Raw genomic sequence first — 224,516 nt, 5'->3', positions numbered from 1 at the left:
TTCGGTGCCGGTAAGGCAAAATAAGGATCGCTCAGCATGGACTGCAGCAGCGGGAGAATCACCTTACCCTCACTCGCCCACTCCGCGTTTTTATCATACGGTTGCCCGCACTGACGCCAGATCCAGGCATCCATTAACATATTGCCCGGGCCGGTATCGTAGCCGCGAACCGGCTGCCCCGGAATAAGCATCGACAGATTGGCGATCCCACCAATGTTGAGCACCATACGCCGTTCTGAAGGGTGTGCCAGCAGCGCCTGATGAAACGCGGGCACCAGCGGTGCGCCCTGTCCGCCAAGGGCAATATCGCGACGACGGAAATCGCCGACCACCGTGACGCCCGTTTTCGCCACAATCTGGTTGTTATCGCCGATTTGCAGGGTGTGCGGGGCATCGCCGATGGGTTCATGCCAGACCGTTTGTCCGTGACACCCGATGGCCACCACATCCTGCGGACGAAGATGTTCTTTTTGCATCAAAGCCTGCACCGCATCCGCAAACAGCGCCCCCAGGCGAACATCCAGCTGTCCAAGCTGCGAAAGGGTCAGCTGCTGCCCCTGACAGATACTGAGAATATCCTCTTTCAATGAAATGGGGATTGGCCAGGTCAGGCTCGCCTGCTGTGCCACCATGTTTTCATCAATGGCGGCCAGAACGACATCTACCCCATCCAGACTGGTGCCTGACATCACACCAATGTAGCGACCCGATTTCATGCGCTTTCCTTACGTTGCGTGGGCTAAGGATATCCACTCAACCATAAACGGCGTCGCTTTGCCATCCGGCAATAATATTTTTTAACAATGTCAGACGGGTAGCGTGGGCGGATCCTGTTTATGTCTCGTTAAGTCAAATTCAAGTACAATTTTCCTATTGTTAGTGCAAAGATATGAACGATGGCCCTTTATGCCATATAATTTAGCCATAACGGATGCCCCCCATCGGGCGTTTTTGGTGAACAGGAGATTCAAATGATTTTACGTGTACTGGGCGTTTCGCTGATTGGTTTAACTCTGGCTGGCTGTGTGAATGACAGTTCACTTTCTGGCGACGTGTATAGCGCTTCTGAAGCGAAACAGGTTCAGAACGTGACTTACGGTACCGTTGTTAACGCACGCCCTGTACAGATTCAGGGTGGTGATGAAAACAACGTGATGGGCGCCATCGGCGGTGCCGTTCTGGGTGGTTTCCTGGGTAATACCGTCGGCGGCGGTACGGGCCGTTCTCTGGCAACAGCCGCAGGCGCAGTGGCCGGTGGTGTAGCAGGCCAGGGTGTTCAGGGTGCGATGAACAAAACTCAGGGCGTCGAGCTGGAAATTCGTAAAGACGACGGCAGCACCATTATGGTTGTTCAGAAACAAGGCAGCACCCGCTTCTCCGCAGGTCAGCGCGTTGTGCTGGCAAGCAACGGAAGCCAGGTGACCGTTTCTCCACGTTAATTAAAAATGGATGTGGCCATTGGGCCACATCCATTTACAATATACATCACTTATACGAATATTTTTACAAAATATATTCACCACACAAATATTTAATCTCATCGTATATTGTCTCCGCGCAAAGTATTTATTGCATTACTTGCTTAGACTCTTCGCAATTACCTCTTCATGATGTATTTCTCATTTTGTAAAAACTTATATGCTTGCGAATAGTCGTTGTCTAAAAGGTCGTTATATCTCGTTCTGTTTCGGTTGCCTTGTCGTCATCGGAATATTACAAGCTCTCTTTTCAAAAGTGGTTGAATGGGTTCCCTCCTTCTCGCCTCTTTTGTTCCCTACGCTCACCATTTTTTTACTCGTGTTTCACCTGTTTATTGCCTGCTTTATGGCAATGAAATACTGGTGTGATAAGCGGCGGCTCTATCTGATTGCGATCGCCTTTGCCTTTGCCGGTTCGGCACTGTTGATGGTCGGAACGCTGTCCAGCTTTCCAGCGTGGCTGAACCTCTATCAGTTCAACGTCGTGAACTACAACGATGCGATGATCTACTTTATGTTCCGCCACTTTTTAATGGCGGTGTTGTTCATCGTTGCGGCAATACTCTATCCTACGCGCGATTACCCCTTTTCACGGTTGGCGCATATCTCAATTGTGAGCGGGGCGTTTCTCTTTACCGCCTGCGTTGTGGGACTGGCCTGGATATATTCCAGTCACTCGCCCTTGTTATCCATTGACCTGGTTGATAACGAAACCCGTCAGTTTATGGTGCTCTGGAGCCAATGCATAAATATTTCTTTAATTGTCTTCTGGGTGGTTTCATTAGTAACGCTGATGTTTGTCACGCGCGTGCGCAATTTATTCTGGGTAGGCGGAAATTTCCTGTGCGTTTGCTATATCGTCACGCTCGCCATGCTGTTAGTAGGCGGACATGCTGAAGATATATCGTGGTATCGCGCCCGGCTATTTGAAACCGTCGCTACGCTGATGATTATTTTTGTACTGCTCTACGACGTCTTCATGCTGTACCGTGATTCCCATTTAAAATATCAGCAGTCATATCAAAATTCGATTCGCGATCCGCTTACGCGCCTTTATAACCGTAGCTATTTTTATGAATCGTTAAACCAGGCGCTGGACATGGCGAAACCCAGCCGCCCAGTTTCGGTTATCGTCAGCGATCTCGACCGCTTCAAGCGTATCAACGATAACTATGGCCACCTTCAGGGAGACAAAGTCTTACAGTTTGTCGCCAATCTGCTGATGGATTCCGTACGCCCGCAGGACATCGCGGCTCGAATCGGCGGTGAGGAGTTTGTGCTGATGCTGGCCAACACCTCTTCAGATGCAGCCCACCAGGTGGCGGAACGCATTCGGTTGAAGCTAAGCAGCTTTGATAAAACCAGCAGCGGAGGGCAGCTACCTGAGCCGATTACCATCAGCATGGGAGTATTTACGGCGACGTCATCGTCCGTGACCGCAGAAGCGTGCGTGGAGAGTGCCGACAAGGCGATGTATGAGGCGAAGGAGACAGGCCGTAATCGAGTGGTGGTCTTTAAGTAAAAAAAGGCCTTGCTGTTGCAAGGCCTTAGTGTTGATCAGTCGCGAGACTGTAGCTCATGGATGTTTTGCTCAAGGCGAGCAATGAGGCTAATGAGCATTTCCAGCTCCGCCGGTGAAACGCCTGAAAGGATTTCACCGCGCGTTTTGGTAATCACAGCTTCCATTTCAGTAATGATAGGCGCCGCTTTCTCAGTGAGTTTTATCCGCTTGGCGCGACGATCGCTGGCGCAGGTTTGTCGGGAGATCAGCCCCTTCTCTTCCAGCTGGTCAAGCGTGCGCACCAGTGACGGTTGCTCAATGCCTATCGCTTTTGCCAGTTGAATTTGCGACTGGTCGGGCGGCAGCTGATGAATGTTGTGCAGCGTGACCCAATGCGTCTGTGTCAATTCCAGAGGTTTCAGGCGATGGTCAATCAGAGCACGCCAGACGCGTACCAACCTTGCCAGATCAGAACCTAATGGCGATTCCAATTTCATCTCCTTATAATTAGCTTGCTAAGTTATTATACTGATTTTAGAATAGTGTGCAGCATTTGTAATGGCAAAACAAATGCAATACTGCATTCATCTAACTCAAAAGTATGACTTACACTGAATTGTGATGCTTCTTCATACTCAGACAAGCCAACACGGCATTCTGTTCACTGCAAAGGATCTCTGCTCGTGACCTTTTTTCATCGCTCAGAGGGTTTACCCCTCCAGGACCTGATCTTCGGTGCGTCAGTCTACTTTCCCCCTCTGTTTAAGGCCGTGCTGGTGGGCTTTATTCTCTGGCTCATCGCGCATCGCCTGCTTCGCGACTGGATGTATTCCGGCGAAATCTGGCATCCCATGCTGATGGATCTTTCCCTGTTTGCCCTCTGTGTATGCCTGGGCCTTGCTGTTCTGATCGTGTGGTGACTATGCCCCTGAAAACGCTGAAGTACTTTTCCACCCTGTTTGTTCTGGTCCTTGCGCTGGTCGCCGGATGGTGGCTCTGGAATTATTACATGCAGTCGCCCTGGACGCGTGACGGTAAGATTCGCGCTGAGCAGGTCAGCATTACCCCGCAGGTATCGGGAAGCATTACGTCGCTGCTGGTTAAGGATAACCAGTACGTTAAAAAGGGAGAGGTTTTATTCCGAATCGACGACACCCCGTACCATATCGCGATTCTGAATGCCCAGGCGCAGCTGGCAAAAGCCCAGTCTGATCTGGCAAAGGCCAACAACGAGGCCAACCGCCGCCGTCACCTGTCGCAAAACTACATCTCCGCGGAAGATTTAGACACCGCCAACCTCAACGTTAAGGCGATGCAGGCGAGCGTCAACGTGGCTGAGGCGACGCTGAAGCAGGCGCAGTGGGAGCTGACCCAAACCGTGATTACCGCCCCTGTCGATGGATGGGTGACCAACCTTTCCGCCCGCGTGGGTAACTATGCCACCACGGGACAGCCCGTTTTTGCCCTGGTCGACAGCCACTCCTTCTACGTAGTGGGCTACTTCGAAGAGACCAAGCTTCGGCATATTCGCGAGGGATCGCCAGCAGCGATTACGCTGTACAGCGGCTCGCAAAGGTTACAGGGTCACGTATCCAGCATTGGTCGCGCCATTTACGACCAAAGCGTTGAAACAGATTCCGGCCTGGTGCCGGATATCAAGCCGAACGTCCCCTGGGTGCGTCTCGCTCAACGCGTGCCTGTTCGCGTGGAGTTTGACCATTTACCGCAGGGCATCACGCTGGTATCCGGCACCACCTGCACTGTCTCCATCGGAACCCCTTAATGAAGCTGCAGGCGCTCTCCTGGCAAAACTCGCCGTGGATGAAAGCGACGCGTCCTCAGTGGCGCTACGCGCTGCGTAACGGCATTGCCATGTGTCTGGCGCTGACCGTCGCCTATTACCTGAACCTGGATGAGCCCTACTGGGCGATGACCTCTGCCGCAGTGGTGAGTTTTCCCACCGTTGGTGGGGTGATCAGTAAAAGCCTTGGGCGTATCGCCGGCAGCCTGCTGGGTGCCACGGCGGCGTTAATTATCGCCGGCCATACGCTGAACGACCCATGGCTGTTCCTGCTGAGCATGGCGGCATGGCTGGGATGCTGTACCTGGGCCTGCGCCCATTTCACCAACAACGTCGCCTACGCTTTCCAGCTGGCGGGCTATACCGCCGCCATTATTGCCTTCCCGGTGGTGAATGTGCTCGATACCACCGAGCTGTGGGATATTGCACAGGCGCGCGTCTGCGAAGTGATTGTCGGGATCCTCTGCGGCGGATTTATGATGATGATCCTCCCCAGCACTTCCGACGGCAGCGCACTCATCACCGCCCTTAAAACCATGCACACCCGGTTGCTTGAACACGCGAGCCTGCTGTGGCAACCGGATACCAGCGATGAGATCCGTCTCGCCCATGAAAAGGTGATAGGACAGATCCTGACAATGAATCTGCTGCGTATTCAGGCGTTCTGGAGCCACTACCGCTTTCGCCGTCAGAACACCCTGCTTAATTATTTACTGCACCAGCAGCTGCGCATGACCAGCGCCATCTCCAGCCTGCGCCGGATGCTGCTCAACTGGCCAACGCCGCCGGAAAACACGCGCGCGGTGATTGAAACGCTGCTCGCGACCCTTGCGCGCCCGGATGCGGACATCTACACCGTTGCGCGAATAATCGCCCCGCTCGCCCCGGTGGATGAATATGATTATCGCCATCGCGCCTTCTGGCAGCGTCTGAATTACTTTTGCCGACTCTACCTGCGCAGCAGCCGCTGGATTAACGCGGTTGAGAATGCCACGCCGGTCACGGAGTTCAACGTTCCCGGGAGCCCGGCTCTCGCCCGCCATACCGACTACCTGGAAGCGCTGTGGAGCGGTTTTCGTACCTTTTGCGCGCTGATGCTGGTGGGCGCGTGGAGTATCACCACGCAGTGGGAGTCCGGTACGGCGGCCCTGACGCTCGCCGCCATCAGCTGCGTGCTTTACTCCGTCGCGGCCTCGCCGTTTAACTCGCTGACGCTCCTGCTGCGCACCCTGGTGCTGCTGTCGCTGTTCAGTTTTGTGGTGAAGTTTGGCCTGATGGTGCAGATAAGCGATCTCTGGCAGTTCCTGCTGTTCCTCTTTCCGCTGTTGACCACCATGCAGCTACTCAAGCTGCAGATGCCGAAGCTGGCGGGACTGTGGGGACAGCTGATTGTCTTTATGGGCTCGTTTATCTCCGTGACGAATCCACCGGTGTACGATTACGCCGATTTTCTCAATGACAACCTCGCAAAGATCCTCGGCGTGGGGCTGGCGTGGCTGGCCTTCGCGGTGCTGCGTCCCGGCTCCGATGCCCGCAAAAGCCGCAGGCATATCCGGGAGTTACGCCGGGGGTTTGTCGATCAGCTCAGCCGCAAACCGCATCTTCGTGAGAGTGAATATGAATCGCTGGTTTATCATCACGTCAGCCAGCTCAATAACAGCCAGGACGCGCTTTCCCGGCGCTGGCTGCTGCGCTGGGGCGTGGTGCTGCTGAACTGCTCGCACGTGGTCTGGCAGCTTCGCGGGTGGGAAACGCGTTCCGACCCGCTGTCGCAGGTGCGTGACGTTTGCATCTCCCTGCTGCGCGATGTCATGAGCGAACGCGGGGTCCAGCAGCGGCCGCTGGAAGCCACGCTGAATGAACTGCAGCGGATCTGCGATACGCTTGCACGACATCATCTCCCCGCCGCCCGCGATTTGGCCTCGATAATCTGGCGGCTGCACTGCTCGCTGTCGCAGCTGGAACAGGCACCACCGCCGGGTACGATTGGGGATCAGATCACGCCGCAGGCATAACGCGCCCCGCCGCCGCCAAGCGGTTTAGGCTGATCGGACATATTGTCGCCGCCGACGTGGATCATCAGCGCTTTGCCTTTCACCTCATCCAGCTTTTTCAGCCGCGGCGCGACAACGGGATCGGTGGCTTTACCGTCGTTATTGACCACCAGCACGGGCAGATCGCCCAGATGTCCCATGCCTTCGGGGCCCTCATGCTTGCCGGAGTGCTGCGGGTCAAGGTGACCGCCTGCCGCTTCCGCAGCCGACGCTTTCCCCTCTTTTAACGCGGGCTGGCAGCTTCCTTTGGCGTGAACATGAAAACCATGCTCACCGGGCGGGAGTGCTTTAAGATTCGGGGCGAACTCCAGTCCTTTATCGGTTTCCGTGATTTTCACCGTACCGATGGACTGACCCACACCCTGAGAGGTGACGAGATTCATTTCCACTTCGTCGCTGGCTGCCTGCGCCCCTGCGCAAACAACCAGCGCGACCATTGCCAGAGCAAAACGCTTCATATGACCTCCGCTGGTTATTTTTTGCCCCTTAAGTGTATACCAGGGGCAAAGATTTCACCGGAAAGTCATCTTCTGGCGGTTTATGGCACGTCGTAACCCAGCGCAGCCTTGCGGATGCGGAACCACTGCTGGCGGGTCATCTGCAGCTCTTCAGCGGCCAGTGCAGAACGCACGCGTTCAATTTTGCCAGAACCAATAATCGGCAGCGGTTTTGACGGCAGACGCAGGATCCAGGCGTAAACCACCTGTTCGATGCTCTCCGCGTTCAGTTCGCGGGCGATGGTGTCCAGCTCGTTACGCAGCGGCTGGAATTCATCATCATTGAACAGGCGTCCGCCTCCCAGGCATGACCAGGCCATCGGGCGAATGCGCAGCTGCTGCAGCTGGTCAAGCGTACCGTCCAGCAGCAGCGGCTGGTGTACCGGGGAGATCTCCACCTGGTTGGTGGCCAGGGTAAACGGCAGACGAGACTGAAGCAGCGCAAACTGCGCAGGGGTAAAGTTGGAAACGCCAAAGTGACGCACTTTGCCGCTCTGATGCAGGTTCAGGAAGGCTTCTGCCACCTCATCGGCATCCATGAGCGGGTCCGGACGGTGGATTAACAGCAGGTCGATACGGTCGGTCGCCAGGTTGACCAGCGACTGCTCAGCGCTCTTGATGATATGCGCGCTGTCGGTGATGTAATGCCCAAGGGCGTGTTCCGGTTTTGCCGTGGTGGCAATCCCGCACTTCGTGACGATCTCCATGCGGTCGCGGAGTGCGGGAACCAGCTTGAGCGCCTCGCCAAATGCGGCTTCACACTGATAGCCACCGTAAATATCCGCATGGTCGACCGTGGTAACGCCCAGATCGATATGCTCTTCAATAAAGCTCGCCAGCTGGAGGGGGGACATATTCCAGTCCATCAGGCGCCAGTAGCCCATCACAAAACGGGAGAATTCTGGCCCCTGGGGGGCAAGGGTAATTCGCTGAACCATAACATTTTCCTCAAGGACGTGATGTCATGAGTATACGCAATTACCGTGTTAAAAAAGTGAAGGTTGCTGGGGTTCTTCGGTCTCACCGGCTTTGTTTGCGCGTATTTTGCGCAGAAGACGCTGTCGGCAGAGGCGTAACACCTCCTGCTTTTGCGTGTCGCTAAAGTTTTGCCAGTTAAAACGCTCGTCGCGGGTACGCATGCACCCGCGGCAATATCCGCGTTCATCCACCTGACAAATCCCCCGGCACGGGCTCTGGATGGGGAAAAACTCCAGCTGCTCTGCCACACTCACCTCCGGATAACCACTCTCACCTACAGTGAAGACGCTAAACGCGCCACGTGCAAGGCCCATACCACAGATTTGTGGCATTAAGGTTTCACTAATCTTCCCGCTTTATACTCGGCCCATCATGACAATGACAGGTTTACCGATCGATGTGGTTAATCAAAAAGTTACAATGTAACGACATTAAATTTACTCTGGGCTGTGCACTCTTCTTTACGTTGATTAATGGGCTGTTTATCCAGCGCAGCTGGGCCATTATTGCCCCTGCGCACCTGCACGACATCCTCTTTGCCGCGTCCGTACCGCTGGTGCTGTTTTGCGGCTGGGTGATTGTCTTTAGCCTGCTGAATATCCCCTATATCCGTAAGCCGCTGCTGATCGTCTTAACGGTCGGATGCGCCGCGGCCACCTACTTTATGTACACCTACGGCGCGGTGATCGATCAGAACATGATTGTGAACGTGTTCGAAACCAACTCTCAGGAAGCGACAGCCCTGGTGACCCCGCAGATGATTCTGTGGATTGTTATCGCAGGCCTCGTTCCCTCCGTGGTGCTGGCGTTGACCCGCATTCGTACCGGGAAATGGTGGTATGCCCTGCTGACGCGCGTCGCCGCGATGCTCGGTGCCCTGCTGGTGATTATCCTGATTGCGGCGCTGTTTTATAAAGATTACGCGTCGCTGTTTCGCAACAACAAAAGCATCGTCAAAATGGTGACCCCGGCCAACTATGTCAGCGCCGTGGTGAAGTACAGCAAAATGCGCTGGTTTGCCGGCGATCAAACGCTGGTGCGGATTGGCGAAGATGCCCATAAAGGACCGTTGATTACCGGCCAGCAAAAGAAAACCGTTCTGGTGCTGGTCGTTGGGGAAGCCTCTCGCGCGGCGAACTACTCCCTGAATGGTTACGATCGTGAAACGAACCCGGAGCTGAAAAAGCAGGATGTGATTAACTTCCCGCAGGCCTCCTCATGCGGCACCGAAACCGCCGTTTCCGTTCCGTGCATGTTCTCGGGCATGACGCGCAGCAAATACGATGCCGACCTGGCTCACCATCAGGAAGGTCTGCTCGATGTGCTGAAGCATGCGGGGATCAACCTGCTCTGGCGCGACAACGACGGCGGCTGTAAAGGCGCCTGCGATCGCGTGCCGCATACCGATATGACGCAGTGGAAACTGGATCAGTTCTGCAAAGACAAATCCTGTATTGATGATGTGAATTTCTACCGTCTGGACAACGTGCTGGATGGTCTGAAGCAGGACACGGTGCTGGTTATACACCTGATGGGGAGCCACGGTCCGGCATACTATCGCCGTTACCCGGACAATTTCCGTAAATTCACCCCAACCTGTGACACCAATGAAATTCAGGATTGCGACCATCAGGCGCTGATGAATACCTATGACAACACCATCCTGTATACCGACAGCATGGTCAGCAAAACCATTGATGCGCTGAAAGCGCGCCAGGCAAGCATGAACACCGCGCTGATTTATCTCTCGGATCACGGTGAGTCACTGGGTGAAAGCGGCATTTATCTGCACGGTACGCCGTACATGCTGGCACCGGAGCAGCAAACGCACATTCCGTTTATGTTCTGGCTGTCACCGGACTACGCGAAAAACTTTGGCATCAATGAACAGTGTTTACGCGACCACGCTGCAAAAAATGCGGTTTCCCAGGACAATTTGTTCTCGACCGTACTGGGTATGATGGACGTGAAATCAAACGTTTATCAACAGCAGCTGGATATTCTGAGCGCATGTCGGCAATAAACTCGCTTGCATTAGACCGAACGGTCTATTAGAGTGCGGCCATGAGCAGAAATACTGAACACGATACCCGCGATCATCTCCTGGCAACCGGCGAGCGTCTTTGCATGCATCGCGGGTTTACCGGTATGGGGTTGAGCGAGTTATTAAAAACCGCTGAGGTACCGAAGGGGTCGTTTTATCACTACTTCCGGTCCAAAGAAGCCTTTGGCGTGGCAATGCTGGAGCGTCATTACGCGGGCTACCACCAGCGTCTGGCGACCCATTTTGCGTCGGGTGAAGGAAACTATCGGGATCGTGTTCTGAACTACTATCAGGAAACGCTGAACCAGTTCTGTCAGCAGGGCATTATCAGCGGATGCCTGACGGTCAAGCTGTCTGCCGAGGTGTGCGATCTTTCCGAAGATATGCGCTCGGCGATGGATAAGGGTGCCCGCGGCGTGATCGCCCTGCTGGCCCAGGCGCTGGAAAAAGGCCGCGACGAAAAAACGCTGGCCTTTACCGGCGACCCCTTAATGCAGTCTCAGGTGCTCTATTCCCTGTGGTTAGGGGCCAATCTGCAGGCAAAAATTTCGCGCAGTGCCTTGCCGCTGGAAAGCGCGCTGGCACATGTGCAAAACAGCATTACTGCGCCTGGCGTATAACGGGCGCTTTTTATTTACTTTATTACTAGTCGACTGGTCTACTCAGGAGTCTTTATGTCAGCTGAAAAACTGTTTACCCCATTGAAAGTGGGTGCCGTCACGGCGCCAAACCGCGTGTTCATGGCTCCGCTGACCCGTCTGCGCAGCATTGAGCCGGGTGACATCCCAACCCCGCTGATGGGCGAATACTACCGTCAACGCGCAAGCTCTGGCCTGATCATTACGGAAGCCACGCAGATCTCTGCTCAGGCGAAGGGTTACGCCGGTGCGCCGGGCCTCCATACCCCGGAGCAGATCGCGGCATGGCAGAAAATCACCGCGGGCGTTCACGCTGAAGAGGGCCGCATTGCGGTTCAGCTGTGGCACACCGGTCGTATCTCTCACAGCAGCATCCAGCCTGGCGGTCAGGCACCGGTCTCCGCGTCGGCCCTGAGCGCCAATACCCGTACGTCCCTGCGCGATGAAAACGGTAACGCGATCCGCGTGGATACCTCTATGCCGCGCGCGCTGGAGCTGGACGAAATCCCGGGGATTGTTAACGACTTCCGTCAGGCCGTGGCCAACGCCCGTGAAGCCGGCTTTGACCTGATTGAGCTACACTCCGCGCATGGCTATCTGCTGCACCAGTTCCTGTCACCGTCGTCAAACCATCGCACCGATCAGTACGGCGGCAGCGTCGAAAACCGCGCCCGTCTGGTGCTGGAAGTGGTGGATGCGGTATGCAAGGAGTGGAGCCCGGACCGTATCGGGATCCGCGTCTCCCCAATCGGGTCTTTCCAGAACGTCGACAACGGCCCGAACGAGGAAGCGGATGCGCTCTATCTGATTGAAGAGCTGGCCAAGCGCGGTATTGCCTATCTGCACATGTCTGAGCCTGACTGGGCTGGCGGTAAGCCTTACACTGAAGCCTTCCGCCAGAAAGTGCGCGAGCGCTTCCACGGCGTGATCATCGGTGCAGGTGCCTATACGCCTGAAAAAGCCGAAGATCTGATTAATAAAGGGCTGATCGATGCCGTCGCGTTTGGCCGCGACTACATCGCCAACCCGGATCTGGTTGCCCGTCTGCAGAAAAAAGCGGCGCTGAACCCGCAGCGTCCGGAAAGCTTCTACGGCGGCGGCGCGGAAGGCTACACCGACTACCCTTCTCTGTAATCTCGCCATTGTTCATTGATAGCGGCGACACTTCGCCGCTATACTAAAACATCGTTTCTGTTCAAAAAGCTTTTTTATTCCATTGGTTAATGAGGAAATTATGCGCCTACTTCACACCATGCTGCGCGTTGGCGACCTGCAACGTTCAATCGATTTCTACACTAACGTCCTGGGCATGAAGCTGCTGCGCACCAGCGAAAACCCGGAATACAAATACTCGCTGGCATTCGTGGGTTACGGCCCGGAAACGGATGAAGCGGTGATCGAGCTGACCTACAACTGGGGCGTTGACAGCTATGAGCTGGGCACGGCCTACGGCCATATCGCGCTGGAAGTGGACAACGCAGCTGACGCGTGCGAACGCATTCGCAAAAATGGCGGTAACGTTACGCGCGAAGCGGGCCCGGTAAAAGGCGGCACCACCGTGATTGCGTTTGTGGAAGATCCGGACGGTTACAAAATCGAGCTGATTGAAGCCAAAGACGCCGGTCGCGGTCTGGGCAACTGATCCCTCAGGGCGCAACGTGCGCCCGTAGTTTTACTGCATCACCCCGCAAAATTTGCCATAATGCGCTCTGCTTTTTCCCCATGTAAGAGACCCTGATGTCCGATAACGCTCAATTTAGCGGTCTGTGCGACCGTTTTCGTGGTTTTTATCCCGTTGTCATTGATGTAGAAACAGCCGGATTTAACGCTAAAACCGATGCGCTGCTCGAAATTGCCGCCATCACGCTGAAGATGGATGAACAGGGCTGGCTTACACCGGACACCACGCTGCATTTCCACGTTGAACCTTTCGAAGGGGCAAACTTACAGCCGGAAGCGCTGGCGTTTAACGGTATCGATCCGCATAACCCGCTGCGCGGTGCCGTCAGTGAATATGATGCGCTGCACGCCATTTTTAAAATGGTGCGCAAAGGCATGAAGGAGAGCAACTGCAGCCGCGCCATTATGGTGGCTCATAACGCCACCTTCGATCACAGCTTTACCATGGCCGCCGCCGAGCGGGCCGCGCTCAAGCGCAACCCCTTCCACCCGTTTGTGACCTTCGATACCGCCGCGCTGAGCGGCCTGGCGCTGGGACAAACGGTGTTATCAAAGGCCTGTATTACGGCTGGCATTCCGTTCGATGGCACGCAGGCGCACTCCGCGCTGTATGACACGGAGCGTACCGCAGAGCTGTTCTGTGAGATCGTCAACCGCTGGAAGCGTCTGGGTGGCTGGCCGCTGCCGATGGATGATGAGGCCGAGCGCCAATCGTAGGTCGGGTAAGCGCAGCGCCACCCGACAAAAAAAAAGCGACCACATAGCAGGTCGCTTTTTTATTTCCGCAGAAAGTTACTCTGCGTCCGGCTCTTCCGTTTTGTACTTCGCCGCGGTTTCTTTGATCAGCTGCTGCAGTTCGCCGCGCTGATACATTTCAATCAGGATATCGCAGCCGCCAACCAGTTCACCGTCTACCCACAGCTGTGGGAAGGTCGGCCAGTTCGCGTACTTAGGCAGCTCAGCGCGGATGTCCGGGTTCTGCAGGATATCAACGTAAGCAAAACGCTCACCACAGGCAGACAGCGCCTGAACCGCTTGCGCGGAGAAGCCGCAGCTTGGCAGCTTTGGAGAACCTTTCATATACAGCAGAATCGGGTTTTCAGCGATCTGGCGCTGGATTTTTTCAATAGTGGTGCTCATGTCTTGCTTCCTTTAACTTCTGTTACGGCATTCGTCTGACATTGTAGCGGTTCAGACTGGCATCGGAAAATAACATTTTTGTCACGTATAGACATTCTACTCCGAGTGATGAAAAGTTGCATTGCAAATGGTGTTTACCCCTGCGTCAGTCAGGGTTTTGCTTAGGGAATGGGCAAATGTACGACAGAACGATGAATTTTTTTGCACTTGCTAACGAAACAGGATCGTAGATTGAAAAATGCTATTAACTTTCTGGCTTTTTATGGATTAGAATCGACGGGCTTTGTAAATCACACGCGGGTATTATTGATGACCTGCATTTATCAGGGGACTGCCCAGTGGCGCGGATAAATAAAATCTCGATCACGCTCTGTGCTTTACTGTTTACTTCACTCACCTTCACGCCAGTGGCAAACGCCTCTCAGCAGGCGCGGCATTCTGCTGTACAAAAAAACCATCTGGTGAAAGCCACAGAACGTAAGAAAAAAACCACCGCTAAGAACGACAAGAAAAAGACAACCACACAGACTAAAAAAACCGCTTCCAGCAAGACGAAAACCACCTCTTCCCGCACTGCCCACACCGCCAAAAGTAAAGCTTCGCAAACCGCCGCTAACCTCGTGACTGAAAAATGCATCGCGCGTAAAGGCCATAAGGCGAAATGCACCAAGGTCACAAAAATAGCGGAAGTGCATAAAGTGCGCGTCCAGAAAGCGCAAAAAACCGCAATGAACAAGCTGATGGGGCAGATTGGCAAACCGTATCACTGGGGCGGGACTTCGCCACGTACCGGTTTTGACTGCAGCGGCCTCGTCTATTACGCCTATAAAGATCTGGTCAAGTTCCGCATTCCGCGCACCGCCAACGAGATGTACCACCTGCGCGACGCGTCCCCGGTCAACCGAGGAGAGCTGGAGAACGGCGATCTGGTCTTCTTCCGCACGCAGGGCCGCGGGACAGCTGACCACGTTGGCGTCTATGTCGGCAACGGAAAATTCATCCAGTCACCGCGTAGCGGCCAGGATATTCAGATCACCTCGCTCAGTGAAGACTACTGGGTACGCCATTACGTCGGCGCACGCCGCGTGATGACGCCGAAAACCATTCGCTAACCCCTGCCCTGCCACACCCGTGGCAGGGTAAGTTCCTCTTTTGCATACCCTTTCAATTTGCTATCCTGTCCTTGTTGTCTGTGTGGTTATTGACAACACAAAATACAATAAGGAGAGAAGCAATGTCGTTCGAATTACCTGCACTACCGTATGCAAAAGACGCCCTGGCCCCGCACATTTCTGCGGAAACCCTGGAATATCACTACGGCAAGCATCACCAGACGTACGTCACCAACCTGAACAACCTGATCAAGGGCACCGATTTTGAAGGCAAAACGCTGGAAGAGATCGTGCGCAGTTCTGAGGGTGGCGTATTCAACAACGCCGCTCAGGTGTGGAACCACACCTTCTACTGGCACTGCCTGGCGCCAAACGCCGGTGGCGAACCTGTCGGTGAACTGGCTACCGCCATCAACGCCGCCTTTGGCAGCTTCGCGGAATTCAAAGCGAAGTTCACCGATGCCGCCATCAAGAACTTCGGTTCAGGCTGGACGTGGCTGGTCAAAGAGGCGGATGGCAAACTGGCTATCGTGTCTACCTCTAACGCGGGCACCCCGCTGACCACCAGCGCGAAGCCGCTGATGACCGTGGACGTATGGGAACACGCTTACTACATCGATTACCGCAACGCGCGCCCTAACTACCTGGAGCACTTCTGGGCACTGGTTAACTGGGACTTTGTGGCGAAGAACTTCGCCGCGTAAGAGACACGCAGAAGGGCTCGCCCTTCTGCGTTTTTGGTTTATTCCGCAGCGCAGGCTGCTTCTGGCTGTTTACGACCCGACATCATCACCAGCAGCAGACCGAGCGCGGCAATAATCGCCCCCATCACCGGCACAAAACTGTACCCCAGCCCACCGGAAATCACGGCCCCACCGGCCGCCGCACCGAGCGCATTGCCCAGGTTAAAGGCGCCAATATTAACCGAGGATGAGAGGCCCGGCGCTTCATGCGCGACACGCATCACGCGCATCTGCAGCGGTGGCACCACCGCGAACGTTGCAGCCCCCCAGACGACCATTGCGATCGCGGCACCAAACTCGTTGCGCGCCAGCCACGGAATGGCGATCATGATAACAATCAGCAGGGTTAAGAAGCCCTTCAGCGTTCCGCTCACGGAACGGTCGGCAAATTTCCCGCCGAGATAGTTGCCAATCGAGAAGCCCACGCCAATCAGCACCAGCATCGCGGTAACGAAGAGAGGCGTTGCGTGGGTGATATCGTGCAACACCGGTGAAATATAGGTGTAGAGGGTAAACATCGCCCCTGCCCCCAGCACGGTGGTCAGCAGCGCGGAGAGCACCTGCGGGCGCATCAGCACCGCCAGCTCCTTACGCACTTCCGGACGTTCTCCGGCGCTGCCCTTTGGCAGGGAGAAGAACAAGGCCACCATCGCGACCACGCCCAGTCCGGCCGTCGCCAGGAAGGACATCCGCCAGCCAATGACCTCGCCCAGCCAGGTTGCCGCAGGAACGCCGCCGATGTTAGCGATGGTCAGGCCCATAAACATGGTGGCTACGGCGCTGGCCTGCTTGTGTTTCGGCACCACGCTTGCCGCCACAACCGACCCCAGCCCAAAGAACGCGCCGTGGTTAAGGCTGGTCAGAATACGCGAAAGCATCAACGTGGTGTAGTCCGGCGAAATGGCCGAAAGCACGTTGCCGAGGGTGAAAATCGCCATCAGGAAAATCAGCGCATTGCGGCGCGCGCGGTGTGAAAGAAGAAGCGTCATCAGCGGCGCCCCCACCATCACGCCAATGGCGTAGGCGCTGATTAACATGCCGGCCGCAGGGATCGAGACGTCCACGCCGCGGGCGATAACGGGCAGTAACCCCATCGGGGAAAATTCAGTGGTGCCAATCCCAAAAGCGCCAATCGCCAGGGCCAGCAGGGGAAAATTGATTTTCATGCGTCAACTCCGGATGCCGTGTCATGTGGTGACACAGAACAAAGAAGCGGAAAGCATGACATCAATCACAAAAAATGAGAAGTTAACAAAATGGCAAAAGATTTTTGCCTTAGGAGTAACAATCGGGGGAGCGGGAGGGAGAAGGCTCTCCCTCCGCGTAAATCAGTGCAGCGCGGCCGTCAGACCCGCCGCGACAATCAGAGCCAGCACAACCACGGTGGTGAACAGCGAAAACTTCAGATCGGAACTCATCAATTTTTCTCCTTTTAATCCCCCCACGAAAAGTGAGCCTGCTCATTTTTGCATAATTTACGTCAAAAATCTTCCTGGATTTAGGCTGATAAACACTTTACCTCTTCCCCTTTTCATCAAGATAGGACAAAATTCCACGCTAAATTTATTAGCGTACCGGCCATTGACCCCCTCCTGACGTCCCGTGTCGTTTTCCCGGCGTGCCGCAATTCAAGATTGCGTGATAAGGGTGAGAGAAGGCAAACGTTTACCTTCAAGTTTTTCAGGAGTTTAGGATATGGTCTGGAGTGACATTTAATGGCAACAATTAAAGACGTAGCAAAACGCGCAAACGTTTCCACTACAACCGTATCACATGTAATTAACAAAACCCGCTTCGTGGCGGAAGAGACGCGCAACGCCGTCTGGGCAGCGATCAAAGAGCTGCACTATTCGCCAAGTGCGGTTGCGCGCAGCCTCAAGGTTAATCACACCAAATCCATTGGATTGCTGGCGACCAGCAGTGAAGCGGCCTATTTTGCCGAGATCATTGAAGCGGTAGAGAAGAACTGCTTCCAGAAAGGCTATACCCTGATTCTGGGCAACGCGTGGAACAGCATAGAAAAACAGCGCGCCTACCTGTCGATGATGGCGCAAAAGCGCGTCGATGGCCTGCTGGTCATGTGTTCCGAGTACCCGGAATCCGTGCTGTCGATGCTGGAAGAGTATCGCCATATCCCCATGGTGGTCATGGACTGGGGTGAAGCGCGCGCGGACTTCACCGACTCCGTCATCGACAACGCCTTCGAAGGCGGTTACATGGCGGGTCGTTACCTGATCGAACGCGGTCACCGCGAGATTGGCGTGATCCCCGGTCCTCTGGAGCGTAACACCGGCGCGGGCCGTCTGGCCGGTTTTATGAAAGCGATGGAAGAAGCGCTCATCACCGTGCCGGAAAACTGGATCGTGCAGGGCGACTTTGAGCCGGAATCAGGCTACCGCGCGATGCAGCAGATCGTTTCCCAGCAGCACCGCCCGACCGCCGTTTTCTGCGGCGGTGACATCATGGCCATGGGCGCACTCTGCGCCGCCGATGAGCTGGGTCTGCGCGTACCGCAGGATATTTCCGTGATCGGGTATGACAACGTGCGTAACGCGCGCTTCTTCACCCCGGCGCTGACAACCATTCACCAGCCAAAAGATTCGCTGGGCGAAACGGCCTTCAATATGCTGTTGGACAGGATCGTCAACAAGCGCGAAGAGTCGCAGTCCATTGAAGTTCACCCGCGCCTGATTGAACGCCGTTCCGTTGCGGACGGTCCGTTCCGCGACTACCGTCGTTAATCCCTTTACGGGGCCAGCTACGCTGGCTCCCGTAACCATTCCCGGTTTAGGGTTTCGCTGTCTCCCAGATAATCCAGCAGCCAGGCCATGGCGGGCGAGACATCATTTTGTTGCCAGGTCAGGCAGCAGGCCGCGTCCGGGAACGGATTCTCCAGCGTCAGTTCAACCCATTCTCCGGTATCGATGCGCGGACGCGCAAAATGAGCGGGCACCATCGCGACGCACAGCCCGGCGCTGAGGCACGTCGCCGATGATTCCCAGTCAGGAGCCACCACCCGCCGCTGGTTATCCAGAAGCCAGGTGATACGCTTGGGCAATGAACGCGACGTATCCTCCAGCACCAGAGACGGCCAGTTGCGCAGCGTATCGTCGCTCAGCGGACCTTCCATCGCTGCCAGAGGATGATCGCTGGCCACCACGCATTTCCAGCTCAGCATCCCCATGTCGCGAAAGGCGTAACGTCCCCCGACCGGGATCGCCTGCGTCGCGCCAATCGCCATCTCCGCCCTGCCGTCCGCCAGCGCATCCCAGACGCCGTTGAACACCTCCTGCGAGACCCGTAGCTCGACGTCAGAGAAATGACGATAGAAATCCACGATCATTTGTCGGGTGCGTTCCGGCTTCACGATGTTATCTACCGCGATGGCGAGATGCCCCCGCCAGCCGTTGGCGATCTGCTGACACTGTTCGCGGGTGATCTGCATTTTTTTGATAACAGAACGCCCTTCTTTCAAAAACCATGCACCGGCGGGCGTTAATTCCACGTCGCGATGCCGCCGTTCAAACAGCGGAACCGCCAGCCACTCCTCAAGCTGACGCACCGTGTAGCTGATGGCCGAAGGGACGCGGTGCAACTCCTGCGCTGCACCGCTAAAGCTGCCGTTACGCGCAACAGCATCGACCACTTCAAGAGAATAATCTGACCACATTTTCTGCCTGCAAAAAATTTGAATGCACCCGCCAAATATTAGCGTTTCACAAGCCGCTTTGCACTCCCTACACTCTGCGCCAACGTATACCTGCCTCCTCAGGAGAATAAAAGAATGCAACCCAGGAAAGGATTTTTAGTCTGGCTCGGCGGCTTAAGCGTGCTGGGCTTTTTGGCCACCGACATGTACCTGCCCGCGTTTGCCGCAATGCAGGAAGACCTGCAAACCCCTGCGGCGGCCATCAGCGCCAGCCTGAGCCTGTTCCTTGCCGGTTTTGCTTTCGCACAGCTGCTCTGGGGACCGCTCTCAGATCGCTTCGGCCGTAAACCGGTGCTGCTGCTGGGTCTGGCCATTTTTGCCGTGGGCTGCCTGGGGATGCTGTGGGTGCGCGATGCTACCTGGCTGCTGGTGCTGCGCTTCGTTCAGGCCGTGGGCGTCTGTGCTGCGGCGGTGACCTGGCAGGCGCTGGTGACCGACTACTATCCGGCTAACCGCACAAACCGTATTTTCGCCACCATTATGCCGCTGGTGGGTCTTTCCCCTGCCCTGGCTCCGCTGCTGGGCAGCTGGATCCTCGCGCACTTTGACTGGCAGGCCATTTTTGCCACGCTGTTTGCCATCACGCTGGTGCTGATGCTGCCGGTGTTTGCCCTTAAGCCCGCGCATAAAAAAGAGGCGCATGCCGACGCGACGCCGATTACCTTCACCTCCCTGCTGAGCGCCAAAGCGTATCGCGGGAATGTCCTGATTTATGCCGCCTGTTCGGCCAGCTTCTTCGCGTGGCTCACCGGCTCGCCGTTTATTCTGCACGATATGGGCTACAGCCCGGCGGCCATCGGGCTGAGCTATGTTCCGCAGACCATCGCGTTCCTGGTGGGCGGGTACGGCTGCCGCGCGGCGCTGCAAAAATGGGAAGGTCAGCAGATGCTGCCTTGGCTGCTGGTGCTCTATGCGCTGAGCGTCATCGGTACCTGGGCCGTCGGGTTTATTCCGGGCGCGGGCCTGGCTGAAATTTTGATCCCCTTCTGCGTGATGGCCGTGGCGAACGGAGCGATCTACCCGATCGTGGTGGCACAGGCGTTACGTCCGTTCCCGCAGGCGACAGGCCGCGCCGCCGCGCTGCAAAATACCCTGCAGCTGGGTCTGTGCTTCCTCGCAAGTCTGGTGGTCTCCGCGCTGATTGCCACGCCGCTGTTGACCACCACCAGCGTGATGCTGTTCACCGTAGCGCTGGCGGTATTGGGTTTCCGCATGCAGGCGTCCGCGCAGCGCGAGCAGGATAACGGCGCGCAGGTGGAAACTTCGCATGCCTGATTGCGCCAGAAATCATGTTACATTTCAGTGATTAGGTTGCTAACAATTTTCTATTGAATCACCAAATTTTGAGGCCTATACTAAATTTGGTTCGATTAAATACGATAAATATTAAGTGTTAACGGGAGCCGGAGTGCTCCCGTTTTACCATGGAAGGCATTTCGGCAAGGGTTATCTCCCTTCCTCTGTTCTACGTCGGATACTAGCCTCGCGGTATTTACCGTGAGATTTCTCACAAACCAAAAAAAGCGTCTACGCTGTTTGAAGGTTCTGATCACATCAGGGTGATGGAGAAGCTATGAGTTCATCGTGTATAGAAGAAGTCAGCGTTCCGGACGACAACTGGTCCCGGATCGTCAGTGAACTGTTAGGTCGAGCAGGCATCACTATCAACGGATCTTCGCCATCCGATCCCCAGGTTAAGCATCCCGACTTTTTTAAACGCGTGTTGCGGGAAGGATCGTTAGGCCTGGGAGAAAGCTATATGGACGGCTGGTGGGAGTGCGAACGTCTGGATATCTTTTTTGCCAGCGTGTTGCGCGCCGGTCTGGAAAATCAACTCCCCCGCAATCTGAAAGACACCCTGCGTGTCGCCTCTGCCCGACTGTTTAACTTGCAAAGTAAAAAACGCGCATGGATCGTCGGCAAAGAACATTACGATCTCGGCAACGACCTGTTCAGCCGCATGCTGGACCCTTTCATGCAATACTCCTGCGCCTACTGGAAAGACGCGTCGACGCTTGAGGAAGCACAGCAGGCCAAGCTGCGCCTGATCAGCGAGAAGCTGCAGCTACAGCCCGGCATGCGCGTTCTGGATATCGGCTGCGGCTGGGGCGGGCTGGCGTATTTTATGGCGAAGCACTACGGCGTCAGCGTGGTCGGCGTGACGATCTCAGCGGAACAGCAAAAAATGGCGCGGGAGCGCTGTCAGGGTCTTAATGTGGATATCCGGCTGCAGGACTACCGTGACTTGAACGAGCAATTCGACCGGATCGTTTCCGTCGGCATGTTCGAGCACGTGGGGCCAAAAAACTACGATACCTACTTTGAGGTGGTGGATCGTAATTTGAAACCGGACGGCCTCTTCCTGCTGCACACCATCGGCTCTAAGCGGACCGACAACAACGTTGACCCGTGGATCAATAAATACATCTTTCCGAATGGTTGTTTACCGTCCGTTCGCCAGATTGCCAACGCCAGTGAATCCCATTTCGTGATGGAAGACTGGCATAACTTTGGCGCGGACTACGACACCACCTTAATGGCGTGGCATGAACGTTTCCAGAAAGCCTGGCCCGAGATTGCGGACAACTATTCAGAACGATTTAAACGGATGTTTAGCTATTATCTGAATGCCTGCGCGGGGGCGTTTCGCGCACGGGATATTCAGCTCTGGCAGGTGGTATTCAGCCGGGGGATTGAACACGGACTGCGTGTCGCACGCTAAAAAAATAACCCCGGATAGCCGGGGTTATTTTTTATTCTTCTTCTGCGGTCTTTATTATTGCGGCTTCTTTTGCTGCCAGCACGCGCTCCACCGTATCGACCACAGCCTGGGTTTGCGGATCGATTTCGATATTCACGCGATGCCCCAATTTTTTCGCGCCCAGCGTGGTGCGCTGCAGCGTTTCAGGAATTAAATGCACGCAAAAACGCGTTGGCGTCACTTCACCCACCGTCAGGCTAATCCCGTCAATGCCAATAAATCCTTTATAGAGGATGTATTTCATTAATGACGGGTCCTGCATTTTAAACCAGATTTGACGGTTATTTTCCGAGGTCACGATTTTCGCCACTTCGGCAGTGGTCATGATGTGCCCCGACATCAGGTGACCGCCAATCTCATCGCTGAACTTCGCCGCGCGCTCAACGTTGACGGTATCGCCTACTACCAGCTCGCCCAGGTTAGTGATCCGCAGCGTCTCTTTCATTAAATCAAAGCTAATCTGGTTGCCGTTAATTTCGGTCACGGTCAGGCAGCAGCCGTTATGGGCAATCGAGGCGCCGGTTTCGATGCCCTCAAGCATATATTCCGGCAGCTCAACAACATGAGTACGGAAATTAGGTTTTTCATCAATGGACACCACTTTGGCAGTGCCCTGCACAATACCAGTAAACATGCTTACAACTCCTGTTTTTTCCGAACGGTGATGACACCGTTTAATCCCTCCACAATAACAGTTGGAAAAACAGGTTGCCAGCGGAGCGCATTTTCTGGCGATTTTTTCACTAGATAAATAGCTAAAGCCCGCTACAATAGCTGGCACCCCCTGCATTTTCTTCTTGCTGCCCGTTTCGGCGGCTTTTTTAGTCTCTCAAATAACTACAAAATAAAGGTGTTCACGTGCAGAAGTACATGAATGAAGCGCGCCAGTTATTGGCACTGGCTATACCCGTGATCGTCGCGCAGGTGGCTCAGACCGCAATGGGATTTGTGGATACGGTAATGGCAGGTGGCTACAGCGCCACCGACATGGCGGCCGTTGCTATCGGCACGTCAATCTGGCTTCCGGCCATCCTGTTCGGCCACGGTCTGCTGCTCGCGCTCACGCCTGTTATCGCTCAGCTCAATGGCTCGGGGCGCCGCGAGCGCATTGCCCATCAGGTCCGCCAGGGTTTCTGGCTGGCCGGGTTTGTCTCTGTGCTGATCATGGTCGTGCTCTGGAACGCGGGCCATATCATTCGCGCTATGCATAACATTGACCCAGCCCTGGCAGACAAAGCCGTGGGCTATCTGCGCGCCCTGCTCTGGGGGGCGCCTGGATATCTCTTCTTCCAGGTGGCGCGTAACCAGTGTGAAGGTCTGGCGAAAACCAAGCCCGGGATGGTGATGGGCTTTATCGGGTTGCTGGTCAACATTCCCGTTAACTATGTTTTTATTTACGGTCATTTCGGGATGCCGGAGCTGGGCGGCGTCGGCTGCGGCGTGGCGACGGCCGCCGTTTACTGGGTCATGTTCTTCTCAATGCTTACCTTCGTGAAGCGCGCCCGCTCCATGCGCGATATTCGTAACGAGAACAGATTCAGCACGCCGGACTGGAACATCATGACGCGCCTGGTGCAGTTAGGGTTGCCGATTGCCCTTGCGCTGTTCTTTGAAGTGACCCTGTTTGCCGTGGTCGCCCTGCTGGTCTCCCCGCTGGGCATTGTGAACGTCGCCGGGCACCAGATTGCGCTCAACTTCAGCTCCCTGATGTTTGTCCTGCCGATGTCGCTGGCCGCAGCAGTGACGATTCGCGTGGGCTTCCGCCTGGGGCAAGGCTCGACGCTCGATGCGCAAACCGCCGCGCGCACCGGACTGGGCGTCGGCGTCTGCATGGCCATTTGCACGGCGCTTTTTACCGTGGCGCTGCGCGAGCAGATTGCCCTGCTCTACAACGACAATCCGGAAGTCGTCGCGCTGGCCTCGCACCTGATGCTGCTGGCCGCGATTTACCAGATTTCGGACTCCATCCAGGTGATTGGCAGCGGGGTGCTGCGCGGCTATAAAGACACGCGTTCCATTTTCTTTATCACCTTCATCGCCTACTGGGTGCTGGGTCTGCCGTGTGGGTATATTCTGGCCCTGACCGACCTGGTGGTTGACCGCATGGGACCGGCGGGGTTCTGGATGGGCTTTATCATCGGCCTGACGTCGGCGGCAATTATGATGATGTTGCGCATGCGCTTCCTGCAGCGCCAGCCATCCACGATCATTTTGCAACGCGCTGCACGTTAAATACGCAGTAGCCGCCCCCCGGCGGCTACTTTCTCTTCACTTTGCGCGGTAATACAGCAATCGCGTGAAATCAGAGAGAAAATTGCATTTTCCCTCTTGCCACCTCGGTGCTGTGCCGCTAATATTCGTCCCCGTTGTCACCGACAACACGTTGCGTTCATAGCTCAGTTGGTTAGAGCACCACCTTGACATGGTGGGGGTCGTTGGTTCGAGTCCAATTGAACGCACCATTCTGCGTCCGTAGCTCAGTTGGTTAGAGCACCACCTTGACATGGTGGGGGTCGGTGGTTCGAGTCCACTCGGACGCACCATTTCAGTCCTGAAATGGTGCAAATTCTCCTCAGTTACCCTGAATTTTCTTAATCCCTTATTTTCATCATTATTCTCCTGCTACGCTTTTCCTATGGAAAGAAACACAGGAAACGTGTTGATGAAGAAGATCGCGATTATCGGCTCCGGCCCCACGGGAATTTACACCTTTTATCATCTGCTTAATAACAATACCCCACTCTCCGTTTCCGTCTTTGAACAGGCCGATGAAGCTGGCGTGGGCATGCCCTATAACGATGACGATAATTCCCGGCTGATGCTGGCGAACATTGCGAGCATTGAAATCCCGCCCATTTTTATGACCTACCTCGACTGGCTTAAGGAGCAAAGCGACGACCATCTGGCGCGCTTTAAAGTTGATAAAGCCAGCCTGCACGATCGGCAGTTCCTGCCCAGGCTCCTGTTGGGAGAGTATTTTCGCGACAGCTTTCGTTCAATCGTAAAAGAGGCGAAAAAGCTGGGGTTCCAGGTTGAGGTCCATGAATCTGCGAAGGTCACCGACATCAACCCTTCGACAACCGGCGTGACGATTTCGGTCAATGACCGCACATTAGCGGATAAATTCGACCTGGCGGTTATTGCCACCGGCCACGTCTGGCCAGAGGAGGATGAAGCCACGCGCACGTTCTTCCCAAGCCCGTGGTCCGGCCTGATGGACGCCCGCATTCCCCCTTGCCGCGTGGGCATTATGGGCACCTCATTGAGTGGCCTGGACGCGGCTATGGCGGTGGTGATGCAGCACGGCGAGTTTCGTGACGGTAAATTCATCCTCGACAGCGGCAGCGAAGGGTTAAACATTACGCTGATGTCACGGACGGGCATTCTCCCGGAAGCCGATTTTTACTGCCCCATCCCTTATGAACCGCTGTCGGTATTGACCGAATTCGTAGTGGAAAGCGAGATAGCCAAAGGACCGGATGGCCTGCTTGACCGAGTCTTTGCCCTGATGGTGAAAGAGCTTGAACTCGCCGACCCGGCGTGGTGCGAGAAAATGTCTCTGCGTACGCTTAATGCGGACACCATTCGTGAGGCCTGGTTTGAGGATCGTAAGCGCCACGGGCCCTTTACCTGGGCGGAAGAGAATCTCAACGAGGTTGAACGCAATAAACGCGAGCGCCGTACCGTGGCATGGCGCTACACCGTGCTTCGGCTGCATGAGGTCGTTCAGGAGATCGTTCCCCATCTTAGCGAGCAGGACAGAAAACGCTTTAAGCAGGGCCTGGCTCGCGTGTTTATCGATAATTATGCTGCCATCCCGCCGCAGTCTATTCGCAGGCTGCTTGCGCTTCGCGAGGCCGGCATCATTAGCGTGGCGGCGCTCGGCGATGATTACACGCTTGATGCCGGCAGCGATCGGACAGTCATCACCACACAAGAGACCGTTTATCGTTTCGACGTCTTTATTGATGCGCGCGGGCAAAAGCCGCTTAAAACAAACGATCTGCCTTTCCCATCGCTGCGCGGACAGCTTGAGGAGACGGGCGATGAGATCCCCGACATCGGCGAGGATTACACGTTAAAAGCGCCAGATACGGTTCGTGGGCGCATCGCCTTCGGCGCAATACCGTGGCTGATGCACGATCGTCCCTTCGTTCAGGGGCTGGCAGAGTGTGCGGAGATTGCAGAAGCGATGGCGAAGGCGGCTGAAAAACCGGCCTCAGGTATACGGCGTCGGTTGCCGTACGTGGAGAACTGACAGGGCTTCCATGCCCTGCAACGCGAGATTATTCGAAGAACACTTCCGGGTTTTCAGACAGCGAGACGAAGGTTTTCGTCGCTTTATCAAGGGCGAGAATTTTGCCGCTTTCAATGTCGTATACCCATCCGTGCAGGCGAAGCGAGTTATTACGCAGGCCCACCGCGACGGACGGGTGGGTCTTGATGTTGCTGAGTTGCGCAAAGACGTTTTCCTGCACCATCGCATTCACTTTATCGATCGGCTTATCCCAGCTTTTCTTCTCTACCACGGCTTTTGCCGCGTCGGAATAGCGCAGCCAGTGCGATACAGCAGGCATCGGCTCCAGGTTCGCGTTATCGGCAATCGCCTTCATCGCGCCGCAGTTGGAGTGACCGCAGATCACGATGTCGGTCACGCCCAGCGCCACTACCGCGTACTCGATAGTTGCAGAGACGCCGCCTGGCTCCGGCCCGAACGGTGGAACAATGTTGCCAGCATTACGAATAACAAAGAGTTGTCCCGGCTCTTGCTGGGTGACCAGTTCAGGGACCAGACGGCTGTCGGAGCAGGAGATAAACAGCGCTTTGGGATTCTGGCTGGACGCTAAACTGCGAAAGAGCTCTTTACGTTGCGGGAAAATCTCTTTTTGAAAGCTGAGAAAACCTTCAATGATATGTTGCATAGCAATTTCTCTTTTATCTGTTTTCGTTTAGGCATGATCGAGATCACACTCGCAAAGTTTACCCACCGTGCTTCACTTGAGACAAGCAATATATTTCTGGCCCGACCGCTGCACGATGTCATCGGCGTTTGCCGGAATGTTCTGCCCTTCGAACGCGCCGTAAAGACGGGCGAACGATTTTCCCGCCAGGCGCCGGGTAACGTCCTCAACCGTACGGGCAGGCAGCGGAAGCATATTCGGGTAGCTCCACATGAACGACACGGCCTCTTTCCCTGGGGTCACCTGCAAAATATCTCCCGCCAGTAAAACGCCCTCGCCCTCCTGCCAGTGCAGTACCGTTCCGCCCGCAAAATGCCCGCCGAGACGCAGCAGCGTAACCGACGGTACTATCTCCAGCGCATCGCCATCCCAGAAATGAATCGCCGGGCTGTCGCGCATCACCCATTCGCTATCGCTCACGTGCAGATAGACCGGCGCGTCGAAAGCCGCGGCCCACTCCTGCATCGTGGTGTAATAGTGCGGATGCGAAATCGCAATCGCGCGAAGGCCGCCGAGTGCGGCGATGAGCGTTTGGGTTGCAGGATCAAGGTTGGCGATGCAGTCCCAGAGAATGTTACCGTGGGGGGTACGCAGGAGGAGTGCCCGCTGGTTAATGGCAAAAGCGGGTACCGTCTTGATACTGAATAAGTGCGGCTCCAGCTGCTGCCATTTGTTGGCGTGTGTTGCCGTTACCGTCGCGTAATCGATCCACGCCTGGCCGCTGGCCGGGACATACTGACGTTCATCCTCGCAAATGGCACATCTCTCCGGCGTTCCCTCATAAGAAGTACCGCAGGTTCTACAGAGTGTAATCATGAGCGCTCCTCAGTGATAAAGCACTGAGTATGGCAGGGATTATCCTTATGTGCTGCGAGGTACATTGCTGGCGTTTTTTACCCTATACTGTGCCAGTATCAAAAACCGAACAGAGCAGGTGCAAGATGGAAATTGATCTCGATAACTTAGTTTTTAACGGTCTGGATGAAGCGGAAGAGCGTAACGCAGAACGTCTGGACGATGCGGATAAAAAAGCGCAGGCGATTATTGCCGACGACGACTGCGGCGACGCCTGCAAGATCTGATAAAAAAGCACCGGAAAACCGGTGCTTTTTTCATTGCGGGGAAGATTACAGCTCAGGCGTCTTTTTAAACCCCGTTAGCATCAGAACCAGGCTTTCTGATGAAGACGCCGGTTCGAACTGGTAATGATTCCCCTGGCGATCACCGCCGATATACCACGAGATTTCGGTTTTTCCTTCCGCCAGCGCCTTGCGCACGGCTTTGTCCACGTTCACCATCCGGTATTCACGAGAATGGTTCAGATAGAGCACTGCGTCGGAGCGATAGTTACAGGCCGGACGCGAGGCCCATCTTACGGTAGCAGGATCCCAGTCATTGCTGGCCGGATAGAAGAAGATCTGATCGGCACCGTTAGTTTCCACTTTGCCGCCATAAATCCGCACGCGGTATGTAAACTGCGAAGGATCCTGCCCGGCAGGCAGAGGGGGAATGTGGAACTTCACCAGCGACAGCGTTTCGCTGTTTTTCGTTCGTCCCCCGTTCTGCCAGTTATCCTGCACCAGTAAAACCTGCGGTTCGGGCTGGGAGAGGTCTGGCTCCAGGCTGCTGAGCCAGACGTTGGCCTTCGCTCTGGAATAACCATACGGGACGGTGGTGCCGCAATCTAACCCGCGGTTCATGCACAGGTCAGTCATAAAGCGCGCGGCGTCTTCCGTCCAGCCGTTCATGAAATCTGCATGCGCCGTATACAGGCTACCCCACCGCTCTTCTCGCTCATCGCCGTGCATGATGGGGTCCATGGAGAGCTGCACTTTGCTGGTATCAAGCGAGCTAATCGTCGGGAGTACGTAAGCAATGTTCATGTTCACGGTGGGAAGTTTCACCGGGAAGGTGGACGGGCACTGCCCCTTGACGTCGTAGGTGGCGTTAATCAGACCATGGGCAGGCTTCAGGTTCACTCCATCCCAGCAGTTAGGAAACTGAATGCCGATATTAAACTGCACGGCATCGTTCGCCTTGCGCAAGCCGCAGACCTCACCGGTTTTGGTGGTGTAACCCTTGCCGTTGGCACATAAAAAGGTGATATGTGGATTCGGCGCACTACCGTGATGGTCGCCCGCCAGCAGCGACAGCCCCGCCGGGAAAGGGTGTAGCGGCCAGGCGTCCACGTTCGATGCCTGATAATAGGTTTTTTGATACGCCGGTTTGACGACCGTACCGTCAGGCAGGCGAAGCGAAGGTGCCCAGTAGGCAGAGCTGTCGGCTTTGTTATCGCAGGTGGTCTTTTCATCCCGGCGCAGGGATTCACGGCTGGAGTCAGCATCCGTTTGCACGTTGCCGAAGAAGTCGTGCAGCATGGCCTCGTTGGGCATGCCGTACATCATAATGGCGTCATCGCCAAGGGTATGGGAATAGCCGCAAACAACATGCGCCTGCGGTGCGGCGTGTGCCGCATGAATTGTGAAAAGTAGCGCAGGGACAGAAAGCGCGCGTGTTAACGTGGTCCGTTTCATCATTTTCTCCATGACTGAAAGGACACATTGGTAACAAAAGCGGGCTAATTTACCGAATGATTCAGAGCGTACTTTTCCGTCTTTTGAGGCTTTACAGACGTCACGCACACCTCATTCCAGTACGTTTCGCGCGTGCGGCGCAGTTCAGCGTGGCGTTTTATCATGGAACCACTCCGGGTCAATGTTGGCAACGTCTACGCCATACAGGCTGGCGACAGGCAGTATCGACTCAAGAACACGTTGCGCGCTGTTCTCCGCATTCGCTGGTCGGGTCGCAAAAAACCGCCGTAACGTGCTGATCCATTTTTTCATCGTTTTACCCTCTCTCGCCGTATCTGCCTTCAGTTAAGCACCCCACTCCCGTGCAGGGGAAATACCAAAATCCACTGTCGATGTGCAGGATCTGCAAATAGCGCCCCGTCCTTTTCACGCTTCATTAACACCTTGTTCACTAATGCTTTTTTGCTCATAGCAAAGAACGATTTCTTATTTGGCGATAGCTTTCCCTTATGGGAGCGTAACGGGGTAAAACAAAAACAACGGGATGGCGTATGACTATGGCAGCAAAAATGAAAGGGTTTAAAAAACGGACGCTGGTTCTGGGCGTAGTGGCAGCCTGGGGCCTGTTTTCAGCGCAGGCGCAGGCCGATCAGCTGGCGGATATCAAGGCAGCAGGGGTGGTGAAAGTCGCCACGTTTGATGCCAACCCGCCGTTTGGCTCGATTGATGCCAAAACGCATGAGATTGTGGGTTACGACGTGGACTTTGCCAAAGCGCTGGCAAAATCGCTCGGCGTGAAGCTTGAACTGGTTGCCACCAATCCGGCCAACCGCATTCCGCTGCTGCAGTCCGGCAAAGCCGACCTGATTGTGGCGGATATCACCATCACGCCGGAACGCGCGCAGGTGATTGATTTCTCGACGCCTTACTTCGTTACCGGCCAGCAGTTCCTCGTTCCGGCGAAATCTCCGGACAAGCTCGATGACTACAGCCGGGCGCGCATTGGCGCGGTCAAAGGCACGACGGGCGAGCAGGCGCTGCACCAGCGCTTCCCGCAGTCCCGCGTCCTCTCTTATGACGATATTCCGCTGGCGCTGACCGCGCTGCGCAACGGCAACGTACAGGCCATCACTCAGGACAGCACCATTCTGGCCGGTCTGCTGGCGCAGGCGCCGGATAAAGCCAACTTCAAAATCCTGCCCGACCTGCTGAGCAAAGAAGAGATTGGCGTCGGGGTGAAAAAAGGTGAAACGGCGCTGCTGAAAGCCGTCAACGATGAGCTGGTCAATCTCGAGAAGAACGGCCAGGCGGCTAAAATCTACGACGTCTGGTTTGGTCCAGGCACCCCAGCCCCACAGCCTCGCGCCTTTAAAATAGAAGCTAAGTAATATGCTCTCAGGTTTATTTTCCCACTCCGCGGCCGGTGCCGCGGATTTTTCACATCTGGAACAGGCCAGCGTCGAGTTTCGCCACGTGGACAAACGCTACGGTGACCATCAGGTTTTAAACGACATTAACCTCACTATTACGCCCGGTGAAGTGGTGGCCATCCTTGGCCCGTCGGGTTCCGGTAAATCCACCCTGATTCGTCTTATCAACCAGCTTGAACCCCTGAGCGGCGGGGAGATCCTGGTCGACAACAAGCCTACCGGAAAGCTCTCCGGTAGCGGGCTGCGCCAGCTGCGAAGCCGCGTGGGGTTTGTGTTTCAGCAGTTCAATCTTTATGCCCACCTCACCGCCAGCCAGAACATCACCCTGGCGCTTGAGCACGTCCACGGCTGGAAGCCGCTGCCCGCTCAGGCGCGCGCGCTGGCCCTGCTGGAGAAAGTCGGGATGCTGGAAAAAGCCCACCATTACCCGGCTGAGCTTTCCGGTGGACAGCAGCAGCGGGTGGCGATTGCCCGCGCCCTGGCCTCGTCACCGCAAATCATTCTCTTTGACGAGCCGACGTCGGCACTCGATCCCGAGATGATTGGTGAAGTGCTGTTTGTGATGAAAGCCCTCGCCCACAGCGGGATCACGATGATCGTGGTGACCCATGAGATGCAGTTTGCCCGGGAAATCGCCGACCGGATTGTCTTTATCGACGGCGGGCAAATTCTGGAAACCGCGCCGCCGGCGCAGTTTTTCAGCCAGCCAGCGCATCCGCGCGCGCAGCGGTTCCTGCAAAAGGTGCTGGACCCGCTGCATCAGGAGCATCTGTAATGCCCGCGCTCGACTGGCAGGGGGTACTGACCGGACAGCCTCTGCAGTGGATACTTTCCGGATTTCTCACCACCTTGTGGGTAACGCTGGCGGGGATCGCGCTGGCCAGCCTGCTCGCACTGCTCTTTATGCTCCTGCGCCTGTCCGGTGGACGCGTCGGGAAAGCGATCGTCAGCGGCTGGGTATCACTGTTTCGCAATACCCCGCTGCTGGTGCAGCTGCTGTTCTGGTATTTTGCCGCCTGGAACGGCCTGCCGCAGGCGTTTCGCGACGCGGTCAACGCCGATCACAGCTGGTCCATTCTGCCCGGCGACGTCTGGTGGTTTACGCCCGAATTTTTATGCTCTGCCTGGGGGCTGGGCGTATTTACCTCGGCGTTTTTAATCGAAGAAGTGGAATCAGGCTTGCGGTCTGTGCCAGCCGGGCAACGGGAGGCGGCGCTCGCCCAGGGTTTCTCTACGTGGCGCGTGTTTCGCTACATCCTGCTGCCGCAGGGGCTGGCTAACGCCTGGCAGCCCGTTGTGGGACAGTATCTCAACCTGATGAAGCTCTCCTCGCTCGCCAGCGGGATTGGCTTCGCCGAACTCACCTACCAGGTCAGGCAGATCGAAAGCTATAACGCGCACGCGCTGGAGGCATTTACCCTCGGTACCGCACTCTATCTCCTGACCGGTCTGGTCATGGGAATGGTGCTGGTTCGCCTTGGGCCGCAGGCGAAACGTAAACGTCCGATCGTCGTCACCGCAGGGAGTGAAAAACATGATTGCCGGACTTAATGTCATCACCGATAACCTCGATTATCTGCTGTGGGGACGCGCGGCAGCCGGTGAACCGGGGGGCGTGTTGCTCTCGCTGATGATGGCGACTGGAGCAGCCGTTATCGCCCTGCCCGCGGGGATTGCGCTCGCGTGCCTGGCCTGGCGCTTTACCGGGCTCGTGCGCAAAGCCCTCTTTTTATGGGCAGAGCTGATTCGCGGGATCCCGCTCATCTTCGTGATTTTCTGGATGTGGTATCTCCTGCCGCTCATCACCGGGGGCGATCTGCCGGGAGCGCTGACCGTCACGCTGGCGCTGGCCTGGTTTACGGCGGCCACCGTGATGCACTCGGTCCTGGCCGGGCTGAGCGCGCTGCCGACCGGGCAGTTCGAAGCCGCGCTGTCACAGGGATTCAGCACGCAGCAAACCCTGTGGCGCGTGCTGCTGCCGCAGGCGCTGGGGAATATTCTGCCGTCGCTGGTGGGGATTTTTATCAGCCTGCTGAAGGATACGTCGCTGGCGTTTATCGTGAACGTCCCGGAGCTGACCACGGTGGCGGGACAGGTCAACAACCGGGTGCAAATCTACCCGGCGGCCATTTTTATCTTTACGGGCGTGGTCTATTACCTGCTCTGCTGCTCGCTTGAGCAGCTTGCGAAGCGCTGGCGCCTTATCCGGCCAGCGCTTTAACCACCGTTTCCATCGCTTCGGTTGTCAATGCACTGCGTTTCACGCGCTGGTTCGCCAGCGCGGTACGCAGAACACCGGCAATGACAATATGCTTTGGCTCCTGCCCTAAATCACGCATCTCAAGCACCACCTTTCCGACCACCCGGCACATCTCCTGGTACAGCGCTTCATCTTTGGTCACGTTACCCATCGTCATCACTCCATTGCCTGTTAAACGTTGAGCTTAAATGATTCTCCTGCCGGATACAAAAAAGAAGCCCGGCGAGAGACTCACCGGGCTTCATCTGTAAAATCAGTCAATTAGTTGTTTACTGGAATGACCGCGCCTTTGTACTTGGTGCGGATCCAGTCCTGAATCTCTTTCGAGTGCAGCACGTTCACCAGCGCGACGATGTCTTTCTTCTTCTCGTCACCGCGATGCACGGTAATGATGTTAGCGTACGGGTTGTTTTCACCGCTCTCAACCGCAATCGGGTCGTGAACCGGATCCAGACCCGCGTCAATCGCGTAGTTGGCGTTAATCACCACCGCGTCGCCTTCGTTATTGTTGTACATCTGCGGCAGCAGAGACGCTTCCACGTTAGGCGTAAACTTCAGCTTTTTCGGGTTCTCGACGATGTCGCTGATGCGCGCGGTGACTTTATCGATGCCCGGCTTCAGCTTGATCACGCCCTCTTTCTCGAAGATGGAAAGAATACGCCCCTCTTCAGAAACCGCGTCACGCATGATGATTTTGCCGCCTTCCGGCAGGTCTTTCAGCGACTTGTATTTTTTGGAGTAGATACCGATTGGCTCAATGTGGATCGCGCCCGCACTGACAAAATCATAGTCTTTATCGCCCGCATGATCTTTCAGCACGCTGTTCAGGTAAGGAATGTGCTGGAAATAGTTCGCGTCGATGTCATGACCCGCCAGCGCGGTGTTCGGCAGAATGTAGTCCTGGAACGGTTTAATCTCCAGGTCGATCCCCTGCTTCGCCAGAATCGGCTTAGCCTGCTCCAGAATTTCCGCATGCGGCGTGTTGGATGCCCCCACGGTCAGGGTGTCGGCCCAGGAGGCGAAGCTCAGGGCGCTCAGGGTTGCAGCGGCGATCAGTGTCAGTGTCTTTTTCATGATGTGGTTCCTGTGTGTTGTTGTTACCCTAAATAGTTCGAGTCACAGGAAGGCGGCAAGTGAGTGAATCCCCAGGAGCTTACATACAGTAAGTGACTGGGGTGAACGAATGCAGCCAACGCGCCTGAGGCTCGAAATATGACAGGTATTAGCGTTTATCTAACAGTGAAGTAATGACATCGCCGCAGAACTGGATAATGAAAACGATGATCAGAATGGTCACCGTTGCCACCAGCGTGACGTCACCATGGTTGCGCTGGAATCCTTCCAGATAAGCCAGATTTCCCAAACCACCGGCGCCAATCACCCCCGCCATCGCGCTGTAGCTCACCAGCGCAATCAGCGTCACCGTAATACCCGAGACCAGTGCGGGTGATGATTCCGGCAGTAAAACCCGAAACACGAGCGTGCTCAGTCGTGCGCCCATCGAGCGTGTGGCTTCGATGACGCCTTTATCCACTTCACGCAGGGCGATCTCCACGAGGCGTGCGTAGAACGGTGCAGCCCCCACAATCAGGGCCGGCAGCGCCGCGTTGGCGCCAAGAATGGTGCCGACAACGGTCTTGGTGAACGGGATCAGCAGCACAATCAAAATGATGAACGGAATCGAGCGGAACACGTTCACCACAATCGAAATGACGCTATACACCGTGCGGTTGTGGAACAATCCGCCGCGCGCGGTTAAAAACAGCGCCAGACCCAGCACGATGCCTAATACAAAGGTCGCCACGCCGGAAAGCGCGGTCATGTACAGCGTCTCCAGCGTCGCCGCCCAGAGCTGATCCCACTTGAGATGCGGAAAGAGATTCTCAGCCATGTTTAATCACCTCGCCTTCAATATCGCTGTGCTGCAGGTCGGCGAGGATATTGTTCAGTTGTTCATCAGATGCCACGACGTGCACCCAGAGTTGACCAAACACGCCGTGAGCGGTTTGGGTCATTTTTCCGTGCAGGATGTTAAACGGCAGGCCGTAGCGCAGCGTCAGTTCGCCCACAATCGGTTTGTGCGTGCTGTGCCCGGTAAAGGTCAGCCTGATGACCGTACCTTCCAGATCGTTTGCCAGTTCGGTATTGAAGGTTTCTTCTTCAGCGTACTGGCTCACCTGACGGACAAACTGCTGCGTAATCGGCTGCTGCGGATGGGTAAAGACGCTTAACACGTCGCCCTCTTCCACCACTTTACCGTTCTCCATCACCGCCACGCGGTCGCAGATTTTGCGCACCACGTGCATCTCGTGCGTGATCAGCACGATGGTCAGCCTGAAACGACGGTTAATATCCAGCAGCAGATCGAGGATCTGATCGGTGGTCTGCGGGTCAAGCGCGGAGGTGGCTTCATCGCAGAGCAGCACATCCGGGCGATTAGCCAGCGCACGCGCAATGCCCACGCGCTGCTTTTGCCCACCGCTCAGCTGTGACGGATAGGCATGCTCGCGACCTTTCAGGCCAACGAGTTCAATAAGCTCGGCCACGCGGGCCTTAATGTCGGCTTTCGGTACGCCAGCAATTTGCATCGAGAACGCAATATTCTCGCTGACCGTGCGCGACCACAGCAGGTTGAAGTGCTGAAACACCATGCTGATCTTCAGACGCGCCTGGCGCAGGGCTTCACCTTTTGCGGCAGAAATGTTCTGCCCGTTGATGGTTACGCTGCCGCTGCTCGGTTTTTCCAGCCCGTTGAGCAAGCGAATAAGCGTACTTTTACCTGCGCCGCTGTAACCGATGATCCCGTATATCTGTCCCTGTGCTATCGTCAAATTGACGTTATCAACGGCCGTGAGCGCCACCTTTCCGTTGTCAAAAACCTTCGAAATATTGCTGAGAACTATCATTCTTATTCGTTATCCGTGCCGCCCGCGGCGGTTTAGCAGTATGGATGTCCAAACGATAGTAAACAGCCGTTACCAGCTTTTAAATGAACAAAAAAGAATGTGTTATAACTTTCCGAAATAAACAGCGGATTTACCGGGTGGGAAGCATTTAGACCAATTTCAGCAATGATTATCTGCCGGATGCATATCTGCTGGCTGACACCCTGCAAAAACGCTCATTTTTGCAGCATTTTATGCGGATATAGCCATCCTCACATCCAGACAACTTTACGTCTTGCTGTCCTGACATCCAAAAACATCATTTATATTCCTTTCTGTTCTAAAAAGCAGTGAATGGTTCTTTCTTGAGAAAATTTCACCGCCCTATCATCCCGTCATGACATCCAGAAAGGAAAACATCATGACGATTTATCACTCCGTCACCGAACTGATTGGTCGTACCCCGCTGATCCAGCTGCATAAGCTTGATACCGGTCCCTGCTCGCTCTTTCTGAAGCTGGAAAACCAGAATCCGGGCGGGTCGATTAAGGATCGCGTTGCGCTGTCGATGATTAACGAAGCGGAACGTACCGGCCAGCTGCAGCCTGGCGGCACGATAATTGAGGCCACGGCGGGCAATACCGGTCTCGGCCTGGCCCTGATCGCCGCCCAGAAAGGCTACTCGCTGATCCTGGTGGTGCCGGACAAAATGAGCCGCGAGAAGATTTTCCACCTGCGCGCGCTGGGTGCCCAGGTGGTGCTGACCCGCTCCGACGTCAACAAAGGCCATCCTGCCTATTACCAGGATTACGCCCAGCGTCTGGCGAACGAACTGCCGGGCGCGTTTTACATCGACCAGTTCAACAACGAAGCCAACCCGCTGGCGCACCGCACCACCACGGCGCCTGAGCTGTATGAACAGCTTGACGGCAGGATCGACGCCATCGTCGTGGGTGTCGGCTCAGGCGGCACGCTGGGCGGCCTGCAGGCGTGGTTCGCCGAGCACTCTCCGCACACGGAATTTGTCCTGGCTGACCCGGCCGGATCCGTTCTCGCCGACCAGGTGGAAACCGGACGCTACCACGACGCGGGCTCCTGGCTGGTTGAGGGAATTGGCGAAGACTTTATTCCTCCGCTGGCCCACATTGAAGGGGTGAATCGCGCCTGGCGCATCACCGACCGCGAAGCGTTCACCACCGCGCGCGAGCTGCTGAAAACGGAAGGCATTCTGGCGGGCTCCTCCAGCGGCACGCTGCTGGCGGCCGCGCTGAAATATTGCCAGGCGCAGAGCACACCGAAGCGCGTGGTGACCTTCGCCTGCGACAGCGGCAATAAATATCTCTCGAAGATGTTCAACGACGACTGGATGCGACAGCAGGGGCTCATCACGCGTCCTCAGGCCGGCGATCTCTCTGATTACATCGCCCTGCGCCACGATGAAGGCGCTACCGTTACCGCTGCCCCGGACGACACGCTCTCCACCGTCCTGGCGCGCATGCGTCTGTATGACATCTCCCAGCTGCCGGTGCTGGAGAACGGCAAGGTGGTGGGCATTATCGACGAGTGGGATCTCCTGCGACATATCGGCGGCGACGGCGATCGCTTCGCGCTGCCGGTGACGGCAGCCATGACGCGTCAGGTCGAGTTCCTTGACAAGCACGCGCCGGAAAGCGCCCTGCACGCCATCTTCGACCGCGGCCTTGTGGCCGTCATTAATGACAACGACCGTTTTCTCGGTCTGATTACGCGCAGCGACGTTCTGACCGCCTGGCGCAACCGTCTACAGCAATAAAGGAATCAATGATGAAAAATCTGGCCACCCTCAGCGTTCACAGCGGCGAATTTAACGACCAGCACGGGGCCGTCATGCCGCCGATTTACGCCACCTCGACGTTTGCGCAACCCGCGCCCGGGGAGCATACCGGCTATGAGTACTCCCGCAGCGGCAACCCCACTCGCCATGCGCTGGAAACCGCCATCGCCGAACTGGAGGGCGGCACGCGCGGCTACGCCTTCGCTTCCGGTCTGGCGGCCATCTCCACGGTGCTCGAACTGCTGGATAAAGACAGCCATATTGTCGCCATTGATGACGTATACGGCGGGACGTACCGCCTGATTGAAAACGTGCGCAAGCGCAGCACCGGGCTGCAGGTCAGCTGGGTCAAACCGGACGACCTGGCCGGGCTCGAGGCCGCCATTCGCCCGGAAACGCGTATGGTCTGGGTCGAAACGCCAACCAACCCGCTGCTGAAGCTGGCCGATCTGGCGGCCATCGCGGCGATCGCCCGTCGTCATAACGTCATCAGCGTGGCGGATAACACCTTCGCGTCGCCGGTGATCCACCGTCCGCTGGAGTCCGGTTTCGATATCGTGGTGCACTCGGCCACTAAATACCTTAACGGCCACTCTGACGTCGTCGCCGGGCTGGCGGTGGTGGGCGATAACAAGGCGCTGGCGGACAAGCTCGGCTATCTGCAGAACGCGGTGGGCGGCGTTCTGGATCCGTTCAGCAGCTTCCTGACGCTGCGCGGTATTCGCACGCTCGCGCTGAGGGTCGAAAAGCACAGCACCAACGCGCTGGCCATTGCGCAATGGCTGGAGCAGCATCCGCTGGTCGAAAACGTGTACTATCCAGGACTGGAATCGCATCCGCAGTATCAGCTTGCCCGCACGCAGATGGCGCTGCCCGGTGGCATGATTTCCGTCGTGGTAAAAGGCGATGCGCAACGCGCCACCGAGGTGATTCGCAACCTGAAGTTGTTCACCCTTGCGGAAAGCCTGGGCGGCGTGGAAAGTCTGGTGAGCCAGCCTTACAGCATGACCCACGCCTCAATTCCGCTTGAGCAACGTCTTGCGAACGGCATTGTGCCGCAGCTGATCCGCCTGTCGGTGGGGATTGAAGATCCTAAAGACCTGATTGCCGACCTCAGCCAGGCGCTGCAAAAATAAGCAAAGTGCGGCAGGTCCCTCACCTGCCGCGATAAGTTGTCATCATGGCTTAACGCCTTGATAACAATATTATGTGAAACAGCACAGATTATTTCTGAAACACCGTTTCCATTTTCCTTTTATCTTAAAATCAGCGTATAATGCGCGCCTAATCCCTGGTGAATGGTTTCAGCGCTTGGAATACAAAAAACAACGTACAACTTCTCCTCTCCTTCGTTGGGCTGTCACTCAGGCACACTTTCTTCTGCACGCTCATTTGATGTCTCCTATCCTTAGTGCGTGTCATATACTCTTTTGCAACACAGGTTTGACTCCGCGGCGGTGCGCCCCCGGAGCGAGATTTCCATATCCTTCCCAACTTAAAGACTAAGACTGTCATGAAAAAGACGAAAATTGTTTGTACTATCGGCCCGAAAACCGAATCTGAAGAGATGCTGAGCAAAATGCTGGATGCCGGCATGAACGTGATGCGTCTGAACTTCTCCCACGGCGACTACGCAGAACACGGCCAGCGCATCCAGAACTTGCGCAACGTGATGAGCAAGACCGGTAAAAAAGCGGCCATCCTGCTGGATACCAAAGGTCCAGAAATCCGTACCATCAAGCTGGAAGGCGGTAACGACGTCTCTCTGAAAGCGGGCCAGACCTTCACCTTCACCACCGACAAATCCGTGGTCGGCAACAGCGAAATCGTTGCAGTGACCTACGAAGGCTTCACCAGCGATCTGTCCGTTGGTAACACCGTGCTGGTCGACGATGGCCTGATCGGTATGGAAGTCACCGCTATCGAAGGCAACAAAGTTATCTGTAAAGTGCTGAACAACGGCGACCTGGGCGAAAACAAAGGCGTTAACCTGCCGGGCGTCTCCATCGCGCTGCCAGCCCTGGCTGAAAAAGACAAACAGGACCTGATCTTCGGCTGCGAGCAAGGCGTTGACTTCGTCGCGGCCTCCTTCATCCGTAAGCGTTCCGACGTGGTTGAAATCCGTGAGCACCTGAAAGCACACGGCGGCGAGAAGATCCAGATCATCTCCAAAATCGAAAACCAGGAAGGCCTGAACAACTTCGACGAAATCCTCGAAGCGTCTGACGGCATCATGGTTGCACGTGGTGACCTGGGCGTAGAAATCCCTGTTGAAGAAGTGATCTTCGCGCAGAAGATGATGATCGAGAAGTGTGTGCGCGCGCGTAAAGTGGTTATCACCGCCACGCAGATGCTGGACTCCATGATCAAAAACCCACGCCCAACCCGCGCTGAAGCAGGCGACGTGGCGAACGCCATTCTCGACGGTACTGACGCAGTAATGCTGTCCGGTGAATCCGCGAAAGGTAAATACCCGCTGGAAGCGGTCGGCATCATGGCGACCATCTGTGAACGTACTGACCGCGTGATGACCAGCCGTCTGGACTTCAACAACGACAGCCGCAAGCTGCGTATCACCGAAGCAGTATGCCGCGGTGCGGTAGAAACTGCTGAGAAACTGGAAGCACCACTGATTGTGGTTGCTACTCAGGGCGGTAAATCTGCGCGCGCCGTGCGTAAATACTTCCCGGATGCGACCATCCTGGCCCTGACCACCAACGAAACCACCGCTCGTCAGCTGGTGCTGAGCAAAGGCGTCGTTGCGCACCTGGTTAAAGAGATCGCCTCTACTGACGATTTCTACATTCAGGGTAAAGCACTGGCTCTGGAAAGCGGTCTGGCGCAGAAAGGCGACGTTGTGGTAATGGTTTCTGGCGCCCTGGTACCAAGCGGCACCACCAATACCGCATCTGTTCACGTGCTGTAATAATTCCCGAACGAATTAATTTGGATAAAAAGCGCCCATTGGGCGCTTTTTTTATTCCCGGCATTAGCCAAACGCATTCAAAATGCAAATCGGGTTTTTCTATTTAATTGCGAATTATCTAAGATGAATCCGATGATAAATGCCTTTTTTTTCTTAGATTTTTGCCCGAAAAGGGCTGATTCGGTGCTTCTTTGAGCGAACGATCAAAAATAGGTGTATTCCCATCAAAAAAATATTCTCAACCCAAAAAACTTTGTGTAATACTTGTAACGCTACATGGAGATTAACTCAATCTAGAGGGTATTAATAATGAATCGTACTAAACTGGTACTGGGCGCGGTAATCCTGGGTTCTACTCTGCTGGCTGGTTGCTCCAGCAACGCTAAAATCGATCAGCTGTCTTCTGACGTTCAGACTCTGAACGCTAAAGTTGACCAGCTGAGCAACGACGTGAACGCAATGCGTTCCGACGTTCAGGCTGCTAAAGACGACGCAGCTCGCGCTAACCAGCGTCTGGACAACCAGGCTACTAAATACCGTAAGTAATAGTACCTGTTAATAAAATGGCGCACATTGTGCGCCATTTTTTTTGCCTGCGTCAAACGCCTACTGCGTCACCCTCTCCCCTTCATCTTCCGCCACCGCAGCAGACACCCGGCTGTTCTGCACCGACAACACGCTATTGCTGGCTGACGGGCCGCTACCGGACGACACGATAACCGGGATCCCGGCACGACGTGACAGCGCTTTATCAATCAGCGCCTTATCGCTTCCTGCCTGAGAAACAAAGGCCGCAAAGTCGGCGGAATGGGTAATGGGCGAGACCTGCGGATTTTCCCCTTCTACCTGCGCCAACGGACGGTGGACCTCAATATAGCGTTTACCATCCGGCTCCACGGAAAACTTCACGGGTTCATTAATAATCTGCACCCGCGTGCCCACCCGCACCTGTTCGAACAGCGCCTTAATGTCCGGGGCGTTCATCCGCATACAGCCAGAGCTGACACGCAGGCCAACGCTGTCCGGCGCGCTGGTGCCATGAATGAGATATTCCCCATTCCCCACGCCTAAACGCAGTGCGAAGCGTCCCAGGGGGTTATTTGGCCCGGCAGGGACCACCGGAGGCAGTTTAATGCCCTGCTCCAGAGAACGTGCTCGTATGCCCGGCGTGGGTGTCCAGGTGGGATTCGGGATCTTCTGGCTCACCCGCGTGGTCGTCACCGGCGTTTCCAGCCCCAGTTGCCCTATACCCAGAGGATAAACCTGAACAATATTTTGCCCCGGCGGGAAGTAGTAGAGCCGAAGCTCAGCAAGATTCACCACAATCCCCTCGCGGGGCGTATCCGGCAACAGCATTTGCGACGGAATGGTTATCACGGTTCCCGGCGCAGGGTTTACCGGCGCAATGGTATTGTTGGTTTCCAGGAGCACCTGCGCCGCCGTATTAAACCGGCGGGCGATGGTCTGCAGCTTATTATCCCCTTCCTGTATCGTGTAGGTTTGATTTTGCCCAATCAGACGGCTGCCTGCGGGCGGCAACGGATAGTCCATCGCGCGGGCCGAATGAAGGGCGCCGAGCGAACTGAGGAGTAATAGAGTAATGAGAGACGCGCGCTTCATGCTGAGATTCCTTATTCACTGACAGAACGCCAGAAAGCTGAAAAACCAGCGAGGCGGGAACCACCTCGCGAAACAGAATGAATGCTGTTCTGTAAGTCTAGCTAAGGATTGCAGCTTTGGCGCGGATGGCGCGAATCATCGCTTCCAGTCCCTGAGAGCGGGACGGGGTGAGGTGTTGGGTTAAGGCCATTTTTTCAAACCACGGACGAACATCGAACGCGACAATGTCCTGCGCCGACATCTGCTGGTAAAGGCTAAAGACGACCGCAATAAGCCCTTTTACAATCGCGGCGTCGCTGTCGCCGCGCAATTCAATCGTGCCATCATCCGACTGCGCCATCACAATCCACACCTGGCTCTGGCAGCCCTGAATACTGTTTTCCGGGCTGTGCGCCTCTTCATCGAGCGGCGGCAAGCGCTGTCCCAGCTCGATGATATAGAGATACTTCTCTTCCCAGTTTGCGCAACGCGAGAAGTTGCGCAGCAATTTATCTTTGTCCGGCAGCTCTGCCATCTTTTGCCTCTCCGTTAGCCCAGCAGCTGGTGAATGCGCTTGAGCCCCGCCACCAGCCTGTCGACCTCTTCCGTCGTGTTGTACATCACCAGCGATGCGCGGCACATTGCCGGCACCTGGTAAAACGCCATCAGCGGCATGGCGCAGTGGTGCCCGGTGCGGACCGCCACGCCGTAGTTATCGAGGAAACTGCCCACGTCATAGGCGTGGTGTTTCCCAAGATTAAACGCGATTACCCCTTGCCGATCGGCAGGTCCGTAGAGGGTCAAATCCGGCACGCTGGCAAGCTCTGCAAGCGCGTAGTGCATCAGCAGCTGTTCATACTCCTGAATGGCATCAAGACCGATGGCAGAGACGTAAGAGACCGCCGCCCCCAGCCCGATAATGCCCCCGGTGTTGGGCGTGCCCGCCTCAAAACGCCACGGGGCGCGCGCGTAGGTTGTGCCTTCCGTCAGGCTGACGGTGGCGATCATCGACCCGCCCCCTTCCCACGGCGGCATCGCCTGCAGGATCTCTTCTTTCACATACAGCACGCCAATCCCGGTCGGCCCGTAGAGCTTGTGGCCTGAAAAGACGTAGAAATCACAGTCCAGCGCCTGGACGTCAACCGCGTGGTGCATCACCGCCTGCGCGCCGTCAATCAGGACCTTTGCGCCCGCCTGGTGGGCCTTCTCGACGATCTCTGCCACCGGGTTTTCGGTCCCCAGCACGTTGGAGACCTGGGTAACCGCCACCAGCCGCGTGCGGTCATCCAGCAAGAGGTCAAGCTGCTCAAGCTGAAGCGTCCCGTCAGCGTTTAGCGGGATCACCCGCAGCTGGGCGCCCACGCGCTCGCAGAGCATCTGCCACGGCACGATATTGGCGTGGTGCTCCATCTGGGTGATGATGATGTTATCCCCCGCGTGGACCTGCGCGTTGCCCCAGCTGTTAGCAACAAGGTTGATCCCTTCGGTGGTCCCGCGAACAAAGACCAGTTCTTCCGGCGAGCGGGCGTTAAGGAAGGCAGCAAGCTGCGTGCGCACGTTTTCCATACGCTGGGTCGCCTCGGCGCTCAGGGTGTGAATACCGCGATGCACGGCGGCATAGCCGTGGCGATAGAACTCGGCTTCGGCATTCACCACCTGATTCGGCTTCTGCGCGCTGGCCGCGCTGTCCAGGTAGGCCAGCGGCAGACCGTTTACTTCACGGGTCAGAACCAGGAAATCTGCCCGTACTTTTTCGACGGGAAAACTCATGCTTCGCCTCCAGGCAGGCGCTGACCGATCCGATCCAGCACCTGCAGTTTTAACTGACCATCGTGCAGCGCTTCCGTCAGTTCGGCGGCAAACGCGTAGATAATCATTTTCTGCGCCGCCTGCTGGTCGATGCCGCGAGAGCGCAGGTAGAACATCTGCTCGTCGTCGATTCGCCCGACCGTCGCACCGTGGCTGCACTTCACGTCGTCGGCGTAGATCTCCAGCTGCGGCTTGGTGTCCACCTCCGCCAGGCGACCTAACAGCAGATTGTTGTTGGTCATCTGCCCGTCGGTTTTAATGGCGTGCTGCGCCACGTTAATCAGGCCGTTAAACACCGCACGCCCTTTATCACTCACGATGGTTTTATGCAGCTGGCGGCTGTTGCAGTAGCCTTTGTTGTGTTCCAGCCAGGTGCGCGTGTCACACACTTCTGATTTAACCGGCATCGCCAGGCTGTTGATGCGCAGCGTGGTGTTTTCACCGTTAAGCTGCGTGCTGGTGTTGTGGCGCAGCACCGCCCCGCCGAGCAGGAAGCTGTGGCTGTACGCGGCGGCATCCTGTCCCAGGACAATGTCGTTATGGGCAAAGTGGTGGCTCTGCGCATTCTCAAACGCCAGCTTGATGTGGTGTAGCTGGGCATTCGCCGCCACGTTCATCGTCAGTCGCGACCCGGTAAAGTGACGTGTCTCATTGAGGCTGACGTAGTGTTCGATGACCGTGGCCTCCGCCCCCTCCGCCAGCTCAAGATGGTGGCGATAGTGCGCGGTATTGATTTCGTCACCGTCCAGACCCTGAGTGATGTGCATCAGCAGCAGCGGTTTGGCCGGACGCTGGTTACGCTTCACGCGGATATGCGTCACGCTGCGGGCCAGGCTTTCGGTCAGGTGCAGAAAGACCTCAGGCTGAACCGGGGCGCTCAGGCGCTGGCGATCGTCGTTTATCTCAATCTCAAATCCGCTCTCCTGGAGCGTGTCGCTCAGCTCAGGGCGGAACTGACCGTCGACAAACACCAGGCGCACGGCATCCACGCCCACTGCCAGCGCGTCACGCTGTGCAGGCGTGAGATCCGCCAGGCGGGTCACAAACTCGGCGTTCAGCAAGCCATCAAGCGGGGTGTACTTCCAGTTCTCATGCTTACGCGTCGGCAGGCCAAGACGCAGCATCTGCTGCAGATGCTGTTGCGCCTGCTCAGAGCGCGTGCCGCCCTGGGCTTCAAACAGCCGGTGCCACTGCTGGAGCGCATTACTGCTGTTCGGTAAGCCAGCCATAACCCTGCTCCTCCAGTTGTTTAACCAGCGTGAAATCACCGGATTTCACAATGCGTCCCTGGTAAAGCACGTGGACGTAATCCGGCTTGATGTAGTCCAGAATGCGCTGGTAGTGGGTGACGATAATAAACGAGCGCTTGCCGTCGCGCAGGGCGTTCACCCCGTCAGCGACAATCTTCAGGGCGTCGATATCCAGACCGGAGTCGGTCTCATCCAGAATGCACAGCTCGGGCTCCAGCACCGCCATTTGCAGAATGTCGTTACGCTTTTTCTCGCCGCCGGAAAAACCGACGTTCACCGAGCGGGTGAGCAAATCTTCCGGCATTTTCAGCAGCTTGATTTTCTCTTCCATTAAATCCTGGAAGTCGAAGCGGTCGAGCGCCTCCAGCCCCCGGTATTTCCGCACCGCGTTGAGCGCGGTTTGCAGGAAGAACTGGTTGCTGACGCCGGGGATTTCTACCGGATACTGGAAGGCCATAAAGATGCCCTCGCCCGCGCGGTCTTCCGGCGACATCTCCAGCAGATCTTTGCCGTTAAATTCGACCGAGCCGTGGGTCACCTCATAATCTTCGCGTCCCGCCAGCGTCGCAGAAAGCGTACTTTTCCCGGAACCGTTCGGCCCCATGATGGCGTGGACTTCGCCCGGCTTGACGTCAAAATTGAGGCCACGCAGGATGGCTTTATCTTCTACGCTGACCTGTAAATCTTTAATGCTTAACATGTGCTTTCCTTAACCGACGCTGTGTTCAAGACTAATGGCGAGGAGTTTCTGGGCTTCAACGGCAAATTCCAGCGGCAGTTCAGAGAACACGTCCTTACAGAAGCCGTTTACGATCATCGAGATGGCATCCTCTTCGCTGATCCCGCGCTGCAGGCAGTAGAAGAGCTGATCTTCCCCAATCCGTGACGTGGTCGCCTCGTGCTCCAGCTGGGCCGTGTTATTACGGCATTCGACGTATGGGAAGGTATGCGCCCCGCAGTCAGCGCCAATCAGCATCGAGTCACACTGGGTGAAGTTTCGCGCATTGGTCGCCGTCGGCATGATTTTCACCAGCCCGCGATAGCTGTTCTGGCTGTGTCCGGCGGAGATACCTTTCGAGATAATGGTCGATCTGGTGTTTTTACCAATGTGGATCATCTTGGTACCGGTATCCGCCTGCTGATGACCGCTGGTGAGCGCCACCGAGTAAAACTCGCCGATGGAGTTATCCCCGCGCAGGATGCAGCTCGGGTATTTCCAGGTGATGGCCGAGCCGGTTTCTGACTGGGTCCACGACATCTTGCTGTTTTCGCCTTCGCACAGCGCACGCTTGGTCACGAAGTTCAGGATGCCGCCGGTATTGCCGTCGCCCGGGAACCAGTTTTGCACCGTCGAGTATTTCACCTCGGCGTCTTTATGGATGATGACCTCCACCACCGCCGCGTGCAGCTGATAGCTGTCGCGCACAGGTGCGGAACACCCTTCGATGTAGCTGACGTAGCTGCCTTCATCCGCGACCAGTATGGTACGTTCGAACTGGCCGGTTTTTTCGGCATTAATGCGGAAATAGGTGGAAAGCTCCATCGGACAGCGCACGCCTTTCGGCACGTAAATAAAGGTGCCGTCCGAGGCCACCGCCGCGTTAAGCGCCGCAAAGAAGTTGTCGTTAGAGGGCACCACGGTTCCGATGTACTTTTTCACCAGTTCAGGATGATCGTGAATCGCTTCGCCGAAGGAGCAGAAAATGATCCCCTGCTCTGCCAGCTTCTCGCGGTAGGTGGTGGCCACCGAGACCGAGTCAAAGATAGCGTCCACCGCCACCTCTTTCCCTTCGCGCACCGGTACGCCCAGTTGGTTAAAGGCTTCTTCCACCTCTTTGCTGAGGAAACTGTTCTCCGCGCCGGTTTGCTGCACCGCGCCGGGCTGCGAGGCGCAGGTGACATCGCAGCTGCCGCAGGAGGGCGCGGAGTAGTAGCTGTAGTCCTGATAGTTCAGCTTGTCATAATGCGCTTTCAGCCAGTGGGGCTCTTCCATCTCCAGCCAGGCGCGGTAGGCGCTCAGGCGAAACTCCAGCATCCACTCGGGCTCGTTACGTTTCGCCGAGATCGCCCGCACGACATCTTCATTGATGCCTTTTGCCAGCTCATCGGTCTGCAGCTGGGTGAAGAACCCCTCTTTATAGTTGAGGTGCCCGCCGCTCCAGGTATTTACTTCACTCGTTGCTTCAGTATTACGAGACATAGTTCCGCCTATACCCCAAAGCTTTCGCCGCAGCCGCATTCGTTCTGGGCTTTCGGGTTATGAAATTTGAATAACTGGTTTAAGCCTTCGCGGACGTAGTCCACTTCGGTGCCGTCGATAAAGGGCATGGCCTGCAGCGCGACGTACAGTTTTGCGCCGTCGGTCTCGAACACCAGGTCATCTTTCTCGGGTTCGGTGACGGTATCAAGCACGTAACCGAAACCTGCGCAGCCGGTCTGTTTGACACCTAAACGCACGCCGAGGATCTCGGGCTTTTTCGCCACCAGCTCGTGAATATGTGCCGCCGCCGCTGGCGTGAGCGTTAACCCGCGCCAGGCAAAATCGGCAGGATTAAAGGTTTCTGAATGCAGTTCCATAGGTCCACCTCATCTGATAAGCCATCAGGGCATAACACCATGTTAGTGATAACGATTATCACTTCAACCCTCTGTCAGCAGGGGCATTCGGCTAAACCGCCCTTTTTGCCTACTTTTATTAAGCATAGACCCTGTGGCAGGATGCAGGCAGGATGGATTTAATTGTTCAATACATTGATTAATAATGCATTTTGTCGTGGCATATGGGCAGGAGAGGAGAAACGTAAAATATGCATTGGAAATGCCTATTTTTGAGATAGCTTTTGCATGGAAAGTGACAAAAATAAAAAAAGGCCCTCAAGGCCTCTTACACTTAATGATGAAATGAGACAGCAAACCCCTGTTCACGCCAGTGGTCGAGCTGTTCCTGCTGTCGAGGCGTTGGCGATTTCCCCGTCCAGACGAAGATTTTTTGTCCCGGGAACAGTTCAGGACGCGGCGAATCAATCGGTTCTGCCAGGACGTCAATGTGCCAGCCCTTCTGCGCTAAGCGCGCGGCTTCGAGCCACAGATGGGTGCGGTCATCGCACTCCCAGCCGATCAGGAGAGCGTCTTTACCGGCTTTCTTACGGGACTCCGCCAGGCTTGCAATCGCGAATTCAATCAGGACACCGTCTAACAGGCTCGCCATGTGTCGCACGGTATTTTGGTCCTGGTTCATCCGCTGACGGACGGGAGAAATGATATTGTCAATCAGGGAATCTATCGGGTGATCGCGGCGGAACTCACCAATTTTGGCACGCAGCTTTGCCGGGCTGGCGTAGCGCAGAACGGTCATCATCTCTTCCTGGAACGAGACCCAGTTGCCCTGAGTCAACACTTCCTTGTTTTCCAGCAAGGCTTTTACTTTCCCGACCGAAACGCCGCTCTTCATCAGGCGTTTGATCTCTTCTATACGCAGGATATCTTCATCGTCAAACTGACGATGGCCCCCTTCGCTGCGCTGCGGCTTCAACAATCCATAACGGCGCTGCCAGGCACGCAGCGTAACGGGGTTGATACCGCATCGTTCGGCCACTTCGCCGATACTGTAATAGGCCATTAACTCCCTCACGCTCAGAACTTCCATACCTAACTGCACCAACCTTATCAGATTGTACAAACCATTTGTATAACTAAGACCGCATTTTGAACGGGTGAATGGCTTACCACCCCATCCACCTGTTAATACATTGTTGTATAAAATTTACCGTTCGTACAGTAACGACTGCCAGATTGTGTACAGCTTTATCACAATTCGAACTTTTTCTCCGGCCAGGCAATGGCTGGAATACCGCCGTGCCGGGGGCTGGCAAAAAGATGCCCCTGGAACTGGGAAATTCCCGCAGACTCCAGCCACATCCACTCTTCTGCCTTCTCTACCCCCACCGCGCAGAACTGGATTTCAAGCGAGGAACAGCATTTGATGATCGCCTGAATGATGGCCTGTCGGGGGCCACTTTTATGCACGTTCGCGACCAGATCGCGATTAATCTTAATTCTGTCAGGCTGGAAGTGGGCCAGCAGCTGCAGCCCGGCAAAACCGGCACCAAAGTGATCGATCGTCACGCTGATACCCGCGCTTTTTAACTGCCTGACCGAATCCGTGAATTCATCAAAACGGGAAATGGCTTCGCTCTCGGTGAACTCCACCACGATTTGCTCAGGTACAAAACCGTTTGCTTCAATCGCGGTGAGCAGAAAATCCACGGCGTTGGGAATGTTAACCAGCGTCATAGGCAGCAGGTTCAGGGATAACGTCTGGTCCTGTAACCCCAGCGCGCTGGCCATAGACAGAGCCACCTGCTTGCTCTGCAAATCAGAGGTGTACACTTCCTCCTGCGAAAGGCTGGCGAAATAGGCCCCCGGCGAGTCGCCGGACGGGGTGCGGAGAAGCGCCTCCCAGGAGACAACCTGCTGCATAAACGGATCGACTATCGGCTGGAACGCGAAGCTGCAATCCGCCCCTTTCGCGACCACCTCAGGCTGCGCGGACAAGCGCGTTTCTTCGCGAACGAATTCCCATGAGTCCGCAGGCGGCAGTTCAAAATAGTTCGCTTTTTCCGTGGCCTCGACAAAGGTGCGGAAAAACTGCAGAGGGCGGTCGTTATACGTCAGCTGGTAGCGTGTCGTCCCCTTATCGAGCACCTGCTGCAGTACCTCGTCCCTGTCGAAGTGGCGCAAATCAAAAAGCTCCATACCCACGTTGCCAAAACGCCGGACAGGGCCGTGATCGCGCATCAACTCGACCACGTTATGGTGGCGCGGGTCGTTGCAGATCTGCTCATAGATAGCCGACACGTTCTCAACCGGCCCTTCCAGCAGTTGAAAAAAATGTGTGCCGTTAAACAGCAGGATCCCCGTGACATTGGATTGCCGATTTTTACGATTTGCAGCAGCGACCATTGCTTCCAGCGCTTTCACTGGAACGTCCTCGCAGATATGACTGCGGTAAATGATGGTTGTGAGCATGCTATTCCTGGGGGGTTAGGGTTTTGGCCACGAAAGACGTGGGTAATGTTCATTTATAGCACATTAATTGCCTGACAAATAATTTACATCTCAACCATTTACGGCAGTTAATGGGACCGTTTGACTCGGCTGTACAACTTACCAGCACATGCGCTTTTTGTACAATATATCCTGCACTCCGCCCCCTTCACAACACTGACACAACACAATGAAAAATAAATGATTTATTAAATATATCGTAAAAAATCTAAAAATCTGTACATTTTAGATGTACAGATTTGGAAATTGTGTATACCTTAAATGTAACGTTACTGATTACAAAATTTTACAGGAGCGAAACATGCAGCAGAAAGGTTACGTCGCAGATTCCGCAGCAGCAATCGCACAGTACTTCGAAAAAGCCGCGCTTCCGACCCAACAGGAAACGCTGGGCCAGGTGGTTGTTGAAATTCTCAGCGACGGGCGAAACCTTAATCGCAAATCGCTTTGTACAAAATTGCTCAGCCGCCTCGAAAAGGCCGATGGGCCGGAAGAGGAAGAGCATTACCACATGCTGCTTGGTCTGCTCTTCGAACGGTAAGGATATGAATCGCAGTAACGCAGACCGACTGATAGACCAGCTTATCGGTGAAGCCGTTCTCTCTCTTCTGAAAGAGCGGGGGCCGGTGACAACAGAAGGCTTGCTACAGCGTCTGCGGGTCATGAAAGAACATGAAAAGGATCCCCAGCGGCGGGAGACACTTGCGATGGTGATTGCCGAGATCGGCTCAAACAGCATCGCCTTTACACGTCGCAGAACCGCGCAAGGACGAACAAAAAGAGAGGGATCTCTCAACGATAACCGAGACAATGTAGTGCCGTTATTTGGAAGTGGAAAACCGTCCGATCCCAAAAAAATACATTGACTGCAATTTAACAGCTACGGTGAGAACAAATGAGACAAAATATTCAGCTTCAACCCGAATATCACTCTGCTTTTTTAGACAGTGCGCTGGCGGAGTATTTCCGCCATGCAGGCGATCGTTTTGCTGAAGAGTCCGCTATTTTTTCTACTGCAGTACGCTGTGTTCTGGCCTCCGAAGGTCATCTTTCCAATAAAGCGATCATCCTCTGGCTCATTCAGACGCTGGAATCCACCAACGACGTGGTTCAGGCGGATGTGATTCGTAAGACGCTGGAAATCGTGGTGGGTTACACCATGGACGATCTCTGAGTTCCTGCTCGCCGCGCCCCCTAACGTGTCATCGTCAAAACTGACGATCGGCCTGACGATGACACGCGCCCTCCCCCATAACACACTGTAATACACGCAAAGCCAACCTGGCACGCTTCCTGCTTATCTCCGCATACGGGACTGGTTTTCCAGTCAACTTTGCTTCATTTCTTAACAGGTCTGTTATTGATGAAAAAGATCGCCAGCGTCTGCCCGTACTGCGGTGCAGGCTGTAAATTGAACCTTGTCGTTGAAAATAACCGTATCATCCGTGCCGAAGCGGCAGAGGGGGTCACAAACCAGGGCACCTTATGTCTGAAAGGGTTTTACGGCTGGGACTTCCTCAACGACACCCGTCTTCTCACCCCCCGCCTTACCCAGCCCATGATCCGCTACCGCAAAGGCGAAGCCTTCACCCCCGTTACCTGGGAAGAGGCGATCCGCTACACCGCCCACAGGCTCAGCAGCATTAAAGCGCAGCACGGGCCGCGGTCGATCATGACCACCGGCTCCTCTCGCGGCACCGGCAATGAAACCAACTACGTGATGCAAAAGTTTGCCCGCGCGGTGCTGAACACCAACAACGTGGACTGCTGCGCGCGCGTCTGTCATGGCCCGTCCGTGGCGGGTTTACAGGAAACGCTCGGCAACGGCGCGATGAGCAACTCCATTAACGATATTGAAAACTCAAAATGCCTGCTGGTCTTTGGCTATAACTGCGCGGACTCCCACCCTATCGTTGCCCGCCGCGTGCTGAAAGCGCGTGAAAACGGCGCAAAAATTATCGTCTGCGATCCGCGGCGTATTGAAACGGCGCGTATTGCCGACCAACATCTGCAGCTGAAAAATGGCAGCAACATGGCGCTGGTGAACGCCTTTGGCTATGTGCTGCTGGAAGAGGAGCTGTACGACAAAAGCTACGTGGCGCGCTTTACGGAAGGGCTTGAGGCCTACCGGCAAACGGTAAAAGACTATGCGCCTGAGAAGGTTGAACATCTTACCGGCATCCCCGCCCGTGATGTCCGCCAGGCGATGCGCACGTTCGCGGCGGCTCCTTCCGCTACCGTGATGTGGGGAATGGGCGTGACCCAGTTTGGTCAGGCCGTTGATGTGGTCAAAGGGCTGTCCAGCCTGGCGCTGCTGACCGGGAATCTCGGTCGCCCCGCCGTCGGCGTCGGACCGGTGCGCGGTCAGAACAACGTCCAGGGTGCCTGCGATATGGGCGTCCTGCCGAATATGTTCCCCGGCTATCAGGATGTGACCGACCCGGCGGTCCGGCAGAAGTTCGCTGATGCCTGGGGTATTGATGTCAATAAAATGGACGATCGCGTCGGGACGCGCATTACCGAAGTGCCGCATCTTGCGCTGGAAGGCAAGGTCAAAGCCTATTACATCATGGGAGAAGATCCGCTCCAGACGGAAGCCGATCTCGGCCTGGTGCGCAGCGGTTTTGAGGCGCTCGAGTTTGTCGTGGTTCAGGACATCTTTATGACCAAAACGGCAGAGGTGGCGGACGTTCTGCTTCCGGCTACCTCATGGGGTGAACACGGCGGCGTCTTTACCTGTGCCGATCGCGGCTTCCAGCGTTTTGGCAAAGCCATTGAAGCCAGCGGCAACGTGAAGCGCGACTGGGAGATCATCAGCCTGCTCGCCACCGAGATGGGCTACCCGATGCATTATGACTCCAACCAGCAGATCTGGGACGAGATGCGCGAGCTGTGCCCGCTCTTCTACGGCGTGACGTATGAAAAAATGGGCGAGATGGGTCACGTTCAATGGCCGTGCCCGACGCTGGATCATCCCGGTACGCCGTACCTGTACAAAGATAATCAGTTCGATACCCCGAGCGGTAAAGGGCAGCTCTTTGCCGCACCGTGGCGCGCGCCGGCAGAAACTCCGGATGCGGATTTCCCGCTGGTGCTCTGTACGGTCCGCGAGGTGGGCCACTACTCCTGCCGCTCCATGACCGGGAACTGCGCCGCGCTGCAAAGCCTGGCCGACGAGCCGGGTCGGGTGCAAATGAACCCTGCCGATGCGGACAAGCTGGGCATTACCGACGGACAGCTGGTCTGGGTGCGCTCCCGCCGGGGGAAAGTAATTTCCCGCGCCAGCATCAGCGAGCGTATCAACGCCGGGGCCGTTTATATGACCTATCAGTGGTGGATTGGCGCCTGCAACGAGCTAACCCAGGATAACCTCGATCCCATCTCCAAAACCCCGGAAACGAAGTACTGCGCGGTGCAGCTGGAGGCCATTGAGGACCAGCGCTGGGCAGAGGACTATGCCGCATCGGCGTATCAGTCCATGAAGTCGCGGCTGATAAGTGCGGCGAACGTCTGAGGAAAATGCCGGGTGCCGTAACCGCCACCCGGCAATCGCGTACGGTATCATGCAATAACAAGCAACTCGCTTACCCGCCCCAAAGAGAAGCGCTATAATTAGCCAGGTTTTTTTTAAGGCTGTCGGCAACCATGTCCCTTCCAGAAAAGTCTCAGCGGGGTTCTCCCCACGCGCAAGCGCTTATTTCACACCTGTTACCTGATTGCACAACGCGACATACCGCCCGCGGCGAGCGGCTGGACCTGCAGGTCAATGGTCAGGGCATGTGCTATTTAATTCTTGAAGGAACCATCGCCGTCTACAGAAGAAGCGATAACATGATGCTGTCTACGGCCCGTAGCCCTGCTGTTTTCGGCCTCGCTAACCTCACTGATATCTATTTTAGTGATTATCTTAAGACCGTCAGCCCGTGCCTGATCGGGACGATCACCACAGAAAGGGTGAATGCCATTATTCAAGAGAAGGCGCTTTGGGGACTGCTCTCTCAACAGCTCATGTATGTGTATAGCCGTCTCTATAACAACGTGATGCCGCAGGGCGCGCCGACGGCGTATGAGATGATTCGCCAGCAGTTAATGAAGCTGACGGAGGAAGAGGAGGGTTATCGGCTCAGCGTGACGGCGGAAAAGTATATCAGGGAGAAAACCCAGCTCTCCCGCAGCGGCGTGATGCGCATTCTGGCGGATTTGAAAACCGGCGGATTTATCGAAATGGAAGAAGGCAGGCTTATCAAAATCAACAAGCTCCCCGCTAAATACTGAATCTCAGGCACAAAAAAGGCCGCAGTTGCGGCCTTTTCAACATTACTCTCTCAATGGACGTGAACGCCCAACCGCCAGGCAAAGTAGATCTCTTCTTTCAGCTCATTCGAAGAGAGCGCCAGCAAATCTGTAAATTCCAGCTCAAGCTGTTTCAGCTTTTTCAGGTACTGCGCCGGGGACAGATTGCTCTTATCGCGACGTAAATATTCAATTGCCAGCTGTGTTGGGGTTATTTCAGTATCCATGATGTCCTCGCTTATGTACAAAACCTGACCAGTATATCACAACCCTCTGGCTAGTTTTTGACCAAAGGCAAAACATCTGAAAACTTTACACAACCGCTGTCGTCAACCTTGAAGAGCAGCACAGGCGATCCTGCTCGTCGAGAATGTCAATCTGCCACACCTGGTGGCGACTGCCGGCGTGCAGCGCGCGGCACACGCCGCGCACGCGCCCGCTGCGTACCGAGCGGATATGATTAGCATTCACCTCGAGTCCGACCACCTTCTGCTCCCCTTCGGTACAGAGATACCCCGCCACCGAGCCCAGGGTTTCGGCCAGCACGACGGACGCCCCGCCGTGCAATAAACCAAACGGCTGATGGGTGCGATGATCGACAGGCATGGTGGCCTCAATGTCATCGTCGCCAATGCGGGTGAACTGGATATCCAGCAGCCCCACCATATTCCCCTCGCCCATGGCGTTCAGCGCCTGCAGCGTCACGGCACGTTTCCAGATCATCCAATTATCTCCAGTAAAGCCTGCAATGGGTGGCGTACACCGTTACCCTCTACCCGTTTCACCTGGCTGCGGCAGGAGTATCCCGTCGCCAGACAGCGGTTTCGCGGCAAGCGCTGCATCGCCTGATGCCAGGACAGCTCATAAATGCCGAGCGAGTTGGCGTGGTTTTTCACTTCGTGTCCGTACGTGCCGGCCATACCGCAGCAGCCCACGCTAACGCTCTCCAGCTTCGCGCCGAAGCGGGCAAAGACGGACGCCCACTGCGCGGGGGCGCCAGGCAGCGCGGTGACTTCCGTGCAGTGTCCGAACAGATACCACGGCTCACCGCTGACGTCCTGAACCGCTTTGTCTTCCAGGGCCGTCGGCAGCCACTCGTGCACCAGCATGACGTGGAAATCACCGCGCTTATCGCCCAGCGTCTGCCTGTATTCATCGCGGTAGCACAGCACCAGCGCCGGGTCGACGCCGACCATCGGTATCCCGAGTTGCGCCACGCGGTTTAAGAAGTCAGATGTTTTCTGCGCGGTCTTCGCAAAGCGCGTCAGGAAGCCTTTAATGTGCTGCGCCTTGCCGTTGGGCGAGAACGGCAGCACAACTGGCTGATAGCCCAGCTTTTCCGACAGGCGGATGAAGTCCGCAACCACCTGGGCATCGTAGTAGCTGGTAAACGGATCCTGCACCACCAGCACCACCTTCGCTTTTTGCTCGGGCGTGAGCGCCTCCAGCTGCTCCAGGGTCATGTTCGCCGAACGATGCCCGACGAGCTGGCGCTGCAGAGACGGCACCGACAGCAGCGGCAGATCGACCATGCCGATATGCTTTTCGGAAAGCTTGCGCACCAGCGGCTGGTTGATAAAGAAGTTGAAGGTCTTCGGCGCGCGCGCCATCAGCGGCGCATAGCTCTCTACCGTCGCCACCAGATGGTCGCGCACCGGGCGGAGGTAGCGCGTGTGGTAAAGCTGCAGGAAGCGCGAGCGGAATTCCGGGACGTCGATTTTAATCGGGCACTGGGTAGAGCAGGCTTTACAGGCCAGACAGCCGGACATCGCCTCTTTCACCTCATGGGAGAAATCATACTCGCCCTTGTTGGCATGCCAGCTGTTGCGGGTGCGCTCAATCAGCGAGCGCAGGCTGGCCCGTTTTTCCGGCAGCTCCTGCTCCAGCCTGAGCGGATCGACGCCGCGGTCCGCCAGCAGACGCAGCCACTCGCGCACCAGCGTCGCCCGCCCTTTCGGCGAATGAATGCGGTTGCTGGTGATTTTCATCGACGGGCACATCGGGCTTTTCACGTCAAAGTTAAAGCACAGGCCGTTGCCGTTGCACTCCATCGCGCCGCGCCAGGAGGAGCGCACCGCAATCGGGATCTGTCTGTCGTAGGTGCCGCGCTTGACGGCATCCACCTGCAGCATGGGGGCGTCCACGCCTTCTGGCGGGCAGATTTTACCCGGGTTGAGGCGGTTATGCGGGTCGAAAGCCGCTTTCACCTTGCGCAGCTCCGCATAGAGCTGTTCGCCGAAGAACGCCGGGCTGTATTCTGCGCGGAACCCTTTCCCGTGCTCGCCCCACAGCAGACCGCCGTATTTGGCGGTTAAGGCCACCACATCGTCGGAGATCTGCTTCATCAGGATCTCCTGCTGCGGGTCGCACATATCCAGCGCCGGACGCACGTGCAGCACCCCGGCATCGACGTGGCCAAACATGCCGTAGCTCAGGCCGTGGCTGTCCAGCAGGGCGCGAAACTCGACGATATAATCCGCCAGATGCTCAGGCGGCACGCAGGTATCTTCGGCAAAAGGAATGGGCTTCGCGGCCCCTTTCGCATTGCCGAGCAGACCCACGGCTTTTTTACGCATCGCATAGATACGCTCAATCCCGGCCAGATCGTTACAGAGCTGCCAGCCGATCACGCCGCCTTCGCCCTGCGAAATCAGCTCATCCAGTCGCTGGCAGAGCGTGGTGACCTGGCTCTCAATCAGCTCCGCGTCGTCGCCAGCAAATTCCACGATGTTAAGACCGAGCATCTCTTTGTCCGGCACGTCGGTAATGAGATCGCTGACGGAGTGCCAGACAATATCTTCCCGGGCCAGGTTGAGCACTTTGGAGTCGACCGTCTCAACCGACAGCGCTTTCGCCTCCACCATAAACGGCGCATTGCGCAGCGCGGAGTCGAAAGAGTCATATTTGACGTTCACCAGACGACGCACCTTCGGCAGGCGGGTGATATCCAGCCGCGCCTCGGTGATAAACGCCAGCGTCCCTTCGGAACCGGTGAGCACGCGGGTTAAATCGAACTGGGTCAGGTCGTCGTTGAAGACGTGGCGCAGGTCGTAGCCCGTTAAGAAGCGGTTCAGTTTGGGGAATTTGTCGAGAATAAGCTGGCGGTTGTCGCGGCAGCGCTCCAGCACGGTACGGTAGATGCGTCCGCTGGCGGTGTTATCTTTACCCAGCGTTTCCGCCAGTTCGACCGGCATCGGCTGCGTATCGAGAATATCGCCGCCCAGCAGAACGGCCCGCACGCCCAGCACGTGATCGGAGGTTTTGCCGTAGACCAGCGAGCCCTGACCGGAGGCATCCGTGTTGATCATCCCGCCGAGGGTCGCGCGGTTACTGGTGGAAAGTTCCGGGGCAAAAAAGTAGCCGTAAGGCTTGAGGTACTGGTTAAGCTGATCTTTGATAACGCCCGCTTCGACCCGCACCCACCCCTCTTCCGGGTTGATCTCAATGATGCGGTTCATATAGCGCGACATATCAACAATAATGCCCTGGTTCAGCGCCTGACCGTTGGTCCCGGTGCCGCCGCCGCGCGGCGTAAAGACCAGCGAGGCAAAGCGTTCCTGCGTGGCGAGTCGGGCAATCAGCGCCACGTCGGCCGTAGAACGAGGGAAAACGACGGCATCGGGAAGAAGCTGGTAAATACTGTTATCGGTTGCCATCGTCAGCCTGTCGGCATAGTTCGTGGCGGTATCACCTGTAAAACCCTGTTGCTCCAGTGCCTGCAAAAAATTAAGCACCAGCTGAACGACGCCGGGTGCCTGGGAAATCTGTGGGATCATGACTGTCGACCCTAATTAGAGTAATGTGAAATCGTTTGCGTTGTGTCCGGAAAGTTTTATCACATTTTTTTCTTATGTGCTTCGTAGAATTACGGGCAAAATCCGCCTGTCAAAAACCGCTGAGATCATTAATGATTAAAGAGATGCGGTTTTCCGTTCCCGCCAGCCGCGCTGGCGTTCTTTTAAGGAAAGTTTCATTTATGGTCAATCTTCGCCAGCCCAGGGATGTTGCGCAAATTTTGCTGTCGGTGCTGTTCCTGGCCCTCATGATCATTGCGTGTCTGTGGATTGTTCAACCCTTTATTCTTGGCTTCGCCTGGGCCGCGACCGTTGTCGTTGCCACGTGGCCTCTGCTGCTGCGCTTGCAGAAGCTGCTGTTCGGCCGCCGCGGGTTAGCGGTGCTGGTCATGACGCTGCTGCTGTTCCTGCTGTTTATTATTCCCATTGCGCTGCTGGTAAACAGTCTCGTCGACTCCAGCGGCCCGGTGATTCGCGCCGTGACCAGCGGCGATCTCACGCTGCCGGATCTCGCCTGGCTGAACAGCATTCCGGTCGTGGGCGCCAAGCTCTACAGCGGCTGGCACAGCCTGCTGGAGATGGGCGGCAGCGCGCTGATGGCAAAAGTGCGCCCATATATTGGCACCACCACCACCTGGTTTGTGGGTCAGGCGGCGCATATTGGCCGCTTTATGATGCACTGTACCCTGATGCTGCTCTTCAGCGCCCTGCTTTACTGGCGCGGTGAGCAGGTGGCTTTGGGCGTTCGTCACTTTGCCACCCGCCTGGCGGGCAAACGCGGTGACGCTGCGGTACTGCTGGCGGCGCAGGCCGTACGCGCGGTAGCGCTGGGCGTGGTGGTCACCGCGCTGGTGCAGGCGGTGCTGGGCGGTATTGGTCTGGCGATTTCCGGCGTACCGTATGCCACGATATTCACCGTTGTCATGCTGATGACCTGTCTTGCACAACTGGGGCCGCTGCTGGTGCTGGTGCCCTGCATTATCTGGCTCTACTGGACGGGAGATACCACGTGGGGAACGGTGCTGCTGGTCTGGAGCTGCGTGGTCGGCACCATGGATAACGTCATTCGCCCGATTCTCATCCGCATGGGCGCAGACCTGCCGCTGATCCTGATCCTCTCCGGGGTGATTGGCGGCTTGATTGCCTTCGGCATGATTGGCCTGTTTATCGGCCCGGTGCTGCTCGCCGTTACCTGGCGTCTGTTCTCCGCCTGGGTGCATGAAATTCCGCCGCCGGGAACCGACCCGGACGTGATTTTGAGCGAACTGGAAGAGCTGGAAGAGAAGAACACGCATTAAGTTTTTGCCGGGTGGCGCTAACGCTTACCCGGCCTACATTCCCCCACCCAATACTTTAACGCTGCTAAAGTATTTATTCGTTGCACACTGGTCAGACCCGCAATTTCTGCACTCAATCTGCTCATAACCTCAAGAAATCTTTATATCTCTTTAACTATTGAGACGAATCCGATCGACGCTAAAAGCGGACATGCCTACTATTAGCACACGGTTATAAATCAACACCTTGATTTATAAGCATGGAAATCCCCTGAGTGAAACAACGAATTGCTGTGTGTAGTCTTTGCCCATCTCCCACGATGGGCTTTTTTTTATCCTGACTACGCGCGCGTAACCTCACAGGTACTGAGCATCCGCCACTCGGCAGGCAGCACCCGCGTTTCCCCGGTCACATTGACCGTCACCACCTGGCGGATATCCGCCGACGATGCGCCAACCTGCAGTTCAAACTCGCCCGGCTCAACGATGCGTTTCCCGTCGCGACGGGTGAAGTTGAACATCTCCACCGGCAGCGTAAAGCTGAGCGTGGCGGTTTCGCCCGGCGAGAGCGTGACGCGCTGGAAGGCCTTCAGCTCCTGAAGCGGCCGAACCTGGGTGGCGACCTTATCCCTGACGTAAACCTGCACCACCTCGCTGCCGCTGCGTTCCCCGGTATTGGTGATATCCACGCTCAGCGTCACCTCGCCGTCGACCGGCACGCTGCTTGCAGCGACGCGGGCAGCATTCCAGCGAAACGTCGTCCAGCCGAGGCCGAAGCCAAACGGATAACGTGAACCGAAGTGGAACGCAAACGGCGTGCCCCCGCTCTTGAGCTTGTGATTGTAGTAATACGGCATGGCCCCGGCGCTTTTCGGCACGCTCACCACCAGACGGCCCTGCGGCTCTGCCCGTCCCGTTAACACGTCCGCGATCGCCCAGCCCCCCTCCTGCCCCGGTGCCCACGCCACGATCAGCGCGGCCACCTTGTCCTCCAGGCCCTGAAGAGTGTAAGGACGCCCGCCGGTCATCACGACAATCACCGGCTTGCCCGTCGCCACCAGCGCCTCCAGCAGCTGCTGCTGCACGCCCGGCAGATTCAGGGAATCGGTGTCGGAACCTTCCCCCACGGTACCGCTCTGGAACAGCCCGGCGAGATCGCCCACGCAGGCCACCACCACGTCACTCTCCTGCGCGGCATTGACCGCCTCGGGGATAAGGGCGGTGCTTTGCGACACGGGAGACTGCTGCATCGGTTTACCGCCGCTGTCGCCCGGGAAGACCGGCGCACCCGCCATCCGTTTCTCAATGATGTGACACCCTTTGGCGTAACGGACCTGAGACGCGCCGAGGTAGCGTTCCAGCGCCGCGCGCGGGGTCGTCACCTGCGAGGTCTCCTCCACCATATCGCTGATGATCAGATGCACCGGAAAGCTGTAGCCGCTGAGCAACGCCAGCGGATCGTCTGCCGTCGGCCCCACAAGCGCCACGCGGGGTTTACCATTCAGCGGCAGAATGCCGTTGTTTTCCAGCAGCGTGACCGATTTTGTCGCCACCTCCCGCGCCACCTGGCGGGAGGTGTCATTTTGCAGATCGATGCCGTTTTCATCGGCATACGGGTTCTCAAACAGGCCGAGACGGAATTTTTCGGTCAGCACACGGCCCACAATCTCATCCACTTTCGCCATAGAGATCAGCCCGCGCTCTACCGCTTCCGCCAGATGCCGCGCGCAGTCATCTTTCGGCAGCTCGACGTCCAGCCCGGCGTTGAAGGCCAGCGCGGCGGACTCCGCTGCATCGTGGGAAATACCGTGATGCTGGTGCAGCAGGCTGACGCCGCCGTAGTCCGCCACAATAATGCCGTCGAAGCCCCACTGTTCGCGCAGGACGGTGGTCAGCAGGAAGCTGTCGCTGTGCCCCGGCTGGTTATCGATATCGTGGTAGGCGGGCATGACCGAACCGGCGTTTGCCAGCTTCACCGCCATTTCAAACGGCAGCAGGAAGGTGTCGTTCAGTTCGCTAAAGCCCAGATGTACCGGCGCATGGTTGCGCGCCCCTTCGCTGAACGAGTGGCCCACGTAGTGCTTGAGCGTCGCCAGCAGGTCGCGCCTATCGCCCTGTAAGCCTTTCACGTAGGCGGTCGCCATCACGCCCACCAGCCAGGGATCTTCCCCGAAGGTCTCTTCGGTTCGCCCCCAGCGCACGTCGCGGGAAACGTCCAGCACCGGCGCCAGCCCCTGCTGGCAGCCGACGGAACGCGCCTCTTTACCAATCTGCTCTGCCGCGCGCTGTACCAGTTCAGGGTCCCAGGTCGAACCGTAGTTCAGCGACGACGGGAACAGCGTGGCGTCTTTGCACAGCAGCCCCACCAGGCACTCTTCATGGAACAGGGCCGGAATGCCGAGTCGCGTCTCCTCCATCATCATGCGCTGCAGGCGGTTAGCGGCGCGCACGCCGGTTTTCGCGTCAACGATATGGGTACCGAGCGGACGGGTGATCTGCCCTATGCCCAGCTTCAGCCGTTCGCTCAGTGCAGCCTGCTCGCTCACGCCGGCGAATTCGTCGCTGAGGTCGCTGCGCTCGCGGTGGTTGCCGTTTTCATCGAGGATCAACCAGTACGCATGCATCTGGGCGAACTTCTCTTCCGGGGTCATACGCGCCAGTAAATCGGCGACGCGCTCGTGCACGGGACGTCCCGCGTCCTTATAGATAGCTGTCATGTTTTACTCCTGTAGTGCGGAAGGGGTTGCCGGGCTGAGCGGCCCTGCTTCGGGTCTCACCTCACGCTTGCTGGCCAGTTCCCGGGCGATGGAATCCACCAGCCGACTGTTAAGCTTGTAGATTGAAAGCAGCGCGACCATGCAGAGGAACAGCGCGCAAGGGATAAGGGTGAACAGGGCGTTGATCGTAGAGAGGACGTGCGGCGCCTGGGCTGCCTGTCCCGGGGCGTAATCCACCATGCCAAGCACCCAGCCGACGACCGCCCCACCCAGCGCCAGCCCAAATTTGATGGCAAACAGCGCGGTAGAGAAAACCAGCCCGTCCAGGCGGCGGCCGCTGCGATGCTCTTCGTAGTCGACCACATCGGAGAACATGGTCCACTGCAGCGGCGTGGTGAGGTTTTGCACAAAGCTAAAGACAATGTTGAGGCCAAAAATCAGCCACACCTGCGAAGGCGGCAGGAAGAAAATCAGCGCCCCGAAAATGACGAAGGAAATAATGGTCCACTGGTAGGCGCGCACGCGGTCAAATTTCCCCAGCAGCCGTTCAGATAATAATGCGCCGCTTAAGGAGGCGACCATTCCGGAAACAATAAAGGCAAAAACCAGCTCCGGGCGCAACAGCACGTAGTTCACGTAATACATGGTGGCGGAACCGCGCGTTACCACCGCCGTTAACAGCAAAATATTAAACAGGAAAACAATGCGCCACTGGCTGTTTCCGGCCAGCAGTTTTAAATCGGTGAGCATCGAGCCGGAAGTATCACTGCGCGGAGAATAACGCTCGCGGGTCATCAGGAAGCAGCAGAAAAACAGCACAATGCCCAGCAGCCCCATCAGGCTCATGGCATAGAAATAGCCTTTCTGCACGTTGCCCTGGCCTAACAGTGAGACCAGCGGCAGGGCAATCACCGTCACAATCAACCCGCCGATAAACGACAGGCCAAAGCGCCACGACTGCAGGGAGTGACGCTCGCGCGGATCCAGCGTCAGCGAGCCGGGCATGGCGCAGTAAGGCACGTTAATGGCGGAGTAAATCAGGCTTAAGATCGCGTAGGTCAGGCAGGCATAAACGATTTTCGCCGTCGGCCCCACGTCCGGTACATAGAAAGTAATGAGGCAGCTCACGCCAAACGGAATGGCAAACCACAGCAGCCAGGGACGGAAACGGCCGTGGCGCGTTTGAGTGCGATCCACCAGCGCGCCAATGCACGGGTCGACAAACGCATCGACCACGCGCACCACTAAAAACATCGTGCCCATGATTGCGGCGGGCAGCCCAAAAACGTCCGTATAGAAATAGGCGAGAAATAACGTTGCCGTTTGCCAGACCAGCGCGCTGGCCATATCACCTAAGCCATAACCTATTTTATCTTTGGTACGCAATACAGAGGAGAGTGTCATTGTTATTTGCCTTTTTATCAGGTTAAAACGTATTTCAACCAGTTGCGCATCATCTGAAGGGAAATGCGCATGTAAGGCTCAAGTATTAGCAACGGTTTGCGCGCTAACAATTGTCTAAATTGACAGGCAAATTATGATATTTAGTTTTTTACTTTATTTGTGATGGGGAGCATATTCGGGCGGAAATAAAAAAGGCGAGGAATAATATCCTCGCCTTTTCGGGTCAGCGTGGCGTTACTTGTTCAGTTCCGCCAGGCTCAGCCAGGTTTGCACCACGGTATCCGGGTTCAGGGACAGGCTATCGATCCCCTCCTCCATCAGCCAGGCGGCAAAGTCTTCATGGTCGGATGGCCCCTGACCACAAATCCCGACGTATTTGCCCTGCTTCTTCGCCGCGCGGATGGACAGGGAGAGCAATGCTTTCACCGCCTCGTTGCGCTCGTCGAACAGCTCGGAAACCACGCCGGAGTCGCGGTCCAGACCCAGCGTCAGCTGCGTCATGTCGTTCGAGCCGATAGAGAAGCCGTCGAAGTGCTCCAGGAACTGCTCGGCCAGCAGGGCGTTGGACGGAATTTCACACATCATGATGATCTTCAGCCCGTTCTCGCCGCGCTTCAGACCCTGACGCGCCAGCTCGTCCACCACGGCTTTCGCCTGATCCACGGTACGCACAAACGGGATCATGATTTCGACGTTGGTCAGCCCCATGTCGTTGCGCACGCGCTTCACCGCCTCACACTCCAGCGCGAAGCAGTCGCGGAAGCTGTCGGACACGTAGCGTCCGGCCCCGCGGAAGCCCAGCATCGGGTTCTCTTCTTCCGGCTCGTAGCGCTCGCCGCCCACCAGGTTGGCGTATTCGTTAGACTTAAAGTCAGACAGGCGCACAATCACGCGTTTCGGATAGAAAGCGGCACCCAGCGTGGCGATCCCTTCGGTCAGACGGCCGACGTAGAACTCCCTCGGCGAATCGTAGCCTTTCATCATCTCGCGGATTTCGTTCTGCAGCTTCGGCTCCTGGTCGTCAAACTCCAGCAGCGCACGCGGGTGAACGCCGATCATACGGTTGATGATAAATTCCAGACGCGCCAGGCCTACGCCTTCGTTCGGCAGGCAGGCGAAGTCGAACGCGCGGTCCGGGTTGCCGACGTTCATCATGATCTTCAGCGGCAGGTCCGGCATGGTATCCACGCTGGAGCTCTTCACGCTGAAGTCGAGGATATCGGCATACACGTAGCCGGTATCGCCTTCGGCACAGGAGACGGTCACATTCTGTCCATCCTTCATGCGCTCGGTAGCATCACCGCAGCCGACAACCGCAGGAATCCCCAGCTCGCGGGCGATGATCGCCGCATGACAGGTACGGCCGCCGCGGTTGGTGACGATAGCCGCCGCTTTCTTCATGATCGGTTCCCAGTCCGGGTCGGTCATGTCGGTCACCAGCACGTCGCCTGGCTCAATGCGGTTCATCTCGCTGATGTCGTGGATCACCTTCACCGGACCGGCACCGATGCGGTGACCGATAGCACGGCCTTCCGCCACGATTTTGCCTTGGGCGTGCAGCGTGTAACGCTCCATCACCTGACCGCGTGAGCGGACGGTTTCCGGGCGCGCCTGCACGATAAACAGCTTGCCGGTGTTCCCGTCTTTCGCCCATTCGATATCCATCGGACGGCCGTAGTGTTTTTCAATCTGCACCGCCTGCTTCGCCAGCTCCTGCACTTCGGCGTCGGTCAGGGAGAAGCGGTCGCGCTGCTCCTGCGGTACATCTTCAATTTTGACCTGCTTGCCATGCTCCTGGGTCGGGGCATAGATCATGCGGATTTTTTTCGAGCCCATGGTGCGGCGCACCACCGCCGGGCGGCCAGCGGCCAGCGTAGGCTTGTGAACGTAGAATTCGTCAGGGTTTACCGCACCCTGCACGACCATCTCACCCAGCCCCCACGCGGAGGTGATGAACACCACCTGGTCGAAGCCGGATTCAGTATCAATGGAGAACATCACGCCGGATGAGCCCACGTCCGAACGCACCATGCGCTGCACGCCAGCGGAGAGCGCCACGCCGCGATGGTCGTAGCCCTGATGCACGCGATAGGAGATGGCGCGGTCGTTGAACAGGGAAGCAAACACGTGCTTCACCGCCACCAGCACCGCATCGTAACCCTGGACGTTCAGGAAGGTTTCCTGCTGCCCGGCAAACGAGGCGTCCGGCATGTCTTCTGCGGTGGCTGAAGAGCGCACGGCAAAGGAGGCCTGCGCGTCGTCAGCGGAGAGCTGGTTGTACGCGTCGTGAATGGCTTTTTCCAGTTCCGGCTGGAAAGGTGTGTCGATGATCCACTGGCGGATCTGCGCCCCGGCTTTGGCAAGCTCGGTCACGTCATCAATATCCGTTTTATCCAGCAGGTCGTAAATGCGCTGGTTAACACCGCTCTGGTCTAAAAACAGGTTAAAGGCATCGGCGGTGGTGGCAAACCCGTTCGGTACGGAGACACCCATACCCGACAGGTTTGTAATCATTTCACCCAGGGAGGCATTTTTGCCCCCAACTCTGTCTACATCATTCATGCCGAGTTGGTTATACCAAAGCACCAGCGGTGACGAGCCATTGTTGGACATCGAAACAATCCTTTTGTGATATTTGATCGGAGTAAGAAACACCTGACTACGTATTTATACTGGCATAATTATTTCCGCTAAAAAAACGGTGAATCGTGTAAGCAATTTAAATTTTCAACTTTTCGGATACTTTCCCATCAACGATTAACCCGATGATTCCTCTATATTCAGCCAGAAACCCCAAAAATAAAGTCGCTATTTGAAAAATGAAATCCACTTTTCAGGAAAATCAAAAACAGCGTTTCATTCATAATTAGGATAAGTTCTTTGCTGTGTAAATTACTTTTTTAATTTATGCTTTCAGACAATTACGTCTGATATTCAGGGTGGGTAAAATGGATAGTGCTGTCGATCGTCACGTTTTTTATATTTCTGATGGTACGGCGATCACCGCCGAGGTGCTGGGCCACGCGGTGATGTCGCAGTTTCCCGTATCGATCAACAGCATTACGCTGCCGTTTGTCGAAAATGAGAGCCGCGCCAAAGCGGTGAAGGACCAGATCGACGCCATTTACCAGCAGACCGGCGTCCGCCCGCTGGTGTTCTACTCCATTGTGATCCCCGAGATTCGCGCCATCATTCTGCAGAGTGAAGGCTTCTGCCAGGATATCGTGCAGGCGCTGGTGGCTCCGCTGCAAAGCGAGCTGAAGCTCGACCCAACGCCTATCGCCCACCGTACCCACGGGCTGAACCCCGGCAACCTGACCAAGTATGATGCCCGTATCGCCGCCATTGACTATACCCTCGCGCACGACGACGGCATCTCGCTGCGTAATCTCGACCAGGCGCAGGTGATCCTGCTTGGCGTGTCGCGCTGCGGCAAAACGCCGACCAGCCTTTACCTGGCGATGCAGTTCGGCATTCGCGCCGCCAACTACCCGTTCATCGCTGACGATATGGATAACCTGGTGCTGCCCGCCGCCCTGAAGCCGCTGCAGCACAAGCTGTTCGGGCTGACCATTAATCCGGAGCGCCTTGCCGCCATCCGCGAAGAGCGCCGCGAGAACAGCCGCTACGCCTCCATGCGCCAGTGCCGGATGGAGGTCTCCGAAGTGGAAGCCCTGTACCGCAAAAATCAGATCCCGTGGCTGAACAGCACCAACTACTCTGTGGAAGAAATTGCCACCAAAATTCTCGACATCATGGGGCTTAATCGCCGCATGTACTAATATGCTAGTACATTAGCTCAGATTCAGGTATCATCATCGGCAACCACGGGGCGGTGTCGCCCCGAACTTGAAATCAGCAGGGATTGGTTTAAGGTGATGCCCATCACTTCCCGGTAGTCTGCCGATGAAGCAAAAATTTTCTGAGACATTCCATGAATAAAACCGATGAACTCCGCACTGCGCGCATTGACAGCCTGGTCACGCCGGCTGAACTGGCCCAGCGGCATCCTGTTTCCGCGGCCGTTGCGGAACACGTGACGGCCTCCCGCCGCCGCATTGAAAAAATCCTCAATGGTGAAGACAAGCGTCTTCTGGTAGTGATTGGTCCCTGCTCCATCCACGATCTGGATGCCGCGATGGATTATGCAAAACGGCTTCAGGGCCTGCGGGATAAGTATCAGCACCGCCTTGAGATTGTGATGCGAACCTACTTTGAAAAACCGCGTACCGTGGTGGGCTGGAAAGGACTGATTTCCGACCCTGACCTCAACGGCAGCTATCGCGTGAACCACGGCATCGAGCTGGCGCGGAAGCTGCTTTTGCAGGTCAACGAGCTGGGCGTGCCGACCGCCACCGAGTTCCTTGATATGGTGACCGGGCAGTTTATCGCCGATCTGATCAGCTGGGGCGCGATTGGCGCACGCACCACCGAGAGCCAAATCCACCGCGAGATGGCCTCCGCCCTCTCCTGTCCGGTCGGCTTTAAAAACGGGACCGATGGCAATACGCGTATTGCGGTCGATGCCATCCGCGCGGCCCGTGCCAGCCACATGTTCCTGTCGCCGGACAAGAGCGGTCACATGACCATCTACCAGACCAGCGGTAACCCGTACGGGCACATCATCATGCGCGGCGGGAAGAAGCCCAATTATCATGCACAAGATATTGCTGCGGCCTGTGAAACGCTGGCGGAATTCGACCTGCCGGAACATCTGGTGGTGGACTTCAGCCACGGCAACTGCCAGAAGCAGCATCGCCGCCAGCTGGACGTCTGCGATGAGATCTGCCAGCAGATCCGCAGCGGTTCAACCGCCGTTGCAGGGATTATGGCGGAGAGCTTTATCAAAGAAGGCACGCAGAAAATCGTTGCTGGCCAGCAGATGGTATACGGCCAGTCGATAACCGACCCGTGCCTGAGCTGGGAAGACAGCGAGCTGCTGCTGGAGAAGCTGGCTGCAGCCGTAGACACGCGCTTTTAACATCCTGCCGGGTGGCGCTGCGCTTACCCGGCCTACGATTCTTGCCGTTGTAGGCCCGGTAAGGCGAAGCCGCCACCGGGCTTTTCATTGCACAATATTGATCCTCTCACCCTTTTTTCACAAAAACGCTTGCCGTAAATTTGCAGTTTATTGATAATGATTATCATTGTTACATTGATTGTTATTTATAAACATTATGTCACGTACGGATAACAGCGCGGCAACGCCAGCAAAAACAGACACAGCACCAGCCCCTACCGAGCGTCGGATTGACAGCAAAACCCTGCTCGGCGATGCGGGGCGGGTCATTATCGAGCATGACGGCCAGCGCTATCTGCTGCGCCAGACCCATGCCGGAAAACTGATCCTCACAAAATAAACCAAAAACTTCGCCAGCCACCCAGGTGATCCCCAGGCAGCCAGCGCTTTCGATTCTTTATGGAGAGTTGCTATGCCACACCTGCCTTCCGCGTCTTTACGCCCGTCACTTCTGGCGCTGGCGATTGTCAGCACCCTGCCGGGCGTCGCGTTTGCTGCCGCAGATGAAATGACCGTCACCGCCACGGGCAACGCCCGCAGCGCCTTTGAAGCCCCCATGATGGTGAGCGTGATTGACGCCAGCGCGCCGGAGAAACAAACCGCCAGCTCGGCGGCTGACCTGCTGCGTAACGTTCCCGGCCTGACGCTGGACGGCACCGGGCGCACCAACGGGCAGGACGTGAACCTGCGCGGCTACGATCGTCGCGGCGTGCTGGTGCTGGTTGACGGCGTGCGTCAGGGCACCGACACCGGCCACCTGAACAGCACGTTCCTCGATCCGGCGCTGATTAAACGTATCGAAGTGGTTCGCGGCCCGTCGGCCCTGCTGTACGGCAGCGGCGCGCTGGGCGGCGTGATTTCCTATGACACCGTCGATGCAAAAGACCTGCTGGAAACGGGTAAAAACAGCGGTTATCGTGTGTTTGGTACGGGGGCGACAGGCGATCACAGTCTTGGCATGGGGGCCAGCGCCTATGGCCGCACCGACACGCTGGACGGTCTGGTGGCCTGGTCCAGCCGGGATCGCGGTGATATCCGCCAGAGCGACGGAGCAACCGCCCCTAACGACGAATCCATCAATAACATGCTGGCGAAAGGCAGCTGGAAAATCGACCCGGCCCAGACCCTGAGCGGCGCCCTGCGCTACTACAACAACGATGCGCAGGAACCAAAAAACCCGCAAACTACTGGGGCGGACAGCAGTAACCCGATGACAGATCGCTCCACCATCCAGCGTGACGCGCAGGTGGGCTACCGCATCGCCCCGGAAGGTAACGACTGGCTGAACGCCGACGCGAAGGTCTACTGGTCCGAAGCGCGCATTAATGCCCAGAATATCGACAACAGCGGTGAGTTCCGCAAGCAGACCACCAAAGGCGGCAAGGTGGAAAACCGCACCCGCCTGTTCAGCGACACGTTTGCAGCACATCTGCTGACCTACGGTGGGGAATACTACCGTCAGGAGCAGCATCCGGGCGGCGCGACCACCGGCTTCCCGGAGGCGAAAATCGACTTCAGCTCCGGCTGGCTGCAGGATGAGATCACCCTGCGCGATCTGCCGGTCACCCTGCTGGGCGGTACGCGCTATGACAACTACCGCGGCAGCAGCAATGGCTACGACGACGTGGATGCCGATAAATGGTCCTCCCGCGCCGGGTTGACCGTCAGCCCGACCGACTGGCTGATGCTGTTTGGCTCATACGCGCAGGCGTTCCGCGCGCCCACTATGGGCGAGATGTACAACGACGCCAAACACTTCTCTATTGGCCGCTTCTATACCAACTACTGGGTGCCGAACCCGAACCTGCGCCCGGAAACCAACGAAACGCAGGAGTTTGGGTTCGGTCTGCGCTTTGACGATCTGCTGCTTGCCAACGATGCGCTGGAGTTTAAAGCCAGCTATTTCGATACCAAAGCTAAAGACTATATCTCCACCACCGTCAATTTTGCCGCCGCGACCACCATGTCTTATAACGTTCCGAACGCCAAAATCTGGGGCTGGGACATGATGGCAAAATACTCTGCCGACCTCTTCAACCTCGACCTGGCCTATAACCGCACGCGCGGGAAAGACACCGATACGGGCGAGTACATCTCCAGCATCAACCCGGATACCGTCACCAGCAAGCTGGACATTCCGGTGGCGCAGAGCGGTTTTTCCGTCGGCTGGATTGGCACCTTTGTCGATCGCTCAACGCATATCAGCAGCAGCTACAGCAAGCAGCCGGGCTACGCGGTCAATGACTTCTACGTCAGCTATAAGGGTCAGGAGCAGCTCAAAGGCGTGACCACGACGCTGGTGCTCGGCAACGCCTTTGACAAAGAATACTGGTCACCTCAGGGCATTCCGCAGGACGGCCGTAACGGCAAGATTTTCGTAAGCTATCAGTGGTAATTCCAGTCGGGGCAACTCTTCAGAAGGAAAAGAAAATGAATCACTACACGCGCTGGCTTGAGCTGAAAGAAGACAATCCGGGTAAGTACGCGCGCGACATCGCAGGGTTAATGAATATCAGCGAAGCAGAGCTGACCTTTACCCGCGTGGGTCACGACGCCTGGCGACTGCGCGGTGAGATCCGCGAGATCCTGGGCGCGCTGGAGGCGGTGGGCGAAACCAAATGCATCTGCCGCAACAACTACGCCGTTCACGAGCAGGTCGGAAGCTTCACCAACCAGCACCTGAACGGCCATGCCGGGCTGGTGCTGAACCCGCGCGCGCTGGATCTGCGCCTGTTCCTCAACCAGTGGGCAAGCGCGTTTCACATCAGTGAAGCCACCGCCCGCGGCGAGCGGCAGAGCATTCAGTTCTTCGACCACCAGGGCGATGCCCTGCTGAAGGTCTACGCCACGGATAACACCGACCTTTCCGCCTGGGGCGACGTGCTGACGCGTTTTATCTTTGCCGATAATCCACCGCTGGCGTTGAAGGCGCCCGACGCGCCTGCTCACACGGAAAATGCGCAAGCCGACCTCGTGGACAACGAGTGGCGCGCCATGACCGACGTGCACCAGTTCTTCAGCCTCCTCAAACGCCATAACCTCAGCCGCCAGCAGGCGTTTCGCCTGGTCGGGGACGATCTGGCCTGCCGGGTAGAGAACAGCGCGCTGGCGCAGCTGCTGGAGACGGCGCGCCGGGACGGCAATGAAATCATGGTCTTCGTCGGCAACCGCGGCTGCGTACAGATTTTCACCGGCGTGGTGGAAAAGCTGGCGCCGATGAAAGGCTGGCTGAACATCTTCAACCCAACCTTTACCCTGCACCTGCTTGAAGACGCCATTGCGGAGACGTGGGTCACGCGCAAACCAACCGCTGACGGGCATGTCACCAGCCTGGAGCTGTTTGCCGCCGACGGGACGCAAATCGCCCAGCTGTACGGCCAGCGCACCGAAGGCGAGCCGGAGCAAAGCCAGTGGCGCAGCCAGATAGACGCCCTGACGGCGAAAGGGCTGGCCGCATGAAACGGTGGCTTGTCCTGTTCAGCGCCCTGCCCCTGATGGCGTTTGCTGCGCCGCAGGAGAAAATCATCACGCTCGGCGGCGACGTCACCGAGATTGTCTACGCCCTCGGCGCGTCGTCTTCCCTGGTGGCCCGCGACAGCACCAGCCAGTGGCCGCAGGCGGCGAACGTGCTGCCGGACGTGGGCTATCTGCGCCAGCTCAACGCGGAAGGGATCTTGTCCATGCGCCCCACGCTGGTGCTGGCCAGCGCCCAGGCGCAGCCCTCCCTGGCGCTAAAGCAGGTTGAGCAAAGCCACGTCCGGGTTATCGCGGTTCCAGCCGCTAACGATTTGAGCGTCATCGACGAAAAAGTGCGGATCGTGGCGGAAGCGACGCACCGGGAGGCCGAGGGGGAAGCCCTGCGCGGCAAGCTGCGTCAGGCGCTGTCAACCCTGCCCACATCGCCGCTCAACAAGCGGGTGCTGTTTATTCTCAACCACGGCGGGATGACCGCGATGGCTGCCGGACAACAGACCGGCGCGGACGCGGCCATTCGCGCGGCGGGGCTGCAGAATGCGATGCAGGGGTTCACCCGCTATCAGCCGCTGTCTCAGGAAGGGGTGATTGCCAGCCGGCCCGATCTGGTGGTGATTTCGCAGGACGGCATCAACGCCCTGGGTGGCGAAGCGAATCTGTGGACGCTGCCCGGGCTGGCGCAAACCCCGGCAGGACGCAATAAGCAGGTGCTGGCGATTGATGATATGGCGCTGCTGGGCTTTAGCGTGCGAACGCCGGAAGCCATCCGGCAGCTGCGTACCAAAGCGGAGCAACTGCCCTGATGTCCCGGCGAGTCGCCCTGTCATTGTGGATGCTGGCCGCGCTGCTGGTCGCCACGACGCTGACGGCCAGCGGTATTGGCGCGCTACGCCTGCCGGTCAGCCTGCTGTGGAATGGCACCGACGAGGCCCTGCGTCAGATCTGGCTGACGATCCGCCTGCCACGCGTGCTGCTGGCGCTGGCGATCGGCGGTTCACTGGCGCTCGCGGGCTGCGTGATGCAGGGGCTGTTCCGCAACCCGCTGGCGGACCCGGGCCTGCTCGGCATCAGCAGCGGCGCGGCACTTGCCGTCGCGCTGTGGGTGGTGCTTCCGCTCTCGCTGCCTGCACTGGTGATGCTGTATGCCCCGATGCTGGCGGCGTTTCTCGGCGCGCTGGCCGCCACCTTCGTGATTTTCCTGCTCAGCCGTCAGCGTGACGCTTCCCTGTCGCGCCTGCTGCTGGTGGGCATTGCCATCAACGCCCTGTGCGGTGCGGCCGTCGGCGTGCTGTCATGGCTCAGCAATGATGCCCAGCTTCGCCAGCTTTCACTCTGGGGAATGGGCAGCCTCGGCCAGGCGCAGTGGTCGACGCTGCTGGCCGTCGCGTCGCTGATGATCCCCACCGTACTGATTATCTGGCGCCTGGCAGGGCCCCTCAACCTGCTGCAGCTGGGCGACGAAGAGGCGCACTATCTCGGCGTGGAGGTGGCCGCCGTGCAGCGGATCCTGCTGCTGTGCAGCGCCCTGCTGGTGGCTGCCGCCGTTGCGATCAGCGGCGTGATCGGTTTTGTTGGCCTGGTGGTGCCGCACCTGGTGCGCATGTGGCTGGGAGCCGACCATCGGGCCACGCTCCCCGGCTCGGTGCTGGCCGGTGCGCTGCTCCTGCTGGTGGCCGACACGCTGGCGCGCAGCGTGGTCGCTCCGGCGGAAATGCCGGTTGGCTTATTGACCAGCCTTCTCGGCGCGCCGTGGTTCCTGTGGCTGATCTTTCGTCGTGGAGGTGCGCATGGCTGAACGCTATTGTGCAGAAAACCTTGTTTTTCGCGCCGGGCAACGCACGCTGATTAACGACGTGTCGCTGACCTTATCTCAGGGCGAGCTGGTGGCGTTGATTGGCCCCAACGGCGCCGGGAAATCGACGCTGCTGCGACTGCTTACCGGCTATCTTAAACCTGCTGGGGGACGGTGCAGCCTGGCGGGTACACCGCTTGCGGCCTGGCAACCGGAAAGGCTCTCCCGCTACCGGGCGGTGATGCGCCAGAGCACGCAGCTCGGATTTGACTGGCCGGTTGAGGCGGTGGTCGGTATGGGGCGCGCGCCCTGGACCCGCACGCCAGAAGCGTCGGTGATCGAGGAGGTGATGGCCATCACCGGCTGTTTACCGCTGGCGGGAAGGCAGTTTGCCGCGCTCTCCGGCGGCGAGCAGCAGCGCGTTCAGCTCGCCCGCGCGCTGGCTCAGCTCTGGTGCGACGGTGCGCCGCGCGGCTGGCTGTTTCTTGATGAACCGACGTCCGCGCTGGATCTCTATTACCAGCAGCATCTGCTGCGCCTGCTGAAATCCCTGACCAGCCGGGGACATCTGCACGTGTGCGCGGTGCTGCACGACCTCAACCTGGCAGCGCTGTGGGCGGATCGCATCCTGCTCCTGCACAGCGGCAGGATCGTGTCCCAGGGAGAGCCGGAAACCGTGTTGGAGGCCGATGCGCTGGCGCGCTGGTACGGCGCACAGGTACACGTCGGCAGGCATCCCGCTCACGCCGTGCCGCAGGTGTTTCTCGTCCCCTGACCGGGCCGGATTCTGACGACGCCGACTCCGGCCAGACACTAGCTTGAGCAACTGACCTCCAGCCGCTTGCCCCACTCAGGCGGGCGGCTGACGTAATCATCATCCCGGTCGGCAAACGGCGTGCGCAACGCCACGTGCAGACGGTGTAACTCGTCGTACTCGCCCTGCTCGGCCTGCTCAATCGCCCGCTGCGCCAGCCAGTTGCGCAACACCATCGCCGGGTTCGTAGCGTTCATCTGCGCCTGGCGGGTCGCATCATCCACCTGCTCCTGCTGCAGCCGCGCGCGGTACGATGCAAACCAGTCGTCAAACGCCTGTCTGTCAATAAACTCATCGCGCAGCGGCGAGGCGGCACTGTGCTGCTCCGTCTGGCCCAGCATCCTGAAGGTGCGCGTGAAATCGCTGCCCTCGCGCGCCATCAGGGCAAACAGGCCATTGAGGATGTCGTTATCGCCCTTCTCCTGCGTGACTAACCCCAGCTTGTTGCGCATCAGCGAGCCATACTCTCGCAGTAAGATCGCCTGATAGCTGTCGAGCGCATCATTCAGGGCATCAACGTCGATGAACGGCGACAGGGTTTGCGCAAGCCGCTGCAGGTTCCACAGGCCCACCGCGGGCTGATTGTCAAAACTGTAGCGCCCCTGATAGTCGGAGTGGTTACAGATGTACCCTGGCTGATAATCATCCAGGAAACCAAACGGACCGTAGTCAAAGGTCAACCCGAGAAGCGACATGTTGTCCGTATTCATGACGCCATGGGCAAAACCTACCGTTTGCCAGCGAGCAATCAGGGCTGCGGTACGGGCCACCACGTCCCTGAACCAGAGAACGTATTGATCCGCGTCGTCCTGCAAATGCGCCCAGTGGTGACGAATGGCAAAGTCAGCCAGTTGGCGCACCTTGTCCGGCTCGCGGCGATAGTAAAAGTGTTCAAAATGACCGAAGCGCAGATGGCTTTGCGCAATGCGCATCAGCATTGCGCCCTTTTCCACGGTTTCGCGCGCAACCGGCGTGTCGCTGGTCACGATCGACAGCGCACGGGTGGTGGGGATACCGAGGGCATGCATCGCTTCGGAGCCCAGGCATTCGCGAATCGTTGAACGCAGAACCGCACGCCCGTCGCCCATCCGCGAATAGGGCGTCAGGCCCGCACCTTTAAGGTGCCAGTCAACCGTCTCCCCATTGGGAAGCTGTTGTTCACCGAGCAGGATCCCCCTGCCGTCGCCCAGTTGCCCAGCCCAGACGCCAAACTGATGTCCGCTATAGACCTGGGCCAGGGGTTGCATACCGGCGAGAAGCGTTTCGCCTCCCCAGACGCCAGCGCTCCCTGAACGCTGAAACAGCTCAGGCGGAATGGCCAGCTCTTCTGCCAGCCGATCGTTATGCCAGATAAGGCGTGAATTTTGTAACGGTGTGGGTTTGAGTGCAGTATAAAATCCCGGCAACTCGTCATGCCAGTGAGCAGTAAAAGACAGGGTCATAAGTCCTCCTGCTTTTAGTGTAGAGGGTTTACCCGGACTTAAACACGGGCGAAAGCAAGGGTTATCGCTGCTGAACCAGCGTAGTGACGTGTTCCGCCGAGACGGCAGGCCAGAGTGTTCCCTGCATGGCGCCAAAATTAAAGGACAACACGCGCTGCAACAGACCGTGGTCGTCAATGCCCGAGACAATCACAGACTGGCAGTGCGGCGTGATTTGCCAGAGGATGGCGCGCATAAATGGCTCAAAAGAGAGCTCTGAAGCACGCTGCTGAATGAAGCCTTTATCGAGAATAACCCGTTTAAATAATCCATCGTAGACCGCCTTGAGCGATGCAGCGCCTGCACCAAAGTTTGCCAGCACCAATGGGAAATGGATTGCCATTCTCGCCAGCTGAAGATCGTCCTTTCCGTTATTTAAACCTGGATAATTCTCATTAACAGTAAACTCAAGAAACGGATAACGCTCAAGAATTGAAACAGCGTTTCCATTACTTAATAAAAATTCAACTATTGCAGGTGTAATATTGATCCATGCAATTAACTGATGCTGAATAAAAAACAGTTTGCAGGTATCAAGCAATTGCAGTTTTTCGTTAAACAGCGCTAACTCTTCAGCCGCTGAAAGTCGTGGGATAACAAGCTCAGTGGGGATCCGCACATCGCTGTCGACGCCAGTAAAGTTAACCAGAATTTCTAAACCTTTAAGCTCCCCTGCGCTATTACGGGCAGGCAAAAGCAGCAGTTCAGACTGGTAAGCATTATCTAGCGTAATTATCATTGCACTCGCCCCGCATTAAAGATGAGAGAGGACATCCTGGAGCAATTGCCGACACAATTCCACTGTCTTGATTTTAATAAGATTAATTTCATTAGTTCCGTATTAATTTTCAGATTTTTCCCTGAATCTAAAATAATCTTATCCTGGTTGCAAAATAATAGCCAGTTTTAGATAAAACAGATACATGAGGGATTCGCTAATTTTAGGTAAATTTAACTTTAATCATCTTATTTGAGAAAAAACGGCATGTTTATTCGCTACCATGCCGTCATAAGAGAGGTATACGACGAAGATTATATACGTCGTGCCTGCCAGAAATTTTTACGCCAGTAAACATTATCAAGAGAAGAGCGCATCACGCCGCGGCTCGTCGAGGCGTGAATGAACTGGTTGTCAGTATCATAAATGCCCACATGAAGTCCGCTTTCCCCCGATCCGGTTTTGAAGAAAACCAGGTCCCCGGGCAGGAGGTCGTCTTTATCAATTTCCGTGCCGATTTCTGCCTGTTTACGCGTTTCACGCGGCAGCTGTAAATCAAACTTGTCGCGAAACGTCATCAGAACGAAGCCGGAGCAATCTACACCGCCACGGCTCATGCCGCCGTAGCGATAAGGCGTGCCGCGCCAGTTGCTCAGCTGATCGTTGAGGCTGGCAATGACGGTGATCGAATCTGAAAGCCGTGGGTTAGGCGGCGGTGCACGATGGCTACTGCATCCCGCAAGAAAAAGTGCGGCCATCAGGAGAAACCAGAATCGCATTTTCAGACGAATCCTCTGCTTTTTTTGTTCTTTTCGTAATTTAGCGTGCAATTGTGCTCGCAGGCAAGAAACGCTTACTCCTGCCCGGTCGAAATCAGCATCTTATGGCCCTCAATATCCAGCCTGCGGAACGACATGTTGTACGCGCGGGCAAGATTGGGCGGCGTAAGAACCTGATCCCGCGTACCGCTGGCGATCATCTTCCCCTGCGACAGCAGCCACACCCGGTGGGCATGACGCAAGGTGTGGTTGAGGTCATGACTGCTCATCACCACGGCGATGCCTTTTCTACTGAGCGCACTTAGCAGGGTATCCAGGGCCGCCTGCTGCGCCACATCCAGACCGCTCATCGGTTCATCGAGAAGCAGCATCCGCCCATGAGGATTACCGGTCGGGTGGACCTGAACAATCACAGCCGCCAGACGCACCCGCTGCCATTCGCCACCGGATAGCTGGCTGACATGCCGGGAGAGTTTATCCTCCAGCCCCAGCGCCGCGGCCACGTCCGTCAGCAGTGCCGTAGAATGTTTGTCGTGCAAATGCAGCATCAGATAGTGCCAGACCGGCATCGCAAAGGGGGGCACCTGCTGCTGCACGAGATAGCTGCGCCGATGCGCCAGCGAGACCGGCGACCACTCGGCCAGCGTATGCTCCAGCAACATTATCTGCCCTTCTCCGGCAGTCATGCCTGCCATCCGTGCCAGCAGCGTGCTCTTTCCTGCGCCGTTTGGCCCGACAAGATGCAGGATTTCTCCCGCATTGACGGCGCCGGTTATCGGCTCCAGACGTCCCTTCTCGGCAACGTCCGTGAGCTGCATCAGCAGCGACATTATTTCGCCAGCGCCAGCTTGATCGATTCCATGACGATCGGATCTTCAGGGGTCATATCCGGTGAAAAACGCTGTACGACCTGACCGTCGCGACCTATCAGGAATTTTTCAAAGTTCCACAGAATATCGTCCGGATAAAGCGGCGCGCGGCCTTTGCTGGCCATGCGTTCATAAAAACCGCTGCCTTCCGGCGCGACGGCTTTCGGTGCGGCAGCGATCAGCTTCGCATACAGCGGGTGGCGGTCTTCACCGTTGACATCGATTTTGCTGAACAACGGGAACGTTACGCCGTAGGTAGTGCTGCAGAAGGTTTTAATCTCCTCTTCGCTGCCCGGCTCCTGCCCCAGGAACTGGTTGCAGGGGAAGCCCAGCACGGTAAAACCGTCTTTCTCCCAGGCCTTCTGAATGTTTTCCAGCTGCTCGTACTGCGGCGTCAGGCCGCATTTGGATGCCACGTTGACGATCAGCAACACATTGCCTTTGTAGCCTTCCAGCGTGGTTTTATCGCCATCAATGGTGGTCACTTCAGTATTCAGGATATCTGACTGCATAGCATTTCCTCAGGTTGTCGATTTAACGTCCAGCTTTTAATAGTAGCCAGATAAAGACCGGCGCGCCCAGCGTGGCGGTCACCACGCCAATGGGCAGCTCTGCGGCCGTCAGGGCAAGCCTGGCGATGATGTCGGCCACCAGCAGCGTGACGGCCCCGGCAACCGCCGAGGCCGGAAGCAAGGTTCGATGGTCCGTGATTCCGCATAGTCGGAGCATATGCGGAATCACCAGACCGATAAAGCCAATCGCGCCCGCCAGAGCCACGCTGACGCCGACCAGCCAGCCAATGGCGATGACCAGCACATTACGCCAGAACCCAATCGGCATGCCCAGCTGGCGAGCTGAGGTTTCACCCAGCGCGAGCATATTCAACGGCTGCGACTGCAGGGCAGCCCACACGATGACCGGCACCAGCAGCGCCATCAGCCAGCCCTGCTGCCAGTCGACGCCGCCAAAGCCGCCCATCATCCAGTACATGAGCTGCCGAAGGTCAAAAGAGGTCGAGAAGTAGACCGCCCAGGTCATCAGCGCGCTACAGATGATCCCCAGCGCCACGCCGGCAAGCAGCAGACGGCTGGTCGATAAGTGCCGTCTGGCAAAACGAAGAAGGATGAGCGTTATCAGTAATGCGCCGAGGATCGCGCTCAGGCTAATGCTCCAGCCGGAGAGATCTCCTCCGCCCAGCATCACCGCTGCAATCAGCCCCACGCCCGCACCGTTAGACACGCCGAGCAGCCCGGGCTCCGCCAGAGGATTCTCAAATAACGCCTGCATAATAGTGCCGCACAGCGCCAGCGCGGCCCCCACCAGCATCACCGCGACGGTACGCGGCAGACGAATTTGCCAGACGAAGAGCTGTCCGTCAGGTCCCCACCAGCTTTCGGGCCCTATCCACCGGTCACCGGCGCAGAGGCTAACGCCTGCGGCGACAATGAGCAGCAGCACCAGAAAAAGCAGGTGACGCCGATCGGAACGGTGCTGAAGATGGACATAATCAAGCATGTTTACGGTTTTCGTAGCGAGAGATGTAATTGATTTTACGGCGGGTTTGCCTGAGAGCGCAAAGAAAAAAGGCCGCGTGGGCGGCCTTTTTAGTTAGTTCATATTACTCTGCTTTGGGCGTTGCGTTTTCGACACGGCTTTTTAACTTCTGGCCGGGTCTGAAGGTCACCACGCGGCGGGCTGTAATGGGAATATCTTCCCCCGTCTTCGGGTTGCGGCCCGGACGTTGGTTTTTGTCTCGCAAATCAAAATTGCCAAAGCCGGAGAGTTTTACCTGCTCACCATTTTCCAGAGCACGACGGATCTCTTCGAAAAACAGCTCTACCAGCTCTTTGGCATCCCGTTTGCTAAGCCCAAGCTTATCAAACAGATATTCTGACATTTCAGCTTTTGTAAGCGCCATAGGTTCAATCCCTCAATGATGCCTGGAATCGCTCTTTTAATGCCTCTACACATTTGGCGACGGTAGCGGCAATCTCCTCTTCTTCGAGTGTACGGCTGGTATCCTGAAGGATCAGGCTGATAGCCAGGCTCTTAAAGCCCTCTGCTACGCCCTTGCCGCGGTACACGTCAAATAAGTTTACGCCAACTACCTGATTTACGCCAACTTTCTTACATTCGGCCAAAATATCTGCTGCGGGCACATTTTCCGCGACCACAACCGCGATATCACGGCGGTTTGCCGGGAAGCGGGAGACGTCCTGAGCCTGAGGAATCACGCGGTCTGCCACCAGGTTCCATTCCAGCTCAAACACGATGGTACGGCCATTCAGGTCCAGTTTACGCTCCAGCTCAGGGTGAACAACCCCAATAAAACCAATGCGTTTGCCGTCTAAATAGAGGGCGGCGCTCTGGCCTGGATGCAGGGCCGGAATGGCTTCTGCGCGGAATTCAATTTCAGATAATTTACCGGTCAGATCCAGAATCGCTTCCAGATCGCCCTTCATATCGTAGAAATCAACCGTGCCTTTTGCCAGGTCCCAGTGCTCTTCATAACGGTTACCGCTGATGGCGCCAGCCAGCATGAGATCCTGACGGATGCCTAAATTTGCCTGATTATCCGGTACAAAGCGCAAACCGCTTTCGAAAATTCGCACGCGGTTTTGCTGGCGATTCTGGTTGTAAACGATAGTGCCCAGCAGGCCCGTCCACAGGGACAGACGCATCGCGGACATTTCGCTGGAAATTGGGCTTGGCAGGATCAGCGCTTCCTGACCCGGGTGGATCAGCTGCTGCAGCTTTGGATCAACAAAGCTGTAGGTGATCACTTCCTGATAGCCTTTGTCGTTCAGCATGGTTTTCACACGCTTCAGGGACAGGTCGGCTTCACGGTGGGTGCCCATCACCAGACCTGCCTGCACAGGCTCGTCAGGGATGTTGTTGTAGCCATAAACACGGGCCACTTCTTCCACCAGATCTTCTTCAATTTCCATGTCGAAACGCCATGACGGCGCAACGGCTTTCCACTCGTCCTGGCCTTCGGTTACGTCGCAACCCAGACGCTTCAGAATATCGGTCACCTGCGCGTCGGCAACGTGGTGCCCAATCAGGCGATCCAGCTTACTGCGACGCAGGGTGATGGTCGCACGCTTCGGCAGCGTGGCTTCGTTGGTGACGTCGATAACCGGGCCCGCTTCGCCGCCGCAGATGTCGATCAGCAGGCGAGTCGCACGCTCCATCGCTTTGTATTGCAGCGCGGGATCCACGCCGCGCTCGTAGCGGTGGGACGCATCGGTGTGCAGTCCGTGACGGCGTGCGCGACCAGTGATGGAAAGCGGGCTGAAGAACGCGCACTCCAGCAGGACGTTTTGCGTTTCGTCGTTGACGCCCGAATGCTCGCCTCCGAAGATACCGCCCATTGCCAGCGCTTTGCTGTGGTCAGCAATCACCAGGGTGTCGGCGTTCAGTTTCGCTTCGGTGCCGTCCAGCAGAACGAGGGTTTCGCCCTCTTTCGCCATGCGCACCACAATACCGCCTTCGATACGATCTTTATCGAAGGCGTGCATTGGCTGGCCCAGTTCCAGCAGAACGTAGTTAGTCACGTCAACCACGGCATCGATAGAGCGGATACCGCAGCGGCGCAGCTTCTCTTTCATCCACAGCGGGGTTGGCGCTTTCACGTTGATGCCTTTCACCACGCGACCGAGGTAGCGCGGGCAGGCATCCGCAGCGTCAACCTGGATAGGCAGCACGTCACTGATGGTCGCTTCAACCGGGGCGATCTCCGGCGCGTTCAGCGCGGTCTGGTTCAGCACGGCAACGTCGCGCGCCACGCCGATGATCCCTAAGCAGTCAGCGCGGTTTGGCGTGACGCTGATTTCGATGGTGTTGTCATCAAGCTTCAGGTATTCGCGGATGTCGGTGCCGATTGGCGCATCCAGCGGCAGCTCAATGATGCCGTTGTGATCGTCGGAAATACCCAGCTCGGAGAAGGAACACAGCATGCCTTCAGACGGCTCGCCGCGCAGCTTAGCCGCTTTGATTTTGAAATCGCCCGGCAGTACCGCACCGACGGTCGCCACGGCCACTTTCAGCCCCTGGCGGCAGTTTGGCGCACCGCAGACGATATCCAGCAGACGGTCACCGCCTACGTTTACTTTTGTTACGCGTAGTTTGTCCGCGTTAGGGTGCTGACCGCACTCTACCACTTCGCCGACGACCACGCCGTTGAATGCCCCTGAAACCGGCTCAACGCCGTCCACTTCCAGACCTGCCATGGTGATCTGGTTAGAAAGCGCGTCGCTGTCCAGCGTGGTGTTCACCCACTCGCGTAACCACAGTTCACTGAATTTCATTGTTCTGTCCTGCCCTTATTTAAACTGTTTGAGGAAACGCAGATCGTTTTCGAAGAATGCACGTAAGTCGGTGACGCCATAGCGCAGCATGGTCAGACGCTCCATGCCCATACCGAAGGCGAAGCCGGAGTAAACTTCCGGATCGATACCCACGTTGCGCAGGACGTTTGGATGCACCATGCCGCAGCCCAGCACTTCCAGCCATTTGCCGTTTTTGCCCATCACGTCAACTTCCGCAGACGGTTCGGTGAATGGGAAGTAGGACGGACGGAAACGAACCTGCAGATCTTCCTCAAAGAAGTTGTTCAGGAAATCGTGCAGCGTGCCTTTCAGGTTGGTGAAGCTGATGTTTTTATCAACAATCAGACCTTCCATCTGGTGGAACATTGGGGTGTGGGTCTGATCGTAGTCGTTACGATAGACGCGGCCCGGCGCGATAATACGGATTGGCGGCGCCTGATCCTTCATGGTACGGATCTGAACGCCGGAGGTCTGGGTACGCAGCAGACGCGTCGCGTCGAACCAGAAAGTGTCGTGGTCAGCGCGTGCCGGATGATGGCCAGGAATGTTCAGAGCATCGAAGTTGTGGTAATCATCTTCAATTTCCGGGCCAGTCGCCACGGTAAAGCCGAGCTCACCGAAGAAACTTTCAATGCGATCGATGGTGCGGGTAACCGGGTGCAGACCGCCGTTCTCGATGCGGCGACCCGGCAGAGAAACGTCGATCGTCTCTGCGGCCAGACGCGCATTCAGCACCGCGCTTTCCAGGTCGGCTTTGCGTGCGTTCAGCGCCTGCTGTACCTGCTCTTTGGCTTCGTTAATCACCGCCCCCGCTGCCGGGCGCTCTTCTGGCGGCAGCTCACGCAGGGTTGTCATTTGAAGGGTCAGGTGCCCTTTCTTCCCAAGATATTCGACGCGGACATTGTCTAACGCGGCAACATCTGAGGCCTGATTAATGGCGGCTGTTGCACTGGCAACCAGCTCTGCGAGATGTGACATGATTTTCCTCATTATGTCGGTGCAGACACCGATTTGGTGGAGTTATTCTCTCAAATTCAGGCACAAAAAAAGCCTCCATCGGGAGGCTTATCTGGCGCTGTTTTTCGTTTCATCTTTCACGCGCTAGCCTCCTGAAGTCAGGTGCTAAAGTAAAAGAAGAAGCGGAAAATAGCAGCATTCATGCTTGCGTTACCTTGTTGGGTAAAAACCGTTGAGACCTTATTGAAAAGCCTGCACGGGTAAATGTCAATCTTCTTACAGGGTTATATGAAAAGAGGGAGCCAGGCCCCCTCTCTCAACTGGCTTATGCCAGTGCTGCTTTCGCTTTTTCGACCAGAGCGGTGAACGCTACTTTGTCGAATACTGCGATGTCAGCCAGGATCTTACGGTCGATTTCAACAGAGGCTTTTTTCAGGCCGTTGATGAATTTGCTGTAAGAAATACCGTTCTGACGTGCTGCTGCGTTGATACGCGCAATCCACAGTTGACGGAACTGACGCTTACGCTGACGACGGTCACGGTAAGCGTACTGACCTGCTTTGATAACAGCCTGGAAGGCAACGCGGTATACGCGTGAACGCGCACCGTAGTAGCCTTTAGCTTGTTTCAAAATTTTCTTGTGACGTGCACGTGCAATTACACCACGTTTTACGCGAGCCATGTGTGCTCTCCTGTATCTATTCTAAGTTAAAAAAGTTAAACGAAACGACTTATGCGTACGGCAGGCACGCGATGACCAGGCCCAGATCGCCTTTAGAAACCATGGCTTTTGGACGCAGGTGACGTTTACGCTTGGTAGCTTTCTTAGTCAGAATGTGACGCAGGTTAGCGTGCTTGTGCTTAAAACCACCTTTACCGGTTTTTTTGAAGCGCTTAGCAGCACCGCGTACGGTCTTAATTTTTGGCATTTTAATAACTTCCACTTCGCATTGTTAAATAAACGAAACATAGGCGAACAAAACCTATGAAACCCGAAGGCTCCACAGATTTTGCTGCTTGAAGGCCTTACTGTTTCTTCTTAGGAGCGAGCACCATGATCATCTGGCGGCCTTCGATCTTCGTAGGGAAGGATTCGACTACTGCCAGTTCACTCAAATCGTCACGGACGCGGTTAAGCACTTCCATACCAATCTGTTGGTGGGCCATCTCACGACCGCGGAAACGCAGTGTGATCTTGGCCTTATCGCCATCTTCCAGAAAGCGAATCAGGCTGCGGAGTTTTACCTGATAATCGCCATCGTCGGTACCAGGACGGAATTTGATTTCCTTAACCTGGATAACTTTTTGCTTCTTCTTCTGTTCCTTAGAAGACTTACTCTTTTCATAAAGGAACTTGCCGTAGTCCATGATACGACAAACTGGCGGTTCGGCGTTAGGGCTGATTTCAACTAAATCTACTCCAGCTTCTTCAGCCTTTTCGATTGCTTCTCTCAGACTCACAATCCCCAGCTGCTCGCCTTCCAGACCTGTTAAGCGAACTTCCTGGGCGCGAATCTCGCCATTGATACGATTCGGACGTGCCGTTTGAACTCGTTTTCCGCCTTTAATACCTTATTCCTCCAGTTGTTGAAGACTGCGGCTGCGAATCTCTTGTTGCAGCTTCTCAATCACTTCACTTACGTCCAGGCTGCCCAGGTCTTTACCACGGCGGGTGCGAACGGCAACTTTGCCTGCTTCCACCTCTTTATCACCACAGACCAACATATACGGGACACGACGTAAAGTGTGCTCGCGGATTTTAAAGCCAATCTTCTCATTTCTCAAGTCTGCTTTTACGCGAATGCCCGCATTTTGTAGTTTCTGCGTCAATTCTTTAACGTAATCTGCCTGAGAATCGGTAATGTTCATCACCACCACCTGCACCGGCGCAAGCCAGGTTGGGAAGAAGCCGGCGAACTCTTCGGTCAGGATGCCGATGAAGCGCTCCAGAGAACCGAGAATGGCGCGGTGAATCATTACCGGCACCTGACGCTCGTTGTCTTCGCCAACATAAGAGGCGCTTAAACGCTGCGGCAGGGAGAAGTCCAGCTGTACAGTACCGCACTGCCATGCGCGATCGAGGCAGTCATACAGGGTAAATTCAATTTTCGGACCGTAGAATGCGCCCTCGCCCAGCTGGTATTCGAACGGAATGCCGTTCTCTTCCAGCGCCACGGCGAGATCCGCTTCTGCGCGATCCCAGGTCTCATCGCTACCGATACGTTTTTCCGGACGCGTTGAGAGTTTGACCACGATCTTCTCGAAGCCAAAGGTGCTGTACATATCGTAGACCATACGAATACAGGCGTTAACTTCATCACGGACCTGATCTTCGGTACAGAAGATATGCGCATCATCCTGCGTAAAGCCACGCACGCGCATCAGACCGTGCAGCGCACCTGATGGCTCGTTACGGTGGCAGCTACCGAACTCCGCCATACGCAGCGGCAGGTCGCGGTAGGATTTCAGACCCTGGTTGAAGATCTGAACGTGGCCCGGGCAGTTCATTGGCTTGATGCAGTATTCACGGTTCTCAGACGAGGTGGTGAACATCGCATCCTTGTAGTTGTCCCAGTGGCCGGTTTTTTCCCACAGCACACGGTCCATCATGAACGGGCCTTTCACTTCCTGATACTGGTACTCTTTCAGCTTGGAGCGTACGAAGGTTTCCAGTTCACGGAAGATGGTCCAGCCGTCGTTATGCCAGAACACCATACCCGGCGCTTCTTCCTGCATGTGGTACAGGTCAAGCTGCTTGCCGATTTTACGGTGGTCACGCTTCGCCGCCTCTTCCAGGCGCAGCAGGTAAGCGTTCAGGGCTTTTTTATCGGCCCATGCGGTACCATAGATACGCTGCAACATCTTGTTGTTGCTGTCGCCGCGCCAGTAGGCGCCTGCGATCTTCATCAGCTTAAAGTGATGACAGAAGCGCATGTTCGGCACGTGCGGTCCACGGCACATGTCGACGTATTCTTCGTGATGGTACAAGCCAGGCTTGTCATCATGCGAAATGTTTTCGTCAAGAATCGAGACCTTATAGCTCTCGCCGCGCTTCACGAAGGTTTCACGCGCTTCGTGCCAGCTGACTTTCTTCTTGATGACGTCATAGTTCGTTTCGGCGAGCTCGTGCATACGTTTTTCGAGCGCGTCGATATCTTCCTGAGTCAGGGTATGGTCAAGGTCAACGTCGTAGTAGAAACCATTATCGATAACCGGACCGATCGCCATTTTGGTGTTTGGCCACAGCTGTTTGATGGCATGGCCCAACAGGTGCGCGCAGGAGTGACGAATGATCTCCAGACCTTCTTCATCTTTTGCGGTGATGATGGCCAGTGTCGCATCGTTTTCGATCAGATCGGAGGCATCCACCAGCTCACCGTTGACACGGCCGGCGATGGTCGCTTTCGCGAGACCAGGACCGATGTCCAGGGCAACATCCATTGGGCTAACAGCGCGGTCGAAATGGCGTTGGCTGCCATCAGGAAGAGTAATTACAGGCATTTTATATCCTTATTTGCAGTGATGCCCCACACATAAGAGCATATACAAAGAAAATAATCGTGATTTGACAATAGATTACGACACCATCTGACCAACAATCGTCAAATTGGTTCGTCATCATTCACCTGCCGGAAAATCAGACAACGCCGGATATACGGCAAGCCTTGCAATGTTAACACTAACAAAAGGGAGATTGCACCCTCTGCTGGCAGATTGATGTGCTGGCACTTTCGCAGGAATTTGCAGGTTGCATATTCCCGGCGCTCGCAATTTAGAAATGCAGGGCTACTCTTGAACAGGTCTTTAAACCCAAAGGTGCATACCATGAACGTATCCAGTAGAACGGTTGTGATATTGAACATCCTTTCCGCCACAGGTTTATTGTTGATTCTCGCCGAACGATTCCACTGGTTCTGAACCGCCCCCTACGCTGGCATAACCCAATCGTTCCTGCGAAGGGGCATATTCAGGCCCTGTTTGGTAGACTGTGGATATCAACGAACAAGGATTAGGTTATGCCAACAAAACGATTTGCCGTAAAACACTGGAAAATGGTGCTGGTGCTGATTGCCATCTGCGGCGCAATGCTGTTACTCCGTTGGGCGGCGATGATTTGGGGTTAGGGGCGAGTAGAGCTCATCAGAAGGGACGTCACAAGATCAGAGAGAATAAACGGGCCGACATGATCATCGGCCCGTCTTCATTACATTCTATAACCCAGTGAAACCGTGGTTCTGCGGTCGGTATGATCCGGTGCAGACTCTGGTGGTGAAGAGTTCCAGGTCACGTTGTAGGCGACTTTCAGACCAAAGTGTTCGTTGATGGCCACGTTGAGCGCCGTCTCAGAGTTCAGCGTCGTGTCGTCGGCACCAAATACAGAAACACCCTGTGTAAATTTGGTGTTATCAGTCATCTGCCAGGCATAGGTACCAGAAGCGTAACCGAGCGGTTGGGTTTTGGTATCGCCATTGGTGTACTCGTCATAACGCACACCGGGACCGAATTCAAAACGGAGGCTGTGTACCGGACCGTTCAGGAACTGACGACCATAACCCGCCGTGAACACGTCACGCTGGCGATAACCGTTGTAACGGTCGGTTAACCAGCTTGCCTGACCAAACAGGTAGTCATAGTCGGTCATGTTGTAACGGCTACGTCCGCCTACCGCATATTTCTCGGAAGAGCGTTCGTCATTAGCGGACGTATTGCTGGCATTACCCCACAGAGACCAGGCGGTGGTATTACCGTACCAGGTGAGCGTACTGTCCGCCGTCAGAGAAGAGCTTTTGGTGTTACCGGATTGTGCCAGGTACCCCGCGTTCAGGTTACCTTCAAACGGTTTTTTCGCGGTGGAGGGATCGTCCATGACAGTAAAAACGGAATCATCGGCGGTCGCGTTCATAGCCGCAAACACGCCACCCGCCAGCATCAGTGCAGCGGGCACTGTCTTTAAAAGCTTCATTTTATTAAGGAGTCCGTACAACAAAAAAAGAGACCACACGGTCCCGGAATCTTTCTTGAGGATCAATGACAAGGCGTCCAGAGAAAGGTAACAAATTATAAAAAGCCGCAAATAACATAGCAATGTTTTCTTATTTCATTTTTTGAATAAGAACGATCCCAAAAAGCGTTTTATTTTATATGTCTCCGGCCTCACTTTTATTCACTATTCATATTTAAAATCATACTGTTATTTACATTGCCTTCCTGACAAATGGTGCCAGACTAAAAGGAACCCATGCTAAAAGGAGGTAATGATGGTTCCTATCTACACCCTGACGCTCTCCCCTTCCCTTGATTCCGCCACCCTGACGCCGCAGATTTATCCGGAAGGTAAATTGCGCTGTAGCGCCCCGGTCTTTGAGCCCGGCGGTGGCGGTATCAACGTGGCGCGCGCCATTACCCACCTCGGCGGCAAAGCCACGGCCATTTTCCCCGCAGGCGGTGCTACCGGTGAACATCTGGTCTCCCTGCTGGCAGATGAACAGGTGGCCGTAGAGACCGTCGAGGCGAAAGACTGGACGCGGCAAAACCTGCATGTTCACGTGGAATCCAGCGGCGAGCAGTACCGGTTTGTCATGCCGGGCGCGAAACTCACCGATGACGAGTTTCGTCAGCTTGAAGAGAAAGTGCTGACGATAGAAAGCGGCGCGCTGCTGGTGGTCAGCGGCAGCCTGCCGCCCGGCGTCAGTACGGAAAAATTAACCGCGCTGATTCAGGCGGCGCAGCAACGCGGTATTCGCTGCATCGTCGACAGCAGCGGCGAGGCCCTGCAAGCGGCCTTAGTGCCGGGCAATCTTGAGCTGGTCAAACCCAACCAGAAAGAGCTAAGCGCGCTGGTCAACCGCGAACTGACGCAGCCTGACGATGTGCGCACCGCCGCGCAGGAGCTGGTACGCAGTGGCAAAGCGCGACGCGTGGTGGTTTCCCTCGGTCCGCAGGGGGCACTGGCCGTCGATGAAACGTCGTCCGTTCAGGTTGTTCCACCGCCGATGAAGAGCCAGAGCACGGTTGGCGCGGGTGACAGCATGGTGGGTGCGATGACGCTTAAACTTGCGCAGGGTGCGTCACTGCTGGAGATGACGCGCTACGGCGTGGCGGCGGGTAGCGCCGCCACCATCAACCAGGGCACGCGCCTCTGTTCGCTGGCCGATACGCAAAAAATCGTCGATTACCTGTCCCGAAATTAACGTCTGTTCCCCTTCATCTGCATGAAGGGGAACGTCATCCCCGAGTCGCCAAACGCAAACTATCGACTATGCTAAGAAAACTTCCATGATAACAATGAGGTGAATTATGAGCAGTGGTGACATCACTCGTTATGTCGTAACCGTCAACCTTCATGAGGCATCGCTTACCGAGCTAAATGAGCTCAACAATGCCTTCACCCGGGCTAATTTTCTCCTCACCCTGACGGATGACGAAGGCAATATTCATGATTTAGGCACTCTGACATTTGGCCTGATCGGCGCGCTTAATAAAGAAGAGGTCCATGCGCTGGCCGCCAGCCTGGTGGAAAGTGTGACCGACAAGCCAGCCGAAATTGACGTCGACACCTGGGAAAGCTGGCAGAAAAAAGAACAATAAGTGCCCTGTATGAAATTAAACCGCTCAGGTGTGCGTTAGTTCGTATTTTTTTACCGCAATAATGCGCTAACTTTATGATCTGGCAGACAACATGGGAGAGTCAACATGTGGCAGGCTATCAGTCATCTTTTAAGTGAGCAGCTGGGTGAAGGTGAAATTGAACTGCGTAACGAACTGCCAGGCGGAGAGATCCACGCCGCGTGGCATTTACGCTACGCAGGGCGCGATCTCTTCGTAAAATGCGATGAACGCGAGCTGCTTCCGATATTTACCGCCGAAGCCGATCAGCTGGAGCTGTTGTCGCGCAGTAAAACGGTGACGGTCCCGCAGGTTCTGGCCGTCGGTAGCGACCGCGATTACAGTTTTCTGGTCATGGAATATCTCCCCGCCCGTCCGCTGGATGCCCATAACGCTTTCATTCTTGGCCAGCAGCTAGCGCGCCTCCATCAGTGGAGCGACCAGCCGCAGTTTGGCCTTGATTTTGACAACGATCTCTCCACCACGCCACAGCCCAATGCCTGGCAGCGTCGCTGGTCGACGTTTTTTGCCGAGCAGCGCATTGGCTGGCAGCTTGAGCTTGCCGCCGAGAAAGGGCTGGAGTTTGGCAATATTGATGCCATCGTCGAGCACGTGCAGCAGCGCCTGGCCTCCCACCAGCCTCAGGCGTCTCTGCTCCACGGTGATTTGTGGTCCGATAACTGCGCGCTGGGGCCCAACGGCCCCTATATCTTCGACCCGGCCTGCTACTGGGGCGACCGTGAGTGCGATCTTGCCATGCTGCCGCTGCATCCTGAACAACCGCCGCAGATATACGACGGGTATCAGTCGGTTTCGCCCCTGCCGCCCGGCTTCCTCGATCGTCAACCGGTGTATCAGCTTTATACGCTGATGAACCGCGCCATACTTTTTGGTGGGGAACACCTGGTTAACGCCCAGCGGGCGCTTGAGCGCATGCTTGCCGCCTGAGACGCGAACGGGTGGCTTTGCCGCCACCCGTATCGGTTACAGAAAACCGAGCAGTGAGAAGAAGAAGTATCCTGCCACAATGATAGTCACGGGAAGGATATAGAGCGGGAAGATTTGCAGGAAAATGGTGTGGCGCGGCACAACAATGCGGGATTCAATCTGCTCCCGGCTCATGCCTTCCGGGCCTTTGGCCTGTTCCAGAATGAGCTGGTCCTCAACGCCCTCGCGTAAGAAGCGCGTCTGACGGCTCATTCGCGCGCCAGAGGCCTGCAGCGCCAGCGCAACAAAGATCAGGGCGTAGATCACCCAAAAGCCGATATTCAGCTGATGCTGAAAATCCGGGGTCGGTGAGTTAAACCAGAAGACATTCAAGAATGGCGTATTAAAACGCATCATCTCAATCATCACATGCGCAAAATCAAGCATAACTGCATTGATACCCGGCTGTTTTTCGCTGTGATCGTACATAAATTTGAGTACAGAAATCAGCGTAGAAATGACGGCAGGAATAAAAATCACCCAGCCAGCAATACGTTTTAAGACCGCAATGCGTCCAGCTTGTTGATACGTCATCAGTTCCTCTTCATAAAGACGCGTTATTTGTGCCTAAGTCTACCTGCTGGTCATCAATTTCGCCCGCTCTTTAAAAGCAATATGCTAAATTGCAGAGTGTGCTTAGCACTTATCGTCTGTCGAACACCCTGGATAAGGAGACGTTGTGATGTCGACACCGCGCCAAATTCTTGCCGCAATTTTTGACATGGATGGATTACTGATCGATTCCGAACCGTTGTGGGATCGCGCCGAACTGGAGGTCATGGCCAGCCTGGGCGTGGACATCAGCCGCCGTAATGAACTTCCCGATACGCTGGGCCTGCGCATCGATATGGTGGTTGACCTGTGGTTTGCCCAACAGCCGTGGGCTGGACCGGGTCGTGATGAAGTGACCGCGCGCATTATCAGCCGCGCCATTTCGCTGGTAGAAGAGAGCAAGCCGCTGCTGCCCGGCGTACGTGAGGCCGTCGCGCTGTGTAAAGCCCAGGGGCTCAAGGTCGGCCTGGCCTCGGCGTCACCGCTGCATATGCTGGAAAAAGTGCTCATCATGTTTGAACTGCGCGACAGTTTCGACGCGCTGGCGTCCGCTGAGAAATTGCCTTACAGCAAGCCGCACCCGCAGGTCTATCTCGACTGTGCCGCTAAGCTCGGCGTGGATCCCCTCAACTGCGTTGCGCTGGAAGATTCCGTTAACGGCATGATAGCGTCTAAAGCCGCGCGGATGCGCTCCATTGTGGTGCCTGCGGAAGAAGGCCGCCACGATCCCCGGTTTGCCCTTGCCGATGCGAAGCTGATTTCACTGGCAGAACTCACGGCGCATCACCTGCGGGGCGGTTAAGCCCCTCCTCCGGTTTGTGACAAACAGTTACACCGTCACCTCTTCCGCCTACTGTACAAAAACCCTATACTGTATGAATTGACAGTTTTATGGGTTTTATCATGACGGCGGAAGGCCACCTGCTTTTTTCTATCGCGTGCGCAGTATTTGCCAAAAACGCTGAACTCACCCCCGTGCTGGCACAGGGGGACTGGTGGCATATCGTCCCTTCCGCCGTTTTGACCTGTCTGCTGCCCGATATTGACCATCCCAAGTCCTTCCTCGGTCAGCGCCTGAAGTGGGTGTCAAAACCCATCGCCCGCGCGTTCGGCCACCGGGGGTTTACGCACAGCCTGCTGGCCGTGTTTGGCCTGCTGACGCTTTTCTATTTAAAAGTGCCCGAAAGCTGGATCGTCCCCGCCGATGCCATTCAGGGGATGGTGCTGGGCTATCTGAGCCATATTCTGGCCGATATGCTGACGCCCGCGGGCGTACCTCTGCTGTGGCCCTGCCGCTGGCGCTTCCGTTTTCCTATCCTGGCACCGCAGAAAGGGAACCAGCTTGAGCGCGTCTTGTGCATGGCGCTGTTTGCTTACGCCGTCTGGATGCCGCAAACGTTGCCCGAAAACAGTGCAGTCCGCTGGTCTTCCCAGATGATTAATTCGCTACAATTTCAGTTCAATCGCTTTATTCACCACCAGATTGAACAGTAAACCAACAAAACTATCCCATTTGTCATAACCCATTCCATTTGGATATAAGCGCGACATCACACTTCTGCTAACCTTCCGCCAACAGGATCGGTAAAAACCGACCCGATAATAAATCAGGAGAACGGGGATGAATTTTCCACTCATCGCGAACGTCGTTGTGTTCGTTGTATTGCTATTGCTTCTCGCGCAGGCTCGCCATAAACAGTGGAGCCTGGCGAAAAAGGTGCTGGTTGGTCTGGCCATGGGTGTCGTATTTGGTCTGGCATTACAGGCTATTTATGGCTCCGATAATCCAGTACTGAAAGATTCCATTCAGTGGTTCAACATTGTCGGTAACGGCTATGTTCAGCTGCTGCAGATGATCGTTATGCCGCTGGTGTTCGCCTCTATTCTGAGCGCCGTTGCCCGCCTGCATAACGCGACCCAGTTGGGAAAAATCAGTTTCCTGACCATTGGTACGCTACTGTTCACCACGCTGATTGCCGCGCTGGTGGGTGTGCTGGTCACTAACCTGTTTGGCCTGACCGCAGAGGGTCTGGTTCAGGGGACCGCTGAAACGGCGCGTCTGACTGCGATTCAGACCAACTACGTGGGTAAAGTAGCTGACCTGACCGTGCCGCAGATGGTGCTCTCCTTCATTCCGAAGAACCCGTTTGCTGACCTGACCGGTGCGAGCCCAACCTCCATCATCAGCGTGGTTATTTTCGCCGCGTTCCTGGGCGTGGCGGCGCTGAAGCTGCTGAAAGACGATGCGCCAAAAGGCGAACGCGTGCTGACCGCGATTGATACCCTGCAAAGCTGGGTGATGAAGCTGGTTCGTCTGGTCATGCAGCTCACCCCTTACGGCGTGCTGGCGCTGATGACCAAAGTGGTTGCCGGCTCTAACCTGCAGGACATCATTAAGCTGGGCAGCTTCGTTGTCGCCTCTTACCTGGGCCTTGGCATTATGTTCGTGGTGCACGGCATCCTGCTGGGCGTGAACGGCGTCAGCCCGCTGAAATACTTCCGTAAGGTCTGGCCGGTACTGACCTTTGCCTTCACCAGCCGTTCCAGCGCCGCGTCTATTCCGCTGAACGTTGAAGCACAGACTCGTCGTCTGGGCGTGCCTGAATCCATCGCCAGCTTCTCTGCCTCCTTTGGTGCCACTATTGGTCAGAACGGCTGTGCGGGTCTGTATCCGGCGATGCTGGCGGTAATGGTTGCTCCTACAGTCGGCATTAACCCGCTGGATCCAGTCTGGATCGCCACGCTGGTCGGGATTGTTACCGTAAGCTCCGCAGGCGTTGCGGGTGTTGGCGGCGGTGCAACCTTCGCCGCGCTGATTGTGCTGCCTGCGCTGGGCCTGCCTGTGACGCTTGTCGCGCTGCTGATCTCCGTTGAGCCGCTGATCGACATGGGCCGTACCGCGCTGAACGTCAGCGGCTCCATGACCGCCGGTACGCTGACCAGCCAGTGGCTGAAGCAGACCGACAAAGCGATTCTGGAAAGTGAAGACGACGCCGAACTGGCGCATCGTTAATCGCTGTAGATATAAAAAAACCGCCAACAGGCGGTTTTTTTATGGCTGTTATTCTTCAACCTCTTCATCCTGGCGGATCTGCATCGCCCACCGCTGTGCGGACTCCGGCACCGTAAAGGTGGGAGAGCGACGGAAATGCTCGCCGATCAGCACAAAGGCCACGAATTTCCCCCGTAACTGCCACACATCGCGAAAACCATCCACTTTCAGGGCATGGTCTGGCGGCGCGGGCTCAACGCGGGGCACATAGCTAATAACCTGGCGGTTTTGTTGACGAAGAGGTTTCATAAGCGACGGATTCACTAAAGCAAATTCTTGAAGCAGGAAAATTCTATGATAGCCGATCCTGCTGCCTTCCGTCGCGCTCCGAGTGGGTGAGATGGCTCCTTTCGTTAATGCTGGCATGTGAAAACTCTTAGTTCGCGAGCCATCTCACGACATTGTTCTATCCTTAATAGGGTTTTTAGCAATGGATAAAGGAGAAGCGTGCAATGTCGAACAAAGATAAAACACATCAATCACCGATTCATGGCACTGAAGAATCTCAACCGGGCATGGACTCTCTCGCCCCTTCTGACGGCTCTCACCGCCCCTCGCCGGGCCCATCAGCCCCTGGCGAACAGCCTACCGCACCGGGAAGCATGAAATCCCCGGATACGGGAAACGAGAAGCTGAAATCGCTTGAGCCACACCGTAAAGGCGGCGAAGGTTTTGCGCTCACCACCAATCAGGGCGTGCGCATTGCTGACGATCAGAACTCCCTTCGCGCAGGCTCGCGCGGGCCAACCCTGCTGGAAGACTTCATTCTGCGGGAAAAAATCACCCATTTTGACCACGAGCGGATACCGGAACGCATCGTCCACGCACGCGGTTCCGCTGCGCACGGCTATTTTCAGCCCTACAAGAGCCTGAAGGCGATCACCAAAGCGGACTTCCTCTCCGACCCGGATAAAATTACCCCGGTCTTTGTGCGTTTCTCCACCGTGCAGGGTGGCGCAGGTTCGGCAGACACGGTGCGTGATATCCGCGGCTTTGCCACCAAGTTTTATACCGAAGAGGGCATTTTCGATCTGGTGGGCAATAACACCCCGGTGTTTTTCATTCAGGACGCGCATAAATTTCCTGACTTTGTCCATGCGGTAAAACCGGAGCCCCACTGGGCCATACCGCAGGGACAAAGTGCGCACGACACCTTCTGGGACTATGTCTCCCTGCAGCCTGAAACCTTACACAACGTGATGTGGGCGATGTCAGACCGCGGGATCCCCCGCAGCTACCGCACCATGGAGGGGTTCGGCATCCATACCTTCCGAATGATCAACGCCGAGGGGAAAGCCACGTTTGTCCGTTTCCACTGGAAGCCGGTGGCGGGTAAAGCCTCGCTGGTGTGGGACGAGGCGCAGAAGCTGACCGGGCGCGATCCGGACTTCCATCGCCGCGAGCTCTGGGAATCCATTGAAGCGGGCGACTTCCCGGAATACGAGCTGGGCCTGCAGCTCATCCCGGAAGAGGACGAATTTAAGTTCGATTTCGACCTTCTGGACCCGACGAAGCTGATCCCGGAAGAGCTGGTGCCGGTGCAGCTGGTGGGTAAAATGGTGCTCAACCGCAACCCGGATAACTTCTTTGCCGAAAACGAGCAGGCCGCGTTCCACCCGGGGCATATCGTGCCGGGGCTGGACTTCACCAACGATCCGCTCCTGCAGGGACGCCTGTTCTCCTATACCGATACGCAGATTAGCCGTCTGGGCGGGCCGAACTTCCACGAAATTCCGATTAACCGCCCAACCTGCCCGTACCACAACTTCCAGCGCGACGGGATGCACCGTCAGGATATTGATACCAACCCGGCGAACTATGAGCCGAACTCCATCAACGATAACTGGCCGCGTGAAACGCCTCCCGGACCGAAACGCGGTGGATTCGAATCCTATCAGGAGCGTATCGATGGCAATAAAATTCGCGAGCGCAGCCCCTCGTTCGGCGAGTATTACGCCCACCCTCGCCTGTTCTGGAACAGCCAGACGCCGATTGAGCAACAGCACATCATCGGCGGCTTCAGCTTTGAGCTGAGTAAAGTGGTGCGCACCTACATCCGCGAGCGCGTGGTCGATCAGCTGGCGCATATTGATGTTCAGCTTGCCCAGAGCGTCGCGGACAACCTGGGCATTACGCTGACCGACGAGCAGCGTAACCTCGCTCCGCCGAAAGAGGTTAACGGCGTGAAGAAAGATCCGTCGCTGAGCCTGTATGCGTTGCCGGGCGGCTCGATTAAAGGCCGCGTGGTTGCCATTCTGCTGAACGACAAAACCCGCGCCAGCGACGTGCTGGGGATCATGCAGGCGCTAAAAACCCAGGGCGTGCATGCCAAACTGCTCTATTCCCGCATGGGTGAGGTGACGGCCGACGATGGTTCTGTGCTGCCGGTCGCGGCGACCTTTGCCGGTGCGCCATCGCTCACCGTCGATGCGGTGATTGTGCCAGGCGGAGATCTTGCCAGTCTGCTGACCAACGGCGACGCCGTCTATTATCTGCTGGAAGCCTATAAGCACCTGAAACCGATCGCGCTGTCCGGCGATGCGCGACAGTTTAAAGCGCAGCTGAAGGTGGCCGATCAGGGTGAGGACGGCATTGTCGAGGGCGATAACGTTGACGATGCCTTCATGACGAAGCTGTTTGATTTGCTCGCCGCGCACCGCGTCTGGTCGCGAAGCAGCAAGGTCGATCAGATTCCGGCGTAAAAAAAGCCCGGTGGCGGCTTCGCCTTACCGGGCCTACAAGAGTTAGCAGGTCGTTCGTAGGCCGGGTAAGGCGAAGCCGCCACCCGGCAACTCTTACAGCTCCCTGAACGTCCCCAACCGATACCCGCGTTCGGCAATCGCGTATTTCAGCGAGGCCGACGTCAGCACGTCCAGCTCCGCCAGCCGCGGCCAGCAGTAGGCACTTTTACGCACGGTGTTATCGACAAAGGCAGGATGCGCCATCACTTCTACCGACGTTTCACCGCGGGCAGCGGAATCATCCAGCACCTTCAGGAACAGCGCTTCGCTGATCTCTTCTCCGTAAAACGCGCTACTGAACCCCTCAGTGGATCTAACAGCGCAGTCCGGCAATCCGTGCACATTGCGATCCACGCGCATCGCCACGCCTTTGCGCTGTGCAAACCCGGCGACAAGCGGGAAAATCGCCGGGATCATATGCACGTGGTGATGGCTGTCGATGTGCGTCGGCGCCTGACCAAACACATCAACGAAGCGGTTGAACTGGCACTCCAGCTCGCGGGCAATCTCTTCGAGCGGCAGAGCACCCTGCTCCGCCCGTTCCCAAATCCATTTACCCAGCTGGCCGTCGCGCGTCAGGCCCGGCATTGGCGAAAGCGGCATCCCGAGCGTCAGCACAAAATGCATGCCGACGCCCAGCTCTGGCACCTCGCGGCTCAGCTGCGCCGCGTGTTCAACCGCCTCAGCGTTAACCAGGGCCGTTGTAGAGGTCACAATCCCCCGGCGACAGGCTTCAATAATGCCGTAGTTCTGACCTTTCGAGAGACCAAAATCATCAGCATTAACGATCAGCAGGTTTTCCATTGTGCGTCCTCTTATTGCTGTTTGAACTTCAGCTTCTCGATCGTGGCGGCAAAGTTCGGCAGCCATTTTTCATGCGCCAGGATCATCTCGCTGGCCAGCTGCTCCGCGTCACGGTCAGAATGCACCAGCGGGCTGAGGTTCAGGGCCAGCAGCACGTCATTGAGTTCCCCGCTCAGCGCCGCGTTGCTTGCTGCCACTTCAAAGCCTTTGATGGTATGAATCAGCCCCATGACCTTGTCATCGAAGTGGGTGATACGGGGATGCGGTTTAGCCCCCTCGCGCCCCAGGATGCAGGTCATTTCAACGGCCCAGTCAGCCGGAATATTGTCGACATGGCCGTGATGCGGGACGTTGACATAGTGCTCAGCCTGCTTGTCGTTGTAGATGGCGTTGATCACTTCACACGCCGCATCGGAGTAGTAGGCCCCGCCGCGCTGCTCCAGCTCTTTCGGTTTGACGTTCAGGTTCGGGTCTTTATACAAATCGAACAGCTGCTTTTCGACCTTCTGAACGATCTGCGCACGCGCGCCGCCCTTATAATACTCGCCCATTTCGATGGCCAGCATCTCTTTCTGCTTGAAGTAGTAAAGCAGGTACGAGCAAGGCAGCAGATTCAGCGAGCGGATCAGCCCTTCGCTGAACGGCAGGTCAAAGATGTTTTTCACCGATGCCGCCGTCAGACGACCTGAGGCCACGCCGTCGAGAAGCTCGGCAAAGCGCGATTCCCCGTTCACGATGACATCTTTAATAAACACCATGTGGTTCAGGCCGAACAGATCGATGGAGAGATCGTCGCTGTCGGTCAGCGCCAGCACGTCGCGGATAAACATCTTCATGCCGATCGGAATGTTGCAGACGCCGATAAAGCGCTTGAAGTTCGTATGACGATAGACCGCCTCGGTCACCATACCGGCCGGGTTGGTGAAGTTAATGACCCACGCGTTCGGGCAGATCTCCTGCACGTCTTTGACGATGTCGAAAATGACCGGGATGGTGCGCAGGCCTTTAAACAGGCCGCCCGCGCCGTTGGTCTCCTGCCCCAGATACCCGTGGCTCAGGGGAATACGCTCGTCCAGCTCACGCGCTTTCAGCTGGCCGACGCGCAGCTGGGTGGTGACAAAATCCGCATCTTTCAGCGCCAGACGACGATCGAGGGTTTTATGCACGGTCAGAGGCACGCCCGCTTTTTCCACCATGCGCTTGCACAGGTCGAAAATAATATTCAGCTTCTCCTGACCTTCCTCAACGTCTACCAGCCATAATTCGCTGACCGGTAATTCATGATAACGTTTCAGGAAACCTTCGAGTAATTCCGGGGTATAGCTGCTGCCGCCACCAATGGTTACGACTTTTAATTTCTTCTGCATAATATCTCCCTTAGCGTATCAGGTTAATCGCCTGCAAGGTATAGCGTGCTCTTCCCGCTATTTGGGCAAGCCATTAAAGCAATATTCGTGGCGGGTAATCCGCCGACAGTTAATTAATTACCGTCAAATTTTTCCGGTAACTGTTCGGTGTGAATGACGTCAATTTCTTAAAGGTTTTAATAAACAGGCTGGGGCTGCTGTATCCTGACTCGTATGCAATATCGGTAACAGAATAGTTGGTAATTTCCAGCTGTTTTTTAGCAAAATTAATGCGGATTTCATTAATAATTTGCACGGGCGTTTTACGGTAATAACGCTGCGTCGCGCGGGTCAGATATTCCTGGGATTTGCCCGACAGGGAGACCATATTTTCCAGCGCATTTTCGCTGAACTGGCTTTTATCGTGCATCAGCTCAACGGTGCTGCGCAGCCATTGCGGAATATCATCCGTCACCTGCTGCTCTTCACGATGATGGCGCAGCCGGTTCATCACGTAGAAGGTCACCGTTTCAATAAACTCATCAAATTCATTGTCTCGGAAGTTAAGCGAGGCGATAACCGTTTCAATCCAGGTCATGAACTCGTTTTTGACGCGATAAACCTGGGAGGCCACAAAGCAGAACGGCACCAGCGGCAGATAGTGCTTCTCGAAGAAACGTCTGCTGACGCCCACATTCAGAATGCGGGTGGCACCAAATTCGTAAAAGCTCTGGTGATAAGATCCCATCGGCAGGAAGACAAAATCCCCTCGTTCAAGCAGAACGCGCTTACCGTTGATCTCCTGGTAGTAGCGGCCGGTCAGAACAATCGTGAACTCGTAGTAGTCATGCTGATGCAGACCACTGGCGCTCTCCGTTTTGTTGTAGATAACCACGTGAAAATTTTTGCCATTAAACAGCTGATGTTCAAGTGCGGTTTTAATTTCCATCGTGCTGACCTCCTGCTACTCAGTCTGACTTACTGCATCTTCTCGTGAAGCTCAATGAGCTCCGCCACCAGCTCACGTGCCAGCATCGAGGTCATCAGGTGATCCTGCGCGTGGACCAGCACCAGGCTGACCTTCATCTTCCCTTCGCCCTGATCGCTTTCAATCAGCTTTGTCTGCACCAGGTGCGCTTCGTTCAGCGCCGTGCGGGACTGTTCCATCATGGTTTTCGCCGCGGCGAAATCCCCCTGCTTGGCCTGCTTCAGCGCGGCGTAGGCCAGGCTGCGGGCCTGCCCGGAGTTGATGATAAGCCCCATCACCACTTCTTCGAGATCGTTCTCGACGGCGTCGTCTGCGACAATATTATCCAAATCTAACATCTTTAAGCTCCTTGTGGCTGGCGCGGGTTTCCCCGCGCCGTCAATCTTAGAATTTCAGTGAGAGGGCGATATCCTCTTCGCTCTCTTCTTCATCAATGATGGTGGCGGCTTTGTTCGCAATCGCCACGAACGGCATGTACAGCAGGGTGGCAATTCCGAGGTTAAATATCGCCAGCAGGAAGGCTGCAACGCTGCCGTTGGTGTTGAAGAAGGCGCCCAGACCCGCTGGCATGGTCCACGGTGCAATGTTGGTGACCGGTGGAATGATGCCCATGTAGTACGCCGTCAGGGTGATAGCGGCCAGCAGCGGCTGAACCAGGATGAACGGAATGAACATGACCGGGTTCATGATGATTGGCAGACCGAACAGAATCGGTTCGTTAATCTGGAAGATGCCTGATGGCAGCGCCAGCTTAGCGACCTGACGGTAGTCTGCGCGACGAGAGACAATAAAGACCGCGATGATCAGACCCAAGGTTGCCCCGGTACCGCCCAGGAAGATATAGGAGTCAAGCATCGGCTTCGCCCACACATGGAAGGTTTTACCCGCTGCCAGCGCCGCGTCAACGGAGCCGTACTGCTGATAAAGTGCAACGTTTTCCAGTGCCCACGGGGTCATAATTCCGCTGTCCAGCGCGGCCAGTGCCAGTGAACCATGCACGCCAAAGAACCACAGCAGAGAGGTGAAAATCACGTACGCCCAACCGACCACGCCACCCATAGACGCCAGCGGCGTAGAGATAGAGTCCATGATGATCTGGTGGAAGTTTGTGCCCCAGTGGGAGAGCGCCCAGGCGATAATCCCCATAATAGAGAGAATAATGAAGCCTGGAATCAACGCGGAAAATGAACGGGAAACGGAGGCCGGTACGCTATCCGGCAGGCGGATCACCCAGTTGCGACGGATAATAAAGGTGAACATCTCTGCCACCACCAGGCCGATAACAATACCGGAGATGATGTTAGCCCCACCCAACCAGTTGGCGCCCACAGCATAGGCTTCACCGACGCTGTACGGGGTCACTGTCATAAAGGCGGCGACGGATAATAACCCGGCAGCCAGTGGGTCCACCTTACGCTCTTCTGCCAGCGCCATCCCAATAAAGAAAGGCGCCATCAGCGACATAATCCCCAACGTACCGTTATAGACGTTGCCGCCGATGGCTTTAAAACCATTAAGGGTTTCAATTGTGGAAGCGTCTAACCGAATTCCTAATGAATAAAAGAAGGAACCTTCACCAAAGCTCAGAAAAACGTTGTTAATTAAAACGAACATGGCCCCGGCCAGCGTCAACGGCATTAATTTAATAAAGCCGTTTTTGATGGCATTAACGTGAGGCTGCTTTCCTATTTTAACAGCAAAAGGAAGGAGTACCTTTTCAAGTGAAGCGATGACTTTACTCATAGGAAAATACCCTTAAATGCCGTAACGCATGTTACGGCGTATTGTGTGTGAAATAACTCTTTGACGGGAAAAATAAAAATTAATTAGCAGCTTTTTTAATCGCTGCCACAGCAGCTTTAAGAACACCTAAACCATCAATCTTGCCGTACAGCCCCGAGTCGATCACTTCGACCGGTTTATTCGGTAACAGTCGTTGAATTTCGGGCAACATATAGGCAATTTGCGGTCCCAGTAAAACAACATCGGCTGTCTGACCTTTTTCGCCCGCCAGCGTTTCAGGGAACGCTTCGATCACCACAGGGACTTCATACTTTTCAGCCTGCGCACGCATCTTTGACACCAGAAGCGAGGTTGACATGCCCGCTGAGCAGAACAGGTAAATATGTTTCTTTTCCATCGTAATTTCCCTCTTGTATGACTACCTGCCGTCGCGTTCTCACTCGACTCGCTGTCCCGGCAGACAGGTAGTTTGCGTACTGTTGTTTATCGTTGGAGTGAGTATACGCAATGGTACAGACAGGGGATAATTCTGAACAGGCTCAAATTGTCTCTCATTGACCTGGCTTGTTGACTACCCTCACATTTCGGGCAAATAATTCGCGAAAAGAAATAAGATTTTCCGATGCATAAAAAAACCGGCCTCAGGGCCGGTTTGTTAACATCCTCAGGCAAGCAGGGTGACTACGCCTTAGGTGCCTGCGGGTCAGTATCGTATTCAGCACAGGTCTGATAGCCGGAGTTGATCACATGACCGGTATCATCCAGGGCGACAAAGTAGGTTTCTGCCTTACCATCACGTTGACCCAGGATGTAGGTCTGGCAGGTCCCTTTCGCATGAATCATGGTGACTTCGGAAGAAGGTTTACCGGCAATCGCAGCGACCTGCGAACGGGTCATCCCTTTTTTGACATCTTTTACTACGGGCTGCGTAAATTGATCCTTGGTGCGATCGTAAGCCGTACACCCTGCCAGCATAGTCAGTACCGCCGCTGCGCTAAGAATTCCTGCTACGTTCTTGTTCATATTCCGTCCTCTTGTTTATCAGCGTGTTATCTAAGCATGGGATAAAAAGTACTATTGTTCAACTTTGTGCGTTACGCCAGACGAATTTCGGAAAATTCTAATAAAACAACGATAACCTGCTAAAACGGCGCAAATTAGCGCACTCGAAACTGTGATCCTTGTCGTTTTACGTCCAAAGGGTTAGTTTTAACAGTTAACACATTCTGTTTATGGAGAGCGTGATGACTCTGCAACAAGAGATTATCCAGGCGCTGGGCGCGAAGCCTGCGGTAGATGCAAATGAAGAGATCCGCCGCAGCGTGGATTTTTTAAAAGCGTATTTAAAGAAGAACTCTTTCCTGAAATCTCTGGTGCTGGGCATCAGCGGCGGCCAGGATTCAACGCTGACCGGTAAGCTCTGCCAGATGGCAATTTCAGAGCTGCGCGAGGAGACGGGAGATGAAACCCTGCAATTTATCGCCGTGCGTCTTCCATATGGCGTACAGGCGGACGAGCAGGATTGCCAGGATGCAATCGCCTTTATTCAGCCTGACCGCGTGCTGACCGTCAATATTAAAGGCTCCGTGCTGGCAAGCGAGCAGGCGCTTCGCGAAGCGGGCATTGAGTTAAGCGATTTTGTTCGCGGCAACGAGAAAGCCCGCGAGCGCATGAAAGCGCAGTACAGCATTGCCGGGATGACCAAAGGCGTCGTGGTCGGCACCGACCATGCGGCCGAAGCGATCACCGGTTTCTTCACCAAGTACGGCGACGGCGGCACCGACATCAACCCGATCTTCCGCCTGAACAAGCGTCAGGGTAAGCAGCTGCTGGCCGCGCTGGGCTGTCCTGAGCATCTGTATAAGAAAGCGCCGACAGCGGACCTTGAAGACGATCGCCCTTCCCTGCCGGATGAAGCGGCTCTTGGCGTCACCTACGACAACATTGATGATTATCTGGAAGGCAAAAAGCTGGATGAAGGCACCGCAAAGATCATCGAAGGCTGGTATCTGAAAACCGAGCACAAGCGCCACACGCCAATTACGGTGTTTGACGACTTCTGGAAATAAACGCAAAACGGTAACCCCGTTTTGTAGGCCGGGTAAGGCGTAGCCGCCACCCGGCTCTTTTTTAACCAAACCCTCTCTGCTACACTGTATGCCTGAACAGTATATGGAGCAGTATGTGAGCAGGCGTCAATCCGCCCCGCGTCTTGAGTTTGAAGCGGCGGCTATCTACGAATATCCCGAGCACCTTCGCCCCTGGCTTGAGGCACTGCCTAAACAGCCGGGCGTGTACATCTTTCACGGTGAAAGCGACACGCTGCCGCTTTACATCGGCAAGAGCGTTAACATTCGCAGTCGGGTGTTATCCCATCTGCGTACCCCGGACGAGGCCGCCATGCTGCGCCAGTCGCGACGCATTACCTGGTTCCAGACGGCAGGAGAAATGGGTGCGCTGTTGCTGGAAGCGCGTTTGATTAAAGAGCAGCAGCCGCTGTTCAACAAGCGCCTGCGCCGCAACCGTCAGCTCTGCTCCCTGCAGATCAACGAAGGCAAGCCGCAGGTCGTCTACGCGCGCGACGTCGATTTTTCTCATGCCCCGAATCTCTATGGACTGTTCGCCAATAAACGTGCGGCACTTCAGGCGCTGCAGACGCTGGCGGACGAGCTCCAGCTTTGTTTCAGCCTTTTGGGCCTGGAGGCGACCACGCGCGGACGCGCCTGTTTCCGATCCGCGCTGAAGCGCTGTGCCGGTGCCTGCTGTGGGAAAGAGAGCGTTGAGGCGCACCACGCCCGGCTCCTCGCCGGTCTGGCGGCCATCAGCGTGAAGTGCTGGCCCTGGGAAAGCGCCGTTGCGCTCAAAGAAGTGGGTGACGCGATGACCCAGTACCACATCGTCAATAACTGGCTCTGGCTGGGCGCTGTCGACGATATCAACGACGCGGCAACCCTGCTGCGCACGCCCGCCGGATTTGACCACGATGGCTACAAAATTCTCTGTAAACCTGTGCTGGCCGGTAAGTTTGAAATCATTGAGCTCAATGGCCTGGCAGCCACGTGATTTCGCTGAACAATAAGGTACCCTGAGCCTCCAGCAGACGCAGCGTATGGGTACCCTCCTCCCAGCTGGCGCCCTGATCGGCCGTCAGCAATTTATCACCCAGCTGCCACGCCCCGCTTAACACAAACACCACGCCCCCGCGTGTGCCAAAGGTGGTAAAGGTACGGTCAGCCACGCGCACCTTCGCCCGACAGCAGTCGCGACGGGTCATAATGTTAAAGTCCATCGCCATCCGCCCATCGGCCAGCAGCGCTTTCACCGGCAGGTCGCCGGCAAAGCTGTAGGGCTGATGGTGCTTCAGGGTATGGAAGAACGCCTGGCCCGCATCCAGCGTCACCTCCCCGCCTTCCAGCAAGGTAATTACCCGATCGACGCCGGGAAAAGAGGAAAATTCGCCGTTGCTGGCGATAGTCGCGATACTGGCGCGCCAGTGAAAATCGCGCGTTGCGGGAGGGAAACAACAAATCTCACGCGTTTCACCCGCACCATTGCGCCACAGGCTGACCGGCATCTTACGGATATCAAAGAACTCCATCACCACTCCTGAATGGCACAACCCGTGCCAGGGCAAGGATATTGCTATCGTTGCTGTCTTGTTTGTTATCGTTAGGTATTCACAACACAGTATCGGCAGCAGAGCGGGCAGGCCTTAGCGGAACGTTAATAAAAATTCTAACGCCATGACTCTACAAACATTCTCTGATGCGACTACAGGAGCATACCGCGCTGGCGGCGGCAGACAAGAGGGCAGGAAAGAAAAACCGCCGGTCCTGTCCACAGCGATTGCGCTTTTGTGGACAGGATCCCGGCGGTCTTAAGAGAGTGAACCGATTATTCGGTTGGTGCTGGCATTTTACCTTCCATCGCCGGACGTTCTGTCAGACGCTTCTCAAAATTCGCATTAAATTGTTTTTTCTGTTCCGGGGTCAGAATGTTGTAGATCTTGTTCTGGGTTTCCAGGTGAGCCAGCATACGGGCTTTGTGCTGCTCGGCCATTTTGTCGATCTGCGCTTCGGCTTTCGCCTTGTCGAAGCTGTCGCTGGCGATGATGTCATGCATGGCACGACGCTCTTCCAGCGGCGGACGTTTCATCTGCTCACGTTCGCTCTTCCGGATATCGCGGATCTGCTGTTTCTGCGCATCCGTCAGGTTGAGATCCTTAAACATCATCATCTCGTTGTGCATACCCGGGCCTTTATGATGCATCATCATTTTGCCTTCAGCAGGCGCGGCAGCGGTGGTGGTCGCAGTATCTGCGGCGAACGCCATGCTGGTAGCGCCCAGAGCCAGGGTAGAAGCAACAAACAGTGCAGTAAACTTACGCATAATTTATTTCCTTTCTTTCAGTTATTCTTCGGCGCTATGCCGTGTTGACGAGATTAACTTTACGGGGTTTATCGTCAATTAGTCAGAGCAACGGTAAAACAATGAAAGTGTAAAAAACAAATTTTCGCCAAATGTGGAGGAAATAAGGATAAAGCGTGGAGAGTTGCAACCAAAAATATTCAATACGATGATTTTAAAGCGATTTAGCAAAAGTATAACGGAGTGAAGGTGAATAATAAAGCAATTCACCAGGAATATTCTGCAAAACACGTTCACGCGCTTTAATTGCTAAGAAAAGGTATTTAACTTCCCCTCCCGGATGATGAGAGGGGAAAGGTTTAGGATATTTTTTCCAGCATCAGCCCGGCACGCAGGCCAAACGCGACGGTTGGGTTAGGGAATAAAACATATTCGGTGGTTTTCTGCACCTCGTAACGTTCCTCGCCATCCTCGGCCAGCAGCGCCCCTTTGCGGAACGGGGTGAAGTTGAGGGTGTGTGCGGCCATGTGGAGCAGGAAGGCATCGCTGCGGCGCGTGATCTGCTGTACGACCCGGTAACGCTCAACGGTCTGATGCGTAAGCTCGGGAGCCGACCCGCCCAGCAGCGCCCGCAGGGCGAGATGCGTTGGCGCAAAGCGGGTGAGATCGTTTTCCCCAAACGGCAGCGCTTTCCCCAGCTCCAGCGTACAGGACAACGCACCAAAGTGCTCACAGGTGAAGTGCGTAAAGGTTCCGCCCGGCGACTGGTGAAACACCAGCGCCTCCAGCCCGGCGTCTCCCAGCCAGCTCAGGAAATCTTCCTCCCACGGCTGATTGCGCTGCGGCAGCACGCCGAAGCGGACATGGTAGGACGCGCGGATGGCCGTATGCAGATCCAGATGCCAGCGCACGGGACCCGCAGCGGCAAAGAACGCGGTCACCACATTCTCCAGCCACGCCGCCCGCGCCGTTTCGTCACTCTGCGGAAACTGCGACCAGCGCCCGCCGAACATGCGGTTAATGTCGCTCACCAGATACCGTTTATTTTGCGCCAGCGCAGGGGGATTGCCGAGCACCACCAGCACGCGGCACTTCAGGGCAATTTCATTGCGATACAGCGCGCGCAGCAGCAGATCGACAATCTCAACGGGCGCCGTTTCATTCCCGTGAATGCCTGTTGAAAGCAGCAGCGAGAGATCGCTCTTTGCGGTCGGCGTCAGCTCAAGCACCCCGCGCCCCAGCCACCGCCAGCGAAATGAGGGGCCATCCCCCTCTTTCTGTTCCGGCGTTTCATCGGCCAGGGTCAGCGCCAGTAAATTTTCCATACCCACTCCTTTAGCGCTGGAACGGATAAACCGATCCCAGCTGCAGGATTGTCGACAACGCGTCCAGCGCCTCGCGACCTTCGCGCAGAAGCTGCGGGTCAACCAGATCGGCCTGCGTTAGCCGGTCGCGATAGTAGCGATCGACCCAGTCATTCAGGCGCGTAAAGAGCGTATCGTTCATCATGACCGCCGGGTTAACCGCCTGCATTTCGTCCTGAGTCAAGACCACGCGCAGACGTAAACAGGCTGGACCACCGCCATTGGCCATGCTTTCACGCAGGTCAAACACGCGCAGTTCGTCAATCGGGTTATCCGCCTTCACCAGCTCGGTCAGGTAGCGCCATACGCCCTGATGATCCCGGGACTCCTGCGGCAGGACCAGCATCATGCTGCCGTCATCGCGGCTGAGCAGCTGGCTATTGAACAGATACGTTTCAACCGCGTCCTGCACGCTCACCGCCTCCGTTGGCACCTGGACAGGCGTGAAGCCGCGCACGCGCTCATGCAGCGTGGCGAGCAGCTTTTCCTGATGGGCAAACGCCTGCTCGTGGCAGAACAGCACCTGGCGGTTAGAAACGGCAATCACGTCGTTGTGGAACACGCCCTGGTCGATCACATGCGGGTTCTGCTGGGCAAAAATCACCTGGGAAGGATTCACCTGGTTCAGGCGGGCAACCGCCTGGCTGGCCGCCAGCGTCTGACGGGCAGGATAACGGGTTGGCGCGACGTGGCCCCCCTCTTCTCGCCCGTAAATAAACAGCTGCACACCCGGCTCGCCATAATCGCCCCCCAGGCGGTTATGGTTGGCCGCGCCTTCGTCGCCAAACATCGCCACCTGCGGCAGGGCCTGATGCACCGCGAAATGGGCATCCTGGTTGAAAATGGCGCGCAGCACGCGCTCGGTGGTTTCCGCCTCGGTGGCGCGGTGAAACTTGTTATTCAGGTTCGCTACCGTCAGGTGGACTTTGCCATCCAGCGTATCGGCTGACGGCGCGACGGTTGCCGCGTTGGCGACCCACATCGAAGAGGCGGAGCTTGCCGCCGAGAGCAGGTGCGGCGTCTGCGTCCCCGCTTTTTCGACCACCTGCTCATCGGTGCCGCTAAAGCCGAGCTGACGCAGCACCGCCACGTTCGGACGCTCCTGCGGCGGGATCACCGCCTGCGGGAAACCGGCATCCGCCAGCGCTTTCATCTTAAGCAGCCCCTGCTTCGCCGCCAGCTTCGGGTTGGAAACCTGAAAACGGTGCTTCGTGGAGGCTTCATTACCAAAAGAGAGACCGGCGTAGTGGTGCGTCAGCCCCACCAGCCCGTCAAAGTTAACTTCACGCGCTTTCATGACGGTCCCCTCCGGTAAAGTCCAGCCCCGGGTTAAGCGTCTCCGGCAGCGTCAGCGCCGAGGTTTCCAGGCTCGCCATCGGCCAGGCACAGTAATCAGCGGCATACCACGCGCTGGCGCGATGGTTCCCTGACGCGCCCACGCCGCCGAACGGCGCGGTGCTCGCGGCCCCGGTGAGCGGTTTATTCCAGTTCACAATCCCGGCGCGCGCTTCCAGCAGCAGTTGGTCAAACTTCTCGCGATGCGGCGAAATCAGCCCGCTCGACAGACCGTAGCGGGTGTTATTGGCCATTGCGATGGCGTCGTCAAAATCGTCATAGCGCCAGACGCACAGCAGCGGGCCAAAGACCTCTTCATCCGGCACGTTGCTCGCGCCGCTCATCTCAACGATGCCCGGCGTCAGCAGCGAGGCACCCGGCTGAACCTGTTTCGGTTCGAGCAGGATTTTCGCGCCGCGCGCGACGTGGTCCTGCCAGGCCTTCAGCACGTTCAGCGCGGCCTGCTCGGAAATCAGCCCGCCGATAAACGGCTGCGGATCGGCATCCCACGCGGCTGGTACCAGACGCGCGCTCACCTCAACCAGACGTTTGAGGAACGCATCCCCCTGCGCGCCCCGTTTCACCAGCAGGCGGCGGGCGCAGGTGCAGCGCTGTCCGGCGGTAATAAAGGCGGACTGAATCGTCAGGTGCACCGCGGCGTCGATATCGTCAGGGTCTTCCACAATCAGCGGGTTGTTGCCGCCCATCTCGAGAGCAAGGATTTTTTCCGGCTGCCCCGCCAGCTGGCGATGCAGCTGATAGCCCGTCCCGGCGCTGCCGGTAAACAGCAGGCCGTCGATATCGCTCAGCGCGCTCAGCGCCTGGCCGGTTTCGCGTCCGCCCTGCACCAGGTTCAGCACGCCCGGCGGCAGGCCAGCCTGTTCCCACAGCTTAACCACCGCCTCGCCGGTTAATGGGGTGAGCTCGCTCGGCTTGAAAATCACGGTATTGCCTGCCAGCAGCGCGGGCACAATGTGGCCATTCGGCAGATGCCCCGGGAAGTTGTACGGACCAAACACCGCCAGCACGCCGTGCGGACGGTGGCGCAGCGTGGCCGCGCCGTCCGGCATCTCGGTGTGCTGTTCGCCGGTGCGGGTGTGGTACGCCTTCACCGAAATGGCGATTTTGTTGATCATCGCTGTCACTTCGGTTGCCGCTTCCCAGCGCGGTTTACTGGTTTCAGACGCGATGATGCGCGTCAGTTCGGCCTTATTTGCCTCCAGCAGCCCGGCAAACTTTTCAACAAGCGCCTGGCGCACGGCGAAAGGCTGTTTTGCCCACGCCGGGAACGCGCGGCGAGCGGCATGGCAGGCTTGTTCCACCTGCGCGGCGCTGGCGTCGTTCCCCTTCCAGAGCACCTCTTTTCCTACCGGATTGGTCTTTACGCGCTGTTCGCCTTCGCCCGTGACCCAGTCACCGTTAATCCATAATGTCATGCTGTTTTCTCCTCAGGGCAGAGACGCACCAGGCGAACCTTATCGCCGGCGTTACATTTCAGGGCATCCAGTTCTGCAGCCGTCAGCACCAGACGTTCACATTTCGGGTTGGTCCGCACCAGCATCGCACGGAAGTTGGCGTAATTTTCGTTCGCCACCAGGCATGCGGGCCAGTCGCCCGGCGCGGGCTGGCCTTCAGAGACCTCAACCAGCCGGCTTTTACGGATCGCGCGTACGCGGTCGATATCGCACTCAAGCGTAGGCCCGCCGTCAAAGATGTCGACATAGTTACGGTAGCGGAAGCCCTCTTTCTCCAGCACCGCGCGGGCAGGCGCGGTTTGCGGATGCACTTCGCCGATCACCGCCTGCGCTTCCGGGCTGAGGAAATGGGTATAGATAGGATGCTTCGGCATCAGTTCGGCAATAAAGGCTTTCTGACCCGTGCCGCAGAGATAGTCCGCCCGGCTGAACTCCATCGAGAAGAAGCGCTCGCCCAGGCTCTCCCAGAACGGTGAATAGCCGGTGTCGTCGATCACGCCGCGCATCTCCGCAACCACTTTTTCGTTAAAGCGATCGCGGAAGGCGGCCATAAACATAAAGCGCGATTTGGAAAGCAGATAGCCGTTGCCCTCCTTGCGCCACGCCGGGTCGAGGAACAGCGTGCAAAGCTCGCTGGCGCCCGTGTGGTCGTTGCAGAGGAACAGCGTCGGCAGCGCGTTATAGACGTTCAGCTCTTTCGAGGCATGAACCATGGTGCCGACGCGGTAGTTGTACCACGGGTCGTTAAGCCCGACGGCCACTTCGATGGCGCAGATCCCGGCCACGGTCCCCGTGTCGGTGTCTTCCAGCACGAACACATACCCCTGTTCGCTTTTTGGCAACGTCCCCTGCCAGGTTTGAAGGGCGCGCTCAATGCGCGCCGACAGCGTTTTTTCATCGGCAGGAAGCGAGGTCAGCCCGCCTCCCGTCTTACCGGCAAGCTGCATGAGCCCGGCGAGATCGCCGCGCTCAACGGGACGGATGACCATCATGATGACACCCCGGATTTCACCTTTTCACACGCCAGCGCAAAGCGGTCCAGACCGGTTTGCACCTCTTCCTCGCTGACAATCAGCGCGGGAGCAAAACGCACGACGTTGGCACCGGCAATCAGCACCATCACACCCACTTTTGCCGCTTCCTGTGAAATAAGTTTAGCTTTTCCGGCAAACTCAGCGGTGAGCTCGCAGCCGATTAACAGCCCCAGGCCACGAATTTCTTTAAACAGGCCAACCTTGCCGTTGATGGCATTCAGGCGCTCAACAAACCAGTCGTGGCGCTGCTTAACGCCCTTCAGCACCTCAGGGGTATTAATGATGTCGAGCACCTGTCCGGCAACGGCAGTGGCCAGCGGGTTGCCGCCGTAGGTGGTGCCGTGGGTGCCGACGGTCATCACGCTGGCGAATTTATCGGTGGTCAGCGTTGCGCCAATCGGGAAGCCGCCGCCCAGCGCTTTGGCGGTCGAAAGCACGTCCGGCGTGACGCCGTAGTGCATATAGGCATACAGCTCGCCGGTGCGGCCCACGCCGGTCTGCACTTCGTCGAAAATCAGCACCGCGTTATGACGATCGCACAGCTCGCGCAGCCCCTGCAGGAATTCCTTTTTCGCCGGAAGCACGCCACCCTCACCCTGCATCGGCTCGACGATCACCGCACAGGTGGTGTCGTTAATCAGCTCGCTCGCAGACTGCAGATCGTTATAAATACCGTGACGGATATCCGGCGGCAGCGGTGCGAAATCCTGCGAGTAGGAAGGCTGGCCACCCGCGCTGACGGTAAAGAGCGTGCGTCCGTGGAAGGCATTTTTACACGCCACGATACCGCTCTTGTGGGTACCAAACTTATCGTGCGCATATTTGCGCGCCAGCTTCAGCGCCGCTTCGTTGGCTTCCGCCCCCGAGTTACAGAAAAAGACTTTTTCGGCAAACGTCGCGTCGATCAGTTTTTTGGCCAGGCGCAGCGCAGGCTCGTTGGTAAAGCCGTTGCCGGTATGCCAGAACTTCGCTGCCTGGTCATTGAGCGCCTGACGCAGCGCCGGGTGGGCATGCCCCAGCGCGTTCACCGCAATCCCACCGGCAAAGTCGATATACTCTTTACCCTGCTGATCCCACAGGCGCGAGCCTTCCCCACGAACCGGAATAAAAGCCGCCGGAGCGTAAACCGGCATCATCCATTCATCGAAATTTTCACGCGTAATTGACAGAGACATAGCGACCTCATCCGGTAAATAAAAGGTTATTTGAATGTTAAATAATTGAGTGTTTGCACTGTGAATGTAGATTGCAGCCTTCGTGCCAGCCAGCGATAAAAATGCATAAACGGGTTGAGAGAACAGAATATCAATAAGTTACAACCTGGAGTTATTCACTGTTATTGCATAAAAAGTGAATATTTTTACGACAAGCGGCGCTTTGCCGCATGAAAATCAGAAAGAGTATGCACAGGCCAAATATAATTCTGGAATTGTGATCGCTCGCGAAATTTATCGGCCATTTACGCCCTCTTTGGGGGCGAAGCGCGTCAGAATGGTGCAAATATTGCACCACCGGCATTATCTGTTGCAGTTATTGGTCGAAGCCGGTAACAGTTGACGCAAATTCTGCTACCATCCTTGCACTATTCACCTTGCACTGGCAGCGACTATGAAATTTGTCTCTTTTAATATCAACGGCCTGCGTGCCCGCCCTCATCAGCTTGAAGCTATCGTTGAGCAACATCAGCCAGATGTGATCGGCCTGCAGGAGACAAAGGTTCACGACGACATGTTCCCCCTCGAAGAGGTGGCGAAACTCGGCTACAACGTCTTTTATCACGGCCAGAAAGGTCACTATGGCGTCGCGCTGCTGACCAAAGCGCCGCCGGTTTCCGTGCGTCGCGGCTTCCCGGGCGACGGTGAAGAAGCCCAGCGTCGTATTATCATGGCGGAAGTCCCTTCTGCGATCGGCAATATCACGGTCATCAACGGCTATTTCCCGCAGGGTGAGAGCCGTGACCATGAGACCAAATTCCCGGCTAAAGCGAAGTTTTATCAGGATCTGCAGGACTACCTGACCACCGAACTCAAAAAAGAGAATCCGGTGCTGATCATGGGCGACATGAATATCAGCCCGACGGATCTCGATATCGGTATTGGCGAAGAGAACCGCAAACGCTGGCTGCGCACCGGCAAATGCTCCTTCCTGCCGGAAGAGCGTGAGTGGATGGAGCGCCTGCTGGGCTGGGGCCTGGTGGATACGTTCCGCAATGCCAACCCGGAAACGCAGGATCGCTTCTCCTGGTTCGACTACCGCTCCAAAGGCTTTGACGACAACCGCGGCCTGCGTATCGATCTGCTGCTGGCCAGTTCCCCGCTGGCCGAGCGCTGCATCGAAACCGGGATCGACTACGACATCCGCAGCATGGAAAAACCGTCTGACCACGCGCCGGTGTGGGCTAAATTCAAGCTGTAATGACGCGTGAACCTTTCAAAAACACTCTTCCTGTGCGCCCTTCTGGGCGCCTTTATTCTGGCGTTTATCATGCTTCCGCCGGGAACCCTCTCCCTGGAAGGGATTAAAACGCACCAGCAGGCATTACTCTCCTATGTCGACCACGCGCCGCTGCGCAGCGCGCTGATCTTCTTTGCGGTCTATGTGGCGGTCTCCGCCCTCTCGATCCCCGGCGCGGCGATCCTGACCCTGCTGGGCGGGACGTTGTTTAGCCTGTGGGAAGGCACTGTGCTGGTCTCGTTTGCCTCCACGCTTGGGGCCACGCTGGCGATGCTCGCCAGCCGCTATCTTTTGCGCGACTGGGTGCAACGGCGGTTTGCCAGGCAGATGGGTACGGTGAATACCGGCATGGCGCGCGACGGCGCGAACTTTCTTTTTGCCCTGCGCCTGATGCCGCTGTTCCCGTTTTTCCTGGTGAATTTGCTGATGGGGCTGACCCGCATGGGAGTATTTCGCTACTGGTGGGTCAGCCAGCTCGCCATGCTGCCCGCCACGATTATCTTTCTGAACGCCGGGCGCGAGCTGGGAAAAGTGACCTCGCTGCGCGATATTTTGTCGCCGGGCATGCTATTCGCCTTTACACTACTGGGGTTATTGCCGCTGGTCACCCGCCGGCTGTTTTCCCGTTATCTCCCGTCTGCTAAAAAGTGAGGCATTATGCGCCGTGTGCGTTTTTGCGCGTTTCTGACCGGGCTGCTGCTGGCGGCCCCTCTGTATGCCGCCGACGGCTGGCAGGCCATTCAGCAACAGGCCAAAGGCCAGACCGTCTGGTTTAACGCCTGGGGCGGCGATCCGGCGGTCAACCGCTATCTGGAGTGGGTCAGCGGCGAGATGCAAACGCACTATGCCATTACCCTTAAAATTGTCCCGCTGGCGGATGCTGCCGACGCGGTAAAACGTATTCAGACCGAAGCCGCCGCGGGGCGTAAGACCAACGGCTCCGTCGACCTGCTGTGGGTTAACGGCGAGAACTTCCGCACGCTGAAAGAGGCAAACCTGCTGGAGACCGGATGGGCGCAGACGTTGCCCAACTGGCGCTATGTTGATACCCGCAAACCGGTTACGGAGGATTTTGCTATCCCCACAGACGGCGCGGAATCGCCGTGGGGCGGCGCGCAGCTGACCTTTATCGCCCGCAAAGCCAGCATGCCGACGCCGCCTGTGGATCCTCAGGCGCTGCTGGCTTACGCGCAGCAGCATCCGGGCAAGATCAGCTATCCTCGCCCGCCCGATTTTACCGGCACGGCATTTCTTGAGCAGCTGCTGATGACGCTAACCGCTCACCCGGAGGCGCTGCAAAAGGCCCCCGATAGCACCTTTGCCGAGGTCACGGCCCCGCTCTGGGATTATCTGGACACGCTCCACCCGCTGCTGTGGCGCGAAGGGAAAGATTTTCCCCCTTCTCCTGCACGGATGGATGCCCTGCTTGCCAGCGGCAGCCTGAATCTGTCGCTGACCTTTAACCCGGCCCATGCGCAGCAGAAAGTGGCGAGCGGCGAACTGCCCGCCGACAGCTATAGCTTTGGTTTTCAGGGCGGGATGCTCGGCAACGTCCATTTTGTGGCGATTCCGGCCAACGCCAGCGCGAGCGCGGGGGCGAAAATGGTCGCCAATTTCCTGCTGTCGCCGCAGGCGCAGATCCGCAAAGCTGACCCGGCCATCTGGGGCGATCCGAGCGTGCTGGATGCGAAAACGCTGCCCGAAGAAGAAGCCAGACAGCTGCTGGCCCACACGCCTCAGGGGCTGCCGAAGGTGCTTGCCGAGCCGCAGTCCGCCTGGGTGAACGCGCTGGAGCAGGAATGGCTGCGTCGTTACGGCACCCGCTGAGCGGGCTCGTCTGGCTGGCGATGGCTGTGATTTATCTGCCGATCCTGCCCGCCGGCACCATGCTGCTTGCCCCGGCGTTTTCGCTGACAAACTGGCAGCGGCTGCTGAACGATCCGCAGCTCCCGCAGGCGGCCGTCGCCACGCTGGTCTCAACGCTCATCGCCACGCTGGGGGCGTTGTTCATTGCTCTTCTCCTCGTCAGCCTTCTCTGGCCCGGGAAACGCTGGCGACGTCTCACAACCCGCCTGCCGTGGCTGCTGGCGATCCCCCATGCAGCGTTCGCCACCGGCGCGCTACTGCTGTTTGCCGAGGGCGGCCTGTTTTATCAGGTCTGCACCGTCTGTTCGCCGCCGTTTGACCGCTACGGCGTAGGGCTGGGGCTGACGCTCGCGGTCAAAGAGAGCGCGTTTGTCCTGTGGGCGATTTATGCCGTACTGCCGGAAAAACGGCTCGCGCAGCAGAAGATCGTCCTGCAGACGCTCGGCTACGGGCGATTTCAGACGCTGAGCTGGCTGATTCTGCCAGCTATCGCGCCCGTCCTCGGAGCAATCATGCTGGCGGTGCTGGCATGGTCGCTGTCGGTCGTGGACGTGGCGATCGTTCTCGGGCCCGGCAACCCGCCTACCCTGGCCGTGCTGGCCTGGCAGTGGTTAAGCCAGGGCGACGCGCAGCAGCAGGCAAAAGGGACGCTGCTGTGCCTGCTTCTCCTTCTGCTGCTGGCCGCGCTTGCCGCTCTGGGATACGGACTCTGGAAGGCATGGGTTCGCACACTTGCGGACCTCACCGGAACGCGTCCCCGGTCGCAGCGCGTGCTGCCTGAGCGGGCACTGAGCGGGTTTCTGCCCGCCTGCGGCGTCCTGTGCGCCGCGGTACTGCTGATGCTGGCGCAACGGGATGACGTTGGCCCGGTGGGGAGCAGCCTCTCCTTCGGTCTGCTTTCAAGCCTGACCGGCCTGGTCGTCGGGTTACTCTGGCTGGAGTGGGGCCCGCAGCGCGGCGCACTGTGGGTGTGGTTACCGCTCGCCCTTCCGGCCCTCCCGCTCGTCACCGGCCAGTATGCCATTGCGTTGCACCTGGGCATCGACGGGCACTACGCCGCCGTGGTCTGGAGCCATCTCCTGTGGGTATTGCCGTGGATGCTGCTGGTGCTGCAACCCGCCTGGCGCCGGATCGATCCCCGGCTTATTCTCACCGCCAGAACGCTCGGCTGGCGGCGGACAAAAATCTTTTTACTGCTGAAATGCCCGCTGCTGGTGCGCCCTGCGCTACTGGCCTTTGCCACCGGCTTTTCCGTCAGCATGGCGCAATATATGCCGACGCTGTGGCTGGGCGCGGGGCGTTTCGCCACGCTGACCACCGAAACCGTGGCGCTCAGCAGCGGGGGCAGCATCCCGATTCTCGCTAACCGGGCGCTGGGATTACTGCTGGTCACGGGCACGGTATTTGGTCTTGCCGCCCTGCTATCCCGGCTCGTGGGCCGCTACCGACAAGGGTTACGTTAATGCTGAAGGTAAAAAGTCTCACCATCGAACCGCTTTTCCGCGAGGTCAGTTTTTGCGTGCCCCGCGGGGAGATCGTCACTCTGATGGGGCCGTCCGGCAGCGGAAAGTCGACCCTTTTTGCCTGGATGGTCGGCGCGCTGTCAGACGATTTCCAGTCGCGGGGCGAACTGTGGCTCGACGCGCGTCGCTGCGACGCGCTTCCCGTGGAGTCCCGCGGGCTGGGTATTCTCTTTCAGGATGCGCTGCTGTTCGACCAGTTCAGCGTCGGGCAAAATTTGCTGCTGGCGCTGCCCGAGCGCATCGCCGGGCGCGCGCGTCGGGAGGCGGTCGCGCAGGCGCTGGATTCCGCCGGGCTGAGCGGCCATTACGCCAGCGATCCGGCCACCCTCTCCGGCGGGGAGCGTGCCCGGGTCAGCCTGCTGCGGGCCCTGCTCGCGGAGCCGCAGGCGCTGCTGCTGGATGAACCGTTCAGCCGCCTCGATAAAGCGTTACGGGCCACGTTTCGGGCATGGGTATTTGACGCCGTCCGCGCGCGCAATATTCCGGCGGTGCTGGTCACGCACGATGAGGACGATATTCCACCCGGCGGCGAGCTGATTGAGATTTCTCGCTGGCAATAATGTGCTAACGCAATATTTTCCGTTTCGGGAGAGACGACAATGCCCCCCTCTTTTACTGACGTCAGGTTATTCGATGAAACGTGTTTCTCAACTGACCGCGCTGGCCCTGCTCTGCGGCCTCGCCTCTTTTTCCTCGCTGGCGGCTGATATGCCCAACGCCATCACGCTGTCTCAGCTTCAGGCACAGCACGGCACGCCTGTCGACACACGCGCCAGCGCCTTCTATAACGGCTGGCCGCAGACGCTTAGCGGCCCCTCCGGGCATGAACCCGCCGCGCTCAACCTTGCTGCCGCCTGGCTCAGCGCCATGAGCGACGAGCAGATTGTGCTGTGGGCAAAACAGCATCAGCTTACCCCTGCGACGACCATCGCCCTGTACGGCGACGAGAACGATAACCAGGCGGTGAAAGCCCGCCTGGAGAAAGCCGGGTACCGCCACGTTTCGCTGCTCAGCGATGCTCTGCAGACGCCCGAGCGCCTTCAGCGTCTGCCTCACTTTGAACAGCTGGTTTACCCGCAGTGGATCCACCGGCTCCAGCAGGGTAAACCCGTGGCTGCCGCACCGGCGGGCGACTGGAAAGTGATTGAGGCCGCCTGGGGTGCACCGAAGTTTTACCTGCTGAACCACATTCCCGGCGCGGGCTATATCGACACCAACGAGGTGGAAAGCGAACCGCTGTGGAATAAAGTCTCCGACGACAAGCTGAGAGCGATGCTGGCGAAGCACGGGATCCGTCACGATACTACCGTCATTTTGTATGGCCGCGACGTCTACGCCGCCGCGCGCGTGGCGCAGATTATGCTGTATGCGGGCGTGAAGGATGTGCGTATTCTCGACGGCGGCTGGAAGGTGTGGTCAGATGCAGGCCTGCCGGTTGAGCGTGGTACGCCCGGTAAAGTGACGCCCGCCCCCGATTTCGGCGCGCCGATCCCCGGTCAGCCGCAGCTGATGGTGGATATGGAACAGGCGCGCGGCATGCTGCACCGTCAGGATGCCTCTCTGGTCAGCATACGCTCGTGGCCGGAGTTCATCGGCGAAACCAGCGGCTACAGCTACATCAAGCCAAAAGGTGAAATTGCCGGTGCCCGCTGGGGTCACGCGGGCAGCGATGCCACCCACATGGAGGATTTCCATAACCCGGATGGCACCATGCGCAGCGCTGACGACATCGCCGCCCAGTGGAAGCGCTGGAATATTCTGCCGGAACAGCACGTCGCGTTTTACTGCGGCACCGGCTGGCGGGCGTCTGAAACCTTTATGTACGCCCGGGCGATGGGCTGGAAGAATATCGCCGTCTATGACGGCGGCTGGTACGAATGGAGCAGTCATCCGCAGAACCCGGTGACGACCGGTGAGCGCGGGCCTGAAAGCGCGCGCTAAGGATTAAGTGACTTCAGCGTCACGTAGCCGCTCCAGATGCGCGTTGTGGTGGTCAGCCAGCACAGCGCGCCGAATACCCACGCGAAGAGCGTAAAGTGCGCAGGAAAAAGGCAGCACAGCACAAACAGCGCGATGGTCTCCGTCCCTTCCGTTAACCCGCCGATGTAATAAAACGACTTGTGCGCATAGCCGGGGTTGTCGATGTCGTGCTTCGCGGCCAGGGCCGCAAACGCCAGAAAACTGCTGCCGGTCCCGATAAACGCGAACAGCAGCCAGGCCGCGGCCAGCGCATTCTCAACGGGTGCTGCCAGCGCAAAGCCAAACGGCACCAGGGCGTAGAACAGAAAGTCGAGCGCGATATCGAGAAATCCCCCCGCATCGGTCAGGCCTCTGCGGCGCGCCAGCGCCCCGTCCAGACCGTCCAGCAGGCGGTTAAGCACGATGGCGACCAGCGCCGCCGGATACCAGCCGAGGGCCAGAAACGGCAGCGCCAGCACGCCGATGGCAAACCCGGCCAGGGTCAATCCGTCGGGCGTGATGCCCGGCCTGTCCAGCACGGAGACCAGACGATTCAGCGCCGGTTTTATCCGCGGGTGAAGATGGCGATCAAGCATGGGGCGTCTCGTTAAAGGTGGCGCATAGCCCCTGCGCCGGAATATCCAGCGCGGCGTTAAAGCGGGCAGAGAGATTCTGAAAGGCAATGAGCGCCGTCATCTCGGTGATGGCGTCATCCGTAAAGTGGCGCTTCAGCGCCGTTCTGATGGCCTCATCCGCCCGGGGCGGCGTGGCGGTCACCGCCTCGGCGTAGGCCAGCGCCGCGCGCTCCTGCTCCGTGAACAAGGCGGAACCCTGCCAGTCGCTCACGGCCTGCACCTTTTCCAGCGCTCCGCAGCGCTCGGCCAGCCGCAGGCTGTTGGCATCAATACAGAAAGCGCAGTGGCAGAGCTGGGACACCCGCGTCATGAGCAGCGAACGAAGAACGGGCGTCAGGCGCGCGCGACGACGCTCCAGAAAACCGACGAACAGCGCGACCAGCCAGAACAGACGCGGCATGCGCCCCCACCAGCGCGTGGGATTCAGCACGGCGCCAAAATGCTTTTTCTGCATCACGGCAATGGGTTTAAGGCTGGCGGGAAGGGATTCGATAGGGGCAACCCAGGCGGTAGTCTCTTTCACCTGATTCTCCTGATAGCTGGACTCTGAGAAAGGGCACGATAATATGTCTTTTTTCGCTATCAATTATTGACGACCATGCTGAAAACACTCGATGTCGTTGCCGCCATCATCGAAAAAGACGACAAAATTTTACTGGCGCAGCGCCCTGCCCATGCCGACCAGCCTGGCATGTGGGAATTTGCAGGCGGCAAAGTCGAGGCGGGTGAAACCCAGCCCGAGGCGCTTATCCGCGAGCTGCGTGAAGAGTTGGGTATTGAAGCGCGGCCTGCGCAATACGTGGCAAGCCACCAGCGCGAGGTCTCGCAGCGCTTAATCAACCTGCACGCCTGGCACGTTCCTGCGTTTAGCGGTGCGCTCACGGCGCACTACCACAGCGCGCTGGCGTGGTGTACGCCGGAAGAGGCGTTTGGCTACGCCTTAGCCCCCGCGGATATTCCTCTGCTGGAGGCGTTTATTGTTTTACGCGACGCCAGACCAGCGGGTTCGTGCTGATGGCGCGCTCGTCGCGCTGGCACTGCAACAGCACGCCCTCCGCCTTCACGACGGCCCCTTCAGAATAGTTTTGATCCTGGTAGATGCAGCACTGGTTACACGGCTGCGCGCGCTGGCCGCTGGAGCTAAACACTTCTGGCGGCACATTCACTTCCACGTCCGGGCGAATGCGGTCAGCCTGCGCGCCTGCGGTAAAGATCAAACATAACGCGGTAAGTACATAACGGTTCATAGACACATCTTCCTGTTGTTCCCTTGATAATGACTATAACGGTAAACCCGCGCGGAACCTTTAATTTATCTCGTCATCGCTTTTGGTTATGACGGAGCACCTGTCATTAATTTCCCTTTCGTCCTGAATTTCTGCTTGCCACACAAAGCGGTACGGGTGGTATAGTCAAAAAAACAACACAAAACGCATAAGTCATATACAAACATTATTATAAGAGGTTCTTATATCTATGGATCAGACACGCTCTCTGGAAAGTTTCCTTGCCCATGTTCAGCAGCGCGACCCGCACCAAAGCGAGTTCGCCCAGGCCGTGCGTGAAGTGATGACCACCCTGTGGCCCTTCCTTGAACAAAACCCGCGCTATCGCCAGATGTCGTTGCTCGAACGCCTGGTCGAGCCAGAGCGCGTGATCCAGTTCCGCGTGACGTGGGTGGACGATCGCAATCAGGTGCAGGTTAACCGCGCGTGGCGCGTCCAGTTTAACTCCGCCATCGGCCCGTTTAAGGGCGGCATGCGTTTCCATCCGTCCGTGAATTTGTCGATTCTGAAATTCCTCGGCTTCGAGCAGACCTTTAAAAACGCACTGACCACGCTGCCCATGGGCGGCGGAAAAGGTGGCAGCGATTTCGACCCGAAAGGCAAAAGCGAAGGTGAAGTGATGCGTTTCTGCCAGGCGCTGATGACCGAACTCTACCGTCACCTCGGCCCGGACACCGACGTGCCTGCCGGTGATATCGGCGTGGGCGGACGTGAAGTAGGCTTTATGGCCGGGATGATGAAAAAGCTCTCCAACAACAGCGCCTGCGTCTTTACCGGCAAAGGGTTGTCGTTTGGCGGGAGCCTGATCCGCCCGGAAGCGACCGGGTACGGCCTGGTTTACTTCACAGAGGCCATGCTCAAGCGTCACGGCTTAGGCTTCGAAGGCATGCGCGTAGCCGTTTCCGGCTCCGGTAACGTGGCGCAGTACGCGATTGAGAAAGCGATGCAGTTTGGCGCTCGCGTGGTGACCGCCTCTGACTCCAGCGGAACGGTGGTGGATGAAGCGGGCTTCACGGCAGAGAAGCTGGCGCGCCTGTGTGAAATCAAAGCCAGCCGCGATGGACGCGTGGCGGATTACGCCCGGGAGTTTGGCCTGACCTACCTCGAAGGTAAACAGCCGTGGGGCGTGCCGGTGGATATCGCCCTGCCGTGCGCCACGCAGAACGAGCTGGATGCTGAAGCCGCGCGCACGTTGATTAGCAACGGCGTAAAAGCGGTCGCCGAAGGGGCAAACATGCCGACCACCATCGACGCGACGGACCTGTTCCTGGAGGCAGGCGTGCTGTTTGCACCGGGCAAGGCCGCCAACGCGGGCGGCGTGGCAACCTCCGGCCTCGAAATGGCGCAAAACGCCGCGCGTCTCGGCTGGAAGGCGGAGAAAGTGGATGCGCGCCTGCACCATATCATGCTGGATATTCACCACGCCTGCGTGGAGTACGGCGGTGAAGCATCGCAAACCAACTACGTGCGTGGGGCGAATATCGCCGGGTTCGTGAAGGTGGCGGATGCGATGATTGGGCAGGGTGTGATTTAAGTTTTCGCGGCGTTCTCGCCCTGTAGGCCCGGTAAGGCGTAGCCGCCACCGGGCTTTTTTCAGGCCGCAGAGCTGTCTTTCGCCGGGTGGCGGCTTCGCCTGACCCGGCCTACGGGTTAAGAAGCGGCCGCGCTCTTTTTCTTTTTAAACGGTTTCTTCGCTCCACCACCGGGTGCAACCATCCCTCTGAACGTTTTCACGGGCGTGCTGCGCGCCTGATCGATCAGCTGGTAAAGCGTCCCCACCAGCGGCTGCATAAAGTCCTGATAGCGGCACTGCTTCTCGCTGATCTGCGTCAGCACCGATTCCCAGTGCGCGGTCATGTCCGGCCTGGCGGCCAGCTCCGGCAGGGAATGAATCAGCGCGCGGCCCGGCTCGGTCGAATGGATATAGCGCCCCTTTTTCTCAAGAAAACCGCGCTTAAAGAGCAGCTCGATGATCCCCGCGCGGGTCGCCTCCGTGCCCAGACCGTCGGTGGCGCGCAGGATCTTCTTCAGATCTTTATCCTGCACGAACCGGGCGATGCCGGTCATCGCGGAAAGCAGCGTCGCATCGGTAAAATGGCGCGGCGGCTGGGTCTGGCGTTCCACCACTTCCCCTTTCTCGCACAGCAGCTCGTCGTCTTTGGCCACCACGGGCAGCGGCGTGCCGTCGTTCTCTTCGTCACGCTCTTTGTTGCCGAGCAGCGTGCGCCAGCCTGCTTCTGCGAGGAAACGGGCTTTCGCAATGAATTTCCCTTTCGCGATTTCCAGTTCGATCACGCATTTACGGAACACCGCGTCCGGGCAGAACTGCATCAGGTACTGACGAGCGATCAGGTTGTAGACCTTCGCTTCGTTATCCGTCAGGTTGACGCTGCTGGCGCGCGCCGTCGGGATAATCGCGTGGTGGGCGTCCACCTTTTTGTCGTCCCAGCAGCGGTTATGGGTGTCCGGGTTCACCACCGGCTGCGGCAGCAGATCCGGCGCGTGCACGCCTATGGCGTTCATCACCGAATGACGACCGGCAAAATGCTCTTCCGGCAGGTAGCGGCTATCCGAACGCGGATAGGTGATCAGCTTGTGGGTTTCATAGAGCTTCTGGCAGATATCCAGCACGTTCTGCGCGCTGAGGCCAAAGCGTTTCGCGGCCTCAATCTGCAGGGCCGACAGCGAGAACGGCAGCGGCGCGGGTTCTGATTCCCGTTTATCGTTATAGCTGGTGACGATAGCGGGCTGTCCGGTAATGCGGTTAACCACATGATCCGCCAGCGGACGGTGCAGCAAACGCCCCTCTTCATCCTGATATGACTCGCAGGCATCGCTCGGCTGCCAGACGGCGGTAAAGCGTTCGTCTTTAGGCGTGACGATATGCGCTTTCACTTCAAAGAAATCTTTGGCGACGAAGTTCTCAATCTCTTCATCACGACGCACGACCAGCCCCAGCACCGGCGTCTGCACGCGCCCCACGGAGAGCACGCCCTGATAGCCCGCGTTGCGCCCGAGGATGGTGTAGGCGCGGGTCATGTTGATACCGTACAGCCAGTCCGCGCGCGCGCGGGCCAGCGCCGAGACGCACAGCGGAATAAATTCGCTGTTGGCGCGCAGGCGCGAGATCGCACGCTCCACCGCCTGCGGGTTGAGGTCGTTGATCAGGCAGCGCTGCACCTGCTGGCGCTTTTCCGGCGCCAGTTCAAGATAGTCCAGCACCTCATCCACCAGCAGCTGTCCTTCCCTGTCCGGGTCACCCGCGTGCACAATTTCATCGGCTTCATGCAGGAAGCGCTTGATCACGTTGAGCTGTTTGGTCACCGAAGGTCGGGGCTGCAGGCGCCATTTTTCCGGCACGATGGGCAGATCGTTTAAATTCCAGCGGGCGTAGCGGCTGTCATAGACATCCGGCTGCGCCTGCTCAAGCAGGTGACCGATACACCAGGTGACCACCTGCCCGTTACCGCATTCGATAAAGCCGTCGCCTTTGCGATGCGGCTTGGGCAGCACATCAGCAATGGCACGGGCCAGGCTCGGCTTTTCGGCAATAAACAACCGCATCGAATTAACGGATCTCAATCATCGGTCGGCCACCGCGCGCGGTCACCAGCTCGCCGATCGCCGTCAGGGTAATACCGAACTCGGCGGCCGTGGCCTGAACCTCGGCTTCGGATTCCGGCGTGACCGCCAGCAGCAGGCCGCCGGAGGTTTGCGGATCGCACAGCAGGTTGCGCCATTCTTCTGGCATTTCGCCCATCAGGTGACCATAGCTGGCGAAGTTGCGCTGGGTACCGCCCGGGACCGCGCCCTGAGCAATATACTCTTCCACGCCCGGCAGCTTCGGCACGTCCTGATACCAGACCTGCGCCTGCACGCCCGCGCCCTGACACACTTCGGAGAGGTGCCCCAGCAGACCAAAACCGGTCACGTCGGTCATCGCCTTCACGCCGTCGATATTGGCGAACGCCGCACCCGCGAGGTTCATCTGGCACATGACTTCCGTTGCCAGCCCTTTGTGCTCCGGTTTGAGCAGGGATTTTTTCTCGGCGGTGGTCAGCACGCCAATGCCCAACGGCTTGGTGAGGAACAGCTTGCAGCCCGCCTGCGCGGTACTGTTGCGCTTCACGCGCTCGGTCGGGACCACGCCGGTCACGGCCAGGCCGAAGATCGGCTCCGGCGCATCGATAGAGTGACCACCGGCCAGCGCAATCCCCGCCTGCTGGCAGGCGAAACGGCCGCCATCAATCACTTCACGGGCTACTTCCGGCGGGATGGTGTTGATCGGCCAGCCCAGAATAGCGATCGCCATAATCGGTTTGCCGCCCATGGCGAAGATATCGCTGATGGCGTTGGTGGCCGCAATACGCCCGAAATCGAACGGGTTGTCGACAATCGGCATAAAGAAGTCGGTGGTGCTGATAATGCTGGTGCCGTTACCCAGGTCATAAACCGCTGCATCGTCACGCGTTTCGTTGCCGACAAGCAGGTTCGGGTCGACAAACTTCGCCTGTTCGCTGTGCAGGATGGTCTCCAGCACTTTCGGGGAAATTTTACAACCGCAACCGGCTCCGTGGCTGTACTGCGTTAAACGAATGGTTTGCTCGCTCATGGACGTCTCCTGTCATCTCAATCGCGCTATGGTAGCGCTCATTCCATAAAGAGGTAAGTATGACTGTCTGAATTCTGCGGCAGATGCTCAGAATCCAGACAGTTTAGCGCGCGCTATCAGAAACGGCTGACGAAAGGCGTGGTGTCCGGCACGCTGATGGTGCTGGAGGCTTTAAGCTGCGGAGTACCGAGATAGAGGAAACCGACAATTTTGTCATGCTCACCGCAGCCAAAACCGTCCCGGACCGCCGGGCTTTCGGTCAGCGCACCGGTGCGCCAGATACCGTTAAAGCCTTGCGCGACGGCGGCCATCTGCATCGCCATCACCGCACAGCCCGCAGACATTTCCTGTTCCCAGACCGGGACTTTATGATCCGCCTGGCATTTTGCCACGACAGCGATGATCATCGGGGCGCGGAACGGGGCATTACGCGCCTTATCGATTCCTTTCTCATCCTGCCCTGCGGCCACCGCCCCCTGCTCCAGCAGTTTACTGAAACGATCGCGACCTTCGCCTTCAATCACAAAGAAGTGCCACGGCTGCAGCGTGCCATGATCGGGGGCACGCATGCCGGCACGCAGAATGTTCTCCAGCTGCTCGCCTGCCGGGGCAGGTTCGGCCAGACGGGAAGCGCTACGGCGGTTAACAAGCAGTTCGAGTGCGTCCATTGGTTAACTCCTTTCTTGAAATTTACTCACAAAATTAACACGACGGCAGATTTTGTTACAGCCTGGCAGGCGATTCCTGCTGACAAGTGGCGGTTGGGTCATTACGATAACCCAACATTACCGTCCAGTGGCGACGGAAACAGTCATTTTCTGGTTAGGGAGAATACATGCGAACCCTTTGGCGAATTATTGCCGGTTTCTTTAAATGGACGTGGCGACTGCTCAACTTCGTCCGCAACCTGGTGATGAATATCTTCTTCATCCTGCTGGTTCTGGTTTGCGCGGGCATCTGGATGCACCTCAGCAACGCAAATCAGGCGCAGCATTCGACTCGCGGGGCCCTGTTACTCGATATCACCGGCGTCATCGTTGATAAACCGTCAGCCAGCAACCGTCTGGGTGTGATCGGCCGTCAGCTGTTTGGCGCCACGTCCGACCGCCTGCAGGAAAACTCCCTGTTCGATATCGTCGATGCCATCCGTCAGGCCAAAGATGACCGCAACATCACCGGCATCGTGCTGGATCTGAAAGATTTTGCCGGCGGCGACCAGCCCTCTATGCAGTACATCGGTAAAGCGCTGCGCGAATTCCGCGACAGCGGCAAGCCGGTCATTGCCGTGGGCGACAGCTACAGCCAGGGGCAATATTATCTGGCGAGCTTCGCCAATAAGATCTGGCTCTCCCCGCAGGGTGCGGTCGATCTGCACGGCTTTGCCACCAACGGCCTGTACTATAAATCGCTGCTCGATAAGCTGAAGGTCACCACCCACGTCTTCCGCGTCGGCACGTACAAATCCGCCGTGGAGCCGTTTATCCGCGACGATATGTCCCCTGCCGCCCGCGAAGCGGACAGCCGCTGGATTGGCGAGCTGTGGCAGAACTATCTCGGCACCGTTGCCGCTAACCGTCAGATTACGCCTGAGCAGGTGTTCCCTGGCGCGCAGGGCGTGCTGGAAGGCCTGCGTAAGGTTGACGGCGATACCGCGAAATACGCGCTCGATAACAAACTGGTTGATGCCCTGGGCACCAGCGCCGAGATTGAAAAATCCCTGAGCAAACAGTTTGGCTGGAGCAAAGAGGACAAAAATTACAGCGCCATCAGCATGTATGATTACTCGACGAAGAAACCGGATGAGAACGGGGACAGCGTCGCGGTGGTCTTTGCTAACGGTGCGATCATGGACGGTCAGGAGACCCCGGGGAACGTGGGCGGCGACACCACCGCGTCACAAATCCGCGATGCGCGCCTCGATCCGAAAGTGAAGGCGATTGTCCTGCGGGTCAACAGCCCTGGCGGTAGCGTCAGCGCCTCCGAAGTGATCCGCGCTGAACTGGCCGCGGCCCGCGCCGCCGGTAAGCCTGTCGTCGTCTCCATGGGCGGAATGGCCGCCTCCGGGGGGTACTGGATCTCAACGCCAGCCAACTACATCGTGGCGAACCCAAGCACGCTCACCGGCTCGATTGGCATCTTCGGGGTGATCAACACCGTAGAAAACAGCCTGGATTCTCTGGGCGTGCATACTGACGGCGTAGCGACTTCTCCGCTCGCGGATGTCGCGGTGACCAAATCCCTGCCGCCGGAAGTCTCTGAGATGATGCAGCTCAGCATTGAGAACGGCTATAAACGCTTTATCACCCTGGTCGCCGACTCGCGCAAAAAGACGCCTGAGCAGATCGACCAGATTGCGCAGGGCCACGTCTGGACCGGTCAGGATGCGAAGAGCAACGGACTGGTGGACAGCCTTGGCGACTTCGATGACGCGGTGAAGAAAGCCGCCGAACTGGCGAAGCTGAAGCAGTGGCATATCGAGTATTACCAGGACGAACCGTCGTTCTTCGATATGGTCATGGACAGCATGTCCGGCTCGGTACGCGCCATGCTGCCGGAGGCGCTGCAGGCTTATCTGCCTGCGCCGGTCGCCACGGCGGCAAAAGCGATGAAGGCAGAAAGCGATAAGCTTGCGGCCTTTAACGATCCACAGAGTCGTTACGCGTTTTGCCTGACCTGCGCGAACGTCCGTTAAAAACCGTCCCCTCTTCCTACGAAGAGGGGATTTTTTTCTTTTGAAGAACAAGAACTCACTACCATGCAGAAGAAATCGATTTATGTAGCCTACACTGGCGGTACCATCGGTATGCAGCGCTCTGAAAACGGCTATATCCCCGTCTCCGGCCACCTGCAGCGTCAGCTTGCGCTGATGCCCGAATTCCACCGTCCGGAAATGCCTGACTTCACCATCCACGAATACGAGCCGCTGATGGACTCCTCCGACATGACGCCGGAAGACTGGCAGCACATCGCGGATGATATTAAAGCCCATTACGACCAGTACGACGGTTTCGTGATCCTGCACGGTACCGACACCATGGCATTTACCGCCTCGGCGCTCTCCTTCATGCTGGAGAACCTGAGCAAGCCGGTTATCGTCACCGGATCGCAAATTCCGCTGGCGGAGCTGCGCTCTGACGGGCAGATCAACCTGCTGAACTCCCTGTACGTGGCGGCGAATTACCCGATTAACGAAGTGTCGTTGTTCTTTAACAACCGTCTTTATCGCGGTAACCGCACCACCAAAGCCCACGCCGACGGCTTTGACGCCTTTGCCTCACCTAACCTGCAGCCGCTGCTGGAGGCCGGGATTCATATCCGTCGTCTGGGCACGCCGCCTGCGCCGAACACCGCGGGCGAGCTGATTGTGCATCCGATTACTCCGCAACCGATTGGCGTGGTGACCATTTATCCGGGTATCTCTGCGGACGTGGTGCGTAACTTCCTGCGCCAGCCGGTGAAAGCGCTTATCCTGCGCTCCTATGGCGTGGGCAATGCGCCGCAAAACGGCGAGTTTCTGAAAGAGCTTCAGGAGGCCAGCGAGCGCGGAATTGTGGTGGTAAACCTGACCCAGTGTATGTCCGGTAAAGTGAATATGGGCGGCTATGCCACCGGCAACGCGCTGGCGCATGCGGGCGTGATCAGCGGTTTCGATATGACCGTTGAGGCAACGCTGACTAAACTTCACTATTTACTGAGTCAGGATCTGGACATTCAGTCCATTCGCAGCGCGATGATGCAAAACCTGCGCGGCGAACTGACACCTGACGAATAAGGAGGTCTCATGAAGCAACGCGCCCTGCTCCTGGTCGATTTGCAAAATGATTTCTGCGCGGGCGGTGCGCTGGCCGTCGCCGAAGGTGACAGCACCGTTGACGTGGCCAACACGCTGATTGACTGGTGCAAAGCCCGTGGTGAAGCAGTTGTCGCAAGCCAGGACTGGCACCCGGCAAATCACGGCAGCTTTGCCAGCCAGCACAATGTCGAGCCCTTCACCCGGGGTGAACTCGACGGGCTGGCGCAAACTTTCTGGCCGGATCACTGCGTACAGCAAACGGAAGGCGCGGAGTTACATCCGCTCCTGAACCAGAAAGCCATCGACGCGGTGTTCCATAAAGGTGAAAACCCGGCTATCGACAGCTATAGCGCGTTTTTTGATAACGGGCATCGCCAGAAAACGGCGCTGGACGCCTGGTTACGTCACCATGAAATCACCGAGCTGATTGTGCTGGGGCTGGCAACGGACTACTGCGTGAAGTTCACCGTGCTGGATGCGCTTCAGCTTGGCTACACCGTCAGCGTCATCACCGACGGCTGCCGCGGGGTGAACATTCATCCGCAGGACAGCGCTCAGGCGTTTATGGATATGGCTGCGGAAGGCGCGACGCTGTATACGCTCGAAGACTGGCTGGAAACGCAGGCTTAGGCCTTTTAAGCCGGGTGGCGGCTGCGCCTTACCCGGCCTACTTCTTTGGTTTTGTAGGCCGGGTAAGCGTCAGCGCCACCCGGCAAACCCCCTCCGATCTCCCATAAAGTGAACTCCCTCGCAACCTCAGCGAAGCGGCAATGCTATTCTCTTCAGGCTGTTTTTTTGCCACGCCTTTTCCGTGGCGTGGTTAATTTTATTAAGTCAAAGAGGAACTTGTATGAAACGTTTGCCCTTGCTGGCAGCCTTACCCTTGCTTTGCGCGTCAGTTGCCTCCGCCAGTTCCCTGATGTCCGTGGGCTATTTTAACGGGGGTGGCGACGTCACCGCCGGACCGGGTGGCGATATCAATAAACTTGACGTTCGCCAGATCACCCACCTGAACTACTCGTTTGGTCTGGTCTATAACGACGAAAAAGACGAAACCAACGCCGCGCTGAAAGATCCGGCGAAGCTGCATCAAATCTGGCTATCGCCAAAAGTGGCGTCCGACCTGGCCTTGATCCCCACCCTGCGTAAGCAAAACCCAAATCTTAAGGTCCTGCTCTCCGTCGGCGGCTGGGGCGCGCGTGGTTTCTCTGGCGCAGCGGCAACCCAAGAGAGTCGCGCGGTGTTCATCCGCTCCGCGCAGGAGATTGTTGAAAAATATGGTCTGGACGGGATCGACCTCGACTGGGAGTATCCGGTCAACGGCGCCTGGGGCCTGGTGGCAAGCCAGCCCACCGACAGGGAAAACTTTACCGCCCTGCTGAAGGAGATGCGCGACGCGTTCGGGCATAAAAAGCTGGTGACCATTGCGGTAGGCGCGAATGCGGAAAGTCCGAAAAGCTGGGTGGATGTGAAAGCCATTGCCCCCCTGCTCGATTACATCAACCTGATGACCTACGACATGGCGTACGGCACGCAGTATTTCAATGCCAACCTGTACGACTCCAGCGCCTGGCCGACGGTGGCCGCCGCGGACAAATACAGCGTCGATTTTGTGGTGAACAACTATCTGGCCGCCGGGCTGAAGCCGCAGCAGATGAATCTCGGGATTGGTTTCTATGGCCGCGTACCTAAACGCGCCGTGGAGCCGGGCATTGACTGGACGAAACCCGATGCGCAAAAAAATCCGGCCACTCAGCCCTACTTCGGGCCGCAGGAGATCGGGTTGTTCAAGTCGCTCGGCTACGACCTGACCAAAGATACCTACGTGAAGTACAACGATATCGTCAAAAAGCTGCTGAACGATCCGCAGAAACGCTTTACCGAGCACTGGGACGACCAGGCGAAAGTGCCGTGGCTTTCGGTGAAGGGTGCCGATGGCAACGCGCTGTTTGCGATTTCGTATGAGAACCCGCGATCCGTGGCGATCAAAGCGGACTACATCAAAGAGAAAGGTCTCGCCGGAGCGATGTTCTGGGAGTACGGCGCGGATGATGAAAACCAGTTAGCGAAGCAGCTGGCGGCGTCGCTCGGGATCCCGCACTAAAGTGTAGCGTGCCGGGTGGCGCTAGCGCTTACCCGGCCTACATGAGAGCATTATTTGAAAGTCGCAATCGGCTTCGGGGTGATACCAAAGTCCTCTTTCAGCTCACGCTTGCTCTTCATCACCATTTGACCACGGGTGTCGATCGTCATGTGCTGCGCGTCGGTGTTGTTGCGCGCCTGCCACAGCATCACCAGCTGCAGGCTGTTTTCTTTCTGCTCCGGGGTCAGCGCGACGCCATCGGGCCATTTTCCCAGCTCTACGGCGGTGACCAGACGTTGATAAATCTCCGGCGTCATACCGCTAATCATGTCTTCAATATTCACAATCCCGCCCTTTTAAAGGAATAATTTGCTGAATCGTTTTTTCAACCCTTGATCTGGTCGCCGTTTTCGTCGTCAGTGAAGCTCATTGAGGCTGAATTCACGCAGAAACGCTCGCCCGTTGGCTGAGGGCCATCCGGGAAGACGTGTCCAAGGTGCGCATCGCAGTTGCCGCAGCGAATTTCGGTGCGCACCATACCGTGGGACGCGTCGGTCAGATAGCGGATAGCCTCATCGCTCACCGGCTCGTAAAAGCTCGGCCAGCCGCAGCCCGAATCAAATTTCGTTTGGGAATTGAACAGCGGAGCATCACAGACCAGGCAGTGGTAGACGCCGTCTCGCTTGTTGTGCAGTAAACGCCCGGTGAACGGCGGTTCCGTCCCGTGGTTTTGCGTCACGTAAAACTGCATTTCTGTGAGGTTTTTTTTCAAATCGTCGGGGTTACGTTGGTTCGACATATGCTTACATCTCGCTGTAGAAACAGACATCTTTTACCCCGCATTCTAACAAAACATTAACACCCTTGCGTGCACTTTTGATCTAAACTTATGTGTCGCGAAAAGGCGGTCAGGCAATTGTGATCACATTCACATTTTTATCCTGCGAGGACTTTAAAATTCCGGGCGCAGCCCCCATGTGGTTGCAAGCTCAAAGGGAAAGTGAGGCGAGTCAGTCGCACAAACGTTAGTCACAGGATTGATTTGTCGCAATGATTGACACGATTCCGCTTGACGCTGCGTAAGGTTTTTGTAATTTTACAGGCAACCTTTTATTCACTAACAAATAGCTGGTGGAATATATGACTATCAAAGTAGGTATCAACGGTTTTGGCCGTATCGGCCGTATTGTTTTCCGTGCTGCTCAGAAACGTTCTGACATCGAAATCGTTGGTATCAACGATCTCCTGGACGCTGAATACATGGCGTACATGCTGAAGTACGACTCAACTCACGGTCGTTTCGACGGCACCGTTGAAGTGAAAGACGGCCACCTGGTTGTAAATGGCAAAACCATCCGCGTTACTGCTGAGAAAGACCCAGCTAACCTGAAATGGAACGAAATTGGTGTTGACGTTGTTGCTGAAGCAACCGGTATCTTCCTGACCGACGAAACTGCACGTAAACACATCACTGCGGGTGCGAAGAAAGTTGTTCTGACGGGTCCTTCCAAAGACAACACCCCAATGTTCGTTCGTGGTGCAAACTTCGAAACTTACGCTGGCCAGGACATCGTTTCCAACGCATCCTGCACCACCAACTGCCTGGCACCGCTGGCTAAAGTTATCAACGACAACTTCGGCATCATCGAAGGTCTGATGACCACCGTTCACGCAACCACCGCTACTCAGAAAACCGTTGATGGCCCGTCTCACAAAGACTGGCGCGGCGGCCGTGGCGCGGCTCAGAACATCATCCCATCCTCTACCGGTGCGGCTAAAGCTGTAGGTAAAGTACTGCCAGAACTGAATGGCAAACTGACTGGTATGGCGTTCCGCGTTCCAACTCCTAACGTATCCGTTGTTGACCTGACCGTTCGTCTGGAAAAAGCTGCTTCTTATGAAGAAATTAAGAAAGCAATCAAAGCTGCTTCCGAAGGCCCAATGAAAGGCGTTCTGGGTTACACCGAAGACGACGTTGTTTCTACCGATTTCAACGGCGAAGTGTGCACTTCCGTGTTCGATGCTAAAGCTGGTATCGCACTGAACGACAACTTCGTTAAACTGGTATCCTGGTACGACAACGAAACCGGCTACTCTAACAAAGTACTGGACCTGATCGCTCACATCTCCAAATAAGTTGAGATGAGTGTTTGATCCAAAAAGGCGACTTCGGTCGCCTTTTTTATTTATAAGACAGAGGATTGCTTAATGATTAATAAAATTTTTGCACTTCCGGTAGTCGAACAACTTACCCCTGTGCTCTCCCGCCGCCAGATTGACGGTGCTGACGTTATCGTCGTTGACCATCCACGCGTTAAGGCCTCCGTGGCGCTGAACGGCGCCCACCTGCTCTCCTGGAAGCCGGAAGGTGAAGTTGAGGGATTGTGGCTCAGTGATGCGACCTCCTTCAAAAAAGGGGCTGCAATCCGTGGTGGCGTACCGATCTGCTGGCCGTGGTTCGGCCCGTCCGCACAGCCGGGTTTGCCTTCTCACGGATTTGCCCGTAACCAGCAGTGGACCCTGAAAGCGCATAACGAAGACGACAGCGGCGCCGTGCTGACCTTTGAGCTGCAGGCAAATGACGAGACGCGCGCCCTGTGGCCGCACGATTTCACCCTGTACGCCCGCTTTAAGCTGGGTAAAACCTGTGAAATCGAACTGGAAGCCCACGGCGAGTTCGAAACCACCTCCGCCCTGCACACCTATTTCAACGTGGGTGACATCAGCGCTGTGAAGGTGAGTGGCCTTGGCGATACCTTTATCGATAAAGTCGACAACGCGAAAGAAGGCAAACTCAGCGACGGCGTTCAGGCTTTTCCTGACCGTACCGACCGCGTCTATCTGCATCCGGAAGCATGCAGCATGATCCACGACGGTGCCCTGAACCGCGGCATTGAGGTAGTACATCACCATCACAGCAACGTGGTGGGCTGGAACCCGGGTCCTGCACTGTCTGTCAGCATGGCCGACGTGCCTGACGACGGTTATAAAACGTTTGTCTGCGTGGAAACGGCCTGCGTGACTACCCCGCAAAAAGCGAGTGAAGAAAAGCCATCTCGTTTAGGTCAGACGATCCGCATTATTAAGCGATAATCTCGCTGCACCACACTAAAGCAAACGGGGCGCAAGCGCCCCGTTTTGATGCACCAATTGCACAATATAAGTGCGCAATCAGAACTTGTAGGTCACACCGACAGAGAAGATGCCTGCCCAGGACTTATCGACCATCGGGCTGTCTTTCACTTCATCGCTCAGACGCTCATAACGGCCAGTACCGTACACGCTCCAGTCGCCAAGGAAGTTATAGCTCGCGGTCAGCTCCAGGTACGGATCCCAGCCGTCATCTGCGCTGTAGCTCTTCAGACCGCTACGACGGGACTCGTTTTTAGAGACGCCATAATAGTAGTCATTGTAGTTCTCGCTGTTGTACTGCACACCGATACCCGGCGTCAGGGTCAGACCACCGTTGGTGTAACGGTACAGCCACGCCAGATCCCAGATAAAGCCGTTGCTGTTATCCAGCGTATCGCCTGCCAGGGCCGTACGCAGGAAGCCATACTGGGTGTTATGCACATAAGAGAGGCCGGCCATCATCGAGCTTTTACGCTTGTCGAGCTGGCGAAGCGCGTGGCTGTCGCTGTCACCCGGCTTGAAGTGCGTAGGATCGTAGTACGCCATGATGGAGAGCTTATCGGCCGTATCGTTCCACAGATAGTAGCCGCCGCCGAGCCCACGGAACCAGACGTTATCGCCTTCATAGGTGATAACCGGCACAGGATAAACATCACGGTCATACTGTTTGTACGGGCTGTTAATGACGCCAACACCCGCGCCAACCGTCCACTGACTTTCCGCCTGTGCGGTGCTTACTGCGGTCGCGGCAAGGATGCCTAATGCCAGAAGTTTGAGTTTGGTCACAATCCATTCTTTCCTGTAGTCAAATAATCAGCGGGTGAAGTGTAACCGCCATTCCCGTACATCCCAAAATTTTTTGCCTGCTAATCAGTCTGATTAACCCATTATTTTTAACTTATCAGATGACAACCGGCTTTCATTTACATGACCGCTGAATGAAAAATGTGCTTTTGCCTTATTACCAGAGTGGAAATTTTTGGATGAGTTATTGATATGTCATTGAAAGTAGATTTTATGGGCATGCAAGTTTTGCAAATGCCATCTACGCTTTAATTTAAGAAGAGTTTTCCTGAACACCCTGCGGTTCTTAGCGTCTGACCTGGCACACAGGTTGCTGCTCTGGCAGTGAGGTGCGAGAGATTCTCTTCCGGGAGCCTCCACTACTCATACGAACGGCTCTTATCCTGTGCTAAAAAACGAAAGGACGGCATGCCATGAATATATTCGATCACTATCGCCAGCGCTATGAAGCTGCCAAGGACGAAGAGTTCACACTGCAGGAGTTTCTTACCATCTGTCGGCAAGATCGCAGTGCCTATGCCAATGCGGCAGAACGGCTATTGATGGCTATTGGTGAGCCAAACATGGTTGACACTGCCCTGGAACCCCGGCTTTCCCGTCTCTTTTCGAATCGGGTGGTCGCCCGATACCCGGCGTTTGAAGAGTTCTATGGCATGGAAGATGCCATAGAGCAGATAGTCTCCTACCTGAAGCATGCCGCTCAGGGTCTGGAAGAGAAGAAACAGATCCTCTATTTACTCGGCCCCGTGGGCGGCGGTAAATCCTCGCTGGCGGAACGCCTGAAGTCGCTGATGCAGCGCGTGCCTATCTATGTCCTGAGCGCCAACGGCGAGCGCAGCCCGGTGAATGACCACCCGCTGTGCTTGTTCAATCCGCAGGAAGATGCGCAGATTCTGGATAAAGAGTACGGCATCCCGCGTCGCTACCTCGGCACCATCATGTCGCCGTGGGCGGCAAAACGCCTGCACGAGTTTGGTGGCGACATCACCAAATTCCGCGTGGTGAAAGTCTGGCCGTCGATCCTGGAACAGATCGCCATCGCTAAAACGGAACCCGGTGATGAGAACAACCAGGATATTTCGGCGCTGGTCGGTAAGGTCGACATCCGCAAGCTGGAAAACTTCGCACAAAACGACCCGGATGCCTACGGTTACTCCGGCGCGCTGTGCCGGGCTAACCAGGGGATTATGGAGTTCGTCGAGATGTTTAAAGCGCCCATCAAGGTGCTGCATCCGCTGCTGACGGCCACTCAGGAAGGAAACTACAACGGGACGGAAGGTATCTCCGCCCTGCCGTTTAACGGGATCATTCTTGCCCACTCGAACGAATCTGAATGGGTGACCTTCCGTAACAACAAAAACAATGAGGCTTTCCTTGACCGCGTGTACATCGTTAAGGTGCCTTACTGCCTGCGGATCTCCGAAGAGATCAAAATTTACGAGAAACTGCTTAACCACAGTGAGCTGGTGCATGCGCCGTGCGCGCCGGGCACGCTGGAAACGCTGTCTCGCTTCTCCATCCTGTCGCGCCTGAAAGAGCCGGAAAACTCCAGCATCTACTCGAAAATGCGCGTCTATGACGGTGAGAGCCTGAAGGATACCGATCCGAAAGCGAAGTCGTATCAGGAGTATCGCGACTACGCCGGGGTTGATGAAGGGATGAACGGTCTGTCCACGCGCTTCGCGTTTAAGATCCTCTCCCGCGTCTTTAACTTCGACCATGCGGAAGTGGCGGCCAACCCGGTGCATCTGTTCTACGTGCTGGAGCAGCAAATCGAGCGCGAGCAGTTCCCGCAGGAGCAGGCTGAACGCTACCTTGAGTTCCTGAAAGGTTACCTGATCCCGAAATACGCCGAGTTCATTGGCAAAGAGATCCAGACGGCCTACCTGGAATCCTATTCAGAATACGGGCAGAACATTTTTGACCGTTATGTCACCTACGCTGACTTCTGGATCCAGGATCAGGAGTACCGCGACCCGGATACCGGCCAGCTGTTTGACCGTGAATCCCTGAACGCGGAGCTGGAAAAAATCGAGAAGCCTGCCGGGATCAGCAACCCGAAAGACTTCCGTAACGAGATTGTGAACTTCGTCCTGCGCGCCAGAGCGCATAACAACGGGCGCAATCCGAACTGGACCAGCTACGAGAAGCTGCGCACGGTCATTGAGAAGAAAATGTTCTCCAATACCGAAGAGCTGCTGCCGGTGATCTCGTTTAACGCCAAAACCTCAACCGATGAACAGAAAAAACACGACGATTTTGTCGACCGTATGATGGAAAAAGGCTACACCCGCAAACAGGTCCGCCTGCTCTGCGAATGGTACCTGCGCGTGCGTAAATCGTCTTAAAACAAGTGCCCGGCGGCGCTTAGCGCCTGCCGGGCCTACAAAATGCAAGTTGGCAAATGCAGTACGGGGGGTATATGACCTGGTTTATTGACCGGCGTCTTAACGGCAAAAACAAGAGCACGGTGAACCGCCAGCGCTTCTTGCGTCGTTATAAAGCGCAAATTAAACAGTCTATCTCCGAGGCCATCAACAAACGCTCGGTGACCGACGTCGACAGCGGCGAGTCTGTCTCCATCCCCACCGATGACATCAGCGAACCGATGTTTCATCAGGGGCGAGGCGGCCTGCGCCATCGCGTACACCCAGGTAATGACCACTTCGTTCAGAACGACAGAATTGAGCGCCCTCAGGGCGGCGGCGGTGGTTCAGGAAGCGGTCAGGGACAGGCCAGCCAGGACGGTGAAGGTCAGGACGAATTTGTCTTCCAGATCTCAAAAGATGAATATCTCGACCTGCTGTTCGAAGACCTGGCGCTGCCGAATCTGAAAAAGAATCAGCATCGTCAGCTTAATGAATATAAAACCCACCGCGCGGGCTATACCGCCAACGGCGTGCCCGCCAACATCAGCGTCGTGCGTTCGTTGCAGAACTCGCTGGCGCGACGCACGGCCATGACGGCAGGCAAACGTCGCGAACTGCGCGAGCTGGAGAGCAGCCTGAAGGTGGTGGAAAATACGGAACCGGCGCAACTGCTGGAAGAGGAGCGCCTGCGTAAAGAGATTGCAGAGCTGAGGGCGAAGATCGAACGGGTCCCGTTTATCGACACCTTCGACCTGCGCTACAAGAACTACGAGAAACGCCCTGAGCCCTCCAGCCAGGCGGTGATGTTCTGTCTGATGGACGTGTCCGGCTCGATGGACCAGGCCACGAAGGATATGGCGAAGCGTTTTTATATCCTGCTCTATCTGTTCCTGAGCAGAACCTATAAGAACGTCGAGGTGGTCTATATCCGTCACCATACCCAGGCAAAAGAAGTGGATGAACATGAGTTCTTCTACTCGCAGGAAACCGGGGGCACCATCGTCTCGAGCGCGCTGAAGCTGATGGATGAAGTGGTCAAAGAGCGCTACGACCCGGCACAGTGGAACATTTATGCCGCGCAGGCGTCGGATGGCGATAACTGGGCCGACGACTCGCCGCTGTGTCACGAGATTCTGGCGAAGAAAATTCTGCCGGTCGTGCGTTACTACAGCTATATCGAAATCACCCGTCGTGCGCACCAGACCCTGTGGCGGGAGTATGAGCATCTGCAGTCGATGTTCGATAATTTTGCCATGCAGCATATCCGTGACCAGGATGACATTTATCCGGTGTTCAGGGAGCTGTTCCACAAGCAGTCTGCTACCAGCAACGCATAATCCCACAGCCAGCGAACCCGCTGGCTGTTTTCTTCCGACCCCGTTCATCCCGTGCTAATGTAGACCCCTGCATACTGGATTATCAACGGGAAAATCGTTATGACTGACGACGTTATTGGCACAGTAACCCACCAGCAGCTCATTACCTTACTCACCGAGCAGGGCGCGCGTTTTCGCGTCATGGAGCACGAGGCGGTCGGGAAATGTGAAGCGGTAAGTGAAATTCGCGGAACCGACCTGCGGCAAGGCGCTAAAGCCCTGGTCTGCAAGGTGAAGGGAAACGGCGTAAAGAAACATGTTCTGGCGATCCTTGCCGCCGACCTGCAGGCTGACCTGAGCCAGCTTGCCAGCCATTTTGGCGGGCTAAGGGCCTCCCTCGCCAGCCCGGCCGAAGTCGATGCCCTGACCGCCTGCGTTTTCGGCGCTATCCCGCCCTTTAGCTTCCATCCTGACCTGGCGCTGGTTGCCGACCCGCTGCTGTTCGAGCGCTTTGACGAAATCGCGTTTAACGCCGGCCTGCTGGAGAAATCCGTGATTATGGATACCCAGGATTACCTGCGCATCGCCCGTCCTGAGCTCGTCACCTTCCATAAAGCCTAACTGCAACGGCTGACGCCCTGTCAGCCTTTTCGTTCCAGGAACAGCACGGAGGCAACAAGAATAACGGCAATAGCGAAAAACGATGAGGAGATAATCAGCGTTTCCACAAACATGTGATCGTTCATGATGGCGACCCTTTTGCGATATCTGCTTTCGTTTTAATCCGCGTAAATGACAAGGTTATGACAACGATAAAATCTTTTTAACACTGTTCTCTGCCGCGTTTGCGCGTACAGTAAACAGGATCATTATTCTGGCAAGGATTCCCAATGTTTGACCCTACTCTGCTCATTCTTCTGGCACTCGCCGCGCTCGGCTTTATCAGCCATAACACCACCGTTGCCATCTCGATTCTGGTGCTGATTATTGTGCGCGTGACTCCGTTAAATACCTTTTTCCCGTGGATAGAAAAACAAGGCCTCACCATCGGGATCATCATCTTAACCATCGGGGTAATGGCGCCCATCGCCAGCGGCACGCTTCCCGCCTCAACGCTGCTGCATTCGTTTGTAAACTGGAAATCGCTGGTGGCGATCGCGGTGGGGATTTTTGTGTCATGGCTGGGCGGACGCGGCGTCACGCTGATGAGCAGCCAGCCCTCGCTGGTGGCGGGCCTGCTGGTGGGCACCGTGCTGGGCGTGGCGCTCTTTCGCGGCGTGCCGGTCGGCCCGCTGATTGCGGCAGGCCTTGTCTCGCTGTTTATTGGGAAGTCGTAGTCAGGCTGGCCATATAACGCGCCGGCGTCTGGCCCAGTCCCTTCCTGAACATGGTGATAAACGCGGTGGTCGAGTCATAGCCCAGTGACTGGGCCACCTGCTGCACCGATTTGCCGCTTATTAAATGCTGTAACGCCACAATCAGCTGCAGCTGGTGACGCCAGCGGCGGAAGCTCAGACCGGTCTCCTTCACTACCAGCCGCGCCAGATTGCGTTCGCTCATGGCGAAATGGCTCGCCCACTGCGCCAGCGTCTGCCAGGCGGCGGGCTCTTCCGCCATCTTCTCGCTCATCAGCCGGATTTTGGGATGGGGCGACACGGGCAGCTGCAGATGCTCCTGTCGCTGGAGCGGCAGCTCGTCAAACAGGACGTCCACCAGACGCGAGGTGGCCGCGAGCTGCAGCTGTTCACGTGATTTTTCCGCGAGCGATAAAATCAGCTCCCGCACCAGGGGGGAAATTTTCAGGGTACAGCAGCGCTCGGGCAGGCTGGCAGTCCCCGGCTCAATGAACAAAAAGCAGAGCTGCGCGCCCGGCGTGGCCCTGTTACTGTGTGGCATCTGGCCAGGGATCCAGACGGCATACTGGGGCGGCACCATCAGCATGGCATTTTCCACTTCACAGGTGATTGCGCCGCCGAGGGCCAGAATCAGCTGCCCCTTACGGTGATGATGAAGCGGAATATATTGTTCCTCCGCCACTACCTGAATGCGAAATGCGACGGCCGCATCGTACTGGCTATCCGGATCGTAGCCTTCCAGTCCCAGACCAATCATCAGTTTGTCCGATATGAGCGATAAACTGTCATTTTAGCCTGATTTCAACCGCTGAGAAAATCGGTATTGTGTGCGCTCGCTTGAACGTATGAGAACATAATGACTACTGCTATTCGCACCTCAGGAAAACACGGCGCGCTGTTGATTGCAGGCATCCTGATGATTGCCACCACGCTTCGCGTCACCTTTACTGGCGCAGCGCCGCTGCTCGATACCATTCGTCTTGATTATGGCTTAAGCACGGCGCAAACCGGTCTGCTGACCACCCTGCCCCTGCTGGCTTTCGCCCTTGTCTCGCCGCTCGCCGCAGGCGTTGCCCGGCGTATCGGCATGGAGCGCAGCCTGTTTATCGCCCTGCTGCTCATTTGCGCCGGGATTGCCGTTCGCTCGCTGCCTTCCGCCGCTTTGCTTTTCATCGGAACGGCGATCGTCGGCTGCGGTATTGCGCTCGGGAACGTGCTGTTACCGGGATTAATTAAGCGTGATTTTCCGGGCCAGGTGGCGAAGCTCACCGGCGCCTATTCCCTGACGATGGGCGTCTCGGCGGCGTTTGGCTCAGCAATGATCGTTCCCCTTGCACAGGGGAGCGCGGGCTGGCATGGCGCGCTGCTGATGCTGATGGCGTTTCCGCTGGTCGCGCTGCTGCTCTGGCTGCCGCAGTGGCGTCAGAAACACGTCGCAACGGTAACGGGCGCAGGCGCGCTGCAAAACCGCGCGCTCTGGCGCTCGGCCCTCGCCTGGCAGGTGACGCTCTTTTTAGGAATTAACTCGCTGATCTACTACGTCATCATCGGCTGGCTGCCGGCGATATTGCTGAGCCACGGCTACAGCGAAGCGCAGGCCGGTTCGGTGCACGGTCTGTTGCAGCTGGCCACGGCCGTGCCGGGACTCGCCGTTCCGCTGATCCTCCACCGCCTGAAAGATCAGCGAGCGATCGCAGGCTTAGTGGCCCTGATGTGCGCGATAAGCGCGGCAGGATTATGGTTTATGCCCGGAATGGCGGTGATGTGGACGCTGATGTTTGGCTTTGGCACAGGGGCAACAATGATCCTTGGCCTGACGTTCATCGGCCTGCGCGCCAGCTCTGCGCACCAGGCGGCGGCGCTCTCCGGAATGGCACAGTCGATTGGCTACCTGCTTGCCGCCTGCGGCCCGCCGCTGATGGGGAAAATTCACGATACCGCAGGAGACTGGCAAATCCCGCTTCTGGGCTGTGCGCTGGCCGCTGTGATAATGGCTATCTGCGGTGTGTTAGCCGGGCGAGACCGGGAGATCGCGCCCCGTTAAATCCTCAGGCAGACCACCAGGTCTGCCTTTTTTACCCGCGCGCTGCGCGCAGCATCGCCTGCACCAGCACGACCGGGCGTCCTTCCAGCGCGGCACGTTCATGCTGGAATAAGGTGATCACGAAGAACGGGTGCGTCACCAGCTCCGCGGCACGGATTTCACCCCGATCGTCCCAGCCCGTCACATGCATATCACCGCTTTCCAGCGCCTGCGCAAACGCCGGCGACACGCCATAGTTACAGTGATACCCCTCTTCAATTTCGGGCTTGCCGTACGCTTTGGCGATCAGCGTATTATTGCGCAGCTCAATGGCATCCGTTTTTTCCACCAGCGAGCAGGTCAGCGGCGCAATCACCATGGTGCCTTCGGTATCCGTCTCAGCGTGTGCCGCATCAGCCCAGCCCAGCACGTTTCGGGCATACTCAATCAGCGCATGCTGGAACCCGCCGCAGGTGCCCAGGAACGGGATGCCGTTCTCACGGGCGTAGCGCGCGGCAATAAAAGCGGCCGCCGTGTTTTTATAGGGGCTGGCAGGAACCAGCCAGATGGCATCGTAGCCCACCAGATCTTCAGCGCTTGTTAGCTCCGTCGTGGCCAGCCAGTCGTAATCGGCGGTGAGGTCAAGCACTGCGGCGGCGTCGTCAATGGCCAGCGGGATAGCCTGATGCGCAATAACATTGGGATTGTAATCGCCAACCAGCGCAATGCGCAGCGTTGTTTTAACCGGGAGGTGTTCCATGAAAGGTTCCTTATGCCAGAGTATTATCAGATAACATAAGGAACCTCAGACTACCGATCTTTTGCAATTATCACAATACCTTAAATTGGGAGGGTGGAATCATGATTCAGTGCAAACGGGTATACGAACAGGCAAGCCCTGACGACGGCTATAGGATACTGGTGGACAGGCTGTGGCCGCGCGGGCTGAAGAAAACGGATCTCGCGTATGACGAATGGTGTAAAGCGCTCGCGCCCTCAACTGAACTACGAAAGGCCTTTCACAGCGAAACCATTGATTTCGCCGCCTTCAGTCAGGCCTATCGGGAAGAGCTGGCGCAGCAGGCTGACGAGGGCGCGCGTCTGGCGACGCTGGCGCGCAGGCAGACCGTCACCCTGCTCTTTGCTGCCAAAAACACGGAGCAAAATCACGCTCTGGTCTTAGCCGACTGGCTGCGCCATCTGTGATCAGCCGATCGTCAGTTCATCCAGAATTTGCGGCGCTTCATCCGGGGTGAGCGGCATCAGATGTTCGGCGCGGACAAACGCAAAGCCGTGCTGGTTGTCAAAGGCGTAGACATCACCCGTCACCAGCCAAAGCGCGCGATCTGCGGTGACCGGTAATTGCGTCATCACGCCGTTGACCGGGTTAACAAAACGCAGGCCAGGCTGGCAAAGGCCAAACAGCTCAACGGATTTACCAATATTGCGACGGCCTGACGCCGTGCGGGCGCCAACGATCATCGCCATGCTGCCCGGTTTTAGCTGAAACATACTTCTCTCACGATAACGAACGCCAGAAACTGGCTAAGAATAATCTTAAAGAGAAGTGTATCGCAGGCAATATTACTTTGTCACCTGGCGGGTTGCGGATGGTCGCGACGATAGAGCGTCCATTCATCAATCACTTCGCCGCCCGGTAATTTGCACTCGGTACGGACGCCCTGCGGGCTTTGGACCGGGACCTGTTCCCCGCCTTTCTCCAGACAGTAGACGGAAGCTGGGTTCGCCATACCGATAACGTGCGGCGGTTTCGGTGCATCAGGTGGCGTGGTTTTGGCGGTGCAGGCGGCCAGGGGAAGCGCCAGCGCCAGAAGCAGAAATCTCATCTCATTGATCCTTTTGACGTCATCAGAGTCTAAGGGTAACGGGTCATCGCCACGTTCTCCATGATTTCTCCATTTTAACTGCACTTTTCAGCACTATAGTGTGGCATGTTCTCGATATGACCAGAGAACATCATTCCGTAATCAAGATGTCTTTGCCCCGGTCTCAACAACGGGGCTTTTTTTCTCGCCTGCTGCCCGCCCCCTGCATATATTAAATTTTCTGTATTCATGTTTTACTATGCCTGAAGCCTAAAAATTCAGCATAACATGCAGATGCAGACGTCTTCTGCCTGGGAGTCATTCTACGTCATGTCGGATCTTATCCTCGCTCGCGTTTCAGAAACCCTTGCCACCGAGCAATCCCTTGAAAGCCTCGTTCGCCAGCTGCTTGAGATGCTGGAGATTGTCACCGACATGGAGTCGACCTACCTGACGAAGGTGGATATCGAAGCGCGGCTGCAGCACATTCTCTACGCCCGCAACAGCAAGCAGATGACGATCCCGGAGGGGCTGAGCGTCCCATGGGATGAGACGCTGTGCAAGCGCGCGCTGGATAGTGACACGATATTCAGCAATGACGTGCCCGAGCGTTGGCCCGAGTGTGAAGCAGCGAAAGCACTTGGCATTACCACCTACATGAGTATTCCTGTCCATCTTGCGGATGGTTCACTTTACGGAACGCTCTGTGCCACCAGCACGGCCAGAAAGCCGCTGAGCGAGCGCGGTGAACAGGTCCTGAAGCTCTTCGCCGGGCTGATCGCCCAGTCCATTCAGAAAGAGTCGCTGGTCACCCAGCTTCGCGAAGCCAATGCGGCCCTCATCGCGCACTCCTATACGGATGCCCTTACCGGTTTACCCAACCGTCGCGCCATTTTTGAAGATCTGACCACCCTCTTTTCTCTGGCCCGGCACCTTAAGCGTAACGCCATCATCGCGTTCATCGATCTGGATGATTTCAAACTGATTAACGATCGTTACGGCCACGAGGCTGGCGACCAGTTCCTGATAGAAGTGGGTAAGCGTTTGACGGAAGAGAAACAGCAGGACGATATTATCGGTCGTCTGGGCGGGGATGAATTTCTGGTGGCGTCGCTAAGCCAGCCCCACCAGGACGGGGATAACGCGCAGCTTACGCTGCTCAAAACGCGCCTCAGCGCCTGCATCGCTGGCGAATACTGGCTGGGCAGCGTTCATATTATTTATCCGGGCGCCAGCTTCGGCGTGATCGAAGTGGACCCTGCCGCAACCGATCCTGACAGCGCGTTACGCGCTGCGGATGTCGCGATGTATCAGGATAAGAAAGGAAAAAGCAAATCACGCTTTCTCACCATTGATTAACCCCGTACACTCTACGGCGTTACAGAAACCGAAACAGGTGATGGTATGAGAATAGGGATCCTCTTCCCGGTCGTTATATTTATAACGGCGGTGGTATTTTTAGCGTGGTTTTTTGTCGGCGGTTACGCGGCGCCGGGGGCATAAATGCGGAAGACAACCGTCATTATGCTGATCGTTGCCATCGCGGCGTTTGCCGGCACGCAGCTTGGCTGGTGGTAAACGCCAGTACGTAAAAAGGCCGCCATCTGGCAGCCTTTTTCAACGCTTTCAGACCTTAGCTTTTGATCTTTCTGTAGATAAACAAAACAACCAGCGCACCGATCACCGCGACGGCGAAACTGCCGAAGTTAAAGCCATCGACCTTGCCAAAACCGAACAGCGTACTGATCCAGCCGCCGACTACCGCGCCGACAATACCCAGTATTACGGTGACGATAAACCCACCGCCATCTTTGCCCGGCATGATCCACTTCGCCAGAATACCCGCAATAAGCCCAAAGATAATCCAGGATAAAATTCCCATAACTTTCCTCTCTGTATGGTTTTTGTAATTAAATCAACGACACAAAAAAGGATAGCACAGGATTCCAGAAAGGAAATTTGTGATAAGCATCACAATGAGAGAGTGGGGAATTATTCATCAAAAAAATGTACGGGCCACAGAAACTGTGGGGTTGCATCTTTTGTTGAGAAAGATTATCTTTCTCAACACTGAATAGTTGAGAGAAACACTCAAGTATTCAGTACGACATTGCTCACATTGCTTCCAGTATTTCTTGCCCACTCCTGAGTGGGCTTTTTTTTTTGCTCATACCCCAACAAACGCGTACCGGTTACGTCCCGCGCGTTTCGCCTGATAGAGCGCCTGGTCTGCGGCAATAATGATATTTTGCTGGCTGCCTGCAATATCGACGGCACGGGCGGTGGAAATTCCGACGCTTACCGTCACCCGGCCGAAGGGGCTAAAGGCATGCGCGATTTGCAGCGAGAACACATTGCGAATAATCGTCTGGGCCAGACGAAGTGCCTCCTGAATATCCGTATCCGGCAATATCAGCGCAAACTCCTCTCCGCCGTAGCGCGCCACAAGCTGATTATCACGGGTAAGGCTCTCCCTGAGGCTGTTTCCGAGCATTGCCAGACACCGGTCCCCTTCAGGATGACCATAGTTATCGTTGTATTTTTTGAAGTAGTCCACGTCCACGATCAGTACCGAAATCGGCGCGTCATGCGCGGCGCACGTAGCAATTTCCGAGAGGATTTTTTCATCAAAGACGCGGCGGTTGTACAGCCCGGTCAACGCATCTTCTGAAGCGATAATCTTCAGCGCTTTGTTATCCCGTGTTTTTCGGGACAGGTCGGAATACAGGAAGTACGACGCCACGATGAGTATCGCCGTAAACACGAAAATGAGTACCGCCAGCTGAATCGCCTGCTTGCGCCAGGGTGCAAGAGCTTCATCAATGCTGACGGCCACTGTGGTGACCAGTCCGTAGCGTCGGTTTTTCTCATAGGCATAAATGCGCTCGATTTTATCAAACCGTGAGATGGAGCTGGCTATCCCCGTATTTTGTACTTTGAGATATTTCCTGAAGAGCGGTGAATCAGAAACAATCGTGCCGATATAGGTATTTTTAAAGGGATAACGGACCAGCAGCACGCCTGATTGCGTCGTTAAGCCGATGACGCCCGAGTGGCCGATATTAATCTGCCCGTAGAGTGCCAGAAAATTTTCAATACCGAGCGTCACCACCACGACACCGTTAAATGCCCCGGACTGGGTTTCAAGGCGCCGACTGAGGGTGATAACCCATTTGCCATTGGTTCTGCTTACCACCGGCTCCCCAATAAAGACCTGCTGAGTTTTATTTTCCTGGTGATAGATAAAAAACTCTCTGTCCGAGCCTTTGCGTGGCCCCGTGAAACTTTCATCCAGCGCGGTGAAGATATCGCCCTGAGCATCGTAAACAACCACATTATTAATCTGGGTAAGAAGGTTATCCTGATTATGGATCATGTGCTGAATATTGGTCGCCTGCTGCGGGGTCATGCCATAAATTTCGATTATGTCGGAAACGGTAGTAATTAACATTTCACTCTGGCGCATGATCCCTTCAGTATAAACATCCAGGGTGTGGCTAAGATTAGCGACGCTGGTATTAATTTGCTGGATTGACTGCTGTCTGGACGTGGCAATTTGGACGGCAAGCGCCAGCGAGATGATCAATGAGACAATGATGACGGTAATGGTTGTTGTGTAAAAAGTATTTTTCACATGCACGAGCTTTTCCACCTTATCACGCCTGATATCCCTGGCTGACAACTCTTGTCACTGTAACAAAGCTCAGGATAAGAGGAAAATGAATTGCACTTAAGCATACAACAGAAGCTCGTCTTTATTTTGTGTTTCACCGCCAGGCAACCCGCTCTATTCCTGATTTTTTTACAGCGCCTGACGTTTTACAGCATCACGGCCTCCCTGGGCTTAGATAAAATGACTTTAATAAAATCGATATAGGAGACGGGTTTACCAAAATAATACCCCTGCAACAGGGTAATTTCATTACGGTTGAGATACTCCAGCTGCTCTTTCGTTTCTACACCTTCGGCCACGATACGCAATGAGAGTTTTTTCGCCAGGTCAATAACGCAGTCCAGCAGGATCGTTGAGTCCTTCTCCTCAGAAACCCGGTTAACAAAGCTTTTATCAATTTTAATATAATCTATGGCAAGCGCATTAAGACATGACAGCCCGGAATACCCCGTACCAAAATCATCCAGTGCAATGACAAAACCGGCGTTATGGAGCGCGTTGAGGTTTTCCACCAGATGGGGATTATCGATCAACGGTTCACGTTCGGTCACCTCGAGAACCAGCTTCACGGCTTTACCCTGAAACCCCTTGCCGAAGAGACGACAGTCACCAAGGAAAGAAGGGGCATCAATGTGTCTGGCGCTGATGTTCACCCCGATATGGAACCCATCCGGTAGCTTCGGCAACAGCGGCTTAAGCTGTGTGACCACTTTCGCCATCAAGCCTTTGGTCAGCGGAATAATCAACCCGCTACGTTCAGCAATCGGAATAAAGACATCCGGCGGGATAAACCCAGACTTTGGATGCTTCCACCTTGCCAGGACTTCAACCCCGTATAACCCGCCGGTGTCCCCGTTCACGATCGGCTGGTAGTAAGGCACGATCTCTCCCTGCAAAATGGCCTTACGCAAATCGTCTTCAAAGGTGGTGCTTTTTCCCTTGTATCGGCGGATCAAAATGCCCACCGCCAGGGATAGCGCGAGAATCAGCAGTATCAGGCTCCAGCCCTGGTGCAGTAGCCGCGTCAGGCTAAAAAAGTCAGGCGGTTGCCAGGCCAGACTAAAGGGGAATTGCGAAGATGCCGTAAGTGAACCCGTCCACGAGGCCGCTTTCCAGCCGGTCACGTCACCGTTGCGCGTAAACATGCTTTCGCCGACAACCAACCCCAGGTCAACGCTGTTTGATGCATTCGCGATGACGTCCTGCAAATGCGCATCGCTGACGCTGACGATGATGCGCCCGCCTGCGATGGGCATCTGGAAGACAAGTACCGGGATCCCGTTCACCAGTCGATTACCGGGGAGCAGCATTAATTCTTTTTCAGGTAGCGTCTCCGGATGAACAATCAATACGCCATTCCCCGGAAGGGATGTACAGATGATTTCCCCCTGCTGCTGGATCATGATGGCGCGCAGATGCGGTTTTAGCGCAGCTTCTGTCCCCAGCGCCAGCTGCCCGCTGCTGGTACACCCCTGCTCCGCAACGCGCTTCGCCGTGCTGGCCGCACTGACGGCTTCCGACAAAATGCTTTCTATTTTCTGGGTGCTTACCGTGGCGGTATGAACGTTATTCATTTTCGCCATCTGCCATAACTGCCAGTTAATAATCAGTATGCCGATCAGAAAAAGAAACAGGGCACTGAGAATAGGGATCATCACGTTGCGCACGATGTTTTCCTTAATAGAATAAACAAGCATGAAGGATCTGAAAGAAGAACCCGTGGTTTACCTGACGTTGCCGATCGCAATGAAAATAGCTTAGCTGAGAATTGTCTTAAAAAACTGATGCTTTCGTATGAGTTCACCCGCCCGGATTTGCTCACCCGGCGTGACTATCAGGCTTGTGCCTTGCCCAGGCTGTGTTAAGATTTATGAATTCAGGGAGCGGACAGGATAACCGGAAAATGAAAAAGCGCATTGCCGTTGCGATCGTTTCAACGCTTCTGGTCATCCTGTCTCTTTATGCGGTCAATGCGGTTATCCTTGGTCAGCAAAAAACCAAACAGCTTGAAATATCCCGGACCCTTTTACATTATTCCGAAGACCTGTCCCAAAACGTGGCGCTGGGCCTTAAAAGCATAACGACGCAGGGCTGTGATAAAACCAGCCTTGATAGCTACAGACAAATAAAGCTTAACAACCTCTATTTCGGCGATATCGGTTTTATTGAAAAAGGAAAAATTATCTGTACTGCTTTTTGGGGTAAACTCGCGACGCCCGTTCCACTTCCTGCGGAACTGCATAAAACGCCGAGAGGTTTTCTCCTCGCGCAGTTTTCAAGAAAAGACTTTTTCACGGGCAATGCGGCCATTTATAATAATATTATTATCTTCACTTCCCGCTATGCTTACGATAAATTCACCCCGGTTACCGCAAGCTATTCTCTGAGTGCCACCACAAAGGACTTTGGCCGGATCTTTTTTTCGGCTGCCCCCGACCTGCGAGCGCGGAGCTGGCTGCACTCCACGTTGTTCACCCTGACCATTACACAGTGCAGCGCCGTGTGGGATTTATGCGTGATTGTAAAACATCACGATGCGGGACTGGCCTCGTTACCCCCGTTTATCTTGACGCTTCTCGCGATCATTCTCTACTTTATCTGGGTCGCTATAACGTTATTTGTCTTCCGTATCCATGAAGACCGTTTTTCGCTGGAACGTACGCTGATCAAAGCCGTGATAACGAATACCTTCAGCGTTAATTATCAGCCCATTATTCGCATTCGCGATCAAAAAATCGTGGGCGTGGAAGTTTTGTCGCGGTGGCGCGATCAAAAACACGGAGACGTCTCGCCGGAGCTGTTTATCCCATTAATTAAGAAAATCGGGCTGTATAAAAGATATTATGGCAATGTTATCGGTAAATCGCTCTCAGAAATTGCCCCGCTGGCAATTAAGCATCAGCTGATCGTTTCAATCAACGTTGGGCGGAAAGAAATTGAAGACGGACAGTTTATTAACATTTTGCGTCGCGAGTGCTTAGTCAACAACCTTCCCCTTTCCCTGATGAAGGTCGAGCTTTCTGAGAAAGCCGTTTCCGCGGCGGATATCCTTGAGGGATTCTGCCAGGAACTAAAATCGCTTGGCGTTAAAATTTCAATCGATGATTTCGGCGTGCAAAATTCAAATCTGGCCCGGCTGTCGCAGCTTGAATATGATGAAATCAAAATTGACAAATCGCTGGTGGATGGCATCAGCGAAGATTATAAGCAAAACATCTTTGTTATCTTCAGCGATGCCCTCGCGAAGTTGAATAAAACCGTTGTTTTCGAGGGCGTGGAAAATGAAACTCAGTATCGCTTTATTGCGAACAGATATCCCGACGCGCTGATCCAGGGATGGTATTTTTCAAAAGCACTCACCCGGAGCGAGCTGGCGAAGCGACTCACCGGCGTCGCCCCCTAACATGAAGCCTGTCCTGCTCGTTTTTTTACACTCGGACGTTTCCATTTTTTCCGCCAAAACATATAGTCGTCATATTCAGACGGTAGATTACCCTGAAGCACACTCTTATTTTGGTTAAAAACGTGAAATTATCCTTAGTTTTTCCAGCGGTACTCTTTTTTCTGATCGTTATTTTCGCGCTGCTTGTCGATAAACCCGCTTCGCCTATTCTGCGGAAAAAATGCATGTGGTCCGATAGCGTGATGCTGAGCTGTATCGCAAAGCATCAGCATAACGGTTTTTGAGGCAGGCTATTCATTTCCCCACTGATTGAGGAAGTTCGCAACATCATCAATGCGACCCGCACGGATCCCGGCTTCTGTGGCCATCTCCTGCTGGGCTTCCTCGCTAATCTCCTCATTATTCGCTAAGCGGGTGAGCAGCAGCTGGAAATAGTGTGCCAGCGCGTCGCGCTCTGATTCCGCGACTTGCTCTGAAGCCTCCGTCGCGTACTCATCGGCAATATCATAATATTTCAGGGGGATATCGTTGTGCATAACAGTCTCGTCTCTGGTCAATAAAGGTAACGTCATGAGTATATCGGACGCATTATCTCAACCAAAGCATTGCTTCAGATGAGTAACGCAAGCAGCGCAGCGAGCGCGGGAATGGCCTGCACGTACAAAATTTTACGGCTGGCGGTGGCTGCGCCAAAAAGTCCGGCAATCAATACGCAGATCAGGAAGAAGATGGCCACCTGAATCCCGTTTTCGCCGAGCCAGAGGCTCCACAGCAGGCCCGCCGCCAGGAACCCGTTATACAGCCCCTGATTCGCCGCCAGCACGCGGGTGTCGCGTGCAAAATCAGGACGCAGATTAAAGGCCTTGTGCCCTGTTTTGGTATTCCACAGGAACATTTCCAGCACAAGAATGTAGAGATGAATAAGTGCAACGACAGTGATAAGGACAGTGGCTAACATCGGGTTGTCTCCCGCGGGCAGAGGCAAAAAAAACGGGAACCCTCAGGCCCCCGCTCTTGGTTAACCCAGAATCTGGATTACATGTTCGCGATAATCGCATCGCCAAACTCTGAACATTTCAGCAGCTTAGCGCCTTCCATCAGACGTTCGAAGTCATAGGTGACGGTTTTCGCGTTGATTGCGCCTTCCATACCTTTAACGATCAGGTCTGCGGCTTCGAACCATTCCATATGACGCAGCATCATCTCTGCGGACAGGATGATAGAGCCCGGGTTCACTTTGTCCTGGCCTGCGTATTTTGGTGCAGTACCGTGGGTAGCTTCGAACAGGGCGCACTCGTCACCGATGTTCGCGCCAGGGGCGATACCGATACCGCCAACCTGAGCTGCCAGGGCGTCAGAGATATAGTCACCGTTCAGGTTCATACAGGCAATCACGTCGTATTCCGCAGGACGCAGCAGGATCTGCTGCAGGAACGCATCGGCGATCACATCTTTAATGACGATCTCTTTGCCGGTGTTCGGGTTTTTGATCTTCTGCCATGGGCCGCCGTCGATCAGCTCACCGCCGAACTCTTCTTTCGCCAACTGGTAGCCCCAGTCTTTGAACGCGCCTTCGGTGAACTTCATGATGTTGCCTTTGTGAACCAGGGTCACAGAGTCACGGTCGTTGGTGATCGCATATTCGATGGCCGCGCGCACCAGACGCTTGGTCCCTTCTTCGGAGCACGGCTTAATGCCGATACCGCAATGCTCAGGGAAGCGAATTTTCTTCACACCCATCTCTTCGCGCAGGAATTTAATCACTTTCTCTGCATCAGCAGAGTCCGCTTTCCATTCGATACCCGCGTAGATGTCTTCTGAGTTTTCGCGGAAGATGACCATGTCGGTCAGTTCTGGGTGCTTAACCGGGCTTGGGGTGCCCTGATAGTAACGAACCGGACGCAGACAGACGTACAGGTCCAGCTCCTGACGCAGTGCCACGTTCAGGGAACGGATACCGCCGCCAACTGGCGTCGTCAGTGGGCCTTTGATAGCAACGCGGTAGTCGCGGATCAGGTCCAGCGTTTCGGCTGGCAGCCAGACGTCCTGGCCATAAACTTGCGTCGATTTCTCACCGGTGTAAATTTCCATCCAGGAAATTTTACGCTCGCCTTTGTAGGCTTTCTCAACAGCGGCATCAACCACTTTCAGCATTGCCGGGGTAACGTCTACACCGATACCATCACCTTCGATGAATGGAATGATCGGATTGTGAGGAACGTTAATCTTGCCGTTTTGCAGGGTGATCTTTTTACCTTCCGCCGGAACAACTACTTTGCTTTCCATTAACCTCTCCTTCGAGCGCTTCTGGTTGTTACTGATCTTATGTTAATAAATTGTAATGAGCCCTTCGATAGTACCTGATTGTCCGACGCCATGAAAGGTCTTCGTTATTAGGCTATAATGCGGCAATTGATAACGCCTGAAAATACCATGAAGAAAACTTCTTTTACAAAACACCGGGTTGAGCGATTCAGCTCGCGACAAGCCGCCAGACGACCGCAAGAAACCCAGCCAAAGCGGGTGATTCTGTTCAATAAACCCTACGATGTTTTGCCGCAGTTCACCGATGAAGCCGGACGCAGTACGCTTAAGGACTACATCCCTGTTCAGGGGGTCTACGCGGCCGGGCGTCTGGACCGCGACAGCGAAGGCCTGCTGGTCTTGACCAACGACGGCGCGCTGCAGGCGAAGCTCACGCAGCCGGGGAAACGCACCGGCAAAATTTACTTCGTCCAGGTAGAAGGCGAGCCGGATGACGAGACGCTGGAAAAATTGCGCAAAGGCGTCACGCTCAACGACGGTCCCACGCTGCCGGCAGGTATTGAACGCGTGAATGAACCGGAGTGGCTGTGGCCGCGTAACCCGCCTATCCGCGAACGCAAATCCATTCCGACAAGCTGGCTTAAAATCACCCTTTATGAAGGCCGCAACCGCCAGGTTCGGCGCATGACCGCACACGTCGGCTTCCCCACCCTGCGCCTGATTCGTTATGCCATGGGTAACTACACCCTGGAAACGCTGGCAAACGGTGAATGGCGGGACGTTATCTCTTAAGGAGTCACTATGTTTAAACCTCATGTCACGGTAGCCTGCGTGGTCCACGCCCGGGGGAAATTCCTTGTTGTCGAAGAGAGCATTAACGGCAAAGCGCTGTGGAACCAGCCTGCCGGGCACCTTGAAGCCAATGAGACCCTCCTGCAGGCGGCAAAACGCGAGCTGTGGGAAGAGACCGGTATTCACGCCGAACCCCAGCACTTCATCCGTATGCACCAGTGGATTGCGCCCGACAGCACACCGTTCCTGCGTTTTTTATTTGCCGTTGAGCTTAGCGAAACGTGCGCCACTGAACCGCAGGATAACGATATCGATCGCTGCCTGTGGGTCACCGCCGACGAGATCCTGAACGCGCCAAACCTGCGCTCGCCGCTGGTTGCGGAAAGCATTCGCTGCTGGCAGTCAGGCGCACGCCTGCCGCTGGATGTCATCGGCGCATTTAACTGGCCGTTTACAGAGGGTGCCAATGGTGGGGGGGCGTGATAGAATACGCCGCCTTGAAGTTCAATGTCGTGAGTATTCCATGTCAGATAACAGCCAGAAAAAAGTGATCGTCGGCATGTCCGGCGGTGTCGATTCCTCCGTTTCCGCCTACCTGTTACAGCAACAGGGCTATAAGGTGGAGGGCCTGTTCATGAAGAACTGGGAGGAAGATGACGGCGAGGAATACTGCACTGCCGCAGCGGATCTCGCTGATGCGCAGGCCGTGTGCGATAAGCTCGGCATTGAACTGCACACCGTTAACTTTGCCGCAGAATACTGGGACAACGTTTTTGAACTCTTCCTCGAAGAGTACAAAGCGGGCCGTACGCCGAACCCGGATATTCTGTGCAACAAAGAGATCAAATTTAAGGCCTTCCTGGAATTCGCCGCGGAAGATCTGGGCGCAGACTACATTGCGACCGGTCACTACGTGCGTCGCGCTGACGTGAATGGCAAAAGCCAGCTGCTGCGCGGTCTGGACGGCAACAAAGATCAAAGCTACTTCCTCTATACGCTGAGCCACGAGCAAATCGCCCAGAGCCTGTTCCCGGTTGGCGAGCTGGAAAAGCCTCAGGTGCGTAAAATCGCCGAAGAGCTGGACCTGATCACTGCGAAGAAAAAAGACTCTACGGGTATCTGCTTCATCGGCGAGCGCAAATTCCGCGATTTCCTCGGACGTTACCTGCCCGCACAGCCGGGTAAAATTGTCACCGTCGACGGGGAAGAGATCGGCCAGCATCAGGGGCTGATGTACCACACCTTAGGCCAGCGTAAAGGCCTGGGTATCGGCGGGACGAAAGAAGGTAGCGAAGATCCGTGGTACGTGGTCGACAAAGACGTCGAAAACAATGTTCTGGTTGTTGCTCAGGGCCATGACCATCCGCGTCTGATGTCCGTTGGCCTGATCGCGCAGCAGCTGCACTGGGTCGATCGTGAGCCGCTGAAGGGCACGCTGCGCTGCACGGTGAAAACACGCTACCGTCAGACCGATATTCCTTGCACCGTTACCGCGCTTGATGACGACCGTATTGACGTGCGCTTCGACGAGCCGGTCGCCGCCGTCACCCCGGGTCAGTCCGCTGTCTTCTACAGCGGCGAAATCTGCCTGGGCGGCGGGATCATTGAACAGCGCCTGCCGCTGCCCGCTGTTTAACAGCGTTTGCACACATAAAGGAGACCGTGTGGCGAAGAACTATTATGACATCACCCTGGCGCTGGCGGGAATTTGCCAGTCAGCCCGTCTGGTGCAACAGCTGGCGCATCAGGGTCATTGCGACGCTGATGCCCTGCACGTTTCACTCAATAGCGTTATCGACCTCAACCCCGGTTCGACCCTGGGCGTGTTCGGTGGCAGTGAAACCAATCTTCGTCTCGGTCTTGAAACCCTGCTTGGCGTGCTTAACGCCAGCAGCCGTCAGGGGTTAAACGCAGAGCTGACCCGCTACACGTTGAGCCTGATGGTGCTGGAGCGTAAGCTGAGCGCAGCAAAAGGCGCGCTTAATACCCTGGGCGATCGCATTGCCGGGCTACAGCGTCAGCTTGACCATTTTGACCTGCAGTCCGACACGCTGCTGAGCGCCATGGCCGGCATTTATGTTGACGTCATCAGCCCGCTGGGCCCACGGATTCAGGTCACCGGCTCCCCTGCCGTGCTGCAAAGCCCGCAGGTACAGGCAAAAGTACGCGCCTCCCTGCTGGCAGGGATCCGTGCCGCCGTACTGTGGCACCAGGTTGGCGGTGGCCGCCTGCAGTTAATGTTTTCTCGTAATCGCCTGACCACTCAGGCAAAACAAATTCTTGCTCATTGTTAACCTCCCGGAGTTGCGAATTATGGAATTATCCTCACTGACCGCCGTATCCCCTGTCGATGGACGCTACGGCGATAAAGTCAGCGCGCTGCGCGGGATCTTCAGCGAATATGGTTTGCTGAAGTTCCGTGTTCAGGTTGAAGTACGCTGGCTGCAAAAGCTGGCCGCCCAGGCAGCAATCAAGGAAGTTCCTGCTTTTGACGAAAAGGCAAACGATTACCTTGATAAAATCGTTGCCGAGTTTAGCGAACAAGACGCCGCGCGCATTAAAACCATTGAGCGCACCACCAACCACGACGTGAAGGCGGTTGAGTACTTCCTGAAGGAGAAAGTGGAAAGCGTTCCTGCGCTGCACGCCGTGTCTGAGTTCATTCACTTCGCCTGTACGTCTGAAGACATCAACAACCTCTCTCATGCGCTGATGCTCTCCACCGCGCGCAAAGAGGTGGTGCTGCCTTACTGGCGTAAAATCATCGACGCGGTGAAAGCGCTGTCCGTGGAATACCGCGACATTCCGCTGCTCTCCCGTACCCACGGACAGCCAGCCACCCCATCCACGATGGGTAAAGAGATGGCGAACGTCGCGTACCGTATGGAGCGCCAGTACCGTCAGCTGGAACAGGTTGAAATTCTGGGCAAAATCAACGGCGCGGTCGGTAACTATAACGCCCACATCGCCGCGTATCCGGAAGTGGACTGGCACCAGTTCAGCGAAGAGTTCGTGACCTCGCTGGGCATTCAGTGGAACCCGTACACCACCCAGATTGAGCCGCACGACTATATTGCGGAGCTGTTTGACTGCATCGCGCGCTTTAACACCATCCTGATCGACTTCGATCGTGACGTGTGGGGCTACATCGCCCTGAACCACTTCAAGCAGAAAACCATCGCCGGTGAAATCGGCTCTTCCACCATGCCGCACAAAGTGAACCCGATCGACTTCGAAAACTCCGAAGGTAACCTGGGTCTGGCGAACGCCGTGCTGCAGCATATGGCGAGCAAACTGCCGGTATCCCGCTGGCAGCGCGACCTGACCGACTCCACCGTACTGCGTAACCTGGGCGTGGGCATCGGCTACGCGCTGATCGCGTATCAGTCCACGCTGAAAGGCGTGAGCAAGCTGGAAGTGAACCGCGATCGTCTGCTGGACGAACTGGATCACAACTGGGAAGTGCTGGCGGAGCCGATTCAGACCGTGATGCGTCGTTACGGCATCGAAAAACCGTACGAGAAGCTGAAAGAGCTGACCCGCGGCAAACGCGTTGATGCCGAAGGTATGAAGCAGTTTATCGACGGCCTGGCGCTGCCGGAAGAAGAGAAAACCCGCCTGAAGGCGATGACTCCGGCGAACTACATTGGCCGCGCCATCACCATGGTTGACGAGCTGAAGTAATCTCCTCTCCCCCCTTTCCGCCCGGAAAGGGGGTTGCTTTTCCCCGGTTTACTCAATGTTTATCCCCACAGCAACATAATCAGCGTTAAACTATTCATACTATTTATTCTGGGAGAAAAGATGATGCGCGTACTGGTTGTTGAGGATAACGCATTGCTACGCCATCACCTGAAGGTTCAGCTTCAGGAGATGGGACATCAGGTGGACGATGCTGAAGATGCAAAAGAAGCCGATTATTATCTCAATGAACACCTGCCGGATATCGCCATTGTCGATTTAGGGTTGCCTGACGAAGACGGCCTGTCGTTGATTCGTCGCTGGCGCAGCCACGATGTTTCCCTGCCGGTTCTGGTGCTGACCGCTCGTGAAGGCTGGCAGGATAAGGTTGAAGTGCTCAGCGCGGGGGCAGATGATTACGTCACTAAGCCGTTCCATATTGAAGAGGTGGCGGCCCGCATGCAGGCGCTGCTCCGTCGCAACAGCGGGCTGGCGTCGCAGGTTATTTCCATCCCGCCTTTCCAGGTCGATCTCTCCCGCCGCGAGCTCTCAATTAACGATGAAGTCATCAAGCTGACCGCATTCGAATATACGATTATGGAAACGCTGATCCGCAACAGCGGCAAGGTGGTGAGTAAAGATTCTTTAATGCTTCAGCTCTACCCTGACGCTGAACTGCGCGAGAGCCATACCATTGACGTGCTGATGGGACGACTGCGTAAGAAAATTCAGGCCCAGTACCCGCAGGATGTGATTACCACCGTCCGCGGTCAGGGCTACCTGTTTGAATTACGCTAAATGAGACGGATTTTGCGTCATCTTCTGCCCCTCTCACTGCGGGTTCGTTTTTTACTGGCAACGGCTGCGGTGGTGCTGGTGCTGTCGCTCTCCTACGGCATGGTCGCCCTGGTGGGGTACAGCGTCAGCTTCGATAAAACGACCTTTCGTCTCTTACGCGGCGAAAGCAATCTGTTTTATACCCTGGCGAAATGGGAAGATAACCGAATCACCGTCGAAATGCCGGAAAATCTTAATCAGCAAAGCCCCACCCTGGCCCTGATTTACAACGAAAAGGGGAAGCTGCTGTGGGCGCAGCGCGATATTCCGTGGCTGGTCAAAAGCATTCGTCCGGAGTGGCTTAAAACCAACGGGTTTCACGAAATTGAAGCCGATCTCAACACCACCAGCTCGCTGATCCGTGAAGATCGTTCCCTGCAGCAAAAGCTGAACGAGATCCGCGCCGACGACGCCGAAACGGAGATGACGCACTCCGTTGCGATTAACCTTTATCCGGCGACGCTAAACATGCCGCAGCTGACCATCGTGGTGATCGACACCATTCCGGTCGAGCTGAAGCGTTCTTATATGGTCTGGAGCTGGTTCATCTACGTTCTGGCGGCAAATCTGCTGCTGGTGATCCCGCTGCTGTGGATAGCGGCGTGGTGGAGCCTGCGCCCCATTGAATCACTGGCGAAAGAGGTTCGCGAGCTGGAAGAACATCATCGCGAAAAGCTTAATCCGGAAACCACCCGCGAGCTCACCAGCCTGGTGCGTAACCTCAACCGCCTGCTGAAAAGTGAACGCGAACGCTATGATAAATACCGTACGACGCTTACCGATCTGACCCACAGCCTGAAAACCCCGCTCGCGGTGATGCAAAGCACCCTGCGTTCCATGCGCAGTTCGAAGCTGAGCGTCGACGATGCCGAGCCGGTGATGCTGGAGCAGATCAGCCGTATTTCTCAGCAAATTGGCTATTACCTCCACCGCGCCAGCATGCGTTCCGGCAGCGCCCTGCTGAGCCGCGAGCTGCATCCGGTCGCCCCGCTTCTGGATAACCTCACGTCCGCCCTCAACAAGGTGTATCAGCGTAAAGGGGTGAATATCAGCCTCGATATCTCGCCAGAGATAAGCTTTGTGGGTGAAAAAAATGACTTCATGGAAGTGATGGGCAACCTGCTGGATAACGCCTGCAAATACTGTCTGGAGTTCGTGGAAGTGTCGGCGCGCCAGACGGATAACGAACTGCATATCATCGTGGAGGATGATGGCCCGGGGATCCCGCGCAATAAACGTGATGTGGTGTTCGATCGCGGTCAACGCGCCGATACGCTACGTCCTGGCCAGGGCGTTGGATTAGCCGTCGCCCGGGAGATTGTCGACCAGTACGACGGGAAAATCGAAACCAGCGAAAGTTTGCTGGGCGGCGCGCGAATGGAGGTCATTTTTGGTCGCCAGCAGCCCACATCGAACGATAGTTAACCCGTTATGTGAAAAATGCGAGGATCTCGCAGCCGGGGGGCTGAGCTTCCGTTATAATCCGAGTCAGTAAGAGCCTGCGGAATAAAAAAATATGGATTATCACTTAACGCTTAACTGGCCCGAGTTTATTGAACGTTACTGGCAAAAACGCCCGGTCGTTCTGAAACGCGGGTTCAGCAATTTTGTCGACCCTATCTCGCCTGACGAGCTGGCCGGTCTGGCCATGGAAAACGAAGTCGACAGCCGCCTGGTCAGCCACCAGGACGGGAAATGGCAGGTTAGCCACGGTCCTTTCGAAAGCTACGATCACCTCGGTGAAAACAACTGGTCGCTGCTGGTACAGGCTGTCAACCACTGGCATGAGCCGACGGCCGCCTTAATGCGTCCGTTCCGCGCCCTGCCCGACTGGCGCATGGACGATCTGATGATCTCCTTCTCCGTGCCGGGCGGCGGCGTAGGCCCGCATCTGGACCAGTACGATGTGTTCATCATTCAGGGTACGGGCCGCCGCCGCTGGCGCGTGGGCGAAAAAGTGCCGATGAAGCAGCACTGCCCGCATCCGGACCTGCTTCAGGTTGATCCCTTTGAAGGGATTATCGACGAAGAGCTGGAGCCGGGTGATATTCTCTACATCCCGCCGGGATTCCCTCATGAAGGCTACTCCCTGGAGAACTCCCTCAACTACTCCGTCGGGTTCCGCGCGCCAAGCGGCCGCGAGATGATCAGCGGATTTGCCGACTATGTTCTGCAGCGCGAGCTGGGCAGCTATCGTTACAGCGATCCCGACGTGCCTGCGCGTGAGCACCCGGCAGACATCCTGCCTGCGGAGCTGGATAAGCTGCGCGGCATGATGCTGGATCTGATCAACGAGCCGGAACATTTCCGTCAGTGGTTTGGCGAGTTTATTAGCCAGTCCCGCCACGAGCTGGACGTTGCACCACCGGAGCCGCCTTATCAGGCGGACGAGATTTACGATGCGCTTCAGCAAGGCGACAAGCTGACGCGCCTGGGCGGGTTGCGCGTGCTGCGCATTGGTGAGGACGTGTTCGTCAACGGCGAGAAGCTGGACTCTCCGCACCGACCGGCGCTGGAAGCCATAGCCAGCCATCTGGTGCTGACTGCAGATACCTTTGGCGATGCGCTGGAAGACCCGTCCTTCCTCGCGATGCTGGCCGCGCTGGTCAACAGCGGGTACTGGTTCTTTGAGGACTGAGTCGTGATATTTGCCGGGTGGCGGCTTCGCCTTACCCGGCCTACATTCGGATCGTAGGCCCGGTAAGCGTAGCGCCACCGGGCGTTTTTATCGCCGCTCCCCCGCGGCAAAATCCTCAATCTCTCCTGCCCAATCCACCGGATACAACCCTTCAGCCACGTCCCGATGAAACGTTGAATACGGCCAGTCGCTGACTTTACCCACATAGCCATGCTTCAGCGGATTGATATAAATGTAATCCACATGCCGCCGGTAGTCCTCTTCGTTGCGGATGGTGTGCTCCCAGAATCGTGGCTGCCAGATATAGCGCATGTCGATGCTGCGGCTGAATGTCTTTTTGATATCCCGCCAGCGGGCGGAAAAATCACTGTCCCCGTCCGGTAGGGTCCAGATACAGTGCATATGTTCAGGCAAAATAACCCACGCGTTGATGGTGAAGGGCTTCGCACGCTTAACCGTTGAGGTGGCGGAACGGAGGTTATCGATATGGCGGGTAAGCAAATCGCTCTGACGGTTTTGCAGGTTAACGGTGAAAAACCAGGTGCCACCGGGGACGTAATGGCGACGGTAGTTTGACATGGGCACTCCTTGCCTCATTGCCGGGTGGCGGCTTTGCCTTACCCGGCCTACATTCGGATCGTAGGCCCGGTAAGCGCAGCGCCACCGGGCATTTTTTAGCGTTTAGCGGTCAACTCAGCTATCCGCACTATCACCTTCACTGCCTTTTCCATCCCTTCCAGCGTCACAAACTCATGTTTACCGTGGTAGTTATAGCCACCGGTAAACAGGTTCGGGCACGGTAGTCCCATAAACGACAGCTGAGAACCGTCGGTACCGCCGCGAATCGGTTTTAATATCGGTTCAATATCGCAGTCGCGCATCGCCTGCTGGGCGATATCGAGAATATGCGGATGCGCCATCACCTTCTCGCGCATATTGTAATAGCTGTCTTCGATGATGAGCTCGATATAGCAGTCAGGATGCAGGCCCTTGCCCACCTTCTTGGCGATCTCCATCATCTTACGCTTGCGCGCCTCAAAGGCTTTACGGTCAAAATCGCGGATGATGTAGTGCATCTGCGCGCTGTCCACGGTGCCTTTGATGCTGGTCAGGTGATAGAAACCTTCATACCCTTCGGTCTGTTCGGGGCTCTCTTCCGCCGGGACTTCTGCATGAATACGCGACGCCAGCGACAGCGCGTTGACCATGACGCCTTTGGCAGAGCCTGGGTGGACGTTGTTGCCGACAATTTTGATCGTGACTGACGCGGCATTGAAGTTTTCATACTCCAGCTCACCGACGCCGCCACCGTCGACGGTGTAGGCCCACTGGGCGTTAAAGGCGTCCACGTCGAAGTGCTTCGCGCCCTTGCCGACCTCTTCATCCGGCGTAAAGGCCACGCGGATATCACCGTGCGGAATATCGTTGCCCTTCAGCACCGCCAGCGCCGTCATGATCTCCGCGATGCCCGCTTTGTCATCCGCCCCCAGCAGCGTTTTACCATCGGTGGTGATCAGCGTCTGACCGAGCAGCTGGTGCAGCACCGGGAACATCACGGGCGAGAGCACTTCGTCGCCAATGCCCAGCGCAATGTCGCCGCCGCGGTAGTTTTCAACAATCTGCGGGTTCACATGTTTACCGCTAAAATCCGGAGAGGTGTCGACATGGGAGATAAAGCCAATCGCCGGGATATCCCCGTCGACATTCGCCGGCAGCGTTCCCATCACAGTGCCTTTCTCGCTTAACGTGACGTTGACCAGCCCCATGGCGTCAAGCTGCTCTTTAAGCAGGTTTAATAGCTTCCACTGGCCTTCGGTGCTCGGCACCTGGCGAACACCCGGCTTAGATTGGGTATCCAGCGAAACGTACTGTAAAAAACGCTCAAGTAATTTATCCATGCAGTCACCCTCACTTTTTGTGACAACATTATCAATAAGCATCAAAACGCAAATATTGCGTCAGGTCACTTTTATCCCGCAAACGAGAATATTTTCCGTTTATATCGTTGTGCGTTAGTAAATGTAGCTTATGAATCAGTGACAAGGATTGGCGATTGCGGGGGATTGCCGTAGAATGTCCGCCCTCATTACGAGTCACCAAGGTGGTTACACACAAACCCCGCTTCAGTCTGCCGCCTGAGGCGTCTATATGGGACAGCGCAAAAATTGAATACACAATCCCGTTCACGTTCACCGCTGGTGCAACTGGAACGAATTCGTAAAAGTTTTGATGGCAAAGACGTCATTTCCGACCTCACTCTCACCATCAATGACGGTGAGTTTCTGACGCTGCTTGGCCCCTCCGGCTGCGGCAAAACCACCGTACTGCGCCTTATCGCCGGGCTGGAGAGCGTCGATAACGGCCATATCCATCTTGAAAACCAGGACATCACCCAGGTTCCCGCCGAAGACCGCCACGTCAACACTGTCTTTCAGAGCTATGCCCTCTTCCCGCACATGACCGTGTTTGAAAACGTGGCGTTTGGCCTGCGGATGCAAAAAACCCCGGCGAATGAAATCGAACCGCGCGTCACCGAAGCCCTGCGCATGGTACAGCTTGAGACGTTCGCCCAGCGAAAACCGCATCAGCTTTCCGGCGGCCAGCAGCAGCGCGTGGCCATCGCCCGCGCCGTGGTCAACAAGCCGCGTCTGCTCCTGCTGGATGAATCCCTCTCCGCGCTGGATTACAAGCTGCGCAAGCAGATGCAGAACGAGCTTAAAGCCCTGCAGCGCAAGCTCGGCATTACCTTTGTCTTCGTCACCCACGACCAGGAAGAAGCCCTGACCATGTCCGACCGCATCGTGGTGATGCGCGACGGCAAAATCGAGCAGGACGGCACGCCGCGTGAAATCTACGAAGAGCCGAAAAATCTGTTTGTCGCCAGCTTCATTGGTGAGATCAATATCTTCGACGCCACGGTGATTGAGCGCCTGGACGACCAGCGCGTTCGCGCGTGCGTCGAAGGACGCGAGTGCGTCATCACGGTGAATTTCCCCGTCGAAAAGGGACAAAAGCTCAACGTTCTGCTGCGCCCGGAAGATCTGCGCGTCGATGAAATTCACGGCAATACCGAGGCCGAAGGGTTAATCGGCTATATCCGCGAGCGCAACTACAAAGGGATGACGCTGGAGTCTGTCGTCGAGCTGGAGAACGGCAAAATGGTGATGGTCAGCGAGTTCTTTAACGAGGACGACCCGGACTTCGACCACTCTCTCGACCAGAAAATGGTTATCAACTGGGTAGAAAGCTGGGAGGTTGTACTGGCTGATGAAGAACACAAGTAAGTTCCAGAATGTGGTGATTGCCACGATCGTCGGTTGGCTTGTGTTGTTTGTCTTTTTACCCAACCTGATGATCATCGCCACCAGCTTCCTGACCCGTGACGACGCAAACTTCGTTTCGCTGGTTTTTACGCTGGACAACTACGCGCGCCTGCTCGATCCGCTCTATTTTGACGTGCTGCTGCATTCGCTCAATATGGCGCTGATTGCCACCATTGCCTGCCTGGTGCTGGGTTATCCGTTCGCATGGTTCCTCGCGGGTCTGCCGCAAAAGGTGCGTCCGCTGCTGTTGTTTCTGCTGATTGTGCCGTTCTGGACCAACTCGCTGATTCGCATCTACGGGCTGAAAATCTTCCTCAGCACCAAAGGCTACCTCAATGAATTTCTGCTGTGGCTGGGGGTGATTGATACGCCGATCCGCATCATGTTTACCCCGAGCGCGGTGATTGTGGGTCTGGTCTATATCCTGCTGCCGTTTATGGTGATGCCGCTCTACTCCAGCATTGAGAAGCTGGATAAACCGCTGCTGGAGGCGGCAAAAGATCTGGGTGCCAGCAAGTTTCAGACCTTTATCCGCATTATCATTCCGCTGACCATGCCCGGCATTATCGCGGGCTGTCTGCTGGTCATGCTTCCGGCCATGGGTCTGTTCTACGTTTCGGACCTGATGGGTGGCGCGAAAAACCTGCTGATTGGGAATGTGATCAAGAGCCAGTTCCTCAACATTCGCGACTGGCCGTTCGGCTCCGCCACCAGCATTACGTTGACGGTGGTGATGGGTCTGATGCTGCTGGTTTACTGGCGCGCCTCACGGCTGCTGAACAAGAAGGTGGAACTCGAATGATCGGTCGACTGCTTCGCGGCGGTTTTATGACCGCCATTTACGCTTACCTGTATATCCCGATCATTATTTTGATCGTGAACTCGTTTAACAGCTCGCGCTTTGGGATTAACTGGCAGGGCTTTACCACCGACTGGTACAGCCTGCTGATGAACAACGACAGCCTGCTGCAGGCCGCGCAGCACTCGCTGACGATGGCGATCTTCTCCGCCACCTTCGCCACGCTGATTGGATCCCTGACCGCCGTGGCGCTCTACCGCTATCGCTTTCGCGGTAAGCCGTTCGTCAGCGGCATGCTGTTTGTGGTGATGATGTCGCCGGATATCGTGATGGCGATTTCGCTGCTGGTGCTGTTTATGCTGCTGGGCGTACAGCTTGGCTTCTGGTCGCTGCTGTTTTCCCATATCACCTTCTGCCTGCCGTTTGTGGTGGTGACCGTCTTTGCGCGCCTGAAAGGGTTCGACGTGCGCATGCTGGAGGCGGCGAAAGATCTGGGTGCCAGCGAAATGACCATCCTGCGCAAAATCATCCTGCCGCTGGCGATGCCCGCCGTGGCGGCCGGATGGCTGCTGAGCTTTACCCTGTCGATGGATGACGTGGTGGTCTCCTCCTTCGTGACCGGGCCGAGCTATGAAATTCTGCCGTTGAAAATTTATTCGATGGTGAAAGTCGGCGTTTCACCTGAGGTGAACGCGCTGGCGACCATTCTGCTGGTGTTTTCGCTGGTTCTGGTGATCGCCAGCCAGGTTATTGCTCGTGATAAAACAAAATCTCAGGGGACAATGAAATGAAAAAAATGCTCGCCGCTGCGGCGCTGGTGCTTGGTATGGGTGCCGCACACGCTGATGACAGCAAAACGCTCTACTTCTACAACTGGACCGAGTACGTGCCGCCGGGCCTGCTGGAGCAGTTCACCAAGGAGACGGGCATCAAGGTGATCTACTCGACCTACGAGTCGAATGAAACCATGTACGCCAAGCTCAAAACCTACAAAGATGGCGCGTACGATCTGGTGGTTCCGTCCACCTATTTTGTCGACAAAATGCGCAAAGAGGGCATGATCCAGAAGATCGACAAAACGAAGCTAACCCATTTTTCAAACCTCGATCCTGAGATGCTCAACAAGCCGTTTGACCCAAATAACGACTACTCCATTCCGTATATCTGGGGGGCAACCGCGATTGGCGTTAACAGCGAGGCCGTCGATCCGAAATCGGTGACAAGCTGGGCCGATCTGTGGAAACCGCAATACAAAGGCAGCCTGCTGTTGACCGACGACGCGCGCGAAGTCTTCCAGGTGGCGCTGCGCAAGCTTGGCTACTCTGGCAACACGACGGATCCTAAAGAGATTGAAGCGGCATATGCCGAGCTGAAAAAGCTGATGCCTAACGTGGCGGCATTCAACTCTGATAACCCTGCAAACCCGTATATGGAAGGCGAAGTAAACCTGGGGATGGTGTGGAACGGCTCCGCGTATGTGGCCCGCCAGGCCGGTACGCCGCTTGAGGTAGTCTGGCCAAAAGAAGGCGGGATCTTCTGGATGGACAGCCTCTCCATTCCGGCTAACGCGAAAAATGTGGATGGGGCGCTGAAGCTGATTAACTTCCTGCTGCGCCCGGATGTGGCGAAACAGGTTGCCGAGACGATTGGCTACCCGACGCCAAACCTGGCCGCACGCAAGCTGCTGAAGCCTGAAGTGGCTAACGATAAGTCGCTCTACCCGGATGCGGAAATCATCAGCAAAGGTGAGTGGCAGAACGATGTCGGCGACGCCAGCCGCCTCTATGAAGAGTATTACCAGAAGTTAAAAGCGGGCCGCTAACCGGTATCGCGCTCTTCCTCACGCCGCCTGCGCGGCGTGAGGAAGGATTAACTGACCGTATTCTCTCCAGCCCAGAGCGTCGCCTTTCGCATCGCCTCAACCACCTCTTCATCTGACAGGCCCAGCGCCTGACGAACCCGGGTCGCCTCGTCCCACCGCTGCTGTTCATAGTAACGGCAGAGGTTAATCATGTCGGCTAACCGTCCCTCCTGGTGGCACAGCGCGTTGTTCACGCTCTGCGGTACCGCAATTTGCTTCATCAGCTCTGCCATCGGAAGCTCCAGGAGGGTATCGAGCAGAGAAAACAGGCCGCACATGAACGCATTTTCAGCCAGAGTAGGTTCGTTCATCGTCTCAGCCAGCAGTTCGCAAAATTTGCCGCGCATCATGCTCAGCGGGTAAAGCTCGCTGACGGTGTCATTGCCCGCACTGGCGAGGACCACGACGGCAACAAACCGTCGGAGCTGGTTTTCGCCAAGATACCTGAGCACCTCGCTCAGGGTTAACTTACTGAAATTACAGGCGCCGACATGTTTAAACGCCGTATGCTTCATATAGCGCATGATTTTATAAGAGAGCGTGAGATCGGTTTTTATCAACGACTCGATAATTCGAAAATCAGGTTTATTGCGTCCGACCTCCATTTGCAGCCGAAAAATCGCCAGCTGATTTTGCGACAGCCGTTTATATTTAATGACCTCCGGACGGCAGAAAAAATAGCCCTGAAAAAGGGAAAATCCCTCGTCTCTGTATTGGTTGAATTCCTCTTTAGTCTCAATTTTTTCAGCAAGATATTTAATATGACCGGTCAGATGTTTACGTACTTTCAGATACTCTTTAATTTGCGCTAAGGTATAATTTCTGACGTCGAATTTCAGGATTGAAATATAGGGTAAAAAAACATCCCATTCTGGCGCAAGGGTGAAATCATCAAGCGCAAACTGATAGCCGTGCGCATTCATCTCCCTGACGGCCTGCAGCAGTTCGGCCCCCGGCACAGCATCTTCAAGGATTTCAATCACCACGCTCTCTTTATCAAGCGCTTCTCCACTGCGGTCAATAACCATCCTTGAAGGGAAATTAATAAACGACGTATGTGCCCCGGCAATGCGCTGGGACGGCACACATAAGAACTGATCGGATATCATCCTGGACGTGGCATATTCTGCCGACACATCCGGAAAACGATTTGTCATCCCGTCTCTGAAAAGCAGCTCATAGGCTACGGTATTCATTTCAGGGTTAAAAATGGGTTGTCGCGCGATAAATCCGTACATATCCCATCCTCCTCTACCACTTTATATTTATTAGCATCCTCTTTCTACACGACGATAACGAGTTTTATCGAGCACTATTTTGATTGAATGCACAAAATAAAAGCATCCACACTAATTAACGGGAATTAATCGTCTGGATTTAAATTAAATATATCCTTCGCTCTACAGAAAGGGGATGAAATATCCGATAAGTACTTTGTGCCTGCCCGACATGCACGACATTACGGGAGATGAGAATGAAAGACGCCATGGTCCGAAGACAAAAAATAAGAGTCAAGACGTTGATGCTATTGTCCATTTTCCTCACCGTGACGGTGGGCTTTACGGCAACGATCGGGTTTATGATGTGGCAATGGATGGCGCAGCAAGAGGTGCTGGCCAAAAACCATATCCGCCAGATAGCCGAGGTACAAGCTTTACAGGTCAGCAAACAGCTGGATTCTGCCCTGACTGCCGCCCGGGATATGGGCAACAGCGCCCTCGCGCTACGCGAAGCGGGCATTTCCGACCGCCAGAGCCTGAACCAGCTGCTCGTCCACTACCTCTCGGCTCACCCGTCGTTTCTCTCCATGTCGATGGCCTTTGAGCCCAACGCGTTTGACGATAAAGATGCCGTCTTTGCTGGTCAGAGCGGCGAAGATCCTGCCGGGCGCTACGCCCGCTACGTCGACCGCGATGCCACTGGCAAACCGACATTGCACCTGCTGACGGACATCGAAACGCCCGGCAGCGGTGATTACTATCTGTTGCCGAAACAGCGGCATAAAGATGTGATCATCGAACCCTATATTTACCCCTACAACGGCGTGGACGTGATGCTCACCTCAATTGCCGCCCCCATCATGCGTGACGGTCAGTTTCTGGGCTCAGTCACCTCTGACTTCTCGCTCGCCACGCTGCAGTCCATGATTGGCGCCATTAAACCGTGGAACGGCACAGGCTACGCCCTGCTCCTGTCTGCGGGCAATAACGTGGTGTCCAGCCCGGACAAAGGTGCGGCAGGCAAGCCTTACGCGGGTCAAATTGCAGGACATGACGTCACTCGGGTAAACGATCCGCTGTTGAAAGAAGAGGTGTTTATCACCTGGCAGGCGATCGCCGTCGGCAACAGCCAGACGCCGTGGAAACTCGCCATCATCACCCCGGTCAGCGAAGTGATGGCCGAAGCGCGCGCATTTTTACTGAAGGCCATCGTCATGATGGTGTTAAGCATCGTTGCGGTTAGCCTGGTGATGGCCCAGATTTTTACCCGCAAGGTTGATCGTCCGGTGGGGGAGAACCTTCCGAGGCCGCCGGGATCGCCCTGGCCGTCGCCCGCGGGGATCTGAACAACACCATCCCGGTGCGATCCGGGGATACCCACAGCATTTTTTATGCCCTGTACACCATGCAGACGCAGCTCAAGCGCATCGTCGACAACATCAGCGAAGCCAGCCACTCCGTGCACGGCGGGACCAGCGAAATTTCGGCGGGCAACCTTGACCTCGCCTCGCGTACCGAGGAACAGGCGGCGGCGATTGTTGAAACCGCTGCCAGCATGGAAGAGATTTCGGTTACGGTGAAGAACAATGCCGATAACGCCCACAAGGCGACCACCCTGACCGATCGCGCCGCGAGTCTTGCGGGGCATGGCGAAACGCTGGTGAACGACGTGGTAATGGTGATCGGGGAGATTGACGAGAGCGCACGTAAGATCGGTGAGATTAACAGCATCGTCGATGGCATCGCCTTCCAGACCAATATCCTGGCGCTGAATGCGGCCGTTGAAGCGGCGCGCGCGGGTGAACAGGGACGCGGTTTCGCGGTAGTCGCAGGTGAAGTACGCAACCTTGCCCAGCGAAGCGCTAACGCGGCCAAAGAAATCTCTCAACTGATTGCCGAGTCCTCAGGCCGCGTCAGCAAAGGCGTCGAGCTGGTCAATGAAACTGGCGTGATGATGAAACAGGTGATTGAAGCGGTGTCGCACGTGCATCTGGTCATCAACGACATTGTTCAGGCGCTGGACGAACAGAATCGGGGGATTAGCCAGGTCAGTACCGCCGTCAACCAGATGGACAGCACCACCCAGCAGAACGCTTCACTGGTTCAGCAGATCTCAGCGGCGGCGCTCTCGCTGGACGAGCAGGCTAAATCGCTGGAGAAGACGCTGGCGTTCTTTCATTCTTAAATAAAAAGGCACCCGCCGGGCGGGTGCCTTTTCACGCGATTCGCGTTACAGACCTTTCAGCAGCTTGTCGACAAATTCCGGAACAACCGTGCTTGCCAGGCCGTAGTGTTTCTCTTCAAACTCGCTGCCCACCTGGCTCGGCTCAAGATTGAGCTCTACCGTATGCGCGCCGTGCAGCCGCGCTTCGTGAACAAACCCCGCCGCCGGGTAAACGTGGCCGGATGTACCGATAGCGATAAACACGTCGGCCATCGCCAGCGCGCTGTAGATCTCATCCATTCCCAGCGGCATTTCGCCAAACCAGACCACGTGCGGACGCAGGCGAGACGGGAACTGGCAGCAGTGGCACTTATCCTCCGGCAGCACGTCCTCTTTCCAGTCCAGCACCTGACCGCTCCATGCGCAGCGAACTTTGAGCAGCTCACCGTGCATATGGATGATGTTCTTGTTGCCGGCCCTCTCGTGAAGGTTGTCGATATTCTGCGTTACCAGCAGAAAACGATCGCCCAGCGCCTCTTCCAGCTTCGCCAGCGCCAGATGCGCGGCATTCGGCGCGACGTCAGGCTGCTGAAGCTGACGACGGCGGGCGTTGTAAAACGCCTGCACGAGATCCGGGTCGCGGGCAAAGCCTTCCGGCGTGGCGACATCCTCCACGCGGTGCTCTTCCCACAGCCCGTCCGCCGCGCGGAAGGTTCTAATTCCTGACTCGGCGGAGATCCCCGCCCCGGTCAGCACCACCACTCTGGGTTTATCCATCGCTTCTGGCATCATTCTGTCTCTGAAAAAGATCCGCTGGCGCAGACGCTCACGCAAGCGGCGTTTGTTTTTGCGAAAACGGCTGAGTCGACCCTGGCGACGCGACAGCATAGTAACCTCGTAAACTAATCGGTGAGATGAAGGAATGCGGCTCCGCGCATGCCTCCTGCGTCCCCGTGTCGCGCGCGTTCAATACGCGGCACGCGGGCAACCGGCAATAAATGTCGGGGCAAACGCCCGGACAACCGTTCCGTAATCGCGGTAAAGTTTGAGAGCCCTCCCCCAATCACCAGCAGATCCGGGTCGACGATGGTGAGAATATTGCCCAGACACACCGCCAGCAGATCCAGATAGCGCTCGACGTGCTCACGCGCCTGCGCATCCCCTTGCTCCCACAGGGTAATGATTTGAGGGGCCTCAAGTTTCTGATGATAGAAGTGTTCGTAAAGCCATGCAAACCCGCGGCCTGACAGGTAGTTCTCAATACAGCCGTGCTGCCCGCAGCCGCAGCGGGTCAGCGGGAAATCACGGCCGACGACCTCCAGCGCATCCACCGGGAGGCGGATATGACCAAACTCGCCGGTGATGTAGCTGCGGCCGGTGATGGGCTTACCGTTGATGACGATTCCTCCGCCGACGCCGGTACCGAGGATCAGCCCCATCACCAGCGGGTAGCGACGGAACTCATCATCCCAGGCTTCGGAGAGCGCAAAGCAGTTGGCATCGTTATCTAAACGCACGTCGCGTTCAAGGAGCGCGGAGAGATCGGCGCGCAGCGGTTTACCGCTGGCGGCAGGCACATTGGCCGCGTAAAGCGTACCGTCGTCGGTTTCCGGCATGCCCGGAATACCAATGCCGACGCTGCCTTTCACGCCAAAGCGTTCATCGGCCTGCGCCACCAGCGCGGCAATGGCGGTTAAAAATTCGTCGTAGCTGTCGCGCGGCGTGGGAACGCGGGTTTCCCACTGCAGTTTGAGATCTTTATCAAACACGCCGAGCGCAATCTTGGTGCCGCCAATATCAAATCCATAATACATAACGCATTCCTCTTTCGATCTGGCGACCCGAAAGCCGCTAGATCGTGACGTAATTACTGGCCACTTAATACCCTCGCCGGATCAATTCGGCTTGCGCGACGCGCCGGATACCAGCTTGCCAGCAGACTCAGTAAAAGTGCTGTAAGCAGCACATAAAAAACATCCAGCCAGTGCAGTTCTGACGGCAGGAAGTCAATAAAATAGATATCACCCGACAGGAACTGGTGACCAATAAGCTTTTCAATGCCGTTGATAATCGGCGTTAGCTGCAGGGAAACCACCACGCCAATCACCACGCCGCACAGGCTGCCGAACAGACCCGCCAGCAAACCGTACCAGACGAAAATGGCGCGAATAAGACCGTCTTTTGCCCCAAGAGTACGCAGCACGGCGATGTCGCCGCTCTTGTCTTTGACCGCCATCACCAGCGTCGAGACGATATTAAAGCACGCGACACCGATCACCAGCACCATCGCCAGATACATAATGGCGCGGATCATCTGGATATCACGGTACATATAGCCGTAAGTGCCGATCCAGCTTTTGATGTAGACATAGTTATTGGTCACGCTGCCCGCGTCGCGCACCAGTTTGTTAGCGTTAAAGACGTCGTTCACCTTAATGGCAATGCCCGTCACGCTGTCGCCCATGTCGAGATACTGGCGTGCATCCTCCATCGGCACCATCGCAAAGCTGTGGTCAAGCTGACCGCTCAGCTGAAGAATACCGGTAACGTGCAGGCGCACGCGCTTTGGCTGCTGCAGTTTGTGATCGGCGCTGGCATTCGGGATCATGATTGACACCCAGTCGCCCTGCTTCACCTTCAGGGCATCAGCAACGCCTTTACCCATGATGATCTGCTGCTCGCCCGACTTGAAGTTGGCCCACGCGCCGTTCTGCACGTAGTTCGGCAGCGCGCTGAGGCGCGCTTCCTGCGCCGGGTTCACCCCTTTCACCTGGATGGCGCGCAGGTTTACCCCGCTCTCCACCAGCCCGGTAAAGTTAATGTAGGGCGCAGCCGCGGCGATGCCGGGCACTTTTTCAACTTTGTTCAGGGCGTCGCTCCAGTTCGTCCACGGCTGGTTAACCGGTTCGATCTCCCCGTGCGGCACGACCGCCAGAATACGGTTATTCAGCTCGCGCTCGAAGCCGTTCATGGCGCTCAGGCCGACGATCAGCACCGCCACACCCAGCGCAATACCGATGGTCGAGATAACAGAGATCAGCGACACCATGCCGCCGCGACGGCGGCCGCGGCTAAAACGTAAACCGATGAGTAACGATAACGGTGACGCCATTACTCTGCTCCCATCAGGGTCAGTTCCGCGTGCAGATGACCGTCGCGCATCTCAAGCTGGCGCCCCATGCGTTTTGCCAGCTGCAGATCGTGGGTCACCACCAGAAACGCGGTGCCCTGCGAGGCGTTCAGCTCGCCCAGAAGCTGGAAAATACTGTCCGCGTTGCGCGCGTCCAGGTTACCGGTAGGCTCATCCGCCAGCACCAGACGCGGGTTGTTGACCAGCGCACGGGCAATCGCCACGCGCTGACGCTCGCCGCCGGACAGCTCCGACGGACGGTGGTTTCCGCGATGGCCCAGCCCTACCGCTTTCAGCATGTCGCTGGCGCGGGCGTTAATCTCAGCCGGTTTCTTTTTGCCAATCAGCAGCGGCATCGCCACGTTTTCCAGCGCCGTGAAATCCGGCAGCAGGTGGTGGAACTGGTAGATAAAGCCCAGCTCGCGGTTACGCAGCTCGGCCTTCGCCGCGGAGGACATTTTGCTCATCGGCTGGCCGGAGAAAATCACGTCGCCGTTGGTTGGGGTATCCAGCCCGCCCAGCAGATGTAATAAGGTACTTTTACCCGAGCCGGAGCTGCCGACAATCGCCATCATCTCGCCTTCGCCCACGCTAAAGCTCACATTGTGCAGCACGTCGGTTTGCACAGTGCCTTCCTGATAGCGTTTGGACAGGTTGTCGCATTGCAACAGGATCTTATTCATAACGTAAAGCCTCAGCGGGTTGAGTGGCGGCAGCGCGCCAGGAAGGATAAAGCGTAGAAAGCAGCGCAATGGCCATCGCGGCCAGCGCAATACCGACCACCTGCAGCGGCTCGATGGCCACCGGCAGCGCCGCGCCGTCAAGCAGCGCGCCGATGATCGGCATTAAATTGTTGAGCTGGCTGGCAAGCAGCGCACCCAGCACCGCCCCGAGCAGCGCGCCGATGATACCGGCGCTGGCCCCCTGCACCATAAACACGGCCATGATCTGCCGCGGCGTCAGCCCCTGGGTTTGCAGGATAGCGACCTCGCCCTGCTTCTCCATCACCATCAGCCCCAGCGAGGTGATGATGTTAAAAGCAGCCACGGCGACGATCAGGCTCAGCAGCAGCCCCATCATGTTTTTCTCCATCCGCACGGCCTGGAACAGCTCGCCTTTACGCTCGCGCCAGTCCTGCCATTTGGTGCCGTCCGGCAGTTTTTGCTGGCTGAGGGTATCGACCTTCAGCGGCGCGTCGAGCCACAGGCGCCAGCCGGTGATATTGCCGGCCGGGTAGCGCATCAGGCGTGACGCGTCCTGAATGTTAACCAGCATCTGGTAGCCATCGACTTCGCTGTTGGCGGCAAAGGTCCCAATCACGGTGAACAGGCGCTGGCTTGGCAGGCGCCCCATCGGCGTAAACTGGCTGGCTGAAGGCACCATCACGCGGAGCTGGTCGCCGCGGTTAACGCCAAGCTGGCCGGCAAGCTGCTCACCCAGAATCACATTGTATTTTCCGGCTTCCAGATCGGTCTGCTTCACGTTAACGAGATACGGCGTGAGCGGATCTTTTTGCGCCGGGTCAATACCCAGCATCACGCCGACCGCCACGCTGCGGGCGCTTTGCAGCACCACGTCGCCGGTGGTCAGTGGCGCAACGCGCGTGACGCCCTGTAACTTCGCCGCGCTTTCCGGCAGCTGCTGTGGGTTAACCGAACCGTTAGTCGATGAGAGTACGGCCTGCGGCATCAGCCCCAGGATGTTGTTTTGCAGCTCGCGCTCGAAGCCATTCATGACGGAAAGCACCGTCACCAGTGCCATCACGCCAAGCGTAATGCCAATAGTCGAAAGCCAGGAGACAAAGCGACCGAAGCGGTCCGCGGCGCGCCCACGCATGTAGCGTAAGCCTATGAAGAGTGCGACAGGTTGATACATGAAGTCCGTCTGTTTGCTGATAGCAGACCCACGAGTATATAAGCGAATCCGTTAAGCGTAAATGACTGAAACCGTAAGCTTTGGTAATCATTTTTCCAAAAAATTCAGATAAATCAGGATACTAATATCTGAAACCGCACCTCGTAACCTCCACCTTTTCCGAAAAACCTCCTGATACAGACTGTTACCCATTACAGCCCGGTTTCGTTTAACAACAATTGCTCGTTCGTCTATGGCAATAAGGTAGTTGCGAACAATGAAGCAAAAAGCATTATGGATTAACCAGATAAAAGGGCTGTGTATATGCCTGGTGGTTATCTACCATTCAGTTATCACGTTTTATCCGCACCTGATCGGGCTGCAACACCCGCTCTCTGGCCTTCTCGCCAAATGCTGGATCTATTTTAATCTCTATCTCGCCCCCTTCCGTATGCCGGTCTTTTTCTTTATCTCCGGCTATCTGATCCGTCGTTATATTGACGAGGTGGACTGGCGAACCAGCCTCGACAAGCGAATCTGGAGCATTGTCTGGGTTCTGGCGCTGTGGGGGATTCTGCAATGGCAGGCGCTGACCCACCTGAATGCCTGGCTGGCGCCCGATCGCGAGGTTGCCACCTCGTCGAACGCGGCCTACGCCGATTCGCTCCTGGGATTTGTGCAAGGGATGCTCACCGCCAGCACTAGCCTGTGGTATCTGTATGCCCTGGTGGTCTACTTCACGTTGTGTAAACTGCTGAGCCGCTGGAAGCTGCCGATGCTGGGACTGCTGGCGCTGGCAAGCATCGCGATCAACTTCCTGCCGCTGCCGTGGTGGGGAATGAACAGCGTGGTACGCAACATGATCTACTACAGCCTCGGGGCGTGGTATGGCGCTGAGCTGATGGCATGGATGAAAAATCTAAACCTGCGCCGCACCTGGCTGGCAACGGGCGCTTTCGCCACCGTCTCCGTGGTGCTGTGGTTTGCTAACGTTCCGCTGCTGCTCTCCTTGCTGTCGATTGTGCTGATCATGAAGCTGTTCTACAGCGTTGAGCAGCGCTATGCCGTTCACCCTGACAACCTGCTGAACGTGATTGGCTCCAATACCATTGCGATTTATACCACCCACCGCATCCTCATTGAGGCCTTTAGCCTGTTCCTGATTGGCGAGATGAATGCCGCTTACTGGCCGCTCTGGGCTGAACTCACCTTAATTCTGGTCTACCCGTTTGCCAGCCTGCTTATCTGTACCCTGGCCGGGCTGGGGGTGCGTAAACTCTCCACCGCGCTGTTCGGGGACATTTTCTTTTCTCCGCCTTCGACGCTTACGCTCTCGCCGACCACTCGTTAATGCCCTCTCCGCCCCCTTTCGGGGGCGTATAACCCCGCCGTGCGGTTACGATTTGCTTATGTAAAACGATCGAGGATAATAAAGACATTGCGTATCAGTGATATGCCCCAATACTGTTGGTATATCCATAAGAGACTCTGACATAGCCATGCCTGAACACTATCGTTATTCCTTGCCTGTCAAAGCGGGCGACCAGCGCCAGCTGGGTGAACTCACGGGCGCAGCGTGCGCCACGCTGGTGGCGGAAATTGCTGAGCGTCATCCTGGCCCGGTGATCCTGGTTGCCCCGGATATGCAAAACGCCCTGCGCCTGCACGATGAAATTCGCCAGTTCACCGATAATCTGGTGTTCAGCCTGGCCGACTGGGAAACGCTGCCCTATGACAGCTTCTCTCCGCACCAGGAGATCATCTCCTCGCGCCTGTCGACGCTGTATCAACTCCCGACCATGCAGCGCGGCGTGCTGATTGTGCCGGTAAACACCCTGATGCAGCGCGTCTGTCCGCACAGCTATCTGCACGGTCACGCGCTGGTAATGAAAAAAGGCCAGCGCCTGTCCCGTGATGCCCTGCGGGCGCAGCTTGACGGCGCCGGGTATCGCCACGTCGATCAGGTGATGGAGCACGGGGAATATGCGACCCGCGGCGCGCTGCTCGACCTTTACCCGATGGGCAGCGACCAGCCGTATCGTCTGGACTTTTTCGATGATGAAATCGACAGCCTGCGCGTCTTCGACGCCGATACGCAGCGCACGCTAGAGGAGGTCGAGTCCATCAATTTACTGCCCGCACATGAGTTCCCGACGGACAAAACCGCTATCGAACTGTTCCGCAGCCAGTGGCGCGATAAGTTCGAGGTGAAGCGCGACGCGGAACATATTTATCAACAGGTCAGCAAAGGCACGCTGCCTGCCGGGATCGAATACTGGCAGCCGCTGTTCTTCAGCGAGCCGTTGCCTGCCCTGTTCAGCTACTTCCCGGCGAATACGCTGATTGTTAATACCGGGGATATCGACGCCAGCGCCAGCCGCTTTGAAAGCGAAACCCGCGCTCGCTTCGAAAACCGGGGCGTTGACCCGATGCGTCCGCTGCTGCCGCCGGAGGCGCTGTGGCTGCGTACCGACGAGCTCAACGCCGAGCTGAAGCGCTGGCCGCGCATGCAGCTGAAAACCGATTCGCTTGCCGATAGGGCCGCCAACACCAACCTCGCCTTCCGGACGCTGCCGGACCTGGCCGTCCAGGCGCAGCAGAAATCCCCGCTGGATAATCTGCGCAAGTTCCTGGAGTCCTTTACCGGCCCGGTGGTGTTCTCCGTTGAGAGTGAAGGCCGTCGCGAAGCGTTAGGTGAGCTGCTGGGACGCATTAAGGTGGCGCCGAAGCGCATCCTGCGCCTGAGCGAGGCGACCGGAAACGGCCGTTACCTGATGATTGGCGCCGCCGAGCATGGGTTCATCGACACGCTCAACAACCTGGCGCTGATTTGCGAAAGCGACCTGCTGGGCGAGCGCGTCGCGCGCCGTCGTCAGGACAGCCGTCGAACCATCAACCCGGACACGCTGATCCGCAACCTGGCCGAACTGCATCCGGGCCAGCCGATTGTTCACCTGGAGCATGGCGTTGGACGCTATCAGGGGATGACCACGCTCGAGGCGGGCGGCATTAAAGGTGAATACCTGATGCTGACCTACGCCAACGACGCCAAACTGTATGTTCCGGTGTCGTCCCTGCATCTGATCAGCCGCTACGCGGGCGGTGCCGAAGAGAACGCGCCGCTGCACAAGCTGGGCGGCGACGCCTGGGCGCGCGCGCGCCAGAAGGCCGCGGAAAAAGTGCGCGACGTGGCCGCCGAGCTGCTGGATATCTACGCCCAGCGCGCGGCCAAAGAGGGCTTCGCCTTTAAGCATGATAAGGAACAGTATCAGCTCTTCTGCGACAGCTTCCCGTTTGAAACCACGCCGGATCAGGCTCAGGCTATTAACGCCGTGCTGAGCGACATGTGCCAGCCGCTGGCGATGGACCGTTTAGTGTGCGGCGACGTCGGCTTCGGCAAAACCGAAGTGGCGATGCGCGCCGCCTTCCTTGCGGTGGAAAACAACAAGCAGGTGGCGGTGCTGGTGCCAACCACCCTGCTCGCTCAGCAGCACTTCGACAACTTCCGCGACCGCTTCGCCAACTGGCCGGTACGCATCGAGATGCTGTCGCGTTTTCGCAGCACCAAAGAGCAGACGCAGATCCTGGAGCAGGCAAGCGAAGGCAAAATTGACATTCTGATCGGTACCCACAAGCTGCTGCAAAGCGACGTGAAGTGGAAAGATCTGGGGCTGCTGATCGTCGACGAAGAGCACCGCTTCGGGGTGCGTCATAAGGAACGCATCAAAGCGATGCGCGCCGACGTCGATATCCTGACCCTGACCGCGACGCCGATCCCGCGAACCCTGAACATGGCAATGAGCGGCATGCGCGATCTGTCGATTATTGCCACGCCGCCGGCGCGCCGTCTGGCGGTAAAAACCTTCGTCCGCGAATACGATAATCTGGTGGTGCGTGAGGCCATTCTGCGTGAAGTGCTGCGCGGGGGTCAGGTCTATTACCTGTACAACGACGTGGAAAACATCCAGAAAGCGGCCGACAGGCTGGCGGAGCTGGTGCCGGAAGCGCGCATTGCTATCGGTCACGGGCAGATGCGCGAGCGCGAGCTGGAACGGGTGATGAACGACTTCCACCATCAGCGCTTTAACGTGCTGGTGTGTACCACCATCATCGAAACCGGGATCGACATTCCGACGGCGAACACCATCATCATTGAACGTGCGGATCACTTTGGCCTGGCGCAGCTTCACCAGCTGCGCGGCCGCGTCGGGCGTTCGCACCATCAGGCCTACGCCTGGCTGCTGACGCCGCATCCGAAAGCGATGACCACCGATGCGCAGAAGCGTCTGGAAGCCATCGCCTCGCTGGAAGACCTCGGCGCAGGCTTCGCGCTGGCCACGCACGATCTCGAGATCCGCGGTGCCGGTGAACTGCTGGGTGAGGACCAGAGCGGCTCGATGGAAACCATTGGCTTCTCGCTCTATATGGAGCTGCTTGAGAACGCGGTTGATGCCCTGAAGGCCGGGCGCGAGCCGTCGCTGGAAGATCTCACCAGCCAGCAGACCGAGGTCGAGCTGCGTATGCCTTCCCTGCTGCCGGATGATTTCATTCCGGATGTAAATACCCGACTGTCGTTCTACAAGCGCATCGCCAGCGCGAAGACGGAAAGCGAGCTGGAAGAGATTAAGGTTGAGCTGATCGACCGCTTTGGCCTGCTGCCCGATGCGGCGCGAAATCTGCTGGATATCGCGCGCCTGCGCCAGCAGGCGCAGAAGCTGGGCATTCGCAAGCTTGAAGGCAACGAAAAAGGCGGCGTGATTGAGTTCGCCGAGAAGAACCACGTCAACCCGATGTGGCTCATCGGTCTGCTGCAAAAACAGCCGCAGCATTTCCGTCTGGATGGCCCAACGCGTCTGAAATTTACCCAGGAGCTGACGGAGCGCAAAACCCGCATGGACTGGGTGCGTAACTTTATGCGCCAGCTGGAAGAGAACGCGATCGCCTGACCTCCCTTCCCCCGTTAGCCCAGCGCTAACGGGGGACAATTTACAAACTCTTTGCACTTCACCCGATCTTCCCGACACACCCATTCGCCATAATTATCGTTAACGCCTTATAAAACAATAACCTTATCATTTGCATGGATTATGGTGATGATGACCTCTTCGCGTATTTCTCGCTGGTTAACCCTGTTTGCGCTGGCAGCCACCGTTGCGGTTGCGCTTCCCGCTCGCGCAAATACCTGGCCCCTTCCTCCGCCCGGCAGCAAGGTGGTGGGGGAAAACCGCTTTCATGTGGTTGAAAATAATGGCGGTTCGCTGGAAGCCATTGCCAAAAAATATAACGTTGGTTTTCTGGCCCTGCTGCAGGCGAACCCTGGCGTCGACCCCTACGTCCCGCGCGCGGGCAGCGTATTGACTATCCCGTTACAGACTATCCTGCCGGACGCTCCGCGTGAGGGGATCGTCATAAATCTGGCGGAGCTGCGTCTGTACTATTACCCGCCGGGTAAAAATGAGGTGACCGTCTACCCGATTGGTATTGGTCAGCTGGGCGGCGACACCCTGACGCCGACGATGGTCACGACCGTCTCGGATAAACGCGCGAATCCAACCTGGACACCAACGGCCAATATTCGTGCACGGTATAAAGCTCAGGGCATCGATCTTCCAGCCGTGGTGCCAGCAGGCCCGGATAACCCGATGGGTCACCACGCGATCCGTCTGGCGGCCTACGGCGGCGTTTACCTGCTGCACGGCACGAATGCGGACTTTGGCATCGGCATGCGCGTCAGCTCCGGCTGCATTCGTCTGCGCGATGACGATATCAAAACGCTGTTTAACGTCGTTACGCCGGGTACCAAAGTCAATATCATCAATACGCCGATCAAGGTTTCTGAGGAGCCGGACGGCGTGCGGCTGGTTGAAATTCATCAGCCGCTATCGAAAAACATTGGCGATGACCCGCAGACGCTGCCCATTAACCTGAATGCCGCGATGGTAAGCTTTAAAACGAATGCGAATACCAACAGCGAGGTGATGGAGCGCGCAATTGAGGCCCGCTCAGGCATGCCGACCGACGTCACCCGGCATCACGATGTCATCCAGCAATCGATGTAAATCATAAATAAAAAAACGCCCTGCTAAGCAGGGCGTTTTTTATTGCAGTGGCATAAATGAGGGTTTATGCCCGGCTTATTTGTAGATGACGGCGGTGCCGTGCAGGGTGTTAGGACCGGTCACAGAGGTGATGCGGTAAGATTTTGCACCCATCTCTTGCGCTTTTTGCGCCAGCTGATCTTCCAGTGAACCCAGGTTAGTCCCGGCAGAGGCAGAGATCGTGCCGACTTTATGCTGATCGACCGGGGTGGACTGTACCTGTACAGCCGCAAAGCTTGCGAAAGAGAGTGAACTCAGGACAGCAGCAGCGATGAGGGTTTTTACGTTTTTCATGATGTTTACCTTTAGCAGATGAATTTGGAGGTCGTTAGCTATTTAGTTAACGATCGATAGGTAAATCATAAATGTGATCCATCTCACACGTCAACATAATTTTATAATAGTCGTTAACTTAATTTTAAAGTCGTTATTTTTCATACTCATATGATTAATTTATTTTTAAGCATTCAGCGCTGGTGGTGACTTGCGTTTATTTTTATAATGGTCATTCAACAAACCAACAGAGGACCAACGGCACATGACAACCGACGTCACGAGTTGTGCAAAGAAAAGCCGTGGCCGACCAAAAGTGTTTGACAGGGATGCAGCGCTTGATAAGGCCATGACTCTCTTCTGGCAACATGGGTATGAAGCAACCTCGCTTTCCGATCTGGTAGAAGCCACCGGCGCCAAAGCGCCGACGCTCTATGCCGAATTTACCAATAAAGAGGGGCTGTTCAGGGCAGTGCTGGACAGATACATTTCGCGCTTTGCGGCGAAACACGAAGCCCAGCTGTTTTGTGAAGAGAAAAGCGTCGAACAGGCGCTTCGGGATTACTTTACCGCCGTCGCGACCTGCTTCACCAGTAAGGACACGCCTGCGGGCTGCTTTATGATTAACACCTCTGCCACCCTGGCGGCGTCCTCGAAAGAGATTGCCAATACGGTGAAATCGCGTCATGCCATGCAGGAGGAGACGCTGAGCGCCTTTCTGGCTCAGCGGCAGCAGCGCGGTGAAATCCCTGCACAGTGCAACCCTCAGCTGCTGGCGCAATACCTGAGCTGTATTTTGCAGGGGATGTCGATCAGCGCCCGTGAAGGGGCAACGCTGGAAAAACTACAGAATATCAGCGACACCACGCTGCGGCTGTGGCCTGAGCTCCTCAAAATCTGAAGCAAAAAAAAAGCTCCTCAGCCTGAGCGCATGAGGAGCTAAATTCAGAGAACATCTTTTTTACACTTTGTTATTCAGAACCAGCTGGCCATTTCCATCGAGTGGAATTTGCGTGCCCGGATCTTTATCCATGCGGATTTTGCCCTGCTGATCGCCAATTTTGTACGTCACGTCATAACCCAGCATTTTTTCCGACTTGTCATAGACGGTTTTGCAGCGTTGCTGAGTCGTGGTGTAGGTATCGTTATCCTGCATCGCGCCCTGCACCTGGTTACCGGCATAGCCGCCACCCAGCGCGCCGACCACGGTCGCTACATCTTTACCCCGGCCGCCGCCAAACTGGTGACCAATCACGCCACCCGCTACCGCACCCAGAACAGAACCGGCGATACGGTTTTCATCCTGCACCGGACGGCGATGCGTCACGGAGACATTGCGGCACTCCTGACGAGGCGTTTTTACCGTTTCTTTAATCGGTGTAGCAGAAACCACCTGCGCATACTGCGGGCCGCGGTCTAATACGTTGAGACTGGCAACGGCAGCCACACCTAACGCAGCCGCGACGCCAATCCCTATACCCGCCAACATTGATTTATTCACGGGACTTCCTCCTTTGTTGCTATTGGTAACAATTTTGCAATGGAGGCACGGCTTCGCCAATCAGATAAAGGATCAAAAAAGGGGCATAGCGAGGAGATATATTCTATTTAGGAGAACTCTTAAGCAGTCAAACTGTGATCTACAGCATGAAATGCTAAAAACTCCCTCCGGAGAGCCCGGAGGGAGTGAAAGATTAGTGCAGCTTCAGACGCGGACGGATCACGCGGTTGATTCTGCCCACCAGCATCATCAGCCCGGTTTTGAAGTAGCCGTGCAGCGCAATCTGGTGCATACGGTACAGGGAGATGTACACGAAGCGGGCAATGCGCCCTTCTACCATCATCGAGCCGCGCATCAGGTTGCCCATCAGGCTGCCGACGGTTGAGAAGTTTGACAGAGACACCAGAGAACCGTGGTCTTTGTAAACATAGGCCTTCATTGGCTTGCCTTTGTACTGCGCCAGAATGTTGTGCAGGACCAGGCTTGCCATCTGGTGTGCAGCCTGGGCGCGCGGCGGCACGAATCCACCTTCAGGACGGGCGCAGGAGGCACAGTCACCGATAGCAAAGATTTCAGGGTCACGCGTGGTTTGCAGCGTTGGCTCCGTGACCAGCTGATTAATGCGGTTGGTTTCCAGGCCGCCGATATCTTTCATAAAGTCAGGCGCTTTGATACCTGCCGCCCAGACCATCAGATCCGCTTTGATATACTCGCCGTCTTTGGTGTGCAGGCCGCCTTCGTCGGCGCTGGTCACCATGGTCTGCGTCAGCACCCGCACGCCCAGCTTGGTGAGTTCATTGTGCGCCGCACCGGAAATACGCGGAGGCAGCGCAGGCAGAATGCGTTCACCGGCTTCGACCAGCGTGACGTTCAGCGCTTCGTTCGTTAACCCTTTGTAACCGTAGCTGTGCAGCTGCTTCACCGCATTGTGCAGCTCAGCGGACAGCTCAACGCCCGTCGCACCGCCGCCGACAATGGCGATATTGACCTTACCGTTCGCACCCATATTGCTGGTGTACTTCAGGAACAGGTTCAGCATTTCCTGATGGAAACGACGCGCCTGGTGCGGGTTATCGAGGAAGATACAGTGCTCTTTCACGCCCGGCGTGTTGAAGTCGTTGGAGGTACTGCCCAGCGCCATGACCAGGGTGTCGTACGGCAGCTTGCGCTCAGGAACCAACAGCTCCCCTTTTTCATCACGCAGTTCTGCCAGAGTGATGGTTTTGCTTTCACGGTTGATGTCCACCACCGAGCCCAGCTGGAACTGGAAATGATGGTTGCGCGCGTGTGCCAGATAGCTGAGCGCGTCCACGCCCTCGTCCAGAGAGCCGGTCGCTACTTCGTGCAGCAGCGGTTTCCACAGGTGGCTGTGGTTACGATCCACCAGCGTGATTTTGGCTTTTTTACCGCGCCCCAGCTTCTTACCCAACTGTGTCGCCAGCTCCAGCCCGCCAGCACCACCGCCTACAATCACTATCTTTTTCAATGGCGTAGTCAACGTGACCCCCTCAAATTATTAACCAATTGTTAATTAAAAGTTATAAAAATAACCCTTAATTAACAACAGGTTACAGCACTGAAACCATTCAGGTGCATTGAGAATACCACGTCAGGCGCATTGGTCATACCAAAATTGATATGCATCAAGTTTTGATGGCTTAAAAGTAGACAATTCTGGACAAAAAGAAACCCGGTGCGCGTTCGCGACCGGGTTTCTGAAGTGGCAGGCTGTGGTTTAGCCCAGCGTTTTAAAGGCTTTGATGCGCTGGAGGTGCGGGGAGATATTCTTAAACTTGTGGGTCTGTTCTTCGTCCCAGACAATTTCATAGTAATGATGCAGCAGTTCTGCCGCCCGGTGGCTGTTGAGCGCCTCATCGTTACGCGACAGGATCACCAGGCAGCGGTCACGGTTTTTCTCCCGAAAATTGCTGACGCACTTGGTCGCAATATCGACATACTCTTCCGGGCGGTCGATTTTGCCTTCCATGTTTTCGTTCGGGAAAAGGTTGGGATTGAATACGACCTGGCGGATGTCGCACAGGAAGCCAATCCGCTCCGCCCAGTAGCCGCCCAGCCCCACGCCGCAAATCAACGGCCGATCGTCCACGTTGAGCTGCAACATCTTGTCCACCTCTTTGAGCAGATGCTGCATATCATGCTTCGGATGGCGCGTGCTGTAGCTGATCAACCGGACATCCGGATCGATAAACTGCAGCTGCAGTACCTTCTCATGATTACCAGGGCTGTTTGAGTCAAAACCGTGTAAATAGATGATCATCGTCTTCTCACCACGCTACGCCTTCCGGGAGGGTTTACAGGCTGGCTTTATGTGCCTGCCAGCGCTCATTCAGGTCTTCAAGCCGGGCGTTGACCGTCTTCCAGCGCGCCGAATCCATCAGCTCCTGACGGCTAAATGAACCTTTATGATACAATTGTGTAACACGCTCTGCATTGATCGGCGACAGGTTATCCAGCACGCTAACGGCACCTTTACGATTATTGCAGACCAGGATCATATCGCAACCTGCATCCAGCGACGCCTGACCGCGTTCAGCGTAGCTGCCCATAATCGCCGCCCCTTCCATTGATAGATCGTCAGAGAAAATCACGCCATTGAAGCCCAGCTCCTGACGCAGAACGGTTTTCAGCCAGTGCGGAGAGCCGCTGGCAGGACGTGGGTCAACGTCGCTGTAAATCACGTGCGCAGGCATGATGGCATCCAGCTTGTTGTCGGTGATAAGCGACCTGAACACCGACATATCTTTGGCGCGAATTTCTGCTTCCGGACGCGGATCGCGCGGGGTCTCTTTATGCGAGTCCGCCGTTACCGCCCCGTGGCCAGGGAAGTGTTTCCCGGTGGTTTTCATCCCGGCATCGTGCATGCCGTCAATGAAGCGGGTCGCCATGGCCAGCGCAATGCGCGGATCGTCATGGTAGGAGCGCTCGCCAATGGCGGCGCTGATATGCCCCACGTCCAGCACCGGGGCAAAACTGATGTCGATATCCATGGCAATCATTTCGCTGGCCATCAGCCAGCCGGCCTCCTGCGCCAGTGTCCCGCCCTCTTCCGTGCCGAGCAGCGCGGCAAAAGACTGGGCCGCCGGCAGGCGGGTAAACCCTTCGCGAAAACGCTGCACGCGGCCGCCTTCCTGATCGACGGCGACCACCAGATGATTGCGCGACGCGGCGCGGATCTGACGCACCAGCTCGCGCAGCTGCGCCGGATCGTGATAGTTGCGGGTAAACAGGATCAGGCCCCCCACCAGCGGATGCGCCAGAATTTCACGCTCCTCCGCATCCAGTTCAAACCCTTCTACATCCAACATGACTGGACCCACATCCACCTCTCTTATCCTTTCGTTTATAACTGACGCCAGGCATCGTCTGCCAGCGCAATAAAAAGTTTGTCTCTTGACTGCTGATAGCGCATTTCAAACCAGCCAGCCATTAACATGACGACCCATGGCCGCCAGCGTTTGACCTGACGCCTCAGCGCGTCGGCGTCAATGTGCGCCACCTCGGCGTAGTTCCTGATAAGCGTCTGCCGCGCGTCGTCACTCTCCGTCCAGACTGCCGCCAGCTCCAGCGCCACATCGCCATCTCCGGCGTATTCCCAGTCGATGAGCCTGATGCCCTCTGCCGTATGCACAATATTTCCGGCATGAACATCCATGTGCAGCGGCGATAGCCGAATCGGCTGCGGCTCGCCTGCTTTACGCAACCGCTTGAGATGTGCCAGCCACACTGGAGTGCGTCTGTCAGGCGCGGCCTGCTGCCAGTAGCGTTCAAGCAGCGGGTATAGCGTGATTCGCCATCCCAGACGTGGCTGCCGGTGCAGATGATACAGCATTGCCACGAGCGCCGGCGTGTCCGGCAGCGCGCTTTTCACGTCACCGTCCAGATAGTCGATGGCCATCCAGCTCTCGCTGAAAAAACGAGGGGCAGGCACGAGATCTGACGGAAGACGCCTCAGGGCGCGAAACTGACGACGGAAATGGGAGGCAGGCGCATAGGGGTCGTGATGTTGCCGCAAGACCAGGCGTCGTTCCCCCTGCGCTATAATGCAACTCGCGCCGCCAAGCCCGGAGTGGGCCTGCGGCGCGATAAGGCGGTACTGAGGAAAATAGCGCGTCAGAATCTTTTCGCGCGAGCTGTTATTGTTGCGTAACCGCACCTTTACCTGACCAGATAATTTCGCCTGTCTGAACCAGCATCAGCTGCATCTGCAGGGCCGGTGTATTCACGTTACCGGTAGCGTTAGAGTACAGCACATACTGTGCGCCAACGTTACGGGCAATGCCGATCGCCTTGCTGCGTGTGCCGAGGCTGTCCTGTGGAGACAGGCCAAGCTGCTGTTTGGCTACCGCGAGCTGCTGGGCGGAGACCAGCGTAAACTTACCGTTGTTTGCCAGCGCATTGCGCAGGGTTTCTGTCGCTTCACCCGCGTTCAGCGAACCGTTGGTACGGTTGTTCACGCTATCGACCAACAACACGCTGCCTGCCGTCACGCCCTGTGCCTGCAGCATTTTGCCGACCATGGGCTGCATTGCGCCGTTCCAGTCGTAATGGCGCACGCGCGGCGTGGGCTGCGACGTCTGGTCTGGATGCTCGATCGGACCTGGCTGTGCCGGTATAGACGGTACGGACGGCACGGTTGGCTGCGGCTGCGTTGGCTGTGTCGGCTGTTCAGTGCCCGGTTTCGCCTCTTCCACAGGCGCTGGCTGTTCAGTTCGGGTCACACACCCCGCCAGGAACAGCGCGAAAGCTGTCACGAGCGCATAGCGGCTCAAGTTTTTAATCAAGGTTCACCCCTTAGAGATAAAGATAAAGTCTCACCTTATGCGCACCCAGATAGTTGGCGCTGCCATAGAGCGTTACCGACGATCTGGCCGGAATGGTGACGCTACGCGGCGCCTCCAGCGGATGCATTTCAAGACCTCTTACGTCATACCAGAAAAAACGGTAGTGGACCGTCACGGGTTCATGTCTTTCATTAAAGAGCGTAGAGGAGGCAGATGAATTGATTTCACTGATGGTCAGCACGGGTTGTTGCGCCGTGATGCCCGCGGCAAGCACGGAGGATTCCATCACCAGCGTCTGTTCATCGTTCACGGGGATCGCCGGGCGCGAGCTGCACCCCACAATCATCATCGTCAATACCAGCGCTGCAATACGCCCTTTACGCATATCAAAGACCTTTATGTGCCAGCATCGGCCCCAGAGGACGTCCACCCAGCAGATGCATGTGAATATGATAAACTTCCTGGCCACCATGACGGTTGCAGTTCATGATCAGACGGTAACCGTCTTCTGCAATGCCTTCCTGTTCAGCGATTTTCGCGGCCACCGTCAGCATACGACCTAACGCCACTTCATGCTCGGTTTTTACGTCGTTTACGGTCGGAATCAGAATATTGGGAATGATAAGGACGTGCGTCGGGGCCTGAGGGGAAATATCCCGGAAAGCCGTTACCAGTTCATCCTGATAGACGATATCCGACGGGATTTCGCGACGGATAATTTTACTGAAAATCGTTTCTTCAGCCATGACCTTTTCCTTTTTTGTTTAATCTGGCGCGAGCAATTGCTGTTAACACACGCTCTGGTTGAGTGCGTGACACAATTCAAGAGTATGAGCGAGTTTCTCCTGTCCTTTCAACCTCCTCCCTCGATTTCTTTCCTGAATGTTCATCAGCTGAACGAAGAGTGACCGTTAAAGCGTGCTGCTGCATTTTTTTAAGACAGAAATAAAAAAGGCAGCCATTCGGCTGCCTTAGTCTCCCCAGGTCACAGCTTAGTTGTTGCGGATGTATTCATCCATTTCAGTTTTCAGGTTATCGGATTTCGTACCGAAAATTGCCTGTACACCAGAACCTGCAACAACCACGCCCGCTGCGCCCAGTTTTTTCAGACCCGGCTGGTCTACTTTCGCGACGTCGGCAACGCTCACACGCAGACGAGTGATACACGCGTCCAGGTTAGTGATGTTCTCTTTACCGCCGAACGCGGCAACCAGTGCCGGAGCCATTTCGCTGGTCGCGCCAGCTTTGCTGTCTTCTGTCGCATCTTCACGGCCTGGGGTTTTCAGGTCCAGTGCTTTAATCAGCACGCGGAAGATGGTGTAGTAAACAACGGCATAGCACGCACCCACGATTGGGAACAGCCACAGTTTGCTGCTGTTACCGGACAGAACGATGAAGTCGATCAGACCGTGAGAGAAGGACGTACCGTCACGCATACCCAGCAGAATACAGATTGGGAACGCCAGGCCCGCCAGAATCGCGTGGATAACGTACAGGATCGGCGCAACGAACATGAAGGAGAACTCGATCGGCTCGGTGATACCGGTCAGGAACGAGGTCAGCGCTGCGGAGATCATGATACCGCCCACTTTTGCACGATTCTCTGGCTTAGCAGAGTGCCAGATAGCAATCGCCGCTGCTGGCAGACCGTACATTTTGAACAGGAAGCCACCAGACAGTTTACCTGCAGTTGGGTCACCCGCCATGTAACGTGGGATATCGCCGTGGAATACCTGGCCTGCTGCGTTGGTGAATTCACCAATCTGCATCTGGAATGGAACGTTCCAGATGTGGTGCAGACCGAATGGCACCAGGCAACGCTCGATGAAGCCGTAGATACCAAACGCCACAACCGGGTTCTGGTAAGCAGCCCACTGAGAGAAGGTCTGGATAGCGGAGCCGATTGGTGGCCAGATGAAGGACAGGATCACGCCAGTGAAAATCGCTGCCAGACCAGAGATGATCGGAACGAAACGCTTGCCCGCGAAGAAGCCCAGGTACTCAGGCAGCTTGATGCGATAGAAGCGGTTGAACATGTACGCTGCAATCGCACCGGAAATGATACCGCCCAGAACACCGGTGTCCGCCAGGTGTTTCGCGGCGATCTCTTCTGCCGGTAAATGCAGAACCAGCGGCGCAACCACAGCCATGGTTTTCACCATAATGCCGTAAGCAACCACTGCAGCCAGCGCAGATACGCCGTCGTTATTGGTGAAGCCCAGAGCCACACCGATCGCGAAGATCAGTGGCATGTTAGCAAAGACAGAACCGCCTGCTTCGGCCATCACATGGGACACTACGGCTGGCAGCCAGCTGAAGTTAGCAGAACCGACACCCAGCAGGATACCTGCGATAGGCAGTACGGATACTGGCAGCATCAGCGATTTACCGACCTTTTGCAGGTTAGCAAATGCATTCTTAAACATAATTGAGAGTGCTCCTGAGTATTTGTGCTTTTTTTACGCTTTCACGCATTGGCCCGGGGGGAGTACCGTGCCGTGGACAGGACATCTAAGCGCCCTTTATTTATTACACAGAGTAAAATAATTCCCTCTGAGTTTGTTTGACGGCTATCACGTTTCAGCTTAAGGCGGTCGAAAAACTTTCAGTTATTTACAAAAAGCATGTCCGGATGTGTCTAAAAACACCCTCACCGCCCCAAATGAGGCGGTGAACTTTACTCGTTTTATTTATTAATTACGAGCCTAAAAAAAACAGGTGTATCAGACAGATTGCAGGCGGGCGGGGTCAATATGGAACAGCGTTGAGAAGTTTTCCGTGGTCACGCGGGCCAGCTCTTCGATGCTGACGCCCTTCAGTACGGCCATGTACTCAGCCACGTCTCGCGTCATCGCCGGTTGGTTCTCTTTACCGCGATGCGGTACCGGGGCCAGATACGGAGAGTCTGTCTCCACCAGAATGCGATCGAGCGGAACATAACGCGCGGCATCCCGGAGTTGCTCAGCGTTACGGAACGTCACGATCCCGGAAAACGAAATATAAAACCCTAAATCAAGCAGTTTACCCGCCGTTTCTCTGTCTTCTGTGAAACAGTGTAGTACGCCACCGCAATCCGTCACGTTTTCTTCCCGAAGGATCGCCAGGGTATCGGCACGCGCATCACGGGTATGCACAATGACCGGCTTGTTCAGTTCGCGGCCAATGCGGATATGATGGCGGAAGGACTCCTGCTGCCGCGGTTTCGTTTCCGGCGTGTAAAAATAGTCCAGGCCGGTCTCCCCCATCGCCACCACGCCCTCTTCTGCTGCCAGTCGGCGCAGTTCCTCAACGTCATACGCCTCGTCCTGATTCAGCGGATGCACGCCGCAGGAGAACACCACGTTGTCGCGAACGCCCACCAGCTCACGCATGGTGCGATAACCCGGCAGCGTCGTCGCCACCGCAAGGCAGAATTTCACATCGCGGGCAGCGGCTTTTTCCAGCACGTCATCCACGTTTTTATGCAGGGATTGATAATCCAGGCCATCAAGATGGCAGTGTGAGTCGACTAAAAACATAATGTCTCTCTCAGAGATGGGAAACTGGCGGTGTGACGCCGGGTTGCAGGTAATGTTCAATACGCAGTAACTGGTCGGTCAGTAAAAGCTCGCGATTAAGACCCGTCACGGTTAAAAGCTGTTCGCGGCTCTGGCAAACTTCATGAAGCATCGCATGAAGAATCGCGCCGGAGAGGCGGTTCGCCAGCGTACTCACCAGTGGCCACGCGTCAGGGTTAGTCAGCAGCGTTGCCCCTTGCTGAATTTTAAGGGCATCCAGCAGCAACGCGGCCAGCCAGTGCAGACGCTCAACGGCACTATCGCTGTTAAGTGTCGGGAGTAAGCTTAGCCAGTCGTTGTTATTCAGCGCCGCTTCAACGGCCCGGCAGAGCGCTTCTCGCTGTGACCAGACGTCAGGTTGCAGCAAGGCCAGCGCCGCCGCGGGCGCGCCGCTACTCAGGCGCAAGGCGGACAGCGCACTTTCAGGTGACGTTGTCACCTCTCGCTCCAGCCAGCTCAGCGCCCATGATTCCTGAGGCACCGCAAGGTGATGAAGACGGCAGCGGCTGCGCAACGTCGCCAGCAATCGTCCCGGATCGCGGCACGAGAGGAAAAACCACGTTTTTTCCGGCGGCTCTTCAAGAGTCTTAAGCAGGGCGTTAGCCGCCGCCTCGGTCAGCAGGGTGGCGTCTTTGAGCAAGACGACCTTAGCGCCACCCAGACGCGCATGTTCGTACAATTTTTCACTGACCTCACGCACGGCATCAATACCCAGCGCGCTCTTGCCCTTCTCAGGCTCAAGGGTGTAGTAGTCAGGATGTGTGCCCGCCTGCATCAGCTGGCAGCCGCGGCACTTACCACAGCTTTTGTGCCCTTCCGGCTGCTGGCACATCAGAAAACGGGTGAGGGCATAAATTAACGCCTCATCCCCCATCCCTGGCAATGCCTGAATCAGTAACGCATGATGCCCCCGCCCCGCCTGATAGCTGCCGATCAGCTGCTCAAAGTGCGGACGCAACCATGGATACCATATCATGCCTGCTGCTCCTGTACCCACTGCGTAACGGTCTGCTGGATGTTGTGCGTGACGTCATCCAGCGACTGCGTCGCATCGATGGTACGAATAGCGCTATCCTGTGCCGCCAGCTCAAGATAGCGCGCACGGGTGCGGTTAAAGAAATCAAAGGACTCTTGTTCAATGCGGTCCAGCTCGCCGCGCGCGCGGGCGCGTTTGAGGCCCACTTCCGGCGTAACATCCAGATAGAGGGTCAGGTCGGGGCGAAAATCACCCAGTACGGCATCGCGCAGCGTTGCCAGCATCGTCTGGTCAATACCGCGTCCCCCGCCCTGGTAGGCCTGAGTCGACAGATCGTGGCGATCGCCGATCACCCATTTACCCTCGGCCAACGCGGGTTTGATCACCGTCTCAACCAGCTGTACGCGCGCCGCGTAGAACATCAACACTTCGGCTTTGTCAGTGATAACTTCGTCGCCAACGGATTTAATATCCAGCACCAGGCTGCGCAGTTTCTCCGCAAGTTGTGTACCGCCCGGCTCGCGGGTGAAGACCATGTCGGCGACGCCAAGCGATTTCAGCGTGTCCACCACTACGTTGCGGGCAGTGGTTTTACCCGCTCCTTCGAGTCCCTCAATGACAATGTATTTACTGCGCATTTTTTTCCTTAAGTGCCTTCAGATAGTCCTGAACAGAGCGATTGTGGCTGGCAAGGTTGGTGTTAAAGGTATGCCCCCCTTTTCCATCAGCCACAAAATAGAGATACGGTGTTTTCGCCGGGTGCGCGGCGGCTTTGAGAGAAGCCTCGCTCGGCGTGGCAATCGGGCCAGGCGGTAAACCGCTAATCACGTAGGTATTATACGCCGTTGGCGTTTCCAGATCTTTTCTGGAAATCTTGCCCGTATAGTTCTCTCCCATGCCGTAGATGACGGTAGGGTCGGTTTGCAGGCGCATACCAATGCGCAGACGATTGATAAATACTGACGCCACCCGATCGCGTTCAGCAGCAACGGCGGTCTCTTTTTCGATAATCGAGGCCATGGTAACAAACTGATTTTGATCTTTATAAGGTAAACCATCCATTCGCCCTTCCCAGGCGGCATCCACGGCGGCGACCATTTTTTTGTGCGCCCGCTTCAGAATCGCCACATCGGTCGTGCCTGCGGTATACATCCAGGTATCTGGCCAGAACCAGCCTTCCACCCATTCAGGATGCTCAAACTTGAGCACGTCGGCCACCGTCTGGTAGCTGTCGTCCTTCAGGGTATGTTTGATATACGGCGCATCGCGCAGCTGTTTGAGGTAATCGCTCAGGCGCATCCCTTCGACAAAACGCAGCGGGAACTGGGCTTCTTTACCGCTTTCCAGCAGTTGCAGCATCTCTCTGACGGTCATGCCGGGCGTAAAGCGGTAGGTACCGGCCTTGAAGTGAGATAGGTCAGGCTCAATACGTAATAACCACTGGAACACACGAGGACGGTTAATGATTTTATCCCCGTAAAGCTGCTCGCCCAGCGCCATCCGCCCGGTACCGGCTTTCAGGGTAAAAATCGTCTCGTCTTTAATCAAGATTTTACTGTTCGCCAGCTGGCGGACTTTCCATACTCCCGCTCCGCCAGCAATGCCCAGCGCAATAATAAGGAGAAGGACAAAACGCAACATTTTCTTCATGACTATCTGGTTTGCTCACATATCGGGGCTAAAAACTGGAACAGCTCGCGCGAAGACCAGCGCTGTTGGTCATACGCACGGACGGGTATAACAGGCATCAGCGCATTGCAGATCACAACTTCATCGGCGGACAGCAGCGCCTCTTCCTTCGCGTTTACTTCGACAACGCGAAAACCTGCATGTGCCAGCTGTTGCAAACAAAACTGGCGCATGATGCCGTTAACCCCAGCCTGCGCCAGCGAAGGCGTAAAGACGTCGCGCCCCTTACGCCAGAATAAATTAGCCGCACAGCATTCCGTAATGAACCCTTCGCTGTCAAGGACTAGCGCCTCATCGGCGTCCGTCTGTTCAAGATGAGTACGAATAAGCACCTGCTCAAGGCGATTAAGATGTTTTAGTCCGGCAAGCATCGGGTTTCGCCCCAGCCGCACCGGGCTCAGCGTCAACGTCACGCCCTCTTCACGCCAGCGCGCATAGTGAGCAGGATAAGCTGAAACAGAGAGAATACGTGTTGGATGCTGACAGGCGGCACCGCTGTACCCCCGCCCACCGCTGCCTCGGCTAATGATAACTTTTAAGACACCGCTGGTTTTACCTGACGCCAGCTGACGCATCTCATGTTCAAGAATTTCCCACTGCGTAAAAGGGATCAGTAACGTCTGGCAGGCGTCTTGTAACCGGCGGAGGTGTGCATCAAGCAAGCACACGTCGCCTTCCAGAATACGCGCAGTCGTAAAGCAGCCATCACCAAACTGCGTCGCCCTGTCGCTTGCCGGCAGCGTGTCTTGCTCAAGGCCATTAATTAAAAACATGGTGGCTCCTTATGCGTGGGCGTTTAGTCTGGCAGGATGCCATGCAACCGACAAGAAGATTAGGCTTAATAAAAAAGGCCCGGCAAGCGGACCTTTTTTTATAGCTTTCGGGCCGTCAGGCTCAAACCTTTTTGAAGATCAGAGAACCATTCGTGCCGCCAAAGCCGAAGGAGTTACACAGGGTGTACTCCATACCGCTAACCTGGCGCGCTTCATGAGGAACGAAGTCCAGATCGCAACCTTCATCCGGGTTATCCAGGTTGATGGTTGGCGGAACAGCCTGATCGCGCAGCGCAAGGATAGAGTAGATGGACTCTACTGCACCCGCAGCACCCAGCAGGTGACCGGTCATAGATTTCGTGGAGCTAACCAGTACGCGGCTGGCAGACTCGCCGAAGATAGACTTCACAGCCTGCGCTTCAGCTTTGTCGCCTGCTGGCGTAGAGGTACCGTGAGCGTTAACGTAGCCAATCTGCGCTGGGGTAATACCCGCATCACGGATCGCGTTTTCCATCGCCAGCGCAGCACCCGCACCGTTCTCCGGAGGAGAGGTCATGTGATAAGCATCGCTGCTCATACCAAAGCCAACGACTTCAGCATAAATTTTCGCACCGCGTTTTTTCGCATGTTCGTACTCTTCCAGCACGAGCATACCTGCCCCGTCACCCAACACGAAACCATCGCGGTCTTTATCCCACGGACGGCTCGCCGCCTGAGGATTATCGTTACGGGTAGAAAGCGCACGCGCTGCACCAAAGCCACCGACACCCAATGGGGTACTGGCTTTTTCAGCACCACCCGCAACCATAGCATCTGCATCGCCGTACGCAATGATACGCGCGGCCTGGCCGATGTTATGCACGCCAGACGTACACGCGGTAGCGATAGAAATGCTTGGCCCACGCAGGCCGAACATAATGGTCAGGTGACCTGCCACCATGTTAACAATCGTGGACGGAACGAAGAACGGGCTGATCTTACGCGGTCCGCCATTCATCAGCGATGTATGGTTTTCCTCGATCAGGCCAAGACCGCCAATCCCGGAGCCGATAGCAGCGCCGATACGGGTTGCGTTCTCTTCCGTAATCTCAAGGCCAGAATCCTGCATGGCCTGAACGCCAGCGACAATTCCATATTGAATGAAGGCATCCATCTTGCGCTGTTCTTTGCGCGAGATGATCTCTTCACAGTTAAAATCCTTTACTAAGCCAGCAAATTTCGTTGCATAGGCGCTAGTATCGAAATGGTCGATTAGGCTGATGCCGCTCTGACCGGCAAGGAGAGCTTTCCAGGTGGACTCTACGGTATTGCCGACAGGAGACAACATGCCAAGTCCGGTCACAACTACACGACGCTTAGACACGTTTGTCCTCCAGGGAGGGATAAAAAAAGAGATTCGTGGGACTAAAAAAGATAAAACTCAGGCGGTCGAATGACCGCCTGGAGATGTTCACTTACGCCTGGTGGCCGTTGATGTAATCAATGGCAGCCTGAACGGTGGTGATTTTCTCAGCTTCTTCGTCCGGAATCTCAGTATCAAACTCTTCTTCCAGAGCCATTACCAGCTCAACGGTGTCAAGAGAATCTGCGCCCAGGTCTTCAACGAAGGAAGCGGAGTTCACAACTTCTTCCTGCTTAACGCCCAGCTGTTCGCCGATAATTTTCTTAACGCGTTCTTCGATAGTGCTCATACTCTTAAATTTCCTATCAAAACTCGCTTTCGCGATGGTTTTCGTAGTGTATAAAATGTTGAAAAATTTGCAACTAAATCCCGGCAGGTCTTACCACGATTTTACGTTATTTTGAGGCCATTTGCCCTAATAACGCAAATATTTTCGATCGTGATTAAACCATGTACATCCCGCCGTTGACGTGGAGGGTCTCACCAGTGATGTAACCCGCTTCGTCAGAGGCTAAAAATGCAACCGCACTGGCGATTTCTTTAGGGTCGCCAAGACGACCCGCCGGAACTGCCGCCAGTGTACCCGCACGCTGCTCATCGGTCAGCGCACGCGTCATGTCCGTTTCAATAAAGCCCGGAGCAACAACGTTTACAGTAATCCCGCGGGACGCGACTTCACGCGCCAGCGATTTACTGAAACCGATCAGACCTGCTTTCGCCGCAGCGTAGTTAGCCTGACCAGCATTTCCCATGGTACCAACCACAGAACCAACAGTGATAATACGACCATGACGCTTTTTCATCATAGCGCGCATTACCGCTTTTGACAGACGGAATACAGATGACAGGTTGGTTTCGATAATATCGTTCCACTCGTCATCTTTCATTCGCATCAGAAGGTTGTCGCGAGTGATCCCGGCATTATTGACCAGAATATCCACTTCACCAAACTCTGCGCGAATATTTTCCAGAACAGATTCGATAGATGCTGGTTCGGTCACATTCAGTACCAGACCTTTACCGTTCGCACCCAGATACTCGCTGATGGCCTGCGCGCCATTCTCGCTGGTTGCTGTACCAATCACCTTCGCGCCGCGCGCAACCAGTGTTTCAGCAATTGCACGCCCGATACCGCGGCTTGCGCCAGTCACCAGGGCGATTTTTCCTTCAAAACTCATGGTATTCCTCTTTTATTGCGAGAGTGCCGCTGACATCGCTTCCGGCTCGTTAATCGCCGAGGCTGTCAGGGTGTCAACAATACGTTTCGTCAGACCGGTGAGGACTTTCCCTGGGCCGACTTCATACAGATGCTCAACGCCCTGAGCGGCCATAAACTCAACGGTTTTGGTCCACTGTACCGGGCTGTAGAGCTGGCGAACCAGTGCGTCGCGGATAGCTTCCGGCGCGGTTTCGCATTTCACATCGACGTTGTTCACAACGGCAATCGTCGGTGCGTTAAATGTAATTTTTTCCAGCTCAACCGCCAGTTTCTCGGCGGCTGGCTTCATTAACGCACAGTGGGACGGCACGCTGACCGGCAGCGGCAGCGCGCGTTTCGCGCCAGCAGCTTTACAGGCAGCATCGGCACGCTCAACCGCTTCTTTATGACCAGCGATAACCACCTGGCCCGGCGAGTTGAAGTTAACCGGTGAAACCACCTGCCCTTCAGCAGATTCTTCACACGCTTTTGCAATCGCAGCATCATCCAGACCGATGATAGCAGACATGCCACCTGTGCCTTCTGGCACCGCTTCCTGCATGAATTTACCGCGCAGTTCCACCAGACGTACGGCGTCAGCAAACGCGATCACACCGGCACAGACCAGCGCTGAGTATTCACCCAGACTATGGCCCGCGAGCAGCGCTGGCGCTTTACCGCCCTGCTGCTGCCAGACACGCCACAGCGCAACGGACGCTGTCAGCAGCGCTGGCTGTGTCTGCCAGGTTTTGTTCAGTTCTTCGGCCGGGCCCTGCTGGGTCAGCGCCCATAAATCATAACCCAGTGCATCAGAAGCTTCACGGAAAGTCTCTTCAATGACCGGATAGTGTGCTGCCATTTCAGACAACATCCCAACGGTTTGAGAGCCCTGACCCGGGAACACAAAAGCAAATTGCGTCATTTTTTATTCCTTATCCTAGAAACGAACCAGCGCGGAACCCCAGGTGAACCCGCCACCGAAGGCTTCAAGCAAGACCAGCTGGCCCCGTTTGATTCGCCCGTCGCGTACCGCTTCATCAAATGCGCACGGTACTGACGCCGCAGAGGTGTTGCCGTGACGATCCAGCGTCACCACAACGTTATCCATCGACATGCCCAGCTTTTTCGCGGTCGCGCTGATGATACGCAGGTTCGCCTGATGCGGCACCAGCCAGTCGAGCGCGGAGCGCTCAAGGTTATTCGCTTCCAGCGTTTCATCAACAATGTGCGCAAGCTCAGTCACCGCCACCTTGAACACCTCGTTCCCTGCCATGGTCAGGTAAATCGAGTTGTCCGGATTAACGCGATCGGCGTTAGGCAGGGTCAAAAGCTCACCGTAGCTGCCATCAGCATGCAGATGCGTAGAGATGATACCCGGCTCTTCGGACTGCCCCAGCAGCACCGCGCCCGCACCATCACCAAAAATAATGATCGTTCCGCGATCGGTTGGATCGCAGGTACGCGCCAGCACGTCAGCACCGATCACCAGCGCATATTTAACGGCTCCGGACTTCACGTACTGATCGGCAACGCTCAGCGCATAGGTAAAACCTGCGCACGCAGCGGCAACGTCAAACGCCGGGCAACCTTTAATGCCGAGCATATTCTGCACCTGGCATGCCGCGCTTGGGAAAGCATGTGTAGCAGACGTCGTGGCCACCACGATCAAACCGATCTGTTCTTTATCAATGCCCGCCATCTCGATAGCACGCTGTGCGGCTTCGTAACCCATGGTGGACACGGTTTCGTCTGGCGCGGCGATACGACGTTCACGGATACCTGTGCGCGTGACAATCCACTCGTCAGACGTATCTACCATTTTTTCCAGATCGGCGTTGGTACGCACTTGTTTTGGCAGGTAGCTGCCGGTACCTAAAATCTTCGTATACATGTACGCTCAGTCACTTTTAGCTAATACAGATTCCAGGCGAGCGGCAATCCGCTGAGGGACTTGTCGCTGCACCGCCTGCACTGCCTGTTCAATGGCGACAGAAAATGCTCGCTGATTGGCGGCGCCATGACTCTTAATCACGATGCCGCGCAATCCTAACAGACAGGCGCCATTATACTGGTCGGGGTTGAGGTGACTGAATCGCCGCGTCAGGCTCTTTTGTAACCAACGCTTCAATAAAATCAGCCACCAGGCGCTTTTTTTGCCCTCTCCCTGTGATTTCAGCAGAGAAAGAAACATCCGCACGACCCCTTCCATGGTCTTCAACGTTACGTTTCCGGTGAAGCCATCGCAGACCAGAACATCCGTTTTACCCGTCAACAACTCATTGGCTTCGAGATAACCAATATAGTTGATGGAGGGAACCTGTTTGAGCAATTCAGCTGCTTCGCGAATGCTGTCCAGGCCTTTGGTCTCTTCTTCACCAATGTTCAGTAACGCAACACGGGGAGTGTTGATCCCGACCACTTCTTCTGCCAGCACCGATCCCATTACGGCAAACTGAGCCAGCATTGTACTATCACAATCGACGTTCGCGCCCAAATCAAGCACCACCGTCTTGCCCTTCTGCTGATGCGGCAACACCGTCACCAGCGCCGGGCGCTCAATACCGTCAATCGGTTTGAGCAACAATTTCGCCAGTCCCATCAGCGCGCCGGTATTACCCGCGCTGACGCAAGCCTGGGCTCGTCCTTCTTTCACCAGCTCCAGCGCTATCCGCATCGAGCTGCCGCGGCTGTTGCGAATCGCCTGCGAGGGTCGGGCATCACTGGCAATAACTGACTGCGCAGGAATAATCTGCAGACGTGAACGTTGTTCAAAGTCAGCTTTTGCAAGTAATGGCGTGATTGCGTCGGGATTGCCGACTAAAAGAAGAGTGAGTTGCGAATTAGAATTCAGTGCCTGCAATGCTGCAGGCACTGTCACGGAAGGGCCAAAATCTCCCCCCATGACATCTAACGCCAGGGTTAGACGTGTCAAGGTATCGTCGCAGCCTGGTTCGGTAAGTTCCCCGTTTGCACGGGGAGCTCCTCACTAAGCCTAATCACGCTGACGCGTGATTACTTAGTGATAACCTTGCGGCCGCGGTAGAAACCGTCAGCGGTGATGTGGTGACGCAGGTGTTTCTCACCAGAAGTCTTGTCTACAGACAGGCTGGTAACTGCAGTCAGCGCGTCATGGGAACGACGCATGCCACGTTTGGAACGGGTTGGTTTATTCTGTTGTACGGCCATGGACCTTACTCCTCAATTACTTACGCTTTAAGCTGGCTAATACGGCAAATGGGTTTGGTTTTTGCGCTTCATCAGGCAGTTCCCCAAAGACCATGTCCGCCTCGGACACTTCACAGTGTTCAGAATCATGCACCGGAACAACTGGCAAGGAGAGGATGATTTCATCTTCAACCAGAGCCAGAAGATCGATTTCACCGAATTCGTTAACCTCAATCGGCTCATACGCTTCCGGGAGTGCTTCAGCCTGTTCGTCAGAACGAACCGGACTGAAACAATACGTTGTGTGAACATGCTGTACAAACGGTTTCCCGCAACGCTGACACTCGAGCGTTACCGTCACCTTTGCATCACCGGTTAACACGGCGAGGCGCTGGTTGTCGATAGCGAACGACATGGAGCATTCTACATCACTGTCCACACTGACTACGGATTCGGCAATACGCTCAGCCTGATCGGAAGTATAGATACCTTCGTAATCGAGGCGTTTTTGAGCCGTACGTACCGGATCAAGAGTCAGGGGTAATTTTACCTTTTGCATAGGGCGCGCATATTAACTTTGTAACGTCATAGAGTCAAAGAAAAAGGCAACCAGAGCTGCCTTTTGCCAATTATTCGCACACATTGCGGCCTGTAGTTTAAAATGGCTGGCATCGATACGCTATATCTGGTGATAAAAATATGCCAAATCTCGTCCTTGCTTCCACGTCTCCCTACCGCCGAATGCTGCTGGAAAAGCTCGGGATCCCGTTTGAATGCGCTGCACCAGACGTGGATGAGACGCCACAGCCGGGCGAGTCACCGCGCCATCTGGTGACGCGTCTTGCTAAGGAGAAGGCGCAGTCGCTGGCCGCACGCTATCCTTCGCATTTGATTATAGGCTCCGATCAGGTTTGCGTGCTGGACGGCGAAATCACCGGCAAGCCGCATACAGAGGAAAATGCCTGCCAGCAGCTTCTGCGCGCGCGCGGTACTATCGTGACCTTCTATACGGGCCTCGCCCTCTATAACGCCGCGTCAGGCCATCTGCAAACCGAGTGCGAGCCGTTCGACGTACACTTCCGTCATCTCAGCGAGCAAGAGATTATGGATTATGTGCGTCGTGAGCGTCCGCTGAACTGCGCGGGGAGCTTTAAAAGTGAGGGGCTGGGGATTGCGCTGTTCGACAAGCTGGACGGTCGGGATCCGAACACCCTGGTGGGGTTACCGCTGATTGCCTTGTGTCAGATGTTACGGCGAGAAGAGTGTAATCCGCTGACGATGTGACCTTCGCCGGGTGGCGCTGCGCTGACCCGGCCTACAAAACCGTAGGCCCGTGCAAGCGCAGCGCCGCCGGGCAAAATCAGCCACGCAGAACCTTCAGGCAGCGTTTCAACTGCTCATCCAGCGGCGCTTCAATACGGATGACTTCACCGGTATTTGGGTGGGTAAACTTCAGCGCTGCCGCATGCAGGAACAGACGCGATAGCCCCGTTCCCGCCAGCTGCTTATCAAACTCGCGGTCGCCATAGCGGTCATCAAACGCGATGGGGTGCCCTGCAAACTGCGTATGTACGCGGATCTGGTGGGTACGGCCGGTCACCGGACTGCAGCGCACCAGCGTGGCAAACTCATAGCGCTCTTCAACCTTAAAGCGCGTCTCAGACGGTTTCCCTTCCTGGCTGACGCGGACAATACGCTCGCCGCTTTGCAGAATGTTCTTCAGCAGCGGCGCCTGCACCACTTTTACATGGGACTGCCACTGGCCGCGCACCAGCGCCAGGTAGTCTTTCTGCATCCCTTTTTCACGCAGCTGTTCATGCAGGGAACGCAGCGCAGAACGTTTTTTCGCTACCAGCAGCACGCCAGAGGTGTCACGGTCGAGACGGTGCACCAGTTCAAGGAAACGCGCTTCCGGGCGCAGGGCGCGGAGCCCTTCAATCACACCGAAGCTCAGGCCGCTACCGCCATGGACTGCCGTTCCTGACGGTTTATTCAGCACCAGAATGTGGTCATCTTCGTAAAGGATGACATCGCTCAGGGCCGCCACTTTCTGTAGCTTCGGTGAAACGGTCTCTTCTTCACGCTCTGCCACGCGCACCGGTGGAATGCGCACTTCATCCCCCGCCTCGAGTTTGTACTCGGGCTTCACGCGTTTTTTGTTCACCCGCACTTCGCCCTTACGCAGGATGCGGTAAATCATGCTCTTTGGCACCCCTTTCAACTGGGTGCGCAAGAAGTTATCGATACGTTGCCCCGCTTCATCTTCGGCGATGGCAACCATTTTTACGGCTGGAGTCTCTGTTTTCATGGTTGGCGATTCTAAATATCGTCAGCCATTAGCGCCACTCATTTTTCTATGCTTATATTTACTTTTATCCGGCCTGCGCCCCGTTTCACGCAATCGATTTGGTGGTTATTAAACCAATCACCACCTTGAGGTGAAGAAACTGTGAGTAACCGGGTGATAATTGGTAAAAGTCATCTTGCTATAACCCGGCGAGCAGTGGAATAATGAGGTCGTTTTCCGCGTTAAATCCGGGTTTTGTAAGGATGTCGACGGAATGACCAATTTTGTCTGACCGATCATCCACGCAGCAATGGCGTAAGACGTATTGATCTTTCAGGCAGTTAGCGGGCTGCGGGTTGCAGTACTTCCCGGTATAAGGATTGTTCTCTGGAGAGTTCTACCCAGGCAATTCCCCTGATAATTGCGCTGTGTTTCCGTATGAAACACAGGCAACCGACACTCTGCGCCTCTTAAGCGAGCGACAACCGTGAGGTTGGCGACGTGAACAGACACGAGGCCATCGGTTCATACCCCGGAAAGCGTCACCTTGCCCGCAGCTTTGTCGTCAATGTAAGAATAACGAGTAAGTTACGATGAAAAGAATGTTAATCAACGCAACTCAGCAAGAAGAGTTGCGTGTCGCCCTTGTGGATGGGCAGCGCCTGTACGATCTGGATATCGAAAGTCCTGGACACGAACAGAAAAAAGCGAACATTTACAAAGGCAAAATCACCCGCATTGAACCAAGCCTTGAAGCTGCATTTGTCGATTACGGTGCTGAGCGTCATGGTTTCCTCCCTCTGAAAGAAATCGCCCGCGAATATTTCCCTGCAAACTACAACGCCCATGGCCGCCCAAACATCAAAGATGTTCTGCGTGAAGGTCAGGAAGTTATCGTTCAGATTGATAAAGAAGAACGTGGCAACAAAGGTGCCGCACTGACAACCTTTATCAGCCTGGCGGGGAGCTATCTGGTGCTGATGCCAAACAACCCGCGTGCGGGTGGTATCTCTCGCCGTATCGAAGGTGATGACCGTACCGAGCTGAAAGAAGCACTGGCAAGCCTTGAACTGCCTGACGGCATGGGGCTTATCGTGCGTACCGCAGGCGTCGGGAAATCCGCCGAAGCGCTGCAGTGGGACCTCAGCTTCCGTTTGAAACACTGGGAAGCCATCCAGAAAGCAGCGGAAAGCCGCCCTGCTCCGTTCCTGATCCACCAGGAAAGCAACGTGATCGTGCGTGCCTTCCGTGACTACCTGCGTCAGGACATCGGTGAGATTCTGATCGATAACCCGAAAGTGCTTGAGCTGGCGCGCCAGCACATCGCCGCGCTGGGCCGTCCGGATTTCACCAGCAAAATTAAGCTGTATACCGGTGAAATCCCGCTGTTCAGCCACTATCAGATCGAATCCCAGATTGAGTCCGCCTTCCAGCGTGAAGTGCGTCTGCCATCCGGCGGTTCTATCGTTATCGATACCACTGAAGCGCTGACCGCTATCGACATCAACTCCGCGCGTGCAACCCGCGGCGGCGACATCGAAGAGACCGCCTTCAACACCAACCTTGAAGCCGCTGATGAAATCGCGCGCCAGCTCCGCCTGCGCGACCTGGGTGGTCTGATTGTTATCGACTTCATCGACATGACCCCTGTTCGTCACCAGCGTGCGGTAGAAAACCGTCTGCGCGAAGCGGTGCGTCAGGATCGTGCGCGTATTCAGATTAGCCATATCTCACGCTTTGGCCTGCTGGAGATGTCCCGTCAGCGTCTGAGCCCATCGCTGGGTGAGTCCAGCCATCACGTCTGCCCACGCTGCTCCGGCACCGGCACCGTGCGTGATAACGAATCGCTGTCCCTCTCTATCCTGCGTCTGATTGAAGAAGAAGCGCTGAAAGAGAATACCAAAGAGGTTCACGCGATTGTGCCTGTGCCAATTGCGTCCTACCTGTTGAACGAAAAACGTGCTGCGGTCAGTGCCATTGAAGCGCGTCAGGGCGGCGTTCGCTGCATCATCGTGCCAAACGATCAGATGGAAACCCCGCACTACCACGTGCTGCGTGTCCGTAAAGGTGAAGAGACGTCAACGCTCAGCTACCTGCTGCCGAAGCTGCACGAAGAAGAGATGGCCCTGCCATCTGATGACGAGCCAGCAGAGCGTAAGCTGCCAGAGCAGCCTGCGTTAGCGACCTTCATCATGCCAGAAGCCCCACCGGAAGCCGCCCTGGAAAAACCAGCGGCCAAACCTGCGGCGCAGAAACCAGAAGCGACGGCAGCGAAAGCACAGCCAGCGCAGCCGGGTCTGCTGAGCCGCTTCTTCGGCGCGCTGAAGAAGATGTTTGCCGGTGAGGAAGTTCAGCCAGAGCAGCCGAAAGAAGAGCCAAAAGCGGCCAAGCCTGAACGTCAGCAGGACCGCCGTAAGCGTCAGAACAACCGCCGCGACCGTAATGACCGTAGCGATCGTAATGAGCGCAACGAGCGTCGTGACAACCGTGACAACCGCTCTGACAATAACGAAGGCCGTGAGCAACGCGAAGACAACCGCCGCAACCGTCGCGAGAAACAGCAGCAGAATGTTGAAGATCGTGAAATTCGCCAGCAGGCGGGCGATGAGTCTGAGAAGAGCAAACAGCGTGACGACCAGCAGCCGCGCCGTGAACGCAACCGTCGCCGTAACGACGAGAAGCGTCAGGCACAGCAGGAAGTCAAAAACCTGAACCGCGAAGAGCCTGTTGAACAGCAGGACGGCGAGCAGGAAGAACGTACTCAGGTCATGCCGCGCCGTAAGCAGCGCCAGCTTGCTCAGAAAGTCCGTTTCGCCTCTGAAGCAACCGAAGAGACAGCAAACGTTGCGGTTGAAACTCGCGAGAGCGCAACCGGTACGCAGCTGGCAAAAGTTGACCTGCCAGCGGTCGTTGATAACAACATTGAGCAGGATGAAAACGGTGAAAACCGTGATAACGCCGGTATGCCGCGCCGTTCACGTCGTTCCCCACGTCATCTGCGCGTCAGCGGTCAGCGCCGTCGTCGCTATCGTGACGAGCGGTACCCGACTCAGTCTCCAATGCCGCTGACCGTTGCATGTGCTTCACCAGAAATGGCTTCCGGCAAAGTCTGGATCCGCTACCCTGTTGCTCGCCCGGAGCAGGTTGTTGAAGAACAGCCGGTAACGGAAGAGGTCATTGCACCTGTAGCAGCGGTAGAAGAGGTCGTGACTGAAACGGCAACCGTGGTTGAACCTCAGGTTGTTGAAACTGAAGCACCTCAGGCCGCGGACGTCGAAACCACGCATCCCGAAGTGATTGCCGCGCCGGTTGATGCCGCACCGCAGCTTATTGCTGAAGAAGATGTCGTGGTGGCTGAGGAAATCGCTGAAGAGGCTGAACCTGTAGCCGCGGTAGAAGAAGCCGCTGAAACCCTCGTCGAAACCACCGCTGAAGAGGTCGTTGAGGACGTTGAGATTCAGGTTGAACCGGTTGTTGAAGAGCCGAAAGCGCCTGAAGTGAAACCTGAGCCGGTTGTCTCTGCGCCAGCCGCTGCCCACGTGGCGACAGCACCAATGACCCGCGCCCCGGCGCCGGATTACGTGCCTGAAGCGCCGCGTCACAGCGACTGGGTTCGCCCGGCCTTCAGCTTCGAAGGTAAAGGCGCAGCCGGTGGTCATAGTGCAACGCATCAGGCGACTGCACCGGCAACGCGTCCACAGTCTGTCGAATAACGACAAACGACACTGAAGTAAAAAGCCGACCCTTGGGTCGGCTTTTTTATGGCTGCTGAACAGGCTTTCTCATCCCGGTCACCTCCGGCATGACCTGCCGCATCAACTCCAGAAATCGCCGCAAGCGTGCCGGATAATAACGGGACCAGGGATAAACCAGATGTACCGGTAGCGCCGCGGGCTGCCACTCGGGCAGCAAATGCACCAGCCGCCCTTCCCGAATATCGTCCTGTACCGTCCAGCTGGATACCACGGCCACGCCAAGGCCGGTAAGTGCCGTATTGCGTGCGACATAGAGGCTGTCGGTGCTGAGCCGTGGCGTAATAGCAATCCGCGCGGTGGCGGACGAAGCATCGTGAAAAAGCTCCACGTGGCGCTGGTAGAAAGAGCTGATGGCTATCCAGGGAAACTGCTGCAAATCCTCCGGCATATTCACCGCCGGGAAGCGGGCCAGCAGTGCCGGAGAAGCCACCACCGAGCGCGGCACCTCCGCCAGCAGTACGGATACGGTTGCCGGATCGACCTCCACGCCTACCCGAATAGCACAGTCAAGGTTGTCGCCGAGGAAATCCGCCGACCGATCGTTGAGCATCCACTCAATCGAAAGCTGCGGATAGCGTTGCAAAAATTCGGTTACGGGTTTCAGAAGCTGATCCTGACCAAATGCGTGCGGTGCCCGCACCCGCAGCACGCCTACCGGCTCATCTTCCGTCTGCCCTACCTCATCCTCCAGCGCCAGCCAGCTGTCAATCACCCGACGGGCGTGCTGGTAGCAGCGCTCGCCGTCATCCGTTAGCCGCGTCGTGTGGGTGGTGCGCAACATCAGGCGCACGCCCAGCATGGTTTCAAGCGACTGCAGCCGTCGGCTTACCGTGGCCTGGGTTGTTGCCAGCTGCCGCGCCGCCGCAGAGAGCGAACCCGCCTCAACAATGCGGACAAACGTCCGCATTAGCTCAACTCTGTCTATACGCTCAGCTCTTTTCATCGCATTTTCACTTATACGTTCAACGTATAAGCGTTTTACCACCGGGCCCGCTACCGTCGCAAGGCGTGCTGATAAAAAATAGCCTCACACGATGAATGAGGAACAACTTATGAACACAACAACGACTCCCCATGCTGTAAGCCGCTGGGTGATCTTTATGCTGGCTCTGGGGGCTGGTTTCAGCGTGGCATCAATCTATTACGCGCAGCCCCTGCTGCCGCTGATGGGTGCCGACCTGCATTTGAGTATTGAAGGTATGGGCCTGGTGCCAACATTAACGCAGGCAGGCTACGCGCTTGGCATCCTGTTCCTGCTTCCTCTGGGCGATCGCCACGACCGCAGGACGTTAATTTTGATCAAAAGCGCGGCGCTGGCGCTGTTTCTTCTCGGCTGTAGCCTGACCGGGCAGATCCATTCCCTGCTGCTGGCAAGCCTGCTTATCGGCATGGCCGCCACCATGGCGCAGGATATCGTCCCTGCCGCGGCCATCCTTGCGCCGGAAGGTAAACAGGGGAAAACCGTGGGCACGGTAATGACCGGCCTGCTGATGGGTATCTTATTATCAAGAACCGTGAGCGGCGTGGTGGGCGAAGCGTTTGGCTGGCGCGTCATGTACCAGCTGGCAGCGGCGAGCATTGCGTTCATCGGGGTAATGATGTGGTTTGTACTTCCCCGTTTTGCCATTCACTCCACGCTGAGCTACCCCGCGCTGATGCGCTCGATGGAACACCTGTGGCGTCGCTACCCGGCGCTGCGCCGCGCGGCGCTGGCTCAGGGTTTCCTGTCGATTGCCTTTAGCGCCTTCTGGTCAACGCTTGCGGTCATGCTGCTGGAACGCTATCACCTGGGTAGTGCCGTCGCAGGTGGTTTTGGTATTGCCGGTGCCGCGGGTGCGTTAGCTGCCCCACTGGCGGGGGGGCTGGCGGACAAACTGGGGGCAGGAAAAGTCACGCAGCTTGGTGCCGTTCTTGTGACCGTCTCTTTCGCCCTGATGTTCCTGATGCCCGCGCTGGGCGTTCATGGACAGCTGATGCTGATCGCCATCTCTGCCGTCGGATTCGACCTGGGCCTGCAGTCCAGCCTGGTCGCCCATCAGAACCTGGTGTACAGCCTTGAACCGCAGGCGCGTGGTCGTCTCAACGCCCTGCTCTTTACGGTCGTCTTTATCGGGATGGCCCTGGGGTCCGCGTTAGGCAGCAATATCTACTCGCTGGCTGGCTGGACGGGTGTGGTCGCACTGGCCACCGTCTGTGGCGTCATTGCGCTGGTCATCCGTCTGATAGAAAGCGCGCGTGTCGCCTCAGTAACGGTAGAAGTCGCATAAAAAAAATGCCCAATCCAGACGGATTGGGCAGCAAAACATGCCCAGTTTCAAGACATGTTCTAAGAGGTCAAGATGTTATTTGTTCAGCTGAAACAGAGACATGCCCTGCATATCGCTAAACGCTTTATAAGACGCCTGCAAGGCCGCCTGCTGCATGGTGTAAGAGGAAATCGCTTCGTTCCAGTCGACATCCACCAGGTCGCTCATCTGCTTGGTCTGGCCCAGCGCGCGGTCATCGCCCAGCGTATCGAGTTTTTCCAGCTCGTTCATCTTGGTGCCCACATCCGCGACGACCGTCAGGATATTGTTCTGGGAGTTTTTGATGCCGATTTGCGCATTAGCAATCACCTGGCTTTGCGCCGTTGCAGCAGCCGGATCGTTCTCAATCGGCGTCTTCAGCGACGCGATGGCAGAATCCAGGATTTTGAACATGTTCGTCTGGCCATATCCACCGCCCGGTAGCTCTTCCGCATTACTGGTAATGCTTTCGAAAATCTGCTGCCCGGTATGGCTAATGGTCATATTTCGCGCCGTATCAACCTGCTGCGTGATGGCCTCTGCGCCGCCGTTATAATCCCCGGTCGCCGCATCAAACGGTGCACTCTCGGTTTTGTATCCCGCAAAGATAAAGCGACCATTACCATCCGTCGTGTTGGCCAGGTTCATAAGCTGATCGCGGATCCCCTGAATATCGGTCGCCAGAGAAAGGCGGTCGTCATCGCTTAATGTGCCGTTCGACGCATAAACGAGCTTCTCGCGCACGCTTGAGAGCGCGGTGTTCACCTGCGTTAACACGTTATCTTCCAGCGAGACTTTTTGCGTGGCGAAGGTACGTGCAAGCGCGAACTGGCTGTTTTGCGACTGCGATTGTGACAGAACGATGGCCTGCGACGCGGCGATAGGATCGTCCGAAGGACGGTTAACGCGCTTACCGGTGGACATCTGCTCACCGTAGCTCAGCCATCTGCTCTGGGAATCGGTGATCCCGCGCATGTTCTGCTCATACATCATCTGGGTGCTAATACGCATTATTCACCTCAACCTTAACGAATGTTGATAATTGCATCGAAGAGCGTACTGGCAGTCTGGAGAACCTGGGCGTTCGCCAGGTAATACTGCTGATAACGCTGCAAATTGCCATACTCTTCGTCGAGGTTTACCCCAGAGATGGTCTGCTGCTGCTTGATTAACTGCGTTTCCACATTCGCTTTCGTCTGGCTGCTCACCTTCAGTGACGCCGTTGAGCTACCGACTGTACTGACGAGAGAGGCATACGCATCGTTAAAGGTTTTATTCCCACCCACAACTTTCGCGTTTTGAAGATCAAGCAGTTTCTGGCCATTACGGTTATCACTTTCGCCGCCGTTCTGCACGGACGCCATCGCCAGTTTGGACTCGTCGCTGATCGCCAGATCCATGTTCATGATGACGTCGGAAACCGGCTTCACGGTAAAGCTGTCTTTGGTATTTGCCGTGCCGCTCACGTTGACGTTAAGACCATCAAACGACAGGTTGCCGCTGGCATCCGGGCTCATCGTAAAGCTGGTTTTGTCTGATGTACGGGTGATCGTCCAGTCAGTGCCGTTGAACTGCAGCTTATAGTCTGTCGCCTGGACCTGTTTGCTGTCCGCCACAGAGGCGGTAACAACCGCCGACCCGCCGTTCTTGCTGTTGGACAGCACCGCCGGAGAACCAAAGTTGAACAGCTTACCGCCCGCATCACCGTTAGCGTCAAAGCCAGCCTCATGCTGCGTGTTCATCGAATCGGCAAAGGCCAGCGCCATCTGGTTCAGGGTGTTACGAGCTTTATCCAGATCTTCCGTGCGGAAGGTCAGTAAACCGCCCAAAGAACCGGTGGTGATCATCTTTTCCGGGATCTCTACGTTCCCGGCCACGTCATCGACATAGGCTACGGTAGTACGAGCCGGATCGGCACTCGACTTCACGGCAGCCAGCTGGTTGGCTTTGCTGCCTTGTACCAGGCTGTAACCGTTGCCGAAAGAGATGTTAAACGTACCACTATCCTGAACAGACACTTCCACGCCGACGATTTTGTTCAGCTCATTGACGAGCTGATCGCGCTGATCAAGCAGGTCGTTAGGCGATGCGCCCGCACCGACGCCGGTCAGACGGGAAATCTGATCGTTCAGATTGGCAATCTGTTTGGCATAGTTGTTGATCTGCGACACGCTGGTTGAAATCGCGGTATTCACCTGCGTATCCTGGTCACGAAGATACTGATCGTTGGTTTTGAACTGATTGACCAGACCGCCCGCTTTACCCAGCACCGTCTGACGCGCCGCCGGATCTTCCGCGTTGCTCACCAGGGTTTGCAGACTTTTGAAGAAGTCCTGCAGCGTGGTGGAAAGCGAGTTGGTGGTATCGGAGAGCACATCGTCGATTTTTGACATCTGCTGATAGCGCGTCGTCAGGCCGCTGCTCTGCGTCTGTGCGGCGCGCAGCTGATTGGTGATGAAGGCGTCATACTCACGCTGGACACCGGAGACATACACCCCGTTACCCACCCAGCCACCGCCGGTCAGCGTGCTGTTAGATGCGCCCAGCACCGTGGTCTGGCGGGTATAGCCTGCCACGTTATAGCTTGAAATATTATTACTGACGGTATTGAGTGCCGACTGCGCAGCACTGAGGCCACTCATGGCGCTGTTAATCAAACTGGACATGGGGGTTCCTTTTATACGTTCAGACACGAGTCCTGATGAAGGTTATCGGCAACCTCCACCGGGACTTGAGAACTTTCAGAACAGATTTTCAATATCTGTGCTATAGGCTTTGCTGACCTTCTCGCCCATGGATTTCAGCTGCTGGATCATGCTGGTGAGCTTACGCGCATAGTTCGGGTCGGTCGCGTAGCCCGCGTTTTGCAGCGCCTGAGCGCCCTGCTCCGCCGTCGCCGCCTGCGTCACGGCGGTATAGCGCGGATTTCGGCTCAGCAGGCCAACATAATCGGACAACGCTTCCAGATACGAGCTGTAGACGCGGAATTTGGCTTTGACCTTCACCGCCGCGCCGTTCTCGTATTCGGTGGTTGTGATCTCCGTAGTTGGCCCCTTCCAGCTGGAGGTGGCCTTCACACCGAAGATGTTGAAGCTCGGTTCGCCGTTTTCCTTGCGGATCTGGCGCTGACCCCAGCCCGACTCCAGCGCGGCCTGCGCCAGAATCAGGTGATGCGGCACGCCGCTCTGTTCACTGGCAAGCCGTGCCGGCAGAGAAAGCTGCGCCAGGAAGTCTTTGCTGTCACCGGAGAGCGGCTCATCGCCGCTGCCCGTGGCTTTCGGCATGGCTTTACGCACCATTTGCGTCAGAGCCTGGTTCTGATAGCTGGTCACCGTTTCCAGGTCGAACTTCATCGGTACCTGCTGCGGCTGATCCTGAGGCTGAATGCCCTGCGCGGCTTCGGTCTGCTTGACAATCATGTCAGCCAGACCGAGGCCTTTCCCGGCGGTCATCTGCTGCGCAATCTGCTGGTCATACATGCTGGTGTAGAGACGCGTTGAATCACTGCTGAACATCCCGTCTTTCGGCAGGGTTTCACGCATGCTCTTCAGCATCATCTGTACAAACATTCCTTCCACCTGGCGGGCGACCGGGCGGATATTCGCCGCCGGGTCTTTGCCTGCTTTGGTTTTCAGTTCGTTGAGCGACTGGGCGTCCCAGGCTGCACTGGTCAACAATTTGCTATCGGTCAGCATTAAATGATTTCCAGTTTGGCGCGCAGGCAGCCCGCGCTTTGCATCGATTGCAGGATGGACATCAGATCCATCGGCGTTGCGCCCAGGGCGTTCAGGGCGCGCACCACGCTGTTCAGGTTGGCGCTTGATCGCACGCTCTGTAAAGACCCACCGCTCTGACGTAAATCAATCTGCGTTTGCGGGGTTACCACCGTCTGACCACCGCCAAACGGCGTGTCCGGCTGGCTGACGTTAGCGGAGCGGTTCACCGTCACCGACAGGTTCCCCTGCGCCACGGCACAGCTGTCGAGCGACACTTCCCGGTTCATCACCACCGAGCCGGTACGGGAGTTGATGATCACCTTCGCATCCTGGACCGGAACGTTCACTTCCATATTCTGGATATCGGCCAGCATGCGCACCTGGTTGCTGCTGCCGGTGGAGGTACGGATCTGCACGGTACGCGCATCAAGTGCCGTGGCATTACCGTAGCCACGGCTGCGGTTGATGGTATCGGCAATCTGCTGCGCCATCGTGAAGTCTTCATTATTGAGCTGCAGGTTAATGGTGTTGCCCGCGCCAAACTGGGTCGGCAGTTCACGCTCAATGATCGCCCCGTTGGTAATCCGTCCGCCGTTGAGCTGGTTCACCTGCACGCTGCTTCCGCCTGCGGATGCACCCGCACCGCCGACCAGAATGTTCCCCTGCGCCAGCGCATAAACCTGGCTGTCGACGCCTTTCAGCGGAGTCATCAGCAGCGTACCGCCGCGCAGGCTTTTGGCGTTACCCATTGAGGAGACTACCACGTCAATGGTCTGTCCCTGACGCGCAAACGCCGGGTAGGACGCGGTGACCATTACTGCCGCCACGTTTTTCAGCTGCATGTTAGTTCCCGCCGGCACGGTAATGCCGAGCTGGGAAAGCATGTTGTTCAGACTTTGGGTGGTAAAGGGGGTCTGGGTCGTCTGGTCACCGGTACCGTCCAGCCCCACCACCAGGCCATAGCCAATCAGCGAGTTTTCACGCACGCCCTGAACGCTGGTGAGATCGCGAATACGGTCAGCCTGGGCAAAGGTAGCCACCAGCGCGAGCGCCACGGCGAAGATCGATTTAAACATGGGTCACCTCGCTTACATCGGCGATAAGTTAAGGAAGAAGCGCTGCAGCCAACCCATATTCTGCGCTTCATTAATGTAGCCGTTACCGACGTACTCAATGCGCGCATCCGCCACCTGGGTGGACGGAACGGTGTTGGTGCCGCTGATGGTGCGAGGGTTAACCACGCCCGAGAAGCGAATGAATTCAGTGCCCTGGTTGATGGCGATCTGTTTTTCACCCACCACGTGTAAGTTGCCGTTAACCAGTACCTGGTCAACCGTGACCGTCAGCGTGCCGCTGAAGGTGTTGCTGGCGTTCGCGCCACCTTTACCGTTAAAGGTGTTGCCGCCAGAGGCATCGACATCAGCACGCGCGTTGCCGAACAGTCCCTGCAGGTAGCGCGGGACGGTATCGAAGCCAAAATTCGTTTTGCCATCGCGGCTGGCGTTCGCCGACGAGCTCTTGCTCGCGCTGACGTTTTCCTGCAGCACAATGGTCAATGTATCGCCGACGTTACGCGGGCGGCGATCTTCAAACAGCGGCTGATAGCCGTAATTAATCGGCTGCGCGGTCTGGAAAATGGAGCCGTTGACTACTGGCGCAGGGCCAGGAACGGGTTGGGCAGTCGTCGCACCCTGGACCAAAGGTTTAGACGGGATCCAGGCACACCCGCTGAGGGTGACGACCAGAACAGTCAGAATCGGATAACGAAACGCCGCGTTTTTTTGCATTGCCTTCATCTTCGAAAACAGGGAGCCGGCGCGGCGTTTACCGCACCGGGCTACACCTTAGAGTTGCGTCAGTTTCTGCAGCATCTGGTCGGTCGTCGACACTGCTTTACTGTTAATTTCATACGCGCGCTGAACCTGGATCATATTCACCAGCTCTTCCGCCACGTTCACGTTGGAGGTTTCAACATAGCCCTGATACAGCAGGCCCGCGCCGTTCAGGCCCGGGGTGCTCTCATTTGGCGTACCGGAGGATTGCGTCTCGGTGTAGAGGTTCTCACCAATGCTTTCCAGACCGGTATCGTTCATGAAGGTGGTCAGGTTGAGCTGCCCAACCTGAACCGGCGCAGCCTGCCCCTGCTGGGTTACGCTGACCACACCGTCACGTCCGATGGTAATGCTCAGGGCGTTCGCCGGGATGGTAATCGCAGGCTGAACCTGGAAACCGCCCGCCGTCACCAGCTGGCCGTTCTGATCGACCTGGAACGAGCCGTCGCGGGTGTAGGCAGAAGTCCCGTCAGGCAGCTGCACCTGGAAGAAGCCCTGGCCTTTGATCGCCACGTCTTTGCTGTTGTTGGTCTGAGACAGGTTGCCCTGGCTGTGCAGACGCTCGGTCGCCACCGGACGAACACCGGTACCGATCTGCAGGCCCGATGGCAGCGTCGTCTGTTCAGAAGACTGCGCGCCCGGCTGGCGGATGGTTTGATAAAGCAAATCTTCGAAAACGGCGCGCTGACGCTTGAAACCATTGGTGCTCACGTTTGCCAGGTTGTTGGCAATCACGTCCATATTGGTTTGCTGGGCGTCCAGGCCAGTTTTCGCGATCCATAAAGAACTGATCATAAGGAATCCTGTTAGCTCATAGCCAGAAGTTGGTTAGCCTTGCCCGCGTTTTCATCGACACTGCTGATGATCTTCATCTGCATTTCAAAACGACGGGCGCTGGCGATCATGTCGGTCATGGCTTCGACCGGCTTGACGTTACTGCCTTCCAGAACACCGGACATCACGCGGATGCTCGGATCGGCCTGTAAGGTGGCCCCCCGCGTCGCCTGCGCCGCCTGGGTCAGACGGAACATGCCGTCGTCGCCACGCTGCACCTCTTTGCCTTCCGCCTTGACCAGCTTCAGACGACCGACGGGCGCAACGGTATTTGCCGGGTCGCCAGGGTTGAGCGCCGAAATGGTGCCGTCCGCAGCGATAGTCAGCTCAGAGCCTTCCGGTACGGTCAGCGGACCCGCTTCCCCCATCACCGGATGCCCCTGAATCGTCAGCTGGCCCGTCGCGCTCACCTGGATGTTCCCGTTACGGGTATAGCCTTCGCTACCGTCCGCCGTTTGCACCGCCAGCCAGCCGTCCTGCTGCAGAGCCACGTCCAGCGGGCGTGAGGTGTAATCCATCTGCCCTGGCGTCATATCGGCGCCAGGGGTTGATGCCGTCACCAGCGTACGGGTCGGCAGGGAAAGCCCTTCTACCGGCACCGCGCGCAGCGCATTAAGCTGCGCGCGAAAGCCCGGCGTTGAGGCGTTTGCCAGGTTGCTGGCGGTAACGGCCTGCTGATTGAGCGTCTGACTTGCCGCGCCCATCGCGGTATATATTGCGTGATCCATTGCGCTTTCCTGTTAGCCGCTTAACGCAGGTTAACCAGCGTGTTGAGGATCTGATCCTGGGTTTTGATGGTCTGCGCGTTCGACTGATAGTTACGCTGCGCGACGATCATGTTCACCAGCTCTTTACTCAGATCGACGTTAGAGGCTTCCAGCGCACCGTTGGTCAGCGTGCCGAAGTTACCGCTTCCGGCAGTACCCAGCAGCGCCACGCCGGAGGACTGGGTGGCAGACCAGACGTTGTCGCCTTCCGATTTCAGACCTTCGTTGTTGGCGAAGTTTGCCAGCACGATCTGGCCCAGAACCTGGGTCTGTTCGTTGGAATAGTTACCGACCACAGTGCCGTCGTCATTGATTTGGTAGCTCACCAGGTCGCCTGGTTTAAAACCATTCTGGCTGGTCGCGACGATATTGTTCGCACCGGTGTTCTGCTGCATGGAGTTAGCAAAACTCATGGCGAAGGTCGCTGGCGTCGCACCTGGGATGGTCGCGGTAGTGATGTTGATATTTCCACCACCGGTCAGCGTACCGTTATTATCAAAGGTCAGCGTGGTGGCGAGTGCCGCCGTGCTGCCTGCGACGCTACCGTCCTGGGCATACACTTTCCAGGAGTTAGCTGGGGTCGCATCTTTGACATAAAACAGGTTCATGTTGTGCGCATTACCCTGGCTATCAAAGACGGTCACCGTACCTTTTTTGTTGTACGTGTCCGGATTAGCCGGATCAAAGGCGGTGGTCGGCGCGGTATCGGTGGAATTCAGGTTAATCTGCTGGGAAGCCGTGGTGGTGGACTTCGCGGCCATCAGCGTGGTTGGGATATTAATGACCTGTGGGTTCGCCCCGGTCTGAACCGTTGATGGCGTCCCGGCAACCGGATAACCGGTTAACTGCATCCCCTGCATGTTCACCAGGTTACGGTTTTCATCCAGCTTGAACTGGCCGTTACGGCTGTAGAACACAGAGCCGTTGGAGTCGACCATACGGAAGAAACCGTTCTGGCTGATGGCGACGTCCAGACCACGACCGGTGTTGGTGGTGGTGCCGTCGCTAAAGTCCTGAGTGATGCCCGCAACTTTCACGCCCAGGCCGACTTTGGAACCGGCAAACATGTCTGCAAAGGAAGCAGAACCGGATTTAAAACCATAGGTCGCGGAGTTGGCGATGTTGTTGCCAATGACGTCCAGGTTGGTGGCCGCAGCATTCAGGCCGCTGACCGCTTGAGAAAAGGCCATGACTTACTCCTGATAAGTGTTAAGGCTTAGATAATCTGCCGAACTTCGTCGAGTGTGGTGGAACCAGAGGTTCCCAAATCCAGTTTGTTGCCGTCGCTTCCTTTAATCACGCCCTGGACCAGCGCGAACTGCAGCGGCTGCGCCACCAGCTGGGTCGTCCCGTTGCTGGCGCTGATCGCGACTTTGTAAGCACCGTTTGGTGCTTTCGTGCCGTCGGTCAGGCTGCCATCCCACGTAAAGGTGTGAACGCCCGCCTTCAGCTCACCGATATCAATGGTGCGCACAACCGTGCCGTTGCTGTCGGTAATGGTTGCGGTAACTTTCTCCGCCGCCTGCTGCAGCTCAACGCCAAACGGCGTTGTGGTCGTTGTGGTGTTGCCTTCGGTAGTGCTGGTGCCTGCCAGAATCGTGGTTCCCGGGATCATCACCCCGTGGCCAATCAGGCTTGCCGCCTGCAGAGACTGGGCGCTATTAATCTGTCCAGAGACGGAACCAAGGGTGGTGTTGAGTTTCTCAATGCCGCTAACGGTGCTGATCTGCGCAAGCTGCGTGGTCAGTTCGTTGTTCTGCATCGGGTTAGTGGGGTCCTGGTTCTTAAGCTGCGCCACCAGCAGCGTCAGAAAGCTGCCCTGAAGATCGGCGGCGTTACTCCCCGTCAGGGAGTTAGAACCCGTCGTACTCTTTGTGTTGTTAACACCCGAGTTCGTCGGATCATTCACATTTACGGCGATGGACATGCATGTCTCCTTTACTGGCCGAGAGTGAGTGTTTTGAGCATCATGCTCTTCACGGTATTAAGCACTTCGACGTTGGCCTGGTAGCTACGGGAAGCCGACATGGAGTTCACCATCTCACCCACCACATCCACGTTTGGCATCTTCACGTATCCGCTGGCATCCGCCAGTGGGTTACCCGGCTCATACACCAGTCTGTCCGGGGCCTGGCTCTCCACCACATCCGAGACCTTCACGCCGCCCGTCGCCGCGCCTGGCGCAGCATCGACCTGAAAGACTACCTGTTTGGCACGATAAGGCTGGCCGTCGGGTCCGGTGACGCTGTCGGCGTTCGCGAGGTTACTGGCGGCCACGTTCAGGCGCTTGGACTGTGCGGTTAACGCCGAACCGGCGATATCAAAAATATTCAGCAAGGCCATCTATCAGTTCCCCCCCTGCAGGACGTTCATCATGCCTTTGATTTGTCCGCCGAGTACGGTCAGGCCCGTCTGGTATTTCAGGCTGTTGTCGGCAAACTGGGTACGCTCCCGGTCCATATCCACGGTGTTACCGTCGAGTGAGGGCTGATCGGGAATGCGATAAAGTAAATCGGTCGCTGGCGCAGTCATCGCCTGAGCAGGAATATGGCGAGAGGATGTCATGGCAAGTGCAACACCCGTTCCTTCGGCACGTCCACGCTCCATCACCTTTTTGAGTTCACTGGAAAAATCAATATCGCGCGCCTGATACCCCGGGGTATCGGCGTTAGCGATATTGGCGGCTAAAATCTCCTGCCGCTGGGCGCGTAAGTTGAGCGCTTCCTGCTGAAAACGTAACGCGGCGTCGAGTTTATCGAGCATGTCTCCTCCGCTGATGGCAAAATTTCAGTTCACAGCTTAAATCTCACCCGGTCTCCCCTATCGACGGAATAAGCGCAAAATGCGTCGCTATTTATTCCGTTGATGCAAAACCACTACAGGTAGAATTCGTTCAACTCTGGAAACGGTGGAACTTGCGATGCAAACGTTAAAACGTGGTCTGGTGGCGACTCTCTTGCTGTTAAGCCCTCTGGCGCAGGCTGAAGGGTTACAGGATCGGCTAACGGCTTTTTTTGCCGAAAAACTGGCAGGCTTTAGCGATGACGTGACCGTTACCGTGCGCACGCCACCGAATCTGTACCCGACGTGCGACCAGCCGTCCTTCAGCGTGGTAGGGTTCACAAAGCTATGGGGGAATGTGAACGTGCTGGCACGCTGCGCCAACGAAAAACGCTATTTACAGGTTGCCGTTCAGGCGACGGGCAATTATGTTGTCGCCGCCGTGCCCATTGCGCGCGGCAGCGTACTGCAGACAAACAGCGTGACCTTGAAGCGCGGCCGTCTGGATCAACTGCCGCCACGCACCATGCTGGATATTAACCAGGCTCAGGACGCCGTCAGCCTGCGCGACGTCGCGCCAGGCCAGCCGATACAGATCTCCATGCTGCGTCAGGCATGGCGGGTAAAAGCAGGCCAACAGGTGATGGTGGTGGCCAACGGAGATGGCTTTAGCATCAACAGTGAAGGGAAAGCGTTGAACAATGCCGCGGTGGCGCAAAACGCCCGCGTCAGAATGTCCTCAGGCCAGGTGGTGAGCGGAACCGTCGATGCTGATGGGAATATTCTGATTAACCTATAATCTTTTTAAAGATTTCGCGGCGCGTGCCGATAAATATTCCACTAATGATGATGTCAGGCGCAAACGCCGCGAACCCTCGATGAGGACAACACTATGAGCATTGATCGTACATCAGCCCTGAAGCCGGTAAGCGCTGTACAACCTCGCGAAACGAATGACGCAACGGCGCAGAAAACGCGCCTGGAAAAACCGTCAACGTCCAACAGCACCAGCGTGACCCTGAGCGACGCGCAGGCAAAACTGATGCAGCCGGGCAGCAACGATATCAATATGGAACGTGTTGAAGCGCTGAAAACGGCTATTCGTAACGGTGAGCTGAAAATGGACACCAGCAAAATCGCTGACGCCCTGATTCAGGAAGCACAGAGTTTCTTACAGAGTAACTAACCGTATGAGTCGACTGTCAGAAATACTGGATCAAATGACGGTTGTCCTGAACGACCTGAAAACGGTAATGGACGCTGAACAGCAGCATCTCTCTTCCGGTCACATCAACGGCAGCGCGCTGCAGCGTATTACTGAAGACAAAAGTTCGCTTCTGGCAACGCTGGATTATCTGGAACAACAGCGACGCGCTGAGCAAGATCCTAAGCGCAGCGCCAATGACGATATTATTGAGCGCTGGCAGACCATTACCGAAAAAACTCAGCACCTGCGCGATCTTAACCAGCATAACGGCTGGCTACTGGAAGGGCAGATTGAGCGTAATCAGCAGGCGCTTGAGGTGTTGAAACCGCATAAAGAAACCGGTCTGTACGGTGCGGATGGTCAGACGGCGACGGCGCGTATTGCAGGTGTGAAAAAGATTTCGATTTGACGCATAAGCGACTAATCATGCAGTGGGGAGCACCATGAGGTGAACTCCCCTTTTGGCGTTTATGCCGTCCGGCGGGCAAACTCTTTGACTTTGAAACCCAGCACCGCGAGCGTGGCAAAGTACGCCACCACACCAACGCACACCACGGCCATCAGGCGCATCAGGCGATAAGGCATCGTGCCCAGGGACCACTCCGGCATCACGTGCATCATGCCAAGCAGCGCGGCAGACATCACCAGTACCGCAACGATCAGACGCACCAGGAAACTGCCCCAACCCGGCTGCGGCGTGAAAATATCCTGCTTGCGCAGCTGCCAGTACAGCAGGCCGGCATTCAGACAGGCCGCGAGACCAATCGATAATGACAGGCCGGCATGTTTCAGCGGACCAATAAACGCCAGGTTCATCAGCTGCGTCATAATCAGCGTCACGATGGCAATTTTTACCGGCGTTTTGATGTCCTGACGCGAGTAAAAGCCCGGCGCCAGCACTTTCACCACGATCAGCCCCATCAGTCCCACCGAGTAGGCAATCAGCGCGCGCTGGGTCATGGCGGCATCGAAGGCAGTGAATTTCCCGTACTGGAAGAGCGACACCGTCAGCGGTTTGGCCAGAATACCCAGCGCCACCGCGCTTGGCAGGGCCAGCAGGAAGCAAAGACGCAGGCCCCAGTCCATCAGGCGGCAATACTCATCATGATTGCCGCTGGCAAAACTTTTCGACAGCGACGGCAGCAGGATGGTCCCCAGCGCCACGCCCAGCACCCCGGACGGAAACTCCATCAGGCGGTCGGCGTAGTACATCCAGGAAACCGAGCCGGACACCAGGAACGAGGCAAAGATGGTGTTGATAATCAGCGAGATCTGGCTGACGGAAACGCCGAGAATGGCGGGCCCCATCTGCTTGATGACGCGCATCGCCCCGGCATCTTTGAAGTTGATGCGCGGCAGCACCAGCATGCCGATTTTTTTCAGGTGCGGCAGCTGATACGCCAGCTGCAGCACGCCGCCGACGGTGACCGCCCAGGCCAGCGCCAGCACCGGCGGGTTGAAGTGCGGGGCGGCGAACAGGGCAAAGCCGATCATGCTGACGTTAAGAAACGTCGGCGCAAACGCCGGTACAGAGAAGCGGTTCCAGGTATTGAGGATCGCCCCCACCAGCGAGGCCAGCGAGATCAGCAGAATATAGGGGAAAGTAATGCGCAACAGCTGCGAGGTCAGGGCAAACTTGTCGGCCGTATCGGCAAAGCCGGGCGCGGTCACCATAATGACCCAGGGCGCGGCCAGCATCCCGAGGACGGTCACCACCGCCAGCGCCAGCGTCAGCAGGCCGGAGACATAAGACACAAAGACGCGCGTGGCGTCCTCGCCCTGCTTGCTTTTATATTCTGCCAGGATCGGGACGAATGCCTGGGAAAACGCCCCTTCCGCAAAAATACGACGCAGCAGGTTCGGTAATTTGAACGCGACGAAAAAGGCGTCCGTGGCCATCCCTGCACCAAATACCCTTGCCACAATGGCGTCGCGCGCAAAACCCAGCACGCGGGAAAACATGGTCATCGAGCTGACGGCCGCCAGCGATTTTAATAAGTTCATTAACGTGAATTTCCAGAACCATACGGATTTCCAGGACGGGCAAGCGTAAGCGCCACCCGGCAAAGCCTACAAGCGGCGCTTAGTCTACCCGGATTTCAACGAATTACTATCCGCAGATGTTACAGCGAGTTATTCACTCATGGCCTCGCGCCA

228 protein-coding genes, 2 tRNA genes, 1 other RNA gene, 1 pseudogene and 1 other annotated feature (2 of these 233 only partly in view) are annotated in these 224,516 nt (G+C 56.3%); of the genes and pseudogenes, 101 read left to right on the top strand and 131 right to left on the bottom strand.

Annotation, left to right across the window (positions count from 1 at the left end):
- Positions 1-716 carry the 5' portion of an anhydro-N-acetylmuramic acid kinase gene (gene anmK / locus BFV67_RS09130; protein ID WP_023343975.1) on the bottom strand. It extends 409 nt beyond the left edge of the window, so only the first 716 of its 1,125 coding nucleotides appear in the window; the start codon lies at positions 714-716; its stop codon lies beyond the left edge, outside the window.
- A 255-nt stretch (positions 717-971) separates the two neighbouring features.
- On the opposite strand from anmK, the gene slyB reads away from it, so the two are divergent.
- Both slyB and BFV67_RS09120 read left to right on the top strand, forming a co-directional pair.
- Entirely contained in the window at positions 972-1,439 is a 468-nt protein-coding gene (gene slyB / locus BFV67_RS09125) for an outer membrane lipoprotein SlyB (protein WP_008500578.1), read from the top strand.
- A gap of 199 nt (positions 1,440-1,638) precedes the next feature.
- Entirely contained in the window at positions 1,639-3,000 is a 1,362-nt protein-coding gene (locus tag BFV67_RS09120; protein ID WP_039266200.1) for a sensor domain-containing diguanylate cyclase, read from the top strand.
- A gap of 35 nt (positions 3,001-3,035) precedes the next feature.
- Here BFV67_RS09120 and slyA read toward each other — a convergent pair whose 3' ends face one another.
- A complete protein-coding gene (gene slyA / locus BFV67_RS09115; RefSeq protein WP_021241135.1) occupies positions 3,036-3,476 on the bottom strand; it encodes a transcriptional regulator SlyA in 441 nt (146 codons plus the stop codon).
- 186 nt (positions 3,477-3,662) lie between these two features.
- Between slyA and BFV67_RS09110 the strand changes: the two genes are divergently transcribed.
- The 3 genes from BFV67_RS09110 to BFV67_RS09100 are packed head-to-tail and all read left to right on the top strand — an operon-like array spanning position 3,663 to position 6,795.
- Positions 3,663-3,899: a DUF1656 domain-containing protein gene (locus BFV67_RS09110; protein WP_008500581.1), complete on the top strand. Its 237-nt coding sequence runs from the start codon at positions 3,663-3,665 to the stop codon at positions 3,897-3,899.
- Positions 3,900-3,901: 2 nt separating this feature from the next.
- On the top strand, positions 3,902-4,762 hold the full coding sequence (locus tag BFV67_RS09105) for an efflux RND transporter periplasmic adaptor subunit (protein ID WP_023292627.1): 861 nt from the start codon (positions 3,902-3,904) through the stop codon (positions 4,760-4,762).
- The gene (locus BFV67_RS09100; protein ID WP_023343973.1) at positions 4,762-6,795 is read left to right on the top strand and encodes an FUSC family protein; all 2,034 of its coding nucleotides are present in this window, start codon (positions 4,762-4,764) and stop codon (positions 6,793-6,795) included. The genes BFV67_RS09105 and BFV67_RS09100 overlap by 1 nt, the downstream gene beginning before the upstream one ends.
- On the opposite strand, the gene sodC is transcribed toward BFV67_RS09100, so the two are convergent.
- The 3 genes from sodC to BFV67_RS09085 form a co-directional block, all read right to left on the bottom strand.
- Positions 6,774-7,292, bottom strand: a complete 519-nt coding sequence (gene sodC / locus BFV67_RS09095) for a superoxide dismutase [Cu-Zn] SodC (RefSeq protein WP_023343972.1) — start codon at positions 7,290-7,292, stop codon at positions 6,774-6,776. The genes BFV67_RS09100 and sodC overlap by 22 nt on opposite strands.
- 80 nt (positions 7,293-7,372) lie before the next feature.
- Positions 7,373-8,269, bottom strand: coding sequence for an aldo/keto reductase (locus tag BFV67_RS09090; protein ID WP_021241132.1), 897 nt, complete (start codon positions 8,267-8,269; stop codon positions 7,373-7,375).
- Positions 8,270-8,317: 48 nt separating this feature from the next.
- A complete protein-coding gene (locus tag BFV67_RS09085) occupies positions 8,318-8,557 on the bottom strand; it encodes a DUF1289 domain-containing protein (protein ID WP_008500587.1) in 240 nt (79 codons plus the stop codon).
- Positions 8,558-8,706: 149 nt separating this feature from the next.
- Here BFV67_RS09085 and eptA point away from each other — a divergent pair, with 149 nt between their 5' ends.
- From eptA to rnt, 5 genes are all read left to right on the top strand, one after another.
- The gene (gene eptA, locus BFV67_RS09080) at positions 8,707-10,332 is read left to right on the top strand and encodes a phosphoethanolamine transferase EptA (RefSeq protein ID WP_069598175.1); all 1,626 of its coding nucleotides are present in this window, start codon (positions 8,707-8,709) and stop codon (positions 10,330-10,332) included.
- 41 nt (positions 10,333-10,373) lie between these two features.
- Positions 10,374-10,973 (top strand): TetR/AcrR family transcriptional regulator, encoded by a 600-nt coding sequence (locus tag BFV67_RS09075; protein WP_069598174.1) that lies wholly within the window; start codon positions 10,374-10,376, stop codon positions 10,971-10,973.
- A gap of 54 nt (positions 10,974-11,027) precedes the next feature.
- Entirely contained in the window at positions 11,028-12,125 is a 1,098-nt protein-coding gene (gene nemA, locus BFV67_RS09070; RefSeq protein WP_069598173.1) for an alkene reductase, read from the top strand.
- Between the two features lie 100 nt (positions 12,126-12,225).
- Positions 12,226-12,633 (top strand): lactoylglutathione lyase, encoded by a 408-nt coding sequence (gene gloA / locus BFV67_RS09065; protein ID WP_008500591.1) that lies wholly within the window; start codon positions 12,226-12,228, stop codon positions 12,631-12,633.
- A 95-nt stretch (positions 12,634-12,728) separates the two neighbouring features.
- Positions 12,729-13,388: a ribonuclease T gene (gene rnt / locus BFV67_RS09060; RefSeq protein ID WP_008500592.1), complete on the top strand. Its 660-nt coding sequence runs from the start codon at positions 12,729-12,731 to the stop codon at positions 13,386-13,388.
- Between the two features lie 75 nt (positions 13,389-13,463).
- On the opposite strand, the gene grxD is transcribed toward rnt, so the two are convergent.
- Entirely contained in the window at positions 13,464-13,811 is a 348-nt protein-coding gene (gene grxD, locus BFV67_RS09055; RefSeq protein WP_003832760.1) for a monothiol glutaredoxin 4, read from the bottom strand.
- Positions 13,812-14,149: 338 nt separating this feature from the next.
- Here grxD and BFV67_RS09050 point away from each other — a divergent pair, with 338 nt between their 5' ends.
- Together BFV67_RS09050 and sodB are read left to right on the top strand one after the other, a co-directional pair.
- Positions 14,150-14,923, top strand: coding sequence for a C40 family peptidase (locus tag BFV67_RS09050; protein WP_021241128.1), 774 nt, complete (start codon positions 14,150-14,152; stop codon positions 14,921-14,923).
- Between the two features lie 122 nt (positions 14,924-15,045).
- The gene (sodB, locus tag BFV67_RS09045; protein WP_023292633.1) at positions 15,046-15,627 is read left to right on the top strand and encodes a superoxide dismutase [Fe]; all 582 of its coding nucleotides are present in this window, start codon (positions 15,046-15,048) and stop codon (positions 15,625-15,627) included.
- A gap of 38 nt (positions 15,628-15,665) precedes the next feature.
- On the opposite strand, the gene BFV67_RS09040 is transcribed toward sodB, so the two are convergent.
- Positions 15,666-16,832 carry an MFS transporter gene (locus BFV67_RS09040; protein ID WP_021241126.1) on the bottom strand — a complete coding sequence of 389 codons (1,167 nt, stop codon included), beginning with the start codon at positions 16,830-16,832 and terminating at the stop codon, positions 15,666-15,668.
- 162 nt (positions 16,833-16,994) lie between these two features.
- Complete coding sequence (cydH, locus tag BFV67_RS24180) at positions 16,995-17,084, bottom strand: cytochrome bd-I oxidase subunit CydH (RefSeq protein ID WP_008500596.1); 90 nt, start codon at positions 17,082-17,084, stop codon at positions 16,995-16,997.
- 297 nt (positions 17,085-17,381) lie between these two features.
- Between cydH and purR the strand changes: the two genes are divergently transcribed.
- On the top strand, positions 17,382-18,407 hold the full coding sequence (gene purR / locus BFV67_RS09030; protein WP_014883552.1) for an HTH-type transcriptional repressor PurR: 1,026 nt from the start codon (positions 17,382-17,384) through the stop codon (positions 18,405-18,407).
- 17 nt (positions 18,408-18,424) lie between these two features.
- On the opposite strand, the gene punR is transcribed toward purR, so the two are convergent.
- A complete protein-coding gene (punR, locus tag BFV67_RS09025; RefSeq protein WP_008500598.1) occupies positions 18,425-19,336 on the bottom strand; it encodes a DNA-binding transcriptional activator PunR in 912 nt (303 codons plus the stop codon).
- 114 nt (positions 19,337-19,450) lie between these two features.
- Between punR and punC the strand changes: the two genes are divergently transcribed.
- Positions 19,451-20,650: a purine nucleoside transporter PunC gene (gene punC, locus BFV67_RS09020; protein ID WP_069598172.1), complete on the top strand. Its 1,200-nt coding sequence runs from the start codon at positions 19,451-19,453 to the stop codon at positions 20,648-20,650.
- 298 nt (positions 20,651-20,948) lie between these two features.
- On the top strand, positions 20,949-22,097 hold the full coding sequence (gene cfa, locus BFV67_RS09015; RefSeq protein WP_069598171.1) for a cyclopropane fatty acyl phospholipid synthase: 1,149 nt from the start codon (positions 20,949-20,951) through the stop codon (positions 22,095-22,097).
- A gap of 31 nt (positions 22,098-22,128) precedes the next feature.
- Here the strand turns inward: cfa and BFV67_RS09010 are convergent, their stop codons facing one another.
- Positions 22,129-22,770, bottom strand: a complete 642-nt coding sequence (locus BFV67_RS09010; RefSeq protein ID WP_008500602.1) for a riboflavin synthase — start codon at positions 22,768-22,770, stop codon at positions 22,129-22,131.
- Positions 22,771-22,994: 224 nt separating this feature from the next.
- On the opposite strand from BFV67_RS09010, the gene mdtK reads away from it, so the two are divergent.
- The 4 genes from mdtK (at position 22,995) to BFV67_RS08990 (ending at position 26,394) form a co-directional block, all read left to right on the top strand.
- Positions 22,995-24,368: an MdtK family multidrug efflux MATE transporter gene (gene mdtK / locus BFV67_RS09005; protein ID WP_021241123.1), complete on the top strand. Its 1,374-nt coding sequence runs from the start codon at positions 22,995-22,997 to the stop codon at positions 24,366-24,368.
- A 153-nt stretch (positions 24,369-24,521) separates the two neighbouring features.
- Positions 24,522-24,598 (top strand) — tRNA-Val (locus tag BFV67_RS09000).
- Positions 24,599-24,602: 4 nt separating this feature from the next.
- Positions 24,603-24,679 (top strand) — tRNA-Val (locus BFV67_RS08995).
- 119 nt (positions 24,680-24,798) lie between these two features.
- Positions 24,799-26,394, top strand: a complete 1,596-nt coding sequence (locus BFV67_RS08990) for an FAD-NAD(P)-binding protein (RefSeq protein WP_069598170.1) — start codon at positions 24,799-24,801, stop codon at positions 26,392-26,394.
- A gap of 28 nt (positions 26,395-26,422) precedes the next feature.
- On the opposite strand, the gene BFV67_RS08985 is transcribed toward BFV67_RS08990, so the two are convergent.
- Together BFV67_RS08985 and BFV67_RS08980 are read right to left on the bottom strand one after the other, a co-directional pair.
- Complete coding sequence (locus BFV67_RS08985; RefSeq protein WP_023292639.1) at positions 26,423-27,058, bottom strand: carbonic anhydrase; 636 nt, start codon at positions 27,056-27,058, stop codon at positions 26,423-26,425.
- A 72-nt stretch (positions 27,059-27,130) separates the two neighbouring features.
- Entirely contained in the window at positions 27,131-27,913 is a 783-nt protein-coding gene (locus BFV67_RS08980; RefSeq protein ID WP_069598169.1) for an MBL fold metallo-hydrolase, read from the bottom strand.
- Positions 27,914-28,038: 125 nt separating this feature from the next.
- Between BFV67_RS08980 and BFV67_RS24175 the strand changes: the two genes are divergently transcribed.
- Positions 28,039-28,179: a hypothetical protein gene (locus BFV67_RS24175; protein WP_008500607.1), complete on the top strand. Its 141-nt coding sequence runs from the start codon at positions 28,039-28,041 to the stop codon at positions 28,177-28,179.
- A 45-nt stretch (positions 28,180-28,224) separates the two neighbouring features.
- On the opposite strand, the gene BFV67_RS08970 is transcribed toward BFV67_RS24175, so the two are convergent.
- Positions 28,225-29,631 (bottom strand): DUF1996 domain-containing protein, encoded by a 1,407-nt coding sequence (locus BFV67_RS08970; RefSeq protein ID WP_069598168.1) that lies wholly within the window; start codon positions 29,629-29,631, stop codon positions 28,225-28,227.
- Between the two features lie 144 nt (positions 29,632-29,775).
- Positions 29,776-29,943, bottom strand: coding sequence for a hypothetical protein (locus BFV67_RS24430; RefSeq protein WP_008500610.1), 168 nt, complete (start codon positions 29,941-29,943; stop codon positions 29,776-29,778).
- A 245-nt stretch (positions 29,944-30,188) separates the two neighbouring features.
- Here BFV67_RS24430 and BFV67_RS08960 point away from each other — a divergent pair, with 245 nt between their 5' ends.
- From BFV67_RS08960 to BFV67_RS08945, 4 genes are read left to right on the top strand one after another with little or no spacing between them, the layout of a single operon-like run.
- On the top strand, positions 30,189-31,019 hold the full coding sequence (locus BFV67_RS08960; RefSeq protein WP_084832774.1) for an ABC transporter substrate-binding protein: 831 nt from the start codon (positions 30,189-30,191) through the stop codon (positions 31,017-31,019).
- A 1-nt stretch (position 31,020) separates the two neighbouring features.
- Entirely contained in the window at positions 31,021-31,836 is an 816-nt protein-coding gene (locus tag BFV67_RS08955) for an amino acid ABC transporter ATP-binding protein (RefSeq protein ID WP_039023848.1), read from the top strand.
- Positions 31,836-32,612 carry an amino acid ABC transporter permease gene (locus BFV67_RS08950; protein WP_023292644.1) on the top strand — a complete coding sequence of 259 codons (777 nt, stop codon included), beginning with the start codon at positions 31,836-31,838 and terminating at the stop codon, positions 32,610-32,612. Before BFV67_RS08955 ends, BFV67_RS08950 begins: the two co-directional genes overlap by 1 nt.
- Positions 32,596-33,282 carry an amino acid ABC transporter permease gene (locus BFV67_RS08945; RefSeq protein WP_069598167.1) on the top strand — a complete coding sequence of 229 codons (687 nt, stop codon included), beginning with the start codon at positions 32,596-32,598 and terminating at the stop codon, positions 33,280-33,282. Before BFV67_RS08950 ends, BFV67_RS08945 begins: the two co-directional genes overlap by 17 nt.
- Here the strand turns inward: BFV67_RS08945 and fumD are convergent.
- The 4 genes from fumD to BFV67_RS08925 form a co-directional block, all read right to left on the bottom strand.
- A complete protein-coding gene (gene fumD, locus BFV67_RS08940; RefSeq protein ID WP_023343959.1) occupies positions 33,263-33,472 on the bottom strand; it encodes a fumarate hydratase FumD in 210 nt (69 codons plus the stop codon). The two genes, BFV67_RS08945 and fumD, sit on opposite strands and share 20 nt — an antisense overlap.
- Positions 33,473-33,582: 110 nt before the next feature.
- On the bottom strand, positions 33,583-34,395 hold the full coding sequence (locus tag BFV67_RS08935) for a MetQ/NlpA family ABC transporter substrate-binding protein (RefSeq protein WP_008500616.1): 813 nt from the start codon (positions 34,393-34,395) through the stop codon (positions 33,583-33,585).
- Between the two features lie 148 nt (positions 34,396-34,543).
- On the bottom strand, positions 34,544-35,212 hold the full coding sequence (locus BFV67_RS08930; protein ID WP_008500617.1) for a methionine ABC transporter permease: 669 nt from the start codon (positions 35,210-35,212) through the stop codon (positions 34,544-34,546).
- On the bottom strand, positions 35,205-36,227 hold the full coding sequence (locus BFV67_RS08925; RefSeq protein ID WP_021241114.1) for a methionine ABC transporter ATP-binding protein: 1,023 nt from the start codon (positions 36,225-36,227) through the stop codon (positions 35,205-35,207). Before BFV67_RS08925 ends, BFV67_RS08930 begins: the two co-directional genes overlap by 8 nt.
- A gap of 400 nt (positions 36,228-36,627) precedes the next feature.
- Between BFV67_RS08925 and BFV67_RS08920 the strand changes: the two genes are divergently transcribed.
- The 5 genes from BFV67_RS08920 (at position 36,628) to lpp (ending at position 41,491) form a co-directional block, all read left to right on the top strand.
- Complete coding sequence (locus BFV67_RS08920) at positions 36,628-37,998, top strand: pyridoxal-phosphate dependent enzyme (protein ID WP_069598166.1); 1,371 nt, start codon at positions 36,628-36,630, stop codon at positions 37,996-37,998.
- Positions 37,999-38,009: 11 nt separating this feature from the next.
- A complete protein-coding gene (locus BFV67_RS08915; RefSeq protein ID WP_021241113.1) occupies positions 38,010-39,155 on the top strand; it encodes a trans-sulfuration enzyme family protein in 1,146 nt (381 codons plus the stop codon).
- A gap of 73 nt (positions 39,156-39,228) precedes the next feature.
- Positions 39,229-39,525, top strand: coding sequence for a protein YnhH (gene ynhH, locus BFV67_RS24870; protein ID WP_418251755.1), 297 nt, complete (start codon positions 39,229-39,231; stop codon positions 39,523-39,525).
- Positions 39,526-39,532: 7 nt separating this feature from the next.
- Positions 39,533-40,945 carry a pyruvate kinase PykF gene (gene pykF, locus BFV67_RS08910; RefSeq protein ID WP_045284943.1) on the top strand — a complete coding sequence of 471 codons (1,413 nt, stop codon included), beginning with the start codon at positions 39,533-39,535 and terminating at the stop codon, positions 40,943-40,945.
- Between the two features lie 309 nt (positions 40,946-41,254).
- Positions 41,255-41,491, top strand: a complete 237-nt coding sequence (gene lpp, locus BFV67_RS08905; protein WP_001082307.1) for a murein lipoprotein Lpp — start codon at positions 41,255-41,257, stop codon at positions 41,489-41,491.
- Between the two features lie 60 nt (positions 41,492-41,551).
- Here the strand turns inward: lpp and ldtE are convergent, their stop codons facing one another.
- From ldtE to BFV67_RS08860, 9 genes are all read right to left on the bottom strand, one after another.
- Positions 41,552-42,565 (bottom strand): L,D-transpeptidase LdtE, encoded by a 1,014-nt coding sequence (gene ldtE, locus BFV67_RS08900; RefSeq protein WP_045336088.1) that lies wholly within the window; start codon positions 42,563-42,565, stop codon positions 41,552-41,554.
- Between the two features lie 97 nt (positions 42,566-42,662).
- Entirely contained in the window at positions 42,663-43,079 is a 417-nt protein-coding gene (sufE, locus tag BFV67_RS08895) for a cysteine desulfuration protein SufE (RefSeq protein ID WP_021241111.1), read from the bottom strand.
- 14 nt (positions 43,080-43,093) lie between these two features.
- Positions 43,094-44,314 (bottom strand): cysteine desulfurase SufS, encoded by a 1,221-nt coding sequence (gene sufS / locus BFV67_RS08890; protein WP_069598165.1) that lies wholly within the window; start codon positions 44,312-44,314, stop codon positions 43,094-43,096.
- On the bottom strand, positions 44,311-45,582 hold the full coding sequence (gene sufD, locus BFV67_RS08885) for a Fe-S cluster assembly protein SufD (protein WP_069598164.1): 1,272 nt from the start codon (positions 45,580-45,582) through the stop codon (positions 44,311-44,313). Before sufD ends, sufS begins: the two co-directional genes overlap by 4 nt.
- Positions 45,557-46,303, bottom strand: coding sequence for a Fe-S cluster assembly ATPase SufC (sufC, locus tag BFV67_RS08880; RefSeq protein ID WP_008500629.1), 747 nt, complete (start codon positions 46,301-46,303; stop codon positions 45,557-45,559). Before sufC ends, sufD begins: the two co-directional genes overlap by 26 nt.
- A 9-nt stretch (positions 46,304-46,312) precedes the next feature.
- The gene (sufB, locus tag BFV67_RS08875; RefSeq protein ID WP_069598163.1) at positions 46,313-47,803 is read right to left on the bottom strand and encodes a Fe-S cluster assembly protein SufB; all 1,491 of its coding nucleotides are present in this window, start codon (positions 47,801-47,803) and stop codon (positions 46,313-46,315) included.
- A gap of 8 nt (positions 47,804-47,811) precedes the next feature.
- On the bottom strand, positions 47,812-48,180 hold the full coding sequence (gene sufA / locus BFV67_RS08870; protein ID WP_008500631.1) for a Fe-S cluster assembly scaffold SufA: 369 nt from the start codon (positions 48,178-48,180) through the stop codon (positions 47,812-47,814).
- Between the two features lie 313 nt (positions 48,181-48,493).
- Positions 48,494-49,222 (bottom strand): MerR family transcriptional regulator, encoded by a 729-nt coding sequence (locus tag BFV67_RS08865; protein WP_008500632.1) that lies wholly within the window; start codon positions 49,220-49,222, stop codon positions 48,494-48,496.
- Between the two features lie 188 nt (positions 49,223-49,410).
- Positions 49,411-50,631, bottom strand: a complete 1,221-nt coding sequence (locus BFV67_RS08860; RefSeq protein WP_069598162.1) for a diguanylate phosphodiesterase — start codon at positions 50,629-50,631, stop codon at positions 49,411-49,413.
- Between the two features lie 340 nt (positions 50,632-50,971).
- Between BFV67_RS08860 and ycgZ the strand changes: the two genes are divergently transcribed.
- The 5 genes from ycgZ (at position 50,972) to BFV67_RS08835 (ending at position 54,945) form a co-directional block, all read left to right on the top strand.
- Entirely contained in the window at positions 50,972-51,211 is a 240-nt protein-coding gene (gene ycgZ, locus BFV67_RS08855) for a regulatory protein YcgZ (protein WP_008500634.1), read from the top strand.
- A gap of 4 nt (positions 51,212-51,215) precedes the next feature.
- A complete protein-coding gene (locus BFV67_RS08850) occupies positions 51,216-51,536 on the top strand; it encodes a hypothetical protein (protein ID WP_021241105.1) in 321 nt (106 codons plus the stop codon).
- Positions 51,537-51,565: 29 nt separating this feature from the next.
- Positions 51,566-51,844: a biofilm/acid-resistance regulator YmgB/AriR gene (locus BFV67_RS08845; protein WP_008500635.1), complete on the top strand. Its 279-nt coding sequence runs from the start codon at positions 51,566-51,568 to the stop codon at positions 51,842-51,844.
- 189 nt (positions 51,845-52,033) lie between these two features.
- On the top strand, positions 52,034-54,184 hold the full coding sequence (gene fdhF, locus BFV67_RS08840) for a formate dehydrogenase subunit alpha (RefSeq protein WP_023327184.1): 2,151 nt from the start codon (positions 52,034-52,036) through the stop codon (positions 54,182-54,184).
- Positions 54,185-54,315: 131 nt separating this feature from the next.
- Positions 54,316-54,945, top strand: a complete 630-nt coding sequence (locus tag BFV67_RS08835; protein ID WP_069598161.1) for a helix-turn-helix domain-containing protein — start codon at positions 54,316-54,318, stop codon at positions 54,943-54,945.
- A 50-nt stretch (positions 54,946-54,995) separates the two neighbouring features.
- Here BFV67_RS08835 and BFV67_RS08830 read toward each other — a convergent pair whose 3' ends face one another.
- The 3 genes from BFV67_RS08830 to ydiJ all read right to left on the bottom strand — a co-directional run bounded on the left by BFV67_RS08830 (position 54,996) and on the right by ydiJ (position 58,739).
- A complete protein-coding gene (locus BFV67_RS08830) occupies positions 54,996-55,190 on the bottom strand; it encodes a YdiH family protein (protein ID WP_003857766.1) in 195 nt (64 codons plus the stop codon).
- An 85-nt stretch (positions 55,191-55,275) separates the two neighbouring features.
- Entirely contained in the window at positions 55,276-55,686 is a 411-nt protein-coding gene (menI, locus tag BFV67_RS08825; protein ID WP_008500638.1) for a 1,4-dihydroxy-2-naphthoyl-CoA hydrolase, read from the bottom strand.
- Positions 55,683-58,739, bottom strand: a complete 3,057-nt coding sequence (gene ydiJ / locus BFV67_RS08820; RefSeq protein ID WP_021241101.1) for a D-2-hydroxyglutarate dehydrogenase YdiJ — start codon at positions 58,737-58,739, stop codon at positions 55,683-55,685. Before ydiJ ends, menI begins: the two co-directional genes overlap by 4 nt.
- Before the next feature lie 200 nt (positions 58,740-58,939).
- Here ydiJ and ydiK point away from each other — a divergent pair, with 200 nt between their 5' ends.
- Together ydiK and rprA are read left to right on the top strand one after the other, a co-directional pair.
- Positions 58,940-60,055, top strand: coding sequence for an AI-2E family transporter YdiK (gene ydiK / locus BFV67_RS08815; RefSeq protein WP_021241100.1), 1,116 nt, complete (start codon positions 58,940-58,942; stop codon positions 60,053-60,055).
- A gap of 207 nt (positions 60,056-60,262) precedes the next feature.
- An RNA gene (gene rprA, locus BFV67_RS08810) (antisense sRNA RprA) lies at positions 60,263-60,370 on the top strand.
- A 5-nt stretch (positions 60,371-60,375) separates the two neighbouring features.
- Here the strand turns inward: rprA and BFV67_RS08805 are convergent.
- The 3 genes from BFV67_RS08805 to ppsA form a co-directional block, all read right to left on the bottom strand.
- A complete protein-coding gene (locus BFV67_RS08805) occupies positions 60,376-62,751 on the bottom strand; it encodes a glycoside hydrolase family 3 N-terminal domain-containing protein (RefSeq protein WP_069598160.1) in 2,376 nt (791 codons plus the stop codon).
- A 3-nt stretch (positions 62,752-62,754) separates the two neighbouring features.
- Entirely contained in the window at positions 62,755-64,155 is a 1,401-nt protein-coding gene (locus BFV67_RS08800; RefSeq protein ID WP_032651556.1) for an MFS transporter, read from the bottom strand.
- Positions 64,156-64,389: 234 nt separating this feature from the next.
- Positions 64,390-66,768, bottom strand: coding sequence for a phosphoenolpyruvate synthase (ppsA, locus tag BFV67_RS08795; RefSeq protein ID WP_069598159.1), 2,379 nt, complete (start codon positions 66,766-66,768; stop codon positions 64,390-64,392).
- 335 nt (positions 66,769-67,103) lie between these two features.
- Between ppsA and ppsR the strand changes: the two genes are divergently transcribed.
- The 8 genes from ppsR to BFV67_RS08755 all read left to right on the top strand — a co-directional run bounded on the left by ppsR (position 67,104) and on the right by BFV67_RS08755 (position 75,216).
- Entirely contained in the window at positions 67,104-67,937 is an 834-nt protein-coding gene (ppsR, locus tag BFV67_RS08790) for a posphoenolpyruvate synthetase regulatory kinase/phosphorylase PpsR (RefSeq protein ID WP_008500644.1), read from the top strand.
- A 152-nt stretch (positions 67,938-68,089) separates the two neighbouring features.
- The gene (gene aroH / locus BFV67_RS08785) at positions 68,090-69,136 is read left to right on the top strand and encodes a 3-deoxy-7-phosphoheptulonate synthase AroH (RefSeq protein ID WP_008500645.1); all 1,047 of its coding nucleotides are present in this window, start codon (positions 68,090-68,092) and stop codon (positions 69,134-69,136) included.
- Positions 69,137-69,332: 196 nt separating this feature from the next.
- Positions 69,333-69,515, top strand: coding sequence for a hemin uptake protein HemP (gene hemP, locus BFV67_RS08780; protein WP_021241095.1), 183 nt, complete (start codon positions 69,333-69,335; stop codon positions 69,513-69,515).
- A gap of 72 nt (positions 69,516-69,587) precedes the next feature.
- The gene (locus BFV67_RS08775) at positions 69,588-71,570 is read left to right on the top strand and encodes a TonB-dependent hemoglobin/transferrin/lactoferrin family receptor (protein ID WP_069598158.1); all 1,983 of its coding nucleotides are present in this window, start codon (positions 69,588-69,590) and stop codon (positions 71,568-71,570) included.
- A gap of 35 nt (positions 71,571-71,605) precedes the next feature.
- The gene (chuS, locus tag BFV67_RS08770) at positions 71,606-72,634 is read left to right on the top strand and encodes a hematinate-forming heme oxygenase ChuS (protein ID WP_063436396.1); all 1,029 of its coding nucleotides are present in this window, start codon (positions 71,606-71,608) and stop codon (positions 72,632-72,634) included.
- Positions 72,631-73,452: a heme/hemin ABC transporter substrate-binding protein gene (locus BFV67_RS08765; RefSeq protein WP_069598157.1), complete on the top strand. Its 822-nt coding sequence runs from the start codon at positions 72,631-72,633 to the stop codon at positions 73,450-73,452. The genes chuS and BFV67_RS08765 overlap by 4 nt, the downstream gene beginning before the upstream one ends.
- Entirely contained in the window at positions 73,452-74,444 is a 993-nt protein-coding gene (locus BFV67_RS08760) for a FecCD family ABC transporter permease (RefSeq protein ID WP_069598156.1), read from the top strand. The genes BFV67_RS08765 and BFV67_RS08760 overlap by 1 nt, the downstream gene beginning before the upstream one ends.
- Positions 74,437-75,216 (top strand): heme ABC transporter ATP-binding protein, encoded by a 780-nt coding sequence (locus tag BFV67_RS08755; protein ID WP_069598155.1) that lies wholly within the window; start codon positions 74,437-74,439, stop codon positions 75,214-75,216. Before BFV67_RS08760 ends, BFV67_RS08755 begins: the two co-directional genes overlap by 8 nt.
- A 38-nt stretch (positions 75,217-75,254) precedes the next feature.
- Here BFV67_RS08755 and selO read toward each other — a convergent pair whose 3' ends face one another.
- The 14 genes from selO to thrS all read right to left on the bottom strand — a co-directional run bounded on the left by selO (position 75,255) and on the right by thrS (position 87,891).
- Positions 75,255-76,697, bottom strand: coding sequence for a protein adenylyltransferase SelO (gene selO, locus BFV67_RS08750; protein ID WP_069598154.1), 1,443 nt, complete (start codon positions 76,695-76,697; stop codon positions 75,255-75,257).
- Between the two features lie 61 nt (positions 76,698-76,758).
- Positions 76,759-77,475: an EAL domain-containing protein gene (locus BFV67_RS08745; protein WP_008500649.1), complete on the bottom strand. Its 717-nt coding sequence runs from the start codon at positions 77,473-77,475 to the stop codon at positions 76,759-76,761.
- Positions 77,476-77,768: 293 nt separating this feature from the next.
- Complete coding sequence (locus tag BFV67_RS08740) at positions 77,769-78,233, bottom strand: NlpC/P60 family protein (protein WP_008500650.1); 465 nt, start codon at positions 78,231-78,233, stop codon at positions 77,769-77,771.
- Between the two features lie 74 nt (positions 78,234-78,307).
- A complete protein-coding gene (gene btuD, locus BFV67_RS08735; protein ID WP_039023822.1) occupies positions 78,308-79,063 on the bottom strand; it encodes a vitamin B12 ABC transporter ATP-binding protein BtuD in 756 nt (251 codons plus the stop codon).
- A complete protein-coding gene (locus BFV67_RS08730; protein ID WP_021241087.1) occupies positions 79,063-79,614 on the bottom strand; it encodes a glutathione peroxidase in 552 nt (183 codons plus the stop codon). Before BFV67_RS08730 ends, btuD begins: the two co-directional genes overlap by 1 nt.
- 22 nt (positions 79,615-79,636) lie before the next feature.
- Positions 79,637-80,617 (bottom strand): vitamin B12 ABC transporter permease BtuC, encoded by a 981-nt coding sequence (gene btuC, locus BFV67_RS08725; RefSeq protein WP_069598153.1) that lies wholly within the window; start codon positions 80,615-80,617, stop codon positions 79,637-79,639.
- Positions 80,618-80,720: 103 nt separating this feature from the next.
- A complete protein-coding gene (gene ihfA / locus BFV67_RS08720) occupies positions 80,721-81,020 on the bottom strand; it encodes an integration host factor subunit alpha (protein ID WP_003857805.1) in 300 nt (99 codons plus the stop codon).
- Positions 81,021-81,024: 4 nt separating this feature from the next.
- Positions 81,025-83,412 (bottom strand): phenylalanine--tRNA ligase subunit beta, encoded by a 2,388-nt coding sequence (gene pheT, locus BFV67_RS08715; RefSeq protein WP_069598152.1) that lies wholly within the window; start codon positions 83,410-83,412, stop codon positions 81,025-81,027.
- A 15-nt stretch (positions 83,413-83,427) separates the two neighbouring features.
- On the bottom strand, positions 83,428-84,411 hold the full coding sequence (gene pheS / locus BFV67_RS08710) for a phenylalanine--tRNA ligase subunit alpha (protein WP_069598151.1): 984 nt from the start codon (positions 84,409-84,411) through the stop codon (positions 83,428-83,430).
- A 62-nt stretch (positions 84,412-84,473) separates the two neighbouring features.
- Positions 84,474-84,598, bottom strand: a sequence feature (Phe leader region).
- The gene (pheM, locus tag BFV67_RS24170) at positions 84,549-84,593 is read right to left on the bottom strand and encodes a pheST operon leader peptide PheM (protein WP_001386830.1); all 45 of its coding nucleotides are present in this window, start codon (positions 84,591-84,593) and stop codon (positions 84,549-84,551) included. It overlaps the preceding feature by 45 nt.
- Positions 84,599-84,715: 117 nt before the next feature.
- Positions 84,716-85,072, bottom strand: coding sequence for a 50S ribosomal protein L20 (gene rplT, locus BFV67_RS08705; RefSeq protein ID WP_000124850.1), 357 nt, complete (start codon positions 85,070-85,072; stop codon positions 84,716-84,718).
- 49 nt (positions 85,073-85,121) lie between these two features.
- Complete coding sequence (rpmI, locus tag BFV67_RS08700; protein ID WP_001124225.1) at positions 85,122-85,319, bottom strand: 50S ribosomal protein L35; 198 nt, start codon at positions 85,317-85,319, stop codon at positions 85,122-85,124.
- A gap of 97 nt (positions 85,320-85,416) precedes the next feature.
- Positions 85,417-85,959, bottom strand: coding sequence for a translation initiation factor IF-3 (infC, locus tag BFV67_RS08695; RefSeq protein WP_023616141.1), 543 nt, complete (start codon positions 85,957-85,959; stop codon positions 85,417-85,419).
- 3 nt (positions 85,960-85,962) lie between these two features.
- The gene (gene thrS, locus BFV67_RS08690; protein WP_008500657.1) at positions 85,963-87,891 is read right to left on the bottom strand and encodes a threonine--tRNA ligase; all 1,929 of its coding nucleotides are present in this window, start codon (positions 87,889-87,891) and stop codon (positions 85,963-85,965) included.
- Positions 87,892-88,107: 216 nt separating this feature from the next.
- Between thrS and yncL the strand changes: the two genes are divergently transcribed.
- The gene (gene yncL, locus BFV67_RS24810; RefSeq protein WP_084833288.1) at positions 88,108-88,308 is read left to right on the top strand and encodes a stress response membrane protein YncL; all 201 of its coding nucleotides are present in this window, start codon (positions 88,108-88,110) and stop codon (positions 88,306-88,308) included.
- A gap of 98 nt (positions 88,309-88,406) precedes the next feature.
- Positions 88,407-88,514: a small membrane protein YniD gene (gene yniD, locus BFV67_RS24160; RefSeq protein ID WP_008500658.1), complete on the top strand. Its 108-nt coding sequence runs from the start codon at positions 88,407-88,409 to the stop codon at positions 88,512-88,514.
- A gap of 80 nt (positions 88,515-88,594) precedes the next feature.
- Here yniD and BFV67_RS08680 read toward each other — a convergent pair whose 3' ends face one another.
- The gene (locus BFV67_RS08680; protein WP_021241081.1) at positions 88,595-89,353 is read right to left on the bottom strand and encodes a DUF481 domain-containing protein; all 759 of its coding nucleotides are present in this window, start codon (positions 89,351-89,353) and stop codon (positions 88,595-88,597) included.
- Between the two features lie 295 nt (positions 89,354-89,648).
- On the opposite strand from BFV67_RS08680, the gene pfkB reads away from it, so the two are divergent.
- The 3 genes from pfkB (at position 89,649) to BFV67_RS08665 (ending at position 91,944) form a co-directional block, all read left to right on the top strand.
- Positions 89,649-90,581, top strand: a complete 933-nt coding sequence (gene pfkB / locus BFV67_RS08675; protein WP_021241080.1) for a 6-phosphofructokinase II — start codon at positions 89,649-89,651, stop codon at positions 90,579-90,581.
- Positions 90,582-90,687: 106 nt separating this feature from the next.
- On the top strand, positions 90,688-90,978 hold the full coding sequence (gene ghoS, locus BFV67_RS08670) for a type V toxin-antitoxin system endoribonuclease antitoxin GhoS (protein ID WP_021241079.1): 291 nt from the start codon (positions 90,688-90,690) through the stop codon (positions 90,976-90,978).
- A gap of 105 nt (positions 90,979-91,083) precedes the next feature.
- Positions 91,084-91,944, top strand: a complete 861-nt coding sequence (locus BFV67_RS08665) for a fructosamine kinase family protein (RefSeq protein WP_008500662.1) — start codon at positions 91,084-91,086, stop codon at positions 91,942-91,944.
- A 36-nt stretch (positions 91,945-91,980) separates the two neighbouring features.
- Here BFV67_RS08665 and BFV67_RS08660 read toward each other — a convergent pair whose 3' ends face one another.
- On the bottom strand, positions 91,981-92,517 hold the full coding sequence (locus BFV67_RS08660; protein WP_025911676.1) for a YniB family protein: 537 nt from the start codon (positions 92,515-92,517) through the stop codon (positions 91,981-91,983).
- A gap of 148 nt (positions 92,518-92,665) precedes the next feature.
- Between BFV67_RS08660 and hxpB the strand changes: the two genes are divergently transcribed.
- The 3 genes from hxpB to tcyP all read left to right on the top strand — a co-directional run bounded on the left by hxpB (position 92,666) and on the right by tcyP (position 95,548).
- Complete coding sequence (gene hxpB, locus BFV67_RS08655) at positions 92,666-93,337, top strand: hexitol phosphatase HxpB (RefSeq protein WP_023343934.1); 672 nt, start codon at positions 92,666-92,668, stop codon at positions 93,335-93,337.
- A 101-nt stretch (positions 93,338-93,438) separates the two neighbouring features.
- A complete protein-coding gene (locus BFV67_RS08650) occupies positions 93,439-94,029 on the top strand; it encodes a metal-dependent hydrolase (protein ID WP_014883483.1) in 591 nt (196 codons plus the stop codon).
- Between the two features lie 127 nt (positions 94,030-94,156).
- Positions 94,157-95,548 carry a cystine/sulfocysteine:cation symporter gene (gene tcyP / locus BFV67_RS08645; protein ID WP_008500667.1) on the top strand — a complete coding sequence of 464 codons (1,392 nt, stop codon included), beginning with the start codon at positions 94,157-94,159 and terminating at the stop codon, positions 95,546-95,548.
- Between the two features lie 48 nt (positions 95,549-95,596).
- On the opposite strand, the gene cedA is transcribed toward tcyP, so the two are convergent.
- Positions 95,597-95,872, bottom strand: a complete 276-nt coding sequence (cedA, locus tag BFV67_RS08640) for a cell division activator CedA (protein ID WP_255344119.1) — start codon at positions 95,870-95,872, stop codon at positions 95,597-95,599.
- Positions 95,873-96,039: 167 nt separating this feature from the next.
- On the opposite strand from cedA, the gene katE reads away from it, so the two are divergent.
- On the top strand, positions 96,040-98,289 hold the full coding sequence (gene katE / locus BFV67_RS08635; protein ID WP_023343932.1) for a catalase HPII: 2,250 nt from the start codon (positions 96,040-96,042) through the stop codon (positions 98,287-98,289).
- Positions 98,290-98,382: 93 nt separating this feature from the next.
- On the opposite strand, the gene chbG is transcribed toward katE, so the two are convergent.
- The 7 genes from chbG to osmE form a co-directional block, all read right to left on the bottom strand.
- The gene (gene chbG, locus BFV67_RS08630; RefSeq protein ID WP_069598149.1) at positions 98,383-99,132 is read right to left on the bottom strand and encodes a chitin disaccharide deacetylase; all 750 of its coding nucleotides are present in this window, start codon (positions 99,130-99,132) and stop codon (positions 98,383-98,385) included.
- Positions 99,133-99,143: 11 nt separating this feature from the next.
- Entirely contained in the window at positions 99,144-100,499 is a 1,356-nt protein-coding gene (locus BFV67_RS08625; protein WP_023617752.1) for a 6-phospho-beta-glucosidase, read from the bottom strand.
- 109 nt (positions 100,500-100,608) lie between these two features.
- Positions 100,609-101,427 carry a transcriptional regulator ChbR gene (gene chbR, locus BFV67_RS08620; RefSeq protein WP_069598148.1) on the bottom strand — a complete coding sequence of 273 codons (819 nt, stop codon included), beginning with the start codon at positions 101,425-101,427 and terminating at the stop codon, positions 100,609-100,611.
- Positions 101,428-101,456: 29 nt separating this feature from the next.
- Positions 101,457-101,804: a PTS N,N'-diacetylchitobiose transporter subunit IIA gene (gene chbA, locus BFV67_RS08615; RefSeq protein WP_008500674.1), complete on the bottom strand. Its 348-nt coding sequence runs from the start codon at positions 101,802-101,804 to the stop codon at positions 101,457-101,459.
- A 46-nt stretch (positions 101,805-101,850) separates the two neighbouring features.
- Positions 101,851-103,209, bottom strand: a complete 1,359-nt coding sequence (chbC, locus tag BFV67_RS08610; RefSeq protein WP_008500675.1) for a PTS N,N'-diacetylchitobiose transporter subunit IIC — start codon at positions 103,207-103,209, stop codon at positions 101,851-101,853.
- Positions 103,210-103,288: 79 nt separating this feature from the next.
- Positions 103,289-103,606 (bottom strand): PTS N,N'-diacetylchitobiose transporter subunit IIB, encoded by a 318-nt coding sequence (chbB, locus tag BFV67_RS08605; protein ID WP_008500676.1) that lies wholly within the window; start codon positions 103,604-103,606, stop codon positions 103,289-103,291.
- Positions 103,607-103,890: 284 nt separating this feature from the next.
- A complete protein-coding gene (gene osmE / locus BFV67_RS08600; RefSeq protein ID WP_008500677.1) occupies positions 103,891-104,232 on the bottom strand; it encodes an osmotically-inducible lipoprotein OsmE in 342 nt (113 codons plus the stop codon).
- A 221-nt stretch (positions 104,233-104,453) separates the two neighbouring features.
- Between osmE and nadE the strand changes: the two genes are divergently transcribed.
- Both nadE and cho read left to right on the top strand, forming a co-directional pair.
- Positions 104,454-105,278, top strand: a complete 825-nt coding sequence (nadE, locus tag BFV67_RS08595) for an ammonia-dependent NAD(+) synthetase (RefSeq protein WP_008500678.1) — start codon at positions 104,454-104,456, stop codon at positions 105,276-105,278.
- Between the two features lie 115 nt (positions 105,279-105,393).
- Positions 105,394-106,272 (top strand): excinuclease Cho, encoded by an 879-nt coding sequence (gene cho / locus BFV67_RS08590; RefSeq protein ID WP_201258624.1) that lies wholly within the window; start codon positions 105,394-105,396, stop codon positions 106,270-106,272.
- Here cho and ves read toward each other — a convergent pair.
- The 7 genes from ves to astC all read right to left on the bottom strand — a co-directional run bounded on the left by ves (position 106,250) and on the right by astC (position 113,960).
- On the bottom strand, positions 106,250-106,807 hold the full coding sequence (ves, locus tag BFV67_RS08585) for an environmental stress-induced protein Ves (RefSeq protein WP_032674587.1): 558 nt from the start codon (positions 106,805-106,807) through the stop codon (positions 106,250-106,252). The two genes, cho and ves, sit on opposite strands and share 23 nt — an antisense overlap.
- 296 nt (positions 106,808-107,103) lie before the next feature.
- Positions 107,104-107,598, bottom strand: coding sequence for an ATP-independent periplasmic protein-refolding chaperone Spy (gene spy, locus BFV67_RS08580; RefSeq protein WP_023292681.1), 495 nt, complete (start codon positions 107,596-107,598; stop codon positions 107,104-107,106).
- A 338-nt stretch (positions 107,599-107,936) separates the two neighbouring features.
- Positions 107,937-108,902 carry a succinylglutamate desuccinylase gene (gene astE, locus BFV67_RS08575; RefSeq protein WP_069598146.1) on the bottom strand — a complete coding sequence of 322 codons (966 nt, stop codon included), beginning with the start codon at positions 108,900-108,902 and terminating at the stop codon, positions 107,937-107,939.
- Positions 108,903-108,912: 10 nt separating this feature from the next.
- Positions 108,913-110,238: an N-succinylarginine dihydrolase gene (gene astB / locus BFV67_RS08570; RefSeq protein ID WP_021241067.1), complete on the bottom strand. Its 1,326-nt coding sequence runs from the start codon at positions 110,236-110,238 to the stop codon at positions 108,913-108,915.
- Positions 110,225-111,712, bottom strand: a complete 1,488-nt coding sequence (gene astD, locus BFV67_RS08565; RefSeq protein WP_069598145.1) for a succinylglutamate-semialdehyde dehydrogenase — start codon at positions 111,710-111,712, stop codon at positions 110,225-110,227. The genes astB and astD overlap by 14 nt, the downstream gene beginning before the upstream one ends.
- Complete coding sequence (astA, locus tag BFV67_RS08560; RefSeq protein WP_008500686.1) at positions 111,709-112,743, bottom strand: arginine N-succinyltransferase; 1,035 nt, start codon at positions 112,741-112,743, stop codon at positions 111,709-111,711. The genes astD and astA overlap by 4 nt, the downstream gene beginning before the upstream one ends.
- Positions 112,740-113,960 (bottom strand): succinylornithine/acetylornithine transaminase, encoded by a 1,221-nt coding sequence (gene astC, locus BFV67_RS08555; protein WP_069598144.1) that lies wholly within the window; start codon positions 113,958-113,960, stop codon positions 112,740-112,742. The genes astA and astC overlap by 4 nt, the downstream gene beginning before the upstream one ends.
- Before the next feature lie 433 nt (positions 113,961-114,393).
- Between astC and xthA the strand changes: the two genes are divergently transcribed.
- The 6 genes from xthA to BFV67_RS08525 all read left to right on the top strand — a co-directional run bounded on the left by xthA (position 114,394) and on the right by BFV67_RS08525 (position 120,569).
- Positions 114,394-115,200: an exodeoxyribonuclease III gene (xthA, locus tag BFV67_RS08550; protein ID WP_008500688.1), complete on the top strand. Its 807-nt coding sequence runs from the start codon at positions 114,394-114,396 to the stop codon at positions 115,198-115,200.
- A gap of 6 nt (positions 115,201-115,206) precedes the next feature.
- Entirely contained in the window at positions 115,207-115,890 is a 684-nt protein-coding gene (locus BFV67_RS08545) for a TVP38/TMEM64 family protein (protein ID WP_069598143.1), read from the top strand.
- Positions 115,891-115,905: 15 nt separating this feature from the next.
- A complete protein-coding gene (locus BFV67_RS08540; protein WP_063615653.1) occupies positions 115,906-117,066 on the top strand; it encodes an ABC transporter substrate-binding protein in 1,161 nt (386 codons plus the stop codon).
- A complete protein-coding gene (locus BFV67_RS08535; RefSeq protein ID WP_069598142.1) occupies positions 117,039-118,568 on the top strand; it encodes an ABC transporter permease family protein in 1,530 nt (509 codons plus the stop codon). Before BFV67_RS08540 ends, BFV67_RS08535 begins: the two co-directional genes overlap by 28 nt.
- On the top strand, positions 118,568-119,188 hold the full coding sequence (locus BFV67_RS08530; RefSeq protein ID WP_069598141.1) for an ATP-binding cassette domain-containing protein: 621 nt from the start codon (positions 118,568-118,570) through the stop codon (positions 119,186-119,188). The genes BFV67_RS08535 and BFV67_RS08530 overlap by 1 nt, the downstream gene beginning before the upstream one ends.
- 73 nt (positions 119,189-119,261) lie before the next feature.
- Positions 119,262-120,569, top strand: coding sequence for a sulfurtransferase (locus BFV67_RS08525; RefSeq protein WP_069598140.1), 1,308 nt, complete (start codon positions 119,262-119,264; stop codon positions 120,567-120,569).
- On the opposite strand, the gene BFV67_RS08520 is transcribed toward BFV67_RS08525, so the two are convergent.
- On the bottom strand, positions 120,566-121,183 hold the full coding sequence (locus BFV67_RS08520) for a CDP-alcohol phosphatidyltransferase family protein (protein ID WP_069598139.1): 618 nt from the start codon (positions 121,181-121,183) through the stop codon (positions 120,566-120,568). The genes BFV67_RS08525 and BFV67_RS08520 overlap by 4 nt on opposite strands.
- Positions 121,176-121,745: a carboxymuconolactone decarboxylase family protein gene (locus BFV67_RS08515; RefSeq protein ID WP_069598138.1), complete on the bottom strand. Its 570-nt coding sequence runs from the start codon at positions 121,743-121,745 to the stop codon at positions 121,176-121,178. Before BFV67_RS08515 ends, BFV67_RS08520 begins: the two co-directional genes overlap by 8 nt.
- Before the next feature lie 75 nt (positions 121,746-121,820).
- Here BFV67_RS08515 and BFV67_RS08510 point away from each other — a divergent pair, with 75 nt between their 5' ends.
- The gene (locus BFV67_RS08510; protein ID WP_028015711.1) at positions 121,821-122,237 is read left to right on the top strand and encodes a pyrimidine (deoxy)nucleoside triphosphate diphosphatase; all 417 of its coding nucleotides are present in this window, start codon (positions 121,821-121,823) and stop codon (positions 122,235-122,237) included.
- Here BFV67_RS08510 and BFV67_RS08505 read toward each other — a convergent pair.
- Entirely contained in the window at positions 122,197-122,469 is a 273-nt protein-coding gene (locus tag BFV67_RS08505) for a YnjH family protein (protein WP_045415133.1), read from the bottom strand. The two genes, BFV67_RS08510 and BFV67_RS08505, sit on opposite strands and share 41 nt — an antisense overlap.
- Before the next feature lie 229 nt (positions 122,470-122,698).
- Here BFV67_RS08505 and gdhA point away from each other — a divergent pair, with 229 nt between their 5' ends.
- Positions 122,699-124,042: an NADP-specific glutamate dehydrogenase gene (gdhA, locus tag BFV67_RS08500; RefSeq protein ID WP_008500700.1), complete on the top strand. Its 1,344-nt coding sequence runs from the start codon at positions 122,699-122,701 to the stop codon at positions 124,040-124,042.
- 116 nt (positions 124,043-124,158) lie between these two features.
- Here gdhA and BFV67_RS08495 read toward each other — a convergent pair whose 3' ends face one another.
- From BFV67_RS08495 to BFV67_RS08485, 3 genes are all read right to left on the bottom strand, one after another.
- A complete protein-coding gene (locus BFV67_RS08495; protein WP_032651511.1) occupies positions 124,159-126,072 on the bottom strand; it encodes a DNA topoisomerase III in 1,914 nt (637 codons plus the stop codon).
- 4 nt (positions 126,073-126,076) lie between these two features.
- Entirely contained in the window at positions 126,077-127,120 is a 1,044-nt protein-coding gene (gene selD, locus BFV67_RS08490; RefSeq protein ID WP_008500702.1) for a selenide, water dikinase SelD, read from the bottom strand.
- Between the two features lie 116 nt (positions 127,121-127,236).
- On the bottom strand, positions 127,237-127,788 hold the full coding sequence (locus tag BFV67_RS08485; protein WP_045353688.1) for an NAD(P)H nitroreductase: 552 nt from the start codon (positions 127,786-127,788) through the stop codon (positions 127,237-127,239).
- 167 nt (positions 127,789-127,955) lie between these two features.
- Here BFV67_RS08485 and sppA point away from each other — a divergent pair, with 167 nt between their 5' ends.
- The 4 genes from sppA to chiD all read left to right on the top strand — a co-directional run bounded on the left by sppA (position 127,956) and on the right by chiD (position 133,017).
- Positions 127,956-129,812: a signal peptide peptidase SppA gene (sppA, locus tag BFV67_RS08480; protein ID WP_069598137.1), complete on the top strand. Its 1,857-nt coding sequence runs from the start codon at positions 127,956-127,958 to the stop codon at positions 129,810-129,812.
- Between the two features lie 63 nt (positions 129,813-129,875).
- Positions 129,876-130,892: an asparaginase gene (gene ansA / locus BFV67_RS08475; RefSeq protein WP_008500705.1), complete on the top strand. Its 1,017-nt coding sequence runs from the start codon at positions 129,876-129,878 to the stop codon at positions 130,890-130,892.
- Positions 130,893-130,901: 9 nt separating this feature from the next.
- Positions 130,902-131,543, top strand: coding sequence for a bifunctional nicotinamidase/pyrazinamidase (pncA, locus tag BFV67_RS08470; RefSeq protein ID WP_069598136.1), 642 nt, complete (start codon positions 130,902-130,904; stop codon positions 131,541-131,543).
- Between the two features lie 220 nt (positions 131,544-131,763).
- On the top strand, positions 131,764-133,017 hold the full coding sequence (gene chiD, locus BFV67_RS08465; RefSeq protein ID WP_021241051.1) for a chitinase ChiD: 1,254 nt from the start codon (positions 131,764-131,766) through the stop codon (positions 133,015-133,017).
- A 50-nt stretch (positions 133,018-133,067) separates the two neighbouring features.
- On the opposite strand, the gene BFV67_RS08460 is transcribed toward chiD, so the two are convergent.
- On the bottom strand, positions 133,068-133,340 hold the full coding sequence (locus BFV67_RS08460) for a YeaC family protein (protein ID WP_023327144.1): 273 nt from the start codon (positions 133,338-133,340) through the stop codon (positions 133,068-133,070).
- A 41-nt stretch (positions 133,341-133,381) separates the two neighbouring features.
- Positions 133,382-133,795: a peptide-methionine (R)-S-oxide reductase MsrB gene (msrB, locus tag BFV67_RS08455; RefSeq protein ID WP_025911722.1), complete on the bottom strand. Its 414-nt coding sequence runs from the start codon at positions 133,793-133,795 to the stop codon at positions 133,382-133,384.
- 341 nt (positions 133,796-134,136) lie between these two features.
- Here msrB and gapA point away from each other — a divergent pair, with 341 nt between their 5' ends.
- Both gapA and BFV67_RS08445 read left to right on the top strand, forming a co-directional pair.
- Entirely contained in the window at positions 134,137-135,132 is a 996-nt protein-coding gene (gapA, locus tag BFV67_RS08450) for a glyceraldehyde-3-phosphate dehydrogenase (RefSeq protein WP_006809136.1), read from the top strand.
- Positions 135,133-135,204: 72 nt separating this feature from the next.
- On the top strand, positions 135,205-136,089 hold the full coding sequence (locus BFV67_RS08445) for a D-hexose-6-phosphate mutarotase (RefSeq protein ID WP_021241049.1): 885 nt from the start codon (positions 135,205-135,207) through the stop codon (positions 136,087-136,089).
- 78 nt (positions 136,090-136,167) lie between these two features.
- Here the strand turns inward: BFV67_RS08445 and BFV67_RS08440 are convergent, their stop codons facing one another.
- Positions 136,168-136,914: a MipA/OmpV family protein gene (locus BFV67_RS08440; RefSeq protein WP_021241048.1), complete on the bottom strand. Its 747-nt coding sequence runs from the start codon at positions 136,912-136,914 to the stop codon at positions 136,168-136,170.
- 431 nt (positions 136,915-137,345) lie between these two features.
- Between BFV67_RS08440 and yeaG the strand changes: the two genes are divergently transcribed.
- From yeaG to BFV67_RS08425, 3 genes are all read left to right on the top strand, one after another.
- A complete protein-coding gene (gene yeaG / locus BFV67_RS08435) occupies positions 137,346-139,280 on the top strand; it encodes a protein kinase YeaG (RefSeq protein ID WP_008500713.1) in 1,935 nt (644 codons plus the stop codon).
- A gap of 74 nt (positions 139,281-139,354) precedes the next feature.
- Positions 139,355-140,638, top strand: coding sequence for a YeaH/YhbH family protein (locus BFV67_RS08430; RefSeq protein ID WP_023292702.1), 1,284 nt, complete (start codon positions 139,355-139,357; stop codon positions 140,636-140,638).
- A 99-nt stretch (positions 140,639-140,737) separates the two neighbouring features.
- The gene (locus tag BFV67_RS08425; RefSeq protein WP_069598135.1) at positions 140,738-141,238 is read left to right on the top strand and encodes a YbaK/prolyl-tRNA synthetase associated domain-containing protein; all 501 of its coding nucleotides are present in this window, start codon (positions 140,738-140,740) and stop codon (positions 141,236-141,238) included.
- Between the two features lie 20 nt (positions 141,239-141,258).
- Here BFV67_RS08425 and yoaI read toward each other — a convergent pair whose 3' ends face one another.
- On the bottom strand, positions 141,259-141,363 hold the full coding sequence (gene yoaI / locus BFV67_RS24155; RefSeq protein WP_010430055.1) for a small membrane protein YoaI: 105 nt from the start codon (positions 141,361-141,363) through the stop codon (positions 141,259-141,261).
- A 144-nt stretch (positions 141,364-141,507) separates the two neighbouring features.
- Between yoaI and BFV67_RS08420 the strand changes: the two genes are divergently transcribed.
- Entirely contained in the window at positions 141,508-141,954 is a 447-nt protein-coding gene (locus tag BFV67_RS08420; protein WP_008500737.1) for a DUF441 domain-containing protein, read from the top strand.
- Here BFV67_RS08420 and BFV67_RS08415 read toward each other — a convergent pair.
- Positions 141,938-142,729: an AraC family transcriptional regulator gene (locus BFV67_RS08415; protein WP_021241046.1), complete on the bottom strand. Its 792-nt coding sequence runs from the start codon at positions 142,727-142,729 to the stop codon at positions 141,938-141,940. The two genes, BFV67_RS08420 and BFV67_RS08415, sit on opposite strands and share 17 nt — an antisense overlap.
- Positions 142,730-142,828: 99 nt before the next feature.
- Here BFV67_RS08415 and BFV67_RS08410 point away from each other — a divergent pair, with 99 nt between their 5' ends.
- Entirely contained in the window at positions 142,829-144,016 is a 1,188-nt protein-coding gene (locus BFV67_RS08410; protein ID WP_021241045.1) for a CynX/NimT family MFS transporter, read from the top strand.
- A 31-nt stretch (positions 144,017-144,047) separates the two neighbouring features.
- Here BFV67_RS08410 and BFV67_RS08405 read toward each other — a convergent pair whose 3' ends face one another.
- Entirely contained in the window at positions 144,048-144,755 is a 708-nt protein-coding gene (locus BFV67_RS08405) for a CTP synthase C-terminal region-related (seleno)protein (protein ID WP_023292704.1), read from the bottom strand.
- Positions 144,756-144,856: 101 nt separating this feature from the next.
- Here BFV67_RS08405 and BFV67_RS08400 point away from each other — a divergent pair, with 101 nt between their 5' ends.
- Positions 144,857-145,201 carry a DUF488 domain-containing protein gene (locus BFV67_RS08400; protein WP_008500741.1) on the top strand — a complete coding sequence of 115 codons (345 nt, stop codon included), beginning with the start codon at positions 144,857-144,859 and terminating at the stop codon, positions 145,199-145,201.
- Here BFV67_RS08400 and BFV67_RS08395 read toward each other — a convergent pair whose 3' ends face one another.
- Positions 145,202-145,507 (bottom strand): nuclear transport factor 2 family protein, encoded by a 306-nt coding sequence (locus BFV67_RS08395; protein ID WP_008500742.1) that lies wholly within the window; start codon positions 145,505-145,507, stop codon positions 145,202-145,204. It abuts the gene before it with no gap.
- Between the two features lie 80 nt (positions 145,508-145,587).
- Complete coding sequence (locus tag BFV67_RS08390) at positions 145,588-145,842, bottom strand: putative hemolysin (RefSeq protein WP_008500743.1); 255 nt, start codon at positions 145,840-145,842, stop codon at positions 145,588-145,590.
- Positions 145,843-146,151: 309 nt separating this feature from the next.
- Between BFV67_RS08390 and BFV67_RS08385 the strand changes: the two genes are divergently transcribed.
- Positions 146,152-147,180 (top strand): sensor domain-containing diguanylate cyclase, encoded by a 1,029-nt coding sequence (locus BFV67_RS08385; protein WP_031274981.1) that lies wholly within the window; start codon positions 146,152-146,154, stop codon positions 147,178-147,180.
- A gap of 45 nt (positions 147,181-147,225) precedes the next feature.
- Positions 147,226-147,324 (top strand): YoaK family small membrane protein, encoded by a 99-nt coding sequence (locus tag BFV67_RS24150; RefSeq protein WP_014883431.1) that lies wholly within the window; start codon positions 147,226-147,228, stop codon positions 147,322-147,324.
- On the opposite strand, the gene BFV67_RS24770 is transcribed toward BFV67_RS24150, so the two are convergent.
- From BFV67_RS24770 to BFV67_RS08370, 4 genes are all read right to left on the bottom strand, one after another.
- The gene (locus BFV67_RS24770; RefSeq protein WP_008500745.1) at positions 147,303-147,425 is read right to left on the bottom strand and encodes a hypothetical protein; all 123 of its coding nucleotides are present in this window, start codon (positions 147,423-147,425) and stop codon (positions 147,303-147,305) included. The genes BFV67_RS24150 and BFV67_RS24770 overlap by 22 nt on opposite strands.
- Before the next feature lie 29 nt (positions 147,426-147,454).
- Positions 147,455-147,703: a GlsB/YeaQ/YmgE family stress response membrane protein gene (locus BFV67_RS08380; protein ID WP_008500746.1), complete on the bottom strand. Its 249-nt coding sequence runs from the start codon at positions 147,701-147,703 to the stop codon at positions 147,455-147,457.
- Positions 147,704-147,988: 285 nt separating this feature from the next.
- Positions 147,989-149,473, bottom strand: coding sequence for a sensor domain-containing diguanylate cyclase (locus BFV67_RS08375; RefSeq protein ID WP_418251754.1), 1,485 nt, complete (start codon positions 149,471-149,473; stop codon positions 147,989-147,991).
- Positions 149,474-149,640: 167 nt separating this feature from the next.
- Entirely contained in the window at positions 149,641-151,161 is a 1,521-nt protein-coding gene (locus tag BFV67_RS08370) for an EAL domain-containing protein (protein ID WP_084833305.1), read from the bottom strand.
- 236 nt (positions 151,162-151,397) lie between these two features.
- On the opposite strand from BFV67_RS08370, the gene BFV67_RS08365 reads away from it, so the two are divergent.
- Positions 151,398-152,897, top strand: a complete 1,500-nt coding sequence (locus BFV67_RS08365; protein ID WP_069598134.1) for an EAL domain-containing protein — start codon at positions 151,398-151,400, stop codon at positions 152,895-152,897.
- A 290-nt stretch (positions 152,898-153,187) separates the two neighbouring features.
- Here BFV67_RS08365 and BFV67_RS08360 read toward each other — a convergent pair whose 3' ends face one another.
- The 3 genes from BFV67_RS08360 to icd form a co-directional block, all read right to left on the bottom strand.
- Positions 153,188-153,433: a DUF2543 family protein gene (locus BFV67_RS08360; RefSeq protein WP_039023796.1), complete on the bottom strand. Its 246-nt coding sequence runs from the start codon at positions 153,431-153,433 to the stop codon at positions 153,188-153,190.
- Between the two features lie 74 nt (positions 153,434-153,507).
- On the bottom strand, positions 153,508-153,855 hold the full coding sequence (locus BFV67_RS08355; protein WP_047748259.1) for a DUF1304 domain-containing protein: 348 nt from the start codon (positions 153,853-153,855) through the stop codon (positions 153,508-153,510).
- A gap of 77 nt (positions 153,856-153,932) precedes the next feature.
- Positions 153,933-155,183: an NADP-dependent isocitrate dehydrogenase gene (gene icd, locus BFV67_RS08350; protein ID WP_023292761.1), complete on the bottom strand. Its 1,251-nt coding sequence runs from the start codon at positions 155,181-155,183 to the stop codon at positions 153,933-153,935.
- A 117-nt stretch (positions 155,184-155,300) separates the two neighbouring features.
- Between icd and rluE the strand changes: the two genes are divergently transcribed.
- From rluE to BFV67_RS08310, 8 genes are all read left to right on the top strand, one after another.
- On the top strand, positions 155,301-155,954 hold the full coding sequence (gene rluE, locus BFV67_RS08345; RefSeq protein ID WP_069598133.1) for a 23S rRNA pseudouridine(2457) synthase RluE: 654 nt from the start codon (positions 155,301-155,303) through the stop codon (positions 155,952-155,954).
- Positions 155,955-155,963: 9 nt separating this feature from the next.
- Positions 155,964-156,437: an NUDIX hydrolase gene (locus tag BFV67_RS08340; protein WP_032651463.1), complete on the top strand. Its 474-nt coding sequence runs from the start codon at positions 155,964-155,966 to the stop codon at positions 156,435-156,437.
- A 40-nt stretch (positions 156,438-156,477) separates the two neighbouring features.
- Positions 156,478-157,590 carry a tRNA 2-thiouridine(34) synthase MnmA gene (gene mnmA / locus BFV67_RS08335; RefSeq protein WP_025911759.1) on the top strand — a complete coding sequence of 371 codons (1,113 nt, stop codon included), beginning with the start codon at positions 156,478-156,480 and terminating at the stop codon, positions 157,588-157,590.
- Between the two features lie 28 nt (positions 157,591-157,618).
- A complete protein-coding gene (hflD, locus tag BFV67_RS08330) occupies positions 157,619-158,248 on the top strand; it encodes a high frequency lysogenization protein HflD (protein WP_008500756.1) in 630 nt (209 codons plus the stop codon).
- 19 nt (positions 158,249-158,267) lie between these two features.
- A complete protein-coding gene (gene purB, locus BFV67_RS08325) occupies positions 158,268-159,638 on the top strand; it encodes an adenylosuccinate lyase (protein WP_008500757.1) in 1,371 nt (456 codons plus the stop codon).
- A 123-nt stretch (positions 159,639-159,761) separates the two neighbouring features.
- Positions 159,762-160,433 carry a two-component system response regulator PhoP gene (gene phoP / locus BFV67_RS08320; protein ID WP_025911763.1) on the top strand — a complete coding sequence of 224 codons (672 nt, stop codon included), beginning with the start codon at positions 159,762-159,764 and terminating at the stop codon, positions 160,431-160,433.
- On the top strand, positions 160,434-161,897 hold the full coding sequence (gene phoQ, locus BFV67_RS08315) for a two-component system sensor histidine kinase PhoQ (protein WP_008500759.1): 1,464 nt from the start codon (positions 160,434-160,436) through the stop codon (positions 161,895-161,897).
- Between the two features lie 91 nt (positions 161,898-161,988).
- Complete coding sequence (locus BFV67_RS08310) at positions 161,989-163,110, top strand: ribosomal protein uL16 3-hydroxylase (protein WP_025911765.1); 1,122 nt, start codon at positions 161,989-161,991, stop codon at positions 163,108-163,110.
- Between the two features lie 87 nt (positions 163,111-163,197).
- Here the strand turns inward: BFV67_RS08310 and BFV67_RS08305 are convergent, their stop codons facing one another.
- Both BFV67_RS08305 and pepT read right to left on the bottom strand, forming a co-directional pair.
- On the bottom strand, positions 163,198-163,689 hold the full coding sequence (locus BFV67_RS08305; protein ID WP_069598132.1) for an REP-associated tyrosine transposase: 492 nt from the start codon (positions 163,687-163,689) through the stop codon (positions 163,198-163,200).
- Between the two features lie 95 nt (positions 163,690-163,784).
- A complete protein-coding gene (gene pepT / locus BFV67_RS08300; protein ID WP_021241029.1) occupies positions 163,785-165,008 on the bottom strand; it encodes a peptidase T in 1,224 nt (407 codons plus the stop codon).
- A gap of 237 nt (positions 165,009-165,245) precedes the next feature.
- On the opposite strand from pepT, the gene potA reads away from it, so the two are divergent.
- From potA to potD, 4 genes are read left to right on the top strand one after another with little or no spacing between them, the layout of a single operon-like run.
- Positions 165,246-166,394, top strand: a complete 1,149-nt coding sequence (gene potA, locus BFV67_RS08290) for a spermidine/putrescine ABC transporter ATP-binding protein PotA (protein WP_175441128.1) — start codon at positions 165,246-165,248, stop codon at positions 166,392-166,394.
- On the top strand, positions 166,378-167,235 hold the full coding sequence (gene potB, locus BFV67_RS08285) for a spermidine/putrescine ABC transporter permease PotB (RefSeq protein WP_023292769.1): 858 nt from the start codon (positions 166,378-166,380) through the stop codon (positions 167,233-167,235). Before potA ends, potB begins: the two co-directional genes overlap by 17 nt.
- The gene (gene potC / locus BFV67_RS08280) at positions 167,232-168,023 is read left to right on the top strand and encodes a spermidine/putrescine ABC transporter permease PotC (protein WP_008500765.1); all 792 of its coding nucleotides are present in this window, start codon (positions 167,232-167,234) and stop codon (positions 168,021-168,023) included. Before potB ends, potC begins: the two co-directional genes overlap by 4 nt.
- A complete protein-coding gene (gene potD / locus BFV67_RS08275) occupies positions 168,020-169,054 on the top strand; it encodes a spermidine/putrescine ABC transporter substrate-binding protein PotD (RefSeq protein WP_069598131.1) in 1,035 nt (344 codons plus the stop codon). Before potC ends, potD begins: the two co-directional genes overlap by 4 nt.
- A 47-nt stretch (positions 169,055-169,101) precedes the next feature.
- Here the strand turns inward: potD and BFV67_RS08270 are convergent, their stop codons facing one another.
- On the bottom strand, positions 169,102-170,331 hold the full coding sequence (locus tag BFV67_RS08270) for an EAL and HDOD domain-containing protein (protein ID WP_063618323.1): 1,230 nt from the start codon (positions 170,329-170,331) through the stop codon (positions 169,102-169,104).
- A gap of 236 nt (positions 170,332-170,567) precedes the next feature.
- Here BFV67_RS08270 and BFV67_RS08265 point away from each other — a divergent pair.
- Positions 170,568-172,498: pseudogene (locus BFV67_RS08265) on the top strand (methyl-accepting chemotaxis protein).
- A gap of 45 nt (positions 172,499-172,543) precedes the next feature.
- Here BFV67_RS08265 and cobB read toward each other — a convergent pair.
- The 5 genes from cobB to lolC are packed head-to-tail and all read right to left on the bottom strand — an operon-like array spanning position 172,544 to position 177,482.
- Positions 172,544-173,365 carry a Sir2 family NAD+-dependent deacetylase gene (cobB, locus tag BFV67_RS08260; protein WP_021240739.1) on the bottom strand — a complete coding sequence of 274 codons (822 nt, stop codon included), beginning with the start codon at positions 173,363-173,365 and terminating at the stop codon, positions 172,544-172,546.
- 14 nt (positions 173,366-173,379) lie between these two features.
- Entirely contained in the window at positions 173,380-174,291 is a 912-nt protein-coding gene (gene nagK, locus BFV67_RS08255; protein ID WP_023292773.1) for an N-acetylglucosamine kinase, read from the bottom strand.
- Positions 174,292-174,344: 53 nt separating this feature from the next.
- The gene (gene lolE / locus BFV67_RS08250) at positions 174,345-175,589 is read right to left on the bottom strand and encodes a lipoprotein-releasing ABC transporter permease subunit LolE (protein ID WP_047744946.1); all 1,245 of its coding nucleotides are present in this window, start codon (positions 175,587-175,589) and stop codon (positions 174,345-174,347) included.
- Positions 175,589-176,290 (bottom strand): lipoprotein-releasing ABC transporter ATP-binding protein LolD, encoded by a 702-nt coding sequence (lolD, locus tag BFV67_RS08245; RefSeq protein ID WP_069598130.1) that lies wholly within the window; start codon positions 176,288-176,290, stop codon positions 175,589-175,591. Before lolD ends, lolE begins: the two co-directional genes overlap by 1 nt.
- Positions 176,283-177,482 (bottom strand): lipoprotein-releasing ABC transporter permease subunit LolC, encoded by a 1,200-nt coding sequence (gene lolC / locus BFV67_RS08240; RefSeq protein WP_025911790.1) that lies wholly within the window; start codon positions 177,480-177,482, stop codon positions 176,283-176,285. Before lolC ends, lolD begins: the two co-directional genes overlap by 8 nt.
- Before the next feature lie 256 nt (positions 177,483-177,738).
- Between lolC and BFV67_RS08235 the strand changes: the two genes are divergently transcribed.
- From BFV67_RS08235 to ldtC, 3 genes are all read left to right on the top strand, one after another.
- Positions 177,739-178,812 carry an acyltransferase family protein gene (locus BFV67_RS08235; RefSeq protein ID WP_069598129.1) on the top strand — a complete coding sequence of 358 codons (1,074 nt, stop codon included), beginning with the start codon at positions 177,739-177,741 and terminating at the stop codon, positions 178,810-178,812.
- 148 nt (positions 178,813-178,960) lie between these two features.
- Positions 178,961-182,407: a transcription-repair coupling factor gene (mfd, locus tag BFV67_RS08230; RefSeq protein ID WP_008500775.1), complete on the top strand. Its 3,447-nt coding sequence runs from the start codon at positions 178,961-178,963 to the stop codon at positions 182,405-182,407.
- 147 nt (positions 182,408-182,554) lie between these two features.
- Entirely contained in the window at positions 182,555-183,520 is a 966-nt protein-coding gene (ldtC, locus tag BFV67_RS08225) for a L,D-transpeptidase LdtC (RefSeq protein WP_069598128.1), read from the top strand.
- Positions 183,521-183,595: 75 nt separating this feature from the next.
- On the opposite strand, the gene bhsA is transcribed toward ldtC, so the two are convergent.
- Positions 183,596-183,853 (bottom strand): multiple stress resistance protein BhsA, encoded by a 258-nt coding sequence (bhsA, locus tag BFV67_RS08220; protein ID WP_008500777.1) that lies wholly within the window; start codon positions 183,851-183,853, stop codon positions 183,596-183,598.
- A gap of 244 nt (positions 183,854-184,097) precedes the next feature.
- On the opposite strand from bhsA, the gene comR reads away from it, so the two are divergent.
- Positions 184,098-184,733 (top strand): TetR family copper-responsive transcriptional repressor ComR, encoded by a 636-nt coding sequence (gene comR, locus BFV67_RS08215; RefSeq protein WP_008500778.1) that lies wholly within the window; start codon positions 184,098-184,100, stop codon positions 184,731-184,733.
- Between the two features lie 60 nt (positions 184,734-184,793).
- On the opposite strand, the gene BFV67_RS08210 is transcribed toward comR, so the two are convergent.
- From BFV67_RS08210 to yceD, 22 genes are all read right to left on the bottom strand, one after another.
- Positions 184,794-185,333, bottom strand: coding sequence for a glycine zipper 2TM domain-containing protein (locus tag BFV67_RS08210; protein ID WP_008500779.1), 540 nt, complete (start codon positions 185,331-185,333; stop codon positions 184,794-184,796).
- Positions 185,334-185,526: 193 nt separating this feature from the next.
- Positions 185,527-186,831 carry an NAD(P)/FAD-dependent oxidoreductase gene (locus BFV67_RS08205; RefSeq protein ID WP_008500780.1) on the bottom strand — a complete coding sequence of 435 codons (1,305 nt, stop codon included), beginning with the start codon at positions 186,829-186,831 and terminating at the stop codon, positions 185,527-185,529.
- Between the two features lie 237 nt (positions 186,832-187,068).
- Positions 187,069-187,611, bottom strand: a complete 543-nt coding sequence (gene ycfP / locus BFV67_RS08200) for an alpha/beta hydrolase YcfP (RefSeq protein ID WP_008500781.1) — start codon at positions 187,609-187,611, stop codon at positions 187,069-187,071.
- Between the two features lie 34 nt (positions 187,612-187,645).
- On the bottom strand, positions 187,646-188,671 hold the full coding sequence (nagZ, locus tag BFV67_RS08195) for a beta-N-acetylhexosaminidase (RefSeq protein WP_025911802.1): 1,026 nt from the start codon (positions 188,669-188,671) through the stop codon (positions 187,646-187,648).
- Positions 188,672-188,694: 23 nt separating this feature from the next.
- On the bottom strand, positions 188,695-189,507 hold the full coding sequence (thiK, locus tag BFV67_RS08190) for a thiamine kinase (protein WP_063618317.1): 813 nt from the start codon (positions 189,505-189,507) through the stop codon (positions 188,695-188,697).
- Positions 189,488-190,135, bottom strand: a complete 648-nt coding sequence (lpoB, locus tag BFV67_RS08185; RefSeq protein WP_045326975.1) for a penicillin-binding protein activator LpoB — start codon at positions 190,133-190,135, stop codon at positions 189,488-189,490. The genes thiK and lpoB overlap by 20 nt, the downstream gene beginning before the upstream one ends.
- Before the next feature lie 10 nt (positions 190,136-190,145).
- A complete protein-coding gene (locus tag BFV67_RS08180) occupies positions 190,146-190,520 on the bottom strand; it encodes a YcfL family putative periplasmic lipoprotein (protein ID WP_008500785.1) in 375 nt (124 codons plus the stop codon).
- 1 nt (position 190,521) lies between these two features.
- Positions 190,522-190,881 carry a purine nucleoside phosphoramidase gene (hinT, locus tag BFV67_RS08175; protein WP_008500786.1) on the bottom strand — a complete coding sequence of 120 codons (360 nt, stop codon included), beginning with the start codon at positions 190,879-190,881 and terminating at the stop codon, positions 190,522-190,524.
- 246 nt (positions 190,882-191,127) lie between these two features.
- The gene (gene ptsG, locus BFV67_RS08170) at positions 191,128-192,561 is read right to left on the bottom strand and encodes a PTS glucose transporter subunit IIBC (protein ID WP_008500788.1); all 1,434 of its coding nucleotides are present in this window, start codon (positions 192,559-192,561) and stop codon (positions 191,128-191,130) included.
- 297 nt (positions 192,562-192,858) lie between these two features.
- Positions 192,859-193,653 (bottom strand): metal-dependent hydrolase, encoded by a 795-nt coding sequence (locus BFV67_RS08165; RefSeq protein ID WP_008500789.1) that lies wholly within the window; start codon positions 193,651-193,653, stop codon positions 192,859-192,861.
- Between the two features lie 10 nt (positions 193,654-193,663).
- Positions 193,664-194,668 carry a DNA polymerase III subunit delta' gene (gene holB / locus BFV67_RS08160; protein WP_069598127.1) on the bottom strand — a complete coding sequence of 335 codons (1,005 nt, stop codon included), beginning with the start codon at positions 194,666-194,668 and terminating at the stop codon, positions 193,664-193,666.
- A complete protein-coding gene (gene tmk / locus BFV67_RS08155) occupies positions 194,665-195,306 on the bottom strand; it encodes a dTMP kinase (RefSeq protein ID WP_008500791.1) in 642 nt (213 codons plus the stop codon). The genes holB and tmk overlap by 4 nt, the downstream gene beginning before the upstream one ends.
- Positions 195,296-196,318, bottom strand: a complete 1,023-nt coding sequence (gene yceG / locus BFV67_RS08150) for a cell division protein YceG (protein WP_025911808.1) — start codon at positions 196,316-196,318, stop codon at positions 195,296-195,298. The genes tmk and yceG overlap by 11 nt, the downstream gene beginning before the upstream one ends.
- Positions 196,319-196,320: 2 nt before the next feature.
- On the bottom strand, positions 196,321-197,130 hold the full coding sequence (gene pabC, locus BFV67_RS08145) for an aminodeoxychorismate lyase (RefSeq protein ID WP_069598126.1): 810 nt from the start codon (positions 197,128-197,130) through the stop codon (positions 196,321-196,323).
- A 121-nt stretch (positions 197,131-197,251) separates the two neighbouring features.
- Positions 197,252-198,493 (bottom strand): beta-ketoacyl-ACP synthase II, encoded by a 1,242-nt coding sequence (gene fabF, locus BFV67_RS08140; RefSeq protein WP_008500794.1) that lies wholly within the window; start codon positions 198,491-198,493, stop codon positions 197,252-197,254.
- 91 nt (positions 198,494-198,584) lie between these two features.
- The gene (acpP, locus tag BFV67_RS08135; RefSeq protein WP_003857954.1) at positions 198,585-198,821 is read right to left on the bottom strand and encodes an acyl carrier protein; all 237 of its coding nucleotides are present in this window, start codon (positions 198,819-198,821) and stop codon (positions 198,585-198,587) included.
- 154 nt (positions 198,822-198,975) lie between these two features.
- Positions 198,976-199,710, bottom strand: coding sequence for a 3-oxoacyl-ACP reductase FabG (gene fabG, locus BFV67_RS08130; RefSeq protein ID WP_008500795.1), 735 nt, complete (start codon positions 199,708-199,710; stop codon positions 198,976-198,978).
- Positions 199,711-199,722: 12 nt separating this feature from the next.
- Positions 199,723-200,652 carry an ACP S-malonyltransferase gene (fabD, locus tag BFV67_RS08125; RefSeq protein ID WP_069598125.1) on the bottom strand — a complete coding sequence of 310 codons (930 nt, stop codon included), beginning with the start codon at positions 200,650-200,652 and terminating at the stop codon, positions 199,723-199,725.
- A 15-nt stretch (positions 200,653-200,667) separates the two neighbouring features.
- On the bottom strand, positions 200,668-201,621 hold the full coding sequence (locus BFV67_RS08120) for a beta-ketoacyl-ACP synthase III (RefSeq protein ID WP_008500797.1): 954 nt from the start codon (positions 201,619-201,621) through the stop codon (positions 200,668-200,670).
- Between the two features lie 6 nt (positions 201,622-201,627).
- A complete protein-coding gene (plsX, locus tag BFV67_RS08115; protein WP_021240758.1) occupies positions 201,628-202,662 on the bottom strand; it encodes a phosphate acyltransferase PlsX in 1,035 nt (344 codons plus the stop codon).
- Positions 202,663-202,742: 80 nt separating this feature from the next.
- Positions 202,743-202,916, bottom strand: a complete 174-nt coding sequence (gene rpmF / locus BFV67_RS08110) for a 50S ribosomal protein L32 (protein WP_003857964.1) — start codon at positions 202,914-202,916, stop codon at positions 202,743-202,745.
- A 16-nt stretch (positions 202,917-202,932) separates the two neighbouring features.
- Positions 202,933-203,454, bottom strand: a complete 522-nt coding sequence (gene yceD, locus BFV67_RS08105; RefSeq protein WP_021240759.1) for a 23S rRNA accumulation protein YceD — start codon at positions 203,452-203,454, stop codon at positions 202,933-202,935.
- Between the two features lie 140 nt (positions 203,455-203,594).
- Between yceD and BFV67_RS08100 the strand changes: the two genes are divergently transcribed.
- On the top strand, positions 203,595-204,179 hold the full coding sequence (locus BFV67_RS08100) for a Maf family protein (protein ID WP_032622831.1): 585 nt from the start codon (positions 203,595-203,597) through the stop codon (positions 204,177-204,179).
- A gap of 76 nt (positions 204,180-204,255) precedes the next feature.
- Here the strand turns inward: BFV67_RS08100 and rluC are convergent, their stop codons facing one another.
- Positions 204,256-205,203, bottom strand: coding sequence for a 23S rRNA pseudouridine(955/2504/2580) synthase RluC (rluC, locus tag BFV67_RS08095; RefSeq protein WP_021240761.1), 948 nt, complete (start codon positions 205,201-205,203; stop codon positions 204,256-204,258).
- Between the two features lie 572 nt (positions 205,204-205,775).
- On the opposite strand from rluC, the gene rne reads away from it, so the two are divergent.
- Positions 205,776-208,895, top strand: coding sequence for a ribonuclease E (gene rne, locus BFV67_RS08090; protein ID WP_055321341.1), 3,120 nt, complete (start codon positions 205,776-205,778; stop codon positions 208,893-208,895).
- Between the two features lie 46 nt (positions 208,896-208,941).
- Here rne and BFV67_RS08085 read toward each other — a convergent pair whose 3' ends face one another.
- Complete coding sequence (locus BFV67_RS08085; RefSeq protein ID WP_418251753.1) at positions 208,942-209,844, bottom strand: LysR family transcriptional regulator; 903 nt, start codon at positions 209,842-209,844, stop codon at positions 208,942-208,944.
- Positions 209,845-209,989: 145 nt separating this feature from the next.
- Between BFV67_RS08085 and BFV67_RS08080 the strand changes: the two genes are divergently transcribed.
- On the top strand, positions 209,990-211,204 hold the full coding sequence (locus BFV67_RS08080; RefSeq protein ID WP_069598123.1) for an MFS transporter: 1,215 nt from the start codon (positions 209,990-209,992) through the stop codon (positions 211,202-211,204).
- A gap of 75 nt (positions 211,205-211,279) precedes the next feature.
- On the opposite strand, the gene flgL is transcribed toward BFV67_RS08080, so the two are convergent.
- From flgL to flgB, 11 genes are all read right to left on the bottom strand, one after another.
- Positions 211,280-212,233, bottom strand: coding sequence for a flagellar hook-associated protein FlgL (gene flgL, locus BFV67_RS08075; RefSeq protein ID WP_008500805.1), 954 nt, complete (start codon positions 212,231-212,233; stop codon positions 211,280-211,282).
- Between the two features lie 14 nt (positions 212,234-212,247).
- Positions 212,248-213,888: a flagellar hook-associated protein FlgK gene (flgK, locus tag BFV67_RS08070; RefSeq protein ID WP_045352905.1), complete on the bottom strand. Its 1,641-nt coding sequence runs from the start codon at positions 213,886-213,888 to the stop codon at positions 212,248-212,250.
- Positions 213,889-213,963: 75 nt separating this feature from the next.
- Entirely contained in the window at positions 213,964-214,917 is a 954-nt protein-coding gene (gene flgJ / locus BFV67_RS08065; RefSeq protein WP_021240767.1) for a flagellar assembly peptidoglycan hydrolase FlgJ, read from the bottom strand.
- Complete coding sequence (locus BFV67_RS08060) at positions 214,917-216,014, bottom strand: flagellar basal body P-ring protein FlgI (RefSeq protein WP_008500808.1); 1,098 nt, start codon at positions 216,012-216,014, stop codon at positions 214,917-214,919. Before BFV67_RS08060 ends, flgJ begins: the two co-directional genes overlap by 1 nt.
- Positions 216,015-216,026: 12 nt before the next feature.
- Positions 216,027-216,725, bottom strand: coding sequence for a flagellar basal body L-ring protein FlgH (flgH, locus tag BFV67_RS08055; RefSeq protein ID WP_084833287.1), 699 nt, complete (start codon positions 216,723-216,725; stop codon positions 216,027-216,029).
- Positions 216,726-216,782: 57 nt separating this feature from the next.
- Positions 216,783-217,565 (bottom strand): flagellar basal-body rod protein FlgG, encoded by a 783-nt coding sequence (flgG, locus tag BFV67_RS08050; RefSeq protein ID WP_008500810.1) that lies wholly within the window; start codon positions 217,563-217,565, stop codon positions 216,783-216,785.
- Between the two features lie 11 nt (positions 217,566-217,576).
- On the bottom strand, positions 217,577-218,332 hold the full coding sequence (locus BFV67_RS08045; protein WP_008500811.1) for a flagellar basal body rod protein FlgF: 756 nt from the start codon (positions 218,330-218,332) through the stop codon (positions 217,577-217,579).
- A 20-nt stretch (positions 218,333-218,352) separates the two neighbouring features.
- On the bottom strand, positions 218,353-219,561 hold the full coding sequence (gene flgE / locus BFV67_RS08040) for a flagellar hook protein FlgE (RefSeq protein WP_008500812.1): 1,209 nt from the start codon (positions 219,559-219,561) through the stop codon (positions 218,353-218,355).
- Between the two features lie 26 nt (positions 219,562-219,587).
- A complete protein-coding gene (gene flgD, locus BFV67_RS08035; protein WP_021240768.1) occupies positions 219,588-220,298 on the bottom strand; it encodes a flagellar hook assembly protein FlgD in 711 nt (236 codons plus the stop codon).
- 11 nt (positions 220,299-220,309) lie between these two features.
- Complete coding sequence (gene flgC / locus BFV67_RS08030) at positions 220,310-220,714, bottom strand: flagellar basal body rod protein FlgC (RefSeq protein ID WP_008500814.1); 405 nt, start codon at positions 220,712-220,714, stop codon at positions 220,310-220,312.
- Between the two features lie 3 nt (positions 220,715-220,717).
- Complete coding sequence (gene flgB, locus BFV67_RS08025; protein WP_008500815.1) at positions 220,718-221,134, bottom strand: flagellar basal body rod protein FlgB; 417 nt, start codon at positions 221,132-221,134, stop codon at positions 220,718-220,720.
- A gap of 157 nt (positions 221,135-221,291) precedes the next feature.
- Here flgB and flgA point away from each other — a divergent pair, with 157 nt between their 5' ends.
- From flgA to flgN, 3 genes are all read left to right on the top strand, one after another.
- A complete protein-coding gene (gene flgA, locus BFV67_RS08020; protein WP_023292792.1) occupies positions 221,292-221,951 on the top strand; it encodes a flagellar basal body P-ring formation chaperone FlgA in 660 nt (219 codons plus the stop codon).
- A gap of 93 nt (positions 221,952-222,044) precedes the next feature.
- A complete protein-coding gene (gene flgM / locus BFV67_RS08015; protein WP_008500817.1) occupies positions 222,045-222,338 on the top strand; it encodes a flagellar biosynthesis anti-sigma factor FlgM in 294 nt (97 codons plus the stop codon).
- Positions 222,339-222,342: 4 nt separating this feature from the next.
- Complete coding sequence (flgN, locus tag BFV67_RS08010) at positions 222,343-222,768, top strand: flagella biosynthesis chaperone FlgN (protein ID WP_008500818.1); 426 nt, start codon at positions 222,343-222,345, stop codon at positions 222,766-222,768.
- A gap of 59 nt (positions 222,769-222,827) precedes the next feature.
- On the opposite strand, the gene murJ is transcribed toward flgN, so the two are convergent.
- Together murJ and BFV67_RS08000 are read right to left on the bottom strand one after the other, a co-directional pair.
- Positions 222,828-224,363 carry a murein biosynthesis integral membrane protein MurJ gene (gene murJ / locus BFV67_RS08005; RefSeq protein WP_008500819.1) on the bottom strand — a complete coding sequence of 512 codons (1,536 nt, stop codon included), beginning with the start codon at positions 224,361-224,363 and terminating at the stop codon, positions 222,828-222,830.
- Positions 224,364-224,492: 129 nt separating this feature from the next.
- On the bottom strand, positions 224,493-224,516 hold the 3' portion of the coding sequence (locus BFV67_RS08000; protein ID WP_069598121.1) for a Gfo/Idh/MocA family protein. It continues 900 nt past the right edge of the window; 24 of the gene's 924 nt are visible here — the last part of the coding sequence; the start codon falls outside the window, past its right edge; the stop codon is at positions 224,493-224,495.

Source organism: Enterobacter roggenkampii (assembly GCF_001729805.1).
Lineage (GTDB): Bacteria > Pseudomonadota > Gammaproteobacteria > Enterobacterales > Enterobacteriaceae > Enterobacter > Enterobacter roggenkampii.
The sequence above is the reverse complement of the archived record's forward strand: the minus strand, read 5'-3'. Positions and strand labels throughout refer to the sequence as shown.

Bases quoted from the DNA above. Each gene is read 5' to 3' on its own strand.
- slyB (WP_008500578.1), top strand. From the start codon at position 972: ATGATTTTACGTGTACTGGGCGTTTCGCTGATTGGTTTAACTCTGGCT.
- BFV67_RS09120 (WP_039266200.1), top strand. From the start codon at position 1,639: ATGCTTGCGAATAGTCGTTGTCTAAAAGGTCGTTATATCTCGTTCTGT.
- slyA (WP_021241135.1), bottom strand. From the start codon at position 3,476: ATGAAATTGGAATCGCCATTAGGTTCTGATCTGGCAAGGTTGGTACGC.
- BFV67_RS09105 (WP_023292627.1), top strand. From the start codon at position 3,902: ATGCCCCTGAAAACGCTGAAGTACTTTTCCACCCTGTTTGTTCTGGTC.
- BFV67_RS09100 (WP_023343973.1), top strand. From the start codon at position 4,762: ATGAAGCTGCAGGCGCTCTCCTGGCAAAACTCGCCGTGGATGAAAGCG.
- sodC (WP_023343972.1), bottom strand. From the start codon at position 7,292: ATGAAGCGTTTTGCTCTGGCAATGGTCGCGCTGGTTGTTTGCGCAGGG.
- BFV67_RS09090 (WP_021241132.1), bottom strand. From the start codon at position 8,269: ATGGTTCAGCGAATTACCCTTGCCCCCCAGGGGCCAGAATTCTCCCGT.
- eptA (WP_069598175.1), top strand. From the start codon at position 8,707: ATGTGGTTAATCAAAAAGTTACAATGTAACGACATTAAATTTACTCTG.
- BFV67_RS09075 (WP_069598174.1), top strand. From the start codon at position 10,374: ATGAGCAGAAATACTGAACACGATACCCGCGATCATCTCCTGGCAACC.
- nemA (WP_069598173.1), top strand. From the start codon at position 11,028: ATGTCAGCTGAAAAACTGTTTACCCCATTGAAAGTGGGTGCCGTCACG.
- gloA (WP_008500591.1), top strand. From the start codon at position 12,226: ATGCGCCTACTTCACACCATGCTGCGCGTTGGCGACCTGCAACGTTCA.
- rnt (WP_008500592.1), top strand. From the start codon at position 12,729: ATGTCCGATAACGCTCAATTTAGCGGTCTGTGCGACCGTTTTCGTGGT.
- grxD (WP_003832760.1), bottom strand. From the start codon at position 13,811: ATGAGCACCACTATTGAAAAAATCCAGCGCCAGATCGCTGAAAACCCG.
- sodB (WP_023292633.1), top strand. From the start codon at position 15,046: ATGTCGTTCGAATTACCTGCACTACCGTATGCAAAAGACGCCCTGGCC.
- BFV67_RS09040 (WP_021241126.1), bottom strand. From the start codon at position 16,832: ATGAAAATCAATTTTCCCCTGCTGGCCCTGGCGATTGGCGCTTTTGGG.
- cydH (WP_008500596.1), bottom strand. From the start codon at position 17,084: ATGAGTTCCGATCTGAAGTTTTCGCTGTTCACCACCGTGGTTGTGCTG.
- purR (WP_014883552.1), top strand. From the start codon at position 17,382: ATGGCAACAATTAAAGACGTAGCAAAACGCGCAAACGTTTCCACTACA.
- punR (WP_008500598.1), bottom strand. From the start codon at position 19,336: ATGTGGTCAGATTATTCTCTTGAAGTGGTCGATGCTGTTGCGCGTAAC.
- punC (WP_069598172.1), top strand. From the start codon at position 19,451: ATGCAACCCAGGAAAGGATTTTTAGTCTGGCTCGGCGGCTTAAGCGTG.
- cfa (WP_069598171.1), top strand. From the start codon at position 20,949: ATGAGTTCATCGTGTATAGAAGAAGTCAGCGTTCCGGACGACAACTGG.
- BFV67_RS09010 (WP_008500602.1), bottom strand. From the start codon at position 22,770: ATGTTTACTGGTATTGTGCAGGGCACTGCCAAAGTGGTGTCCATTGAT.
- BFV67_RS08990 (WP_069598170.1), top strand. From the start codon at position 24,799: ATGAAGAAGATCGCGATTATCGGCTCCGGCCCCACGGGAATTTACACC.
- BFV67_RS08985 (WP_023292639.1), bottom strand. From the start codon at position 27,058: ATGCAACATATCATTGAAGGTTTTCTCAGCTTTCAAAAAGAGATTTTC.
- BFV67_RS08980 (WP_069598169.1), bottom strand. From the start codon at position 27,913: ATGATTACACTCTGTAGAACCTGCGGTACTTCTTATGAGGGAACGCCG.
- BFV67_RS24175 (WP_008500607.1), top strand. From the start codon at position 28,039: ATGGAAATTGATCTCGATAACTTAGTTTTTAACGGTCTGGATGAAGCG.
- BFV67_RS08970 (WP_069598168.1), bottom strand. From the start codon at position 29,631: ATGAAACGGACCACGTTAACACGCGCGCTTTCTGTCCCTGCGCTACTT.
- BFV67_RS24430 (WP_008500610.1), bottom strand. From the start codon at position 29,943: ATGAAAAAATGGATCAGCACGTTACGGCGGTTTTTTGCGACCCGACCA.
- BFV67_RS08960 (WP_084832774.1), top strand. From the start codon at position 30,189: ATGGCAGCAAAAATGAAAGGGTTTAAAAAACGGACGCTGGTTCTGGGC.
- BFV67_RS08955 (WP_039023848.1), top strand. From the start codon at position 31,021: ATGCTCTCAGGTTTATTTTCCCACTCCGCGGCCGGTGCCGCGGATTTT.
- BFV67_RS08950 (WP_023292644.1), top strand. From the start codon at position 31,836: ATGCCCGCGCTCGACTGGCAGGGGGTACTGACCGGACAGCCTCTGCAG.
- BFV67_RS08945 (WP_069598167.1), top strand. From the start codon at position 32,596: ATGATTGCCGGACTTAATGTCATCACCGATAACCTCGATTATCTGCTG.
- fumD (WP_023343959.1), bottom strand. From the start codon at position 33,472: ATGGGTAACGTGACCAAAGATGAAGCGCTGTACCAGGAGATGTGCCGG.
- BFV67_RS08935 (WP_008500616.1), bottom strand. From the start codon at position 34,395: ATGAAAAAGACACTGACACTGATCGCCGCTGCAACCCTGAGCGCCCTG.
- BFV67_RS08930 (WP_008500617.1), bottom strand. From the start codon at position 35,212: ATGGCTGAGAATCTCTTTCCGCATCTCAAGTGGGATCAGCTCTGGGCG.
- BFV67_RS08925 (WP_021241114.1), bottom strand. From the start codon at position 36,227: ATGATAGTTCTCAGCAATATTTCGAAGGTTTTTGACAACGGAAAGGTG.
- BFV67_RS08920 (WP_069598166.1), top strand. From the start codon at position 36,628: ATGACGATTTATCACTCCGTCACCGAACTGATTGGTCGTACCCCGCTG.
- BFV67_RS08915 (WP_021241113.1), top strand. From the start codon at position 38,010: ATGAAAAATCTGGCCACCCTCAGCGTTCACAGCGGCGAATTTAACGAC.
- pykF (WP_045284943.1), top strand. From the start codon at position 39,533: ATGAAAAAGACGAAAATTGTTTGTACTATCGGCCCGAAAACCGAATCT.
- lpp (WP_001082307.1), top strand. From the start codon at position 41,255: ATGAATCGTACTAAACTGGTACTGGGCGCGGTAATCCTGGGTTCTACT.
- ldtE (WP_045336088.1), bottom strand. From the start codon at position 42,565: ATGAAGCGCGCGTCTCTCATTACTCTATTACTCCTCAGTTCGCTCGGC.
- sufE (WP_021241111.1), bottom strand. From the start codon at position 43,079: ATGGCAGAGCTGCCGGACAAAGATAAATTGCTGCGCAACTTCTCGCGT.
- sufS (WP_069598165.1), bottom strand. From the start codon at position 44,314: ATGAGTTTTCCCGTCGAAAAAGTACGGGCAGATTTCCTGGTTCTGACC.
- sufD (WP_069598164.1), bottom strand. From the start codon at position 45,582: ATGGCTGGCTTACCGAACAGCAGTAATGCGCTCCAGCAGTGGCACCGG.
- sufC (WP_008500629.1), bottom strand. From the start codon at position 46,303: ATGTTAAGCATTAAAGATTTACAGGTCAGCGTAGAAGATAAAGCCATC.
- sufB (WP_069598163.1), bottom strand. From the start codon at position 47,803: ATGTCTCGTAATACTGAAGCAACGAGTGAAGTAAATACCTGGAGCGGC.
- sufA (WP_008500631.1), bottom strand. From the start codon at position 48,180: ATGGAACTGCATTCAGAAACCTTTAATCCTGCCGATTTTGCCTGGCGC.
- BFV67_RS08865 (WP_008500632.1), bottom strand. From the start codon at position 49,222: ATGGCCTATTACAGTATCGGCGAAGTGGCCGAACGATGCGGTATCAAC.
- BFV67_RS08860 (WP_069598162.1), bottom strand. From the start codon at position 50,631: ATGCTCACAACCATCATTTACCGCAGTCATATCTGCGAGGACGTTCCA.
- ycgZ (WP_008500634.1), top strand. From the start codon at position 50,972: ATGCAGCAGAAAGGTTACGTCGCAGATTCCGCAGCAGCAATCGCACAG.
- BFV67_RS08850 (WP_021241105.1), top strand. From the start codon at position 51,216: ATGAATCGCAGTAACGCAGACCGACTGATAGACCAGCTTATCGGTGAA.
- BFV67_RS08845 (WP_008500635.1), top strand. From the start codon at position 51,566: ATGAGACAAAATATTCAGCTTCAACCCGAATATCACTCTGCTTTTTTA.
- fdhF (WP_023327184.1), top strand. From the start codon at position 52,034: ATGAAAAAGATCGCCAGCGTCTGCCCGTACTGCGGTGCAGGCTGTAAA.
- BFV67_RS08835 (WP_069598161.1), top strand. From the start codon at position 54,316: ATGTCCCTTCCAGAAAAGTCTCAGCGGGGTTCTCCCCACGCGCAAGCG.
- BFV67_RS08830 (WP_003857766.1), bottom strand. From the start codon at position 55,190: ATGGATACTGAAATAACCCCAACACAGCTGGCAATTGAATATTTACGT.
- menI (WP_008500638.1), bottom strand. From the start codon at position 55,686: ATGATCTGGAAACGTGCCGTGACGCTGCAGGCGCTGAACGCCATGGGC.
- ydiJ (WP_021241101.1), bottom strand. From the start codon at position 58,739: ATGATCCCACAGATTTCCCAGGCACCCGGCGTCGTTCAGCTGGTGCTT.
- ydiK (WP_021241100.1), top strand. From the start codon at position 58,940: ATGGTCAATCTTCGCCAGCCCAGGGATGTTGCGCAAATTTTGCTGTCG.
- BFV67_RS08805 (WP_069598160.1), bottom strand. From the start codon at position 62,751: ATGACAGCTATCTATAAGGACGCGGGACGTCCCGTGCACGAGCGCGTC.
- BFV67_RS08800 (WP_032651556.1), bottom strand. From the start codon at position 64,155: ATGACACTCTCCTCTGTATTGCGTACCAAAGATAAAATAGGTTATGGC.
- ppsA (WP_069598159.1), bottom strand. From the start codon at position 66,768: ATGTCCAACAATGGCTCGTCACCGCTGGTGCTTTGGTATAACCAACTC.
- ppsR (WP_008500644.1), top strand. From the start codon at position 67,104: ATGGATAGTGCTGTCGATCGTCACGTTTTTTATATTTCTGATGGTACG.
- aroH (WP_008500645.1), top strand. From the start codon at position 68,090: ATGAATAAAACCGATGAACTCCGCACTGCGCGCATTGACAGCCTGGTC.
- hemP (WP_021241095.1), top strand. From the start codon at position 69,333: ATGTCACGTACGGATAACAGCGCGGCAACGCCAGCAAAAACAGACACA.
- BFV67_RS08775 (WP_069598158.1), top strand. From the start codon at position 69,588: ATGCCACACCTGCCTTCCGCGTCTTTACGCCCGTCACTTCTGGCGCTG.
- chuS (WP_063436396.1), top strand. From the start codon at position 71,606: ATGAATCACTACACGCGCTGGCTTGAGCTGAAAGAAGACAATCCGGGT.
- BFV67_RS08765 (WP_069598157.1), top strand. From the start codon at position 72,631: ATGAAACGGTGGCTTGTCCTGTTCAGCGCCCTGCCCCTGATGGCGTTT.
- BFV67_RS08760 (WP_069598156.1), top strand. From the start codon at position 73,452: ATGTCCCGGCGAGTCGCCCTGTCATTGTGGATGCTGGCCGCGCTGCTG.
- BFV67_RS08755 (WP_069598155.1), top strand. From the start codon at position 74,437: ATGGCTGAACGCTATTGTGCAGAAAACCTTGTTTTTCGCGCCGGGCAA.
- selO (WP_069598154.1), bottom strand. From the start codon at position 76,697: ATGACCCTGTCTTTTACTGCTCACTGGCATGACGAGTTGCCGGGATTT.
- BFV67_RS08745 (WP_008500649.1), bottom strand. From the start codon at position 77,475: ATGATAATTACGCTAGATAATGCTTACCAGTCTGAACTGCTGCTTTTG.
- BFV67_RS08740 (WP_008500650.1), bottom strand. From the start codon at position 78,233: ATGCGATTCTGGTTTCTCCTGATGGCCGCACTTTTTCTTGCGGGATGC.
- btuD (WP_039023822.1), bottom strand. From the start codon at position 79,063: ATGTCGCTGCTGATGCAGCTCACGGACGTTGCCGAGAAGGGACGTCTG.
- BFV67_RS08730 (WP_021241087.1), bottom strand. From the start codon at position 79,614: ATGCAGTCAGATATCCTGAATACTGAAGTGACCACCATTGATGGCGAT.
- btuC (WP_069598153.1), bottom strand. From the start codon at position 80,617: ATGCTTGATTATGTCCATCTTCAGCACCGTTCCGATCGGCGTCACCTG.
- ihfA (WP_003857805.1), bottom strand. From the start codon at position 81,020: ATGGCGCTTACAAAAGCTGAAATGTCAGAATATCTGTTTGATAAGCTT.
- pheT (WP_069598152.1), bottom strand. From the start codon at position 83,412: ATGAAATTCAGTGAACTGTGGTTACGCGAGTGGGTGAACACCACGCTG.
- pheS (WP_069598151.1), bottom strand. From the start codon at position 84,411: ATGTCACATCTCGCAGAGCTGGTTGCCAGTGCAACAGCCGCCATTAAT.
- rplT (WP_000124850.1), bottom strand. From the start codon at position 85,072: ATGGCTCGCGTAAAACGTGGTGTAATTGCACGTGCACGTCACAAGAAA.
- rpmI (WP_001124225.1), bottom strand. From the start codon at position 85,319: ATGCCAAAAATTAAGACCGTACGCGGTGCTGCTAAGCGCTTCAAAAAA.
- thrS (WP_008500657.1), bottom strand. From the start codon at position 87,891: ATGCCTGTAATTACTCTTCCTGATGGCAGCCAACGCCATTTCGACCGC.
- yncL (WP_084833288.1), top strand. From the start codon at position 88,108: ATGTGCTGGCACTTTCGCAGGAATTTGCAGGTTGCATATTCCCGGCGC.
- yniD (WP_008500658.1), top strand. From the start codon at position 88,407: ATGCCAACAAAACGATTTGCCGTAAAACACTGGAAAATGGTGCTGGTG.
- BFV67_RS08680 (WP_021241081.1), bottom strand. From the start codon at position 89,353: ATGAAGCTTTTAAAGACAGTGCCCGCTGCACTGATGCTGGCGGGTGGC.
- pfkB (WP_021241080.1), top strand. From the start codon at position 89,649: ATGGTTCCTATCTACACCCTGACGCTCTCCCCTTCCCTTGATTCCGCC.
- ghoS (WP_021241079.1), top strand. From the start codon at position 90,688: ATGAGCAGTGGTGACATCACTCGTTATGTCGTAACCGTCAACCTTCAT.
- BFV67_RS08665 (WP_008500662.1), top strand. From the start codon at position 91,084: ATGTGGCAGGCTATCAGTCATCTTTTAAGTGAGCAGCTGGGTGAAGGT.
- BFV67_RS08660 (WP_025911676.1), bottom strand. From the start codon at position 92,517: ATGACGTATCAACAAGCTGGACGCATTGCGGTCTTAAAACGTATTGCT.
- hxpB (WP_023343934.1), top strand. From the start codon at position 92,666: ATGTCGACACCGCGCCAAATTCTTGCCGCAATTTTTGACATGGATGGA.
- BFV67_RS08650 (WP_014883483.1), top strand. From the start codon at position 93,439: ATGACGGCGGAAGGCCACCTGCTTTTTTCTATCGCGTGCGCAGTATTT.
- tcyP (WP_008500667.1), top strand. From the start codon at position 94,157: ATGAATTTTCCACTCATCGCGAACGTCGTTGTGTTCGTTGTATTGCTA.
- katE (WP_023343932.1), top strand. From the start codon at position 96,040: ATGTCGAACAAAGATAAAACACATCAATCACCGATTCATGGCACTGAA.
- chbG (WP_069598149.1), bottom strand. From the start codon at position 99,132: ATGGAAAACCTGCTGATCGTTAATGCTGATGATTTTGGTCTCTCGAAA.
- BFV67_RS08625 (WP_023617752.1), bottom strand. From the start codon at position 100,499: ATGCAGAAGAAATTAAAAGTCGTAACCATTGGTGGCGGCAGCAGCTAT.
- chbR (WP_069598148.1), bottom strand. From the start codon at position 101,427: ATGGAAATTAAAACCGCACTTGAACATCAGCTGTTTAATGGCAAAAAT.
- chbA (WP_008500674.1), bottom strand. From the start codon at position 101,804: ATGTTAGATTTGGATAATATTGTCGCAGACGACGCCGTCGAGAACGAT.
- chbC (WP_008500675.1), bottom strand. From the start codon at position 103,209: ATGAGTAAAGTCATCGCTTCACTTGAAAAGGTACTCCTTCCTTTTGCT.
- chbB (WP_008500676.1), bottom strand. From the start codon at position 103,606: ATGGAAAAGAAACATATTTACCTGTTCTGCTCAGCGGGCATGTCAACC.
- osmE (WP_008500677.1), bottom strand. From the start codon at position 104,232: ATGAACAAGAACGTAGCAGGAATTCTTAGCGCAGCGGCGGTACTGACT.
- nadE (WP_008500678.1), top strand. From the start codon at position 104,454: ATGACTCTGCAACAAGAGATTATCCAGGCGCTGGGCGCGAAGCCTGCG.
- ves (WP_032674587.1), bottom strand. From the start codon at position 106,807: ATGGAGTTCTTTGATATCCGTAAGATGCCGGTCAGCCTGTGGCGCAAT.
- spy (WP_023292681.1), bottom strand. From the start codon at position 107,598: ATGCGTAAGTTTACTGCACTGTTTGTTGCTTCTACCCTGGCTCTGGGC.
- astE (WP_069598146.1), bottom strand. From the start codon at position 108,902: ATGGAAAATTTACTGGCGCTGACCCTGGCCGATGAAACGCCGGAACAG.
- astB (WP_021241067.1), bottom strand. From the start codon at position 110,238: ATGAAAGCGCGTGAAGTTAACTTTGACGGGCTGGTGGGGCTGACGCAC.
- astD (WP_069598145.1), bottom strand. From the start codon at position 111,712: ATGACATTATGGATTAACGGTGACTGGGTCACGGGCGAAGGCGAACAG.
- astA (WP_008500686.1), bottom strand. From the start codon at position 112,743: ATGATGGTCATCCGTCCCGTTGAGCGCGGCGATCTCGCCGGGCTCATG.
- astC (WP_069598144.1), bottom strand. From the start codon at position 113,960: ATGTCTCTGTCAATTACGCGTGAAAATTTCGATGAATGGATGATGCCG.
- xthA (WP_008500688.1), top strand. From the start codon at position 114,394: ATGAAATTTGTCTCTTTTAATATCAACGGCCTGCGTGCCCGCCCTCAT.
- BFV67_RS08535 (WP_069598142.1), top strand. From the start codon at position 117,039: ATGGCTGCGTCGTTACGGCACCCGCTGAGCGGGCTCGTCTGGCTGGCG.
- BFV67_RS08530 (WP_069598141.1), top strand. From the start codon at position 118,568: ATGCTGAAGGTAAAAAGTCTCACCATCGAACCGCTTTTCCGCGAGGTC.
- BFV67_RS08525 (WP_069598140.1), top strand. From the start codon at position 119,262: ATGAAACGTGTTTCTCAACTGACCGCGCTGGCCCTGCTCTGCGGCCTC.
- BFV67_RS08520 (WP_069598139.1), bottom strand. From the start codon at position 121,183: ATGCTTGATCGCCATCTTCACCCGCGGATAAAACCGGCGCTGAATCGT.
- BFV67_RS08510 (WP_028015711.1), top strand. From the start codon at position 121,821: ATGCTGAAAACACTCGATGTCGTTGCCGCCATCATCGAAAAAGACGAC.
- BFV67_RS08505 (WP_045415133.1), bottom strand. From the start codon at position 122,469: ATGAACCGTTATGTACTTACCGCGTTATGTTTGATCTTTACCGCAGGC.
- gdhA (WP_008500700.1), top strand. From the start codon at position 122,699: ATGGATCAGACACGCTCTCTGGAAAGTTTCCTTGCCCATGTTCAGCAG.
- BFV67_RS08495 (WP_032651511.1), bottom strand. From the start codon at position 126,072: ATGCGGTTGTTTATTGCCGAAAAGCCGAGCCTGGCCCGTGCCATTGCT.
- selD (WP_008500702.1), bottom strand. From the start codon at position 127,120: ATGAGCGAGCAAACCATTCGTTTAACGCAGTACAGCCACGGAGCCGGT.
- BFV67_RS08485 (WP_045353688.1), bottom strand. From the start codon at position 127,788: ATGGACGCACTCGAACTGCTTGTTAACCGCCGTAGCGCTTCCCGTCTG.
- sppA (WP_069598137.1), top strand. From the start codon at position 127,956: ATGCGAACCCTTTGGCGAATTATTGCCGGTTTCTTTAAATGGACGTGG.
- ansA (WP_008500705.1), top strand. From the start codon at position 129,876: ATGCAGAAGAAATCGATTTATGTAGCCTACACTGGCGGTACCATCGGT.
- pncA (WP_069598136.1), top strand. From the start codon at position 130,902: ATGAAGCAACGCGCCCTGCTCCTGGTCGATTTGCAAAATGATTTCTGC.
- chiD (WP_021241051.1), top strand. From the start codon at position 131,764: ATGAAACGTTTGCCCTTGCTGGCAGCCTTACCCTTGCTTTGCGCGTCA.
- msrB (WP_025911722.1), bottom strand. From the start codon at position 133,795: ATGTCGAACCAACGTAACCCCGACGATTTGAAAAAAAACCTCACAGAA.
- gapA (WP_006809136.1), top strand. From the start codon at position 134,137: ATGACTATCAAAGTAGGTATCAACGGTTTTGGCCGTATCGGCCGTATT.
- BFV67_RS08445 (WP_021241049.1), top strand. From the start codon at position 135,205: ATGATTAATAAAATTTTTGCACTTCCGGTAGTCGAACAACTTACCCCT.
- yeaG (WP_008500713.1), top strand. From the start codon at position 137,346: ATGAATATATTCGATCACTATCGCCAGCGCTATGAAGCTGCCAAGGAC.
- BFV67_RS08430 (WP_023292702.1), top strand. From the start codon at position 139,355: ATGACCTGGTTTATTGACCGGCGTCTTAACGGCAAAAACAAGAGCACG.
- BFV67_RS08425 (WP_069598135.1), top strand. From the start codon at position 140,738: ATGACTGACGACGTTATTGGCACAGTAACCCACCAGCAGCTCATTACC.
- yoaI (WP_010430055.1), bottom strand. From the start codon at position 141,363: ATGAACGATCACATGTTTGTGGAAACGCTGATTATCTCCTCATCGTTT.
- BFV67_RS08420 (WP_008500737.1), top strand. From the start codon at position 141,508: ATGTTTGACCCTACTCTGCTCATTCTTCTGGCACTCGCCGCGCTCGGC.
- BFV67_RS08415 (WP_021241046.1), bottom strand. From the start codon at position 142,729: ATGATTGGTCTGGGACTGGAAGGCTACGATCCGGATAGCCAGTACGAT.
- BFV67_RS08410 (WP_021241045.1), top strand. From the start codon at position 142,829: ATGACTACTGCTATTCGCACCTCAGGAAAACACGGCGCGCTGTTGATT.
- BFV67_RS08405 (WP_023292704.1), bottom strand. From the start codon at position 144,755: ATGGAACACCTCCCGGTTAAAACAACGCTGCGCATTGCGCTGGTTGGC.
- BFV67_RS08400 (WP_008500741.1), top strand. From the start codon at position 144,857: ATGATTCAGTGCAAACGGGTATACGAACAGGCAAGCCCTGACGACGGC.
- BFV67_RS08395 (WP_008500742.1), bottom strand. From the start codon at position 145,507: ATGTTTCAGCTAAAACCGGGCAGCATGGCGATGATCGTTGGCGCCCGC.
- BFV67_RS08390 (WP_008500743.1), bottom strand. From the start codon at position 145,842: ATGAGATTTCTGCTTCTGGCGCTGGCGCTTCCCCTGGCCGCCTGCACC.
- BFV67_RS08385 (WP_031274981.1), top strand. From the start codon at position 146,152: ATGTCGGATCTTATCCTCGCTCGCGTTTCAGAAACCCTTGCCACCGAG.
- BFV67_RS24150 (WP_014883431.1), top strand. From the start codon at position 147,226: ATGAGAATAGGGATCCTCTTCCCGGTCGTTATATTTATAACGGCGGTG.
- BFV67_RS24770 (WP_008500745.1), bottom strand. From the start codon at position 147,425: ATGGCGGCCTTTTTACGTACTGGCGTTTACCACCAGCCAAGCTGCGTG.
- BFV67_RS08380 (WP_008500746.1), bottom strand. From the start codon at position 147,703: ATGGGAATTTTATCCTGGATTATCTTTGGGCTTATTGCGGGTATTCTG.
- BFV67_RS08365 (WP_069598134.1), top strand. From the start codon at position 151,398: ATGAAAAAGCGCATTGCCGTTGCGATCGTTTCAACGCTTCTGGTCATC.
- BFV67_RS08360 (WP_039023796.1), bottom strand. From the start codon at position 153,433: ATGCACAACGATATCCCCCTGAAATATTATGATATTGCCGATGAGTAC.
- BFV67_RS08355 (WP_047748259.1), bottom strand. From the start codon at position 153,855: ATGTTAGCCACTGTCCTTATCACTGTCGTTGCACTTATTCATCTCTAC.
- icd (WP_023292761.1), bottom strand. From the start codon at position 155,183: ATGGAAAGCAAAGTAGTTGTTCCGGCGGAAGGTAAAAAGATCACCCTG.
- rluE (WP_069598133.1), top strand. From the start codon at position 155,301: ATGCGGCAATTGATAACGCCTGAAAATACCATGAAGAAAACTTCTTTT.
- BFV67_RS08340 (WP_032651463.1), top strand. From the start codon at position 155,964: ATGTTTAAACCTCATGTCACGGTAGCCTGCGTGGTCCACGCCCGGGGG.
- mnmA (WP_025911759.1), top strand. From the start codon at position 156,478: ATGTCAGATAACAGCCAGAAAAAAGTGATCGTCGGCATGTCCGGCGGT.
- purB (WP_008500757.1), top strand. From the start codon at position 158,268: ATGGAATTATCCTCACTGACCGCCGTATCCCCTGTCGATGGACGCTAC.
- phoP (WP_025911763.1), top strand. From the start codon at position 159,762: ATGCGCGTACTGGTTGTTGAGGATAACGCATTGCTACGCCATCACCTG.
- phoQ (WP_008500759.1), top strand. From the start codon at position 160,434: ATGAGACGGATTTTGCGTCATCTTCTGCCCCTCTCACTGCGGGTTCGT.
- BFV67_RS08310 (WP_025911765.1), top strand. From the start codon at position 161,989: ATGGATTATCACTTAACGCTTAACTGGCCCGAGTTTATTGAACGTTAC.
- BFV67_RS08305 (WP_069598132.1), bottom strand. From the start codon at position 163,689: ATGTCAAACTACCGTCGCCATTACGTCCCCGGTGGCACCTGGTTTTTC.
- pepT (WP_021241029.1), bottom strand. From the start codon at position 165,008: ATGGATAAATTACTTGAGCGTTTTTTACAGTACGTTTCGCTGGATACC.
- potB (WP_023292769.1), top strand. From the start codon at position 166,378: ATGAAGAACACAAGTAAGTTCCAGAATGTGGTGATTGCCACGATCGTC.
- potC (WP_008500765.1), top strand. From the start codon at position 167,232: ATGATCGGTCGACTGCTTCGCGGCGGTTTTATGACCGCCATTTACGCT.
- potD (WP_069598131.1), top strand. From the start codon at position 168,020: ATGAAAAAAATGCTCGCCGCTGCGGCGCTGGTGCTTGGTATGGGTGCC.
- BFV67_RS08270 (WP_063618323.1), bottom strand. From the start codon at position 170,331: ATGTACGGATTTATCGCGCGACAACCCATTTTTAACCCTGAAATGAAT.
- cobB (WP_021240739.1), bottom strand. From the start codon at position 173,365: ATGCTGTCGCGTCGCCAGGGTCGACTCAGCCGTTTTCGCAAAAACAAA.
- nagK (WP_023292773.1), bottom strand. From the start codon at position 174,291: ATGTATTATGGATTTGATATTGGCGGCACCAAGATTGCGCTCGGCGTG.
- lolE (WP_047744946.1), bottom strand. From the start codon at position 175,589: ATGGCGTCACCGTTATCGTTACTCATCGGTTTACGTTTTAGCCGCGGC.
- lolD (WP_069598130.1), bottom strand. From the start codon at position 176,290: ATGAATAAGATCCTGTTGCAATGCGACAACCTGTCCAAACGCTATCAG.
- lolC (WP_025911790.1), bottom strand. From the start codon at position 177,482: ATGTATCAACCTGTCGCACTCTTCATAGGCTTACGCTACATGCGTGGG.
- BFV67_RS08235 (WP_069598129.1), top strand. From the start codon at position 177,739: ATGAAGCAAAAAGCATTATGGATTAACCAGATAAAAGGGCTGTGTATA.
- mfd (WP_008500775.1), top strand. From the start codon at position 178,961: ATGCCTGAACACTATCGTTATTCCTTGCCTGTCAAAGCGGGCGACCAG.
- ldtC (WP_069598128.1), top strand. From the start codon at position 182,555: ATGATGACCTCTTCGCGTATTTCTCGCTGGTTAACCCTGTTTGCGCTG.
- bhsA (WP_008500777.1), bottom strand. From the start codon at position 183,853: ATGAAAAACGTAAAAACCCTCATCGCTGCTGCTGTCCTGAGTTCACTC.
- comR (WP_008500778.1), top strand. From the start codon at position 184,098: ATGACAACCGACGTCACGAGTTGTGCAAAGAAAAGCCGTGGCCGACCA.
- ycfP (WP_008500781.1), bottom strand. From the start codon at position 187,611: ATGATCATCTATTTACACGGTTTTGACTCAAACAGCCCTGGTAATCAT.
- BFV67_RS08180 (WP_008500785.1), bottom strand. From the start codon at position 190,520: ATGCGTAAAGGGCGTATTGCAGCGCTGGTATTGACGATGATGATTGTG.
- hinT (WP_008500786.1), bottom strand. From the start codon at position 190,881: ATGGCTGAAGAAACGATTTTCAGTAAAATTATCCGTCGCGAAATCCCG.
- ptsG (WP_008500788.1), bottom strand. From the start codon at position 192,561: ATGTTTAAGAATGCATTTGCTAACCTGCAAAAGGTCGGTAAATCGCTG.
- BFV67_RS08165 (WP_008500789.1), bottom strand. From the start codon at position 193,653: ATGTTTTTAGTCGACTCACACTGCCATCTTGATGGCCTGGATTATCAA.
- holB (WP_069598127.1), bottom strand. From the start codon at position 194,668: ATGATATGGTATCCATGGTTGCGTCCGCACTTTGAGCAGCTGATCGGC.
- tmk (WP_008500791.1), bottom strand. From the start codon at position 195,306: ATGCGCAGTAAATACATTGTCATTGAGGGACTCGAAGGAGCGGGTAAA.
- yceG (WP_025911808.1), bottom strand. From the start codon at position 196,318: ATGAAGAAAATGTTGCGTTTTGTCCTTCTCCTTATTATTGCGCTGGGC.
- pabC (WP_069598126.1), bottom strand. From the start codon at position 197,130: ATGTTTTTAATTAATGGCCTTGAGCAAGACACGCTGCCGGCAAGCGAC.
- acpP (WP_003857954.1), bottom strand. From the start codon at position 198,821: ATGAGCACTATCGAAGAACGCGTTAAGAAAATTATCGGCGAACAGCTG.
- fabG (WP_008500795.1), bottom strand. From the start codon at position 199,710: ATGAGTTTTGAAGGAAAAATCGCCCTGGTGACTGGCGCAAGCCGCGGT.
- fabD (WP_069598125.1), bottom strand. From the start codon at position 200,652: ATGACGCAATTTGCTTTTGTGTTCCCGGGTCAGGGCTCTCAAACCGTT.
- BFV67_RS08120 (WP_008500797.1), bottom strand. From the start codon at position 201,621: ATGTATACGAAGATTTTAGGTACCGGCAGCTACCTGCCAAAACAAGTG.
- rpmF (WP_003857964.1), bottom strand. From the start codon at position 202,916: ATGGCCGTACAACAGAATAAACCAACCCGTTCCAAACGTGGCATGCGT.
- yceD (WP_021240759.1), bottom strand. From the start codon at position 203,454: ATGCAAAAGGTAAAATTACCCCTGACTCTTGATCCGGTACGTACGGCT.
- BFV67_RS08100 (WP_032622831.1), top strand. From the start codon at position 203,595: ATGCCAAATCTCGTCCTTGCTTCCACGTCTCCCTACCGCCGAATGCTG.
- rluC (WP_021240761.1), bottom strand. From the start codon at position 205,203: ATGAAAACAGAGACTCCAGCCGTAAAAATGGTTGCCATCGCCGAAGAT.
- rne (WP_055321341.1), top strand. From the start codon at position 205,776: ATGAAAAGAATGTTAATCAACGCAACTCAGCAAGAAGAGTTGCGTGTC.
- BFV67_RS08085 (WP_418251753.1), bottom strand. From the start codon at position 209,844: ATGCGGACGTTTGTCCGCATTGTTGAGGCGGGTTCGCTCTCTGCGGCG.
- BFV67_RS08080 (WP_069598123.1), top strand. From the start codon at position 209,990: ATGAACACAACAACGACTCCCCATGCTGTAAGCCGCTGGGTGATCTTT.
- flgL (WP_008500805.1), bottom strand. From the start codon at position 212,233: ATGCGTATTAGCACCCAGATGATGTATGAGCAGAACATGCGCGGGATC.
- flgK (WP_045352905.1), bottom strand. From the start codon at position 213,888: ATGTCCAGTTTGATTAACAGCGCCATGAGTGGCCTCAGTGCTGCGCAG.
- flgJ (WP_021240767.1), bottom strand. From the start codon at position 214,917: ATGCTGACCGATAGCAAATTGTTGACCAGTGCAGCCTGGGACGCCCAG.
- BFV67_RS08060 (WP_008500808.1), bottom strand. From the start codon at position 216,014: ATGTTTAAATCGATCTTCGCCGTGGCGCTCGCGCTGGTGGCTACCTTT.
- flgH (WP_084833287.1), bottom strand. From the start codon at position 216,725: ATGCAAAAAAACGCGGCGTTTCGTTATCCGATTCTGACTGTTCTGGTC.
- flgG (WP_008500810.1), bottom strand. From the start codon at position 217,565: ATGATCAGTTCTTTATGGATCGCGAAAACTGGCCTGGACGCCCAGCAA.
- BFV67_RS08045 (WP_008500811.1), bottom strand. From the start codon at position 218,332: ATGGATCACGCAATATATACCGCGATGGGCGCGGCAAGTCAGACGCTC.
- flgE (WP_008500812.1), bottom strand. From the start codon at position 219,561: ATGGCCTTTTCTCAAGCGGTCAGCGGCCTGAATGCTGCGGCCACCAAC.
- flgD (WP_021240768.1), bottom strand. From the start codon at position 220,298: ATGTCCATCGCCGTAAATGTGAATGATCCGACGAACTCGGGTGTTAAC.
- flgC (WP_008500814.1), bottom strand. From the start codon at position 220,714: ATGGCCTTGCTGAATATTTTTGATATCGCCGGTTCGGCGTTAACCGCA.
- flgB (WP_008500815.1), bottom strand. From the start codon at position 221,134: ATGCTCGATAAACTCGACGCCGCGTTACGTTTTCAGCAGGAAGCGCTC.
- flgA (WP_023292792.1), top strand. From the start codon at position 221,292: ATGCAAACGTTAAAACGTGGTCTGGTGGCGACTCTCTTGCTGTTAAGC.
- flgM (WP_008500817.1), top strand. From the start codon at position 222,045: ATGAGCATTGATCGTACATCAGCCCTGAAGCCGGTAAGCGCTGTACAA.
- flgN (WP_008500818.1), top strand. From the start codon at position 222,343: ATGAGTCGACTGTCAGAAATACTGGATCAAATGACGGTTGTCCTGAAC.
- murJ (WP_008500819.1), bottom strand. From the start codon at position 224,363: ATGAACTTATTAAAATCGCTGGCGGCCGTCAGCTCGATGACCATGTTT.